This is a genomic window from Streptomyces sp. NPDC001781, from assembly GCF_053596035.1.
In genome coordinates, this window is the sequence record NZ_JBSFFI010000001.1 from 107,683 (window position 1) to 328,634 (window position 220,952).

The 220,952-nt window shown below is 72.7% G+C and carries 210 protein-coding genes, 2 tRNA genes, 3 pseudogenes and 1 riboswitch (2 of these 216 only partly in view); of the genes and pseudogenes, 112 read left to right on the forward strand and 103 right to left on the reverse strand.

Going from position 1 to position 220,952, the window contains the following annotated elements; genetic code table 11:
• The 6 genes in view from ACWCV3_RS00595 to ACWCV3_RS00620 are tightly spaced (at most 38 nt apart) and all read left to right on the forward strand, a layout consistent with a single transcriptional unit that may run on beyond the window.
• On the forward strand, positions 1 to 140 hold the final stretch of the coding sequence (locus tag ACWCV3_RS00595; protein WP_451216177.1) for a cupin domain-containing protein. The gene continues 322 nt to the left of window position 1, outside the view; the window shows 140 of its 462 coding nt (coding positions 323-462); its start codon lies beyond the left edge, outside the window; the stop codon is at positions 138 to 140.
• Positions 137 to 1,396, forward strand: a complete 1,260-nt coding sequence (locus ACWCV3_RS00600; RefSeq protein WP_451216180.1) for a beta-ketoacyl-[acyl-carrier-protein] synthase family protein — start codon at positions 137 to 139, stop codon at positions 1,394 to 1,396. Before ACWCV3_RS00595 ends, ACWCV3_RS00600 begins: the two co-directional genes overlap by 4 nt.
• A gap of 7 nt (positions 1,397 to 1,403) precedes the next feature.
• Positions 1,404 to 2,642 carry a ketosynthase chain-length factor gene (locus ACWCV3_RS00605; RefSeq protein ID WP_451216183.1) on the forward strand — a complete coding sequence of 413 codons (1,239 nt, stop codon included), beginning with the start codon at positions 1,404 to 1,406 and terminating at the stop codon, positions 2,640 to 2,642.
• A gap of 24 nt (positions 2,643 to 2,666) precedes the next feature.
• Positions 2,667 to 2,924, forward strand: a complete 258-nt coding sequence (locus ACWCV3_RS00610) for a phosphopantetheine-binding protein (protein ID WP_451216185.1) — start codon at positions 2,667 to 2,669, stop codon at positions 2,922 to 2,924.
• A 1-nt stretch (position 2,925) separates the two neighbouring features.
• Positions 2,926 to 3,402, forward strand: coding sequence for an SRPBCC family protein (locus tag ACWCV3_RS00615; RefSeq protein ID WP_451216188.1), 477 nt, complete (start codon positions 2,926 to 2,928; stop codon positions 3,400 to 3,402).
• Between the two features lie 38 nt (positions 3,403 to 3,440).
• Positions 3,441 to 3,764 carry a TcmI family type II polyketide cyclase gene (locus ACWCV3_RS00620; protein WP_030804500.1) on the forward strand — a complete coding sequence of 108 codons (324 nt, stop codon included), beginning with the start codon at positions 3,441 to 3,443 and terminating at the stop codon, positions 3,762 to 3,764.
• A gap of 87 nt (positions 3,765 to 3,851) precedes the next feature.
• Here ACWCV3_RS00620 and ACWCV3_RS00625 read toward each other — a convergent pair whose 3' ends face one another.
• Positions 3,852 to 4,877, reverse strand: a complete 1,026-nt coding sequence (locus ACWCV3_RS00625; RefSeq protein ID WP_451216191.1) for a methyltransferase — start codon at positions 4,875 to 4,877, stop codon at positions 3,852 to 3,854.
• A 59-nt stretch (positions 4,878 to 4,936) separates the two neighbouring features.
• Positions 4,937 to 6,001, reverse strand: a complete 1,065-nt coding sequence (locus tag ACWCV3_RS00630) for a right-handed parallel beta-helix repeat-containing protein (RefSeq protein ID WP_451216194.1) — start codon at positions 5,999 to 6,001, stop codon at positions 4,937 to 4,939.
• Between the two features lie 319 nt (positions 6,002 to 6,320).
• On the opposite strand from ACWCV3_RS00630, the gene ACWCV3_RS00635 reads away from it, so the two are divergent.
• Together ACWCV3_RS00635 and ACWCV3_RS00640 are read left to right on the forward strand one after the other, a co-directional pair.
• On the forward strand, positions 6,321 to 6,947 hold the full coding sequence (locus ACWCV3_RS00635) for a rhomboid-like protein (protein ID WP_451216197.1): 627 nt from the start codon (positions 6,321 to 6,323) through the stop codon (positions 6,945 to 6,947).
• A 14-nt stretch (positions 6,948 to 6,961) separates the two neighbouring features.
• Positions 6,962 to 7,444, forward strand: a complete 483-nt coding sequence (locus tag ACWCV3_RS00640) for an N-acetyltransferase family protein (protein ID WP_451216200.1) — start codon at positions 6,962 to 6,964, stop codon at positions 7,442 to 7,444.
• Here the strand turns inward: ACWCV3_RS00640 and ACWCV3_RS00645 are convergent.
• A complete protein-coding gene (locus ACWCV3_RS00645; protein ID WP_451216203.1) occupies positions 7,433 to 8,950 on the reverse strand; it encodes an MFS transporter in 1,518 nt (505 codons plus the stop codon). The two genes, ACWCV3_RS00640 and ACWCV3_RS00645, sit on opposite strands and share 12 nt — an antisense overlap.
• A 134-nt stretch (positions 8,951 to 9,084) precedes the next feature.
• On the opposite strand from ACWCV3_RS00645, the gene ACWCV3_RS00650 reads away from it, so the two are divergent.
• Positions 9,085 to 9,771: a pentapeptide repeat-containing protein gene (locus ACWCV3_RS00650; protein ID WP_451216206.1), complete on the forward strand. Its 687-nt coding sequence runs from the start codon at positions 9,085 to 9,087 to the stop codon at positions 9,769 to 9,771.
• 4 nt (positions 9,772 to 9,775) lie between these two features.
• On the opposite strand, the gene ACWCV3_RS00655 is transcribed toward ACWCV3_RS00650, so the two are convergent.
• Both ACWCV3_RS00655 and ACWCV3_RS00660 read right to left on the reverse strand, forming a co-directional pair.
• Positions 9,776 to 10,276: a hypothetical protein gene (locus tag ACWCV3_RS00655; RefSeq protein ID WP_451216764.1), complete on the reverse strand. Its 501-nt coding sequence runs from the start codon at positions 10,274 to 10,276 to the stop codon at positions 9,776 to 9,778.
• Between the two features lie 138 nt (positions 10,277 to 10,414).
• Positions 10,415 to 10,990, reverse strand: coding sequence for a TerD family protein (locus ACWCV3_RS00660; protein ID WP_161204284.1), 576 nt, complete (start codon positions 10,988 to 10,990; stop codon positions 10,415 to 10,417).
• A gap of 184 nt (positions 10,991 to 11,174) precedes the next feature.
• On the opposite strand from ACWCV3_RS00660, the gene arfB reads away from it, so the two are divergent.
• Positions 11,175 to 11,603 (forward strand): alternative ribosome rescue aminoacyl-tRNA hydrolase ArfB, encoded by a 429-nt coding sequence (gene arfB, locus ACWCV3_RS00665; protein WP_451216211.1) that lies wholly within the window; start codon positions 11,175 to 11,177, stop codon positions 11,601 to 11,603.
• Here the strand turns inward: arfB and ACWCV3_RS00670 are convergent.
• On the reverse strand, positions 11,600 to 12,064 hold the full coding sequence (locus ACWCV3_RS00670; protein WP_451216214.1) for a GNAT family N-acetyltransferase: 465 nt from the start codon (positions 12,062 to 12,064) through the stop codon (positions 11,600 to 11,602). The genes arfB and ACWCV3_RS00670 overlap by 4 nt on opposite strands.
• Before the next feature lie 50 nt (positions 12,065 to 12,114).
• The gene (locus tag ACWCV3_RS00675; RefSeq protein ID WP_451216217.1) at positions 12,115 to 12,687 is read right to left on the reverse strand and encodes a flavin reductase family protein; all 573 of its coding nucleotides are present in this window, start codon (positions 12,685 to 12,687) and stop codon (positions 12,115 to 12,117) included.
• A gap of 304 nt (positions 12,688 to 12,991) precedes the next feature.
• On the opposite strand from ACWCV3_RS00675, the gene cdgB reads away from it, so the two are divergent.
• Together cdgB and ACWCV3_RS00685 are read left to right on the forward strand one after the other, a co-directional pair.
• A complete protein-coding gene (gene cdgB / locus ACWCV3_RS00680; RefSeq protein ID WP_451216220.1) occupies positions 12,992 to 14,644 on the forward strand; it encodes a diguanylate cyclase CdgB in 1,653 nt (550 codons plus the stop codon).
• Positions 14,645 to 14,797: 153 nt separating this feature from the next.
• Positions 14,798 to 15,712 (forward strand): CBM35 domain-containing protein, encoded by a 915-nt coding sequence (locus ACWCV3_RS00685; protein WP_451216223.1) that lies wholly within the window; start codon positions 14,798 to 14,800, stop codon positions 15,710 to 15,712.
• A gap of 13 nt (positions 15,713 to 15,725) precedes the next feature.
• On the opposite strand, the gene ACWCV3_RS00690 is transcribed toward ACWCV3_RS00685, so the two are convergent.
• The 3 genes from ACWCV3_RS00690 to ACWCV3_RS00700 form a co-directional block, all read right to left on the reverse strand.
• Positions 15,726 to 16,655 (reverse strand): 1-phosphofructokinase family hexose kinase, encoded by a 930-nt coding sequence (locus tag ACWCV3_RS00690; protein WP_451216226.1) that lies wholly within the window; start codon positions 16,653 to 16,655, stop codon positions 15,726 to 15,728.
• A gap of 118 nt (positions 16,656 to 16,773) precedes the next feature.
• On the reverse strand, positions 16,774 to 17,928 hold the full coding sequence (gene nagA, locus ACWCV3_RS00695) for an N-acetylglucosamine-6-phosphate deacetylase (RefSeq protein WP_451216229.1): 1,155 nt from the start codon (positions 17,926 to 17,928) through the stop codon (positions 16,774 to 16,776).
• Positions 17,928 to 18,872, reverse strand: coding sequence for an ROK family protein (locus tag ACWCV3_RS00700; RefSeq protein ID WP_451216232.1), 945 nt, complete (start codon positions 18,870 to 18,872; stop codon positions 17,928 to 17,930). The genes nagA and ACWCV3_RS00700 overlap by 1 nt, the downstream gene beginning before the upstream one ends.
• A 108-nt stretch (positions 18,873 to 18,980) precedes the next feature.
• Between ACWCV3_RS00700 and ACWCV3_RS00705 the strand changes: the two genes are divergently transcribed.
• From ACWCV3_RS00705 to ACWCV3_RS00720, 4 genes are read left to right on the forward strand one after another with little or no spacing between them, the layout of a single operon-like run.
• Positions 18,981 to 20,261 (forward strand): ABC transporter substrate-binding protein, encoded by a 1,281-nt coding sequence (locus ACWCV3_RS00705; RefSeq protein ID WP_451216235.1) that lies wholly within the window; start codon positions 18,981 to 18,983, stop codon positions 20,259 to 20,261.
• Between the two features lie 35 nt (positions 20,262 to 20,296).
• The gene (locus ACWCV3_RS00710) at positions 20,297 to 20,554 is read left to right on the forward strand and encodes a DUF3263 domain-containing protein (RefSeq protein ID WP_451216238.1); all 258 of its coding nucleotides are present in this window, start codon (positions 20,297 to 20,299) and stop codon (positions 20,552 to 20,554) included.
• 29 nt (positions 20,555 to 20,583) lie between these two features.
• Complete coding sequence (otsB, locus tag ACWCV3_RS00715) at positions 20,584 to 21,441, forward strand: trehalose-phosphatase (protein ID WP_451216241.1); 858 nt, start codon at positions 20,584 to 20,586, stop codon at positions 21,439 to 21,441.
• Positions 21,442 to 21,479: 38 nt separating this feature from the next.
• A complete protein-coding gene (locus tag ACWCV3_RS00720) occupies positions 21,480 to 21,689 on the forward strand; it encodes a hypothetical protein (protein ID WP_451216243.1) in 210 nt (69 codons plus the stop codon).
• 19 nt (positions 21,690 to 21,708) lie between these two features.
• Here the strand turns inward: ACWCV3_RS00720 and ACWCV3_RS00725 are convergent, their stop codons facing one another.
• Together ACWCV3_RS00725 and ACWCV3_RS00730 are read right to left on the reverse strand one after the other, a co-directional pair.
• A complete protein-coding gene (locus tag ACWCV3_RS00725) occupies positions 21,709 to 23,124 on the reverse strand; it encodes an alpha,alpha-trehalose-phosphate synthase (UDP-forming) (RefSeq protein ID WP_451216245.1) in 1,416 nt (471 codons plus the stop codon).
• A 73-nt stretch (positions 23,125 to 23,197) separates the two neighbouring features.
• Positions 23,198 to 24,142, reverse strand: a complete 945-nt coding sequence (locus ACWCV3_RS00730) for a glucosyl-3-phosphoglycerate synthase (RefSeq protein WP_451216248.1) — start codon at positions 24,140 to 24,142, stop codon at positions 23,198 to 23,200.
• A gap of 136 nt (positions 24,143 to 24,278) precedes the next feature.
• A riboswitch (SAM riboswitch) is annotated at positions 24,279 to 24,436 on the forward strand.
• 17 nt (positions 24,437 to 24,453) lie between these two features.
• Here ACWCV3_RS00730 and thrC point away from each other — a divergent pair.
• From thrC to groL, 4 genes are all read left to right on the forward strand, one after another.
• Positions 24,454 to 25,728, forward strand: coding sequence for a threonine synthase (gene thrC, locus ACWCV3_RS00735; RefSeq protein WP_451216251.1), 1,275 nt, complete (start codon positions 24,454 to 24,456; stop codon positions 25,726 to 25,728).
• A complete protein-coding gene (locus ACWCV3_RS00740; RefSeq protein WP_135791998.1) occupies positions 25,725 to 26,000 on the forward strand; it encodes a MoaD/ThiS family protein in 276 nt (91 codons plus the stop codon). The genes thrC and ACWCV3_RS00740 overlap by 4 nt, the downstream gene beginning before the upstream one ends.
• A 406-nt stretch (positions 26,001 to 26,406) precedes the next feature.
• Positions 26,407 to 26,610, forward strand: coding sequence for a cold-shock protein (locus tag ACWCV3_RS00745; RefSeq protein WP_009189266.1), 204 nt, complete (start codon positions 26,407 to 26,409; stop codon positions 26,608 to 26,610).
• A gap of 275 nt (positions 26,611 to 26,885) precedes the next feature.
• On the forward strand, positions 26,886 to 28,508 hold the full coding sequence (gene groL, locus ACWCV3_RS00750; protein WP_451216255.1) for a chaperonin GroEL: 1,623 nt from the start codon (positions 26,886 to 26,888) through the stop codon (positions 28,506 to 28,508).
• 10 nt (positions 28,509 to 28,518) lie between these two features.
• Here groL and ACWCV3_RS00755 read toward each other — a convergent pair whose 3' ends face one another.
• Complete coding sequence (locus tag ACWCV3_RS00755) at positions 28,519 to 28,791, reverse strand: hypothetical protein (RefSeq protein WP_451216258.1); 273 nt, start codon at positions 28,789 to 28,791, stop codon at positions 28,519 to 28,521.
• 242 nt (positions 28,792 to 29,033) lie between these two features.
• Between ACWCV3_RS00755 and ACWCV3_RS00760 the strand changes: the two genes are divergently transcribed.
• From ACWCV3_RS00760 to ACWCV3_RS00770, 3 genes are all read left to right on the forward strand, one after another.
• Entirely contained in the window at positions 29,034 to 29,780 is a 747-nt protein-coding gene (locus ACWCV3_RS00760) for an IPT/TIG domain-containing protein (protein ID WP_451216261.1), read from the forward strand.
• Positions 29,781 to 29,862: 82 nt separating this feature from the next.
• Positions 29,863 to 30,882: an IPT/TIG domain-containing protein gene (locus tag ACWCV3_RS00765; RefSeq protein ID WP_451216264.1), complete on the forward strand. Its 1,020-nt coding sequence runs from the start codon at positions 29,863 to 29,865 to the stop codon at positions 30,880 to 30,882.
• A gap of 123 nt (positions 30,883 to 31,005) precedes the next feature.
• On the forward strand, positions 31,006 to 31,485 hold the full coding sequence (locus ACWCV3_RS00770) for an Ig-like domain-containing protein (RefSeq protein WP_451216267.1): 480 nt from the start codon (positions 31,006 to 31,008) through the stop codon (positions 31,483 to 31,485).
• A gap of 44 nt (positions 31,486 to 31,529) precedes the next feature.
• On the opposite strand, the gene ACWCV3_RS00775 is transcribed toward ACWCV3_RS00770, so the two are convergent.
• From ACWCV3_RS00775 to ACWCV3_RS00790, 4 genes are all read right to left on the reverse strand, one after another.
• The gene (locus tag ACWCV3_RS00775) at positions 31,530 to 32,198 is read right to left on the reverse strand and encodes a hypothetical protein (protein ID WP_451216270.1); all 669 of its coding nucleotides are present in this window, start codon (positions 32,196 to 32,198) and stop codon (positions 31,530 to 31,532) included.
• 206 nt (positions 32,199 to 32,404) lie between these two features.
• On the reverse strand, positions 32,405 to 33,211 hold the full coding sequence (locus ACWCV3_RS00780; RefSeq protein WP_451216767.1) for a hypothetical protein: 807 nt from the start codon (positions 33,209 to 33,211) through the stop codon (positions 32,405 to 32,407).
• 281 nt (positions 33,212 to 33,492) lie between these two features.
• Complete coding sequence (locus ACWCV3_RS00785) at positions 33,493 to 33,702, reverse strand: DUF397 domain-containing protein (RefSeq protein WP_451216273.1); 210 nt, start codon at positions 33,700 to 33,702, stop codon at positions 33,493 to 33,495.
• Positions 33,686 to 34,525, reverse strand: coding sequence for a helix-turn-helix domain-containing protein (locus tag ACWCV3_RS00790; RefSeq protein WP_451216276.1), 840 nt, complete (start codon positions 34,523 to 34,525; stop codon positions 33,686 to 33,688). Before ACWCV3_RS00790 ends, ACWCV3_RS00785 begins: the two co-directional genes overlap by 17 nt.
• Positions 34,526 to 34,637: 112 nt before the next feature.
• Between ACWCV3_RS00790 and ACWCV3_RS00795 the strand changes: the two genes are divergently transcribed.
• The 3 genes from ACWCV3_RS00795 to ACWCV3_RS00805 all read left to right on the forward strand — a co-directional run bounded on the left by ACWCV3_RS00795 (position 34,638) and on the right by ACWCV3_RS00805 (position 36,335).
• On the forward strand, positions 34,638 to 34,835 hold the full coding sequence (locus ACWCV3_RS00795) for a hypothetical protein (protein ID WP_451216279.1): 198 nt from the start codon (positions 34,638 to 34,640) through the stop codon (positions 34,833 to 34,835).
• Entirely contained in the window at positions 34,828 to 35,061 is a 234-nt protein-coding gene (locus tag ACWCV3_RS00800) for a hypothetical protein (RefSeq protein WP_451216282.1), read from the forward strand. Before ACWCV3_RS00795 ends, ACWCV3_RS00800 begins: the two co-directional genes overlap by 8 nt.
• Before the next feature lie 146 nt (positions 35,062 to 35,207).
• On the forward strand, positions 35,208 to 36,335 hold the full coding sequence (locus tag ACWCV3_RS00805) for an NADH:flavin oxidoreductase (protein ID WP_451216285.1): 1,128 nt from the start codon (positions 35,208 to 35,210) through the stop codon (positions 36,333 to 36,335).
• A gap of 65 nt (positions 36,336 to 36,400) precedes the next feature.
• Here the strand turns inward: ACWCV3_RS00805 and ACWCV3_RS00810 are convergent, their stop codons facing one another.
• On the reverse strand, positions 36,401 to 36,838 hold the full coding sequence (locus ACWCV3_RS00810) for a VOC family protein (protein ID WP_451216288.1): 438 nt from the start codon (positions 36,836 to 36,838) through the stop codon (positions 36,401 to 36,403).
• A 14-nt stretch (positions 36,839 to 36,852) separates the two neighbouring features.
• Positions 36,853 to 37,422 (reverse strand): hypothetical protein, encoded by a 570-nt coding sequence (locus tag ACWCV3_RS00815; protein WP_451216291.1) that lies wholly within the window; start codon positions 37,420 to 37,422, stop codon positions 36,853 to 36,855.
• Between the two features lie 82 nt (positions 37,423 to 37,504).
• Between ACWCV3_RS00815 and ACWCV3_RS00820 the strand changes: the two genes are divergently transcribed.
• Complete coding sequence (locus tag ACWCV3_RS00820) at positions 37,505 to 37,891, forward strand: VOC family protein (protein ID WP_451216294.1); 387 nt, start codon at positions 37,505 to 37,507, stop codon at positions 37,889 to 37,891.
• 73 nt (positions 37,892 to 37,964) lie between these two features.
• On the opposite strand, the gene ACWCV3_RS00825 is transcribed toward ACWCV3_RS00820, so the two are convergent.
• From ACWCV3_RS00825 to ACWCV3_RS00850, 6 genes are all read right to left on the reverse strand, one after another.
• Positions 37,965 to 38,615, reverse strand: a complete 651-nt coding sequence (locus tag ACWCV3_RS00825; protein ID WP_451216297.1) for a pyridoxamine 5'-phosphate oxidase family protein — start codon at positions 38,613 to 38,615, stop codon at positions 37,965 to 37,967.
• On the reverse strand, positions 38,612 to 39,907 hold the full coding sequence (locus ACWCV3_RS00830; protein ID WP_451216300.1) for a globin domain-containing protein: 1,296 nt from the start codon (positions 39,905 to 39,907) through the stop codon (positions 38,612 to 38,614). Before ACWCV3_RS00830 ends, ACWCV3_RS00825 begins: the two co-directional genes overlap by 4 nt.
• 717 nt (positions 39,908 to 40,624) lie before the next feature.
• Complete coding sequence (locus tag ACWCV3_RS00835) at positions 40,625 to 40,846, reverse strand: hypothetical protein (protein ID WP_451216303.1); 222 nt, start codon at positions 40,844 to 40,846, stop codon at positions 40,625 to 40,627.
• Positions 40,847 to 40,877: 31 nt separating this feature from the next.
• The gene (locus tag ACWCV3_RS00840; protein WP_451216306.1) at positions 40,878 to 42,293 is read right to left on the reverse strand and encodes a PTS transporter subunit EIIC; all 1,416 of its coding nucleotides are present in this window, start codon (positions 42,291 to 42,293) and stop codon (positions 40,878 to 40,880) included.
• Between the two features lie 149 nt (positions 42,294 to 42,442).
• Positions 42,443 to 43,369 carry an N-acetylmuramic acid 6-phosphate etherase gene (gene murQ / locus ACWCV3_RS00845; RefSeq protein WP_451216309.1) on the reverse strand — a complete coding sequence of 309 codons (927 nt, stop codon included), beginning with the start codon at positions 43,367 to 43,369 and terminating at the stop codon, positions 42,443 to 42,445.
• 39 nt (positions 43,370 to 43,408) lie between these two features.
• Positions 43,409 to 44,314, reverse strand: a complete 906-nt coding sequence (locus ACWCV3_RS00850) for a MurR/RpiR family transcriptional regulator (RefSeq protein ID WP_451216312.1) — start codon at positions 44,312 to 44,314, stop codon at positions 43,409 to 43,411.
• 55 nt (positions 44,315 to 44,369) lie between these two features.
• On the opposite strand from ACWCV3_RS00850, the gene ACWCV3_RS00855 reads away from it, so the two are divergent.
• Complete coding sequence (locus ACWCV3_RS00855; RefSeq protein WP_451216315.1) at positions 44,370 to 44,765, forward strand: hypothetical protein; 396 nt, start codon at positions 44,370 to 44,372, stop codon at positions 44,763 to 44,765.
• A 13-nt stretch (positions 44,766 to 44,778) separates the two neighbouring features.
• Positions 44,779 to 45,072 (forward strand): DUF4031 domain-containing protein, encoded by a 294-nt coding sequence (locus ACWCV3_RS00860; protein ID WP_451216318.1) that lies wholly within the window; start codon positions 44,779 to 44,781, stop codon positions 45,070 to 45,072.
• Positions 45,073 to 45,082: 10 nt separating this feature from the next.
• Here the strand turns inward: ACWCV3_RS00860 and ACWCV3_RS00865 are convergent, their stop codons facing one another.
• On the reverse strand, positions 45,083 to 46,186 hold the full coding sequence (locus ACWCV3_RS00865) for a GNAT family N-acetyltransferase (protein ID WP_451216321.1): 1,104 nt from the start codon (positions 46,184 to 46,186) through the stop codon (positions 45,083 to 45,085).
• Positions 46,187 to 46,214: 28 nt separating this feature from the next.
• Positions 46,215 to 46,868, reverse strand: coding sequence for an HD domain-containing protein (locus tag ACWCV3_RS00870; RefSeq protein WP_451216324.1), 654 nt, complete (start codon positions 46,866 to 46,868; stop codon positions 46,215 to 46,217).
• A gap of 81 nt (positions 46,869 to 46,949) precedes the next feature.
• On the opposite strand from ACWCV3_RS00870, the gene ACWCV3_RS00875 reads away from it, so the two are divergent.
• Together ACWCV3_RS00875 and ACWCV3_RS00880 are read left to right on the forward strand one after the other, a co-directional pair.
• Positions 46,950 to 47,642 (forward strand): copper homeostasis protein CutC, encoded by a 693-nt coding sequence (locus tag ACWCV3_RS00875; RefSeq protein WP_451216327.1) that lies wholly within the window; start codon positions 46,950 to 46,952, stop codon positions 47,640 to 47,642.
• Between the two features lie 77 nt (positions 47,643 to 47,719).
• Complete coding sequence (locus tag ACWCV3_RS00880; protein ID WP_451216330.1) at positions 47,720 to 48,373, forward strand: DUF5701 family protein; 654 nt, start codon at positions 47,720 to 47,722, stop codon at positions 48,371 to 48,373.
• A gap of 147 nt (positions 48,374 to 48,520) precedes the next feature.
• Here the strand turns inward: ACWCV3_RS00880 and ACWCV3_RS00885 are convergent, their stop codons facing one another.
• Positions 48,521 to 50,596 carry a HelD family protein gene (locus tag ACWCV3_RS00885; protein ID WP_451216332.1) on the reverse strand — a complete coding sequence of 692 codons (2,076 nt, stop codon included), beginning with the start codon at positions 50,594 to 50,596 and terminating at the stop codon, positions 48,521 to 48,523.
• A 321-nt stretch (positions 50,597 to 50,917) separates the two neighbouring features.
• Between ACWCV3_RS00885 and ACWCV3_RS00890 the strand changes: the two genes are divergently transcribed.
• Positions 50,918 to 51,124 (forward strand): hypothetical protein, encoded by a 207-nt coding sequence (locus tag ACWCV3_RS00890; protein WP_451216335.1) that lies wholly within the window; start codon positions 50,918 to 50,920, stop codon positions 51,122 to 51,124.
• 6 nt (positions 51,125 to 51,130) lie between these two features.
• Here ACWCV3_RS00890 and ACWCV3_RS00895 read toward each other — a convergent pair whose 3' ends face one another.
• Together ACWCV3_RS00895 and ACWCV3_RS00900 are read right to left on the reverse strand one after the other, a co-directional pair.
• Positions 51,131 to 52,792, reverse strand: coding sequence for a DNA repair helicase XPB (locus ACWCV3_RS00895; protein WP_451216338.1), 1,662 nt, complete (start codon positions 52,790 to 52,792; stop codon positions 51,131 to 51,133).
• 82 nt (positions 52,793 to 52,874) lie between these two features.
• A complete protein-coding gene (locus ACWCV3_RS00900) occupies positions 52,875 to 55,334 on the reverse strand; it encodes a helicase-associated domain-containing protein (protein WP_451216341.1) in 2,460 nt (819 codons plus the stop codon).
• Positions 55,335 to 55,472: 138 nt separating this feature from the next.
• Here ACWCV3_RS00900 and ACWCV3_RS00905 point away from each other — a divergent pair, with 138 nt between their 5' ends.
• Positions 55,473 to 56,474: a hypothetical protein gene (locus tag ACWCV3_RS00905; RefSeq protein WP_451216344.1), complete on the forward strand. Its 1,002-nt coding sequence runs from the start codon at positions 55,473 to 55,475 to the stop codon at positions 56,472 to 56,474.
• A gap of 50 nt (positions 56,475 to 56,524) precedes the next feature.
• Positions 56,525 to 57,166, forward strand: coding sequence for an HAD family hydrolase (locus tag ACWCV3_RS00910; protein ID WP_451216347.1), 642 nt, complete (start codon positions 56,525 to 56,527; stop codon positions 57,164 to 57,166).
• A gap of 100 nt (positions 57,167 to 57,266) precedes the next feature.
• Here ACWCV3_RS00910 and ACWCV3_RS00915 read toward each other — a convergent pair whose 3' ends face one another.
• Positions 57,267 to 57,518, reverse strand: a complete 252-nt coding sequence (locus ACWCV3_RS00915) for a hypothetical protein (RefSeq protein ID WP_451216350.1) — start codon at positions 57,516 to 57,518, stop codon at positions 57,267 to 57,269.
• Between the two features lie 162 nt (positions 57,519 to 57,680).
• On the opposite strand from ACWCV3_RS00915, the gene ACWCV3_RS00920 reads away from it, so the two are divergent.
• Positions 57,681 to 58,064 (forward strand): cold-shock protein, encoded by a 384-nt coding sequence (locus ACWCV3_RS00920; RefSeq protein WP_030804678.1) that lies wholly within the window; start codon positions 57,681 to 57,683, stop codon positions 58,062 to 58,064.
• 8 nt (positions 58,065 to 58,072) lie between these two features.
• Here the strand turns inward: ACWCV3_RS00920 and ACWCV3_RS00925 are convergent, their stop codons facing one another.
• The 4 genes from ACWCV3_RS00925 to ACWCV3_RS00940 all read right to left on the reverse strand — a co-directional run bounded on the left by ACWCV3_RS00925 (position 58,073) and on the right by ACWCV3_RS00940 (position 61,611).
• A complete protein-coding gene (locus ACWCV3_RS00925) occupies positions 58,073 to 58,936 on the reverse strand; it encodes a 1,4-dihydroxy-6-naphthoate synthase (protein WP_451216353.1) in 864 nt (287 codons plus the stop codon).
• The gene (locus tag ACWCV3_RS00930) at positions 58,926 to 59,645 is read right to left on the reverse strand and encodes a futalosine hydrolase (RefSeq protein ID WP_451216356.1); all 720 of its coding nucleotides are present in this window, start codon (positions 59,643 to 59,645) and stop codon (positions 58,926 to 58,928) included. Before ACWCV3_RS00930 ends, ACWCV3_RS00925 begins: the two co-directional genes overlap by 11 nt.
• Positions 59,646 to 59,662: 17 nt before the next feature.
• A complete protein-coding gene (locus ACWCV3_RS00935; protein ID WP_451216358.1) occupies positions 59,663 to 60,148 on the reverse strand; it encodes a DUF2771 domain-containing protein in 486 nt (161 codons plus the stop codon).
• A 62-nt stretch (positions 60,149 to 60,210) separates the two neighbouring features.
• On the reverse strand, positions 60,211 to 61,611 hold the full coding sequence (locus ACWCV3_RS00940; protein WP_451216361.1) for an MFS transporter: 1,401 nt from the start codon (positions 61,609 to 61,611) through the stop codon (positions 60,211 to 60,213).
• 281 nt (positions 61,612 to 61,892) lie between these two features.
• Between ACWCV3_RS00940 and ACWCV3_RS00945 the strand changes: the two genes are divergently transcribed.
• From ACWCV3_RS00945 to ACWCV3_RS00960, 4 genes are all read left to right on the forward strand, one after another.
• A complete protein-coding gene (locus tag ACWCV3_RS00945; protein ID WP_451216364.1) occupies positions 61,893 to 62,819 on the forward strand; it encodes a DUF3027 domain-containing protein in 927 nt (308 codons plus the stop codon).
• Between the two features lie 282 nt (positions 62,820 to 63,101).
• On the forward strand, positions 63,102 to 66,233 hold the full coding sequence (locus ACWCV3_RS00950; RefSeq protein WP_451216367.1) for a sacsin N-terminal ATP-binding-like domain-containing protein: 3,132 nt from the start codon (positions 63,102 to 63,104) through the stop codon (positions 66,231 to 66,233).
• 188 nt (positions 66,234 to 66,421) lie between these two features.
• Complete coding sequence (locus ACWCV3_RS00955) at positions 66,422 to 67,336, forward strand: hypothetical protein (protein ID WP_451216370.1); 915 nt, start codon at positions 66,422 to 66,424, stop codon at positions 67,334 to 67,336.
• Positions 67,337 to 67,505: 169 nt separating this feature from the next.
• On the forward strand, positions 67,506 to 68,330 hold the full coding sequence (locus tag ACWCV3_RS00960; protein WP_451216373.1) for a hypothetical protein: 825 nt from the start codon (positions 67,506 to 67,508) through the stop codon (positions 68,328 to 68,330).
• A gap of 3 nt (positions 68,331 to 68,333) precedes the next feature.
• Here ACWCV3_RS00960 and ACWCV3_RS00965 read toward each other — a convergent pair whose 3' ends face one another.
• The 3 genes and pseudogenes from ACWCV3_RS00965 to ACWCV3_RS00975 all read right to left on the reverse strand — a co-directional run bounded on the left by ACWCV3_RS00965 (position 68,334) and on the right by ACWCV3_RS00975 (position 71,768).
• Positions 68,334 to 70,736: an HAD-IC family P-type ATPase gene (locus ACWCV3_RS00965; RefSeq protein WP_451216376.1), complete on the reverse strand. Its 2,403-nt coding sequence runs from the start codon at positions 70,734 to 70,736 to the stop codon at positions 68,334 to 68,336.
• Between the two features lie 125 nt (positions 70,737 to 70,861).
• Positions 70,862 to 71,424: pseudogene (locus tag ACWCV3_RS00970) on the reverse strand (glycoside hydrolase domain-containing protein); the annotation flags it as partial.
• A 74-nt stretch (positions 71,425 to 71,498) separates the two neighbouring features.
• Complete coding sequence (locus tag ACWCV3_RS00975) at positions 71,499 to 71,768, reverse strand: DUF2530 domain-containing protein (RefSeq protein ID WP_451216379.1); 270 nt, start codon at positions 71,766 to 71,768, stop codon at positions 71,499 to 71,501.
• Positions 71,769 to 71,959: 191 nt separating this feature from the next.
• On the opposite strand from ACWCV3_RS00975, the gene ACWCV3_RS00980 reads away from it, so the two are divergent.
• Positions 71,960 to 73,411, forward strand: coding sequence for an NCS2 family permease (locus ACWCV3_RS00980; RefSeq protein ID WP_451216381.1), 1,452 nt, complete (start codon positions 71,960 to 71,962; stop codon positions 73,409 to 73,411).
• Between the two features lie 39 nt (positions 73,412 to 73,450).
• Here the strand turns inward: ACWCV3_RS00980 and ACWCV3_RS00985 are convergent, their stop codons facing one another.
• On the reverse strand, positions 73,451 to 73,633 hold the full coding sequence (locus tag ACWCV3_RS00985; protein WP_086694930.1) for a ribbon-helix-helix protein, CopG family: 183 nt from the start codon (positions 73,631 to 73,633) through the stop codon (positions 73,451 to 73,453).
• Positions 73,634 to 73,786: 153 nt separating this feature from the next.
• On the opposite strand from ACWCV3_RS00985, the gene ACWCV3_RS00990 reads away from it, so the two are divergent.
• Together ACWCV3_RS00990 and ACWCV3_RS00995 are read left to right on the forward strand one after the other, a co-directional pair.
• A complete protein-coding gene (locus ACWCV3_RS00990; RefSeq protein WP_030804715.1) occupies positions 73,787 to 74,224 on the forward strand; it encodes a MarR family winged helix-turn-helix transcriptional regulator in 438 nt (145 codons plus the stop codon).
• A 100-nt stretch (positions 74,225 to 74,324) separates the two neighbouring features.
• Positions 74,325 to 75,593: an MFS transporter gene (locus ACWCV3_RS00995; protein ID WP_451216384.1), complete on the forward strand. Its 1,269-nt coding sequence runs from the start codon at positions 74,325 to 74,327 to the stop codon at positions 75,591 to 75,593.
• Here ACWCV3_RS00995 and ACWCV3_RS01000 read toward each other — a convergent pair.
• A complete protein-coding gene (locus ACWCV3_RS01000; protein ID WP_451216387.1) occupies positions 75,478 to 76,383 on the reverse strand; it encodes an inositol monophosphatase family protein in 906 nt (301 codons plus the stop codon). The two genes, ACWCV3_RS00995 and ACWCV3_RS01000, sit on opposite strands and share 116 nt — an antisense overlap.
• Before the next feature lie 35 nt (positions 76,384 to 76,418).
• Here ACWCV3_RS01000 and thpR point away from each other — a divergent pair, with 35 nt between their 5' ends.
• On the forward strand, positions 76,419 to 76,991 hold the full coding sequence (gene thpR, locus ACWCV3_RS01005) for an RNA 2',3'-cyclic phosphodiesterase (protein ID WP_451216390.1): 573 nt from the start codon (positions 76,419 to 76,421) through the stop codon (positions 76,989 to 76,991).
• 158 nt (positions 76,992 to 77,149) lie between these two features.
• Here thpR and ACWCV3_RS01010 read toward each other — a convergent pair whose 3' ends face one another.
• Together ACWCV3_RS01010 and ACWCV3_RS01015 are read right to left on the reverse strand one after the other, a co-directional pair.
• Positions 77,150 to 78,142, reverse strand: coding sequence for an aldo/keto reductase (locus tag ACWCV3_RS01010; RefSeq protein ID WP_451216393.1), 993 nt, complete (start codon positions 78,140 to 78,142; stop codon positions 77,150 to 77,152).
• A 90-nt stretch (positions 78,143 to 78,232) separates the two neighbouring features.
• Positions 78,233 to 78,907 (reverse strand): GDSL-type esterase/lipase family protein, encoded by a 675-nt coding sequence (locus ACWCV3_RS01015; protein WP_451216396.1) that lies wholly within the window; start codon positions 78,905 to 78,907, stop codon positions 78,233 to 78,235.
• A 99-nt stretch (positions 78,908 to 79,006) separates the two neighbouring features.
• Here ACWCV3_RS01015 and ACWCV3_RS01020 point away from each other — a divergent pair, with 99 nt between their 5' ends.
• A complete protein-coding gene (locus tag ACWCV3_RS01020) occupies positions 79,007 to 79,975 on the forward strand; it encodes a WD40 repeat domain-containing protein (protein ID WP_451216398.1) in 969 nt (322 codons plus the stop codon).
• Between the two features lie 58 nt (positions 79,976 to 80,033).
• On the opposite strand, the gene serC is transcribed toward ACWCV3_RS01020, so the two are convergent.
• Complete coding sequence (serC, locus tag ACWCV3_RS01025) at positions 80,034 to 81,152, reverse strand: phosphoserine transaminase (protein ID WP_451216401.1); 1,119 nt, start codon at positions 81,150 to 81,152, stop codon at positions 80,034 to 80,036.
• A 203-nt stretch (positions 81,153 to 81,355) separates the two neighbouring features.
• Between serC and ACWCV3_RS01030 the strand changes: the two genes are divergently transcribed.
• From ACWCV3_RS01030 to ACWCV3_RS01040, 3 genes are all read left to right on the forward strand, one after another.
• On the forward strand, positions 81,356 to 84,247 hold the full coding sequence (locus ACWCV3_RS01030; RefSeq protein WP_451216404.1) for an FAD-binding and (Fe-S)-binding domain-containing protein: 2,892 nt from the start codon (positions 81,356 to 81,358) through the stop codon (positions 84,245 to 84,247).
• A 141-nt stretch (positions 84,248 to 84,388) separates the two neighbouring features.
• Positions 84,389 to 85,510: a lipid II:glycine glycyltransferase FemX gene (locus ACWCV3_RS01035; RefSeq protein WP_451216407.1), complete on the forward strand. Its 1,122-nt coding sequence runs from the start codon at positions 84,389 to 84,391 to the stop codon at positions 85,508 to 85,510.
• A gap of 158 nt (positions 85,511 to 85,668) precedes the next feature.
• Positions 85,669 to 86,592 carry an EamA family transporter gene (locus ACWCV3_RS01040; RefSeq protein WP_451216410.1) on the forward strand — a complete coding sequence of 308 codons (924 nt, stop codon included), beginning with the start codon at positions 85,669 to 85,671 and terminating at the stop codon, positions 86,590 to 86,592.
• Between the two features lie 310 nt (positions 86,593 to 86,902).
• Here ACWCV3_RS01040 and ACWCV3_RS01045 read toward each other — a convergent pair whose 3' ends face one another.
• Positions 86,903 to 87,823, reverse strand: coding sequence for a phosphotransferase family protein (locus tag ACWCV3_RS01045; RefSeq protein WP_451216413.1), 921 nt, complete (start codon positions 87,821 to 87,823; stop codon positions 86,903 to 86,905).
• Positions 87,824 to 87,939: 116 nt separating this feature from the next.
• Here ACWCV3_RS01045 and ACWCV3_RS01050 point away from each other — a divergent pair, with 116 nt between their 5' ends.
• The 9 genes from ACWCV3_RS01050 to ACWCV3_RS01090 all read left to right on the forward strand — a co-directional run bounded on the left by ACWCV3_RS01050 (position 87,940) and on the right by ACWCV3_RS01090 (position 99,450).
• Positions 87,940 to 88,782 (forward strand): TIGR03084 family metal-binding protein, encoded by an 843-nt coding sequence (locus ACWCV3_RS01050; RefSeq protein ID WP_451216416.1) that lies wholly within the window; start codon positions 87,940 to 87,942, stop codon positions 88,780 to 88,782.
• A complete protein-coding gene (locus ACWCV3_RS01055; RefSeq protein WP_451216419.1) occupies positions 88,779 to 90,461 on the forward strand; it encodes an acyclic terpene utilization AtuA family protein in 1,683 nt (560 codons plus the stop codon). Before ACWCV3_RS01050 ends, ACWCV3_RS01055 begins: the two co-directional genes overlap by 4 nt.
• A gap of 55 nt (positions 90,462 to 90,516) precedes the next feature.
• Positions 90,517 to 92,115 carry an acyl-CoA carboxylase subunit beta gene (locus ACWCV3_RS01060; RefSeq protein WP_451216422.1) on the forward strand — a complete coding sequence of 533 codons (1,599 nt, stop codon included), beginning with the start codon at positions 90,517 to 90,519 and terminating at the stop codon, positions 92,113 to 92,115.
• Between the two features lie 5 nt (positions 92,116 to 92,120).
• Complete coding sequence (locus ACWCV3_RS01065; protein WP_451216425.1) at positions 92,121 to 94,052, forward strand: acetyl/propionyl/methylcrotonyl-CoA carboxylase subunit alpha; 1,932 nt, start codon at positions 92,121 to 92,123, stop codon at positions 94,050 to 94,052.
• The gene (locus tag ACWCV3_RS01070) at positions 94,030 to 95,220 is read left to right on the forward strand and encodes an acyl-CoA dehydrogenase family protein (RefSeq protein WP_451216428.1); all 1,191 of its coding nucleotides are present in this window, start codon (positions 94,030 to 94,032) and stop codon (positions 95,218 to 95,220) included. Before ACWCV3_RS01065 ends, ACWCV3_RS01070 begins: the two co-directional genes overlap by 23 nt.
• Positions 95,221 to 95,305: 85 nt before the next feature.
• Positions 95,306 to 96,868: a 4-coumarate--CoA ligase family protein gene (locus tag ACWCV3_RS01075; protein ID WP_451216431.1), complete on the forward strand. Its 1,563-nt coding sequence runs from the start codon at positions 95,306 to 95,308 to the stop codon at positions 96,866 to 96,868.
• On the forward strand, positions 96,865 to 97,599 hold the full coding sequence (locus ACWCV3_RS01080) for an enoyl-CoA hydratase family protein (protein ID WP_451216434.1): 735 nt from the start codon (positions 96,865 to 96,867) through the stop codon (positions 97,597 to 97,599). Before ACWCV3_RS01075 ends, ACWCV3_RS01080 begins: the two co-directional genes overlap by 4 nt.
• Positions 97,587 to 98,201 (forward strand): TetR/AcrR family transcriptional regulator, encoded by a 615-nt coding sequence (locus ACWCV3_RS01085; RefSeq protein WP_451216437.1) that lies wholly within the window; start codon positions 97,587 to 97,589, stop codon positions 98,199 to 98,201. The genes ACWCV3_RS01080 and ACWCV3_RS01085 overlap by 13 nt, the downstream gene beginning before the upstream one ends.
• A gap of 220 nt (positions 98,202 to 98,421) precedes the next feature.
• The gene (locus ACWCV3_RS01090) at positions 98,422 to 99,450 is read left to right on the forward strand and encodes an isopenicillin N synthase family dioxygenase (RefSeq protein WP_451216439.1); all 1,029 of its coding nucleotides are present in this window, start codon (positions 98,422 to 98,424) and stop codon (positions 99,448 to 99,450) included.
• Between the two features lie 87 nt (positions 99,451 to 99,537).
• Here the strand turns inward: ACWCV3_RS01090 and ACWCV3_RS01095 are convergent, their stop codons facing one another.
• Positions 99,538 to 100,638: a citrate synthase 2 gene (locus ACWCV3_RS01095; RefSeq protein ID WP_135787766.1), complete on the reverse strand. Its 1,101-nt coding sequence runs from the start codon at positions 100,636 to 100,638 to the stop codon at positions 99,538 to 99,540.
• Positions 100,639 to 100,788: 150 nt separating this feature from the next.
• On the opposite strand from ACWCV3_RS01095, the gene pdxH reads away from it, so the two are divergent.
• Together pdxH and ACWCV3_RS01105 are read left to right on the forward strand one after the other, a co-directional pair.
• The gene (pdxH, locus tag ACWCV3_RS01100) at positions 100,789 to 101,499 is read left to right on the forward strand and encodes a pyridoxamine 5'-phosphate oxidase (RefSeq protein ID WP_451216442.1); all 711 of its coding nucleotides are present in this window, start codon (positions 100,789 to 100,791) and stop codon (positions 101,497 to 101,499) included.
• A gap of 385 nt (positions 101,500 to 101,884) precedes the next feature.
• Positions 101,885 to 103,249 carry a PAS domain-containing protein gene (locus ACWCV3_RS01105; RefSeq protein WP_451216445.1) on the forward strand — a complete coding sequence of 455 codons (1,365 nt, stop codon included), beginning with the start codon at positions 101,885 to 101,887 and terminating at the stop codon, positions 103,247 to 103,249.
• A gap of 43 nt (positions 103,250 to 103,292) precedes the next feature.
• Here the strand turns inward: ACWCV3_RS01105 and ACWCV3_RS01110 are convergent, their stop codons facing one another.
• Positions 103,293 to 104,048: an SIS domain-containing protein gene (locus tag ACWCV3_RS01110; protein ID WP_451216448.1), complete on the reverse strand. Its 756-nt coding sequence runs from the start codon at positions 104,046 to 104,048 to the stop codon at positions 103,293 to 103,295.
• Between the two features lie 211 nt (positions 104,049 to 104,259).
• On the opposite strand from ACWCV3_RS01110, the gene ACWCV3_RS01115 reads away from it, so the two are divergent.
• Positions 104,260 to 104,952 carry a metal-dependent transcriptional regulator gene (locus ACWCV3_RS01115; RefSeq protein ID WP_451216451.1) on the forward strand — a complete coding sequence of 231 codons (693 nt, stop codon included), beginning with the start codon at positions 104,260 to 104,262 and terminating at the stop codon, positions 104,950 to 104,952.
• A 315-nt stretch (positions 104,953 to 105,267) separates the two neighbouring features.
• On the forward strand, positions 105,268 to 106,128 hold the full coding sequence (locus ACWCV3_RS01120) for an alpha/beta fold hydrolase (RefSeq protein WP_451216454.1): 861 nt from the start codon (positions 105,268 to 105,270) through the stop codon (positions 106,126 to 106,128).
• A 21-nt stretch (positions 106,129 to 106,149) separates the two neighbouring features.
• On the opposite strand, the gene ACWCV3_RS01125 is transcribed toward ACWCV3_RS01120, so the two are convergent.
• From ACWCV3_RS01125 to ACWCV3_RS01135, 3 genes are all read right to left on the reverse strand, one after another.
• Entirely contained in the window at positions 106,150 to 107,748 is a 1,599-nt protein-coding gene (locus ACWCV3_RS01125) for a transporter (RefSeq protein ID WP_451216457.1), read from the reverse strand.
• Entirely contained in the window at positions 107,745 to 108,521 is a 777-nt protein-coding gene (locus ACWCV3_RS01130; RefSeq protein WP_451216460.1) for an ABC transporter ATP-binding protein, read from the reverse strand. The genes ACWCV3_RS01125 and ACWCV3_RS01130 overlap by 4 nt, the downstream gene beginning before the upstream one ends.
• Positions 108,522 to 108,588: 67 nt before the next feature.
• Positions 108,589 to 109,242: a bifunctional DNA primase/polymerase gene (locus ACWCV3_RS01135; RefSeq protein ID WP_451216463.1), complete on the reverse strand. Its 654-nt coding sequence runs from the start codon at positions 109,240 to 109,242 to the stop codon at positions 108,589 to 108,591.
• Positions 109,243 to 109,523: 281 nt separating this feature from the next.
• On the opposite strand from ACWCV3_RS01135, the gene ACWCV3_RS01140 reads away from it, so the two are divergent.
• Together ACWCV3_RS01140 and ACWCV3_RS01145 are read left to right on the forward strand one after the other, a co-directional pair.
• Positions 109,524 to 110,909, forward strand: coding sequence for a transcriptional regulator (locus ACWCV3_RS01140; protein ID WP_451216466.1), 1,386 nt, complete (start codon positions 109,524 to 109,526; stop codon positions 110,907 to 110,909).
• 127 nt (positions 110,910 to 111,036) lie between these two features.
• A complete protein-coding gene (locus ACWCV3_RS01145) occupies positions 111,037 to 112,509 on the forward strand; it encodes a hypothetical protein (RefSeq protein ID WP_451216469.1) in 1,473 nt (490 codons plus the stop codon).
• Positions 112,510 to 112,531: 22 nt separating this feature from the next.
• Here the strand turns inward: ACWCV3_RS01145 and ACWCV3_RS01150 are convergent, their stop codons facing one another.
• Positions 112,532 to 113,845, reverse strand: coding sequence for an ABC transporter substrate-binding protein (locus tag ACWCV3_RS01150; RefSeq protein WP_451216472.1), 1,314 nt, complete (start codon positions 113,843 to 113,845; stop codon positions 112,532 to 112,534).
• Positions 113,846 to 113,962: 117 nt separating this feature from the next.
• Between ACWCV3_RS01150 and ACWCV3_RS01155 the strand changes: the two genes are divergently transcribed.
• Together ACWCV3_RS01155 and purU are read left to right on the forward strand one after the other, a co-directional pair.
• On the forward strand, positions 113,963 to 114,463 hold the full coding sequence (locus ACWCV3_RS01155; RefSeq protein WP_451216475.1) for an SCO4402 family protein: 501 nt from the start codon (positions 113,963 to 113,965) through the stop codon (positions 114,461 to 114,463).
• A 70-nt stretch (positions 114,464 to 114,533) separates the two neighbouring features.
• Positions 114,534 to 115,427 carry a formyltetrahydrofolate deformylase gene (purU, locus tag ACWCV3_RS01160; RefSeq protein WP_451216478.1) on the forward strand — a complete coding sequence of 298 codons (894 nt, stop codon included), beginning with the start codon at positions 114,534 to 114,536 and terminating at the stop codon, positions 115,425 to 115,427.
• A 146-nt stretch (positions 115,428 to 115,573) separates the two neighbouring features.
• On the opposite strand, the gene ACWCV3_RS01165 is transcribed toward purU, so the two are convergent.
• Positions 115,574 to 116,764, reverse strand: a complete 1,191-nt coding sequence (locus ACWCV3_RS01165; RefSeq protein WP_451216481.1) for a maleylpyruvate isomerase N-terminal domain-containing protein — start codon at positions 116,762 to 116,764, stop codon at positions 115,574 to 115,576.
• Positions 116,761 to 117,333, reverse strand: coding sequence for an RNA polymerase sigma factor (locus ACWCV3_RS01170; protein ID WP_451216484.1), 573 nt, complete (start codon positions 117,331 to 117,333; stop codon positions 116,761 to 116,763). Before ACWCV3_RS01170 ends, ACWCV3_RS01165 begins: the two co-directional genes overlap by 4 nt.
• A 339-nt stretch (positions 117,334 to 117,672) precedes the next feature.
• Between ACWCV3_RS01170 and ACWCV3_RS01175 the strand changes: the two genes are divergently transcribed.
• Positions 117,673 to 118,053, forward strand: coding sequence for an STAS domain-containing protein (locus ACWCV3_RS01175; RefSeq protein ID WP_451216487.1), 381 nt, complete (start codon positions 117,673 to 117,675; stop codon positions 118,051 to 118,053).
• A gap of 500 nt (positions 118,054 to 118,553) precedes the next feature.
• The gene (locus ACWCV3_RS01180) at positions 118,554 to 119,048 is read left to right on the forward strand and encodes an ATP-binding protein (protein ID WP_451216770.1); all 495 of its coding nucleotides are present in this window, start codon (positions 118,554 to 118,556) and stop codon (positions 119,046 to 119,048) included.
• A gap of 256 nt (positions 119,049 to 119,304) precedes the next feature.
• Here ACWCV3_RS01180 and ACWCV3_RS01185 read toward each other — a convergent pair whose 3' ends face one another.
• Positions 119,305 to 120,312, reverse strand: coding sequence for a GlxA family transcriptional regulator (locus ACWCV3_RS01185; RefSeq protein WP_451216773.1), 1,008 nt, complete (start codon positions 120,310 to 120,312; stop codon positions 119,305 to 119,307).
• Positions 120,313 to 120,359: 47 nt separating this feature from the next.
• On the opposite strand from ACWCV3_RS01185, the gene ACWCV3_RS01190 reads away from it, so the two are divergent.
• Positions 120,360 to 121,688 carry an MFS transporter gene (locus ACWCV3_RS01190; RefSeq protein ID WP_451216490.1) on the forward strand — a complete coding sequence of 443 codons (1,329 nt, stop codon included), beginning with the start codon at positions 120,360 to 120,362 and terminating at the stop codon, positions 121,686 to 121,688.
• On the opposite strand, the gene ACWCV3_RS01195 is transcribed toward ACWCV3_RS01190, so the two are convergent.
• The gene (locus ACWCV3_RS01195) at positions 121,685 to 122,863 is read right to left on the reverse strand and encodes a flavin-containing monooxygenase (RefSeq protein WP_451216492.1); all 1,179 of its coding nucleotides are present in this window, start codon (positions 122,861 to 122,863) and stop codon (positions 121,685 to 121,687) included. The two genes, ACWCV3_RS01190 and ACWCV3_RS01195, sit on opposite strands and share 4 nt — an antisense overlap.
• Positions 122,864 to 123,029: 166 nt before the next feature.
• Here ACWCV3_RS01195 and ACWCV3_RS01200 point away from each other — a divergent pair, with 166 nt between their 5' ends.
• Positions 123,030 to 123,899 carry a GNAT family N-acetyltransferase gene (locus ACWCV3_RS01200; RefSeq protein WP_451216495.1) on the forward strand — a complete coding sequence of 290 codons (870 nt, stop codon included), beginning with the start codon at positions 123,030 to 123,032 and terminating at the stop codon, positions 123,897 to 123,899.
• Between the two features lie 6 nt (positions 123,900 to 123,905).
• Here the strand turns inward: ACWCV3_RS01200 and ACWCV3_RS01205 are convergent, their stop codons facing one another.
• Together ACWCV3_RS01205 and ACWCV3_RS01210 are read right to left on the reverse strand one after the other, a co-directional pair.
• Positions 123,906 to 124,583, reverse strand: coding sequence for a pyridoxine/pyridoxamine 5'-phosphate oxidase (locus ACWCV3_RS01205; RefSeq protein ID WP_451216498.1), 678 nt, complete (start codon positions 124,581 to 124,583; stop codon positions 123,906 to 123,908).
• A 114-nt stretch (positions 124,584 to 124,697) separates the two neighbouring features.
• Entirely contained in the window at positions 124,698 to 125,345 is a 648-nt protein-coding gene (locus tag ACWCV3_RS01210) for a TetR family transcriptional regulator (protein WP_451216501.1), read from the reverse strand.
• Between the two features lie 123 nt (positions 125,346 to 125,468).
• Here ACWCV3_RS01210 and ACWCV3_RS01215 point away from each other — a divergent pair, with 123 nt between their 5' ends.
• Together ACWCV3_RS01215 and ACWCV3_RS01220 are read left to right on the forward strand one after the other, a co-directional pair.
• Positions 125,469 to 126,197, forward strand: coding sequence for a VOC family protein (locus ACWCV3_RS01215; RefSeq protein WP_451216504.1), 729 nt, complete (start codon positions 125,469 to 125,471; stop codon positions 126,195 to 126,197).
• Positions 126,198 to 126,389: 192 nt separating this feature from the next.
• The gene (locus ACWCV3_RS01220; protein WP_451216508.1) at positions 126,390 to 128,744 is read left to right on the forward strand and encodes an outer membrane protein assembly factor BamB family protein; all 2,355 of its coding nucleotides are present in this window, start codon (positions 126,390 to 126,392) and stop codon (positions 128,742 to 128,744) included.
• A 172-nt stretch (positions 128,745 to 128,916) separates the two neighbouring features.
• Here the strand turns inward: ACWCV3_RS01220 and ACWCV3_RS01225 are convergent, their stop codons facing one another.
• Positions 128,917 to 129,108 carry a hypothetical protein gene (locus ACWCV3_RS01225; RefSeq protein WP_451216511.1) on the reverse strand — a complete coding sequence of 64 codons (192 nt, stop codon included), beginning with the start codon at positions 129,106 to 129,108 and terminating at the stop codon, positions 128,917 to 128,919.
• Positions 129,109 to 129,331: 223 nt separating this feature from the next.
• Positions 129,332 to 132,271, reverse strand: coding sequence for a BTAD domain-containing putative transcriptional regulator (locus ACWCV3_RS01230; protein WP_451216514.1), 2,940 nt, complete (start codon positions 132,269 to 132,271; stop codon positions 129,332 to 129,334).
• 369 nt (positions 132,272 to 132,640) lie between these two features.
• Between ACWCV3_RS01230 and ACWCV3_RS01235 the strand changes: the two genes are divergently transcribed.
• Positions 132,641 to 135,226 carry a bifunctional FO biosynthesis protein CofGH gene (locus tag ACWCV3_RS01235; protein WP_451216517.1) on the forward strand — a complete coding sequence of 862 codons (2,586 nt, stop codon included), beginning with the start codon at positions 132,641 to 132,643 and terminating at the stop codon, positions 135,224 to 135,226.
• 60 nt (positions 135,227 to 135,286) lie between these two features.
• Positions 135,287 to 135,850 (forward strand): hypothetical protein, encoded by a 564-nt coding sequence (locus tag ACWCV3_RS01240; RefSeq protein WP_451216520.1) that lies wholly within the window; start codon positions 135,287 to 135,289, stop codon positions 135,848 to 135,850.
• 8 nt (positions 135,851 to 135,858) lie between these two features.
• On the opposite strand, the gene ACWCV3_RS01245 is transcribed toward ACWCV3_RS01240, so the two are convergent.
• The 3 genes from ACWCV3_RS01245 to ACWCV3_RS01255 are packed head-to-tail and all read right to left on the reverse strand — an operon-like array spanning position 135,859 to position 137,423.
• On the reverse strand, positions 135,859 to 136,386 hold the full coding sequence (locus ACWCV3_RS01245) for a DUF2165 domain-containing protein (RefSeq protein WP_451216523.1): 528 nt from the start codon (positions 136,384 to 136,386) through the stop codon (positions 135,859 to 135,861).
• A 42-nt stretch (positions 136,387 to 136,428) separates the two neighbouring features.
• A complete protein-coding gene (locus tag ACWCV3_RS01250) occupies positions 136,429 to 136,614 on the reverse strand; it encodes a DUF397 domain-containing protein (protein WP_451216526.1) in 186 nt (61 codons plus the stop codon).
• On the reverse strand, positions 136,611 to 137,423 hold the full coding sequence (locus ACWCV3_RS01255) for a helix-turn-helix domain-containing protein (protein ID WP_451216776.1): 813 nt from the start codon (positions 137,421 to 137,423) through the stop codon (positions 136,611 to 136,613). The genes ACWCV3_RS01250 and ACWCV3_RS01255 overlap by 4 nt, the downstream gene beginning before the upstream one ends.
• Positions 137,424 to 137,537: 114 nt before the next feature.
• Here ACWCV3_RS01255 and ACWCV3_RS01260 point away from each other — a divergent pair, with 114 nt between their 5' ends.
• Both ACWCV3_RS01260 and ACWCV3_RS01265 read left to right on the forward strand, forming a co-directional pair.
• Positions 137,538 to 138,005, forward strand: coding sequence for an ATP-binding protein (locus tag ACWCV3_RS01260; protein WP_451216529.1), 468 nt, complete (start codon positions 137,538 to 137,540; stop codon positions 138,003 to 138,005).
• A 37-nt stretch (positions 138,006 to 138,042) separates the two neighbouring features.
• On the forward strand, positions 138,043 to 139,158 hold the full coding sequence (locus ACWCV3_RS01265; protein WP_451216532.1) for an ADP-ribosylglycohydrolase family protein: 1,116 nt from the start codon (positions 138,043 to 138,045) through the stop codon (positions 139,156 to 139,158).
• 27 nt (positions 139,159 to 139,185) lie between these two features.
• Here ACWCV3_RS01265 and ACWCV3_RS01270 read toward each other — a convergent pair whose 3' ends face one another.
• Complete coding sequence (locus tag ACWCV3_RS01270; protein WP_451216535.1) at positions 139,186 to 141,186, reverse strand: MFS transporter; 2,001 nt, start codon at positions 141,184 to 141,186, stop codon at positions 139,186 to 139,188.
• Between the two features lie 179 nt (positions 141,187 to 141,365).
• Positions 141,366 to 144,068, reverse strand: coding sequence for a D-alanyl-D-alanine carboxypeptidase (locus tag ACWCV3_RS01275; RefSeq protein WP_451216538.1), 2,703 nt, complete (start codon positions 144,066 to 144,068; stop codon positions 141,366 to 141,368).
• A 172-nt stretch (positions 144,069 to 144,240) separates the two neighbouring features.
• On the opposite strand from ACWCV3_RS01275, the gene ACWCV3_RS01280 reads away from it, so the two are divergent.
• The 3 genes from ACWCV3_RS01280 to ACWCV3_RS01290 all read left to right on the forward strand — a co-directional run bounded on the left by ACWCV3_RS01280 (position 144,241) and on the right by ACWCV3_RS01290 (position 146,498).
• On the forward strand, positions 144,241 to 144,996 hold the full coding sequence (locus ACWCV3_RS01280) for a GOLPH3/VPS74 family protein (protein WP_451216541.1): 756 nt from the start codon (positions 144,241 to 144,243) through the stop codon (positions 144,994 to 144,996).
• Between the two features lie 254 nt (positions 144,997 to 145,250).
• Positions 145,251 to 146,108: a helix-turn-helix domain-containing protein gene (locus tag ACWCV3_RS01285; RefSeq protein WP_451216544.1), complete on the forward strand. Its 858-nt coding sequence runs from the start codon at positions 145,251 to 145,253 to the stop codon at positions 146,106 to 146,108.
• Between the two features lie 198 nt (positions 146,109 to 146,306).
• The gene (locus tag ACWCV3_RS01290; protein WP_451216547.1) at positions 146,307 to 146,498 is read left to right on the forward strand and encodes a DUF397 domain-containing protein; all 192 of its coding nucleotides are present in this window, start codon (positions 146,307 to 146,309) and stop codon (positions 146,496 to 146,498) included.
• A 119-nt stretch (positions 146,499 to 146,617) separates the two neighbouring features.
• On the opposite strand, the gene ACWCV3_RS01295 is transcribed toward ACWCV3_RS01290, so the two are convergent.
• From ACWCV3_RS01295 to ACWCV3_RS01305, 3 genes and pseudogenes are all read right to left on the reverse strand, one after another.
• Positions 146,618 to 147,487 carry a MerR family transcriptional regulator gene (locus ACWCV3_RS01295; protein WP_451216550.1) on the reverse strand — a complete coding sequence of 290 codons (870 nt, stop codon included), beginning with the start codon at positions 147,485 to 147,487 and terminating at the stop codon, positions 146,618 to 146,620.
• A gap of 55 nt (positions 147,488 to 147,542) precedes the next feature.
• On the reverse strand, positions 147,543 to 148,049 hold the full coding sequence (locus ACWCV3_RS01300) for a glutathione peroxidase (RefSeq protein ID WP_451216553.1): 507 nt from the start codon (positions 148,047 to 148,049) through the stop codon (positions 147,543 to 147,545).
• Between the two features lie 10 nt (positions 148,050 to 148,059).
• Positions 148,060 to 148,194, reverse strand: a pseudogene (locus ACWCV3_RS01305) (transcriptional regulator); the annotation flags it as partial.
• On the opposite strand from ACWCV3_RS01305, the pseudogene ACWCV3_RS01310 reads away from it, so the two are divergent.
• Positions 148,192 to 148,503: pseudogene (locus ACWCV3_RS01310) on the forward strand (MFS transporter); the annotation flags it as partial. The pseudogenes ACWCV3_RS01305 and ACWCV3_RS01310 sit on opposite strands and share 3 nt — an antisense overlap.
• 255 nt (positions 148,504 to 148,758) lie before the next feature.
• The gene (locus tag ACWCV3_RS01315) at positions 148,759 to 149,742 is read left to right on the forward strand and encodes a bile acid:sodium symporter family protein (RefSeq protein ID WP_451216779.1); all 984 of its coding nucleotides are present in this window, start codon (positions 148,759 to 148,761) and stop codon (positions 149,740 to 149,742) included.
• Between the two features lie 156 nt (positions 149,743 to 149,898).
• Here ACWCV3_RS01315 and ACWCV3_RS01320 read toward each other — a convergent pair whose 3' ends face one another.
• On the reverse strand, positions 149,899 to 150,225 hold the full coding sequence (locus tag ACWCV3_RS01320; RefSeq protein ID WP_451216556.1) for a carboxymuconolactone decarboxylase family protein: 327 nt from the start codon (positions 150,223 to 150,225) through the stop codon (positions 149,899 to 149,901).
• Between the two features lie 218 nt (positions 150,226 to 150,443).
• Between ACWCV3_RS01320 and ACWCV3_RS01325 the strand changes: the two genes are divergently transcribed.
• Positions 150,444 to 150,809: an amphi-Trp domain-containing protein gene (locus ACWCV3_RS01325; protein WP_451216559.1), complete on the forward strand. Its 366-nt coding sequence runs from the start codon at positions 150,444 to 150,446 to the stop codon at positions 150,807 to 150,809.
• A 153-nt stretch (positions 150,810 to 150,962) separates the two neighbouring features.
• Here ACWCV3_RS01325 and ACWCV3_RS01330 read toward each other — a convergent pair whose 3' ends face one another.
• A complete protein-coding gene (locus ACWCV3_RS01330; RefSeq protein WP_451216562.1) occupies positions 150,963 to 151,433 on the reverse strand; it encodes an ArsI/CadI family heavy metal resistance metalloenzyme in 471 nt (156 codons plus the stop codon).
• A gap of 78 nt (positions 151,434 to 151,511) precedes the next feature.
• Here ACWCV3_RS01330 and ACWCV3_RS01335 point away from each other — a divergent pair, with 78 nt between their 5' ends.
• From ACWCV3_RS01335 to ACWCV3_RS01350, 4 genes are all read left to right on the forward strand, one after another.
• Positions 151,512 to 151,919 (forward strand): ArsR/SmtB family transcription factor, encoded by a 408-nt coding sequence (locus tag ACWCV3_RS01335; RefSeq protein WP_451216565.1) that lies wholly within the window; start codon positions 151,512 to 151,514, stop codon positions 151,917 to 151,919.
• Positions 151,916 to 153,016 (forward strand): ACR3 family arsenite efflux transporter, encoded by a 1,101-nt coding sequence (gene arsB / locus ACWCV3_RS01340; protein ID WP_451216568.1) that lies wholly within the window; start codon positions 151,916 to 151,918, stop codon positions 153,014 to 153,016. Before ACWCV3_RS01335 ends, arsB begins: the two co-directional genes overlap by 4 nt.
• A complete protein-coding gene (locus tag ACWCV3_RS01345) occupies positions 153,009 to 153,422 on the forward strand; it encodes an arsenate reductase ArsC (RefSeq protein ID WP_451216571.1) in 414 nt (137 codons plus the stop codon). Before arsB ends, ACWCV3_RS01345 begins: the two co-directional genes overlap by 8 nt.
• Before the next feature lie 205 nt (positions 153,423 to 153,627).
• Positions 153,628 to 154,110: a DUF5994 family protein gene (locus ACWCV3_RS01350; protein WP_451216574.1), complete on the forward strand. Its 483-nt coding sequence runs from the start codon at positions 153,628 to 153,630 to the stop codon at positions 154,108 to 154,110.
• A 141-nt stretch (positions 154,111 to 154,251) separates the two neighbouring features.
• Here ACWCV3_RS01350 and ACWCV3_RS01355 read toward each other — a convergent pair whose 3' ends face one another.
• The 4 genes from ACWCV3_RS01355 to ACWCV3_RS01370 form a co-directional block, all read right to left on the reverse strand.
• A complete protein-coding gene (locus tag ACWCV3_RS01355) occupies positions 154,252 to 154,608 on the reverse strand; it encodes an STAS domain-containing protein (RefSeq protein ID WP_451216577.1) in 357 nt (118 codons plus the stop codon).
• A gap of 36 nt (positions 154,609 to 154,644) precedes the next feature.
• Positions 154,645 to 154,806, reverse strand: a complete 162-nt coding sequence (locus ACWCV3_RS01360; protein WP_451216580.1) for a hypothetical protein — start codon at positions 154,804 to 154,806, stop codon at positions 154,645 to 154,647.
• A gap of 10 nt (positions 154,807 to 154,816) precedes the next feature.
• Complete coding sequence (locus tag ACWCV3_RS01365; RefSeq protein ID WP_451216583.1) at positions 154,817 to 155,521, reverse strand: DUF5994 family protein; 705 nt, start codon at positions 155,519 to 155,521, stop codon at positions 154,817 to 154,819.
• Between the two features lie 80 nt (positions 155,522 to 155,601).
• A complete protein-coding gene (locus ACWCV3_RS01370; RefSeq protein WP_451216586.1) occupies positions 155,602 to 156,795 on the reverse strand; it encodes a PP2C family protein-serine/threonine phosphatase in 1,194 nt (397 codons plus the stop codon).
• 684 nt (positions 156,796 to 157,479) lie between these two features.
• On the opposite strand from ACWCV3_RS01370, the gene ACWCV3_RS01375 reads away from it, so the two are divergent.
• Positions 157,480 to 158,352 (forward strand): slipin family protein, encoded by an 873-nt coding sequence (locus ACWCV3_RS01375; RefSeq protein WP_451216589.1) that lies wholly within the window; start codon positions 157,480 to 157,482, stop codon positions 158,350 to 158,352.
• A gap of 114 nt (positions 158,353 to 158,466) precedes the next feature.
• On the opposite strand, the gene mgtA is transcribed toward ACWCV3_RS01375, so the two are convergent.
• Positions 158,467 to 161,127, reverse strand: a complete 2,661-nt coding sequence (gene mgtA, locus ACWCV3_RS01380) for a magnesium-translocating P-type ATPase (protein ID WP_451216591.1) — start codon at positions 161,125 to 161,127, stop codon at positions 158,467 to 158,469.
• Positions 161,128 to 161,497: 370 nt separating this feature from the next.
• On the opposite strand from mgtA, the gene ACWCV3_RS01385 reads away from it, so the two are divergent.
• Entirely contained in the window at positions 161,498 to 161,626 is a 129-nt protein-coding gene (locus ACWCV3_RS01385; RefSeq protein WP_451216593.1) for a hypothetical protein, read from the forward strand.
• A 665-nt stretch (positions 161,627 to 162,291) separates the two neighbouring features.
• Here ACWCV3_RS01385 and ACWCV3_RS01390 read toward each other — a convergent pair.
• Together ACWCV3_RS01390 and ACWCV3_RS01395 are read right to left on the reverse strand one after the other, a co-directional pair.
• Positions 162,292 to 162,364: transfer RNA gene (locus ACWCV3_RS01390), tRNA-Arg, on the reverse strand.
• A 98-nt stretch (positions 162,365 to 162,462) separates the two neighbouring features.
• Positions 162,463 to 163,809, reverse strand: a complete 1,347-nt coding sequence (locus tag ACWCV3_RS01395) for a M6 family metalloprotease domain-containing protein (RefSeq protein ID WP_451216596.1) — start codon at positions 163,807 to 163,809, stop codon at positions 162,463 to 162,465.
• Positions 163,810 to 164,151: 342 nt separating this feature from the next.
• Between ACWCV3_RS01395 and ACWCV3_RS01400 the strand changes: the two genes are divergently transcribed.
• Positions 164,152 to 164,796 carry a TetR/AcrR family transcriptional regulator gene (locus tag ACWCV3_RS01400; RefSeq protein WP_451216782.1) on the forward strand — a complete coding sequence of 215 codons (645 nt, stop codon included), beginning with the start codon at positions 164,152 to 164,154 and terminating at the stop codon, positions 164,794 to 164,796.
• 250 nt (positions 164,797 to 165,046) lie between these two features.
• On the forward strand, positions 165,047 to 166,585 hold the full coding sequence (locus ACWCV3_RS01405) for an MFS transporter (RefSeq protein WP_451216599.1): 1,539 nt from the start codon (positions 165,047 to 165,049) through the stop codon (positions 166,583 to 166,585).
• Positions 166,586 to 166,598: 13 nt separating this feature from the next.
• Here ACWCV3_RS01405 and ACWCV3_RS01410 read toward each other — a convergent pair whose 3' ends face one another.
• The gene (locus tag ACWCV3_RS01410; RefSeq protein ID WP_451216602.1) at positions 166,599 to 167,108 is read right to left on the reverse strand and encodes a MarR family winged helix-turn-helix transcriptional regulator; all 510 of its coding nucleotides are present in this window, start codon (positions 167,106 to 167,108) and stop codon (positions 166,599 to 166,601) included.
• Positions 167,109 to 167,220: 112 nt separating this feature from the next.
• Here ACWCV3_RS01410 and ACWCV3_RS01415 point away from each other — a divergent pair, with 112 nt between their 5' ends.
• A complete protein-coding gene (locus ACWCV3_RS01415) occupies positions 167,221 to 168,009 on the forward strand; it encodes a dioxygenase family protein (RefSeq protein WP_451216605.1) in 789 nt (262 codons plus the stop codon).
• Positions 168,010 to 168,024: 15 nt separating this feature from the next.
• Here the strand turns inward: ACWCV3_RS01415 and ACWCV3_RS01420 are convergent, their stop codons facing one another.
• A complete protein-coding gene (locus ACWCV3_RS01420; RefSeq protein ID WP_451216608.1) occupies positions 168,025 to 168,552 on the reverse strand; it encodes an N-acetyltransferase family protein in 528 nt (175 codons plus the stop codon).
• A gap of 191 nt (positions 168,553 to 168,743) precedes the next feature.
• Between ACWCV3_RS01420 and ACWCV3_RS01425 the strand changes: the two genes are divergently transcribed.
• Complete coding sequence (locus ACWCV3_RS01425; RefSeq protein WP_451216611.1) at positions 168,744 to 169,772, forward strand: sigma-70 family RNA polymerase sigma factor; 1,029 nt, start codon at positions 168,744 to 168,746, stop codon at positions 169,770 to 169,772.
• Positions 169,773 to 170,273: 501 nt separating this feature from the next.
• Positions 170,274 to 170,882, forward strand: a complete 609-nt coding sequence (locus ACWCV3_RS01430; protein WP_451216785.1) for a TetR/AcrR family transcriptional regulator — start codon at positions 170,274 to 170,276, stop codon at positions 170,880 to 170,882.
• On the opposite strand, the gene ACWCV3_RS01435 is transcribed toward ACWCV3_RS01430, so the two are convergent.
• Complete coding sequence (locus ACWCV3_RS01435) at positions 170,873 to 171,841, reverse strand: helix-turn-helix transcriptional regulator (protein ID WP_451216614.1); 969 nt, start codon at positions 171,839 to 171,841, stop codon at positions 170,873 to 170,875. The two genes, ACWCV3_RS01430 and ACWCV3_RS01435, sit on opposite strands and share 10 nt — an antisense overlap.
• Before the next feature lie 63 nt (positions 171,842 to 171,904).
• On the opposite strand from ACWCV3_RS01435, the gene ACWCV3_RS01440 reads away from it, so the two are divergent.
• Positions 171,905 to 173,395, forward strand: a complete 1,491-nt coding sequence (locus tag ACWCV3_RS01440; protein WP_451216617.1) for an MFS transporter — start codon at positions 171,905 to 171,907, stop codon at positions 173,393 to 173,395.
• Between the two features lie 318 nt (positions 173,396 to 173,713).
• On the opposite strand, the gene ACWCV3_RS01445 is transcribed toward ACWCV3_RS01440, so the two are convergent.
• A complete protein-coding gene (locus ACWCV3_RS01445) occupies positions 173,714 to 174,460 on the reverse strand; it encodes a DUF6227 family protein (RefSeq protein WP_451216619.1) in 747 nt (248 codons plus the stop codon).
• A gap of 202 nt (positions 174,461 to 174,662) precedes the next feature.
• On the reverse strand, positions 174,663 to 175,283 hold the full coding sequence (locus tag ACWCV3_RS01450) for a flavin reductase family protein (protein WP_451216622.1): 621 nt from the start codon (positions 175,281 to 175,283) through the stop codon (positions 174,663 to 174,665).
• A 73-nt stretch (positions 175,284 to 175,356) separates the two neighbouring features.
• Between ACWCV3_RS01450 and ACWCV3_RS01455 the strand changes: the two genes are divergently transcribed.
• Positions 175,357 to 175,533 (forward strand): hypothetical protein, encoded by a 177-nt coding sequence (locus tag ACWCV3_RS01455; protein ID WP_086695572.1) that lies wholly within the window; start codon positions 175,357 to 175,359, stop codon positions 175,531 to 175,533.
• A 19-nt stretch (positions 175,534 to 175,552) separates the two neighbouring features.
• Here the strand turns inward: ACWCV3_RS01455 and mscL are convergent, their stop codons facing one another.
• The 6 genes from mscL to ACWCV3_RS01485 form a co-directional block, all read right to left on the reverse strand.
• A complete protein-coding gene (gene mscL, locus ACWCV3_RS01460) occupies positions 175,553 to 176,059 on the reverse strand; it encodes a large conductance mechanosensitive channel protein MscL (protein WP_451216625.1) in 507 nt (168 codons plus the stop codon).
• 141 nt (positions 176,060 to 176,200) lie between these two features.
• On the reverse strand, positions 176,201 to 176,812 hold the full coding sequence (locus ACWCV3_RS01465; RefSeq protein WP_451216628.1) for an RcpC/CpaB family pilus assembly protein: 612 nt from the start codon (positions 176,810 to 176,812) through the stop codon (positions 176,201 to 176,203).
• Between the two features lie 174 nt (positions 176,813 to 176,986).
• On the reverse strand, positions 176,987 to 177,820 hold the full coding sequence (locus tag ACWCV3_RS01470; RefSeq protein ID WP_451216631.1) for an S-methyl-5'-thioadenosine phosphorylase: 834 nt from the start codon (positions 177,818 to 177,820) through the stop codon (positions 176,987 to 176,989).
• Positions 177,821 to 177,928: 108 nt separating this feature from the next.
• Positions 177,929 to 178,252, reverse strand: coding sequence for an FmdB family zinc ribbon protein (locus ACWCV3_RS01475; RefSeq protein WP_451216634.1), 324 nt, complete (start codon positions 178,250 to 178,252; stop codon positions 177,929 to 177,931).
• A gap of 67 nt (positions 178,253 to 178,319) precedes the next feature.
• Entirely contained in the window at positions 178,320 to 179,606 is a 1,287-nt protein-coding gene (locus tag ACWCV3_RS01480) for an MFS transporter (protein ID WP_451216637.1), read from the reverse strand.
• Between the two features lie 222 nt (positions 179,607 to 179,828).
• Positions 179,829 to 181,334 carry a potassium/proton antiporter gene (locus ACWCV3_RS01485; protein ID WP_451216788.1) on the reverse strand — a complete coding sequence of 502 codons (1,506 nt, stop codon included), beginning with the start codon at positions 181,332 to 181,334 and terminating at the stop codon, positions 179,829 to 179,831.
• A gap of 269 nt (positions 181,335 to 181,603) precedes the next feature.
• Between ACWCV3_RS01485 and ACWCV3_RS01490 the strand changes: the two genes are divergently transcribed.
• Complete coding sequence (locus ACWCV3_RS01490; RefSeq protein ID WP_451216640.1) at positions 181,604 to 184,426, forward strand: penicillin acylase family protein; 2,823 nt, start codon at positions 181,604 to 181,606, stop codon at positions 184,424 to 184,426.
• Positions 184,427 to 184,498: 72 nt separating this feature from the next.
• On the opposite strand, the gene ACWCV3_RS01495 is transcribed toward ACWCV3_RS01490, so the two are convergent.
• Positions 184,499 to 185,119: a 5-formyltetrahydrofolate cyclo-ligase gene (locus ACWCV3_RS01495; protein WP_451216643.1), complete on the reverse strand. Its 621-nt coding sequence runs from the start codon at positions 185,117 to 185,119 to the stop codon at positions 184,499 to 184,501.
• 92 nt (positions 185,120 to 185,211) lie between these two features.
• On the opposite strand from ACWCV3_RS01495, the gene galU reads away from it, so the two are divergent.
• The 7 genes from galU (at position 185,212) to ACWCV3_RS01530 (ending at position 190,755) form a co-directional block, all read left to right on the forward strand.
• Positions 185,212 to 186,123 carry a UTP--glucose-1-phosphate uridylyltransferase GalU gene (galU, locus tag ACWCV3_RS01500; protein WP_451216646.1) on the forward strand — a complete coding sequence of 304 codons (912 nt, stop codon included), beginning with the start codon at positions 185,212 to 185,214 and terminating at the stop codon, positions 186,121 to 186,123.
• Entirely contained in the window at positions 186,120 to 187,436 is a 1,317-nt protein-coding gene (glp, locus tag ACWCV3_RS01505; protein ID WP_451216649.1) for a molybdotransferase-like divisome protein Glp, read from the forward strand. Before galU ends, glp begins: the two co-directional genes overlap by 4 nt.
• Before the next feature lie 134 nt (positions 187,437 to 187,570).
• On the forward strand, positions 187,571 to 188,050 hold the full coding sequence (gene moaC, locus ACWCV3_RS01510; protein ID WP_451216652.1) for a cyclic pyranopterin monophosphate synthase MoaC: 480 nt from the start codon (positions 187,571 to 187,573) through the stop codon (positions 188,048 to 188,050).
• Entirely contained in the window at positions 188,047 to 188,574 is a 528-nt protein-coding gene (locus ACWCV3_RS01515; RefSeq protein ID WP_451216655.1) for a MogA/MoaB family molybdenum cofactor biosynthesis protein, read from the forward strand. The genes moaC and ACWCV3_RS01515 overlap by 4 nt, the downstream gene beginning before the upstream one ends.
• A gap of 20 nt (positions 188,575 to 188,594) precedes the next feature.
• The gene (locus ACWCV3_RS01520) at positions 188,595 to 189,224 is read left to right on the forward strand and encodes a GNAT family N-acetyltransferase (protein ID WP_451216658.1); all 630 of its coding nucleotides are present in this window, start codon (positions 188,595 to 188,597) and stop codon (positions 189,222 to 189,224) included.
• A gap of 182 nt (positions 189,225 to 189,406) precedes the next feature.
• A complete protein-coding gene (sepX, locus tag ACWCV3_RS01525) occupies positions 189,407 to 190,612 on the forward strand; it encodes a divisome protein SepX/GlpR (protein WP_451216661.1) in 1,206 nt (401 codons plus the stop codon).
• Between the two features lie 69 nt (positions 190,613 to 190,681).
• Positions 190,682 to 190,755 (forward strand) — tRNA-Ala (locus tag ACWCV3_RS01530).
• Between the two features lie 99 nt (positions 190,756 to 190,854).
• Here the strand turns inward: ACWCV3_RS01530 and ACWCV3_RS01535 are convergent.
• The 3 genes from ACWCV3_RS01535 to ACWCV3_RS01545 all read right to left on the reverse strand — a co-directional run bounded on the left by ACWCV3_RS01535 (position 190,855) and on the right by ACWCV3_RS01545 (position 192,467).
• The gene (locus tag ACWCV3_RS01535; protein WP_451216664.1) at positions 190,855 to 191,355 is read right to left on the reverse strand and encodes a tetratricopeptide repeat protein; all 501 of its coding nucleotides are present in this window, start codon (positions 191,353 to 191,355) and stop codon (positions 190,855 to 190,857) included.
• A 19-nt stretch (positions 191,356 to 191,374) separates the two neighbouring features.
• Entirely contained in the window at positions 191,375 to 191,836 is a 462-nt protein-coding gene (locus tag ACWCV3_RS01540) for a class F sortase (RefSeq protein WP_451216667.1), read from the reverse strand.
• A gap of 133 nt (positions 191,837 to 191,969) precedes the next feature.
• On the reverse strand, positions 191,970 to 192,467 hold the full coding sequence (locus ACWCV3_RS01545; RefSeq protein WP_451216670.1) for a GNAT family N-acetyltransferase: 498 nt from the start codon (positions 192,465 to 192,467) through the stop codon (positions 191,970 to 191,972).
• 68 nt (positions 192,468 to 192,535) lie between these two features.
• Between ACWCV3_RS01545 and ACWCV3_RS01550 the strand changes: the two genes are divergently transcribed.
• The gene (locus tag ACWCV3_RS01550; protein ID WP_451216672.1) at positions 192,536 to 193,339 is read left to right on the forward strand and encodes an exodeoxyribonuclease III; all 804 of its coding nucleotides are present in this window, start codon (positions 192,536 to 192,538) and stop codon (positions 193,337 to 193,339) included.
• Here the strand turns inward: ACWCV3_RS01550 and ACWCV3_RS01555 are convergent.
• Positions 193,336 to 193,956: a MerR family transcriptional regulator gene (locus tag ACWCV3_RS01555; protein ID WP_451216791.1), complete on the reverse strand. Its 621-nt coding sequence runs from the start codon at positions 193,954 to 193,956 to the stop codon at positions 193,336 to 193,338. The two genes, ACWCV3_RS01550 and ACWCV3_RS01555, sit on opposite strands and share 4 nt — an antisense overlap.
• Before the next feature lie 184 nt (positions 193,957 to 194,140).
• On the opposite strand from ACWCV3_RS01555, the gene ACWCV3_RS01560 reads away from it, so the two are divergent.
• From ACWCV3_RS01560 to ACWCV3_RS01575, 4 genes are all read left to right on the forward strand, one after another.
• A complete protein-coding gene (locus tag ACWCV3_RS01560) occupies positions 194,141 to 195,655 on the forward strand; it encodes a flavin-containing monooxygenase (protein WP_451216794.1) in 1,515 nt (504 codons plus the stop codon).
• Positions 195,652 to 196,539, forward strand: coding sequence for an alpha/beta fold hydrolase (locus tag ACWCV3_RS01565; protein ID WP_451216675.1), 888 nt, complete (start codon positions 195,652 to 195,654; stop codon positions 196,537 to 196,539). Before ACWCV3_RS01560 ends, ACWCV3_RS01565 begins: the two co-directional genes overlap by 4 nt.
• Positions 196,536 to 197,420, forward strand: a complete 885-nt coding sequence (locus ACWCV3_RS01570; protein WP_451216678.1) for an SDR family oxidoreductase — start codon at positions 196,536 to 196,538, stop codon at positions 197,418 to 197,420. The genes ACWCV3_RS01565 and ACWCV3_RS01570 overlap by 4 nt, the downstream gene beginning before the upstream one ends.
• A gap of 86 nt (positions 197,421 to 197,506) precedes the next feature.
• On the forward strand, positions 197,507 to 197,713 hold the full coding sequence (locus tag ACWCV3_RS01575; RefSeq protein WP_451216681.1) for a hypothetical protein: 207 nt from the start codon (positions 197,507 to 197,509) through the stop codon (positions 197,711 to 197,713).
• 65 nt (positions 197,714 to 197,778) lie between these two features.
• On the opposite strand, the gene helR is transcribed toward ACWCV3_RS01575, so the two are convergent.
• On the reverse strand, positions 197,779 to 199,971 hold the full coding sequence (gene helR, locus ACWCV3_RS01580; protein WP_451216797.1) for an RNA polymerase recycling motor ATPase HelR: 2,193 nt from the start codon (positions 199,969 to 199,971) through the stop codon (positions 197,779 to 197,781).
• 134 nt (positions 199,972 to 200,105) lie between these two features.
• A complete protein-coding gene (locus ACWCV3_RS01585; RefSeq protein ID WP_451216684.1) occupies positions 200,106 to 203,378 on the reverse strand; it encodes a S41 family peptidase in 3,273 nt (1,090 codons plus the stop codon).
• Positions 203,379 to 203,561: 183 nt separating this feature from the next.
• On the opposite strand from ACWCV3_RS01585, the gene ACWCV3_RS01590 reads away from it, so the two are divergent.
• From ACWCV3_RS01590 to ACWCV3_RS01610, 5 genes are all read left to right on the forward strand, one after another.
• Positions 203,562 to 204,161: a TetR/AcrR family transcriptional regulator gene (locus ACWCV3_RS01590; protein ID WP_451216687.1), complete on the forward strand. Its 600-nt coding sequence runs from the start codon at positions 203,562 to 203,564 to the stop codon at positions 204,159 to 204,161.
• 105 nt (positions 204,162 to 204,266) lie between these two features.
• Complete coding sequence (locus ACWCV3_RS01595; protein ID WP_451216690.1) at positions 204,267 to 206,471, forward strand: MMPL family transporter; 2,205 nt, start codon at positions 204,267 to 204,269, stop codon at positions 206,469 to 206,471.
• Between the two features lie 152 nt (positions 206,472 to 206,623).
• Positions 206,624 to 207,469, forward strand: a complete 846-nt coding sequence (locus tag ACWCV3_RS01600) for an EamA family transporter (RefSeq protein ID WP_451216693.1) — start codon at positions 206,624 to 206,626, stop codon at positions 207,467 to 207,469.
• A 228-nt stretch (positions 207,470 to 207,697) separates the two neighbouring features.
• On the forward strand, positions 207,698 to 208,591 hold the full coding sequence (locus ACWCV3_RS01605; protein WP_451216696.1) for an NAD(P)-dependent oxidoreductase: 894 nt from the start codon (positions 207,698 to 207,700) through the stop codon (positions 208,589 to 208,591).
• Between the two features lie 82 nt (positions 208,592 to 208,673).
• Complete coding sequence (locus ACWCV3_RS01610) at positions 208,674 to 208,949, forward strand: DUF1876 domain-containing protein (RefSeq protein WP_451216698.1); 276 nt, start codon at positions 208,674 to 208,676, stop codon at positions 208,947 to 208,949.
• A gap of 13 nt (positions 208,950 to 208,962) precedes the next feature.
• Here ACWCV3_RS01610 and ACWCV3_RS01615 read toward each other — a convergent pair whose 3' ends face one another.
• The 7 genes from ACWCV3_RS01615 to ACWCV3_RS01645 all read right to left on the reverse strand — a co-directional run bounded on the left by ACWCV3_RS01615 (position 208,963) and on the right by ACWCV3_RS01645 (position 214,858).
• Complete coding sequence (locus ACWCV3_RS01615) at positions 208,963 to 209,655, reverse strand: ATP-binding cassette domain-containing protein (protein WP_451216800.1); 693 nt, start codon at positions 209,653 to 209,655, stop codon at positions 208,963 to 208,965.
• A 253-nt stretch (positions 209,656 to 209,908) separates the two neighbouring features.
• The gene (locus tag ACWCV3_RS01620) at positions 209,909 to 210,184 is read right to left on the reverse strand and encodes a hypothetical protein (RefSeq protein WP_451216701.1); all 276 of its coding nucleotides are present in this window, start codon (positions 210,182 to 210,184) and stop codon (positions 209,909 to 209,911) included.
• A gap of 175 nt (positions 210,185 to 210,359) precedes the next feature.
• A complete protein-coding gene (locus tag ACWCV3_RS01625; protein ID WP_451216703.1) occupies positions 210,360 to 210,599 on the reverse strand; it encodes a hypothetical protein in 240 nt (79 codons plus the stop codon).
• A 358-nt stretch (positions 210,600 to 210,957) separates the two neighbouring features.
• A complete protein-coding gene (locus tag ACWCV3_RS01630; RefSeq protein ID WP_451216803.1) occupies positions 210,958 to 212,124 on the reverse strand; it encodes a serine hydrolase domain-containing protein in 1,167 nt (388 codons plus the stop codon).
• A gap of 175 nt (positions 212,125 to 212,299) precedes the next feature.
• Entirely contained in the window at positions 212,300 to 213,061 is a 762-nt protein-coding gene (locus ACWCV3_RS01635; RefSeq protein ID WP_451216706.1) for an energy-coupling factor ABC transporter ATP-binding protein, read from the reverse strand.
• Entirely contained in the window at positions 213,049 to 213,810 is a 762-nt protein-coding gene (cbiQ, locus tag ACWCV3_RS01640) for a cobalt ECF transporter T component CbiQ (RefSeq protein ID WP_451216709.1), read from the reverse strand. Before cbiQ ends, ACWCV3_RS01635 begins: the two co-directional genes overlap by 13 nt.
• Position 213,811: 1 nt before the next feature.
• The gene (locus ACWCV3_RS01645; RefSeq protein WP_451216712.1) at positions 213,812 to 214,858 is read right to left on the reverse strand and encodes an energy-coupling factor ABC transporter permease; all 1,047 of its coding nucleotides are present in this window, start codon (positions 214,856 to 214,858) and stop codon (positions 213,812 to 213,814) included.
• Between the two features lie 160 nt (positions 214,859 to 215,018).
• Between ACWCV3_RS01645 and ACWCV3_RS01650 the strand changes: the two genes are divergently transcribed.
• Positions 215,019 to 215,360 (forward strand): SsgA family sporulation/cell division regulator, encoded by a 342-nt coding sequence (locus ACWCV3_RS01650; protein ID WP_451216714.1) that lies wholly within the window; start codon positions 215,019 to 215,021, stop codon positions 215,358 to 215,360.
• Here ACWCV3_RS01650 and ACWCV3_RS01655 read toward each other — a convergent pair whose 3' ends face one another.
• From ACWCV3_RS01655 to ACWCV3_RS01665, 3 genes are all read right to left on the reverse strand, one after another.
• Entirely contained in the window at positions 215,361 to 217,022 is a 1,662-nt protein-coding gene (locus tag ACWCV3_RS01655) for a penicillin-binding transpeptidase domain-containing protein (RefSeq protein ID WP_451216717.1), read from the reverse strand.
• 96 nt (positions 217,023 to 217,118) lie between these two features.
• A complete protein-coding gene (locus ACWCV3_RS01660) occupies positions 217,119 to 218,750 on the reverse strand; it encodes a penicillin-binding transpeptidase domain-containing protein (RefSeq protein WP_451216720.1) in 1,632 nt (543 codons plus the stop codon).
• A 471-nt stretch (positions 218,751 to 219,221) separates the two neighbouring features.
• Positions 219,222 to 220,952, reverse strand: partial view of a dolichyl-phosphate-mannose--protein mannosyltransferase gene (locus ACWCV3_RS01665; RefSeq protein ID WP_451216723.1) — the 3' portion only. Its footprint extends 21 nt past the window's final position; the window shows 1,731 of its 1,752 coding nt (coding positions 22-1,752); its start codon lies beyond the right edge, outside the window — the gene reads right to left on this strand; it ends in the stop codon at positions 219,222 to 219,224.

Below are 220,952 nucleotides of genomic sequence, written 5' to 3' on the forward strand. Positions count from 1 at the left end.
TCTTCCACCTGGGTCCGCTGGCCCCGCGTCCGCAGCTCGGTCACGTCGACACCGAGGAGACGGACGTCATCGGGGCCGCCGCGGTGGTGACCGAGGCCGGTGGTGCCGTGGCCGCCGGCCGGGACCAGGTGCGCTCATGACCCGGCGGGTGGCGGTCACGGGCATAGGCATCGTGGCTCCGGGCGGGATCGGTACGCCCGCGTTCTGGGACCTGCTGTCCAACGGCCGGACCGCGACGCGCGGCATCACCTTCTTCGACCCCTCGGGGCTGCGGTCCCGGATCGCCGCCGAGTGCGACTTCGACCCGGCGGCCTACGGGCTCGACGCCGAGCAGGTGCAGCGGGCGGACCGGTACATCCAGTTCGCGCTGGTGGCCGGCGACGAGGCGGTGCACGACTCGGGTCTCGACCTCGCGGCCGAGGACCCGTACCGGATCGCGGTGTCGGTGGGCACAGCGGTCGGCGGCACCACCCGGCTGGAGAACGACTACGTGCTGGTCAGCCACGGTGGCCAGCGCTGGGATGTGGACCACACCCAGGCCCGCCCCGAACTGCACCGGGCGTTCTCGCCCAGCACGGTCGCCTCGTCGGTGGCCGAGCGGTTCGGCGCGCGGGGCCCGGTGCAGACGGTGTCCACGGGCTGCACCTCGGGCCTGGACGCCGTCGGGTACGCCTTCCACACGGTGCAGGAGGGCCGGGCGGACATATGCCTGGCCGGTGCCTCGGACTCGCCGATATCCCCGATCACGATGGCGTGCTTCGACGCGATCAAGGCGACGTCCCCGAACAACGACGACCCGGCGCACGCCTCCCGCCCCTTCGACAACGACCGTGACGGGTTCGTCATGGGCGAGGGCGGCGCGGTGCTGGTGCTCGAGGAGCTGGAGCACGCCCGGGCCCGCGGCGCGCACGTGTACTGCGAGCTCAGCGGGTACGCCACGTTCGGCAACGCATACCACATGACCGGTCTGACCCCCGAGGGCCTGGAGATGGCCCGCGCGATCGAGACCGCCATGGACCAGGCCCGGATCGACCCGACCGCGATCGACTACGTCAACGCGCACGGTTCCGGCACCCGGCAGAACGACCGCCACGAGACGGCCGCGGTGAAGCGGGCGCTCGGGCAGCACGCCTACGACACCCCGATGAGCTCCATCAAGTCGATGGTGGGGCACTCTCTCGGGGCGATCGGGGCCATCGAGGTGGTGGCGTGCGTGCTGGCGCTCGCCAAGCAGGCCGTCCCCCCCACCGCGAACTACACGACCCCCGACCCCGAGTGCGACCTGGACTACGTCCCGCGCGAGGCACGGGAGCGGAAGCTGAACGGCGTGCTCTCCGTGGGCAGCGGGTTCGGCGGTTTCCAGTCCGCGGTGATCCTGACCCGGCCGAGGGAGTGAGGACACGATGAGCGCAGCCGAGGAACGGCGCGCGGCCGTCACCGGTATCGGGGTGGTCGCACCGAACGGCATCAGCACCGAGACCTTCTGGAAGTCCACCCAGGAGGGCGTCAGCGTCCTGGACCGGGTGACCCGCGAGGGCTGCCAGGACCTGCCGCTGAAGGTGGCGGGCGAGGTCCGCGCCTTCGACCCCGCCGTGGTCGAGGAACGCTTCCTGGTGCAGACCGACCGCTTCACGCACTTCGCCATGGCGGCGGCGGACCTGGCCCTGGAGGACGCCCGGCTGGGCCAGGCGGACACCGAGGCGGACCCCTTCTCCATCGGGGTGGTCACCGCCTCCGGCTCCGGCGGCGGCGAGTTCGGCCAGCGCGAGCTCCAGCAGTTGTGGGGCAAGGGCAGCCGGTTCGTGGGCCCGTACCAGTCCATCGCCTGGTTCTACGCGGCCAGCACCGGCCAGATCTCCATCCGGCGCGGCCTCAAGGGGCCCTGCTCGGTGGTCGCCTCCGACGAGGCGGGCGGTCTGGACGCCCTCGCGCACGCCGCCCGCGCGGTACGCCGGGGCACCGATGTGATGGTGGCCGGCTCCACCGAGGCGCCGCTCGCGCCGTACTCGGTGGTCTGCCAGCTCGGGTACGGGGAGCTGAGCGGCGAGAGCGACCCGGCGCGCGCGTACCGCCCCTTCACCGACGCGGCGTGCGGGTTCGTGCCCGCCGAGGGCGGCGCGATGCTCGTCGTCGAGGCCGAGCGGTCCGCGCGGGAGCGCGGGGCCGAGGTCCGGGCGTACGTCGCGGGCCACGCGGCGACGTTCACCGGGGCCTCCCGCTGGGCCGAGTCCCGCGAGGGGCTGGCGCAGGCCATCCGGACCGCGCTGGCGGAAGCCGGTTGCGCGCCGGAGGAGGTCGACATGGTCTTCGCCGACGCCCTCGGTGTGCCGGAGGCGGACCGTGCCGAGGCGCTGGCGCTGGTGGACGCGCTCGGCGAGCACGGGCGACGGGTGCCGGTGACGGCACCGAAGACCGGTATCGGCCGCGGCTACTGCGCGGCACCGGTGCTGGACGTGTCGGCGGCGGTGCTGGCGATGGAGCACGGCCTGATCCCGCCGACGCCGAACGTGGTGGACGTCTGCCACGACCTGGACCTCGTGACCGGGAGCGCCCGCGTGGCCGAGCCGCGCACGGCGCTGGTCCTCAGCCGGGGCCTCATGGGGTCGAACTCGGCGCTGGTGTTGCGGCACGGCGCCAAGTAGGCGAACAGCAAAGGAGAGAACGGCATGAACGCGCAGATCACCGAAGAAGAACTGGCCGCCCTCATGAAGAAGGCGGCGGGCATCACCGTCGCTCCGGAACTGCTGCGGGCGCAGCCCGCGACCCCCTTCGAGACGCTGGGGCTCGACTCGCTCGGCCTGCTGGGCATCGTCGGCGAGCTGGAGAACCGGCACGGCACCCCGATGCCCCCGGACGCCGAGCGCTGCAAGACGCCGCAGGCGTTCCTCGACCTCGTCAACAGCGCACTGATGGCAGGAGCCTGACATGGCCGGACACACCCGGAACGAGATCACCATCGCCGCCCCGCTCGACCTGGTCTGGGACATGACCAACGACCTGGAGAACTGGCCGCAGCTCTTCAGCGAGTACGCGTCCGTCGAGGTCCTCAAGCGGGAGGGCCGGAAGACGACGTTCCGGCTCACCATGCACCCGGACGACAACGGCACCGTGTGGAGCTGGGTCTCCGAGCGCGAGCCGGACCGCCAGAACCGCACGGTTCGCGCCCGCCGCGTGGAGACCGGCCCCTTCGCCCACATGGACATCCACTGGGCCTACGAGGAGGTGCCCGCCGGCACCCGGATGGTGTGGACGCAGGACTTCGCCATGAAGCCCGAGGCGCCGGTCGACGACGAGTGGATGACCGACAACATCAACCGCAACTCCAAGGTCCAGATGGCGCTCATCCGGGACAAGATCCAGCAGGCCGCCGGGGACCGCCCCGCCCCGGCCCTGGCCGACTGACCGGCGAGCGGCCGAAGAGGCAGGAGAGGACACCTCCCATGCACCAGGGACTGATCGTGGCCCGGATGGCACCGGGCTCGGCCCAGGACATCGCCAAGATCTTCGCGGAGTCGGACCGGGGCGAACTGCCGCACCTCGTCGGGGTGCGCCGCCGCAGCCTGTTCCAGTTCGGCGACGTGTACATGCACCTCGTCGAGTCGGACAGCGACCCGGCCCCGGCCATCGCCAAGGTGGCCGGCCACCCGGAGTTCCGCGGGATCAGCGAGCGCCTGTCGGCGTACGTCAGCGCCTACGACCCGGAGACCTGGCGCTCCCCGAAGGACGCGATGGCGGAGCGCTTCTACGTGTGGGAGCGCGACTGACCGTCCGACTCCCCTGAGGAAGACCACCGGCCGCCGGGCCCGCAGCGTCGCGGACCCGGCGGCCGGTCTCGCCGTACGGAGGCCGCGTCAGCCGGCGACGTGGCACTCGAAGGCGTGCAGGTACGGGTTGACCGGACGGATGTCGTCCACGACCAGGCCCGCCGAGGTGAGCCGGCCGACCATGGACTCGGTCGTGTGCTTGGCGCCGCCCACGTTCAGCAGGAGCAGCAGGTCCATCGCGGTGCTGAAGCGCATCGAGGGGGTGTCGTCCACCAGGTTCTCGATGACGATCACGCGGGTGCCGGGGCCGCCCGCCGCGGTGACGTTGCCGAGCAGCCGGGCGGTGCTCTCGTCGTCCCACTCCAGGATGTTCTTGATGACGTAGACGTCGGCCTTCACCGGGACCGAGGCGCGCACGTCACCGGGCACGATCTCGGCGCGGTCGGCGAGGTCGCCGGTACGCAGGCGGGGCAGGGCGTTCTCGACCACGCGGGGCAGGTCCAGCAGGCTGCCGCGCATCGTCGGGTACTTGTCGAGCAGGCAGGCCACCACATGGCCCTGGCCGCCGCCGCAGTCCGCCACCGATCCGGCGCCGGACAGGTCGAGCAGGGCGGCGACCTCGCGGGCCGACTGCTCGCTGGAGCGGGTCATGGCCTGGTTGAAGACGTCCGCGGACTCGGGGGCGTCCTCGTTGAGGTAGGTGAAGAACTCCTTTCCGTAGAGGGACTCCACGACGTTGTCCCCGGTGCGCACGGCCTCGTCCAGCCTGGGCCAGGCGTCCCAGGTCCACGGCTCGGTGCACCACAGGGCGATGGCGCGGAGGCTGTTGGGGTCGTCCTCGCGCAGCAGGCGGGACATGTCGGTGTGCGCGAAGGTGCCGTCCGGGTGCTCGGCGAAGACGCCGTAGCAGGACAGGGCGCGCAGCAGCCGGCGCAGCGGCTTGGGCTCGGTCTTCACCGAGGCCGCCAGGTCCTCCACGGGCCGGGGTTCGTCACCGAGGGCGTCGGCGACGCCGAGCCGGGCGGCGGCCCGGACGGCGGCGGCGCACGCCGCCCCGAACACCAGCTCGCGCAGGCGCATGGGGGGCGGTGGGGCTGTCTCAGCGGTCGTCATCTGCCGCCCTTTCTCGTTCTTCGGCCTTCTTCGGTCATCGATGGGCAGGGGGCGGGCGGTCAGCACAGGCCCGCGGGCTTCGAGGCCCGGCAGGAGTTGCGCGTGAACCTGTTGCCCTTGCCCGTGTCGGTGTTCACCAGGTCCGCGGGGGCGTTGGCCGACAGCATGTTGCCAACGACACGGTTGTTGTCGCCGGTGGCGCCGACCATGCTCTTGAAGAGCACGATGCCGCCGGAGAGCGGGGATCTGCCGGCGTTGCCGCGCACGAGGTTGCCGGTCACACGGGTCCGCTCGACGCCGGTCAGCACGATGCCGGAGCCCTGGAGGGCGGGCAGGCGCGCTGTCTTCGGGCAGTACTTGTTGTTCTCCCGGACGTAGTTGCGGGCGACGGTCAGGTGACCGGCCTTCGGGATGTTCTCGTCACCGACGACGAAGACGCCGGCGCAGTTGCCGCTGATGCCGTTGTCCTGGACGTTCACGTCACGCAGGCGGCGGACGGTGACGCCGATGCGGTTGTCCTGAAGGCGGTTGTGCTCGACCAGGGTTCCGGCGTCGTACGCGCCCGCCTCCTCCTTGATCGTGTTGGCGAGGAAGATTCCGGCGTCGCCGTTGCGCTCGGCGACGTTCTCGCGGAACAAGCCGCGCGTCGAGCGCTCCTGGGCGATGCCCCAGGTGCGGTTGTCGACGGCGTGCACATGGCGGACCGTCATGCGGTCGGTCGCCATGCCGAAGACGCCGGCGCGGGCGAACCCGGTGACGGTGAGGTCGGCGACGGTGACGCCCCGGACGTCCCTCTTCTTGGTGCCGAGGACGCAGATGCCGTTGCCGTTCTGGGCGCAGGCGCCGGCGCTCTTGCCGGTCTTGACGGCGGCGGGCTTGAGGATCGTCCGGGCGCCCGCGCCGCGCAGCGTGACGCGGTCCGTGCCGATCTTCACGCTCTCGTGGTAGGTGCCGGCGAGGACCAGCACGGTGTCCCCGGCCCGTGCGGCGTCGACGGCCTTCTGGATCGACTCGCCCGGACGGACCACGAGGGTCTGGTGAGCGGCGGCCGCGGGGACCGCCCCCACTCCCGCGCTCACGAGCGCCGCGGTGCAGGCGAGGTATGCGAGGTGACATTTCTTCATACCGTGTACGGTATGACTGGTTTGTCTGGTATCCCATGCGATGGTCCGTCCGGGGGCGTGTCTGTCAAAGAGCCCGCAACGCCCGTCCCGCGGCGAGCCGTACGCCGTGTCGCGGCGTCCGGCGTGCGTCACCCGGCCGGCGTAGTCCCCGGCGGGGCAGGGCGGACCGGGGCGGGCCGTCGGCGCGCGGGTGCCGGCGGCCCCGAAGTGGTGCGCTCGGTGCGTCAGGGCGGGGCGGCCGGAGGGCGGGGTGGGCGCGCCCGCGCCCATACTGGCGGGTGTGAGACGGGGTGCCGGTTTGGGGCGAGCTGGTCGGGCGGTGGCGGCCTACGTGCGGTCCGCGCCCGGCACCTATGTGTGGCTTGCCGTGCTGTTCGTCACCACTGTGGCCTTGCATCACATGTCGCCGGAGTTCGAGAAGGAGTTCCTGCGGCAGCGGTCCACCAACATCCACGAGTTGTCGCAGAACCCGGTCCGCGTGCTGATCACGAGCGGGATGTGGATCGACGGAGGGCGCTGGCTGCCGTACGTGGCGGCGTACAGCGTGTTCCACGCACAGGTGGAGCGGTGGGTGGGGACGGCTCGCTGGATCGTGGTCTGTGCGGCCGCGCATGTGCTGGCCACACTGATCAGCGAGCTGGCGTTGCTGCGGGCGGTGAACGACGGGCACGCGCCCGCCTCGGCCGTCAACACCCTCGACATCGGGGTCAGTTACGCCCTCGCGGGGGTCATGGGCGTACTGACGTACCGGATCGCCCCGCCCTGGCGGTACCCGTATCTCGCCGTGCTGCTCGCCGTCTACTCCCTGCCTCTCGTCGACGGCCGGACCTTCACCGACGTCGGGCACGCCCTGGCCGCGCTGATCGGGCTGGCCTGCTATCCGCTGGTGCGGGGCCGGGGGAGTACCTGGCACCCGTTCCGCACGCCGGCCGCGCCGTCGGGCTGACTACGCTGCCGGGCATGATCCGTACCGCGCGCCCCGACGACGTGCCCGTCGTCCACACGATGATCCGCGAGCTCGCCGAGTACGAGAAGGAGCCCGACGAGGCACGGGCCACCGAGGCGCAGCTGCGGGACGCGCTGTTCGGCGAGCGCCCGGCGGCCTACGCCCACCTGGCGGTGGACGACACCACCGGCGAGCCCGCCGGCTTCGCGCTGTGGTTCCTGAACTTCTCCACCTGGCGCGGTGTGCACGGCATCCACCTGGAGGACCTGTACGTCCGCCCCGCCGCACGCGGCGGCGGCCACGGCCGCGCCCTCCTCACCGAGCTGGCCCGGATCTGCGCCGAGCGGGGCTACGAGCGCCTGGAGTGGTCGGTGCTGAACTGGAACCGGCCCGCCATCGGCTTCTACGAGAGGCTCGGCGCCCGCCCGCAGGACGAGTGGACCGTGTACCGCCTCACCGACGGCGCCCTGACGGACCTGGCCCGTTCAGCCGACTGACTCCCGTACCTGCGCCTTCGCGGGCATCCCGTGCCGGGGCGGCTTCGCCGTGACCATCACACCCGCCACCAGGGCGGCCAGCAGCATCACCGCGGCCGCCCACCAGATGGCCACCGTGTAGCCGTGCACCACGCCCGCCGGGACCACACCGGCCCGCTCGGCCGGGCCGCGCAGGTGGGCGGTGACGTAGGCGGCGGCGCTGGTGGTCGCGATGGTGTTGAGCAGGGCCGTGCCGATGGAGCCGCCGACCTGCTGGGCGGTGTTGACGGTCGCCGAGGTGACCCCTGAGTCGCGCGGGGCGACCCCGGCCGTGGCGGTGGCGAACACCGGCATGAAGGTGAGGCCCATGCCGAGCCCGAGCAGCAGCAGCGCGGGCAGGATCTCCGAGGCGTACGACGAGTGCACCGTCATCCGCGTGAGCAGCAGCAGCCCCCCGCAGGCCAGCAGCATGCCCGGCACCATCAGCAGGCGCGGCGCCACCCGGTTCAGCAGCCGGGCGGATATCTGGGTCGAGCCGATGATGATCGCGGCGGTCAGCGGCAGGAAGCCGAGGCCCGCCCGGACGGGGGAGTAGCCGAGGATGACCTGGAGGTAGTAGGTCATGAACAGGAACAGCCCGAACATGCCGATCACCGCGAGCAGCATGGTGAGGAAGCACCCCGCGCGGTTCCGGTCCCGCACGATGTGAAGCGGTAGCAGCGGGTCCGGTGCCCGGTTCTGCCACCACACGAACACCACCAGCAGCACGATCCCCACCGCGAACAGCGCCAGCACCAGCGGATCGGTCCAGCCGCGCGGCTCGGCCTCGCTGAACCCGTAGACGACGGCCACCAGCCCGCCGCAGCCGAGCACCGCGCCCAGGACGTCGAGCCGGGCGGTGCCGCCGTGACCGGGCCGGTCGCGCAGCAGGGCGAAGGCGCCGAGCACGGCGACGATCGCGATGGGCACGTTGACGTACAGGCACCAGCGCCAGTTCAGGTACTCCGTGAGCAGGCCGCCGAGGATGAACCCGATCGCCGACCCGCTGCCCGCGAGCGCGCCGTAGATCCCGAACGCCTTGCCGCGTTCGCGCGGGTCGGTGAACGTCGTGGTCAGCAGGGACAGCGCGGACGGCGCGAGGACGGCCGCGAACACGCCCTGCAGCGCGCGGGCGCCGAAGAGCATCCCGGAGCTGCCCGCCGCGCCGCCCAGCGCGGAGGCCAGCGCGAAGCCGACCAGCCCGATGACGAAGGTGCGTTTGCGGCCCACCAGGTCCGCGATCCGCCCGCCCAGCAGCAGGAGTCCGCCGAAGGCGAGGGTGTAGGCCGTGATGACCCACTGCCGGTTGCCGTCGGACATGTGCAGGGCGTGCTGCGCCGAGGGCAGGGCGATGTTCACGATCGTCGCGTCCAGCACCACCATCAGCTGGGCCAGCGCGATCACGACGAGGCCCCACCAGCGGCGGGGATCGGCTGCCCCGGTTCCGGCGGGGACCGGACCACGCTCACCCGTTCGGCCGATGCTCATCTGGCCAGAAGACCATGGATCGGGGCGGTGCGCATCCCGCGTCGGAGGGCCGCCGCCCGGCGCCGTCAGGGGCCCTGGGCGGTTCGGGCACCACGGTCCGGGGCGGTGTCGGTGCGGGGGTGCAGCATGGGGCGATGGCGACGAGACGAGCGACGGGTACGGGCGGCGGCACGACGGTACGGGGCGCGCGGCGCCCGGAGCTGCGGCTGCCGCAGCCGGCTCCCTGGACGGACGGGGAGCTGGAGCGGGACGGGGACTACGACGGGCTGGAGTTCCGGGGGGCCGACCTGTCGGGGCAGCAGGGCGGCGGCGCCCGGTTCATGGACTGCCGTCTCACCGGCTGCGTGCTGGACGGGACCGGGCTCGGGCGGGCGCGGGTGCTGGACTCGGTGCTCGACGGGGTGCGCGGGGTGGGTACGCAGCTCGCCGAGGCGACCTTCCGGGACGTGGAGTTCCGCTCACCCCGGCTCGGGGGCGCCCAACTGCACGGGGCGGTGCTGGAGCGGGTGGTGGTGCGCGGCGGCAAGCTCGACTTCCTCAACCTGCGCGAGGCGCGGCTCAAGGACGTGGTCTTCGAGTCCTGTGTGCTGGTGGAGCCCGACTTCGGCGGCGCCCGGCTGGAGCGGGTGGAGTTCGTCGACTGCGCCCTGAAGTCCGCCGACCTCTCCCGCGCCACGCTCAAGGACGTCGATCTGCGGGGGGCCGCTCCGCTGGAGATCACGCGCGGGCTGGACCGGCTCTCCGGCGCGCTGATCGGGACGGGTCAGTTGCTGGACCTGGCCCCGCTGCTCGCGGCGGAACTCGGGATCAGGGTGGAGTGAGGGCTCAGGAGAGGCGGGGGTAGCGGGCCTGGAGGGTCCAGATCGCGGGGTTCTCGGCGAGGTCCTCGTGCATGTCGGTCAGGTCCGCGAGGACGTCGTGCAGGAAGTCGCGGGCCTCGCGGCGGAACTCGGCGTGCGAGAAGCTCAGCGGGGGTTCCTCGGCGGGCATCCAGTCCGACTCGATGTCCACCCAGCCGAAGCGGCGCTCGAACAGCATGCGGTCCGTGGACTCGGTGAAGTCCAGCTCCGCGCGCTGCGGGCGGGCGGCACGCGAGCCCATCGGGTCCTTGTCCAACTGCTCCGCGATGTCGCACAACGCCCACGCGAAGTCCAGCACCGGCACCCATCCCCAGGCTGTGGACAACTCCCGGTCCGACGTGGTGTCGGCCAGGTACACGTCCCCGCAGAACAGGTCGTGCCGCAGCGCCCGGACGTCCGCCCGGCGGTAGTCCGTCTGCGGGGGGTCCGGAAAGCGGTTGGAGAGCGCGTAGCCGATGTCGAGCACGTCAGATGGTCCCACGGGCCGGAGGCCGGTGTGCCCGCCTGGCCGGCGGCGGCCCAGGTCCGGCGGCCGCACGGGCTCGCCGGACGGCTGGGCGCACCCCGGCTCCGGGCAGGTCCCCGGAGCCGGCTGCGGCCGTTCTCAGACGTTGACGCCGAAGTCCTGGGCGATGCCGACCAGGCCGGAGGCGTAGCCCTGGCCGACCGCGCGGAACTTCCACTCCGCGCCGTTGCGGTACAGCTCGCCGAAGACCATGGCGGTCTCGGTGGCCGCGTCCTCGGAGAGGTCGTAGCGGGCGATCTCGGTGCCGCCGGCCTGGTTGACGATGCGGATGTAGGCGTTGCGGACCTGGCCGAAGTTCTGGCCGCGGTTCTCGGCGTCGTAGATGGAGACCGGGAAGACGATCTTCTCGACGTCGGCCGGGAGGGCGGCCAGGTTGACGTTGATCGCCTCGTCGTCGCCCGCGCCCTCGCCCGTACGGTTGTCACCGGTGTGGACGATGGAGCTGTCCGGCGTCTGCTTGTTGTTGAAGAAGACGAAGTGCTGGTCCGAGTAGACCTTGCCCTGGCCGTTGACCGCGATGGCGGAGGCGTCCAGGTCGAAGTCCGTGCCGGTGGTGGTGCGGACGTCCCAGCCGAGGCCCACGGTGACGGCGGTCAGGCCCGGAGCCTCCTTGGTGAGCGAGACGTTGCCACCCTTGGACAGGCTTACAGCCATGATTGGGAGTCCCTTCCCTTACGAGTATCTTGCCGACGAAGCTACGTCACCGGTTAGAACGGCGGGAGGGGTGCCTCGGGTTCCGCCCCGCTTTACCTTTTTTACCGAGCTGCTCCGGCACTCCCGGCAGGCGTGCCGGAAATCGGGGTGACTCGGGGCGGCCGGAGCCGGGAACATGGGACACATGTCCGGGCCCTATCTCATCCGTGGCTCCGTCTCGCTTCCCGAGGCCGAGCTGACCTGGCGTTTCTCGCGCTCTTCCGGGCCCGGGGGCCAGCACGTCAACACCAGCGACTCCCAGGTGGAACTGCGCTTCGACCTCGCCCGTACCGAGGCGCTGCCCCCGGTGTGGAAGGAACGCGCGCTCGAACGCCTGGCCGCACGCCTGGTGGACGGAATGATCGTCGTACGGTCATCCGAGCACCGCTCCCAGTGGCGCAACCGCGAGACCGCCGCCGTGCGCCTCGCCGCCCTCCTCGCCGAGGCCACCGCGCCCCCGCCCAAACCCCGCCGCCCGACCCGCATCCCACGGGGCATCAACGAACGCCGGCTGCGCGAGAAGAAGCAACGGGCCGACACCAAGCGCGGCCGCTCGGGCCGGGACTGGGGTTAGGACAGGTCGAGTACCCCGACCGTCTCGCCCCCGCTCGTCTCGTCCGTCGTACGGAAGCCGAGCCGCCGGTAGAACCCGCCCGGCCCGTGTGCGCCGGGATGCCAGGTGACGTACAGCTCGCCGCACCCCCGCCGCCGCAGTTCCGCCGCCACCGACTCCACGGCGAACCGCCCGTAGCCCTTGCCCTGCCGGCCCGCGTCGATGTTCAGCCGCCACAGCCCGGAGCGCCGCACGCTCCCGCCGTCCGCGCGCCAGTCGATGTCCACGAAGGCCATCAGGAACCCGACCGCCGTGTCCCCGTCGAGGATCAGCCTCGGCCAGGCCACCTTGGCGGGGTGCACGTACGCCTCGGCGAGCGAGTGCGCGACCGGTCGGACGGCGTGCTCCTGATCGGGTCGCACGCGGATGGCCAGGGCGGCTTCGAGGTTCGCGGATGTGACCTCGCCGAGACTGAGTGACATGCGGGCACCTTAGGGCGGCGCCCTTGCCGGGCGCTCCCCGTTTACGGGCTTCAGCCCAGGTGCCGGTACCGGCCCCGGTAGTACAGCAGTGGCCCGCCCTCCGCGCTCGGGAGTCGGGCCGTCAGGACGCGGCCGATGACCAGGGTGTGGTCGCCGGCCTCGACGCGCTGCTCGGTGCGGCACTCCAGGGTGGCGAGGGCGTCGGGGACGAGGGGGGCGCCGGTGGCCTCGCCCCGGTCGCAGGCGAGGTCGGCGAAGAGGAGACGGTCGCTGACCCGGCCCTTCATGGCGAAGCGGCCGGCGATCTGCCGCTGGTGCCCGGCGAGGACGGAGACCGCCCAGAGCGGCTGCTCGTCCAGCAGGTCGTCCATGCGGGACCCGGTGCGCAGACTGACCAGGACCAGCGGCGGGTCCAGCGAGACCGACATGAAGGCCGTGGCCGTCATGCCCGCGTCCTCACCGCCCGGCGCGTACGGGTCGTCGGGGTCCAGCGGCGGTTCCTGCGCGGTCACCAGGACCACGCCCGCGGCCAGCCGGGACATCGCGGCCCGGAACTCGTCGTCGCTCACCCCCTCAGCATGCACAGAAGTGGCCGCGGCGGTGGGGGAGAGGGAGTTCAGCACACCGGAAACGCTAGTCGGCCGCCCGCGCCCGCCGCATCGGGCCTCCGGTGTAGGCCGGACCTAGGACCAGAGGACCGGACCGTGACGCGAGGGCGGCCCCCGAGTGGCCGGCGGCATATGCGCAACTTCGCTGCCTTTGCGATCGGGGAACGCAACGGGAAAGTGCGGAAACTGCACTCAATTGTTCAAGTTCTTCTGTGACTTGAGTCACAAGGAGTGCGGAATTGTTGACCCTGTGTACCGAGTGAGCAGCGCGCTGTGATTCAGTGGCGGAAAGCCTGTGGACAGCAGGGGGAGGGCGAGCATGGAGACCGATCGGGAGCCGTACGTCCCTCTGACGTCACTGCGTCAGCTTCACCAGGTCATGGCCGAGATGAACACCGCGCGCAGCCAGGCCGACACCCTCCAGATCGTCGCGGACGGCGCGGTCGGCGCCCTCGGCTACGAGATGGCCTGCGTGAACCTCGTCCGCCCCGACGGCGACCTGGTCGTCGCCGCCGTCTCCGGCAACTCCGCCGCCGAGGCCCTCATCACCGGCCGCACCGGCTCCCGCGAATCCTGGGACCGCCGCCTGGGCATGGGCGAGCTCTGGGGCGACCTGGTGTTCATACCCCACACCGAGGGCTGGGTCCTGGACGACGACGACGTCCCCCAGTGGTACGCCGACGGCCCCACCCCCCTCGCTCCCGGCGAGTGGCACCCCGGCGACCGCCTCTTCGCCCCGATGTACGCACCCGGAGCCCAGGGCGGCGCCCGCGGCGGACTGCTCGGCGTCATTTCCGTCGACCGCCCCCTCTCCGGCCGCCGCCCGGGCGCCTGGGGCCGCGAGGCCCTGCAGATGTACGCCTTCCAGGCCGCCATCGCCATCAGCAACGCGTACCTCCGCGCGAACATGCAGCGCGCCCTGGTCCGCCTGGAGCGCGACCAGCAGGCCCTGCGCGCCAGTGAGGAATCCTTCCGTCAGGCGTTCGAATACGCCCCCTCCGGCATGGCCATCGCCGAGATGGGCGGCGACCAGCACGGCCGCGTCCTGCGCGCCAACGACGCCCTGTGCCGGCTGCTCGGCCGGCCCGCCTCCGCGATGCGCCGCTACTCCTTCTCCGACCTCGTCCACCCCGAGGACATCGGCACCCTGATGCGCACCTCCGCCGAGGGCGGCCGGGCCGAGCTGCGGCTCGCCCGGCGCGACGGCAGCTACGTCTGGGTGTCCCTGCGCAACTCCGTGGTCGCTGACGCCGCCGACGGCCCGCGCTTCCTGCTCACCCACGTCGAGGACATAGAGGAGCGCAAGCGCCGCGAGCTCCAGCTCGCCCACCGCGCCTCCCACGACTCCCTGACCGGGCTGCCGAACTCCGCCGAACTGCGCTCCCGGCTCGCCGCCCGGCTGTGCCGCCGCCCGGCCCACCTCGGCGCCCTGGACTCCCTGGACGCCGCCTACGGCCACCCGGCCGGCTCCGGTGACGCGCACGGCTTCGACTTCGCGACGGGCGCCGAGGCGTACGACGCCTTCGACCACCATGTGCACACCGTCGCCCCCGAGCAGGGCGCCGACGACGGCACGAAGGGGCTCGCGGTCCTCTTCTGCGACCTGGACGGCTTCAAGTCGATCAACGACCGCTTCGGGCACAACGCGGGCGACGCGGTCCTCATCGAGGTGGCCCGCCGGCTCAGCGCGGGCCTGCGGGACGGCGACACCGTGGCCCGGCTCGGCGGCGACGAGTTCGTGATCCTCGCCGACGGCCTCGGCCAGGCCGACGCCGCCGACCTCGCGGTGCGGCTGCGCAACGAGATCGTCCAGCCGATCCGGGCCGAGGGCCGGGCGGTCCGGGTGGGCGCCAGTTTCGGCATCGGCTGGGCGCACTGCGGCATGACGGCCGACGAAGTGCTGAAGTCCGCCGACGAGCGGATGTACGTTGAGAAACGATCTCGTCCCAAACAGCATCGGCGTGCCGGGTGAAACCCAGGTCGTAGCGCCGACGGTGCAGGGCTCCGCGCTTCGGGCGTCCGTTCGGGGGTCCCCCGTCCGAGCGAATCGAGGTGTGCGGGAGGGTAGGCTCGCCATTCCAACCCCGTACCCCGCCCGCCCGCACTTGTTGAGGAGTACCCAGGGATGACGCCCGGCGACAACGGCGCGAGCAAGCCCGAGGAAGACGACCCGTTCGGCTACCTGTACGCCGACGGCCAGGCCCGAGGGGCCCAGCCGCCGTCCGGTGGTTACGGCTATCCCAACGCGGTCAACAGGGTGCGCCCCGTCGGTGAGCGCCGGTACGGCCAGCCGCAGCAGCCCGCCCCGCAGCAGAGCGGCTACGGACAGACGACCGCGGCCCACTACCAGGCACCGGAGACGATGCCCGGCGGTGCTCCCGCCTCCCGGCAGTCGTCGCACGGCGGTGGCGGCGGGCGGCGCGGGCCGAACACCAAGGGTCTGCTGATCGGCGCCATCGCGGTGGTCGCGGCGGTCGTCATCGGCATCAGCATCGCGATGCTGGGCGGCGACTCCGACGACGACAAGGGCGGCGACCAGGCGGGCTCCTCCCCGACCCAGGCGCAGGAGGAACCGCCGAGCCCGAAGGCCACCAGCACCGGCGAGGCCGGCGAGCTGCCGAAGGCCGACGCGGTCGACGACGCCGTCCAGCTCGCGGGCGGCGCGTCCCCGGCCTCCGACGTCAAGGGCGCGAAGTCGGCGGGCGGCTCCTACGTGGGCGGCCTGAACCAGGTCGGCGCGTCGGTGACCTGGACGGTGGACGTGCCGAAGCCGGGCAAGTACACGCTGAACGTCAACTACGGCGTGCCGGGCAAGGACGCCAACACCACGCTGACGGTCAACGGCACCTCGCAGAATCGCCCGCTGAACATGTCGAACTTCGCCCACGCCCCCGAGGGCGACTGGGAGCGCGGCTGGACCCACACCTGGGCCAACCTCCAGCTCCAGAAGGGCTCGAACACGATCAGCATCTCCTGCGGCAGCGGCAACCAGTGCGACGTCAACCTGGACCAGTTCTGGCTGGAGAAGGGCTGGCGGTAGCCGGCGCGCGTCCTCAGGCGGCCGACTCCTCGGCCGTCACCGTGGCGCGTTCCAGTTGCCGCTCGTACTCGGCAGGGTCGAACTCCCCGGCCGCGGGCGCCAGTACGGCCGCCGCCGACAGTGCGGTGGCGCGGCTGAGGCGTGCGGGCCAGGGGAGGCCGTCGACCAGCCCGGACAGCAGTCCCGCGACCGCGGCGTCGCCCGCGCCGGTCGGGTTGCCGCGCAGGCGGGCGGGCGGGGCGGCGCGCCAGTCGCCCTCGGGGGTCGCGGCCAGCAGGCCGTCCGCGCCCAGGGAGGCGACCACCGCCCGGGCGCCCCGGCGGCGGGCGTCGCGGGTGGCACGGGCCGGCTCGTGGGAGCCGGTGAGTTCGGCCAGCTCCGCCGCGTTGGGCTTGAGGATGTCGGGCCGGGCCGCGATCCCCCGCCGCAGCGGTTCCCCGCCCGTGTCCAGCAGTACCGGCACCCCGGCCGACCGGGCCACACGTATCAGCCCCGCGTACGCGCCCACCGGCACGCCCGGCGGCAGGCTGCCGCAGAGGGCGACCGCCCGGGCGTCGGCGAGGAGGGCGTCGTAGGCGCGCAGGAAGGCGGCCCACTCGGCGGCGCCTATGTGCGGGCCGGGCTCGTTCAGCTGGGTCGTGTCGCCGGTGAGCCGGTCCACCACGGCGACCGTGCGGCGGGTCGCTCCGGCGACCGGCACCAGCGCGTCGGTGATCCCCGGTGCGTCCGCCAGCCGCTCGCGCAGTACCTGGCCGGCCGACCCGCCCGCGAAGCCGGTGACCGTCACCCCGTGCCCGAGCGCGGCGAGCACGCGCGCCACGTTGACGCCCTTGCCGCCGGGCCGTTCCGCGACATCCGACACCCGGTGCTCGGCGTGCGGCCGCAGCGACGCCACGCGGTACGTGATGTCGAGAGCGGTGTTCAGCGTGACCGTGAGGATCACCCGGTCCGACCTCCCTCGATTCTCCGTACGCCTCGGTTTCCGGGGCCCTGATCATGCCAAAGAGACGGCGTCCGGCCCAGTTGAGGGACGGACGCCGTCCGGAGAAGCCGGGTACGGATCAGGGCAGTTGGGGCGCGACCACCCATTCGCCCCGGCGCATGACGGCCTTGAGCGCGAAGTCGGCGTCCAGCAGCACGAGGTCGGCGTCCTTGCCGGGCTCCAGCGAGCCGATCCGGTCCGCCAGGCCGAGCAGCCGGGCCGGGTTGGCCGACAGCGCCCTGACCACGTCCGTGACCGGCAGGCCGTCCACGGTGACCGCCCGCCGGAAGGCGCGGTCCAGGGTCAGCGTCGAGCCCGCGATGGAGCCGCCCTCCACCAGCCGCGCCACGCCGTCGCGGACCTCGACCTCCAGCGGGCCGAGCAGATAGCGGCCGTCGGCGGAGCCCGCCGCGTCCATCGCGTCGGTGATGAGGGCGACCCGCTCGGCACCGGCGTGGTGGAAGGCCAACTGCAGGGCGGCGGGGTGCAGATGGGTGCCGTCGTTGATCAGCTCGACGGTGATCCGGTCGTCCTCCAGCAGGGCGGTGATCGGGCCGGGGTCGCGGTGGCCGATGGGAGGCATCGCGTTGAAGAGGTGGGTGGCGACGGTGGCGCCCGCGTCGATGGCGGCGACCGTCTGCTCGTAGGTCGCGTCGGTGTGCCCGACGGCCGCGATCACGCCCTGCTCGGCGAGGAGGCGTACGGAGTCCAGGCCGCCCGGCAGTTCGGTGGCGAGGGTGACCATCCTCGCGTGGCCGCGCGCGGCGTCGACCAGCTTGCGGACCTCGGCCGGGTCGGGGTCGCGCAGCAGCGCCTCGGAGTGCGCGCCCTTGCGGCACGGGGAGATGAAAGGTCCCTCGAAGTGGACGCCCGCGATGTCGCCCTGCTCGGCGAGTTCGGCGAGCAGGGCGGCCTGGCGGGCCAGCGCGTCCAGGTCGTCGGTGACGGTGGAGGCGACCAGCGTGGTGGTGCCGTGCCGGCGGTGCGTACGGACGGCGGTGAGCGCGTCCTCGGCGCTGCCGGAGAAGGCCGCTCCGCCGCCGCCGTGGTTGTGCAGGTCCACGAAGCCGGGGACCACCCAGTGGCCGGTCACGTCGAGCACGTCGGCGCCCTCGGGCGCGCGCTCGGCGATCCGGCGGCCGTCGACGGCGATCCGCCCGCCCGGCACCTCGCCGGTGGGCAGCACCACGGTGCCGCCGGTGAGCACCAGCGGGCGTGCGCTGTTGTCGGCCATCAGGTGCGTACCTCCGTGGTCTGGGGGATGTGCTGGAGCAGGTCCTGGGCGAGCAGCGCCGCGCCCAGGCAGCCGGCGCCGTCGCCGAGCGCGGCGGGGACGAGGACGGGTGTGCGCTGGAAGGTGAGCCGGCTTCCGACGGCCGTGCCGAGCGGCCCGAACAGCACCTCACCGGCCTCGGCGAGCCCGCCGCCGACGATCAGGGTGCCGGGGTCGAGCAGGGTGAGCGCGGTGACGAGGCCGTCCGCGAGCGCGTCGACCGCCTCGGTCCAGACGCGGGCCGCGTCCGGGTCCCCGGCGGCGACGGCCCGTGCGCAGTCGGCGGCGTCCGCGTCCGCGCGGCCGCTCGCCGTGGCCCAGGCGGTGCCGACGGCGGCGGCGGATGCGTACCGCTCCAGGCAGCCGGTCTGGCCGCACGGGCAGGGGCGGCCGCCGGGGCGCACGACGATGTGGCCGATCTCCCCGGCGAAGCCGTTCGCGCCCGCCTCGACCCCGCCGGCCAGGCCGATCGCCCCGGCGATGCCGGTGCCCAGCGCGACGAACAGGAAGCGGTCCGCGCCCCGGCCGGCCCCGGCGCGGCCCTCGGCGAGGCCGCCGGTGCGCACGTCGTGGCCGAGGGCGACGGGCATGCCGAGCCGCTCGGTGAGCAGCGCGCGCAGCGGTACGTCGCGCCAGCCGAGGTTGGCCGAGTACAGGGCGGTGCCGTCCGCCTCGTCGACGGTGCCGGGCACGGCGACGCCGGCCGCGAGCGCGGGGGCGCCGAGGTGCTCGGTGCCGTGCGCGCGCAGGTCGGCGGCGAAGGCGAGGAGGTTCTCGACGACCGCGTCCGGTCCGCCCTCGCGGCCCGTCTCGCGGCGGGCACGGTGCAGCACCGCGCCGTCCTCGCCGACGAGCGCGGCCTTCATCGAGGTACCGCCCACGTCCAGGGCGATGACATGTCTCACCGGCCCAGTGTGACCCGACGACCCACGAGAGGTCTAGTCCACTCGCGTGGTGTAGACCTTATGCGTTCGAGACCGAATGGTCTGACCAAGGGGACAGGGGCTTCGAGGGTGCGTCGGCGTACGGCAGGAACGATCGCGGCGGTGTCCGCACTGGGCATGACGGCGATGCTCGGCGGCTGCGGGAGCACGGGCTCCGCGGACACGACCCTCAAGCTGGTCGCCGCCGACTACGGCGACTCCGCCGCCAACAGCTCCAAGAAGTACTGGGCCGCGCTGGCCGACGCCTACGAGGCGAAGCACCCCGATGTGAAGGTGCAGGTCAGCGTCTACTCCTGGAACGACGTCGACGCCAGGGTCAAGGCGATGGTCGACTCCGGGAACGCCCCCGACATGGCCCAGATCGGCGCGTACGCCGACTACGCGGCCGCCGGGAAGCTGTACCCGATGTCCGACACCCTCTCCATCGGCACCCAGGCCGACTTCGTGTCGCAGCTCGCCGGCGCGGGGGACTGGAACCACACGCCCTACGCGATGCCGTTCGCGGCCTCCACGCGCGTGCTCTTCTACAACAAGACGCTGTTCCAGCAGGCCGGCATCACCCCGCCCGCCACCTGGGACGAGCTGGCCTCCGACGCCGAGGCGCTCAAGGCCAAGGGGGTGAAGTACCCCTTCGCACTGCCCCTCGGCCCCGAGGAGGCGCAGGCCGAGACCATGCAGTGGCTGCTGAGCGGCGGCAGCGGCTACACCGACGACATCGGCACCTACACGATCGACTCCGCGGTGAACGGCGAGACGCTCACCTGGCTCAGGGACGACCTGGTGGGCAAGGGGCTCACCGGGCCCGTCGCCCCGGGCCGGCTCAACCGGGCCGCCGCGTTCGCCGCGTTCGCGAACGGACAGGTCGGCATGCTCAACGGCCACCCCACACTGATCCGGCAGGCCGAGGCGAAGGGCGTGAAGTTCGGCATGGTCCCGATGCCGGGCCGCACCGGGCGGGCGCGGGCCGCGATGGGCGTCACCGACTGGATGCTGGCCTTCAGGCAGAACGGCCACGCCCGCCAGATCGGCGCCTTCCTCGACTTCGTGTACGAGCAGAAGAACGTGCTCGACTTCTCCCGCAAGTACGGTCTGCTGCCCGTCACCACCTCGGCCTCCGAGGCGATGAGCCAGTCGGACGCGAGGACCGACGTCCCGCTGCACGCCTTCCTGGACCAGTTGCCGACCGCCGAGCAGTACCCGGTGAACAAGACCTCCTGGGCGGCGGTCAGCGCGTCCGTGAAGAAGGAGATCGGGCAGGCCGTCTCCCCCGGCGGCAGCCCCGCGGGCGTGCTCACCCGGCTCCAGGCCGCCGCCACGGTCGCCGACAGCACGGCCCAGTCCCAGGGCTGAGACCGCTGTCGGTGGCCGGGGTTACGGTTGCCGGCATGGAACTCGGCAGCCGTGAGAAGGCGATCCTCGCGCTGGAGCGCCGGGGCTCTCCCGGCCCCGGCGCGAAGGAGCGCGCCATCCGCGAGCAGCTCGGGCTCGCGCCGGTCCGCTACTACCAGCTCCTCAACGCCCTGCTGGACGACGAGCGCGCCCTCGCCCACGACCCGGTGACGGTCAACCGGCTGCGCCGGGTGCGCGAGGCGAGAAGGTCGCAACGCCAGGGGCCTGACCGGAGTGCCTCCTCGGAGGCGTGAGGGTGGCCCGGCGCGGATAGTGTCGCCCTATGGGCATCCCTGACATCCCCGAGGACAGCGCGCTGCCGGTGCCGGTGACCCAGGCGGGCCGCGACGGTCTGCGAGCGCTGCTCCGGCGGCCCAGCACCGCCGTGATCGGCCTGGACTTCGACGGCACGCTGGCCCCCATCGTCGCCGACCCCGACCAGGCCCGCGCCCACCCCGGCACGGTGCCCGCGCTGGCGGCGCTCGCGCCGAAGGTCGCCTCCGTCGCCGTGGTCACCGGCCGCCCGGCCGGGGTCGCGGTCCGCAACGGCGGCTTCGCCGGGGTGCCCGGCCTGGAGCACCTCGTCGTCCTCGGCCACTACGGCGCCGAGCGCTGGGAGGCCGCGACCGGAAACGTCACCGCGCCCGCCCCGCACCCCGGCGTCGCCGCGGTCCGCGCGGAACTCCCCGGTGTCCTCGACCGGGCAGGCGCCTGGCCCGGTACCTGGATCGAGGAGAAGGGCCGCGCGGTCGCCGTCCACACCCGGCGCGCCGAGGATCCCGAAGCCGCCTTCGAGACCCTGCGCGCCCCCCTCACCGACCTCGCCACCCGCCACGGCCTCATCGTCGAACCGGGCCGCCTGGTCCTCGAACTCCGCCCGCCCGGCATGGACAAGGGAGTGGCCCTCCTGGACCACTTCCGCGCCACCGCCGCCGAGTCCGTCCTCTACGCGGGCGACGACCTCGGCGACCTCCCCGCCTTCGCGGCCCTGGAGAAACTCCGCTCCGAGGGCGTCCCCTCCCTCCTGGTGTGCAGCGGCAGCAGCGAGGTGACGGAACTGGCGGACCGCGCCGACCTGGTGGTGGACGGCCCCGAGGGTGTGGTGGAGTTGCTCGGAAACCTGGCGGCGCACCTCGGCTGAGGCCGACGGGCGCCACGCACATACGAATCGGAGGGCGTATGAAGAGCGCCTGGTTCCTGTACTTCGGCAGGCACCTGGACGAGTTCGGCTACCACGACGGTCTGTTGCGCGCCGTGATCGGTACGACGGTCGTGCTGCTGGCCGCCGCGCTGGTCGGCATCCTGGCCGACCGCCGCAGCCGCCCCGCCGCCTGGGCCGGGGCCGGACTCGTCACCGCCGTGGGCGTCGGCTGGCTGGCCTGGAACTGAACAGGCCGGCCTTCGCGCGTCACCCCCGCAGCGCGTTCAACTGGTCCAGGAACCACTTGGTGGGGGGCAGGGCCGTGGCCGCGTCGGACAGGTGCTTGGAGCGTTCGGCGCGGGCCGGGTCCGGGAGGGTCAGGGCCTCGTGGAGGGCCTCGGCCGTGCCGACCACGTCGTACGGGTTGACCGTGATGGCGTGCTCGGCCAGCTCCTCGTACGCGCCCGCCTCGCGGGACAGGACCAGGGCCACGCCCTCGTCGGAGACGACCGGGACCTCCTTGGCGACCAGGTTCATGCCGTCGCGGATGGGGTTGACCAGGGCCACGTCGGCGAGGCGGTAAGCGGCCAGGGAGCGGGCGAAGTCGTCGTCGAGGTGGAGCAGGACCGGGGTCCAGCCGGCCGTGCCGTACTCGGAGTTGATCTCCTCCGCGACCCGGCGTACCTCCTCCATGTAGGAGCGGTACAGGGCGAGGTCCTGGCGGGAGGGGTAGGCGAAGGCGACGTGGACCACGCGCTCGCGCCACTCGGGGTGGTTCTCGAGGAGGCGACGGTACGCCAGCAGGCCGCGCACGATGTTCTTGGACAGCTCGGTGCGGTCCACCCGGACGATCGACCGGCGCCCCTCCCCGATCTGCTCCCGCAGCACCGCCATCCGCTCGTCCACGTCGGCCCGGTGCGCCCGCTCCCGCAGGAACTCCGCGTCCGCGCCCAGGCCGTGCACCCCGATCTCCGTACCCGACGGGATGCCCGGGCCCAGTACCGCGTGGCAGCAGTCGGTGAACGCGTCCGCCCAGCGCCGGGTCAGGAAGGCCGCCCGGTCCGCGCCCAGGATGCCGATGAGCAGCTCGGCCGCGATGTCGTCCGGGAGCAGGCGGAAGTAGTCCGGCGGCGCCCAGGGCGTGTGCGAGAAGTGGCCGATGCGCAGGTCGGGCCGGAGCTTGCGCAGCATCCGGGGGGCCAGGGCCAGGTGGTAGTCCTGGATCAGCACCGCCGCCCCCGGCGCCGCCTCCTCGGCCAGCGCCTGCGCGAACGCCTGGTTGTAGGCGCGGTACGCGTCCCACTGCCGGCGGAACTCCGCGTCGAACACCGGCTCCAGCGGCGTCTGGTACATCATGTGGTGCACGAACCACAGCGCCGAGTTGGCGATCCCGTTGTACGCGTCGGCGTAGACGCCGGCGTCGATGTCCAGCATCCGCACCCGCTGCCCGCCGGTGTCCTCCGCGGGCAGCAGCCCGCCGTCCGCGCGCCGCACCGCCTCCCGGTCGCCGTCCCCGAGCGCGGCGCACACCCACACCGCGTCCGTGTCCGGACCGATCGCCGACAGCCCCGAGACGAGACCGCCGCCGCCCCGGCGGGAACCCAACGACCCGTCCGGACCCACCGTGTACGAAACCGGGCCGCGATTGGACGCGACCAGCACCTCAGCACCCTGCGTAGCCATGGCCTCAACCTAGCCCGGCCCGCAAACGCTCAAACGTACGCGCGACCGGCGAGCCCGGCTGTATACGGCCCGCTCACGCCGCCCGCCGCTCCGCGTACTCCGCGATCTCCGTCATCGGCGGCCGCTCCTCGGTGTCCACCGAATGGGTACGCGGCTCGAAACCGCTCACCCCCCGCTCGAACTGGGTCAGCGCGGGCCGCACCAGGTGCCCGCGCGCGAGCCGGAGCTGCGCGGTGCGGTAGATCGCGGCGGCCATCCGGCCGAGCGCCTGCCCGTCCTGGTGCCGGTGCCTGCGTTCGCCCACGTCCACCTGGGCCAGCGCGTCCAGCCCGACCAGGTGCAGCGAGTCCACCAGCATGCCCAGCTCGACCCCGTACCCCACCGGGAACGGCAGTCGCTCCAGCAGCGAGCGCCGGGCCGCGTACTCCCCGCCGAGTGGCTGCACGAACCCGGCGAGCTGCGGCCAGTGCATGTTCAGCAGCGGCCGCGCCATCAGCTCCGTCACCCGGCCGCCCTGCCCGGCGGCGCCGCCCAGCGGACGGTCGTACATCGCCTTGACCAGGTCGATCCCCGGATCGGTGAGCAGCGGGCCGACGATGCCGAGGACGAAGTCGGAGGAGAACTCGCGCAGGTCGGCGTCGACGAAGGCGATGACGTCCCCCTCGGTCGCCAGCAGGCTGCGCCACAGCACCTCGCCCTTGCCGGGCACGGCGGGCAGCCGGGGCAGGATCTCGTCCCGGTGCACCACCCGCGCGCCCGCGGCGGCGGCCACCTCGGCGGTTCGGTCGGTGGACCCGGAGTCCACCACGACTATCTCGTCCACCAGCGGAGCCTGGAAGACCAGGTCGTGGCGGATCACGGAGACGATCTCGCCGACCGTCGCCTCCTCGTTCAGCGCGGGCAGCACCACGGAGATCCGCTGCCCGGACCGCTGCTTGGCGGCCAGCACGCGGTGCAGCGGGCGGTCGGCCACCGACCAGGAGCGGGTGGCCAGCCAGCGCTCGGTTTCCTCCAGCATGGTCTGCGGCTCCTCACTGCCTGATCCATCTCGCGGTTCGGACGACACCTTCAACTCTCCTGGCCTTCGGTTACAGTCTTGAACAACGCCGATGACCATCGCATGTCGAGGTCGGACGGCGTCCACAACCGAATACCGCTCATCCAGAGGGGCAGAGGGAAACGGCCCGATGAAGCCCCGGCAACCCTCCAGCCGGTCTCCCGTGCGCGACACGTCGCGGCACGCGCGAGGCTCCCGGCTAGGGAAGGTGCCAAATCCGTCTCACGGCGAGATGCGTCGTGAGGAAGATGAGGAGAAAGGGCCTCGCCTCCATGGCTGTGCAGACTGTCGCCACCCCCACCGTCGATCTCGGCCCCGCCGCCGCCCTGAGCTGTCGGGAGTGCGGACACCGCGTCCCGCTCGGTCCCGTCTTCGCCTGCGAGGAGTGCTTCGGGCCGCTGGAGATCGCCTACGACTTCTCCGCCTACGACACCGAGAAGCTCCGGGCGCGCATCGAGTCCGGCCCGGCGAACATCTGGCGCTACGCCCCGCTGCTGCCCGTCCCCGCCGACGTGGCCGACAAGCCGAACCTCAACCCGGGCTGGACACCGCTGGTCAAGGCCGACCGCCTGGCGCGCGAACTCGGCGTCACCGGCGGGCTGTTCGTCAAGGACGACTCCGGCAACCCGACGCACTCCTTCAAGGACCGCGTGGTCGCCCAGGCGCTGGAGGCGGCCCGTGCCTTCGGCTTCACCACCCTCTCCTGCTCCTCCACCGGCAACCTGGCCGGCGCGGTCGGCGCCGCCGCCGCACGCGCGGGCCTGCGCTCCTGCGTGTTCATCCCGCACGACCTGGAGCAGGGCAAGGTCGTCATGGCCGCCGTCTACGGCGGTGAGCTGGTGGGCATCGAGGGCAACTACGACGACGTGAACCGCTTCTGCTCCGAGCTGATCGGCGACCCGGCGGGTGAGGGCTGGGGCTTCGTCAACGTCAACCTGCGGCCGTACTACGCCGAGGGCTCCAAGACGCTGGCGTACGAGATCTGCGAGCAGCTCGGCTGGAGGCTGCCCGACCAGCTCGTGGTGCCGATCGCCTCCGGCTCCCAGCTCACCAAGATCGACAAGGGGCTCAGGGAACTGATCGCGCTCGGCCTGGTCGAGGACAGGCCGTACAAGATCTTCGGTGCCCAGGCGGAGGGCTGCTCGCCGGTGTCCGCCGCGTACAAGGCGGGCCACGACGTGGTGCGGCCGCAGAAGCCGGACACCATCGCCAAGTCCCTCGCCATCGGCAACCCGGCCGACGGACCGTACGTGCTGGACATCGCGCGCCGCACCGGCGGGACGGTGGAGGACGTGACGGACCCGCAGATCGTGGACGCCATCAGGCTGCTGGCCCGCACCGAGGGCATCTTCGCCGAGACGGCGGGCGGGGTGACCGTCGGCGTCACCCGCAAGCTGATCGAGACAGGCGCGCTGGACCCCTCGCTCACCACCGTCGTCCTCAACACCGGCGACGGCCTCAAGACCCTGGACGCGGTCGCCGGCACCGGTCTGACCGCGACCATCCGCCCGAACCTGGACTCCTTCCGAGAGGCTGGCCTCGCATGAGCGTGACCGTTCGCATCCCGACCATCCTGCGCACCTACACCGGCGGGCAGGCCGAGGTCGCCGCCGAGGGCGGCACGCTCGCGGAGGTCATCGAGGACCTGGAGAAGCACCACCAGGGCATCGCCGCCCGCGTCCTGGACGACCAGGGCAGGCTGCGCCGGTTCGTGAATGTCTACGTCAATGACGACGACGTGCGTTTCGAGGGCGGACTTCAGACCGCCACGCCCGACGGTGCGGGTGTCTCCATCATTCCGGCGGTCGCCGGCGGCTGAAATTCACCCTCGGTAATGGCCCTCTCCGCGAGGTAAACGGAGGGGGCCATTCTGTGTGATTGAGCGCGGTAGAGTTGGGGAACGCGCTCCCGTCCCCGAGGGCCGGGCGTCGTTGGCTCATGCCGCCTGCCCGACAAGAAGTAGCCAAAATGCGCGGGTAATGTGCGGCATTTGCTGCATTTGTGGGGCCCGACTTGCCCCGAATTCAGCCGAAGTTGCGGCAGATTCCGGACTGTGCCCGTCCAGAATTCTCGTCCGATTGACCTGTTGCAGACGGCAGTTGGACAGATACATTCAGCCGCGGTCGACGCGTTCCGGCGCACGCCCCCGGAAGATCGGGGACGAGGTCTGACCCAGGTTCACGAGGTGTGGATCTGCGCAAGGGCCAGCAATAGGGGAGTTAGCCATGGCTCAGGGCACCGTCAAGTGGTTCAACGCGGAGAAGGGGTACGGCTTCATCGCGGTCGACGGTGGTGCGGACGTCTTCGTCCACTACAGCGCGATTCAGATGGACGGCTACCGCAGCCTGGAAGAGGGTCAGCGGGTCGAGTTCGAGATCTCGCAGGGTCAGAAGGGCCCGCAGGCCGACATGGTTCGCGTCACCGCCTGAACGTCTTTGGACAAGCGCAGGGCCCGCACCCGTACAGGGTGCGGGCCCTTCGTCCTGTTACGCCCCGTCCTGATCCCTCGAAGGCGCTTGCACTCGCCCTGGGCGAGTGCTAATCATTGCGTTAGCACTCTGAAGGTGAGAGTGACAACGAAGGACCGGGTCGGCGAGGCCCGCAGGCCGGGTGGGGCAAGGAACCACAAGGCCGGCGAGCCGTCCGTCGCGGGCGCGGGCGCGGTCCGAAGGAATCACCCCCAGTCCTGGAGGGACCACTTCACATGGCCAAGATCATCGCGTTCGACGAGGAGGCGCGGCGCGGCCTCGAGCGCGGCATGAACCAGCTCGCGGACGCCGTCAAGGTGACGCTCGGCCCCAAGGGCCGCAACGTCGTCCTCGAGAAGAAGTGGGGCGCCCCCACGATCACCAACGATGGTGTCTCCATCGCCAAGGAGATCGAGCTCGAGGACCCGTACGAGAAGATCGGCGCCGAGCTGGTCAAGGAAGTCGCCAAGAAGACGGACGACGTCGCCGGCGACGGTACGACCACCGCGACCGTGCTGGCCCAGGCCCTGGTCAAGGAGGGCCTGCGCAACGTGGCCGCCGGCGCCAACCCGATGGCCCTCAAGCGCGGCATCGAGAAGGCCGTCGAGGCCGTCTCCACCGCCCTGCTCGAGCAGGCCAAGGACGTGGAGACCAAGGAGCAGATCGCCTCCACCGCCTCCATCTCCGCCGCCGACACGCAGATCGGCGAGCTCATCGCCGAGGCGATGGACAAGGTCGGCAAGGAAGGCGTCATCACCGTCGAGGAGAGCAACACCTTCGGTCTCGAGCTGGAGCTCACCGAGGGCATGCGCTTCGACAAGGGCTACATCTCCGCCTACTTCGCGACCGACATGGAGCGCATGGAGTCGGTGCTCGAGGACCCCTACATCCTCATCGCCAACTCCAAGATCTCCTCGGTCAAGGACCTGCTCCCGCTGCTGGAGAAGGTCATGCAGTCGGGCAAGCCGCTGCTGATCATCGCCGAGGACGTCGAGGGCGAGGCCCTTTCCACCCTCGTGGTCAACAAGATCCGCGGCACCTTCAAGTCCGTCGCGGTCAAGGCCCCGGGCTTCGGTGACCGCCGCAAGGCCATGCTCGGCGACATCGCCATCCTCACCGGTGGCGAGGTCATCTCCGAGGAGGTCGGTCTCAAGCTGGAGAGCGCCTCCCTGGACCTGCTGGGCCGCGCCCGCAAGGTCGTCGTCACCAAGGACGAGACCACCATCGTGGACGGCGCCGGCTCCTCGGAGCAGGTGCAGGGCCGCGTGAACCAGATCCGCGCCGAGATCGAGAACTCCGACTCGGACTACGACCGCGAGAAGCTCCAGGAGCGCCTGGCGAAGCTCGCGGGCGGCGTGGCGGTCATCAAGGCCGGTGCCGCCACCGAGGTGGAGCTCAAGGAGCGCAAGCACCGCATCGAGGACGCCGTGCGCAACGCCAAGGCGGCCGTCGAGGAGGGCATCGTCGCCGGTGGTGGCGTGGCTCTGCTGCAGGCCGGCCAGGTCTTCGACAAGCTGGAGCTGTCGGGCGACGAGGCGACCGGTGCCAACGCGGTCAAGCTCGCGCTGGAGGCCCCGCTGAAGCAGATCGCCGTCAACGGTGGTCTCGAGGGCGGCGTCGTCGTGGAGAAGGTCCGCAACCTCCCCGTCGGCAACGGCCTGAACGCCGCGACCGGCGAGTACGTCGACATGATCGCCGAGGGCATCATCGACCCGGCGAAGGTCACGCGCTCCGCGCTGCAGAACGCGGCCTCCATCGCCGCGCTGTTCCTCACCACCGAGGCCGTCATCGCCGACAAGCCGGAGAAGGCCGCCGCGGCCGCTCCGGGCGGCATGCCGGGCGGTGACATGGACTTCTGATCCTCCTGGATCAACTGTCCTTCGCCAGGGCGGCACTTCCCTCACGGGAGGTGCCGCCCTTCGGCGTCTTCGCGGCGGCGCCGTCGCCCCGATCGGCCTTCGCGTCGTCCCCGTCCACGCCGGCGACCCGCTGCCCGCCCTTCTCGCCCGGGCCGGCCCGTCCCGTCGCCGCCGGACTGCCGCGCTCCGTCAGACGAGTGATCAGCCAGGGGCCGGCGTGCGCGCGGCAGTGGCGTGCGCCGGTGTGCGTGGGCTCAGTGTCTCTGGCCGCACGCTCGGCCATCCGGGTGTAAACCCCCCTCGGCACATTGGCAGCCTGTCCCTCGTATGGGTCACTTGTGGCAGCAAACCGGTGGGCCGCCCATCCCATACCGGGGGTTCGTGGTAGAGGCGGCTTCTGCCGGTCTTTTTCTTTGGCGCGCCCAGCGGCACCACGGTGACGCGCGGCGTGCTCGGACCCCTCGCCCCTGCGCTCGTCGGTCGGCTGCGTCCTGTGTCTTCCTTCTGTCAGCGAGGAGTCTCCTCATGCCCATCTCTCCGAACCAGGGGTCCACCGGCGGCGGCACGTTGGTGACCATCACCGGAACGAACCTCTCCGGCACCACGGCGGTCAAGTTCGGCAGCAAGTCGGCCACCAGCGTCACCAACGTCTCGCCGACCCAGGTCACGGCGGTGTCCCCCTCCGGCACGGGCACGGTCGGGGTGACGGTGACGACGCCGGGCGGCACCAGCAGCCCCGTGCCGTTCTTCTACGTCGGCGCCCCCTTCAAGTCCTCCCTCAGCGCCTCCTCCGGGCCGCTCGCCGGCGGCAACACCATCACCCTCAACGGCACCGGCCTCTCCACCGCGACCAATGTCTCCTTCGGCGGCGTGAACGCCACCCCGACGGTCGTCTCCGACACCCAGCTCACGGTCACCGTCCCGGCGGGCGCGGCGGCGGGCCCCGTCGGGGTCACCGTGACCACCGCGGGAGGCTCCAACAACGGCCTGTCCTACGTCTACGTCGCCGTACCCACCGTCACCACCGTCGCCCCGTCGTCCGGGCCCACGTCCGGCGGCACCGGGGTGACGATCACCGGCACCAACCTCGACAGCACCGACTCGGTCACCTTCGACGGCACCCCGGCGCCGTTCTCCGTGGTGAACACCACCACCCTGTCGGTGGTCACCCCGCCCGGAGCCGCGGGATCGGTCGACGTGGTGGTCACCAACCCGGCCGGGTCCGCCACGGCCGCCGACGCCTTCACCTACGTCACACCGCCCTCGATCTGATCTCCACGGCGCCGCCGCCCGGTCCCCACGCCGGGCGGCGGCACCGCCACGATCCGGGCACGACACCCGTCAGGAGCACCTCATGCCGCCCACCCTCAGTACCGCCAACCCCACGCAGGGCCCCACCACGGGCGGCACCGCCGTCACCCTCACGGGGACCGGGCTGACAGGGGCCACCGCCGTGCGGTTCGGCAGCACCGCCGCCTCGTACACCGTCAACTCCGCCACCCAGATCACCGCCGTCAGCCCGGCCGGCAGCGCCGGGCCGGTGGCGGTGACCGTCGTCAGCCCGACCGGCACCAGCAACTCGGTGACCTTCACCTACGTCGCGGCCGCGGTACCGGTCGTCACGGCGGTGACCCCCGACAGCGGGCCGGCATCGGGCGGTACCACGGTCGTCATCACCGGTACGGGCTTCACCGGCGCCAGTGCCGTGCGCTTCGGCGGCGTGGCGGCGACGTCGTTCACCGTCAACTCCGCCAGCCAGATCACCGCCGTCACCCCGGCCGGAGGTCCCGGCGCGGCGGCGGTCACCGTCACGACGCCCGGAGGCACCAGTGCCGCCTCCCCGGACGCCTACTTCTTCTACGCCGTGCCTCCCGTACTGAACACCGCCGACCCCGGTCAGGGACCGGTGTCCGGCGGGACGGTGGTGACGCTGACCGGTACCGGCCTGCTCAACGCGAGCGCGGTCCGCTTCGGGGCCACGAACGCGACCTCCTTCACCGTGGTGTCCTCGACGCAGATCACGGCCACCGCACCGCCCGGCACGGGCAGCACGCAGATCACGGTGACCACGCCGGGCGGCCCGAGCAACCCGGTCCCCTACGTCTACATCGCCGCTCCCGTGCTGACCGCTCTGGTGCCGGGCAGCGGACCCACCTCGGCGGGGGCGGTCGTCACCCTCGTCGGCGCCAACCTGACCACCGCCACGAAGGTCACCTTCGGCGGCCAGGGCGTCCCGTTCACCGTCGTCTCCGACACGCAGGTCACGGCCGTGGCGCCGGCGGGGGCGGCGGGGCCGGTGACGGTGAGCGTCACCACCGCGGGCGGCACCTCCGCCGGCCTGACCTACACCCGTGTCGCCCCACCCGGCATCTGAAGGCTGATCCGATCGGGTTGCCTGTCCGCGCGGGCTCCCCGGAACGAAAAAAAGATGACCGTAGCTTGGCATCACCACGACGCACGGCCCGTGGATCCGTCGATCGACGTAGGGAGCCGAACGGTGAGAAGTATCCGATGCAGGGGCAAGCTGGTGGCCGCCGCGGCGTTCGCGGCAGTGCTGGGGCTGGCCTCCCCCGCGGCCGCGGTGGGCTCGACGACCACGGTGACCGCGACACCTCAGTCGACCACCGCGGGTTCGCCGGTGCACCTGCAGGCCACGGTCGCCTGCTCCTCCGACCCCAGCGGCGGTCTGGGCGTGACCCTCTTCGACGGCGCCACCGAGCTGACCACGGTGCCCGTGGGCGCGAACGGCCAGGCCGACTACACCACCACCTTCACCGCGGGCACCCACAACATCACCGCCGCCTACAACGGCAACGGCGACTGCGACGCCTCCAACGGGACCACGACCGTCCTGGTCACCAGCGGCCCCACCCCGCCGCCCACCACCCCCTCCGGCTGCCTGCTGCTGTGCGGGCTGTTCGGCTTCTCCACGGGTGACATCAACATCCACAACAGCATCAACAACATCAACAGGTAGGAGGTCCGTCAGGACGGGGACGGTAGTGGTCCGCCCAGGCCGCCTCAGGAAGGCGGGACCGGCCAACGGGGGTCCTCCCAGCGGGCCGGGGTCGGCAGGGCTGCCAGGAGTATGCGGTCGGTGTGGTGAGCCGGCAGGCGGCCTGGGGCGTGGTCGGCGAGCCAGGTGGCGAGCTCGGTACGCAGGGCGTCCTCGTCGTGGCAGGTGCGCCACGGGAGGTCGTCGTACAGGAGGTCGCGCACCCAGTGGGTCGCCGTATCCGCCAGGTGCCGGTCGGCCACGGGGTGGTCGCGTGCCGCCCAGACCCTGAGCCACGGGGTGAGTGTGGCGGATGCCTCCGTGCACAGGGCCAGAAGGCCGTGGACCGGGATCGCCGGGGCCGGATCGGTGAGGCTGTGGGACCACCAGGCGTGCAGGAACTCCCGCACCGACTCGCGCTGGGGCACGGGCCACTGCTGCCAGGTGCCCCTGGCGAACGACTGCCCGACCTCGTCCGGAGCGTACGAGCCTGCCGCGGTTCCGTCGGCGAGCGCCCGCGCGAACTGCGGCAGGACGCGGCGCAGTACCGCGCCGTGGTCGCTCCAGTCGGGCGCGCTCCAAGTACGGCGCAGCAGGTCCGGGTCGAGTTCCAGGTCCGGGACCTTCAGCAGCGCCAGCTCGTCCGCGCTGCCCCAGTGGCAGGTGCACTGGGTCGCGTCGCCGACGGCGGTCATGCCGCGGAAAGTGACGGCCAGGCCGTCCAGAGCGCGGTCGAGCCGGGCTCGGTCCGGGGGGCCCGAACTCCGCACATCCACCCCTTCCCCTTCGTCAGACGTACGTCGCAGCAGCTCCGGACGGTCTGCAGCGGCCGCGAGGGCGTCCTGGATCCTTATACACCCCCGCGTGAGCGCGGTCGTGACGCGTGAGGTTCCCGCTGGGGTCACACGGGTGCCGATGTGTGCCTGCGGGCGGACATCGCGGTTCTGATCTCCTCCGCGCGGGCGCGCACGTCCGGGGCCGGCAGGGGTGCTGGGCCTTGCCAGGGGGACTGCTCGCCCCGGCACGCCCGGCACATGCCTCCTGGGAGGGCCTCGGGGCGGCCCAGGACCTCGCACTTCGCGCATTGCAGGATGCGGCGCGGTGGGATGCGCACCGGTTCCGGTGGAATTTTGTCCGTGAGGCGGCGGCGGAGCAGGGCCGCCGGGTGGTGGATCGGAGCGGGAAGGCCGTCCGTCAGGGCGCGGAGGATGTGGTCGTCCGACGCGCCTCGGGCGAACCACTCCGTCAGCAGCGGGGCGAGGCCGGCGCAGTCGGCTGCCGAGAGGGACAGGGCCGGGGTCTTGCGGCCCAGGGCGGCCAGCAGGATGTGGGCCCTGGTCCGGGTGGGCCTCGGCGGGGTCTCCGTGACGTCGCCCCGGGCGAAGGAGGCCCACCATCCGTCGTCGCGGGCCGTACGGGAGAACCACGATCGGGTGATCCAGCGGGGGCCGGTCCCCGCCGACTCCAGGCGCTCCCTGCCGCGCCTCAAGTGCCCGGCGTTCTGAAGGCGGTTGAGGGCGGTACGCAGGGCGCACTGGCCGTACGGGAGTGTCTTGGCCAGCGTCTTCACCGAGATGTCGGCGCCGTCCGGCAAACGGTCGATGTACGCGGCGATGGCGGCTTCGCGAGGCGGAAGATGCGCGAAGTCATCTTTGGTGCGCGGGAGTTGGTCCGGCGCCGAGCGCTTGCCGTAGCCGGGGTTGGCCATGGCGGGCGGGAGTGCGTGCGCCTGCCGAGGGGCAGGGCTAAGCTTGGCTTCAGCCACGGGATCGAGCCTCATCGATCTTGTAGGTCAAGCCCCCGCAGGTGTTGGTAGCGCCTGACGGGGGCTGTTCGTTATGCGGGCACGCTAGAGCCTCGTCACTGTTCGTGGCAAGTCGGTGGCTCCCGGTCAAATCGCAGGGTGGGAGGGTGGGTTGGGGACCCGCCTACCAATCCTTGTAAAGAGGGCTCGGAGCTCGCCACTTGAGCCTCGGAGGCATGCCAGGCTCAGCCGGCCTTGAGGTTCTCCACGAACGCGGTCCACGCCTGCGCCCGGAACGCGAGCGCCGGGCCGTGCGGCGCCTTGGAGTCCCGTACGGGGACGTGGGTGGTGGGGTGGGTGTCGTTCACCTCCAAGCAGTTGCCGCCACTGCCACCGCTGTACGTCGACTTGCGCCAGGTGGCGGGGTGCGGACTGGGCTCAGGGGTGTTTGGCATGCGCGTAATCCTGTGCCACCGCATCAAGGAGAACAAGGGACTTGGCTGGTGAGAGGGCGCAGGCCGCGAGCAACTCGAAGGTGTGCTGGCGTCGCCTGACGGTGGTGGGGTCGTCCTCCAGTCTTCCCGTGCCCACACCTTCGAAGTACACCAACGGTGGCGCGTCCGCGAAGTCCATGAGCCTGATGGGGCCCTCCATCGCCGTGTGGGCGCCGGCCTCGAACGGCAGGACTTGCACGATCGCGCGGTGCTGCCGGGATGTGTCGGCCAGGTGCCGCACGGCCTCCGCCATCACGACCCGTCCGCCCGTCACGCGACGCAGCGCCGCTTCGTCCACCACCACCCACAACATCAGGTCTGTTGGATCGTCGAGGAGAGCCGCCCGGCTCGTGCGAACCGACACCAGCTCGTCGAGTCGACGATCGGGTTCCGTCGGACGGTAGGCGCGGAACACGGCTCGTGCGTACTCGGGGGTCTGGAGCAATCCGGGGATCAGCAGAGGTGAGTACTCCCTGATCCCTGTGGCCTGCGCCTCCGCTTCCGCCGCCTCGGCGAAGTGCTCCGGGTACTTGGACTTCGCCGCCGCGACGCAGTTCCGCGCGAAGAAGTCCCCCGTGTCCAGCGCTTCGTCCAGCAGCCGGGCGTACTCCGACTGCATCCGGCGCGTACCCGCCTCCAGCTGGCCGATGAACGAGCCGCTCACGAAGAGGAGCTGGCCCAACTGCTCCTGGCTCAACCCCTTCCGCTCCCGCGCATGGCGCAGCTCCGCTCCGATCATCGCTCGCGGTGACGACGACGGGTCGAGGTCCTTCGGGCCTGGCATCGCTGCCCCCTGTCCCACAGGTGAGGTTGTTGGCGCGGGCTGTCTGGCCAGGCTAGAAGCAGCTCCGCCACTCTGTGTGCAGAACGGGAACACTCAGCGTGGAGGTAGCGAAATGACGGACACCGCTGATCAGGCGGTCGAGCGGCTGCGCACCGCCCTGCGGGGCGCGGGGATCGTACTGCCCTCGCTCCGCGTCGACCCCGTGACCGCGGTCCGCGGCGGGCGCGACACCCTGGTGGATCTCGGGAGCTGCAACCTCGATGTCGCCGCCCGTCTCGTCACCGTCCTCGCGGAGCGGGCGGGTGGGTGACGAGGAGGGGCCGGCCCTCGGGGCGTACGCCCTCGACGTACGGGACGGGCGGCTCGGTGAGGTCATGGGGCGGGTCGGCGGCCGGGTTCAGCTGCGGCCCCTCGGTGGCGGCAGGGAGTGGGACGTACCGCCGGAACACCTCGGCGAAGCCGCCCCCGCCGACGTGCTCCGTGAGCGGGTCCGGCTGCTGAACCGGGAGGCCCGGAGGCGGGTGGGCCTGAGCTGAGGGGGCGGGCGTGGCTGGGGTCACACGGACCCGGTCCGGCGGGGCGGAATGCGGAGCCGGGTGAAGCAGTTGTTTCACTAGGTGCACCATTGCGTGCTCACATACCAGCCGGTCCACCCACATCGTTCTTCCGAGGAGCCCCTCACGTGACCGTCTCGACGTCCGCCGCCAGCCGCGCGGCCCAGCTCCTGTCCCGCCCGATCACGCTGAACGGCCTCACCGTGCCGAACCGGATCGCGATGGCGCCGATGACCCGGATGTTCTCCCCGGGCGGCGTCCCCGGCGAGGACGTGGTGTCGTACTACTCCCGCCGCGCCGCGAACGGCGTCGGCCTGATCGTCACCGAGGGTACGTACGTCGGGCACGACTCGGCCGGCCAGAGCGACAGCGTGCCGCGCTTCCACGGCGAGGAGCAGCTCGCGGGCTGGGAGAAGGTGGCGCGTGAGGTGCACGCTGCGGGCGGCACGATCGTCCCGCAGCTCTGGCACATCGGCATGGTCCGCCGCCAGGGCGAGCCGCCGTTCGCGGACGCCCCCGCCATGGGCCCCTCCGGCGTGCACAAGGCCGGTGCCGAGCCCAAGGGCCAGGCCATGACGCAGTCCGACATCGACGACGTGATCGGCGCCTTCGCGCAGGCCGCGGCCGACGCCGAGCGCATCGGCTTCGACGGTGTCGAGATCCACGGCGCCCACGGCTACCTGCTGGACCAGTTCCTGTGGGAGGGCACCAACCGCCGCGCCGACGGCTACGGCGGCGACCCGGTCGCCCGCGCCCGGTTCGCCGCGGAGATCGTCGCGGCCGTGCGCGAGCGCGTGTCCGCCGAGTTCCCGGTCATCTTCCGCTACTCGCAGTGGAAGCAGCAGGACTACACCGCGCGTCTGGCCGAGACCCCGGAGGAGCTGGAGGCGATCCTCGCCCCGATCTCCGCCGCCGGCGCCGACGTCTTCCACGCCTCCACCCGCCGCTACTGGCTCCCCGAGTTCGAGGGCTCCGACCTCAACCTCGCCGGCTGGACCAAGAAGATCACCGGCAAGCCGGTCATCACCGTCGGCTCGGTCGGCCTGGACGGCGACTTCGTGGGCGCCTTCCAGGGCGAGGGCTCCCCGGTCAAGGGCATCGACGACCTCCTCGACGGCTTCGAGCGCGAGGAGTACGACATGGTCGCCATCGGCCGCGCGCTGCTCCAGGACCCGGAGTGGGCCGCGAAGGTGCTGTCCGGCCGGTTCGACGAGCTGAAGCCGTACGACGCGGCCGCGCTGGGCTCGCTGAGCTGAGGCTCTGTTCCTGAGGCGCCGGGTGGGGGGACTCCCGCCCGGCGCCTTCGCGTCGCCCTCACGCCTCAGCTCTCCTGCTCCACCGCCGTCAGCCGTACCGTGCCGTCCTCGGCCACGGACCAGCCGGGGTTGTGGCAGATCTCCCAGCGGTGGCCGTCGGGGTCGGTGAAGTAGGCGTGGTAGCCGCCGAAGGCCGCCCGCCGGGGCTCCTTGAGGACGTCCGCCCCGGCCTCGCGGGCGCGGGCCACGGCCGCGTCGACCTCGGCGGGGGAGCCGACGTTCCGGGCGAGGGTGAAGGGGGTGCCCGCGGTGGCCGGGGCGCCGGTGTCGGCGGCCAGGTCGGACAGCGGGAACAGGGCCAGCGCGACCCCCTTGCCGACCTGGTAGAAGACCGCCTCGTCCAGGTCGAGCAGCGGGGTCCAGCCGAGGCCCCCGCTGTAGAAACGGCGGCTCGTCACCAGGTCCGCCACTCCCAGGGTCACCACGCTGAGCTGCTGGTCCATGCTGCTGCCTCCGGCTACAGATTGCCCATCGGTTCGATGTCCACCTGGGTGGGGGTGCCCCACACGCGGAGCACCTCGTAGTCGGTGAACTCGTGGACCAGACGGTAGGCCATCGCCGGGCGCGAACCCCGGCGGGCGGCGGCGAGATACGCCTCCGCCTCGCGGCGGTCCCTGCGAGGGGTGCCGCAGAGCTGCCACTCGCGGCCGTTCCACGCCTCGGGGAGCCACCGCTGCTGGGGCTGGGGGCGGTCGGCGCGGACGCCGTAGCGGGAGGGGGCGGTCGCGGGCGCCTCCGGGCCCCGGCCCTGACCGCCGTACTCCGCGCGGCGGGCGGCCCTGCGCCGGGTCTCGCACAGCAGGCACAGGTCCGGCGCGCTCTCGTCCACCGGGCCCTGCGGGTGCTCCGCGCAGCGGGTGGTGGGGGCGCCGGCCGAGACGCTCTCGTCCAGCAGGTCCAGCGCCCGGCGCAGATCGGCCCTGACCTCGTGCAGCCGGGAGTCCGGGGTGTCCGCGGACAGCGCCTCACCGTGCTCCCCGACGAGCCGGAGGGCGCGGCCTAGCGCGGTGAGCTGGGCGTGATTCATGTACCCAGCTTCTCACCCGCGCGTCGGGTCGCCGGATGCGCGAGGATACGTCGCGACGACCCCGGCACCTGGAGGACAGCCCATGAGGATCAACCTGGCCAGCGTCTTCGTCGACGACCAGGAGAAGGCGCTGCGCTTCTACACCGAGGTGCTGGGCTTCGTGCGCAAGGCCGACGTGCCGCTCGGCGAGCACCGCTGGCTGACCGTGGTCTCGCCCGAGCAGCCCGACGGCACCGAGCTGCTGCTGGAGCCGGACGCCCACCCCGCGGCCAGGCCGTACACGGCCGCCCTGCGCGGCGACGGCATCCCGGCCACCTCCTTCGCCGTGGACGACGTACGCGCCGAGTACGAGCGGCTGCGCGGGCTCGGGGTGCGTTTCACCCGGGAGCCGGTCCCGGCGGGCCCGGTGACCATCGCGGTGCTGGACGACACCTGCGGCAATCTGATCCAGCTCGCCCAGTACGCCTAGGCGTGCCGGGCGGACAGCACGCCTGTGCTGTCCGCCCGGCACACCTGGCGCCCACCGTCCGGAGCAGCGGCGTTCACCCGAGTGGCTGGTCGTAACTCCGAAGAGCCCCGGGTTCTGTCGTCTGCCGGACAGGAGCGGACTCCGGGAAGTAGTCGCTGTCCTTGGGGCGGTTGCGCTCTGTCGTGGAGCGGGGGCGGGTGGCCGGCTCGAGGTGGGGGATGTGCTTGGAGCAGTGGACGTAGGCTTCCTCGACCGTGACGTGGACCCACAGGTGGGGCTGGCGGCCGGGTGCGAGGTCGGTCGGCAGTTGCGGATACCACGTGCGTATCTCGTGGTCCGCGTACATCCGGGCCGTGCCGTTCACGTGCAGCCCTATGTGGTCATGGGTGAAGTCCATGAACAGCATGCCGATCTGGGGGTTCTCGGTCATGTTGCCCGCACTGGCCAGAACGCCGTTGCCGCGGTACTCGGGGTACGTCAGCGTGCGGTCGTCGAGGCTGACGCAGAAGCCCGGCGGTCCGGCGCGGAAGCTGGCGTCGCAGGCTCCCCGCGAGTCCGCTGTCGACAGGAAGACCATGCTCTGACGGGCTATGAACTCCCGCATGGCGGTGGTCAGGTAAGGGTGCACCTGGCGTTCGTAGAAGACGGCCGCCCGGTCGGCGGTGCCGAGTTGCCGCTGGAGCAGTCGTTCTCCGGAGGAGCCTGGTATGTGGGCGCCGTTCACAGCTGGTCGATCTCCTCGTCGGACGGAGGCGGTCCCAGGGGAGCGGTCAGCACCGGGGTGTCCCATGGGTCGTAGTGGATGTGGCGGGGCGGGACACCGTGGCGCCGCAAGGCCCGCAGGGCCCCGTCCAGCATCTGCGGCGGGCCGCACAGATACGCCTCGTGCCGGAACCAGGGGCCGAATTCCATCAGCACCTCGGGCAGGGTGCCCTCCAGCCCCACGATGCGCTCGTTGGAGACCGCCGCCCGGACGCGGAGCCAGTGGTAGCGCTGGGACATGCGCAGCATGTCGTCGAGTCCGTACAGTTCGTCCGCCGTTCTGGCGCCGATGAAGAGACTGACCTCGCGTGCGTCTCCGACGCCCTCCCGGGCGACTTCCTCGATCAGGGCGCGTATCGGGGCGAGGCCGGTGCCTCCGGCCACGAAGAGCAGGTCCCGCTGGCGGCTCGGGCGCAGGACCATGTCGCCTTCCGGCGGGCCGAGCCGGACGGGGTCTCCGGGACGTGCGTGATGGACGAGCGCGTTGCTGACTCTTCCTTCGGGCACGGCACGTATGTGGAAGGTCAGCTCGGAACCGGGGCGCTGGGCGTTCGCCGGCGAGTACTGACGCCACAGCCTCGGTGCCCACGGCGTCTCGACGCTCACGTACTGGCCCGCGAGGAACGGGTACGGCTGGTGGGGCTGGACGGTGATCTCGGCTATCCCGTTGCCGCGGGGCACGTGCTCGATGATGTGGGCGTCCCACACGGCAGGACGGTCGCGGCTGTCCTCCTCCGCGGCCCGGATCATCACGTCCGCCGCCGCGGTGTAGGACCGCTCCCACGCCCCCGCCAGTGCCGGGCTCCATGCCGGGCCCGCGAAATGGGAGAGGGCCAGCAGCAGGCATTCGCCGACGGCAGGGTAGTGGGCGCTCTGCGTGCCGAACTTGCGATGGCCGCGTCCCAGGCGGGAACAGAACGCCACGAGGTTGTCGGGGTCGTCGACCAGTTCCACGATGCGCAGCAGTGCGCGCACCAGACGGTCCCGCTGGACGTCGAGCTCAGCCGGGAACAGGTTCCTGACCTGTGGATAACGCGCGAACAGGATGTCGTAGAAGTACGCGGCCAGTTCGGCGACATGAGGAGCGACAACGGTCAGGCTGGACCGTACCAGCGCGACGTCCTCGGCGCTGACCGGAGCCGGGAGGGCCGAGAAGTGACCGGGTGGCGCCGGGAAGGCCGGGTGGGGCGTGGGGACTCCTCGCCAGCCGTCCGCCGGCGAGGTCTGTCTGTCGGGGTGCGAGGTCAGGGGCATGGATTCGAACCTGCCCGTCACCGTTCACCCCAGGCCTGATCGGCCGGCGCGAAGACATGGTCCTGGAGTCCGGGCCCTTCGGCCGCGGCTCGGACTCCTCCCACGCCCGCTGTCCGTCCCCGCCTCGCGGACGGCGAGCCCGGCACGCCCGACGAACCGCGGCGCCCCCTCCGGGCGTCCCCTGGTGCCGGGCGATGTCTGCCCGAGGCCACAAGTGCGGGGGATATGAGGGCGGGAGCGGGGGCGAAGCGCGCGATCACCGGACGCTCGGCCGCGGAAAGGGCCTGACGGCTCTCGATACCGACCTCGCCGCCGTGCGGCACGGGATCGACGTGGGGGAGACCGGTGGGCCGGGGAGCGCTTATTGAACTCACGTACCTTCTTCTCTCGACGTGGGCACCCTCGGCACAGCGGTGGGGGGTCATCGGCCACAGGACCGAAACCGCTGACAGTCACGCGTAGCTGTGCAAGTGCCTACGCCGACAGCCTGGATGCCTGGAACGGGCAACCACTGGGCGCCCGTCACCCTAGCGGTAGAAGATGGCGTCGGATGACCTTGGCAGTTCGGTGGATCGGCGGGGCGTCGGTCCAGTTGTTCCGCCGCCTGACGCGGTCGGTGCGAATCGTGCCGTCACTCCCGCACCGGACGCCGAAGCGGGGTGCGGGCGCATGGGGCCGGGGCCTGCGAGAAGGGGTCCCGGGACGGGGAGAACGTCCTCAGCCGTGGTGCAGGAGGCTGCCCTCGCCGCATGAGGGGGCCTGCCCGCCGAGCGGCAGCGGGGAGACCGCCTCGACCACGGGGGTCACGGTGAGGTCGGCCGCGCAGGCGGTGGTGTCCTCGGCCGTCCAGCGGTCGTCGGCCGGGGCGGCGTGGGCGGGGGCGGCCAGGGCGGCGGAGGACGCGGCGAGGGCGACGGTGGCGAGCAGCAGCTTCTTCATGTCAGGGGCAACGACGGCGGGATGCGCGGCGTCACGCGGGAGTCCTGGCGGCCCGGCCCCTCGGGAAGCCGAAGGCGAGGGTCGCCGCGAAGCCCACGGCGTACGCCGTCAGGAGGCCGCCCGCGTAGACGGCGATGGCCGGGGCCGGCCCCTGGTTGCCGGTGAGGAGGGGGAATAGGGCCCAGCCGGAGGGCCCGATGGCGGTGGCGCCGACCCTCTCGCCGAGCATGGCGAAGAACCCGACGAACGCGCCGCCCGCGGCCCCGCCCACGCACGCGGTGACGAACGGGCGCCCCAGGGGGAGCGAGACGCCGTAGATCAGGGGTTCGCCCACACCCAGCAGGCCCGCCGGGAGCGCGGAGCGGATCGTGGTGCGCAGGGCGGTGTCGTGGCGCAGACGCACGTACACCGCGAGCGCCCCGCCGACCTGGCCCGCCCCGGCCATGGCCAGCAGGGGCAGCAGCACGGTGTAGCCCTGCTGCTCGATCAGGGTGGTGTGGATGGGGATCAGGGCCTGGTGCAGGCCGAGCATCACCAGCGGGAGGAACAGCCCGCCCAGGATCAGGCCCGCGAACGCACCGGTGGTCGTGAGCAGCCAGTTCGCGCCGGTGCCGATCGCGGTGGCCACGGCTGCGGCCGCGTACATCAGGCCGTACAGGGTGGCGAGGCCCGCGACCAGGACGGTGACGGTCGGGGTCAGCAGGACGTCCAGCGCGCCGGGTACGCGTCCCCGGCACCACTTCTCGATCCGGGTCGCGAGCAGGGCGGCGGCCAGTGCGCCGAGGACTCCGCCTTGGCCGGGGGAGAGGTGCACGCCGAACGCGGTCACCTTCGCCACGCCCGGATGGACGATCACGGCGGCCACGGCACCGCCCAGGATCGGGGTGCCGCCGAACTCCTTCGCGGTCATGTAGCCGACGAACACCGCGATCAGGGCCATGAACCCGGAGGCGAGGGCGGCCAGGGCCGGGGTGAGGCCGGGAAGCCAGCCGGCGTTCGTGAGCAGGCCGTTGACACCGGCGAGGACACCGCAGCCGACGAGGGCGGGGATGAGGGGGACGAACACGTTGGCGACGCGGCGGAGGGAGGCGGAGAGGCGGCCCCTTCGCGGGGGCCCGCCGGGTGACGGGCGGGGGCCCGTGTCCGCGGCGTACGCCCCCGCCCCTACGTCCCCGGCGCGCACCCCCTCCGCGAGCTGCCGCTCCACCGCCGCCGTGACCGTGTCCACCACCCCCGGCCCCAGTACCACCTGGAGCGACGGCGTCCCGGCCCCGATCACCCCGAGCACGCCCGGCAGCGAGCGCAGCGAGTGCTCGTCCACGGCGGCGGGATCGGCGACGGTGAGGCGGAGCCGGGTGAGGCAGTGGGTGACGTGACGGACGTTCGCGGCGCCGCCCGTCAGGGCGAGGACGGCGGAGGCGGTTTCGGTGGCGGTGTCGTGGCGCACGCTCCGAGCCTGCGCCACCCCGGCCGGTCCGGCGCGCGGGACTCCTCCGGAAGGCGGTCGGCCGTACGGGACAGCCCTTGGGGCCTCTCGTTCGGATCATGCCGGGCTCGCGGGGGCCGGTCCCTGATGCCTGGTCCGAACGAAAGGCCCTACGCCCCCGCCTTTCCCAGCGCCGTCCGCAGTCTGCCGTCGGACTCCCGGAGCAGCCGTGTCGCCGTCTCGCCGTCCACTCCCGCCAGAAGGACCAGGATCGCCGTCTTCACCTCGCCGTCCGCCTCCGTCAGGGCCCGCTCGATCTCCGCGTCCGGGGCGCCCGTGGCCTGGGAGACGATCCGCCGCGAGCGGGCGCGGAGCTTGGCGTTGGAGGCGCGGACGTCGACCATCAGGTTTCCGTACGTCTTGCCGAGGCGGATCATCGTGATCGTCGACAGCATGTTGAGGACCAGCTTCTGGGCCGTGCCCGCCTTCAGGCGGGTGGAGCCGGTGAGCAGCTCGGGGCCGACGACCACCTCGATGCCGTGCTCGGCGGCGGCCGCCAGGGCGCTGTTCGCGTTGCAGGAGAGGCCCACCGTCAGGGCGCCCGCCGCGCGGGCGTGCTCCACCGCGCCGACGGCGTACGGGGTACGGCCGGACGCGGAGACGCCGACCACCGAGTCGTCCGGGGTCAGCTTCAGCGCGTCCAGGTCGGCGCGGGCGAGGTCGGGGGAGTCCTCCGCGCCCTCCACGGAGTCGACCAGCGCACCCGGTCCGCCGGCGATGAGCCCGACGACCTGACCGGGCGCGGTGTTGAAGGTGGGCGGGCACTCGGAGGCGTCCAGCACGCCCAGCCGTCCGGCCGTGCCGGCGCCGGCGTAGACGAGCCGGCCGCCGCGCTCCATGCGGTCGGCGACGGCGTCGACGGCGGCGGCGATCTCGGGCAGCCGGGCGGCGACGGCCGCGGGCACGCCGGTGTCCTCGCCGTTCATCAGCCGCGCGATGTCCAGTGTCGGCAGTCGGTCGATCCCGGCCAGCTCCGGCCGGAACGCCTCGGTGGTCAGGGTGGCCAGCTCGCTCTGGAGACGAAGAGGATCGGTCATCTGGTGCGGCTCTTTCCGGTCGGGTCCGAACGAGGAAAGCTAACGCGTCGCGCTCCGGTGCCGGTGGGCCAGTGCCTCGTAGGACGCGGCCAGGGCGGGGGCCGCGCTCTCGTACGTCCGTTGCGCCACGCCGACGAACAGGCAGTCCACGACGAGCAGTTGGCCTGTACGGGAGGACATCGCGGCGGGCCGCAGTTCGCTCTCGCGGGACGTGGCGGTGGTCAGCACGTGATCGGCGTACTGGGTGACGGGCGAGTCGGGGCGGCCGGTGACGGCGACGGTGGTCGCGCCGCGCTCGAAGGCGGTGCGCAGCGGCTCTATGACGTCGCCGGTCGAGCCCGAGTGGGTGATGGCGACCGCCACGTCCCCCGCGCGGAGCTGCACCGCGTTGGTCACCGCGAGGTGCGGATCGCCCGGTGCGTGCGCGACCAGCCCGATGCGCAGCAGCTTCTGCGTGAGGTCCTGCGCTACCAGCCCGGACGCCCCCAGGCCGTACACGTCCGTACGGCGGGCGGCGGCCAGCGCGGCGACGGCGGCGCCGAGCTGGGCGGTGTCCAGTCCGGCGGCGGTGTCGGCGAGGGTCTGCTGCTCCTCGAAGGCCAGCTTGGCGACCACGTCGCTCAGCGGGTCGTCGACCGCGATGTCCGTGGTGATCGCGGGCGCGCTCCCGGACTCCTGACGGGCCGCGAGCCCGGCGAGGGCGAGCCGCAGGTCGCGGTAGCCGGGGTAGCCGAGGATGCGGGCGGTGCGGACGACGGTCGCCTCGCTGGTGCCGGTCAGCTCCGCGAGCCCGGTGACCGTGAGGGCGGCGCAGCCGGCCGGGTCTCCCGCGACCGCCTCGGCCACGCGCTGCATGGACCGCGTCATGGACGGCGTGAGGGTGCGTACCTTGGCGGCGAGCGAACCGCCGGGGCTTCCGAAAGTTTCCTTCACGTCCTGGGTCACCCGTGAAAGATATTTCCGGTTCGGCAGGCGGGGCAAGAGTGCGCACAATGGGGGGATGAACGACGCCGCAGATCCCGTCAGCTCGCTCGAACAGGCCCTGCACGCGGCCCGGGCGCGGGTGCTCGCCGACCTCATGGCCGGTGACGTGGCCGAGGCGGACGTGGTCTCGCTGGTCGAGGAGTCGCTGGCGCAGCGCCGGTGGTGGGTCGAGCAGTGGCCGGAGGGCGCCGCGTTCGTCTCCGGGCTGGTGGCGCAGGACGTGCAGGACGCGCTGCTGGAACGCAAGGGCCGCTGGCCGCTGTGCCCGGTGTGCGTCACGGGCGACCCGCACGCGCTGGACGTCGAGCCGGAACTGGGCCCCGACCCGCACTGGGTCTGCCACGAGTCCGGGGTGGACGTCGCCCCCGTCGGTTCCCTCGGCAAGGCGCTGGACGGGAACACCCCCAGGTGACGGCCGGCCCCGCGTGACCCTCTACATCGACCCGCCCACCTGGCCCGGCCACGGCCGCCTGTGGTCCCACCTGATCAGCGACGCCTCGTACGCCGAGCTTCACCTCTTCGCGGCCTCCCTGGGCGTCCCACCACGCGCCTTCGAGCGCGACCACTACGACATCCCGTCCCACCGCTACGCCGACGCGGTCGCCGCGGGCGCGGTGGAGGTCCGCAGCCGCGACGTGGTACGCCTGCTGCACGCGGCGGGGTTGCGACGACGCAAGGGGGCCCAGGGTCCTTCGTTCGGATCAGGCCGGAGGGCGTGAGTCCGGGCGGTCAGTCGCGGAGGATGTACAGCCGCATGCCGCTCGCCATGCCGTGCTCCCTGCGGGCCGTCTCCTCCTGGTCCGTGTCGGCCCGGCGGAAGTCCGCGCGGGCGAGGACGCGTTCGGAGGCGGGGTTGTCCGGGGCGACGGTGGCCACGACCTGGTGGACGCCGTCGCGGGAGCGGGCCCACCTCGTCAGGGCGCGGACCGCCTCCGTCGCGTAGCCCCGGCCGCGGGCCTCCGGGACGAGGTCGTAGCCGATCTCGACGCGGCCCTCCGGGTCGGGGACGGCGTGGAAGCCGATGCCGCCGACGGCGAGGCCGTCCTCGGCGCGGACGAGGGTGAAGACGCCGAACTCGGGACTGTGGACGCCCGCTTCGTACGCCTTGACCAGGAAACCGGCGGCCTCACGGGTGCCCTCGCAGGGGGCGCCGCCGAGCCAGGTGAAGCCGCCGTCCCCGCCGAGGCGGAGGTCGCGCGCGGCGTCCGGGCGCAGGCCGGTGAGGGTGAGGCGTTCGGAGGGGAGGACGAGGTTGTTGCGCCAGCGCCAGCCGTCCACCGCCGGGCGGCCCGCCAGCTCGCCCCGGCCGGTGGCCCACAGCAGGGTCGGCCAGGCTTCCGGGCCCGGCTGGACGTGCGGGAAGATCGAGGTCAGCACGGCTTCGGCGAGGCTCTCGGGCGGCGTGTACGCAAGCCCGAGGCCCTGGGCCATGTCATGGGTGTGCAGCAGCACCTCGGCCACGCCCATCGCCGCGAACCCCTCACGGTCGGCGCTGCGGAACGGGTACAGGTGGAAGGCGCGGTCGCCGGGCGCGGCCGTGTTCACGGCGGCGGCGAGCAGCGCGCCGGTGGTCTGAAGGACGTGCAGCAGGCCGTCGTTGCCGGTGCCGTCCTCCAGGCGCATCTCGAAGGGCACGTACGCGTCCCGCGCGTGGCCGGCGAGGTTGCCGGCGTACGCGAGGAGGCACTCGGCGACGTGCAGGGCCGTGACGTGGCAGTCCCACTCCACACCTCCGGCGCGGACGGCCGTCCAGTCGCGGTCGGCGGCCGGGCGCAGCGTCGTCACGCAGCCGCGCACGGCCTCGGTCACCTGGTCCCCGCTCATCGCTCGCATGGACGGAACCCTAGGGGTGGGCCCCGGCTCAGGGCGACAGCATTTCCAGCTCTCCCGCGAGGTTCCAGCGGGCCGTCGCCTCCCAGTGCTCCGACCCGTAGGGGGTGTGGAACAGCCTGGGCAGGTCCAGGAGTTGGCGAAGAACCGCCGAACGTCCCTCGTGGAAGACGTCGCCCGGCACGAAGTGGTACTCCTCGCGGATCCCGGCCGTGTAGGCGGCGTACGCGGACGGCGCCGAGGCCAGGATCGCCAGGTCGGCGTCGCACAGCACCTGCCCGTTCCGGTCGTCCCCGGCCGGGTCGTGGCCGACGGTGAGCCTGACCAGCCGGGCCACCTCCGCGACCCTCGCCGCCGGCACCCCGGCCTCGGCCAGCGCCCGCTCGGCCAGCCGAGCCGAGCGCTCCTCGTTCTCCGACCGCTCCGGCAGGTACACCGCGTCGTGGAACCAGGCCGCCAGCCGGACGAGGTCGGGGTCGTCGGCGTACTCCGCCAGCGCGTCGACCCGGTCGAGGACCGCCGTGAGGTGGGCGAGCGTGTGATAGCGCCGCTGCGGCTCCTCCCAGCGGGCGATCAGGTTCTGGGCGTACGGCGCCGGGTCCGGCCCCCCGCCCGGCGCGCGGGCCGCTTCGAGGGCGCGGGCGAAGCGGAGCCCGAGGTCTGCTGCGGTGTCTGCGTCGGCCATGCGTCCATTGTTCCGGTGATCGGGGTCGGGGCGTACCCTGGAATTGGACTAGACCTGTAGTCGTGTCGGAATTGGGGTGCCATGAGCAAGCGTGCGGTCCTGGAGGTGATCGCCCTCGGGGTCGAGGACGCGGTCGCCGCCCAGGCGGGAGGCGCGGACCGGCTGGAACTGGTCACCGACATGGCGGCGGACGGGCTCAGCCCCGACCCCGCCGTGGTGGCCGCGATCCGCGCCGCCGTCACGATCGACCTGCGCGTGATGCTGCGGCTGTCGGACGGGTTCGCGGCGGGCGACCTCGGCCGGCTGACGACCGCGGCCGCCGAGCTGCGGGCGGCGGGCGCCGACCAGTTCGTCCTCGGCTTCCTCGACCCGGACGGCGACGTGGACCTCGCGGCGGTCGAACGGATCGTCGACGGGCTGGACGGCTGCCCCTGGACCTTCCACCGGGCGATCGACCGTGCCGCCGACCGCGACGCGCTGCGCAAGCGGCTCAGCGGGCTGCCGGGTCTGGACACCTTCCTCACGGCGGGCTCGGCGACGGGTGTCGACGACGGACTGGTCACGCTGACGGCAGAGGCCGCGTACACGGGTACACCGGGGTACGAGCCGCGCATCATGGCCGGCGGCGGCCTGCGGCTGGAGCACGTCCCGGAACTGCGCTCCGCCGGCATCGACGCCTTCCACATCGGGGGCGCGGCCCGGCCGCGTGGCTGGGCGGGACCGGTGTGCGCCGAGGCGGTCGGGGTGTGGCGGGGGACGCTCGACGGGGATTAGGCGGTCCCGCCGGGAATGTTCCGGGAGTCCGGTTCGTTGGGCCTGCGCCCGTGCACACCGCTGTCGTTGGGAGCATCGTGTCCGAGACCACGCAGACCTTGACCCCGCTCGGTACCCAGGCCGAGCGGTTGATCGAACTGGGCGTGCACGAGATCGCGGGGCTGACGGCCGCCGAGATCCGGGCGGCCGCCGAGCGGTTCGGGGACGCCGGTGAGGACGACCTCCTCGCCGTCCGTCCCGACCTCGCCCCCGCCTCCGCGCTCGTGCCGCTGCTCCGGCGCGGGGACAGGGCCGGGTTCGTCGTCACCGACATGACCGACATCGACCTCTTCGCGCCGCTCGACACCATCGAGCTGCCGGACACCCCGCTGTACCTGGTCAGCGGGGTCGACCGGGGCGACGACATGGCCGACTGGAGCCCGGACGAGGCACTTCCGGCGCTCACCGCCGCGTCCCGTACCCCGCTGCTGCTGACCGAGGGCGTCCACTGGGTGCTCCAGCGCCCCGAGGTACTGGAGCGCAATCACTGCTTCATGACCGTCGGCTCCCGGCTGCGCAAGCCCAAGGGCACGCTGGACGCCCGTACCCCGGCACTCTGGATCAGCAACGGCACCGGCCGCGACGGCCGCGAGCGCCGCGACGCCCCCAAGGCCGGCTGGTGCTGGGCGGGCAACCGGCACACCTGGCTGGGGTTCGCGTCGGCGTCGGGGCGGAGGGGGCTGGAGCCGTAGCGGTGGCCCGGGGCGCGTGATCCGCCGGGGACCGCCCGTCCCTTTGCACGTGAGGTCCGGCGGGAGGCCGGCGAGGACGGCGGAGGGCCCGGGACCGGGAGCAGGAGCCCTTCCGGGGGGACATGGCGGGGGACGGACGGAAGAACCCTATCCAGCCGCCCAGCCGGCGAGCTGCTCGGGCAGCGGCCCGGTGTGTGCCACGATCAGCCCCGACACCGCCCGGGTCAGCGCCACGTACAGCCGTCGCAGGCCGGTGCGTTCGTCGGGCTCGCCGTCGACCACGGCGCGCGGCTCGTCCAGCGCCACGTAGTCGTACTCCAGGCCCTTGGCGAGCGAGGCCGGGACCAGGGTCAGCCGGGTCTCCTCGGTGGTCTCCTCACCGGGCGCGAGGTAGCCGATCCCGGCCGCCGTCAGGGCCTCGGCGAGCGCGGGCACGCGGGCGTCGGCGGCGATGAGACCGGTCGAACCCTCGTTGCGCAGCAACTCCTCGCACGCGGCGACCACTTCGGCCACCCCGCCCACCGCGCGCACCTGGAAGAAACCGGGGTTCTCACGGACGGAGGCGACCGGGGTGAGACCGGGCGCGATGTGGGGCAGCAGCCGGGAGGCGTACGTGATCACGTCCGTGGGGACGCGGAACCCGGCCGTCAGCTCCTCGATCACCCCCTCGCTCTTGCCCAGATGGGCCAGTGCCTCGTCCCAGCTCCGGGTCGCCCAGGGGGTCGTACCCTGCGCGAGGTCACCGAGGACGGTGGCGCTGCCGGTGGTGCAGCGGCGGCCGACCGCGCGGTACTGCATGGGCGAGAGGTCCTGTGCCTCGTCCAGGACGACGTGGCCCAGCGAGTGCGTGCGCTGGATCAGGTCGGCCGCCTCGTCGATCAGCACCGCGTCGGCCGAGGACCACCGGGCCGACTTCACACCGCGCGCCGGCCTGGCCCAGAGCACGGCCTTCTGCTCGTCCTCGTCCAGGATTCCGGCCGCGTGCTCGGCGAGGAACTCCCCGTCGGACAGCAGCCGCAGCACCAGCCTGGCCGGATCGGCGGGTGGCCAGACGGCCTTCACGGCGGCCTTGACCGCGCTGTTGCGCGCGACCGCGTCCTGCACCCGGTCGTCCGGCGCCTCCCCGGCTTGCTCCATCCGCACCAGCACCGCGTGCGCGATCCGCTGCGGCAGCGCCTCGCGCGCCGCGCCGTACCGGATCTCGCGCCCCAGCAGCTCCCGGACGATCTCCTCCAGTTCGTACGCCGGAACCCGCCAGCGACGTGACCCGCGCACCACCATGACCGGCTCGGTGGGCATCGTCACCTGCGCGTACAGCGCGCGGCGCAGCACCTCGGCCATCCGGGCGTCGCCCTTGATCACGGCGGCTCGCGCCTCGTCCGTGCCGCGCACCTCGACATGGGCCACGAGATCGTCCACGGTCGCCTGCTGCACGCTCAACTCGCCCAGAGCGGGGAGCACCTGCTCGATGTAGTGCAGGAAGGACCGGTTCGGCCCGATGACCAGGGTGCCGGTGCGGGCGAGTCGTTCCCGGTGCGCGTAGAGCAGATAGGCGACCCGGTGCAGACCCACCGCCGTCTTGCCCGTACCGGGGCCTCCCTGCACACACACCGTGCCGCCGAGCCCGCTGCGGACGATCTCGTCCTGCTCGGGCTGGATGGTGGCGACGATGTCCCGCATCGGGCCGACGCGCGGCCGCTCGATCTCCTGCTGGAGCAGCCTGCTGGTGGCAGCCGTCTCCGAGGGGTCGGACAGGTGCTCGTCCTCGTACGCGGTCAGCTCGCCGCCGGTGTAGCCGAAGCGGCGGCGCAGTCCGACGTCCATCGGGTCCTTCCTGGACGCCCGGTAGAACGGCTGGGACACGGGGGCACGCCAGTCGACGACCATGGGGTCGCCGTCCGCGTCGTGGACGTGCCGGCGTCCGATGTAGAAGCGCTCCCCCTCCGCGCCCTCCGCCTGCCCGGCACCCGGCGCGTGCAGATAGTCGAGCCGGCCGAAGAACAGCGGGGTGTCGCTGAGGTCGGCCAGCGCCTTGATCCGTTCGTCGATCTGCCGGGTCAGCACCTGGGCGTTGACCCAGTTCGCGGCGACGTCCTGGATGTCCAGGGCCTCCACGTCCTCGCGCATGGCGCGCAGGGCGGCCCGTGAGGCGGTCAGGTGGGTGCGTTCGCGGGTCAGGGGGGCGCGGGGGTCGTCGAGCGGGTCGGGTGCGGTCGCGGACAAGGGAGTGCCTCCGGGGGAACCTGCTGCGTGGTCACGGGGCCGGACACGGCCTGGGGGGTGCCGTCCGGTTACCGGCCGGGCGGCGGCACTCCGAGGGGAGGCGGGCAAGAGCGGAGATTGTAGGCGGGACGGGCGGGGGGAGGCCAACGAATATCCGGGCGCGTGCGAATCCCGTCCCGCTCCGCAGCCTCTCGTTCGGATCAGGCCGGATCAGGGAGCGGGGCGCGGGGGCGCAGTCCACCCACGGGTGCAGAGGGATCGCTTTGAGAACCAGCCCGTGGGTGTATTCCGGACTTGTGCCGGAAGTCTCACCATGGAGACATGAGCGCAGCAGCCCTTCATCCCCTCCCACCCCGTCCGTCCGGCGCCACCGCGGTGGCCGGAGGCGGGCACCACCACGTCCTGGGCGAGGTCCTGCACGCGATCAAGGTCTACGCGCAGGCCGCCTTCGGCGTGGTCATACTCGGCGAGTACGGCGAGGAGACGGGCGTCCACCGCGGATACGGGGACGCCCCCCGGGATCCGTAGCCCGGTCTAGCTCTCCTTCGGCCCCTCCGCCTCCGCGAGGATCTCGTCGGCGTCCACGATCCGGTAGGCGTAGCCCTGCTCCGCGAGGAAGCGCTGGCGATGCGCCGCGAAGTCCTGGTCGATCGTGTCGCGGGCGACGACCGAGTAGAAGTGCGCCCGGTGCCCGTCCGCCTTGGGCCGCAGCACCCGGCCGAGCCGCTGGGCCTCCTCCTGGCGGGAGCCGAAGGTGCCGGACACCTGGATGGCGACGGTCGCCTCGGGCAGGTCGATGGAGAAGTTGGCGACCTTGGAGACGACCAGCACGCTGATCTCGCCCTCGCGGAAGGCGTCGAAGAGCTTCTCCCGCTGGGCGTTGGAGGTCTCTCCCTTGATCACGGGCGCGTCCAGATGCTCGCCCAGCTCGTCCAGCTGGTCGATGTACTGGCCGATCACCAGGACCTGCTGCCCGGCGAACCGGCGCACGATCGCCTCCGTGACCTTCCGCTTGGTCGCGGTGGTGGCACAGAAGCGGTACTTGTCCTCGGTCTCGGCGGTGGCGTAGGCGAGGCGCTCGGAGTCGGTGAGGTTCACCCGGACCTCGACGCAGTCGGCGGGCGCGATGTAGCCCTGCGCCTCGATCTCCTTCCACGGCGCGTCGAACCGCTTGGGACCGATCAGCGAGAACACGTCGGACTCGCGGCCGTCCTCGCGCACCAGGGTCGCGGTCAGACCGAGGCGGCGGCGGGCCTGGAGATCGGCGGTGAACTTGAAGACGGGAGCGGGCAGCAGATGGACCTCGTCGTAGACGATCAGACCCCAGTCACGCGAGTCGAAGAGTTCCAGGTGCGGGTAGACACCCTTCCGGCGGGTGGTCAGCACCTGATAGGTGGCGATGGTGACCGGCCGGATCTCCTTCCTGGTGCCGCTGTACTCGCCGATCTCGTCCTCGGTCAGCGAGGTCCGCTTCACCAGCTCGTGCTTCCACTGCCGGGCGGAGACGGTGTTGGTGACCAGGATCAGCGTGGTCGACCCGGCCTGCGCCATCGCCCCGGCGCCGACCAGCGTCTTGCCCGCACCGCAGGGCAGCACCACGACGCCGCTGCCGCCGTGCCAGAAGTTCTCCACCGCCTGCCTCTGGTACGGACGCAGCGCCCAGCCGTCCTCGCGCAGGTCGATCGGGTGCGCCTCGCCGTCCACGTACCCGGCGAGGTCCTCGGCGGGCCAGCCCAGCTTGAGCAGGGTCTGCTTGATCTGACCCCGCTCGGAGGGGTGCACGGCCACGGTGTCCGGATCGATCCGGGCGCCGACCAGCGGAGTGACCCGCTTGGAGCGCAGGATCTCCTCCAGCACCGGCCGGTCGGTGCTGGTGAGCACCAGCCCGTGCGCCGGGTGCTTGCTCAGGGTGAGCCGGCCGTACCGGTCCATGGTCTCGGCGATGTCGACCAGCAGGGCGTGCGGCACGGGGTACCGGCTGTACTGCACCAGCGCGTCGACGACCTGCTCGGCGTCGTGCCCGGCGGCCCGCGCGTTCCACAGGCCGAGCGGGGTGAGCCGGTAGGTGTGGATGTGCTCCGGGGCCCGTTCCAGCTCCGCGAAGGGCGCGATCGCCCGACGGCACTCGTCGGCCCGCTCGTGGTCGACTTCCAGGAGCAGAGTTTTGTCGGACTGGACGATAAGCGGACCGTTCACGTGTGCCATCCTTCCGCGCGGCCAAACCTCCAGTGTGCCCGATGCGCGGCGCGTGCGGGGGGTCGGAAGGCCGGCTCCGGGCTCAGTCCTCCGCCAGCTCGGCCACCCCGGTGATCCGGTGCAGGGGATAGGTGCGGACCTCGTCGGCGGTGTGGTCGTAGGCGGTGACGAAGCCGCCCTCGACGCGGATGGGGGCGACGACGCGCTGGCTGGCGGCGCCGTCGGCGTTCACGTAGCCGATCCACACGGCCTCGCCGGTCATGACGGCCGCCTGCATGGTGGCCAGGGTGTCGGCAGGGCTGGTGCGCGGCAGTACACCGCCGGCGGGCTGCTGGCCGGGGGCCTTCAGCGGGGTGGTGGCGGCCAGGTCACCGGCCCGGATGGCGCGGACGGCGGCCGTCAGCAGCACGGCGTCCGGGGCGGGCGGTCCCTCCGGCACCGGCTCGGGCGCGGTGCGCGGCGGGGTGCGGTGGGCGTCGGCGCGGGTGATCAGCACATCGCCCTGGGCGGACTCGGCGGCGGGCGCGTAGCCCAGCGAGCGCAGGCCCTCCAGCAGGGTCGCCGGGTCGCAGGGGGCGGCCAGCACGGTCGGGGCGAGACGGCGCAGCCGCAGGGCGGCGGCCCGTTTGTCGGCGATGATCTCGTTCAGCACCGAGTCGTCGTCGCAGCGCACGTACGCCGAGGCGACGCCCACCCTGAGGTGCCCATGCCTGCGGGCCACGTCGTCGATGAGGTAGGTGAGGGGCTGCGGTACCGGGGTGCGGGAGTGCTGGGCGAGGAAGGCGTGCAGGTCGGCGGCGGTCTGCCCGGCGTCCAGCGCCCGGCGGACCGACGCCGGGGTGAACCGGTACACGGTCGCGCCCCCCTTGGACTCCACGTCCGCCAGCACCCCGAGCGTCTCGGCGAGAGGGCGCAGCAGCGGGCCGGGGGCCACCGCGGTGAGATCGGCCTGGAGCAGCACGTGGTCGAGGGGTTCGGGGAGGAGCGGGGCGAGGAGCCCGACGGCGATGGCCGTGTGCTCTCCGGAGGAGGAGAGGGGGTCGCCGTCCGGCCCGGGGGCCGCGCCCAGCAGGGCCCGGCCGTGGCCGGAGAGGGCGCCCCGGCCGGTGACGCCGAGGAGTTCCGCCTCGCTCAGCGTCCAGCGGGCCAGCCGGACCCTGAGGTCCTCGGTTCCGTCCCGCTGGGGGGTGCGCAGCGGGCGCTCCCAGGTCAGCCGGGTCAGTACCGCCTCCGGTGCCGGTGCCACGCCGGCCGGGAGGTCCGCCAGCAGGGTCAGCACCCGGTGCCGTACCTCGGGGGCGGCCGAGCGGTCCAGCCCCGGACCGAGCGCGGACAGGGCGCGGTCCTTGATGTCCCGGCCGCCGATCAGCCCGGCGGTGCGGGTCGCGGCGAGCCAGGCGGCGGCGAGGCGGCCCCAGCGTTCGGCGACCGGGCGTTCCAGCCAGGTGTCGTAGGCGGGGGTGGGTGCGTAGCGCTCGTCGGCCGCGCCGTCCGAGGCGAGCAGGCCGGCGGCGTAGGCCAGCTCGATCCAGAACGCGGCGAGCGGCTCGGGAGCGTCGAGGGCGACCGCGGTCCGCTTCAGGTCGCGCACGCTGAGCCCGCCCGCCCGGAGCACGGCGGGGCCGCCCTGGTCCCACTGCTTCAGCAAGTCCTCGACGGTGGCGAGCGCGGTGTACGCCTCCCCGGCGGCCGTCGCGTCCACGATCCGCGGGTCGTGGGCCACGGACGGTTCCACGGCGGGCGGCACCGGCTCGGGCACCCGGTGCGCCCGGCCGCCGCGCAGATGCAGCGCGACCTCGCGGGGCAGCACGACCGTGCCGGGCGCGGTCGGCAGCAGCAGACCCCGGTCGAGCAGCCAGCGCAGATGGGCGGCGGGCTCGGCGGTGACCTGTCCGTACGGCGGGCCCCACATCAGCCGGGTCAGCACCTCGCGGGCGGCTTCCGGGGCTCCGGCGAGCAGGGCGTCCATCCGCTTGCGGTCGGCGAACAGGCCGGTGAGCGCGGTGACGGCGGACACCGGGTCGTGCGTGGAGGGCAGCCCCGCCGTGTTGACGATCTGCTGCACCCGCCCCGGCGACATGCCCGACGTCGCCTCCCGCACGGTCGGGCCCAGTCCGGTGGGGGAGGGGTGCTGGGGGGAGGGGGCGAGGAGCTCGCGGGCGGTGCGGACCAGGTGCAGCCGGTCGTCGTCGCCCCAGATCAGCGCCTGCCTGCGCAGGGCGGCCACGGTACCCGGCAGGGCCTTGGTGACGGCCGGGTCGCCGTCGTCACCGGCCAGCAGGCCGTGCAGCGTGTCGTAGGTCGCCGGGTCCGGGGCGACGGCCAGTGCCTGCGCGGTCTGGAGGGCGAACCGGTCCAGGTGCTCCAGCGCCCGCAGCACCGAGGCACGGGTGCCGGCGCGGGTGGCGAGCTGGGTGAGATCGGTGGGGACGGGCGCGACGAGGTCGGGTCGGTCGCGCAGCAGCGCGGCCAGCGAGGCGTCGTCCCGCGTGCGGAGTGCCTCCGCGAGGGACCGGGGGGCTGAGAATGCCTCGGGGCTCATCTGACCCACGTTAGCGGCTGGGGCAAGCGGCGGCCGAGGGTCCCGGGGGGCCGCTCCGCCCGCGTGGGCCGATTGGTGGCGGTCTGCGCTACCTTCCTCCACGAGGTTCCACCACCGTCGCCCCGGAGGGGTTTTCCGTTGGGGATCGAGAGCGACCAGGTCGTCTACGAGTATCTGAGCCGTGTCGGGGACGTGGCGCAGCAGCGGCAGCTGCCGTCGGCCGCGCGCATGCGGCTGGTGTCCGAGCTGCGCAACGAGATCGACCGGCACCGGGCCAGGGCCACCGTGGACAGCCCGGCCGCCGTGCGCCGCATCCTGGATCAGCTCGGCAGTCCGGACGACGTGGTGCGGTCGGCGGGCGGCGGGGGCCCGGCGCCGCAGCCGCCGCCCACCGCGGTGCCCGCGCAGCCGGAGCCGGAGAAGCCGGAGCGCAGGCCGAGAGGCCTCAAGGGGCTGCGCGCGGCCGTGCCCCGGCCGCGACCGGCCGACCCGGGGCCCTCCGTGCCGGCCCCGGGGGCTTCCCCTCCGCATCTCGCCTCCGCCGGCGAACTCGGCGAGTCGCTGACCCGGCCCGACTGGTGGCGGGTGGCGGACGGGCCCTTCGGCGCGGCGGCCGCGGACTCGGTGCCGGGGTTCGTCGGCGGGGTGGAGATCCCGGAGATGCTGCGGCGGCCCCCCGGTAAGCCCGCACGGGAGGCGGAGGCGGAGGCGGAGGCGGAGGCGAAGCCGAAGGAGGTCGTGGCGGAGCCCGTGGAGGTGGTCCCGCGCTCCCGGTTCCGGCGGTTCGTCCCGCTGCCCTCGGCCGGCTGGACCAACCCGCTCCTGCTGCTGGGCGCCGCCGCGCTGCTGGCCGGGGCGGTGCTGGGCAACTGGTACGCGCTGCTGCTCGGCTGGCTCATCGCCTACGGCTCCCGCCGGCTGACCCCGGCGGAGACCAAGTGGGCGGTGCTGGTCCTGCCCGCGCTCGCCCTCGCGGCCGGCGTGGCGTACGTCTGGGGGCGCGACACCGGGCACTGGGGGGCACCGGTCGCGCAGGGGCACATGGGCGACGCGCTGGCCGGGACCTGGCCGTGGGTGGTGCGGGGGGCCGCGGTGAGTTCGGCGCTGTTCCTGCTCTGGCGGTCGCAGCGCAGGCGGTAGCGGGACCCCGGCCCCTGTCTCCGTCACCCCGGCCGGGCACAATGGCGGCCATGCTCGCCGTGCCCCCCGCGTATGCGCCCACCGTCGGCTTCGACCTCGACATGACGCTCATCGACTCCAGGCCCGGCATCCGGGCCTGCTATCTCGCGCTGTCGGAGCGGACCGGGGTGTACGTGGACGCCGACCTCGCGGTGACGCGGCTGGGCCCGCCGCTCGCGGAGGAGCTGGTGAACTGGTTCCCGGCCGCCGACGTCCCCGCCGTGGCCGACCTGTACCGCGCGATGTACCCCGAGTACGCCATCGCCCCCACCCGCGCCCTGACCGGCGCCCGTGAGGCCGTCGCCGCCGTACGCGCCGCCGGCGGCCGCACCCTGGTCGTCACCGCCAAGTACGAGCCCAACGCCGGACTGCACCTGGACCACCTCGGGATCGAGCCGGACGTCGTGGTCGGCGACCTCTGGGCGGAGGACAAGGCCCGCGCCCTGCGCGAACACGGCGCGCACGTCTACGTGGGCGACCACACCGGCGACGTGCGGGGAGCCCGCGCCGCCGGGGCACTCTCGGTGGCGGTGGCCACGGGCCCGTGCACCGGGGACGAACTCCGGGCGGCGGGCGCCGACGTGGTCCTGCCCGACCTGACGGCCTTCCCGGCCTGGCTCGACACGCATGTGACGGCGGCCCGGCGCCGCTGACCCCGACACGTCGGCCGTGCCCGCCCCGGAGGGGTGCGGGCGACCACGCGGCCGGCCGGGACGCGCCGCCGGCCGCCGACGCACCGGCGCCCGGCCGGGCTCAGCGCCCGGTGCCCCGGGCCTGGCGCCGACCCGCCGCCACCGAGCGGAGCACTCCCGCCCCCGCGATCAGGAACCCGACCGCCATCAGCATGCTCAGGCCGAACATGAAGGTCGGGAACGGATGGCTGCCGAGGAGGAGCGGGGCCACCGTGACAAGCGTGGCCACGGCGCCGAGGAAGAAGACGATGACGCCGGCGCGGATCAGTCCGTCACCCGGCCCGGCGGAATTCGTTTGGGTTTTGTCACGCACCGGACCAGGGTAGTTCCCAGCGCGAGAGAACAACCGGGGAGCACCTTGTCACCCGCCCGAAGACCATTAGCCTTGGTGTCGGCGGGTCATGGTCGACCCGCCACAGTGCTACGCAGAGCCGTTTCCGAGCTTTTCCCGACGAGTACGAGGACGAGGACAGACGTGCCCACCGGCAAGGTCAAGTGGTTCAACAGCGAGAAGGGCTTCGGCTTCCTCTCCCGCGACGACGGCGGCGACGTCTTCGTCCATTCCTCGGTCCTGCCCGCCGGAGTCGAGGCACTCAAGCCGGGACAGCGCGTGGAGTTCGGCGTCGTGGCCGGTCAGCGCGGTGACCAGGCGCTCTCCGTGACCGTGCTCGACCCGGCACCCTCGGTGGCCGCCGCCCAGCGCAAGAAGCCCGACGAGCTGGCCTCGATCGTGCAGGACCTCACCACCCTGCTGGAGAACATCACGCCGATGCTGGAGAAGGGCCGCTACCCCGAGCGCACCTCGGGGAAGAAGATCGCCGGTCTCCTCCGCGCCGTCGCGGACCAGCTCGACGTCTGAGCCGCCCCTCAGGGGAACGCCAGCGCTTCGGGGCCGAGGGCCGGGACCAGGCCCTCGGCCGCCGCACGTGTGAGCAGCCCCCGGATCGCCGCGTAGCCGTCCTCGCCCAGGTCGGCGGTGAACTCGTTGACGTACAGCCCGATGTGCTGGTCGGCGACGGCCGGGTCCATCTCCTGGGCGTGCTCCATGACGTACGCGCGCGACGCTTCCGGGTCCTCCCACGCGGCCCGGACCGAGGCGCGGAAGGCGTCCGCGAGCCGCTGGAGGGTTACGGCGCCCAGCGAGCGCTTGGCGATGATCGCGCCGAGCGGGATCGGCAGTCCCGTGGTCCGCTCCCAGTGCTCGCCCATGTCCGCGACCTTGTGCAGCCCGTACTCCTGGTAGGTGAAGCGGGCCTCGTGGATGACGAGCCCGGCGTCCACCTTGCCGTCCCGCACGGCCGGCATGATCTCGTGGAACGGCATCACCACGATCTCCCCGACCCCGCCGGGCAGGGTGTCCGCGGCCCAGAGGCGGAACAGCAGGTAGGCCGTCGAGCGTTCGCTCGGCACCGCCACCGTGCGTCCCGCCAGCCCTTCACTGCGACAAGCGTCGTCCGCCTCCCGGGTCAGCACCAGCGGCCCGCAGCCCCGGCCCAGCGCACCGCCGCAGGGCAGCAGGGCGTACTCGTCGAGGACGTAGGGCAGCACGGCGTACGACACCTTCAGCACGTCGAACTCGCCGCGCTCGGCCATGCCGTTGGTGATGTCGATGTCCGCGAAGGTCACGTCCAGCGCGGGGGCGCCCGGGACGCGGCCGTGGGCGACGGCGTCGAAGACGAAGGTGTCGTTGGGGCAGGGCGAGTACGCGATCTGCAGGGGCTCAGTCGTCATGCGTGTTCCAACTCTCCAGTGCGGGCGCGAGCTTCCCGAAGGCCCCGGTGAGGGCGGTGAGCGCGTCGCCGATGCGCCAGGCGGCGCGGTCGCGGGGGCCGACCGGGTTGGACACCGCGCGGATCTCCAGCACCGGCACGCCGTGCGCTACGGCCGCCTCGGCGACGCCGAAGCCCTCCATGCCCTCGGCCAGCGCACCGGGGTGACGCTCGCGCAGGGCGGCGGCGCGGGCGGCGGTGCCGGTCACGGTGGAGACGGTCAGCACGGCGCCGGGACGGGCACCGGTGGCCTCGACGACTCCTCGTACGAGTGAATTCGGCGGCAGGTGGGTGACGGTGCCGAAGCCGAGGTCGGTGACCGGCAGGAAACCGTCCGGGGTCTCGGCGCCCAGGTCCGCCGCGGTGATCGCGTCGGCCACGACCAGCGAGCCGACGGGGGCCTCCGGCTGGAAACCGCCCCCGATCCCGGCCGAGACGACCAGGCCGTAGGGGGTGCCCGCGAGGGCGGCGGCGGTCAGCGCGGTGGCGGTGGAGGCGGCGGCGAGGGCGGGGCCCACGCCGGCGGCCAGCAGGTCGACCGCCGCGTCCGTGCGCAGCAGCGTCGCGCCGGGCAGGCGTACCTCTTCGGCCGTGCCCGCGAACGCCCGTGCCACCGCGTCCCGTTCGGCCGGGACGGCGGTGGCGACGAGGGTGCGCGTACGGGCGTTCACGGGACCGGAGGCCTCCGTCAGGAGGTCGCCTTCTTGAGCTTGTAGCTCCACAGGCCCTTGGCCGACGAACCGGCGCCCATCTGGACGGACAGCGTGTTGGTGTTGCCCTGGGTGCCGTACTGCGCGTTGAAGAACGCGCTGCCGGGGATGGTGGAGTAGGTCTTCTTGCTGACTTCGGTGAATTGGCGGCCGTTGACCAGCAGCACCCAGCCCGTGTCCGCGATCTTCGGGTCGACGCCGACGCGGACGGTGTCGCCGCTCGGGTCCACCGTGATCGTCTTCTCGTCGCCGGCCTTCTTCGCGCACTGGGCCAGGGACTTGGCGGTCAGCGTCTTGCCGTCGTTGTAGCAGAGCGCCTCGGAACTGACCGAGCTGTCCCCGACGGTGACCGTGGAGACGGGTGTCGGCTTGTCACAGGCCGAGAGGGCGAGCAGTCCGGCGGAAACGGCACCGGCGGCGGCGAGCGCCCGGCGGCGTCGCGGGGCGGATTGCAGCGAGGTCATACCCGAAGGCTATCGGGCGCACCTCGCGGTGGGTCCACGTGGGGTACGACACGTCCGCGCCGTCAGGCGACACGCGGCCGCGTCCGCCCCCCGTGCCGGGCCGCCGCGAGCAGGCCCCGGAGGGTCGTCAGCCAGCCCAGCGCGACCAGCGCGGCGGCCACCGCCAGGCCGACGCTGCCGTTGAGGGGCATGACGATGCCCACCGCGCCGCCGAAGACCCAGGCCATCTGGAGGATGGTCTCGGAGCGGGCGAAGGCGGAGCTACGGACCGCTTCGGGGACGTCGCGCTGGATGAGGGCGTCCAGGGAGAGCTTGCCCAGGGCCTGGGCGAAGCCGGCGACGGCGGCGAGGCAGGCCACCAGGACGGTGCCGAAGAACACCGCGGCCACCACGGCGACGCCCAGGGCGACGGCGACGACGGTCACGATGATGATCTCGGGCGCCTTGGAGCGCAGCCACGCCCCCACCGCCGTGCCCAGCGCGTTGCCCGCGCCCGCCGCCACGCCGACGATGCCCAGCGAGACGGCCGCGCTCTCCCCGGCCAGCGGGTGCTCGCGCAGCAGGAACGCCAGGAAGAAGATCAGGAACCCGGAGAGGCAGCGCAGCGCCGCGTTGGCGCCCAGCGCGTGGGTCACGGCGGGCCCGACCGTCCGCAGCCCCGGCCGCCTGCCCGGTTGCCGCCGCTTGGACCCGTGCAGATGCCGTTCGTCCGCCGCGAGCAGCGCCACTGCCTCACCCTTGGCCGAGTCCACCGTGCGGGGCAGCGAGAAGGACAGGAACGTACCCGCCACGAAGATCACGAAGGCCCCGTACAGCGGCCAGGGGTCCCCGAGGGTCTGGAGCCCCGCCCCGATCGGCGCCGCCACCCCGGTGGCCAGCAGTCCGGCCAGCGTGACCCGTGAGTTGGCCTTGACCAGCGAGAACGCGGGAGGCAGCAACCGGGGCACGACCGCGCTGCGCACCACCCCGTACGCCTTGGACGCCACCAGCACCCCGAGCGCGGCCGGATACAGCTCCAGGCCGCCGCTCGCCACCGCCCCCGACAGCACCAGGGCGAGCAGCGCGCGGGCCAGCATCGCGCCGGCCATCGCGGCCCGCCGCCCGTGCGGGAGCCGGTCCAGCAGCGGGCCGATGACGGGGGCGAGGACGGTGAAGGGCGCCATGGTGATGGCGAGGTAGAGCGCGACCCTGCCCCGGGCCTCGTCGGTCGGCACCGAGAAGAACACCGTGGAGGCCAGCGCCACGGTGATCATCACGTCCCCGGCGCCGTTCACCGCGTGCAGCTCGATCAGCTTGCCGAGCCCCGACTCGCCCGCCCCGTGCGCGTGCGTGACCTTCCGGATGCCGCGCGCCGTGCCGGTCACCGGCAGGTGCAGGGCACGGCTGACGGAGCGGACGGCACCGCCGACCCGGCCCGAACCGCCGCCACCGCGCCCCCTGTCCGTGGCTGCCACGTGCTTCATAGTGCCCCCAGTGGCCGCCCGATAGGCGGTTTGCGGCCGAGCGAGTCGACCCGGACCCGTGAAGATCCACCTGTCCGGAACCCGCCGGGTGGCCGCGGACTGTCCCCCACCGCGGGCGACGGGGTAGCGTGCGTATCTCAGCCATAACGCAGAATGGATGGCAGAGGTGCGCCCGCGCGTGATCGGACGCGGACGTCGATGCGGCCCACAGGTCCGCTCCGTCCGCTTCACCGCCGGAGTGCATCCGCACTCGTAGACGGCGTAGGAGAGAAGCGATACCTGTGAGCGCAGCGACCACGCGAAGCCGCACCCCTGACCGCCTGTGCGCCGAGGCGATCGACCTCGCGCGCACCGCAGCGGAGGAAGCGGCCGCTCCCGGCGTCGTCGGTGAGCACATCGGCGTGGTCTCGGAGGGTGACCGGGTGGTCACCCACTTCTTCGAGTGCAAGGAGCCGGGCTACCGGGGCTGGCGCTGGGCCGCCACCGTCGCCCGCGCCTCCCGTGCCAAGATCGTCACCCTGGACGAGGTCGTGCTGCTGCCCGGCCGCGACGCCCTCCTCGCCCCCCAGTGGGTGCCCTGGAGCGAGCGGCTGCGCCCCGGCGACCTCGGCCCCGGCGACCTCCTGCCCACCGACGAGGAGGACCTGCGCCTGGAGCCCGGTTTCTCCGGCGAGGAGGAGCCGCCGCCGAACTCCGCGCTGGCCGGGGGCCTGAGCGAGGTGGCCGAGCGCGAGGACGCCGACGTCACCGCCGGCAGCCCCGCCGTCCAGGCCGGCCCGCCCGCGCGCGGCTCGATCACCTCGGTCGCCGAGGAACTGGGCATGCGCCGCGCCCGTGTGCTGTCCCGGTACGGCCTGCATGTCGCCGCCGACCGCTGGGAGGAGGCGTTCGGCCCGAAGACCGCGATGGCCCAGGCCGCCCCCGCCACCTGTGCGAGCTGCGGTTTCCTCGCCCCGATCGGCGGATCGCTGGGCCAGGCGTTCGGCGTCTGCGGCAACGAGTTCTCCCCGGCCGACGGCCGCGTGGTCTCGCTCGCCTACGGCTGCGGAGCCCATTCCGAGGCCGCCGTCATGCCGACCCCGCCCCGCCCGCCGCTGCCCGTGGTGGACGAGACCCGGCTCGACCCGTTCCCGCTCCGCCCGGCCGCCGACTCCGGCTCGGTCCCGGCGGAGGGCGACGACGAGGCGGCCGAACTGGGGCACTCCTAGGGCCTGGCCGGCGGATCACGGCGCGGACGCGGGGCCCGGCACGCGCGTCCGCGGCGTTGCCGTCACTCGCCGGCGCTCCGCGCCGACTCCCTCCTCCGCCTCGCACCCGGACGCACCAGAGCCCGCTCACCGGGACCGACCGGCACCGCTGCCTTTCCGCACCACGATCCGGCGGACAGGCCCCAGCCCAGCCCGCCGCAGACCCCCTCGCGCGTACGGCGCGAGGGACGGACCGTCAGGTCGCTGTACCTTCGAAACTCACGTCGATGATGGAGAGTGAACGTGAGCAAGTACGTGCGGCCGGCGGCCGAGGGCGCCGACCCCTTCGGCACCGCCCGTCTCCGCCGCGGTGTCCTCGACGCCTGGGCCACCAGCCCCGCCCGCTTCCGTGAGGACGCCAACGCCGAGGAGGACCTCGTCCTCGGCGGGTACCGCGACCGCCTCGTGGTGGAACTGGCCCAGAACGCCGCCGACGCCGCCGCCCGCTCGGACACGGCCGGACGGCTCCGGCTCACCCTCCAGGGCGGCGTGCTGGTCGCCGCCAACACCGGCGCGCCCCTGGACGCCGCCGGCGTCGAGTCGCTGTCCACCCTGCGCGCGTCCGCCAAGCGGGAGCGGTACGACGGGCACGCCACCGTCGGCCGGTTCGGCGTCGGCTTCGCCGCCGTGCTCTCCGTGACCGACGAGCCCGCGCTGGTCGGCCGGCACGGCGGGGTCCGCTGGTCGCTCGCCGAGGCCCGCGAGCTGACCGCCGAGACCTCCCGGCACAGCCCCGGCCTCGGTGACGAGGTGCGCCGCCGCGACGGCCACGTCCCGCTTCTCAGGCTGCCGTTCGCCGCGGAGGGCACCGCGCCGGACCCGTACGACACCGCCGTCATCCTGCCGCTGCGCGACGCGGCCGCCGCCTCCCTGGCCGAGCGGCTGCTCGACGCCGTGGACGACGCCCTGCTGCTCGCCCTGCCCGGCCTTGAAGAGGTCGTCGTCGAGGTGGAGGGCCGCGAGCCGCGCACCCTGCGCCGCCGTACCGAGGGCGCCGTCACCGTCGTGGAGGACTCCCGCGACGGCACCACCCGCTGGCGCACCGTCGCCGCCCACGGCCCGCTCGACGCCGGTCTCCTCGCGGACCGCCCGGTCGAGGAACGGCTGCGCCCGCACTGGTCGGTCACCTGGGCCGTGCCCGAGGACGGCGAGGGCCGCCCGGTGCGCCCCCGCACCGCGCCCGTGCTGCACGCGCCCACCCCCAGCGACGAGCCTCTCGGCTTCCCCGGCGTGCTCATCGCGTCCTTCCCGCTGGACACCACCCGCCGGCACGCCGCGCCCGGACCGCTCACCGACTTCCTGGTGGAGCGCGCGGCCGACGCCTACACCGAACTCCTCGCCGGCTGGCGCCCGGTGACCGAGGGCGCCATCGACCTCGTCCCCGGGCCGCTCGGCAAGGGCGAACTGGACGGCGCGCTCCGCCACGCCGTGCTGGACCGGCTGCCGCGCACCGCGTTCCTGCCCCCGGCGCTGCCCCCGCGGGACGACGACGAACTGCCCGAGGCGCTGCGCCCCAGGGACGCCGAGATCGTGGAGGGCGCGGGCGCGGACACCGTGCGGGTGCTCGCCGAGGTGCTGCCGACCCTGCTGCCGGCCGGTCTGGAGCGCCGCCCGGAGCTGCGCGCGCTCGGGGTGGCCAGGCTGCCGCTGGCCGACGCCGTGGACCGGCTGGCCGGGCTGGAGAAGGAGCCCGGGTGGTGGTGGCGGCTCTACGACAGCCTCGCCGGGGTCGACCCCGAGCGGCTGTCCGGGCTGCCCGTGCCGCTCGCCGGGACCGGCCGGACCGCGATCGGCCCCCGCCAGGTGCTGCTGCCCGCCCCGGACGCCGGCGCGCCGGACGCCGAGGTGCTGGGCCGGCTCGGCCTGAAGATGGCCCACGCGGACGCCGCCCACCCGCTGCTGGAGAAGCTGGGCGCGCTGCCCGCCACCCCGCGCGCGGTGCTCACCACCCCGCAGGTCCGTGCCGCCGTCGCCGCCTCGCTGGACGACGACGGCGGGGCGATGTGGGAGGAGGACGCCCCGGACGCCGAGGAACTCGCCGACACCGTCCTGGCGTTGGTCCGCGACGCGGGTCTGGAACCAGGTGACGAGCCCTGGCTCGGCGCGCTCGCCCTGACCGACGAGGACGGCGAACTCGCCCCGGCCGGTGAACTGGTGCTGCCCGGCAGCCCGTTCGCCCGTGTGATCCGCGAGGGCGAACTCGCCGCGGTCGACGCCGAGCTGGCCGAGAAGTGGGGCGCGCAGCCGCTCGCCGCCTGCGGGGTACTGGCCGGCTTCGCGCTGGTCCGTGCCACCGACGTGGTCCTCGATCCGGACGAACTGGAGCCCCGCGACAGCGACTTCGCCGAACCCGACGACGCCGGTCTGCTGGACGCCGTCGACGTGTGGTCCGAGGACGTCCTCGACCGCTTCCCCGACAGCCCGGTGCCGCCCGTCGCCACCGAACTCGTCGCCGTGCGCGACCTGGACCTGGTGGACGACGACCGCTGGCCCGAGGCTCTGGCCCTGCTGGCCCAGCCCCCGCTGCGCGACGCCCTCGTCCACCCGGTCCGCGTCCTCCTCCCGGACGGTACCCACGAGGTCGTACGGCCGTACACGGCCTGGTGGCTGCGCGGGCACCCGGTGCTCGACGGCCGCCGCCCGGCGGGCCTGCTGGCGGCGGGCGGCGACCCGCTGCTGCGCGGCCTGTACGACGAGGCGGACGCCACCGGCTTCCACGACGAGCAGGTCCTGCGCGCCCTCGGCGTACGCACCTCGGTGGCCGCGCTGCTGGACGAGCCGGGTGGCGCCGCCGAACTCCTCGACCGGCTGGCCGATCCCGGCCGGCCGGTTTCACCGGTCCAGCTGCACGGTCTCTACAGCGCTCTGGCAGACCTGGACCCCGAGCAGGTGACCCTCCCCGACGAGCTGCGCGCCGTGCGCGACGGTCGGGCGGTCGTGGTGGACGCGCGGGACGCGGTGGTCGTCGACTCGCCCGACCTGCTGCCCTTCACCTCCGGGGTGCCGCTGCTGCCGGTGCGGCCGTCCCTGGCCGGCTCGCTGGCCGAGCTGTTCCAGGTGCGGCGGCTGAGCGAGTCCGTCACCGGCGCGGTGGACTCCGAGGGTGCCGAGCACGAAGTCCCCGAGGCGGTGAGGGCGTTGCTCGGCCCGGGGGCCCCGGCCGGCTATGTCGAGCACGACGAGCTCCTCGTGGACGGCGTCGAGATCGACTGGCGTCTCACCGGCGACGGTGTCCTCCACGCGGCCACCCTGGAAGGCGTCGCCGCCGGTCTCGCCTGGGCCTCGGGCCAGTGGCCCCGCCGCTTCGAGGTCGCCGCCCTGCTGGAGGACCCGTCCCGCACGGAGGAGCTGGCACGGGACCGCTGGTTCGACTGAATTTCCCTGCTTGAACTGGGGTTTCACGAATCGGTCGCAGAATCTTCGATTCTCGTACAACCGTGCCCGCGGATCGCACGTCTGATCGTGTGAGCCAACAGGCTCACACGATCAGAGGGGTCTCACCGGGCCCACGCGTTCCTCGGGACGCGGTGACCACCGGGGCCCCACAACACAGGGGAACGCACATGCGTATTCGCGCCTCAGTGGCCGCCGTGACCGGCGCCCTGGCCCTCTCCGCCCTCGCCGTCCCGGCGGCACACGCCGACGGCGCCGCCTCCGCCTACCGCACGGAGGCCGTGAAGATCGTCAAGGGTGCGCACGCCGCCTCCGGCAAGCAGGGCGTCAAGGGTGTCCGCGGCGGCACTCCGTACGCCCTGAACGTCACCTTCTCGCAGTTCAAGGTGGCCAAGGCCATCAAGGTCGGCACCACCAACCACGTCGCGACCACGGTCACGTACACGCTGACCCACGGCGCGAACGTCGACATCACGGCTCACGACTTCCTCAACGGCCCGTACCTCTACAAGGGTTCGTTCGACAACCCGGACAACATGCTGTTCGGTGACCTGCCCGCCACCTGCAAGGTGGTCACGGACACCACGGCGAAGTGCACCGGCAAGATCGACATCTACCCGACCGACGGCCTGCTGTGGAACTCCGACGCCGGCGCCTGGAAGGGCGGCGCGCTCGCGATCGCCTACAACGGCCAGGACCAGGAGAACCCGGACCTCTCCAAGGTCGGCGTCGCCGACAAGGGCGGTCTCGGCTCCACCTCGCTCCAGCGGTACTCCCGCCAGACGGTCAACGCCTCCCCGGAGCCGGTCAGGAAGGGCAGGACCATCACGGTCACCGGTGCCCTGACCCGCGCCAACTGGGAGGACAACAAGTACCACGGCTACACCCAGCAGTCCGTGAAGCTCCAGTTCAAGAAGAAGGGCGCCGGCGCCTACACCACGCTGAAGACCGTCAAGACGGACTCCAGGGGCAACCTGAAGACCACCGTCAAGGCGTCCGCCGACGGCTACTTCCGCTACAGCTTCGCGGGCACCTCGACCACGCCGGCGGTCGACTCGACCGCCGACTTCGTCGACGTGAAGTAATCCGGCGGTGATCCGCCAGAGGTGAGCGGGCGGGGCTCTTGACCAGGCAATGAACAGGCAAATTCCGGTCAAGGAACGCCCCGCCCGTACAACTGTGCAGACCCTTCACGGATCTGATCACCCGAGTCGACCGACTCCCCGATCACTTCTCCCCCAGAGGGAACCGCACATGCGCATACGTGCCACCGTGGCCGCCGTCACCGGCGCCCTGGCTCTCGCCGCCTTCGCCGCTCCGGCCGCGCACGCCGCACCGGCCACGCCGTACACGATGAACGTCAGCTTCTCGAACCTGAAGATCGCCTCGTCGATCAAGGTCGGTACCACCAGCAAGGTCAGCGCGACCTACTCGTACACGCTGACCCACGGCACGGACGTCAACGCGACCGCCGCCGACTTCTACACCGACGCCTACCTCTACCGGGGCTCCCTGGACGACCCGTCCGCCACGGTCGAGGGCGACGACTTCGCCACCTGCAAGGTCGCCACCAGCACCACGCTGACCTGCACCGGCACCGTCGACGTCTACCCGGCCGACGGCGAACTGACCGCCTCCGACGCCGGCAAGTGGTCGGTGGCCGCCGAGGCGACCGCCTTCAACGGGCAGAACCCCTCCAGCCCCGACTACAGCAAGGTCGGCTTCAAGGACCAGGGCGGCATGGCCACCACCAGCCTGCTGCGCTACTCCAAGCTCACCGTCAACGCCTCCCCGGAGCCGGTCAAGAAGGGCAGGACCATCACGGTCACCGGCGCCCTGACCCGCGCGAGCTGGGACTACAACAAGTACTACGGCTACGGGGCGCAGTCCGTGCAGCTCCAGTTCGTCAAGAAGGGCTCCACCACCTGGAGCACCCTCAAGACCGTCAAGACCGATGCCGGCGGCAATCTGAAGACCACCGTCACCGCCTCGGTCGACGGCGCCTTCCGCTACGTCTACGCGGGCGTCTCCACCACGGCCGCCGTCACCTCCGGTGGCGACGCGGTGGACGTGCAGTAACCCTCACACCGGGAAGCGGCGGCCGACCCATCTCCACGCGAGCTCCAGGGCGGCCGCCGCCACCACCGCCACTCCGACCGCCGTCCACGGCATGACGTTGCCGACCAGGCGCAGGGCGAAGAAGTCCTGGAGCCAGGGGACGGTCAGGACGATGAGGAAGGCGACTCCCATCGCGGCCACCAGGGCCAGCCGCCACCAGGTGTAGGGGCGGGCGATGATGGCGAGGACCCACATCGATATCAGGAACAGGGTCAGGGTGGCCGCGCTGGTCTCGGCGGACAGCGCGCCCGCGCCCGTGTAGTGGTGCCGGGCCAGCAGATACGTCACGAAGGTCGCCAGGCCGGCCAGCAGCCCGCCCGGTATCGAGTACCGCATCACCCGGCGCACGAAGTGCGGCCGCGCCCGCTCCTTGTTCGGCGCCAGCGCCAGGAAGAAGGCCGGGACGCCGATCGTGAGCGTGGACAGCAGCGTCAGATGCCGGGGCAGGAACGGGTACTCCACCTGCCAGCACACCACCAGCAGCGCCAGCAGCACCGAGTACACCGTCTTCACCAGGAACAGCGTCGCCACCCGCGTGATGTTGCCGATCACCCGGCGGCCCTCCGCGACCACCGAGGGCAGCGTGGCGAAACTGTTGTTCAGCAGCACGATCTGCGCGACCGCGCGCGTGGCCTCCGAGCCCGAGCCCATCGAGACACCGATGTCGGCGTCCTTCAGGGCCAGTACGTCGTTCACCCCGTCGCCGGTCATCGCCACGGTGCGGCCCTCCGACTGGAGTGCGCCCACCATCTCCCGCTTCTGCTGCGGGGTGACCCGCCCGAACACCGTGGCCCGCTCCACCGCCTCGGCCAGGCCGGCCGGGTCGGCCGGCAGCCGCCGCGCGTCGACCGCGTCGCCGGACAAACCCAGCTTGTGCGCGACGGCACCCACCGACACCGCGTTGTCCCCGGAGATCACCTTGGCGCGGACGTCCTGGTCGGCGAAGTAGCGCAGGGTCTTCGCCGCGTCCGGGCGCAGCCGCTGCTCCAGCACCACCAGGGCCACGGGCCGGGCCCCGCGTGCCGGGTCGGGACCGTCCAGGTCGCGGGTGGCGTGGGCCAGCAGCAGCACCCGCAGCCCCTGTTCGTTCAGCCGGCCGGTCTCCGCCAGCGCGGGATCGTCGGAGGCGAGCAGCACGTCGGGGGCGCCCAGCAGCCACCCGGTGACCTTGCCGTCGCCCTCCTCGAACGCGGCCCCGCTGTACTTGCGGGCCGAGGAGAAAGGCAGGGCGCTCACCGGGCGCCGGTCCGCGCCGTGACCGTCCGGAAAGGCGTCGATGATGGCCTTGAGCGAGGCGTTGGGACGCGGATCGGACGCCCCGAGCGCGGCCAGCACCTCCCGCACCCGGTCCTCGTCCGCCCCGTCGAGCGGTTTCAGGGCGCTCACGTCCATGCCGCCCTCGGTGAGCGTGCCGGTCTTGTCCAGGCAGACGGTGTCCACTCTGGCCAGGCCCTCGATCGCGGGCAGCTCCTGCACCAGGCACTGCTTGCGCCCCAGCCGGATCACGCCGATGGCGAAGGCCACCGAGGTCAGCAGCACCAGCCCCTCCGGGACCATCGGGATGATCCCGCCGATGGTCCGGGCCACCGAGCCCTTGAAGTCGTTGCTCTTCACCACGAGCTGGGTGACGACCAGGCCGAGCGCGGCCGGGACCATCATCCAGGTCACGTACTTCAGGATGGTGGAGATCCCGGACCGCAGCTCGGAGTGGACCAGGGTGAACCGGGAAGCCTCCTCGGCCAGTTGGGCGGCGTACGCCTCCCGGCCCACCTTGGTCGCCTGGAAGGCCCCGCCGCCCGCGACCACGAAGCTGCCCGACATCATCCGCTCGCCGGGGTGCTTGACCACCGGGTCGGCCTCGCCGGTCAGCAGGGACTCGTCCACCTCGAGGCCGTCGGCCTCGGCGCACACCCCGTCCACCACGATCTTGTCGCCGGGCCCGATCTCCACCAGGTCGCCCAGCACGATCCCGCTGGTCGGCACCCGCACCGCCGCGCCGTCCCGGCGCACGGTCGGCCGGGCCTCCCCGATCACCGCGAGCGAGTCCAGCGTCTTCTTCGCCCGCCACTCCTGCACGATCCCGATCCCGGTGTTGGCGAGGATCACGAACCCGAACAGGCTGTCCTGGATGGGCGCGACGAACAGCGTCACCACCCACAGCACACCGATGATCGCGTTGAACCGGGTGAACACGTTCGCCCGCACGATCTCGCCCAGCGAGCGGCTGCTGCGCACCGGGACGTCGTTGACCTCGCCCCGTGCCACCCGCTCCGCGACCTGTGCGCGGGTCAGGCCCGCCGGCCCGGTGGTGGGCGGCGCGACCGGGTGCACGGGGTCCAGTCCGGCACCCGCGTCGATATGCGTCATGCAAACGACGTTACGTGCCCAATGCCCGCTTCACCTGCCGGGCGGACCGATCTCCGGGCAACGCCGGGGGCGCCCCCGAGGAGGTCTCGGGGGCGCCCCCGATCAAGCGGTGGAGCAGGCCCGGATCAGCCCGGGGCGGGCGGTCCCGCGGCGGGACCGGTACCCCACGAAGAGGGCGCCGGTCCGAGTGCGGAGGACCGCGAACGGTGCGTCCGCAGCGCCTCGGTGGTGAGGTACGTCCGCCCGTACGCGGCGCCGTCCAGCCGCGCCGACCGCACGTAGCGGGTGTCCGCCGAGGTGCCCGGCGCGGTGACGGTGAGCGCGCCGTGCGGGTAGAGGTCGACGCGGTCGAAGACGGGGGTCGACAGACCCCAGGTGCCGTAGCCGGGCCGGACCGGGAAGACGCCGATGGAGGACAGCACGTTCCAGGCGGACATGGTGCGCCGGGCAGGTCCTGCGGCTCCGGCCACTGGCACTGCCAGGACGTGCCCTCGTGGAATCCCTCGCTCTTCGCCGGGTCCGCCGGTCCCGTGAAGGCGCCGGGGGCGTCACGGGCCCGGAAGAACCCGGTCGAGGGGTCGAAGACCCTCCGGTAGTTCCGCGCCCGCGCCGCGTAACGGTCCCCGTCGGCGCGATGCCCGAGGTCGCGGGCCATCCGGGACAGCATCGCGTCCGGCAGCGCGTACTCGTGTCATCGGACAGCGGTGCACATGACAACACGGATTCCGCATCCCGTTCCAGAGGTCCCGCGCGACCCGGAGGTCACTCGGCGGGGACGGCCCCCCGCTCGGCCGCCGCCCGCTTGATCGCGGCGTCCCGCCCGCGCACGTACCAGATGCCGATCAGGCCGAGACCGGCCCCGGCCAGACAGGTCCACAGCCACCACAGATGGCCGTGGTCCTCGAACCAGCCGTAGAAGGGGAGCTGGACCAGGAAGAGGACGAACCACACGATCGTGCCGCCGGTGATGGTGGCGACCACGGGCCCCTCCAGGGGCTCCGGCGCTTCGTGCTTGGGGGTCCACTTCGTCATGGGCACAGCTTACGAGGCGCCCCGCCGCCCCCGGCAGCCCGCCGCCCCAGGGGCATCCGGCGTCTATCTACGCGCGGAGATAGCGATCTAGGGTTCATACGTTCATACTGAAGCGGTTTGTCTATGACTGTTTCTGTTCGTACGAAACTCCAAAAGGGCTCGGGGGGACCCTGATGGTGAAGAGGACTCGCATGCCCACCTCGGCCACGGCCCAGGCTCCTTCCCCCGAACAGCCAGGCGGAAAGCCCTCCCAGAGCGCCGTCGACCGCTACTTCAAGATCTCCGAGCGCGGCAGCTCCGTCGCCCGGGAGATCCGGGGCGGTTTCGCCACGTTCTTCGCGATGGCGTACATCATCGTCCTGAACCCGATCATCCTCGGCAGCGCCAAGGACATGTACGGGCACCACCTGGACAACGGTCAGCTCGTCACGGCCACGGCGCTCACCGCCGCCTTCACCACCCTCCTCATGGGTGTCATCGGCAACGTCCCGATCGCCCTCGCGGCGGGTCTCGGCGTCAACACGGTCGTCGCGCTCCAGCTCGCACCGCGCATGTCGTGGCCGGACGCGATGGGCATGGTGGTGCTCGCCGGCTTCGTGGTGATGCTGCTGGTCGCCACCGGTCTGCGCGAGCGCGTGATGAACGCGGTGCCCTACGGGCTGCGCAAGGCCATCGCCATCGGTATCGGCCTGTTCATCATGCTGATCGGCCTGGTCGACTCCGGCTTCGTCACCCGCATCCCGGACATCGCCCAGACCACCGTCCCGCTCCAGCTCGGCACCGGCGGTCACCTCACCGGCTGGCCGGTCCTGGTCTTCGTCCTCGGTGTCCTGCTCACCCTCGCCCTGATCGTCCGCAAGGTGCCGGGCGCGATCCTGATCTCCATCGTGACGATGACCGTCCTCGCGGTGGTCATCGACCTGGTCGCCAAGGTGCCGTCCTGGGGCCTGACCACGCCGAAGTGGCCGGGCAACCCGGTCGCCACGCCGGACTTCGGCCTGATCGGCCAGGTCAGCCTGTTCGGCGGTTTCGCCAAGGTCGGCGTGCTGACCGGCGTCCTCTTCGTCTTCACCGTCCTGCTGTCCTGCTTCTTCGACGCCATGGGCACGATCATGGGCGTCAGCGACGAGGCCAAGCTGACCGACGCCCAGGGCCAGATGCCCGGCATCAACAAGGTCCTGCTGATCGACGGCCTCGCCGTCGCGGCGGGCGGCGCCAGCTCCTCCTCGGCCACCACCTGCTTCGTGGAGTCCACCGCGGGTGTCGGCGAGGGTGCCCGAACGGGCCTCGCCAACGTCGTCACCGGCGCCCTCTTCGGCGTCTCGCTGTTCCTCACCCCGGTCGCCACCATGGTGCCGTCCCAGGCCGCCACCCCCGCGCTCCTCGCGGTCGGCTTCCTGATCCTGGCGGGCTCGATCCGGGAGATCGACTGGGCCGACTTCACCATCGCCATCCCGGCCTTCGTGACCATGGTGATGATGCCGTTCACCTACTCGATCACCAACGGCATCGGCATGGGCTTCATCACCTTCGTGGTGCTCCGCCTGGCCGCCGGGCGCGGCCGGGACATCCCCGTGGCGATGTACGCGGTCGCGGCCGTCTTCGGCTTCTACTACCTGATGCCGGCCCTCGGTCTGACCTGACCGGGGCGCGGCTGAGGTTCCTACGGGGTCACATGGGTCTCATGTGACCCCGTAGAACTTCTCGGTCTCGTCGACGGCGGTCTGGAACCGCTCGTCGAAGTCGTCCCTCACGAGCGTGCGGATCACATAGTCCTGCACGCTCATTCCTCGTTTCGCCGCGCGTTCCCGGAGCCTCTCTAGCAGCTCCCCGTCCATCCGCAGGCTGAGCACACTGGTCCCCATGCGTAAGAGGGTCGCCACATCCCGCCACCCGATGGGTCACTTTTCGGAACTGACTCACTCGTAAGGGTGATGATTGGACACAGTGGCGGACGTCACCCCGTGTGGCGTGCGAGACGGCGTTACTTAGTGAGGGTAATGAGTTAGGCTAAAGACATGTCGGACCTCACCCACGGCGACGACGTGGCCGCCGTGAACTCCCTCCGCTCCGCCGTGATGCGGCTGTCCCGTCGGCTCAAGCACCAGCGGGTCGACGAGTCGCTGAGCCCCACCGAGATGTCGGTCCTGGGCACGCTGTCCAACTGCGGACAGGCCACCCCGGGCGAACTGGCGCGCAAGGAGCACGTCCAGCCGCCCTCGATGACCCGCATCGTCGCGCTCCTGGAGGCGAAGGGCCTGGTCCGGCTCGAGCCGCATCCCGAGGACCGGCGCCAGAAGGTCGTCACCCGGACCGAGCAGGCCGAGGCGATGCTCGTCGAGAGCCGCCGCAAGCGCAACGCGTTCCTGGCCGGCCTGGTCGAGGGCCTCGACGAGGACGAGTGGGCCACCCTGCGCGCCGCCGCCCCCGTCCTGGAGAAGCTCGCGCAACTGTAGCCACGGCATCGCTTCAGGAGGCGACCTTTTGAGTACGGGACCCGGAGCACCTTCCGCCCCCGCACCTGCCACCACTACCCCGGCCGCCGGCCGAACCTCGATGTTCAGCTCGCTGAAGGTCCGCAACTACCGGCTGTTCTTCGCCGGCCAGGTCGTCTCCAACACCGGCACCTGGATGCAGCGCATCGCCCAGGACTGGCTCGTGCTGAGTCTCACCGGCTCCTCGGCGGCCGTCGGCATCACCACCGCCCTGCAGTTCCTGCCGATGCTGCTCTTCGGCCTGTACGGCGGTGTCCTCGTCGACCGGCTCCCCAAGCGGCCGGCGCTGCTGTTCACCCAGTCCGCGATGGCCCTCACCGGCCTCGCGCTGGCCGCCCTCACCCTCTCCGGCCACGTCCAGGTCTGGCACGTGTACGTCGCCGCCTTCGCGGTCGGTCTCGCCACGGTCGTGGACAACCCGGCCCGGCAGTCCTTCGTCTCGGAGATGGTCGGTCCCGGCCAGCTCCAGAACGCGGTCAGCCTGAATTCGGCCAACTTCCAGTCCGCCCGGCTGGTCGGTCCGGCCGTCGCCGGTCTGATGATCACCGGGGTGGGCACCGGGTGGGCGTTCCTCGCCAACGGGCTGTCCTTCGTCGCGCCCATCACCGGGCTGCTGCTGATGCGCACTCGCGAACTGCACGCCGCCGACCGCGCCCCGCGCGGCAAGGGCCAGCTCAGGGAGGGGCTGCGGCATGTCGCCGGGCGGCCGGAGCTGATCTGGCCCATCGTGCTCGTCGGGTTCATCGGCACCTTCGGCTTCAACTTCCCCGTCTGGCTCACCGCCTTCGCCGACGACGTCTTCCACGCCGGCGCGGGGGCGTACAGCCTGTTCAACACCCTGATGGCCGTCGGCTCCCTGATCGGCGCCCTGCTCGCCGCCCGGCGCGGCACGGCCCGGTTCCGGGTGCTGGTCGCCGCCGCGCTGGCCTTCGGCACGATGGAGACCGTCGCGGCGCTGGCGCCGTCCTACTGGCTGTTCGCGCTGCTGATGGTGCCCATCGGAGCCTTCGGTCTGACGGTCAACGTCACCGCCAACACCGCCGTCCAGATGTCCACCGACCCGGCCATGCGGGGCCGCGTGATGTCCCTCTTCATGATGGTCTTCATGGGCGGCACCCCGCTGGGCGCCCCCCTCGTCGGCTGGGTCACCGACACCTACGGCGCCCGCTTCGGCTTCGTCGCGGGCGGCGTGGTCTCGGCGGCGGCAGCGGCGGTCATCGGCCTGTTCCTCGCCCGCGCGGGAGACCTCCGGCTCCGCCTGACCTGGCACCGGGGACCGCACGTGCGGTTCGTGCCGCGGGGGCGCGAGGAGCTGACGCCGGCGGCGTGAGGGGCGCCGCTCGGGACTCGCCGCGGATCATCTCCGCCAGCAGGCTGTGCGTGTCCGCGTCCGCCGCCGCCACCAGGCCCGCGGTGCCCGACCCGGGCGGCCGGCCGTGGAGGTCCGTGACCACGCAGCCGGCCGCGCGGCACAGGGCGATTCCGGCGGCGAAGTGGACGCTGTCCGTCAGACCGGTGCCGTCGGTGACGTAGGCGGCCCGGCGGCCCGCCGCGACCCAGGCCAGGGCCAGGGTGGTGGACACGACCCTCGGACGGAAGCGGGCGACGAACCCCGGGTGCGCGAGGAGGTCCGTGGCGCGGAACCCGGGGGCACTCGGGAAGGGCGGGTCGAGGTTGACGTCCACGAGGGAGGTCGCCGCCGACGGCCGCAGCGGGGTGTCCAGGCCGTCGCGGTGGAGCCGGGCGGTCTGGCCGTCGGTGCGGAACACCTCGCCGCTGAAGGGATCGGCCACGGCCGCCGGACCGCCGAGGAGAGCCACGTTGACGGCGACGAGCATGTTGCCGACGGCGTAGTTGAGGGTGCCGCACAGGGGGTCGACCAGCCAGAGACGCCCGCTGCCGTCCGGGCCTCGCCGTCCGCCCTCCTCGCCGAGAACGGCGTCCTCCGGGCGGGCGGCGCGGATGACGTCCAGGACGGCTCGTTCGGACGCCACGTCGGCCGCCGTGGCGAAGTCCCCCGCTCCCTTGTCGATCCGGGCCTGCTCCTCGCCGTAGCCCTCGCGCACCGCCGCGGCGCCGGCCAGGGCGGCCGCCGTCGCCACCTCGAGATCGTCGGTCATGGTGCGGCAGCCTACCGATCTGGGATCGTGAGCGGATGAGACTCTTCGCCGCAGTCCTGCCGCCGCCGGGCGCCGCGGAGGAACTGGGCCGGCAGGTACGGGCGCTGCGGCGGCTCGCCGGGTCCGACACGCTGCGGTGGACCCGGCCGGACGGCTGGCACCTCACGCTCGCCTTCTACGGCGAGGTCCCCACCGAGACCGTGCCCGAGCTGGAGCGCCGGCTGGAGCGGGCGGCCGTGCGGAGCGCGCCGTTCCCGCTGGCCCTCGCCGGCGGCGGCAGCTTCGGCCGGGGCGGGACGCTGTGGGCCGGAGCCTCGGGGGACCTCGCCGCGCTGGGCAGGCTGGCCGAGCGGGCCCGGGCGGCCGGACGGCGGGCCGGAGCGGGCGGAGAGGAACACCGGCACTACCGGGCGCATCTCACACTGGCCCGGGGCAGGGACGACACCGATCTGCGGCCCTACGCCGACGCCCTCACCGAATTCGCCGGTACCGCCTGGACGGTGGGCGAACTCGTCCTCGTCCGCAGCCACCTGCCGGCCTCCGGCGTTCCCGGCGAGCGGCCCCGGTACGCCCCGGTCGCCCGCTGGGCACTGGGCGGGGCCCGTTAGGCTCGTCGTCGTGGACCCGAAAACCCGGAACCGGATCATGGCCGGTGCGCTCGTGCTGATGCTGGTGGTCGTCGCCGTGGCGGCGGCCGTCCACTGACGGCTGCCGCCCAGGGCCGCTCCGCGGGTAACCCCGTACGGAGCGGCCTTCTCGCTCGCCGCTACCAGGCGAACGCCTCCGGGGCGGGGCCCGGGCCGGGGAAGATCTCGTCCAGCCCGGTCAGCAGCTCCTCGCTGAGCTCCAGCTCCACCGCTCGCAGCGCCGAGTCGAGCTGCTCCCTGGTGCGCGGGCCGACGATGGGGCCGGTGACACCGGGCCGGGTGAGCAGCCAGGCGAGCGCGACCTCGCCGGGCTCCAGCCCGTGCTTGGCGAGCAGCTCCTCGTACGCCTCGATCCGGTTGCGTGTGGCCGTGTCCGCGAGGGCGTCGGCCGCGCGGCCGGAGGCGCGCCGTCCGCGCTCGGCCTCCTTGCGGATGACCCCGCCCAGCAGACCGCCGTGCAGCGGCGACCAGGGGATGACGCCGAGCCCGTAGTCCTGGGCAGCCGGGATCACCTCCATCTCGGCCCGCCGCTCGGCCAGGTTGTACAGGCACTGCTCGCTGACCAGGCCGAGGGTGTTGCCCCGGCGCAGCGCCGTCTCGTTGGCCTGGGCGATCTTGTAGCCGGGGAAGTTGGAGGAGCCGGCGTAGAGGATCTTGCCCTGGGTGACCAGGACGTCGACCGCCTGCCAGATCTCCTCGAACGGGGTGTTCCGGTCGATGTGGTGGAACTGGTAGATGTCGATGTAGTCGGTCCGCAGCCGCTTCAGGCTGGCGTCCACCGCGCGGCGGATGTTCAGCGCGGAGAGCTTGTCGAAGTTGGGCCAGACATCACCCTCCGCGCCCATGTTCCCGTAGACCTTGGTGGCCAGGACGGTCTTCTCGCGCCGTGCGCCGCCCTTCGCGAACCAGGTTCCGATGATCTCCTCGGTACGGCCCTTGTTCTCGCCCCAGCCGTACACGTTTGCGGTGTCGAAGTAGTTGATCTCCGCGTCCAGCGCCGCGTCCATGATCGCGTGGCTGTCCGCCTCGTCGGTCTGCGGCCCGAAGTTCATGGTCCCCAGCACCAGCCGGCTGACCTTCAGACCCGTACGTCCAAGCTGCGTGTACCTCATGCCCACCTAGCCAACGTCTTGGAGCGCGCTCTAGGCAAGCGGTGGGGCCGGTCGCGGGGGACGGGAGACGCCGGAACCCGGTCGGTCCGTTCACGCCGCGTACGGCTCCCCCAGCCCCCACGCCTCGTACATCGCCCCCGCGAAGGCCCCCGCGATCCGGTGCTCCCCGCTCGCGCTTGGATGCGTGCCGTCGTAGGTGTCGGTGTGGATGTCCCAGCCCTCCGGAGCCGAGGCCAGCAGCAGCGGTGAACGGGGTTCGTCCAGGTCGGCAACCGTCTTGGCGAGGAGGGTGTTGAAGAGGCCGACCTGTTCGGCGAAGGGGCCGTCGTCCTGGGCGCGTACGTTGGGGATGACCGGCAGCAGCACCATGCGCACGCGCGGACGCGCCTCGCGGGCCGCGGCCACGAACGCCCGCACGTTGGCGACCGTCTGCTCCGCGTTGGTGTAGAAGCCCAGGTCGATCAGCCCGAGGGAGACGAGCAGCACGTCGGCCCGGTGTGCCCGCACCGCCTCCCCGATCAGCGGAGCCATGTGCTGCCAGCCCTCGCCCCAGCCGGCGAGGTGGGCGCGCGGGAAGTCGGGGTCGGCGTACTCGTAGGAGCCGGGCTCCCCGGTGGCCTGGTCGTACAGCGTCTCGCGGGGACCGACGATCTGGAACGGGCCGCCGTACGTGCCGCGCAGGTGCCGCCACAGCCGGTAGCGCCACGTGTGTTCGCCCGCGCTCCCGATCGTCATGGAGTCACCTACGGGCATGAACCTGAGCATCCGCTCATGATGGCGGATCGCCGTACGGGCCCGCATCCGGGGCCCGTGTGAGGCCCAGCACCCGCGCTGAACGCCCGCGCCGGGTGGCAGTCTTGGACCATGCGCCGACCGTTCGCCCTGCTTGCCGGGGCCCTGCTCACGGGTGCCTGCGCCCTGCCCGCCCACGCCGCGGACGGGGACCGGGGGTTCACCATCGAGGACCCCAGGATCACCGAGTCCAGCGGCCTGGCCGCCTCCCACCTGCATCCGGGCGTCTACTGGACGCACAACGACAGCGACGACGGCCCGTACCTCTACGCCGTCGACAGCCGCACCGGCAGGACCGTCGCCACGCTCACCCTGCGCGGCATCGGCTCCCCGCGCGACGTGGAGGCGATCTCCGTCGGGCCGGACGGCCAGATCTACGTCGGCGACATCGGGGACAACTTCCACGGCCGCTGGCCCTACGTCTGGATCTACCGCCTGCCCGAGCCGAAGACCCTGAAGGACCAGACGGTCACGGCCACGCAGTACGTCGTGAAGTACTCCGACGGCCCCCGGGACGCCGAGTCGCTGGCCGTCCATCCCAGGACCGGCCGCGTCTACATCATCGACAAGAACGAGGACGGCGGGCACCTGTACGAGGGCCCCGCCCGGCTGTCGTCCTCCGGCACGAACATCTTCCGCCCGGTCGCCCCCCTCGACCTGTGGGCCACCGACGCGGCCTTCTCGCCGAACGGCGAACAGCTCGCCGTGCGCGGTTACTTCGGCGGTATCTCCTACGACTGGAACGGCGGCCGGATCAAGAAGCTGGACCGGCTGAACGTACCCCTCCAGGGGCAGGGCGAGTCCGTCAGCTACTCCGCCGACGGCACCAAGCTGATGTACGGCAGCGAGGGCGCGCGGAGCCAGGTGACGGCGCTGGACGCACCCGAGGGCGATGCTGTGGCCTCCAAGACGCCTACCGAAGGCGGGAGTTCGGCCTCGGGGGAGAAGGCCGGCGGGGTCGGCCTCAAGACCGGCGGCGTGCTCCTGGCCCTCGGCGCCGCCGCCGTCCTCGGCATGCGGATGATGCGGCGCAGGAGCTGAAGGCGAGGAAGGGGCGCCCGGTCGGCCGGGCGCCCCTTCCCACGTGCGCCGACAGGTTTCAGATCCGCTCGATCACGTAGTCGACGCACTTGGTGAGCGCCTCGACGTCGGCCGGGTCGATCGCCGGGAACATGGCGACGCGGAGCTGGTTGCGGCCGAGCTTGCGGTACGGCTCGGTGTCCACGATGCCGTTGGCGCGCAGCGCCTTGGCGACCGCGGCCGCGTCGATCTCGTCGGCGAAGTCGATCGTTCCGATGACCTGCGAACGCTGGGCCGGGTCGGTGACGAACGGCGTGGCGTGCTTCGACTCCTCCGCCCAGGTGTACAGCCGGGTCGAGGAGTCCTTGGTCCGGCCGGTGGCGAAGTCCAGCCCGCCCTGGCCGTTCAGCCATTCGAGCTGCTCGTTGAGCAGGAAGAGCGTGGCGAGCGCGGGGGTGTTGTACGTCTGGTTCTTGCGGGAGTTGTCGATCGCCGTGGGCAGGCTGAAGAACTCCGGGACGTGCCGGCCCGAGGCGTGGACCCGCTCGGCGCGCTCGATGGCGGCCGGGGAGAACACGCCGATCCACAGGCCGCCGTCGGAGGCGAAGGACTTCTGCGGCGCGAAGTAGTAGACGTCCGTCTCGGAGACGTCGACCGGGAGGCCGCCCGCGCCGGAGGTGGCGTCCACCAGGACGAGCGCGCCCTCGTCGGCACCGGCCACGCGCTTGATCGGCATGGCGACACCGGTGGAGGTCTCGTTGTGCGTGAACGCGTACACGTCCACGCCCGCCTCGGCGCTCGGCGCGGGGTGGGTGCCCGGATCGGAGGCGATGACGGTCGGGTCCGCCAGCCAGGGCGCGAGCCTCGCCGCCTTGGCGAACTTGGAGGAGAACTCGCCGAAGTTGAGGTGCTGGGACTTGTTCTCGATCAGCCCGTGGGTGGCGATGTCCCAGAAGGCGGTGGAGCCGCCGTTGCCGAGGACGACCTCGTAGCCGTCCGGGAGGGAGAACAGGGAGCTGATGCCTTCGCGGACCTGGCCCACCAGGTTCTTGACCGGCGCCTGCCGGTGGGAGGTGCCCAGCAGGGAACTGCCGGTCGCCGCGAGCGCGGCGAGCGCCTCCGTCCGCACCTTGGAGGGGCCCGCGCCGAAGCGTCCGTCGGCGGGCTTGATGTCAGCGGGGATCTCGATGTCGGCCACGAGTCGGAGCGTATCGGGTGCGCGAAACCGGACGAAGTCGTGTCCGTCGGATGAGACGACACCGCCGGCTCATGGACTTGTGTGGTCGTACGACGATCCGAGGAATGAGGGGCGCCTGTGGACAACTTTCGATGACGTTGCGTGATCGGATGCATGCTGGAGTCATGACCGATGGACGGGGTCGGACGGACGGGGGAACGGGCATGGGGATCGAGGACGTCGGCGGGCTGGCCGCCGAGCTGCGCCGGGCCGTGCGGGGCGAGGTCCGCTTCGACGCGACCGCGCGGGCGCTGACGACGATGGACGCGTCCAACTACCGGCGGGTCCCGCTGGGTGTGGTGGCTCCTCGGGACGCCGAGGACGTGGCGGCCGTGCTGGAGGTGTGCCGGGCGCGCGGAACACCGGTGGTCGCGCGCGGCGGGGGCACCTCCATCGCCGGGCAGGCGACGGGCACGGGGGTGGTGCTGGACTTCACCCGGCACATGAACGGCCTGCTGGAGCTGGACCCGGCCGGGCGTACCGCGAGGGTCCAGCCGGGGCTGGTGCTCGACCGGCTCCAGTCTGCGGCCGCCCCGCACGGGCTCCGCTTCGGCCCCGACCCCTCCACCCATGGGCGCTGCACGCTCGGCGGGATGATCGGCAACAACTCCTGCGGCGCCCACTCGGTGGCCTGGGGCACGACCGCCGACAGCGTGCGCGCGCTGTCCGTTCTCACCGCGCGCGGTGAGAGCCTGCGCCTCGGCCGGAACTGGTCGGGCGCGCCGCACGGACTGCGGACGCTGGTGGAGGGGGAGCTGGCCCGGCTGCGCACCGGCTTCCCCGAACTGCCCCGCCGTATCTCCGGGTACGCCCTGGACGCCCTGCTCCCCGAGCGCGGCGCCGACGTGGCCCGCTCCTTCTGCGGTTCCGAAGGCACGCTGGGCGTGCTCACGGAGGCCGTGGTGGACCTGGTGGAGAGACCGGCCGTCCAGGCGCTGGCCGTGCTGGGGTACGGCGGCGAGAGCGACGCCGCCGACGCGGCCGCCGGCCTGCTGCCGCACGGCCCGCTGACCGTGGAGGGCATGGCGGCCGACCTGATCCGGGCGCCGGCCGGCCTCCCTCGGGGCGGTGCGTGGCTGTTCGTGGAGACGGGCGGCGCCTCGGAGGGGGAGGCGAGGGCCCGCGCGGAGGCGGTCGTGCGCGCGGCCGACGTGGTGGACGCGCTCGTGGTGACCGACCCCGCCGCCCAGCGTGTCCTGTGGCGGCTGAGGGAGGACGCGAGCGGCACGGCGACCCGGATGCCGGACGGCACGGAGGCGTGGCCCGGCTGGGAGGACTGCGCGGTACCGCCGGCCAGGCTCGGCGCCTACCTGCGCGACTTCCGCGCCCTCCTCACCGCCCACGGCCTGCGCGGCGCTCCCTACGGCCACTTCGGCGAGGGCTGCGTCCACGTCCGCATCGACTTCGACCTGCTCACCGGGGAGGGTGTGAGCCGGTTCCGCCGCTTCTCCGAGGAACAGGCCGACCTGGTGGTCTCCCACGGCGGTTCCCTGTCCGGGGAGCACGGCGACGGGCAGGCCCGCGCGGAACTGCTGCCGCGGATGTACGGCGGCGGGACGGTGGCGCTGTTCGAGCGGGCCAAGGCGGTGTGGGACCCCGACGACCTGCTGAACCCGGGCATGCTGGTCCGCCCGGCCCGCCTGGACGACAACCTCCGCTTCGCGGTACTGCCCCGCCGCCCGGTGGACGTCGTCTTCGGTTACCCGCACGACGACGGAGACTTCCGCGCGGCCGTCCGCCGGTGCGTCGGCGTCGCGAAGTGCCGTACGGAATCGGCGGGCGGGTCCGCGGTGATGTGTCCTTCGTTCCGGGCGACCGGCGAGGAGGAGCACTCCACGCGGGGCCGGGCGCGGCTGCTGCACGAGATGCTCGCGGGCGAGGTGATCACCGGCGGCTGGCGCTCGACCGAGGTCCGGGACGCCCTCGACCTCTGTCTGTCCTGCAAGGGCTGCCGCTCGGACTGCCCGGTCGGCGTCGACATGGCCACCTACAAGGCGGAGTTCCTGCACCACCACTACGCGGGCCGGCTGCGCCCCGCCGCCCACTACAGCCTGGGCTCGCTGCCGGTGTGGCTGCGGTGGGTGGCGCGTGCGCGGGCGGCGCCGCTGGTCAACCGGCTCGCCGCGGTGGGGCCGCTGGCCCGGCTGGGGAAACGGGTGGGCGGGATCGCCCGGGAGCGGGAGGTTCCCCCGCTGGCGCCGGGGACGTTCAGCCGGTGGTGGCGGGCGCGGCCGCCGGCGCCGGAGAACGGCGGCCCGGGACGACTGGTCGTGCTGTGGCCGGACACCTTCACCGAGCACCTGTCGCCGTCCGTGGGGCAGGCGGCGGTTCGGGTGCTGGAGGCGGCCGGGCTGCGGGTGGCGCTGCCGCCTACCCTGCTGCCGGGCAGGCGCCCGGTGGGGGACGGCACCTCACGCGCGCCGACCGCGCTGCTCCGGGCCCGCCGCGCCCAGGTCTGCTGCGGGCTCACCTACCTCTCCACCGGCCGCCTGGACCGGGCCCGCGCGGTACTGCGCCGAACGCTGGACCTCATGGAACCGGTACTGGATGCCGGAGTCCCGGTCGTCGTCCTGGAACCGAGCTGCGCGGCGGCCCTGCGTGCGGACCTCCCCGAACTCCTGCCCGACGATCCGCGCGCCCCCCGCCTTGCCGCCGCCGTCCACACCTTCGCGGAAACCCTGGGCCGGTACGCCCCCCACTGGACCCCGCCCGCGCTGGGCCGCCCGGTCGCCGGCCAGACCCACTGCCATCAGCACGCCGTACTCGGCGACACCGCCGACCGCGACCTCCGCGCCGCCGCCGCCCTCACCGGCCCCCTGAGCGGCGGCTGCTGCGGACTGGCCGGCAACTTCGGCTTCGAGCGCGGCCATTTCGAGATCTCCCGGACCTGCGCGGAGGACCAACTCCTGCCCGCCCTGCGCTCCGCGTCCGAGGACACGGAGATCCTGGCGGACGGCTACTCCTGCCGGACGCAGGTGGAGCAACTGACCGGGATACGGGCCCGGCATCTGGCGGAGGTGCTGGCGGCGGGGCTGGAGAGGGAGGAGCGGGACTGAGCGGGGAGGGCGGGCGCCGGGCGCGGTGCCGCCCTGCGGACAGGTGTGGCGGATGCGGGACGTCGGCGGTGATTCGGGGCCGGGGACGGGAGGCCAGAACCATAGGGTGACCGGATCCGCCTGCGCGAAGGAGTCCTCCGTATGACCCTCACCCTGCGCCCTGTCAGCCGGGCCGAGCACCTGGCCTTCGTGGGATCGCGGCCCTCGGTCAGCCATATGCAGGTGCCGTCCTGGGGGGAGGTGAAGCCTAACTGGCGGGCGGAGAGCCTGGGGTGGTTCGACGGGGACGGGCGGCTCGTGGGCGCCGGGCTGGTGCTGCTGCGGCCGTTGCCCAAGGTGAGGCGGTATCTGGCGTATCTGCCGGAGGGGCCGGTGATCGACTGGCACGCGGACGGCCTGGAGCGCCGGCTCGAACCGATGCTGGCGTACCTCAAGTCACGCGGGGCGTTCTCGGTGAAGATCGGCCCGCCGGTGGTGGCCAGGCGCTGGAGCCCGGAGGCGGTCAAGGCCGCCATCGCCGACCCCGCCGCGCACCGGCTCCGGGACGCCGTGCCGACCTGGCAGGACCCCCGCGCCCAGGCCCTCGCCGAGCGGTTGCGCGCCATGGGCTGGCGGCAGAGCGAACCGGACGCGGAGGAGGGCTTCGCGGCGGGGCAGCCCCGGTACGTGTGCCAGGTGCCGTTCGCCGGGCGGTCGCTGGAGGAGATCCACGGCGGGCTCAACCAGCAGTGGCGGCGCAACATCAAGAAGGCCGAGAAGGCGGGCGTGAAGGTGGTGCGCGGCGGCGTGGACGACCTGCCGGTGTTCTACGAGCTGTACCGCGAGACGGCCGAGCGCGACCGTTTCATCCCGCGCCCCCTCGCGTACTTCCAGCGGATGTGGACCGCGCTCGCCGACGAGGACCCCGACCGCATGCGGCTGTACCTCGCCCACCACGACGGGGAGGTGCTGGCGGCGGCGACGATGCTGATCGTGGGCAGCCACATCTGGTACTCGTACGGCGCCTCCACCGCCCGCAGGCGGGAGGTCCAGCCCAACAACGCCATGCAGTGGCGGATGATGACCGACGCCCACGCGCTGGGCGCGCACGTCTACGACTTCCGGGGCATCACCGACACCCTGGAGGAGTCCAACCACCTGCTCGGCCTGCTCCGCTTCAAGGTCGGCGCGGGCGGCGAGGCGGTGGAGTACGTGGGGGAGTGGGACTTCCCGCTGAACAGGGTGCTGCACAAGGCGTTCGACCTGTACATGGCGCGCCGCTGAGGGGCCGGTCCGCCGGGGCTCGGCCTCAGCGTCCAGGACACCGGCTGCGTACAGTGGCATGAGGGTTCACACACCTGACGGAGGTCCACTACCGTGGACCGGGAAGTGCATCGAGGTGTACGCATGACGCCCGCTCCCGCCGCTCCCCAGGACAGCCCGTGACCTCCGTCCGTACCTCCACCCCGGCCAAGACCCCCACCACCCCGGGCTCCCCCGGCCGGTTCGGCTCGCTGGGGCCGGTCGGGCTGGTGCTGGCGGGCGGCATATCGGTCCAGTTCGGCGGGGCGCTCGCGGTGACGCTGATGCCCCGCGCCGGCGCGCTCGGCGTGGTCACGCTGCGGCTGGTCGCGGCGGCCGTCGTGCTGCTGGTGGTGTGCCGTCCCGGGCTGCGGGGGCACTCCCGCACCGACTGGGGGACGGTGATCGTCTTCGGTCTCACCATGGCCGGGATGAACGGCCTCTTCTACCAGGCGGTCGCCCGTGTCCCGCTCGGCGTCGCGGTCACTCTGGAGGTCCTCGGGCCGCTCGCCCTGTCCGTCCTCGCCTCCCGCCGTGCGATCAACGCCGTATGGGCGGCCCTCGCCCTGGCGGGCGTCTTCCTGCTGGGCGGCGGCGGATTCAGCGGACTCGACCCGCTGGGCGTCGGCTTCGCCCTGTCGGCGGGCGTGATGTGGGCGGCGTACATCGTCTTCAGCGCCCGTACGGGCCGCCGTTTCCCCCAGGCCGACGGGCTGGCTCTTGCGATGGGCGTGGCCGCGCTGGTGTTCCTCCCGCTGGGTGTCGTCGACGCGGGCACCCGTCTGCTGAACCCCACCACCATCGCCCTTGGTTCGGCGGTCGCCCTGCTCTCCTCGGTCCTCCCGTACACCCTCGAACTCCTCGCGCTGCGCCGCCTCCCCGCTCCCACCTTCGCCATCCTGATGAGCCTCGAGCCGGCCGTGGCGGCCACGGCCGGATTCCTCGTCCTGCACCAGACCCTCTCCCTGACCCAGGCCGCCGCTATCGCGCTGGTCATCGCGGCGAGCATCGGCGCGGTCCGCACGCAGACGCGACTGGTGGCGCCGCCGGCGCCGGAGGCGTAGGCACGCCGTTCGGTCGGCGGGGGTTCCGGGTGCTGCCCGGTGAGCGGGGGCGCCGGTCACTCGTGCCTCCCCCCAAGGTCGTGCTCGGCGCCGTCGCGCGGGTGCTCCGAGTACCGCCCCCGCCGCCGGTGTCGCGGGCCCGAGCCGGGTCCGGCGGACACCGGAAGCCGGCCTGGAGCGCGCCTCTGCCGCCCGGTGTGCCTGCCTCCGCGAGCCCGATGAAGCCGAGGGCGGTCGGCACCGGGCAGAGACTCGCGTACGCGCGGCGGGCCTTGTCGGAGGCGGGTTCACCGGACGGCTGATCGCCGGCTCAGCTCGCCGCCCCGACCAGCCGTAGCGCCTCCCGGGTGTTGTGTTCCGCGATGCCCCGCATGGCGTCCCGGTGGGGGAAGTCGCCGGCCAGGAGCCGGAGGGGGCCTGCCACCAGGGAGAGGTGGAGGGCGACGGTGTGGAGGGCGAGGCGGGTGGGATCCAGGGTGGGCCGGGCGAGTGGGGCGTAGCGGGGGCCGAAGCGGAGGCGCAGGTAGGCGTGTTCCTGTTCCGGGTCGGCATGGGTGAGGGACTCGATGTCGATCAGGACGGGGTGGGCGTCGGGGGTGAGGAGGATGTGGTCGGGGCCCAGTTCGCCGTGGACCAGGGAGTGGGTGGCTCGGGGGGTCAGCGCTGCGTGCAGTTCGTGTAGGCGGTCGGCCAGGGCGGTGGCCGCCGCCTCGATACGGGGCTCGCGGGCTGCCGCCTCGGTGAGATCCTCGAGGGCGCGGGTCAGGGTCACGTCCTCGCCGACGTGGTCCGCCGGTGAGGTGTGCGCGGCCATGTGGTCCAGAGCCACGGCCAGCCTCGCCAGGGCCTTCGCCGCTCGGGGCGGGTCGGTCGTGAAGGCCGTCTCCAGGGAGTCGCCCGGGATGTCCTCCACCAGGGCCAGATCGTCGGGCTCGGACGCGTACAGGACGTGTGGGGTACGCACACCGGTCGCCTGGAGAGTGTGGTGTGCGGACAGGAACGGAGCCAGGCCCGAGGGGTGGGGTGTCAGCACACTCGGCCAGTAGTTCTCCTGGGGGGCCCAGCTGTAGGCGATCACGGTCGGCGGGGCGCAGGCCCCGGCCAGGGCCAACCGGTACACGCCCTTCTTCGAGCCACCGCGCAGCCGTTCCACACCGGTGACCCGGCAGCCCGGACCCAGCCCCTTTCCCACCAGTCGTCGCAGCTCCGAGGGATCCGTGAGTGTGCGCATCCGGCGAACCTAGCCGGAAGAGCCGCCACGGGCGCACCTGTTTTCCGGCACCTCGCTCTGCCAAATTAATGCAAGCACGCTTGATTGTTTCTGCCCCCGCTGCCATGCTCCTGCGCATGTCCGATCCGACGCCCGTCTTCGACGACCTGCGTGAGGAAAGCCGGGAACTCGACCTGCTCGTGGCCGAGTTGACCGAGAGCGAGTGGGTATGCGCGACGCCCGCTCCCCGCTGGAGCATCGCCCACCAGATCGCCCATCTGCACTGGACCGACCGCGCCGCCCTGCTCGCCATGAGCGATGCGGCGGCCTTCCGGACGTTCGCCGAACAGGCGCTCACCACACCCGACTCCTTCGTGGACGAGGGTGCGGAGGAAGGCGTCCGCCTCGGCCGGGTCGAACTGCTCGCCCGCTGGCGCAACGGCCGGCAGGAGCTGGACCGCGCCCTGCGGGAGGCGGCCGCACGGCACACCCGGTTCCCCTGGTTCGGGCCGCCCATGTCGGCCGCCTCCATGGCAACCGGCCGGCTCATGGAGACCTGGGCCCACGGCCAGGACGTGGCCGACGCCCTGGGTGTGGTGCGCGCACCCACCGACCGGCTCCGGCATGTGGTCCGCATCGGTGTGCGGGCCCGGAACTTCGCCTTCGCGGTTCGGGGACTGCCCGCGCCGGAGGACGAGTTCCGCGTCGAGGTCCACGCCCCCTCGGGCGAACTGTGGACCTACGGCCCCGAAGGCGCCGCGCAACGGGTCACCGGTCCCGCGGTCGATCTCTGCCTGCTCGTGACCCAGCGCGCCCACCGCGCCGACCTCGCCCTGACCGCCGTCGGCCCGGACGCCGACCGCTGGCTGGACATCGCCCAGGCCTTCGCGGGCCCGCCCGGCACCGGACGCGACCCCAGGGAAGCCGCGCCCGAGGCGACCGCGCCCGAGGCGGCCGCGCCCGAGGAGCCCGCCCGGTGACGGCGACCCCCCTGCGCATCGGCAACTTCTCCGGCTTCTACGGCGACCGGTCCAGCGCCCTGCGCGAGATGCTCACCGGCGGCGAGGTCGACGTCCTCACCGGGGACTACCTCGCCGAGCTGACCATGCTCATCCTCGGCCGCGACCGGCTGAAGGACCCCGGCGCCGGGTACGCCCGTACCTTCGCGCGCCAGGTCGAGGACTGCCTTGGCCTCGCCCAGGAGCGCGGGGTGCGGATCGTCACCAACGCGGGCGGGCTCAACCCGGCCGGACTGGCCGACAGGGTAAGGGAGTTGGCGGAAAGGCTCGGGATACCCTTACGGGTCGCGCACGTCGAGGGGGACGACCTCACCGCCGCGTACCCCGGCACCCTCGCCGCCCACGCCTACCTCGGCGGCTTCGGGATCGCGGAGTGCCTGCGGGCGGGGGCCGACGTGGTGATCACCGGGCGGGTGACCGACGCCGCGCTCGTCACCGGGCCCGCCGCCGCGCACTTCGGATGGGGCCCCGGGGACCACGACCAGCTCGCCGGTGCCGTCGTCGCCGGGCATCTGCTGGAGTGCGGGACCCAGGTCACGGGCGGCAACTACGCCTTCTTCCAGGACGGCGACGTACGCCGTCCCGGCTTTCCGCTGGCCGAGATCCACGCCGACGGCAGCAGTGTCGTGACCAAGCATCCCGGCACCGGTGGCTTCGTCGACACCGGTACGGTCACGGCCCAGCTGCTGTACGAGACGGGGGGCGCCCGGTACGCCGGGCCCGATGTCACCGCCCGGCTGGACACGGTACGGCTCCGCCCGGACGGGCCGGACCGGGTGCGGATCGAGCCGGTGCGCGGTGAGGCGCCCCCGCCCACGCTCAAGGTCGGCCTCAACCGGCTCGGCGGCTTCCGCAACGAGGTCGCCTTCGTCCTCACCGGTCTCGACATCGAGGCCAAGGCGGAGCTGGTCCGGGACCAGATGGACGCCACGCTGGCCAAGGCGGAACCGCAAGAGGTGCGCTGGGAGCTGGCCCGCACCGACCGGGCCGACGCAGGCACGGAGGAGACGGCCAGCGCGCTGCTCCGGCTGGTCGTACGGGACCCCGATCCCGAGGTGGTCGGGCGGCGCCTGAGCGGGGCCGCGATCGAGCTGGCGCTCGCCAGTTACCCCGGCTTCCATGTGCTGGCGCCCCCGGGGAAAGGATCGCCCTATGGGGTGTTCGACCACGTGGCTGTACCCCATGGTGCCGTCGACCATGTGGCCGTCCTCCACGACGGGCGCCGTATCGAGGTGGGCGGTCCGAGTGAGACGCTCCCGCTCGACGAAGTGCCAGAACCCGGACTGCCCCAGCCCCTGCGTGTGGGCGGCACCCGCCGCGCTCCCCTCGGGCATGTGGCCGGGGCCCGTAGCGGGGACAAGGGAGGGGACGCCAACGTCGGCGTCTGGGCCCGCTCCGCCGACGCCTGGCGCTGGCTCGCCCACGAGCTGACCGTCGAGCGCTTCCGGGACCTGATCCCCGAGGCCCGCGACCTCCCGGTCACCCGGCACGTCCTGCCCGGACTCCGCGCCCTGAACTTCGTCGTCACCGGCGTCCTCGGCGCCGGCGTGGCCGCCCAGCACCGCTTCGACCCCCAGGCCAAGGCCCTCGGCGAGTGGCTCCGCTCCCGGCACCTCGACATCCCGGAGGAACTGCTGTGACGCCCCGGACTGCGCGACCCTCCGGCACCCCGACCCCCCGTCCCGGAGGCACGCCGTGACCCTCCTTCCCAGCACCCTCGATCCGGCCGCCCCGGAGTACCGGGCCAACCGCGACACCATGCTCGCCAAGCTCGCCGAGCTGGAGTCGGAGCACGCCAAGGCGCTCGCGGGCGGCGGCGACAAATATGTGGCCCGGCACCGCAAGCGGGGCAAGCTGCTCGCCCGCGAGCGCGTCGAGCTGCTGCTCGACCCCGACACGCCGTTCCTGGAACTGTCCCCGCTGGCCGCCTGGGGCAGCGACTACACCGTCGGCGCCTCCCTGGTCACCGGCATCGGCGTGGTCGAGGGAACCGAGTGCCTGATCACCGCCAACGACGCGACCGTGCGCGGCGGCGCGAGCAACCCGTGGAGCCTGAAGAAGGCCCTGCGGGCCAACGAGATCGCGCGGGCCAACCGGCTCCCGGTCATCAGTCTGGTCGAGTCCGGCGGAGCCGACCTTCCCTCGCAGAAGGAGATCTTCATCCCCGGCGGGGCGATCTTCCGGGACCTGACCCGGCTGTCGGCCGAGGGCATCCCGACCGTGGCGGTGGTGTTCGGCAACTCCACGGCGGGCGGGGCCTACGTCCCCGGCATGTCCGACCACGTGATCATGGTCAAGGAGCGCGCGAAGGTGTTCCTCGGCGGCCCGCCACTGGTGAGGATGGCGACCGGCGAGGAGAGCGACGACGAGTCGCTGGGGGGAGCCGAGATGCACGCCCGCACCTCCGGCCTGGCCGACTACTTCGCGGTGGACGAGCGCGACGCGGTCCGGCAGGCGCGCAGGGTGGTCGCACGGCTCAACCACCGCAAGGCGTACGCCGATCCGGGCTTCGCCGAGCCGCCCGAGTACGACCCCGAGGAACTGCTCGGCATCGTCCCCGGCGACCTGCGCACCCCCTTCGACCCGCGTGAGGTGATCGCCCGCCTGGTCGACGCCTCCGACTTCGACGAGTTCAAGCCGCTGTACGGCACGAGCCTGGTCACCGGCTGGGCCGAGCTGCACGGCTACCCCGTCGGCGTCCTCGCCAACGCGCGCGGGGTGCTGTTCAGCGAGGAGTCGCAGAAGGCGGCGCAGTTCATCCAGCTCGCCAACCGGCGCGACGTCCCGCTGCTGTTCCTGCACAACACCACCGGCTACATGGTCGGCAAGGAGTACGAGCAGGGCGGCATCGTCAAGCACGGCTCGATGATGATCAACGCGGTCAGCAACTCGAGGGTGCCCCACCTGTCCGTCCTCATGGGCGCGTCCTACGGCGCCGGCCACTACGGCATGTGCGGCCGTGCCTACGACCCCCGCTTCCTCTTCGCCTGGCCCAGCGCCAAGTCGGCCGTCATGGGCCCGCAGCAGCTCGCCGGCGTGCTGTCGATCGTGGCCCGCCAGTCGGCCCTGGCCAAGGGACAGCCGTACGACGAGGAGGGGGACGCCGCCCTGCGGGCGATGGTCGAGGGGCAGATCGAGTCGGAGTCGCTCCCCATGTTCCTGTCCGGGCGGCTCTACGACGACGGCGTCATCGACCCCCGCGACACCCGAACCGTCCTCGGCCTGTGCCTGTCCGCCATACACACCGCTCCCTACGAGGGCGCCCGTGGCGGCTTCGGCGTCTTCCGGATGTGAGGCCCATGATTTCCACCCTGCTCGTCGCCAACCGCGGCGAGATCGCCTGCCGTATCTTCCGCACCTGCGCCGAACTGGGCATACGCACGGTCGCCATACATTCCGACGCGGATGAGGGTGCGCTGCACACGCGTGTGGCCGACACAGCAGTACGGCTGCCGGGCGCGGCGCCCGCCGAGACGTATCTGCGCGGCGACCTCGTCGTGAAGGCCGCCCTCGCGGCCGGCGCGGACGCCGTGCACCCCGGTTACGGCTTCCTCTCCGAGAACGCCGACTTCGCCCGCGCGGTGCGGGACGCCGGGCTCTGCTGGATCGGGCCCCCGCCCGAGGCGATCGAGGCGATGGCGTCCAAGACGCGCGCCAAGCAACTGATGGGTCTCGCACCGCTGGACGCGGAGGACGTCACCGCAGCCGACCTGCCCGTACTGGTGAAGGCGGCGGCGGGCGGCGGCGGTCGCGGCATGCGCGTCGTCCGCGATCTCGCCGCACTGCCCGGTGCGCTGCAGGACGCCCGCGCGGAGGCGGCGAGCGCGTTCGGGGACGGCGAGGTGTTCGTGGAGCCGTACCTGGAGAACGGCCGCCACGTCGAGGTGCAGGTCCTCGCCGACACCCACGGCACCGTGTGGACCCTCGGCACCCGCGACTGCTCGCTCCAGCGCCGGCACCAGAAGGTCGTGGAGGAAGCCCCCGCGCCCGGCCTGCCGCCCGTGCTCACCGAGCAGTTGTACGCGCTCGCCGAGCGGGCGACGCGTGCCGTGTCCTACGAGGGCGCGGGCACCGTGGAGTTCCTGGTGGCCGACGGCCGCGCCCACTTCCTGGAGATGAACACCCGCCTCCAGGTGGAGCACCCCGTCACCGAGGCGGTGTTCGGCCTCGACCTGGTCGCCGAGCAGATCCGCGTAGCGGAAGGCCACGTCCTCCCCGCCGGGCCGCCGGCCCCGCGCGGCCACGCCGTCGAGGTCCGCCTCTACGCCGAGGACCCGGCGCGCGGCTGGGCCCCGCAGACGGGCACCCTGCACCGCTTCACCGTGCCGGACGGGGTACGGCTGGACACCGGCTGCGCGGACGGCGACACCATCGGCGTGCACTACGACCCGATGCTCGCCAAGGTCATCGCGCACGCCCCCACCCGCACCGAGGCGGTCCGCGGACTGGCCGGCGCCCTGGAGCGGACCGCGCTGCACGGCCCGGTCACCAACCGCGACCTGCTGGTCCGCTCGCTGAGGCACCCCGAGTTCACCGAAGCCCGTATGGACACCGGCTTCTACGACCGGCACCTCGCCGCCCTCACCGAGTCCGCCCCCGACCCGTACGCCCCCCTCGCGGCGGCCCTGGCGGACGCCCACGGCCGGTCCCGCTTCGGCGGCTGGCGCAACGTCCCCTCGGGCCCGCAGGTGAAGCGGTACGCGATGGCGGGACAGGAGCACGAGGCCGCCTACCGCCACACCCGCACCGGCCCGCTGGCGGACGGCGTCCGCGTGGTGCACACGGCACCGCACCTGGTCGTCCTCGAAGTCGACGGCGTGCAGCGGAAGTTCGAGATCGCCCGCTACGGCGACCAGGTGCATGTGAACGCCACCGCGCTCACCGCCCTGCCCCGTTTCCCCGACCCCGTCACCGAACACGCCCCCGGCTCCCTCCTGGCCCCCATGCCCGGCACGGTCGTCCGCCTGGCGGAGGGACTCGGCGAGGGCGCCGAGGTGAGGACGGGCCAGCCCCTGATCTGGCTGGAGGCGATGAAGATGGAACACCGGATCACCGCCCCCACGGACGGCACGTTGACGGCGCTCCCGGCGGCGGTGGGCCGCCAGGTGGAGATGGGCGCCCTCCTGGCCGTCGTCGAGCCGGCGCAACCCTCAGGCGCGGGGAACCGCGCGAGCCACCACCGAGCACTCGCACCAGAAGGGGACAGAAGTGACCAATCTCATCGAAAGTGAAGAACACCAGGCCCTCCGCGAAGCGGTCTCCGCCCTCGGCAGGCGCTACGGCCGCGACTACCTCACCCGAGTCATAGCGGAGGGCCGCTATCCCACCGAACTCTGGCAGGACGCCGCCAAGCTGGGCTACCTCGGCGTCAACCTCCCGGAGGAGTACGGCGGCGGAGGCGGCGGCATAGCCGAACTCTCCATCGTCCTGGAGGAGCTGGGCGCCTCGGGAGCCCCCCTCCTCATGCTCGTCGTCTCCCCGGCCATCTGCGGCACGGTGATCTCCCGCTTCGGCACCGAGGACCAGAAGCGCACCTGGCTCCCCGGCCTCGCCGACGGCACCAGGCTGATGGCCTTCGGCATCACCGAGCCCGACGCCGGCTCCAACTCGCACCGCATCACCACCACCGCCCGCAGGGACGGCGACGACTGGCTGCTCACCGGCCGGAAGGTCTTCATCTCCGGGGTGGACCACGCCGACGCCGTCCTCGTCGTCGGCCGCACCGAGGACGCCCGCACCGGCAGGCTCAAGCCCTGCCTGTTCATCGTTCCGCGTGACGCCGAGGGCTTCACCCGCAGCCCGATCGACATGGAGCTGAGCGCCGCCGAGAAGCAGTGGGAACTGGTCCTGGACGACGTACGGCTGCCCGCCGACGCGCTGGTCGGTGGGGGCGCCTCCCACGCTTTCGGCAGTGGGGGAGAGGACGCCGGGCTGCTCCAGCTCTTCGCCGGGCTGAACCCGGAGCGGGTCATGACGGCCGCGTTCGCCATCGGGATGGGCCGGTACGCCGTCGGCAGGGCGCTGGAGTACGCCCGTGAGCGCACCGTCTGGAAGACCCCGATCGGCGCCCACCAGGCCATCGCGCACCCCCTCGCGCAGGCCCACATCGACCTGGAGCTGGCCAGGCTGATGATGCAGAAGGCCGCGCTCCTGTACGACGCCGGGGACGACATCGGCGCGGGCGAGGCGGCCAACATGGCGAAGTACGCGGCGGGGGAGGCGTGCGTACGGGCCGTCGACCAGGCCGTGCACACCCTCGGCGGCAACGGCCTGACCCGCGAGTTCGGGCTCGCCTCGCTGATCGTCGCCGCACGGGTGGCGCGGATCGCCCCGGTGAGCCGGGAGATGATCCTCAACTACGTCTCCCACCAGAGCCTCGGCCTGCCCAAGTCGTACTAGGGGGTGTCTTGTCGATCACGCCGGGCTCGCGGCGTCCGGCGAACCCTTCCGGTCACAGCACTAGCGCACGACGTTCGGAGGAACCGTGTTCCACAGCCCGTACGCCGAGGTACCGCCGGTCGAAGAGCCCATCCACGACGCCGTCCTGGGCCGGGCCGCCGCCCACGGCGACCGGCCCGCGCTGATCGACGGTGTGGACGGCACCACCCTCACCTACGCCCAACTCGACCAACTGCACCGGAGACTGGCCGCGGCACTCGCGGAGGCCGGGGTGCGCAAGGGTGACGTACTCGCCCTGCACAGCCCCAACACCGTCGCCTACCCGCTCGCCTTCTACGCGGCCACCCGCGCGGGTGCCACCGTCACCACCGCGCATCCGCTGCACACCCCCGAGGAGCTGGCCAAGCAGCTCGCGGACAGCTCGGCCCGCTGGCTGATCACCGTCTCCCCGCTGCTGCCGGCCGCCCGCAGGGCCGCAGAACTCGCCGGAGGCATAAGGGAGATATTCGTCTGCGACCAGGCACCCGGACACCGCTGCCTGACCGAGCTGCTCGCCACCGGCGCCCCCGAGCCGGACGTGGCGGTGGACCCCGCCGAGGACGTCGCGGTACTGCCGTACTCCTCGGGCACCACCGGCATGCCCAAGGGCGTGATGCTGACCCACCGGCAGATCGCCACCAACCTGGCCCAACTGGAGCCCGCCGTCACGGTGGAGCCCGGTGAACGCATCCTCGCGGTGCTGCCGTTCTTCCACATCTACGGCCTGACCGCCCTGATGAACGCGCCCCTGCGCAACGGCGCCACCGTGGTCGTGCTGCCCCGCTTCGAGCTGGACACCTTCCTCGCGGCGATCGAGACCCACCGCATCACCGGCCTCTACGTCGCCCCGCCGATCGTGCTCGCCCTCGCCAAACACCCCTCGGTGACCCGGTACGACCTCTCCTCGCTGCGGTATGTGATCAGCGCCGCCGCCCCGCTGGACGGGGCACTCGCCGCGGCCTGCGCCGAACGGCTCGGGCTGCCGCCGCTGGGCCAGGCGTACGGCATGACGGAGCTGTCGCCCGGCACCCATGTCGTCCCGCTCGCCCACCTGCGCGACGCGCCGCCCGGCACGGTCGGCCGGCTCGTCGCCGGCACCGCGATGCGGATCGTCTCCCTGGACGACCCCGGCAGGGACCTCGGCCCCGGCGAGCGCGGCGAGATCCTGATCCGGGGCCCGCAGATCATGAAGGGCTACCTCGGGCGGCCCGACGCCACCAGCGCGACGATCGACGCCGACGGCTGGCTGCACACCGGGGACGTCGGCCAGGTGGACGACGAGGGCTGGCTGTTCGTGGTGGACCGGGTGAAGGAACTCATCAAGTACAAGGGGTTCCAGGTGGCCCCCGCCGAACTGGAGGCCCTCCTGCTCACCCACCCCGGCATCGCGGACGCCGCCGTGATCGGCGTCGTCGACGAGGACGGCAACGAGACCCCGCACGCCTTCGTCGTCCCCCGGCCCGCCGCGCCTGAGCTGACCGCCGAGGACGTGATGCGGTACGCGGGAGAGCGCGTCGCGCCGTACAAGCGGGTGCGCGGCGTCACCTTCACCGACCGGATCCCCCGTGCCGCCTCCGGCAAGATCCTGCGCCGGGAGCTGCGCCCGTGAGCCGCGTCGGACGCACCCGCGACCGTGCCGTGGAGACGCTCAGCCTGGACTCCCCGGACACCCGCAACGCCCTCTCCGCACCGCTCGTCGCGGAACTGGCCGACGCCCTGGCCGAGTGCGGGAGGGACCCCGGTGTGCGGGCGGTCGTGCTCACCCACACCGGCAACACCTTCTGCGCCGGTGCCGACCTGCGCGACCCGCCCCGCCCGGACGCCCTGGTGGGCCTGCTGCGCCGGCTCGTGGAACTGCCCAAGCCGGTGGTCGCCCGGATCACCGGGCACGTCCGCGCGGGCGGGCTCGGGCTGGCCGGCGCCTGCGACATCGCGGCCGCCTCGGCAGGGGCCACGTTCGCCTTCACCGAGGTCCGCATCGGGGTGGCCCCGGCCGTGATCTCCCTGCCGCTGCTGCCGCGCGCCGACCCGCGCGCGCTGGCCCGCCACTACCTCACCGGCGAGCGCTTCGGTCCCGCCGAGGCGGTGCGGCTCGGGCTGCTCACGCTCAGCGGCGAGGACGTGGACGAGGCCCTCGCCCCCGTTCTGGACGGCCTGCGCCGTTCCTCGCCCGAGGCCCTGGCCGCGACGAAGGAGCTGCTCACGGCTAGGGTGCTGGAGACGTTCGACCGGGACGCGGACCGGTTCACCGCGCTCTCGGCCCGGCTGTTCTCCGCCCCCGAGGCGCGGGAGGGGATGACGGCCTTCCTGGAAAGACGGGATGCGGCATGGGTGGTGTGAGTACGGCGGAACGCGACCGCGTACCCAAGCAGGACCGCAGCCGGGCCACCCGGCTGCGGCTGCTGGAGGCCGCCGTGGCCTGCCTCGCCGAGCGCGGCTGGGCGGGCTCCACGGTCGCGGTCGTCGCCGAGCGCGCGGGTGTCTCGCGGGGCGCGGCCCAGCACCACTTCCCCACCCGGGAGGACCTCTTCACGGCCGCCGTCGAGTACGTCGCGGAACGGCGCTCCACCGCCTTGCGCGACCTGTTCCCGGACGGCCCGGGCGACCGCGGGGCCGTGGTGTCCGCCCTGGTCGGCCTGTACACCGGGCCGCTCTTCCGGGCCGCGCTCCAGCTCTGGGTGGCCGCCGCGAACGAGGAGCAGTTGCGCGGCCCGGTGACCGAGCTGGAGGCCCGCGTAGGCCGGGAGAGCCACCGGATAGCCGTGGAGCTCCTCGGCGCCGACGAGTCCCGGCCCGGTGTGCGCGAGAGCGTGCAGGGCCTGCTCGACATGGCGCGCGGCCTGGGCCTCGCCACCCTGCTCACCGACGACACCGCCCGCCGTGAGCGCGTCGTGGCCCAGTGGGCGGCGCTGCTGGACGACGCCCTCGGCCAGGGTCAGTGATCTGCTTCACACTCGAAATCGAAGGCCCGCAGTACTCTGGGTCCATGCTTCCGATGCTCGTTCGACGCCGCCACGTGGACTTCGTGCGCGTCACGAGCATGGGCTGTCGGCGCTCCGCCTGACCCAGCCCCCTCTTCTCGTCTTCTTTCTTCCGTCCGGCACCAGGGGGCCGCCACACCCCTCGCGGCTGCCCGTGCCCCGTACACCCCGCGGACGCACTATGACGACTCATGCGACGGACCCGTCGTACGCCCAGCTTCCGATCATCGACCTCTCGGCCGCCGACCGCGGCCCGAAGGAGCGGGCTCTCTTCCACGCCCGACTGCACAGCGCCGCCCATGACGTGGGCTTCTTCCAGCTCACCGGGCACGGCGTGACGCGGGCCGAGACCGACGCCCTGACCTCGGCCATGCGGGCCTTCTTCGCACTGCCCGAGGCCGACCGGCTGGCCCTGGACAACGTCAACTCCCCGCACTTCAGGGGCTACACCCGTACCGGTGACGAGCGCACCGGCGGCGCCCGCGACTGGCGCGACCAGCTCGACATCGGCGCCGAGCGCCCGGCCCGCGTACCCGGCCCCGGCGAGCCGCCGTACTGGTGGTTGCAGGGCCCGAACCAGTGGCCCGCGGCCCTGCCCGGGCTGCGCACCGCCGCGCTCGCCTGGATCGAGAAGCTCGGCGCGGTCGCCCAGCGTCTGCTGCGCGAGCTCCTCACCGCCATCGGCGCCCCGGCCGGCTTCTACGACCCGGTGTTCGGCGCCCACGCCCACCCGCACCTCAAGCTGGTCCGCTACCCCGGAAGCGCGGGCGACGGCACCGACCAGGGCGTCGGCGCCCACAAGGACTACGGCTTCCTCACCCTGCTCCTGCAGGACACGGTCGGCGGCCTCCAGGTCCAGCGCGCCGACGGCCGTTTCCACGAGGTCCCGCCCCTGGACGGCGCCTTCGTCGTCAACCTCGGCGAACTCCTGGAGGTCGCCACCAACGGCTACCTGGTGGCCACGAACCACCGCGTGGTGAGCCCGCCCGCGGCCACCGAGCGCTTCTCGGTCCCCTTCTTCTACAACCCGGCCCTGGACGCGGAAATAGCCCCGGTGCCCTTCCCGCACGCGGAAAAGGCCCGAGGCGTGTCGATGGACCCGTCGAATCCGCTTTTCGCGGAATACGGCTACAACGAGCTGAAGGGAAAGCTCCGCGCCCACCCCCTGGTGGCGGAAAGGCACCACGCGGATCTACTGACGCCCGCGTAAAGGGGTCTTCTTTCAAAGGGGCGCGGGGAATCGCGCGACCGGACCCGACGTCGAGTCGGCCGTCCCCGCGCCCCGCCCCCCCCCCGCTCAGTGGGCGATGTTCTCGAACCCGGAGATGTCGGAGGGCTTCCGGGTCCCGGGCCCCACGTACTCCGCGGAAGGCCGTACCAGCCGCCCGGTCCGCTTCTGCTCGAGAATGTGCGCCGACCACCCGGCCGTACGCGCACACGTGAACATGGAGGTGAACATGTGCGACGGCACCTCGGCGAAGTCGAGCATGATGGCCGCCCAGAACTCCACGTTGGTGGCCAGCACGCGATCCGGCCGCCGATTGTGCAGTTCCTCCAGCGCCGCCTTCTCCAGCGCCTCGGCGATCTCGAACCGCGGAGCCCCCAGCTCACGTGCCGTCCGCCGCAGCACCCGCGCCCGGGGGTCCTCGGCCCGGTAGACCCGGTGGCCGAAGCCCATGAGCCGCTCGCCCCGGTCCAGCGCCTTCTTCACGTACCCGACCGCGTCACCGGTCCGCTCGATCTCCTCGATCATCCCCAGCACGCGCGAAGGGGCGCCGCCGTGCAGCGGCCCCGACATCGCCCCGACCGCTCCGGACAGCGCGGCGGCGACATCCGCCCCGGTGGAGGCGATCACCCGGGCCGTGAAGGTGGACGCGTTCATGCCGTGCTCGGCGGCGGAGGTCCAGTACGCGTCGACCGCCGCGACGTGCTTGGGGTCGGGCTCCCCGCGCCAGCGGATCATGAACCGCTCGACGACCGTGCGGGCCTTGTCGATCTCCCGCTGCGGCACCATCGGCAGACCCTGGCCGCGCGCGGACTGGGCGACGTAGGACAGCGCCATGACGGCGGCGCGGGCGAGGTCGTCGCGTGCCTGCTCGGCGTCGATGTCCAGCAGCGGCCTGAGGCCCCACACCGGGGCCAGCATGGCGAGCGCGGACTGCACGTCCACCCGGATGTCGCCGGAGTGGACGGGGATCGGGAACGGCTCGGCCGCCGGCAGGCCCGGTGCGAAGGCACCGTCCACCAGCAGCCCCCACACGTTCCCGAAGGAGACGTGTCCGACGAGGTCCTCGATGTCGACGCCCCGGTAGCGGAGCGACCCGCCCTCCTTGTCCGGCTCGGCGATCTCGGTCTCGAAAGCGACGACTCCCTCTAGCCCGGGTACGAACGCGGACATAAGGCGGCTCCTCGGTGTGGGTCGGTGGCGGTCATCACCGGTACTGCCCCATACGCACGGGGGTCACCCGGAACGGGGGCGGGAACAGCACGATAGCCCTGAGTGCCACTCTTGGGGAGCCCTTGCGGCACTCAGTGCCACATTCGTGCGATGCGGCAGGATGACCGCGTGACCGACCGCGATCTCACCCCGAAGCCCGACCCGGCCGTGGACCCCGCCTTCATGCGCGAGCAGTACCGGGAGCACGGTCTCGACATGGCGGAACTCGCCGCGCACCCGATGGACCAGTTCGCCCACTGGTTCAAGGACGCCGCGCGCGCCGCCGTCCTGGGCACGCTCTACGAGCCCAACGCGATGGTCGTCTCCACCGTCGACCCCACCGGCCGCCCCAGCTCCCGCACGGTGCTGATGAAGGGCTACGGCGGCGACGGCTTCGTCTTCTACACCAACTACGGCTCCCGCAAGGCCCGCGACCTCGCCGGAGACCCGTACGTCTCGCTGCTCTTCCCCTGGCACCCCATCGCCCGCCAGGTGATCGTCTGCGGGGTGGCCCGGCGCACCGGCCGCGAGGAGACCGCCGCCTACTTCCGCAGCCGCCCGCACGGCTCCCGGCTCGGCGCCTGGGCCAGCGCCCAGTCCACGGTGATCGGCTCCCGCGACGTGCTGGACGACGCCTATGCCGAGCTGGCCGCCCGGTACCCGGAGGGCGAGGAGGTGCCGGTGCCGGAGCACTGGGGCGGGTTCCGGGTCACGCCGGAGACCGTGGAGTTCTGGCAGGGCCGGGAGAACCGGCTGCACGACCGGCTCCGGTACACCGCCGCGCCGGACGGCTCCTGGACGACCGAACGGCTGAGCCCCTGAGAGCGCGGGGCGCGTGAACACGGAACGACCCGCGAGTTCTGGTTCCTCCGCCGTGCGGCGGGGGAGCCGGCCGGACGTGCCGGCGAACTCGCGGGTCGGGTGACTGCCTGGGATTGGGCCGGCCGCACGCTCGATCACGTACTGGCCCGGCACCGCACTCGATGTGGTGACGGGCCGCTAGCCCGCAGCCACCTCACGCGTCCGGTTTCCGTACATCTGCCGAACCACCTCCCTTCCGTGTGCCGCCAGCCTAGGAAACGGGGCACCAGGGGTTCAAGTGATTTTCACCGCCGTAATCTGGCGGAACGGCGTGTGGGCCGGGTCACGGTCGAGTTGAATGACCACCGACGCCGTCAGCCGGACGGATCGTGCAAGGGGGACCAGGGTGAGTGCTTCCCGGCGCAGTGGGACCACCGACGAGCTGGGACCGGAGGAACCGGCCGGCGCCGACCTGCTCAACGCCCTGCTGGACGGCATGGACGCCGCCCTGTGCGCCTTCGACGCGGACGGCACCGTCACCCACTGGAACCGCGAGGCGACCCGCATCCTGGGCTGGAGCGCCGCCGAGGCCGTCGGCCGTCCCGGATTCGCCGGCTGGGCGGTGCGCAGCGCCGACGACGCGGAGGTGCGCGAGCGGCTGCGGTCCGCGATGCGCGCCCCCGGCCGCCAGGTCCACGAGTTCGCCCTCGTCACCAAGGACGGCCGCCGGGTCCTGGTACGCACCCAGTCGGCCGCCGTACGCGGCGCGGACGGCCGTCCGGCGGGCCTGTACTGCGCGTTCAGCGAGGTGCACACCCAGATCGACCTGGAGCGGTCCATCGCGCTGAGCGAGGCCCTGTTCGAGGACGCCTCCTGGGGCGTCGTCCTCATCGACGCCGACCTGCGCCCGGCCCTCGTCAACGCGCACGCGGCCCGCGCCCTGGGCGTCGGCCGCTCCGCCGCCCTCGGGCGCCCGCTCGGCGAACTCCTCGCCCAGGGGGTGGAGGAGCTGGAGAACGCGCTCACGCACGTGCTGGCCGAGGGCGCGCCGCCCGGCCCGATCGATTTGTGGGTCACCGTGCGCACGGCCGAGGGGGAGCGGCGGCGCTGCTGGCGCAGCGGGTTCGTCCGGCTGGCCTCGCCGCTCGGGCAGGAACCGGTGCCGCTCGGGGTCGGCTGGCTCTTCCACGACGTCACCGAGGCCCGGCTGGGCGAGCGCGATTCGTCCCTGCTGCGCTTCCGCGCCAACCAGCTGCACCGCGCGGCCCGGGCCGCCGCCGAGTGCGAGGACCCCGCCGAGGCTGCGCTCGTCCACCTCGAGTTCGCCCTCGCCGGCTTCGCCGACCACGCCCTGCTGGACCGGCTGACCGACACGCGCGGGGAGACGGTACGGCTGGAGCGGCTCGCCGCCACGCCCGCCGGCACACCGGGCGCCGACGTGCACACCGGGCTGCCCGTGCGCTACGCCCCGGACCACCCGGCACCCCGGTGCACCGAGCGGGGCGGCACCGTGCGCGCCGATGTGAACGGGGTGCCGGCCGAGCGGTCGCGGGAGTGGGCCCGCACCCGGCACTGGCCCGCCGACACCGCCCACGCACTGTGCACCCCGCTGCGCAGCCGGGGGCGGACCCTCGGCGTGCTGACCTTCCTGCGCGGCGCGTCCCGCGACGGCTTCGACCGCACCGCCACGACGTACGCGGAAGAGGTGGCCGCGCGCATCGCGGCGGCGCTGGACCTGGCGGACGCGGTGCGGGGTCCCGGGCGGGTCTGAACCGGCGACGGCAGAAGCGCGACGGCGCTCGCGGCCGGAGTCCTCAGTGGTGGTAGTAGATCCGGTCGCCGTACTTCTCCATGATCCGGGCGTTCCAGTCGTGCCCGCCGTCCACGTTCCCCGAGCGCAGCAGCGGGGGCTCCACGCCCCGGTCGGCCAGGGTGGCCGCCGCCGTGGCGACCACGGACTGCATCAGGGCCGACGTGACCACCGTGGAGGCGGGTGCGAAGGGCGCCGGGACGGTGTCGAGAGCCAGTTCGGCGTCCCCGACCGCGATCTTGGAGTCGAGGACGATGTCGCAGTGGTCCTTGAGGAAGGTGCCCGAGGAGTGCCGGGAGGCGGTCCCGGTGGCGTAGGCGACCGAGGTGACACCGATGACCTTGATGCCCAGGGCGCGCGCGTGCCGGGCCATCTCCACCGGCAGGGCGTTGCGGCCCGACAGGGAGATGATCACCAGGGCGTCGCCCTCGCGCAGCGGTGAGCTGTCCAGTACGGCGGAGGCGAGGCCGTCGACCCGCTCGAGGGCGGAGCCGAGGACGGCGGGAATCACGTCGACGCCGACCACGCCGGGGACGGCCAGCAGGTTCATCAGGGCGAGGCCGCCCGCGCGGTAGACGACGTCCTGCGCGGCCAGCGAGGAGTGTCCGGCACCGAAGGCGAAGAGCCGCCCGCCCGACTCGACCGTGTCCGCCAGAAGGGTCCCGGCGGCGGCGACGGCCCCGCCCTCCTCCTCGCGCACCCGCCGCAGCAGGCCGATCGCCGCGTCCAGGAACCGGTCGGCCGGCGTACCGTCGCTCATGCGGTGCCCCTTCACGCGTCGATGTCGCGGATCACGGTGCGGTCCGGACCGGCGCGGTGTCAATACGGCCGCGCCTCCCGGCCTGGAGCGGCCGGATCTTGCTGTTTCCCGGGCACGGCACGATTGTCGGTGGTATCCGGCAGAATTGATTCTGGGCCAGCGCACGCGCCGGGAGCGGTGAGCTTCTCGGCAAAGTAATCGAGGGGCACGTATGTCCGGACTGATCGACACCACGGAGATGTATCTCCGCACCATCCTCGAACTGGAAGAGGAAGGTGTGGTCCCCATGCGCGCCCGCATCGCGGAACGGCTCGACCAGAGCGGGCCGACCGTCAGCCAGACGGTGGCGCGCATGGAGCGGGACGGACTGGTGTCCGTGGCCAGCGACCGGCACCTGGAGCTGACCGACGAGGGCCGCAGGCTGGCCACCCGCGTGATGCGCAAGCACCGGCTCGCCGAGTGCCTGCTCGTGGACGTGATCGGGCTGGAGTGGGAGCAGGTGCACGCGGAGGCGTGCCGCTGGGAGCACGTGATGAGCGAGGCGGTCGAGCGCCGCGTGCTGGAGCTGCTGCGCCACCCCACCGAGTCGCCCTACGGCAACCCGATCCCGGGTCTGGAGGAGCTGGGCGACAAGGACGGCGCCGATCCGTTCCTGGACGCGGGCATGGTGTCGCTCGCCGACCTGGACCCGGGCTCGGACGGCAAGACGGTGGTGGTGCGCCGGATCGGGGAGCCGATCCAGACCGACGCCCAGCTGATGTACACGCTGCGGCGGGCGGGTGTGCAGCCCGGCTCGGTGGTGAGCGTGACCGAGTCGCCGGGCGGTGTGCTGGTGGGCAGTGGCGGTGAGGCGGCCGAACTGGCCTCCGACGTCGCCTCCCACGTCTTCGTCGCCAAGCGCTGACGCGAGGAGGCCCCGGCGCCGCCGCGGCGCCGGGGCCTCACCTCCCCGGTACCGACCCGGAGCCCCGAGCTCCCAGGGTCAGTCCCTCCGGACCGTTTTTCCCCGAGCGGTCCGTCCCCCCACGCCAGAGAAGATCCCCGCGGCGGTGGCGATCATTCCTCTTCCGGTGTCACTCGAACGAGGGGTGTTGGTGGAGCGAACGCCCGTGTCGAATGAGCTTTCGATAATCTGCGACGGCAGCACAGGGCGACAGCACGACAGCGACAGCGGCGGTACAACGGTACGAGGCAGGCGGAGCTGGGGGGTGCCAGGTCTATGGCACGGCGTATCGAGATCACAGGGGCGGGCGGGGTGCGGCTGGCCGCGTGGGAGTTCGCGGAGCCGCCCAAGGAGGGGGCCGGGCCCGGCGCGCGAAGCGTCCTGCTCCTCCACGGCCTGATGGGGCGCGCCGCGCACTGGGCGTCCACCGCGCGGGGCCTCGCCGGCCGGTACCGCGCGGTCGCGCTCGACCAGCGCGGGCACGGGCAGAGCGACCAGCCTCCGCTGGCGGCCTGCACCCGCGAGGCGTACGTCGAGGACGCCGAGGCCGCGCTGGAACAGCTCGCCCTCGCCCCCGCCGTTCTCGTCGGCCACGCGATGGGGGCGCTCACCGCCTGGCAGCTGGCCGCCCGCCGTCCGGACCTGGTGCGGGGCCTCGTCATCTGCGACATGCGCGCCTCCGCGCTGGGCGCCGTCTCGCAGGCCGAGTGGGCCGACTGGTTCCGCTCCTGGCCGCTGCCGTTCGCCACGCTCGCCGACGTCCGGCGCTGGTTCGCCGAGGACGATCCCCGCCTGGAGCGACCCGACCCCGCGCGCGGTGCCTTCTACGCCGAGGTCATGCACGAGTCCGCCGACGGCTGGCGCCCCCTGTTCGACTCCGACCGCATGCTCCGCACCCGCGAGTCCTGGGTCCACGACGCCCACTGGGACGAACTCACCCAGGTCCGCTGCCCCACCCTCGTCGTCCGCGGCCTCGACGGCGAACTCGGCCGGGCCGAGGCCCAGGAAATGGTCCGCGTCCTCCCCGACGGCCACTACGCCGAGATCCCCGACGCGGGCCACGTCCCCCACTACGACCAGCCGGCGGCTTGGCAGGGAGTCCTGGACCAGTTCCTGCAACAGCTGGGGACACCCTGAGGAACGGGCATCCGCCTGCCCTCAGCCCTTGCTCACCGCCACCAGGATCTCCGGCAGGCGGGCCGCGGTGCGGGGTGCTGCCAGGCGGAGGCCCGTCAGGGCCAGGGCCGCGCCGTACGCGGCGCCCGCCGGCAGGAGCAGCCAGGACCAGGCGGCGCCGGCGCCGGTGATGTTCAGCCAGATGGTCGCCGCGATGACCGGGGAGCAGAGCAGGGCCGCCGCGACCATGCCGCCGAAGATGGAGATCCAGGCGAGGCCCGCCTGGCCGGGGGCGACGTTCTTGTGGCCCTCCTGCGGTATCGAGTAGGGGAAGCGGGCCGAGGTCCAGGCGCCGGTGGCGAGCATGGCGCCCAGGAGGGCAAGGGAGAGGCCCAGTACCTCGGGCAGGCGCGACCAGTCGCCCAGCAGCGCGGTGGTGACCCCGGTGACGAGGGCGGCGTACGGCAGCGTGATCAGGAGCAGGGCCAGCGCCCGCCCGCGCAGCTCGGCGTAGGCGTCGCGCGCGGAGGACACGGTCATCGCCACCATCCAGAACGCGGAGGTGTCCTGCCCGAACTGGTTGTACATCTGGATGCCGAGCATCCCGGAGGCGAAGCACGCGAAGTACAGCGACCCGGTGCCCTGGACGGCGTTGAAGACCGGCACGATCAGCCCGATCGCCAGTGAGGTCACCCACGCCGCCTTGGTCTTCGGGTCGCGCCAGATGTAGCGCAGGGTCCGCTCCATCACCGCCCCCGTGCGCCCGGCCGGCAGCAGCCGGGCGAGCCCCGCCGAGGCGCGGTCCCGGCCCGCGTCGTCCGCGACCTGGAGCGTGGAACCGTCCGGCGAGGTCATCAGCCTGGTCAGGCTCCGCGCCCAGGCCCCGATCAGCAGCACCAGCAGCAAGGCGCACAGCGCCAGTTGGCCGAGCGCGACCCCGTACGCGCCCTCGCCCGCCGAGTGGACCGCGCCCAGTGCCGAGGCGGGCGGTACCCAGGCCAGCACGTCGGCGACCGGCTGGAGTTGGCCGAGGCCGCCGGAACCGAGCCGCTGCGCACCGAAGTTGACGAGCTGGGCGCCGATGGCGATGACCAGCCCGCTCAGTACGGCAAGGTCGCGGCCCTTGCGGCTGGTCAGCAGGCGGACGTTGGCCGCGGCGACCGCCCGCGCCAGCGCCACGCAGGTCAGCAGGGCCAGGACCACCCCCACGACCGCGAAGGCCCAGCCCGCGCCGTGCGCCAGCGCCAGGGCGCAGCCCGCCAGTACCAGCAGGGTGAACACGGGGCCGATGCCGACCAGCGAGGCCGCGAGCAGCCCCCGCACCAGCGTCCGGGGACGCAGGGGGAGCATCACCAGGCGGGTCGGGTCGAGGGTCTCGTCGCCGCCGGGGAAGAACAGCGGCATCACCGCCCAGCCCAGCGCCAGCACCGCGACACCGGGCACGGCGACGGACTCCGGGTGGGACTGGAAGCGCAGGGCGACGAAGCCCAGCAGTTGCAGCAGCGCGAAGACCAGGGTGAGCACGGCCGAGGCGACGAACGCGGCGCGCCGGCCCGTGGACTGGCGCAGCCCGTTGCGCAGCAGGGACAGTTTCAGCCGGACCAGTACCGAGGTCGCGGAGGCGGACGTCGCGGTGGTCATCGCACCGCCCCGCCGCCGAGCCAGTCCAGATCGGACCCGGCGTCCCGCCCGCTCGCGCCGACCAGCTCCAGGAACGCGGCCTGCAGGGCCGGGTGCTCCCCGCGCACCTCGGCCAGCGTCCCGGTCGCCCGGATGCGCCCGGCGGCCAGCACCGCGACCCAGTCGCACAGCGACTCCACCAGCTCCATCACGTGCGAGGAGAACACCACGGTCGCCCCGGACGCGGTGTACCGCTCCAGTACGCCCCGGATGGTCTGCGCGGAGACCGGGTCGACCCCCTCGAACGGCTCGTCCAGGAACAGCACTTCGGGGTTGTGCAGCAGGGCCGCGGCGAGCCCGATCTTCTTGCGCATGCCGGTCGAGTAGTCGACGACGAGCTTGTGCTGAGACCCCGCCAGGTCCAGCACGTCCAGCAACTGGCCGGCCCGCTTGTCCACCTCGGCGCCCGGCAGCCCCCGCAACCGCCCGCTGTAGGACAGGAGTTCACGCCCCGAAAGCCGCTCGAACAGCCGCAGCCCCTCCGGCAGCACCCCGATCCGGGATTTCACCGCCACCGGGTCCTGCCACACGTCGTGCCCGGCGATCTCGACGGACCCCTGATCGGGCCGGAGCAGACCCGTGACCATCGACAGGGTGGTCGTCTTGCCCGCCCCGTTCGGGCCGACCAGCCCGATGAACTTCCCGGCCGGCAGATCGAGATCGATGCCACCCACCGCCACGTGCTGACCGAACTGCTTCCAGAGTCCCCGTACCCGTACCGCTGCCTCCGTCATGACGGAAACCCTACGGTGACGGGCCTCCCCGGGGCACCCGTGCGGTGCAACCGCGGCCTCAGGACGATCAGCAGTCCTGGTTGCAGGCGTACGCCAGTGGCGGGACCAGCTCCTCCGCGTCCGGCAGCCACCGGTTGGCCGGCGTCGGGCGGCACGCCCACTGCACGGCGCCCCGTGAACCGATCCGGGTCGGCGGCGCCGCCAGGTACCGCCCGTCGCCCAGGGCGATCAGGTCGCGCGTCGCCGCCGCCCAGCCGACCTGCCGCACCAGCTGTGGCGCCTTCGCCGCCCCGCCCGGCAGCACGAGGAACTGCATGCGCCGGTCCGGGGTGAGGGTCACCGGGCCGAGGTTCAGGTCCATGCGGCGCATCCGGGCCAGCGCCAGGAACCCCGCGCTCTCCGGCACGGACAGCGCGTCGAAGGTGCGGCCGGTCGGCAGCAGGATCGACGCCGTGGGCTGCTCCTGCCACATCCGCCGGATGACCGTCCGGCTGCCGGTCGCGCGCGTCGCCCAGTCGGGGCGCGTGGGGTGCGCGCCGGGCGCGGGGCAGACGGTGTCCCCGCAGGAGCAGTACCGCACGCCGCCCGCGTCCACCAGCCAACTGCCCGCCAGCACCTCCCAGTGCCGCTCCTCGGCGTACGCAACTGCGGTCTCCAGCAGCGATCCCCCGCGCGGGCGCGGAATCCGGGCCGCCTCGGGGCCCGCGGTCGTCTCGTCCACGTCCCACTCAACTGCCCCGTCCACGCGTGGTTACGGCCGGGCCGTGCGCCGGGGCGGCACACCGGCCCGGCGGCCGGGGCGCACGGGAGCACGGCCGGGGGCGCGTGGGAGAGGCGAACCGGCGGCGCGGGTAGCCAGGAAGGGCGCGGGGCGCGCGGGGAGACGGCTTTACCCCGGCAAACCGCACATGTCGTGCATTGACGCCATGTCGACTGGGAAGTGATGTGCAGACCGGAACGACAAGTGATCTTCACGCTCCAGGGGTTCGCAGGGGGTAGCGCATGGCCGCGAGGCCGCTAGTGGCGAGGCAGCCGAACGAACGGCTGCAGGCACTCATCCAGGAAGCGGGGTGCTCGAACGCGGGGCTGGCCCGGCGCGTCAACATGTGCGGCGCAGAGCACGGACTCGACCTGCGCTACGACAAGACGTCCGTGGCCCGCTGGCTGCGCGGCCAGCAGCCGCGCGGCCGCGCCCCGGCGATCATCGCCGAGGCGCTCGGCCGCAAGCTCGGCCGTACGGTCACGATCGACGAGATCGGCATGGCCAACGGCAAGAACCTCGCCTCGGGCGTGGGCCTGCAGTTCTCCCCGACGGTGCTCGGGGCCATCGAGCAGGTCTGCGAGCTGTGGCGCAGCGACGTGGGACGGCGGGACTTCCTGTCCGGCTCCTCGGTCGCCGCCTCCGCGCTGGTCGAGCCCAGCCGGGACTGGCTGATCTCGGCGCCGGACGCCCAGGTCGCCCGGCAGGCGGGCCCGCGGGTGGGCCAGGCCGACGTGGCGGCGGTGCGGTCGATGACCCAGGCGCTGGTCGACCTCGACCACCAGTACGGCAGCGGGCATGTGCGCCCGGTCGTCGTGCACTACCTCAACAGCGTGGTCTCCGGCCTGCTCGCGGGCTCCTACCGGGAGGCGGTCGGCCGCGAACTCTTTGCCGCTGTCGCCCGGTTGACCGAGCTGGCGGGGTACATGGCGGTCGACACCGGCCAGCCGGGCCTCGCCCAGCGGTACTACATCCAGTCGCTGCGCCTGGCGCAGGCGGCCGGTGACCGGGCCTACGGCGGCTATGTGCTGGCCGCCTCCATGAGCCACCTCGCCGCCGAACTCGGGAACCCGCGGGAGATCGCCCAACTGGCACGCGCCGCGCAGGAGGGCGCCCGCGGCCGGGTCACCCCGCGCGCGGAGTCGATGTTCCACGCGGCCGAGGCGCGCGGGCACGCGGTGCTGGGCGATGTGCGCGCCGCGCAGGCGTCCGCCGGGCGGGCCATCTCGGCGCTCGAGCGGGCGGACGCCTCCGACGGGGACGACCCGGTGTGGATCGCCCACTTCGACGAGGCGTATCTCGCCGACGAGCTGGCGCACTGCCACCGTGACCTCGGGCAGGCCGAGGCCGCCGCGAGATACGCCCGGCAGGCGCTGGAGCGGCACCCCGTCTCGCGGGCCCGGCGCCGGGCCATCGGCTATGTGCTCCTCGCCACGGCCCAGGCGCAGCAGCGCGAGATCGAGCAGGCGTGCGGCACCGGTATGAAGGCGGTGGAGCTGCTGGAGACGCTCCGCTCCGAGCGCGGCACCGAGTATCTGGAGGACCTCCAGCAGCGGTTGCAGCCCTTCCGGGACGAGGCGGTGGTGCGGGAGTTCGGGGCGAGGCTCGACGTCCGGCAGGCGGCCTGAGCAGTCGGTGCGCCCGACTGCCCTTGTGGGAAAGGGCACTCGGGCGCTGAGCTGCGTGGCACCGGGCTCCGCGGACCCGGTAGCGTGAGCCGACGATTCCGAACGTCCTTCAATCGTAGGAGTCCCGGTGACGCAGAGTGGACAGGGCGATGAGCCCTCGGCGCGACCCGCGCACGAAGGCATCGTGCTGCCCTCCGACGGAGGGGAGCCCCTGCTGCCGGGCATGACGGGGACACCCGCGGTGCCCCCCGGCGGCCAGCCCTGGGGCGGCTCCTGGGGCCCCGGCCAGGACCAGCGGCAGCCCCACCAACAGCAGGAACAGCACCACCAGGGCTGGCCCCCGGCCGCCGCGCAGGAGTGGCAGACCCCGCAGCAGCCGTCCGGCCCCGGCCCGATGCCGCCCGAGGGCCCCACCTACGACGCGCAGGGCTACGGCGGGGCGCAGCCCTACCACCAGCAGCACCAGGGGTACGGCGACGACGGCTATCCGCAGCACGCCGCGCCGCTGCCGCCGATGGACGAGGCGGCGACCCAGTTCATGCCGCCCGTGGGTCCCGGGGCCGGCCAGGGTCACGAGGGTGCGACCCAGTACCTCCCGCCGGTCCCGTCCGGCGGCGCCGACCAGGCAGCGACCCAGTACATACCCCCGGTGGCGTCGGGCGCGCTGCCGCCCGAGGCCACCGGCGACGATGGCCGCCAGGGCTACCCGCGGCCGCCGGCGGACGAGGCGGCCACCCAGTACATCCCGCCCTACCAGGCCGGTACGGACGACCGGCAGCCGCCCGCCGAGTTCGACAACCTCTTCCGGAGCAGCCAGTACGGCGCCGACGGCGCCCAGGGCTCGACCCAGCAGATGCCGCGCGTTCCGGCCCCGGACCCGCGTGCCGCGGCGCCCATGGTCTCGGCCCAGCCCGCCTACCGGCCGCCGACGGACCACGACGGCGACGGCGGACGGCGCGGCGGACGCAGCGGTTCGCGTGTCCCGCTGATCGCGGCCGTCGGCGTCGGCATCGTCGTCCTCGGCATCGGCGCGGGGGCCCTGCTCAGCGGTGGCGGTGACGACGGCGGCGACGACCGTCCGATCGCCTCCTCCTCCACCCCGGCCGGCGAGCAGCCCTCGCCGTCCGCGTCGGCCGCCGACCCGGCCCAGCCGCAGGCGGCCGAGCTGGACAAGCTGCTCGCCGACAGCGGCAGCAGCCGCTCCACCGTGATCCAGTCGGTCGAGCGCATCAGGCAGTGCCAGAACCTCGACCAGGCCGACTCCGACCTGCGCGGCGCCGCCAAGCAGCGCGCCGACCTGGTCACCCGGCTCGGCAAGCTGTCCGTGGACAAGCTGCCGAACAACGCCGAGCTGAACGCGGCGCTGACCGCCGCCTGGCACGCGTCGGCCGCGGCCGACAACCACTACGCGGCCTGGGCGCGGCAGGCCAGGAGCAAGAAGGTCTGCGGCAAGGGCCACCACGCCCGCTCGACCAACCACACCCAGGCCGGCAATGTCCAGAGCGGCACCGCCAGCGCCCAGAAGGCGAAGGCGGCCCAGCTCTGGAACGCCATCGCCACCAAGTACGGGCTCACCACCCGCCAGCCGACCCAGCTCTGAGGTCCGGGCGCGGGCCGGGGGGTCAGTCCACGTCCGCGCTCTCCAGGGTCCGTGTCATGTCGCCGCCCGCGGCGGCTCCCGAGCCGCCCCGCCGGACGGCGGTCAGCCGGCCCTCCCGGACCACCTGCAGGGTCACGTCGGCGTTGACCAGGCGCGGGAAGCCGACCGCCGAGAGCCGGGTCTCGTCCGGCCAGCGCAGGGTCGGGGTCAGTCCGCCGGTGGAGACCCTCAGCCCGCCGTCCAGGGTGTGGCGGACCGCGTCCGGGGTCACCTCGCCGTCGCCGATCCGCTCCAGCACGGCCCGCAGCACGGTGTAGGCGATCCAGGTGGTCTGCACCCCGGCGTCGGCCGGGTCGACGCTGTTGTCGCCGAACGCCTCCTCGCTGATCACCCGCTTCATCCGGTTCCAGCGCGGATCGGACGCCACCGGGTACCAGCCCGTGATGTACGCCCCCTCGTACGGGCCCGAGGCGCCGCCGGTGGCGTTGATCTCCGTCTGGTCGACGCTGCCCAGCACGGTCGCCGTGCGCACCGGCGCGTGGCCGGCACGGGCCCGGCGGAAGGAGTCCATGAACGTGTCGGTGCGGTCCCCGAGCGCGGGCACCACGCACCCCTTGCGCGCCGGGTCGGCGGTGGCACCGCGCAGCGCGCGCTCGGCCTGGTCGCCGTACTCGGTGGCGTCCTCGGCGGCGAGCTGGTCGGTGGCCGGGCGGTGGCCGCCCGCCCTCAGGCCCGAGTCGAGCAGCGCGGGCAGCTCGTCCCCGGCGATGCTGTCCGGCCGCACCAGCGCCACCGGGCCGCACCCGGCCGCGAGCGCCCGCCCGAGCCCCGCCAGCAGCGCGGGCTGGCCGCCGTTGACCGGGTAGGAGTACGGGCCGGTGAACTCGTCGCTGGTGACGCCGTAGCCGCCGATGTAGGGGATGCCCGCGCTCTCCAGCGGGGCGAGGAAGGAGTCCCCGAACTGGCTGTAGGAGCCGACGACGGCGACCACGTTCTCCGCCACCGCGCGCCGGGCGCACTTGGCGGCGCCCACGCTGTCGTTGTGCTCGTTGCAGGTCAGCACGGTGAGCGTACGGCCGCCGACACCGCCGTGCCCGTTGAGCCACTTCGCGTAGGCGCGGGCCATCGCGGGCATGCCGGGCTTGTTGGTGGCGCCGGTGTCCTGCGGCGCCCAGGTCATCACCCTGACCGTGCCGTCCCCGGCGCCCGTACCGGGCAAGGTCCCGCAGCCGGCGGTCAGCACGGCACAGGCGGCCAGCGCGCCCGCGTACCGGACACCCCTCCGAGGCCGGGGGGAGGAGGGGGAGCTGTCGGGGGTGTGTCGCCTGCCGGTCATGGACCGCCACGATTCCCGCACATCGCCAACCGGGGAGTGACACCCGGTCGACCACGGGTGACACGGGGGTGAACACCGGGGGCGGATGTGGCTCGTCCGGTGCGGAACGTACGATCGATGACCGTGCAAGGTTCGGAGAACTCTTCCCGTCGCGGCCGTCGCTCCTCCACCATGGGCGGTATGCCGCTCAACGACATGCCGTGGTGGCGCTGGCGCAGCAACGTGCGCTCCGCGCTGCACATGCTCTCCGACCCGGCCTTCCAGCGCGACGTCTGGCTCGCGGGAGTGGAGGGGTACGGGGACGTCACCGACGCGGTCTACCGGCTGGTGGAGGACACCTGGCTGGACAACTGGTCGGCGGAGAAATACGTCGGCACGATCTTTAGGGACTCCCAGGAGGCGGCGCTGGTGGACACCGCCGTACTGCGGGTGCTGCGGATCATGCACCAGGTCGGCCCGGACGCCCCGGTCGCCGCCTACCTGGAGCACCCCGGGTGGCCGGAGGCGGTACGGGCGGCCCAGGACGCCCATCTGCGTCTCGCCGCGAGCGACGGCGACGATCCGGCGGCGGCCCCGCGCAGCCTGGAGGTGCTGCGCATCCTGACGACGGCCGTCTGAGGGCCCTCCGGGCGTCCGGCTGACGGACACGGACCCCGGCCGGGCTGCCCGGCGTGAGATCGTGGAGTGCATGAACGAGCAGCCCAGCCGAGCCGCCGCCCCGGCCGACACCCCGGCGGACCAGTACGTCCTCACCCTCTCCTGCCCGGACAAGAAGGGCATCGTGCACGCCGTGTCGAGCTACCTCTTCATGACCGGCTGCAACATCGAGGACAGCCAGCAGTTCGGCGACCACGACACGGGCCTGTTCTTCATGCGCGTCCACTTCTCGGCGGACGCCCACGTCACGCTGGAGAAGCTGCGGGCGAGCTTCGCGGCGATCGGTGACTCCTTCCACATGGACTGGCAGATCGGCCGGGGCGACCAGAAGATGCGGATCGTGCTGATGGTCAGCAAGTTCGGGCACTGCCTGAACGACCTGCTGTTCCGGGCCGGCACCGGGGCGCTGCCCGTGGAGATCGCGGCCGTGGTGTCCAACCACACGGACTTCGAAGAGTTGGTGGGAACCTACGACATCCCCTTCCACCACATCCCGGTGACGCGGGACACCAAGGCGCAGGCCGAGGCGCGGCTGCTGGAGCTGGTGCGGGCGGAGGGGGTCGAGCTGGTGGTGCTCGCGCGGTACATGCAGGTGCTGTCGGACGATCTCTGCAAGGCGCTCAGCGGGCGGATCATCAACATCCACCACTCCTTCCTGCCGAGCTTCAAGGGCGCCAAGCCGTATCACCAGGCCCACGAGCGGGGTGTCAAGCTGATCGGGGCCACCGCGCACTACGTCACCGCCGATCTCGACGAGGGGCCGATCATCGAGCAGGAGGTCGAGCGGGTGGGGCACGAGCTGCGGCCCGACCAGCTCGTGGCCATCGGGCGTGACGTGGAGTGCCAGGCGCTGGCCCGGGCCGTGAAGTGGCATGCGGAGCGGAGGATCCTGCTCAACGGACGCCGGACTGTCGTGTTCGCCTAGTGCTGTGACCGGGAAGGTTCACCGGCTCGCGGCGTCCCTCTCCGGTCACAGCACTTGGGTCTTTCGTCCGGGACGAAAGACCCCAGCGGCTCGGCGGGCGCGGAGTCGTCGTGGCCCTTCGCGCGATCCCCGCGCCCTCGCGTGCCCTACATCCGGCTCAGTGACGCCGTTGCCGTCAGGACGTCCCTGATCGCTTCCCTGTCGCCCCGCTGGCCCGCCGTCGTCTCCTCCGGAGTCAGGTGGCCTGCGGCCAGGCGGCAGAACTCGACGCCGTCCAGGGCCACATGGGCCACCTCGTGTTCGGAGGTGGGGTCGGAGGGGGAGTCCAGGGGGATCAGCCACTGGCCGCCGGCCGCGCCCTCGATCTCCAGGCGGAGGCTGCGGCCGGGGCCGGCCGGCTCAGCGCTGCCGCGGCGGGCGGCCACCGCCGACGGGAGCATGCGGGCCGCCAGTTCGATCATGCGGCTCAAGTGCCGCGGGGCGGGCGGCTCGTAGGGGTAGTCCACCGCCCTGGCGATGTCCTCCGCGTGCACCCAGCACTCGAAGGCGCGGTCCACCATCGCGTCCCGCAGCGGCAGGGCGAAGTCGCCGTACCCCACCGGGAATCCGCCCGCGCCGCCGGTGAAGGACACCGTGCGCAGCAGTTGGTGGCTCAGGTCCCGCCAGCGGGCGCGCACCGAGCGGGTCTGCGGGAAGTGCGAGGCGCGCCAGAACGCCTCGGTCCGCCCGGCGGGCCCGGCCGCGCCCCGCACGTCCGGTCCGGCCTTGGCGACGGCTTCGGTGAGCGGGTCCTCCAGACCGACCGCGGTCGCCACCATGCCGTCGACCGACAGCAGGTGCGCGATCACTCCGGCGACCGTCGTGCGGCGGGTCGCGGGCACGCCGGACTCGAACCAGCGCAGCCGGACCGGCGTGTGCCACTCGGCGTCGCCGAAGTCCCGCAGCAGCGCGTCCAGCCGGGCGCTCTCCGCGTCGTACGGGGCCGCCCACTCGGGGACCGGGATGCGTGGCGGGCGGCGGCGCAGGCAGTTCTCCAGCACCCGGCCCCGCAGGGCGGGGTCGACCTCCAGGCTCTCCGGGCGGTGCAGCAGGCCGACCGCCTCGCGCAGCCGCCGTCCCTCGTCGGCGCAGGCCCCGCACGCGCCCAGGTGTTCCTCCACCGCGTCCGTCTCCGCCGCCGAGCAGGCGGCCAGAGCCCAGGCGCCGAGCAGGGAGCGCAGCACCTCGTGGGGGAGGCCGGGCCGCTCGGGCCCGGCGGGGGAGCGGAGCGCGGGCAGGCGCTCGGCCGCGCCGTCCGGGAGTCCGTCCAGAGCCCCGTAGTGGTGCGGGTCGGTCATCGGGCACCCCCGGGTCCTGGCGGCGCGCCGGTGTCGTGGGCGGTGGCGAGCAGTTGCAGGCCGAGGCGGAGGCGTCGGCGGGCCTCGTCCTCGGTGACGCCCAGGTCGGCGGCGGCCTGGCGGTAGTCGCGCCGCTGGAAGTAGGCCAGCTCCAGCGCGGCCCGCAGCGGCTGCGGCATCGAGTGGACGATGTAGTCGGCGCGGGCGGCGACCGAGGCGTGCCGCACCCGGCTCTCCAGGGCGGCCAGTTCCTCGGGGGAGTCGCCGCCGAGCGCGGCCGTCTCGGTCTCGCGCAGCCGCTGCACGGCCAGCCGCTGGGTCGTCGCGGCGATCCAGGTGCGCAGCGGGCCCTGCCGGGGGTCGTAGGTGTCGGGGTGCTCCCAGACATGCGCGAAGACGTCACGGGTGACGGCCGCGGCGGCCGTGTCGTCGCTCAGCACCCGGTGCGCGAGACCCTGCACCAGGGAGGCGAAGCGGTCGTACAGTTCGCCCAGGGCGGCAGCCTCACCGCGCGCGAGCCGCTGCTGCATCGTGCGGTCCCAGCGGGGCGGTACGTCCTTGGCCGGCATGCGGTTCCTCCCCTCGCCGTGTCCAGGGTGTGCCCGGCGTCCCCCTCGAATGTAGTCGGCCGGTCCGACGGCGCACGCTCCTTTGTGTCGATGCGGCCGCCCGGCGGCGCCGCAGGTGATACGGGTCTCTTCACACCGTCTTCACTTATCTCGAACCCATCCGTGGTCGAAGTACGATCGAACCTGATCGGCAGTGACCGAAACAAGCCCTATGTCGATCCCTCCGCGGTTTGCGGTTACGTGTTTCAGGGAAACGGCCGCTGGGCAGCCGCGCGGAAAGAACCGAAGGAACTGCTTCCATTTCCGGGTGGTTCCACAAGATCCGCCGAGCGGAGAGGTGTGGCCGTGGCTTTCGAAGTGACCGGCACCGAACGGGGCGAGTGGGCCGTGCTCCAGGTGGCCGGCGAACTGGACCTGGTGACCTCGCCCGTGCTGCGGCAGCGGGTGCACGACGTGGTCGCCGAGGGGAACCACAGCCTGGTCCTCGATCTCTCCGAGGTCTTCTTCTGCGACTCCAGCGGTGTCGGCGTGCTCATCGCGGTTCGCCGGCTGATCCGCTCCTGTCAGGGCCGGCTGCGCCTGATCCTCCCCGACCGCGGCGCGGAGGACGGCTCGCACGTGAACCGGGTCCTGGGCGCGCTCGGGGTGCGCCGCCTCTTCGACGTGCGCCCGGACGTCGAGTCCGCCACCGCCGACGAGGCGGGACCACTGTCGGCCTGAGCGCCGTCACTGCCGAGGTGAGCGCCCTCGCTGCCACGATTCATGGCCACCGATGTCGCGGATCGTGGCGAAAACAGATCACGCAGCGTGGAGATGATTCCCGTGCTCCGACTGTGACTCGTCACGGCCCGGAGTCGGACGACCGCTCGGGTACCTTGGGTCGAATGCGAGTGACCGCGACCGCGAGTGCCACCGGCGAGGCCCCGCGCGCCGCCTGTTCGACTCCCTGGCGCGTGCGTCGCACAGTATGCCGCACGAGTACTCCTTCGCGCGGGAATATGCCCGAAGCGCTTGTTGGCGTGACTGTACGTCAACCATGCTGTCTCGTAAGGGAATCACGTTCCGTAACGCTTGCTCTGGCCGTTGTTCTGGCCATGCAGAAAATGGCTACGATCGTGGCCCTCGTCGTGCGTTTCGCCGCGGTTCGCGCCGCGGCGGCGGGTCGTCGTGCGGTCATGTGTCCGCCGGTTCGGATGGTGTGAGCGGTGCAGGTGCTTCAACTGACGCTGGAGATCCGGCCCGACCCCGAAGAGGTGGGGCGGGCGAGGAAATGGGTCCGGTCGCGGCTCGCCGGGCTGGGCATAGCGGCCGACGAGCCACTGGCCGAGACGCTGATCCTGCTCGTCTCGGAGCTGGTGACCAACGCGGTGGTGCACACCGGCCGTCCGGCCCTGCTGCGGCTGTCGCTGCCCGGCGGCCCGCTGCCCGGAACGCCCGCCGAGGCGGAGCCCGAGGCGTCGGTGACGGTGCGGCTGGAGGTGGCCGACGCCAGCTCGCGCGCGCCCGTGCCGCGCTGCGCCGGGCGCGAGGCCACCGGCGGACGGGGTCTCGCCCTCGTCGACTGCCTCGCCGACCGCTGGGGCTGGAGCCCCGAGGGTGCCGGCAAGAACATCTGGTGCGAACTGGACCGGTGCTCCAAGCCCCGTGAGGAAGCGGCCGCGGCGTACGGCGTCCAGCCGGCCGCCTGCGAGGATCTGCTCTTCGAAGCCTTCTAGCCGGTTTCGCCCGTTTCAAGCGGGGGGCGTGCGCCGGGTGTGCTTCCGTGCGCGCCCGGCGTGAAGCGGGTACCGGGCATGAATCGCCGTACCGGTGTTGACGGGTGGTGCGCGCGTTGCGGAGGCTTGGGGACGGCGATTCGCCGCGAGGGGACGGCGAGGGCACGCGGGGGTGAGTCCTCGCCGAGTGTGGGTCGCACCGGCCGGTGGTGACGGGGGCAAGGGGGAACCCGCCGCCGGCCGGTCCCGCCCGCGCTCATCCCCCGGTCGCGGCGCCCGCCCGGAAGGTCCGCCGGTAGGCGGTCGGCGTCACGCCCAGTGCCTGCTGGAGATGCTGGCGCATCGACTGCGCCGTGCCGAACCCCGCGTCCCGCGCGACCTGGTCGACCGAGAGGTCCGTCGACTCCAGCAACTGCCTTGCCAGCTCGATCCGTTGCGCGGTGAGCCACTGGCCCGGACTCACTCCGACCTCCTCGCGGAAGCGCCGGGTGAAGGTGCGTACCGACATCGCCTCCCGCTCGGCCAGGTCGCGCAGCTGGAGCGGTTCGTGCAGCCGGCCGAGCGCCCAGGTGCGGGCGGCCGCGGTGGTGGCCACCTGCGGTTCGGGCAGCGGGCGGTGGATGTACTGCGCCTGGCCGCCGTCGCGGTGCGGGGGTACGACCATGCGGCGGGCCACGTCGTTGGCGACCGCCGTGCCGTGGTCGCGGCGCACCATGTGCAGGCACAGGTCGATCCCGGCGGCGACCCCTGCCGAGGTGAGCACGTCGCCGTCGTCGATGAACAGCACGTCGGCGTCCACTCTGACCTCGGGGAACAGCTTCTGGAAGCGGTCGGCGTCGGCCCAGTGGGTGGTTGCCGGGCGGCCGTCGAGCAGACCGGCGGCGGCGAGGACGTACCCGCCGACGCAGATCGAGGCGAGGCGGGTGCCGGGGCGGACGCGGGCCAGGGCGGCGGCGAGTTCGGGGGTGAGCCGTCCCTCCTCGAAGACGGGGCCGAGTTCGTAGGACGCCGGGACGACGACCGTGTCCGCCGCCGCCAGCGCCTCCGGGCCGTGCGGTACGTCCACCGCGAAGTCGGCGGCGGTCGCGACCGGGCCGGGTGGCCGGACCGAGCAGGTCACCACCTCGTACAGCGGCCTGCCCCGGGCGTCCGCCGGGCGGCCGAAGACGCGGTGGGGGATGCCGAGCTCGAAGGGGATCAGCCCGTCCAGGGCGAGGACGGCGACGCGGTGCGGGCGGAACTCGCCGTCCAAGGCCGGGGTCACAGCGGTCACGGCCTGATCCTAGCGAACACTGTCCTTCGGGCCACTCGATGCGCCCGGGCGATGCCGGGACCCTGGTGCACGTGACCCAGACCCGTCCCGCTCCCGTCCCCGTCCAGGACGCACCGCACCGCCGGCGTGTGCACCGCGCCTGGTTCGTCGCCGCCGTCGCCTTCGTCACGATCATCGGCGCGGCCGCCTTCCGGTCGCTGCCCGGCCTGCTGATCGACCCGCTGCACGCGGAGTTCGGCTGGTCGCGCGGCACCATCGGCGCGGCCGTCTCCGTCAACCTCGCGCTCTACGGGCTCACCGCGCCGTTCGCCGCCGCGCTGATGGACCGCTTCGGCATCCGCCGGGTCGTCGTCGTCGCGCTGACCGTGATCTCGCTCGGCGCCGGGCTGACCGTGTGGATGACGACGCCCTGGCAACTCATGCTCTGCTGGGGCCTGTTGGTCGGGCTCGGCTCGGGCTCGATGGCCCTGGCGTTCGCCGCGACCGTCACCGGGCGCTGGTTCACCTCGCGGCGCGGGCTGGTCAGCGGCATCCTGACCGCCGCGTCCGCCTCCGGGCAGCTCATCTTCCTGCCGCTGCTGTCCTGGATCGTGGAGCACCACCACTGGCGCCCGGCCGCCGTGACGGTCGCGCTGTCCGCGCTCGCCGTCGTCCCGTTCGTCTGGCTGCTGCTGCGCGACCACCCGGCCGACGTGGGCCTGATGCCGTACGGCGGCACGGAGTTCGTGCCCAAGCCGCCGCCGGTGACCGGGGCCGCGCGGCGGGCGCTCACCGTGCTGGCCTCCGCCGTGCGTACGGGGCAGTTCTGGCTGCTCGCGGGCAGCTTCGCCATCTGCGGGGCGTCCACCAACGGGCTGATCCAGACGCACTTCGTGCCCGCCGCCCACGACCACGGCATGCCGGTGCCGGCGGCGGCCTCGCTGCTCGCGGTGATCGGGGTGTTCGACGTGCTCGGCACCGTGGCCTCCGGCTGGTTCACCGACCGCTTCGACTCCCGGCGGCTGCTGGCCGTCTACTACGCGCTGCGCGGGATCTCACTGCTCTTCCTGCCGATGCTGCTGGGACCGTCCGTGCGGGTGCCGATGGTGTTCTTCATCGTCTTCTACGGTCTGGACTGGGTCGCCACCGTGCCGCCCACCCTGGCGCTGTGCCGGGAGCGGTTCGGCGAGGACAGCCCGATCGTGTTCGGCTGGGTGCTGGCCTCGCACCAGATCGGCGCGGCGGTCATCGCCTGGCTCGGCGGCTTCGCCCGCGACGTCTTCGGCAGCTACGACATGGTCTGGTACGCGTCCGGGTCGCTGTGCGCGGCGGCGGCGCTGATGTCCCTGGTGATCCGGCGCCGCCCCACGGCGGTGGCCGTCGCCTAACGCAGGCGCCGGGCCACCGCCTTGGCGATCTTCTCCGCGTCGATCGCCAGCTCGCGGAACATGCCGCTGATGGGGTTGGTGAACCCGGTGAAGTACAGGCCGGGGGCGTCCTTGGGAGTGCGGGCGCCGTGGACCGTGGGCCGCCCGCGCTCGTCCAGCACGCCCAGGTGGCCGACCAGGGAATCCAGGCCCCGGCTGTACCCGGTGGCCGCGATCACCGCGTCCGGCGCGATCCGGCTGCCGTCGGCGAGGACCACCTGGCCGTCCTCGAACCCCTCGACGGCGGCCACGATCTCCACCTTGCCGGTGCGCACGGCGTCGATCAGGCCGACGTCCTGCACGGGGATCGCACCCTGCCGGACCCTGCTGTACAGCCCGGCCTCCGGACGGGGCAGACCGTGCCCGGAGAGGTCCGGCGTGCTGAGGCGGGCCAGCGGGCGGGCGAGCCGGTCCACCAGCCGCACCGGCAGCCGCCGCACGGCGATCCCGGTGTACTGGGCCGCCCAGCCGGCCGTGGAGCGGCGCACGATGTGCGGCGCCGTCCGCACCGCCAGCCGCACCCGCGAGGCACCGCCCGCCACCAGGTCCACGGCGATCTCCGCCCCGGTGTTGCCGATCCCGACCACCAGCACGTCCCGGTCGGCGTACGGCTCGGGGTTCCGGTACGACGAGGCGTGCAGCAGCTCGCCCTCGTAGCCGTCCGCGCCGGACCACTCCGGCAGGCGCGGGGTGTGGTTGTGGCCGGTGGCCACCACCACCGCGGCGCCGGTCAGCTCGCGCCCGCCGGAGGCGTGCAGCAGCCAGCCCGCGCCGTCCGCGGCCTTCTCCACCCGGAACACCTCGACACCGGTGACGATCTCCAGCTCGTGGTGCTCCGCGTACTTCTCCAGGTAACGGACCACGTCGTCCCGCGCCACCCACCGCCCGAACCGGCGCGGCATCGCGAGGCCCGGCAGTGCGGAGAGCCGCCGGGTGGTGTGCAGCCGCAGCCGGTCGTAGTGCCGCCGCCAGGACGCCCCCACCCGGTCGCTCTTCTCCAGCACCACCGCCCGGACCCCGCGCGCCCGCAGCGCGCAGGCGACCGCCAGTCCGCCCGGCCCCGCCCCGACGACGTAGACGGGTCGGTCGGCGGGGGTCGCGGAGAGGTCCGTGAACGAAGGACGCGAGTCGGCCATGGCGCGAGCGTATTCACCCACCCGATTGATGGGTCTCGGTCAAGACCGGAATCGGTTGCGGATTGATCACGGCTGTGCACGGCATGGGGACAGACCGTGCCGGAACACCCACGTCGCACACGAAATCAGCATGCGTGGGGGGGAGTCGGAGCATCAGGATGAGCGCATGGAGCCCCGTGAATGGCAGTTGTCCGACGACCTCGCCGAATTCCTGCGCACCGCAGGTGACTTCCTTCGCTCCAGACCGGCTCTGCACACCGTGACGCTCACCGTCTCCGAGGCGCTGCGCACGCGCGGTCCGTACGCCCACGGCGCCGAGCCGCCCCGCTTCGGTGTACTGCGCGAGGCGGGCGGCACGGTACGGGCGACCCTGCTGCACACCCCGCCGTACCCGGTCCAGCTCACCCCGCTCGGCGCGATGGACGCGGCGGCGCTGGCCGGCCGGCTCGCCGAGGCGGGCCACCGGGTTCCGGGCGTCTGGGCGGAACGGGAGACCGCCGCCGCCTTCGCCGCCGCCTGGCGGCGTCGGACCGGGACGGCCGCCGAGCCGTCCGAGCGGCAGCGGCTCTACCGGCTGGCCGAGTGGACCCCGCCCGGCCGCGTCCCGCCGGGCCGCGCCAGGGTGGCGGACGCGGGGGACCGGGAACTGCTGGCGCGGTGGTACGTGGAGTTCGCGGCGGACACCGGCGGCCGGGTCCGCCAGGACCCCGCCCAGTGGGCCGACTCCCGTCTCGCGCACGGCGGTGCCACCCTCTGGGAGACCCCGGAGGGCACCCCCGTCTCCCTGGCCGGGAACCTGCCGGAGAGCGCGGGGCAGATCCGGGTGGCCCCCGTCTACACCCCGGCCGCCCTGCGCGGACACGGATACGCGGGCGCGGTCACCGCGGAGGTGAGCAGGCGGGCCGCGGCCACCGGGGCCGAGGTGCTGCTCTTCACCGACCTGGCCAACCCGGTCTCCAACCGGCTCTACCAGCGGCTCGGCTACCGTCCCGTCGCGGACTTCGCCACCTGGACGTTCACGGAGCCGACCGGCTGACGGCTCTCACGGCCACAGCAGCCGCCGCTCCCAGCCGAACTCCGTGCGCCGGTACTCCAGGCGGACGTGGCGCCGGTCGGGGTCGCCCTGGAAGAACTCGACCGAGCGGGCGTGCAGGCGGTACAGGGTCCAGGTGGCGACCGGGGTGGCCGGGTGCTCGCGGGCATGGGACCAGGCGGCCTCGGAGGCTCGGCGCAGGACGTCCAGGGAGTCCAGCTCCTCGCTCTGGTGGCCGGTGAGGGCGGCGGCGAGGGCGCCGGTGGAGCGGGCCTGGAGGTCGGCCCGGGCGGCCTCGGCGGGGGCGGCCGTGACCGGGCCGCGGACGCGGACCTGGCGGCCCAGCGCCGGCCAGTAGAAGGCGAGGGCGGCGTACGGGTGGGCGATCAGGTCGCGGCCCTTGCGGCTGGTGGAGTGGCTGCCGAAGGTCCAGCCGTCGGCGTCGGCGCCGTGCAGCAGCAGGACGCGCACGTCGGGGCGGCCCTCCTCGTCCACCGTCGCCAGGGACATGGCGTGCGGCTCCGGCTGGCCCGCCCGCGACGCGTCGGCCAGCCAGGCGGTGAACAGGGGCAGCGGGGTCGGGGGAGCGGTGTCCGGGTCGAAGGGCCGCAGCTCGGTGGTGCCGGGGGACCAGACCTTCAGGGAGCGCAGCAGTCCGTCGAGTTCGTCGTGTGCCTCGTGTGCCATGGGCCGAGTATCCGCCGCCGCGCCCGTCCCCGGACACGGCGGCAGGCGGTGGTCCACGCCGAGGTGGACCACCGCCTGCCAGACAGGACGTGGGGCCGGTGCGGGTGCCGGTCGCTACTTCGTGGGCTTCTTGCCGGTCACTCCCAGGTGGATCAGCAGCGCCAGGTTCGGCCTGATCTCGGCCTGCTTCACGCCCCAGGCGGTGAAGCCCTTCTGGTGGGCGGCGACCGAGGCCAGCATGGTGACGAGGGAACCGGCGATCGCCGCCGGGTTCACGTCCTTGTCCACCCGGCCCTTGGACTTCAGCTCGGTGACCGCCTCGGTCAGGGAACCGTTCACCGCGTTCAGGATCCTCATCCGCAGCTTGTTGAACCGCTTGTCGCCCTCGGCCGACGCCAGGTCGACCACGCGCAGGATCGCGTCGTGGCGCCGGTAGAAGTCCATGAAGCCGTCCACCAGGTCCTGCGCGGTCTGCCACCCCGCCTTGCCGGTCCAGGTCCGGCCCGCGAGCAGTTCGGTCAGCCCGGCGCTCTCGGCGGCCATCGAGTCGGCGATCTCCAGGACGGCGCCCTCGACGTCCGGGAAGTACTGGTAGAAGGTCGCGGGCGAGGTGCCCGCCTTCCGCGCGACATCGATGACCTTGACATCTCGGTACGGGGAGGAGCTGAGCATCTCGCTGAGGCAGTCGAGCAGCTTCTGCCGGGTCGCCTGCCCACGCCGGCCGGCCACCCGGCCGTCGACGGTACGCACTTGTCCTGTCATGCCGTCAGCTTACCGACGGGGGGCAGGAGCGCGATTCGGCCGACTGCAAATGGGGTGCGACCTCGGCGGAGACAAGCTTTCCCTGGTCCTGCGGGGTGCGCGGGTCCCGGTTACTTTGACGACATGGCCGAAAACAGCGCATCGATGTACGGAGAGGGCACCCCCTGCTGGGCGGACGCCCAGCTCCCCGACGTCGAGGCGGGCAAGCGGTTCTACGGCGAGCTGTTCGGGTGGACCTTCGACGGCGAGGACGCCCCCGGCGCCTCCGTCCGGGCCCGGCTGGACGGTGAACCGGTCGCCTCGCTCGCGCCCAAGACCGACGGCCGGATGCCCACCGTCTGGACGGTGTACTTCGCCACCCCGGACGCCCGCGCCCTGACCGCCAGGATCACCGACGCCGGGGGCCGCCTGATCCACGGCCCCACCGCGGTGGCCCACCTGGGCGCCGCCGCCCTGGTCACCGACCCCGAGGGCGCGGTCTTCGGGCTGTGGCAGTCCGACGGCCACCGCGGATTCGGGCGGCGCCGCGAGCCGGGCACCTTCGTGTGGACCGAGCTGTACACCCCCGACCCGGCCGCCGCGAACGCCTTCTACGGCGACCTCTTCCACGAGGCCCTCTTCGGCGCGGGCGCGGACCCCGACTTCGGCCGCGCCCTGATCACCGACGTGTTCCCGGCCGAGATGCCCGCGCACTTCCTCGTCCACTTCCGCGTCGGCGGCCTCGACGACGCCCTCGCCGCCGTGCGGCGGCTCGGCGGCCGGATCCAGGTGCCGCCCTTCGACGCGTCGTACGGACGAGTGGCGGTCGTCACGGACAATCAAGGGGCGTCCTTCGCGCTGCTGACCCGGTGACGGGGCGCCGCGGGGGCGGTGAAATGACGGGATTGGGCACGAGACACCCCGATTCGCCACCGGGTTCGCAACCGGCCGCCCGGCCAGGAAGAATCGGGGTGCGTGCCGCCAGGGCGGTGCGGTGGTGAGACGCTGCACTTCGGTCGCGTCCAAAGGCGGAAGACGCGGCTCGTACGGGGAGGTGGCAGGCAAGTGGTGGATCAGCTTACGCAGCACGATCCGCGGCGGATCGGGCCGTTCGAGGTGCTGGGCCGGCTGGGCGCCGGCGGCATGGGGCTGGTCTATCTGGCGCGCTCGGCGTCGGGGCGGCGGGTGGCCATCAAGACGGTCCGCACGGAGCTGGCCGAGGACCAGCTCTTCCGGGTCCGCTTCACCCGCGAGGTGGAGGCGGCCCGCGCGGTCTCCGGCTTCTACACGGCCGCCGTCGTCGACGCCGACCCGCGCGCGGCGGTGCCCTGGCTGGCCACCGCGTACGTTCCCGCGCCCTCGCTCGAGGAGATAGTGAACGAGTGCGGGCCGCTCCCGGCCCAGGCGGTGCGCTGGCTCGCGGCGGGCGTGGCCGAGGCGCTCCAGTCCATCCACGGCGCGGGCCTGGTCCACCGGGACCTGAAGCCGTCCAACGTGCTGGTCGTCGAGGACGGCCCCCGGGTCATCGACTTCGGCATCGCCTCCGGGGTGTCCAACACCCGGCTGACGATGACGAACGTCGCGGTCGGCACCCCCGCCTACATGTCGCCCGAGCAGGCCAAGGACTCCCGCAGCGTCACCGGCGCCAGCGACGTGTTCTCGCTCGGCTCCACCCTGGTCTTCGCCGCCACCGGACACCCGCCCTTCCACGGCGCCAACCCGGTCGAGACGGTGTTCATGCTGCTCCGGGAGGGCCCGGACACCACCGGACTGCCGGAGGAGCTGCGCCCGCTGATCGAGGCGTGCATGCAGATGGAGGCGCCCGGCAGGCCCTCCCCGGCCGACCTCCAGGCCCAGCTCGCCCCGCATCTGTTCGGCTCCGGCTCGGACGACTCCGGCACCGCCTCCGCCTGGCTGCCGGAGAAGGCCGTCGCCCTCATCGAGTCCCGCCGGGGCGGCCGTCCGCCCGCCAAGCCCGCCCCGCTGCCGCCCGGCCCGCGCGGCCCCGGCCGTCCGGCCGTGCCCCCGCCGCCGTCCTACGACCCGGTGGTCCCGACGCCCTCCCCGGCCCCCCTGCCGTCCGGCGGCCCCGGCACCGGCCCGGTGCGGCTGGCCGGCCTCGAGGTGCCCATCGGCCCCGGCCCGCGCGTCGCCGACGCCCGCGCGGCGGCCGTGAAGGCGCCGCCGCCGGAGGCGGGCCTGGTGGCGAGCTGGTCCCGGCCGCGCCCCGGCGTCAACGGCGCCGACCCCGCCGTACCCCCGGTGCCGCCCCAGCTGCCGGAGACCTCGGCGGGGTGGCGGCCCTGGCGGTTCCGGATGTCCAACGACGTGTGGGGCACCCCCTTGGTCGACGGCGACCTCGTCTACGTCACCTCCTTCGAGGTGCACGCCCTGGACGTGGCCACCGGGCGGCGCCGTTTCAAGACGCGGGACGTGGCCTGGTCCATGGCGGTCGCGGACGGCCGTATCCACGCCTCCGACGGCCCCACCCTGTTCGCCCTGGACGCCCGCGAGGGCAGCGACCTGTGGCGGGTGTCCACGGACGCCTGGGTGTACTCGCTGCACGCCGACCGCGGCACGGTCGTCACCGGCACGCGCGGCGGCGGGGTGCAGGCGTGGGAGGCGGCGGCCGGGCGCAAGCTCTGGGAGATCTCCGGCTGCCAGACCGACTTCGAGTCGCCCGAGGCCGGCCCCGCCGTGCACGACGGCACGGTGTACGTCTGGCAGGACGCCCGGCTGCGCGCCCTGGACGCCCGCACGGGCGACGAGCGCTGGTCCTACCCGATCGGCGACGCGGCCTCCTGCGGCGGGGTGCCCGTGCGGTTGACCCCGGCACCGGACGGCCACGTGTACGTCAGCGCGGGCAGCCGGGTCCTCGCCGTCGAGGTGGCGACCGGCCGGGTGCGCTGGCACTTCGAGGCCCCGGCGGTGTTCCTGTCCCCGCCCGCCTTCGTGCCGGGCCCTGCCGTCACCGGCGGCGGGGTCTACCTCGCCGACTACCTCGGCACCGTCTACGCGCTGGACGCCACCGACGGCCGCGACCGCTGGCGGATCGCCACCGAGGCCCGCTCCTCGGTGGAACCGGTGCTGGTCGCGGCGGGGCACGTGCACGTCGGCAGCGGCAAGGGCCTGTACACGCTGGACGCGGTCACCGGCACGCCCAAGTGGCGCTTCCAGGCGGGCGGCGACGTGGTGGGCGCCCCCTCGGTCGCCGAGGGCCGCATCCACTTCGGGTCCACCGACCACCTGCTGTACACGCTGAAGGCCGACGACGGACGGCTGCGCTGGAAGCTCGCCACCGGCGGCGAGATCACCGGCTCACCGGTCGTCAAGGACGGCGTGGTGTACGCGTGCAGCAAGGACCGGTGCGTGTACGCGCTGGACGCGGAGAAGGGCACGGGAACGGCCCGCACGACCTGAGGGGCGCCCGCGGACACGGAAGACGGCCGGGTCCCCCGACCCGGCCGTCTCCTTGTTCCGCGTGAGCCGCGGCGGCTCCCCTCCGTCCGCCGCGGCTCACGCCCCCCGTGGGTGTGGTTCCACCCAGTGCTGACCGGAAGGGTTCACCGGCTCGCCCTTCCCGGTCACAGCACTAGCGCGGGTCGCCCACGGTGATGTGGCTCTCCAGCGTGGTGACGTCGCCCAGGTCGCCCTTGGCCTGCTTCTCGCCGGTGATGTGGCTCTCCTGCGGAGCCACCTGCGGGGCGGCCGCCGCCTTGGCGCCCTCACCCGTGATGTGGCTCTCCTGCGTGGTGACTTCGTCGGACTTCCTGGCGTCGCTCATCGACGTACTCCGTTGCTCTGAGGTGTGCTGTTGTGGCCGGGGCCGCCCGGCTGCTCCCCCGAGGGCTTCCGGACGGACCCGGCCACGGCCGGCGCCAGCGTGGGCGGCCGACGGCACCACCGGTTCGCCCGCCCCCGTGACGACGAATCGGCTGCGAGAAGACTGCACGGGCACGATAAACGAACGATGAACGCCGGGTCCCGCGTATTTCGGCGGGGCCGCCTCACCCGGCCGTCGCGGGAGACAGCAGCTCGCGCAGGGAGGCCGCCTCCGCCGAGCCCAGCCGGTCGTAGACGCTCAGCGCGTCCGTCCAGCAGGCCCGGGCACGGTCCGTCTCGCCCAGCGCGGCCAGTGCCTTGCCGAGCACGGTGAGGACGCCCGCCCGGCGCCAGTCGCCGCCCACGTGCAGCAGGACCGACAGCGACTGCTCGGCCAGCGCCGCGGCCACCGCGGGCCGTTCGCCGAGCCGCAGTCCGGCGAGCCGGAACAGGGTCATGCCCTCCCACAGCCGCTGCCTGCTGTCCCGGAAGATGGTCAGCGCCTCCGTGAGACGCGCCTCCGCCTCCTCCGCGCGCCCCGACTCGGCCAGCGCCAGCCCGAGTGCGTAACTCCCGTTCGCCAGACGCACGGTGAGACCCAGGTGCCGGTAGACGGCGACGCCGGACCCGGCCAGCTCCACCGCGCTGGCCACCTGCCCCATCGACAGGTGCACCCGCGACAGGTTGCACAGCGCGCTCGCCTCGCCCGGCAGGTTGCCGTCGGCGCGGTAGGCGGTGAGGGTGCGCTGGAGGTAGGCCTCGGCCTCGGCGTGCCGGCTGCGGTACGCGGCCACGATCCCGCGTTCGCTGGGCGCGTTGCAGTCGATCCACGGGTCCGCCGCCGCACCGGCCAGTTCCACCGCGCGCTCGGCCTCCGCCTCCGCCTCGTCGAACCGGCCCGCGTTGATGTGCACCTGGGCCAGCGTGGTGCGCGCCCGGCCCTCCACCAGCGCGTCCCCCGCCTGGGCCGCCGCGTCCCGGACGACGGTGGCCGCCGCCCCGAACTGGTGGGCGTTCGCGCCGGACTCGGCCAGGTCCTTGGCCACGAGCAGCAGGTCCACCGCCCGCCGCAGGCTGCCCTGCGCCACCGACTGCCGTACGCAGGCCAGCAGGCAGTCGGCCTCCGCGTACAGCCAGTCCAGCGCGTCCCGGTGACCGGCGAAGGTCAGTCCCTCGTGGTCGTAGGGGTGGAGGTGCTCCACGGTCCGGTCGCCGGGGCGCTCGATGGCGTACACGCGCGCCGCGGTGGCCAGGTAGAAGTCCAGCAGCCGGGAGAGCGCGGCGGCCCGCTCGCCGGGCTCGCGCTCGTCGCGTTCGGCGCATGCGCGCGCGTAGAGCCGTACGAGGTCGTGGAAGCGGTAGCGGCCGGGTGCGGCCGACTCCAGCAAAGAGGTGTCGACCAGCGACTCCAGCAGGTCCTCGGTGTCCTCCGGGCCGAGGTCCAGCAGCGCGGCGGCGGCCGCCAGCGACAGGTCGGGGCCGTAGGCGAGGCCCAGCAGCCGGAACGCCCGCGCCTGGGCGGGTTCGAGCTGGCCGTAACCCAGCTCGAAGGTGGCCTTCACCGCGAGGTCGCCGGCCTGCAGCTCGTCCAGCCGGCGCCGTTCGTCCGCCAGCTTGGCCGCGAGTACCGAGGTGGTCCAGGTGCGGCGGGAGGCGAGCCGTGAGGCGGCGATCCTGATGGCCAGCGGCAGGAAGCCGCACGCGGCCACCACGTCCAGCGCGGCCTTCCGCTCGGCCGCGACCCGCTCCTCGCCCACGATCTTCGTGAACAGCGACAGCGCCTCCTCGGGCGACATCACGTCCAGGTCCACCAGATGCGCCCCGGCCAGCCCGACCAGCCGCACCCGTGAGGTCACCAGCGCCGCGCACCCTTCGGTGCCGGGCAGCAGCGGTCTGACCTGCGCCGCGTCCTTGGCGTTGTCCAGCAGCACCAGCACCCGGCGCCCGTCCAGCACCGACCGGTACAGCGCGGCCCGCTCCTCCAGCGACTCCGGTACCGCGGAGTCCGCCGTGCCGAGCGCCCGCAGGAACGAGCCGAGCACCGTCTGGGGTTCCGCCGGTCGCGGGCCCGCCCCCTGGAGGTCGACGTAGAGCTGGCCGTCGGGGAAGGCCGCCCTCGCCCGATGGGCCACGTGCACCGCGAGGGTGGTCTTGCCGACACCGCCGATCCCGGCCAGCGCGGAGACCGCCATCACCCGGCCCTCCCCTTCCCGCGCCGACGCCAGCACGTCGCTCAGCTCCGTCACGAACGCGGAACGGCCGGTGAAGTCCGGCACCGAGGCGGGAAGCTGGGCGGGGCGTACGAGGACCGCGGGAGGTTGCCCGGCGGCGGAGGGGGGCTCGGCGAGCGCCGGGTCCGCCCGCAGGATGCGCTGCTGCAGGTCGCTGAGCTCCGGGCGCGGGTCCACGCCCAGCTCCTCGGCGAGCAGCCGCCGGGTGTCCGCGTACACCGCCAGCGCCTCCGCCTGCCGGCCGCTGCGGTACAGCGCCAGCATCAGCAGCTCGCGGAAGCGTTCGCGCAGCGGGTGCTCGGCGGTCAGCGCGGTCAGCTCCGAGACGGCCTCGGCGTGACTGCCCTGCTCCAGGTCCATGTCCAGGCGGGATTCGAGCAGTTGCAGGCGCCACTCCTCCAGCCGGACCCGCTGCGCCTCCGCGTACGGGCCGGGCACGCCCGCCAGGGCCTCGCCGTCCCACAGGGCCAGCGCCCGGTCGAGCGTCCGGCGTGCCTCGCCCAGTTCCCCCGCACCGCGCGCCTTCTCGGCCTGCGCGGCGAGCTCCTGGGCGACGGCGAGGTCCAGCGGCGCGAGCGTCCGGATGGCGTACCCGCTGGACTCGCTGACCAGGACGCCGGGTTCGAGCACCTTGCGCAGCCGGGACGCGTAGGTCCGGACAGCGGCGAGCGCCCTGGGAGGTGGTTCGGTGCCCCAGAGCGCGTCGATCAGTTCGGCCGCCGTGGCGGTACGGCCCTCCCGCAGCAACAGGGCCGCGAGCAGGGCGCGTTGCTGCGGAGAGCCGGTGGGGACCGGTGCTTCCCCGCGCCAGGCCCGCACCGGCCCGAGTACCCCGAACCGCAGCACGGCGGAACCGGAGACCCGCTGCTCCGGCATCCGAGCCCCACCGTCCATGCGTTCGCCCCCTAGGCAGTCCCAACGACTAGGCCAGTTTGCCTTCTTCACGCCACTTGCGTCAGCCGCGGGAGACGCCGATCACAAGGCGGCACGGGGGACTTCACAGAGTTCTCACCCCTGCGGGCCCAGCGCTCGGCGGTGCTGCCGGCAGCGCGCGGGACCGGAGGAAGCCGACCAGGGCGATCGCCGCACACCGGGCCGGTGAGGTCCAGCCGTCGTTCCCGATCGCCGAACCAGCGCGGACCCGGCGACATCGGCCGGGCGGCACGATCGCGGAGCCCAGGAAGGTCAGGCACCGCACCGGTGCCCCGTGCCTGCCCGAAAAGCGCCCGAAGCTGTGGATCACACCGAACGTATGCTCAGGGAATGACGACTTCCGCGACCCCGGGAACCGGCCCCACCGAGAACTCCATGCGTCGCGCCCTCAAACGTGCCCGTGACGGTGTCGCCCTCGACGTCTCCGAGGCGGCGGTACTGCTCCAGGCCCGCGGCGAGGCCCTCACGGACCTCACCGCCTCCGCAGCGCGGGTACGGGACGCGGGACTCGACGCGGCGGGGCGGACCGGAGTCATCACGTACTCGAAAAGCGTCTTCGTCCCGCTGACCCGGCTGTGCCGCGACAAGTGCCACTACTGCACCTTCGTCACCGTCCCCGGCAAGCTGCGCCGCGACGGCCACGGGATGTTCATGTCACCGGACGAGGTGCTGGACATCGCCCGCAAGGGGGCCGCGCTCGGCTGCAAGGAAGCCCTCATCACCCTCGGCGACAAGCCCGAGGACCGCTGGCCCGAGGCGCGCGAGTGGCTCGACGCGCACGGCTACGACGACACGATCGCGTACGTGCGCGCCATCTCCATCCGCATCCTGGAGGAGACCGGCCTGCTGCCCCACCTCAACCCCGGCGTCATGAGCTGGACCGACTTCCAGCGGCTCAAGCCGGTCGCGCCGAGCATGGGCATGATGCTGGAGACCACCGCCGAGCGCCTGTGGTCGGAGCCCGGCGGCCCGCACCACGGCTCCCCGGACAAGGAACCCGCCGTGCGGCTGCGGGTGCTGGAGGACGCCGGCCGCTCCTCCGTGCCCTTCACCTCCGGGCTGCTCATCGGCATCGGGGAGACGTACCAGGAGCGCGCGGAGTCGCTGTTCGCGCTGCGCAAGGTCTCCCGCGCCTACCACGGCGTCCAGGAGCTGATCATCCAGAACTTCCGCGCCAAGCCGGACACCGCGATGCGCGGCATGCCGGACGCCGAGCTGGACGAGCTGATCGCCACCGTCGCCGTCGCACGGCACATCATGGGCCCCGCCGCCTGCCTCCAGGCCCCGCCGAACCTCGTGGACAGCGAGTACGAGCGGCTGATCGGCGCCGGGATCGACGACTGGGGCGGGGTCTCGCCGCTCACCATCGACCACGTCAACCCCGAGCGCCCCTGGCCGCAGATCGAGGAGCTGGCCGAACGGTCTCGCGCGGCCGGCTTCGAGCTGCGGGAACGGCTGTGCGTGTATCCGGAGTTCGTCCGCAGGGGCGAACCCTGGCTGGACCCCCGGCTCCGCCCGCACGTCGCCGCCCTGGCCGACCCGGAGACCGGTCTCGCCCGGCCCGGTGTGCTCCCCGAGGGGCTGCCCTGGCAGGAGCCGGAGGAGGTGTTCACCGCCACCGGCCGCACCGACCTGCATGCCTCCATCGACACCGAGGGCCGTACCTCCGACCGGCGCGACGACTTCGACGAGGTGTACGGCGACTGGGCCGAGCTGCGCGAGGCCGCCGCCCCCGGCATGGTGCCCGAGCGCATCGACACCGACGTCCGCGCTGCCCTGCGCACGGCCGCCGACGACCCGGCGGGGCTGACCGACGCCGAGGCACTGGCGCTGCTGCACGCGGACGGCCCGGCGCTGGACGCGGTGTGCCGGATCGCGGACGACGTGCGCAGGTCGGTGGTCGGGGACGACGTGACGTACATCGTCACCAGGAACATCAACTTCACGAACGTCTGCTACACCGGCTGCCGCTTCTGCGCCTTCGCCCAGCGGCGCACCGACGCCGACGCCTACACCCTCTCGCTCGACCAGGTCGCCGACCGGGCCCAGCAGGCGTGGGACGTGGGCGCGGTGGAGGTCTGCATGCAGGGCGGCATCCACCCGGACCTGCCCGGCACGGCGTACTTCGACATCGCGAAGGCGGTCAAGGAACGCGTCCCCGGTATGCATGTGCACGCCTTCTCACCGATGGAGGTCGTCAACGGGGCCACCCGTACGGGGATGTCCGTACGGGAGTGGCTGACGGCGGCCAAGGAGGCCGGGCTCGACTCCGTCCCCGGTACGGCGGCGGAGATCCTGGACGACGAGGTGCGCTGGGTGCTGACCAAGGGCAAGCTGCCCACGGCCACCTGGACCGAGGTCATCACCACCGCCCACGAACTGGGCATCCGCTCCTCGTCCACGATGATGTACGGCCACGTCGACCAGCCCCGGCACTGGCTGGGCCACCTGCGCACGCTGGCCGGAATCCAGCGGCGGACGGGCGGCTTCACGGAGTTCGTGACGCTGCCGTTCATCCACACCAACGCGCCGGTCTACCTCGCGGGCATCGCGCGCCCCGGCCCGACCATGCGGGACAACCGCGCGGTCACGGCGATGGCGAGGCTCCTCCTGCACGGCCTGATCCCCAACATCCAGACCAGCTGGGTCAAGCTCGGCACGGAGGGCGCGGCCGAGATGCTGCGCTCCGGGGCGAACGACCTGGGCGGCACGCTGATGGAGGAGACGATCTCCCGGATGGCGGGGTCGTCGTACGGCTCGTACAAGTCCGTGCGGGACCTGGAGGCGGTCGCGGAGGCGGCCGGGCGGCCGGCGAAGCCGCGCACCACGCTGTACGGCGAGGTGCCGGAGGAGCGGCAGGCCGCGGCCCGCGCCTCGGACGGGCACCTGCCGGATCTGCTGCCCCTCGTGGACTGAGTACGATGATCCGACCCCGGATCTGAGAAGGGGGTCCCACAGCGGAGGAGATGCGTACCCGTGGCTGCCCGACTGCCCTCGTGGGCCTGGGTCTCCGGACTGACGGTCGCGGCGACCGCCGCCGTCGTCGCCCTCGCCGTCCAGGCCGACCACGGCCCGCGCCCCGCGGCCCCGGCGGCCCACGCCCGCCCCACGGCCTCGGCATCCCCGGCCCCGTCCGCCGCCGCGACCCCCTCCGGCCCGCCGGCGCTGCCGGAGGCGTCGGGGACCGGGCGCAGGATCGTCTACTCGGTCCAGGCGCACCGGGTGTGGCTGGTCGACGCCACAGGGCAGGCGGCGCGGACGTTCACGGTGTGGGCGGGGACGGTGGACCCTCAGCCTGGCCGCTACTCGATCATCAAGCGGACCGAGGCCACGACCGGTTCGGACGGGGTGAAGGTGGAGCACATCATGTACTTCACGGCCGTCTCCGGCGTGAACATAGGCTTCTCCAACGCACTCGACGGCTCCTCGCCACCTCCCGCCAACGGCGCCCAGACCGGCGGCATCCGCCTCCACAAGGAGGACGGAGCCGCACTGTGGTCCTTCGGTGACCTGGGGACGAGGGTGTCGGTCGTCGAATAGCCCCGCCGCTACCGCTCGTCGCGGGCGGGCAGGTGGTTGACGATCAGGGCGACTCCGCTGAGCAGGAAGACGCGGGTCGCCGCGTCCACGCCGTTCCAGTTCTTCGACTGCCACATGGCGAACCACTCGCCGCCGACGGCGATGAAGCCGGCCCCGAACAGCAGGATCAGCATCAGCAGGCCGTAGGTGGAGAAGCGCCGCGCGCGGGCGTTGTCGCGCCGTGCCCACAGCCAGGTGCCCCACACGAGCACGGCCGCCGCCACCGTCTCCCAGGCGATGATCGCCACGTAGGCGGTGTCCTGGAGGGCGGTACTGGTGATCGCCCGCCACATCAGGTGGTCGTCCTTGAACGTGGTGTCCATCGCCAGTACGTGCCGGACGTACTGCTGGTTCGTCCCGAAGTCGGTGATGTTGCCTACGGCGACGAGGGCGATGTACAGCGCGAGCACGCCGGTGAGCACGGTGGCGGCCAGGCCCAGCCCCGAGCGGGCGGCACGGGCGGAGTCGGCGGGGGCCGCAGAGTCGGTCATGGTCATGATCGGAATTCTTCCCGACCCCCGGCCGAGGGGGGACGCCTTTCAGACGAGCTGCACCGCGTGCCCGAGGAAGGAGGTCCAGGTGTCGGCGGAGACGGTCAGTCGGTCGCCGTCGGTGGTCTTGGAGTCCCGGATGTGGATGTGGCCGGGGGTGAGGGCGACTTCGACGCAGTCGGGTCCGTCGTTGCTGCTGTAGCTGCTCTTGAACCACGTCAGCGCGGGGGTCATGTTTGGTCTCCCAGTAGTTTTTCGATGCGGGCTCGCGATTCCATGGGCGGGAGGGCCTGCGCCCGGATCATGCCATAGCGCATCTCCAGGATCTGGACTTCTCTCGGGTCGGTGATCAGGCGGCTGTGGAACTGGACCTCAAGGTGGCCGAGCGTCTTGCCGTCCCGGAGCTTCAAAAGGCGGAAGTGCCCAGCCATGCCCGCGTGTTCCTGCCTGTCGGTCGGCATCATCTGGATGGTTACATGCCGCATCTCGCTGATTTCCAGGAGGTGTTCCAACTGCCGTCGAAGCACCGCCCTTCCGCCGATCGGCCGTTCCAGCGCTGCTTGCTCCTGCACGAACGTGATCTCTGGACGGGGCACCCGCTCGAACACCGATTTCCTCGCCATGCGGGCCGCGACCAGCCGTTCGATCTCCTCCTCCGTGTACGTGGGACGCCGCATCGCGTACAGCGCGTGGGCGTACTCGGGCGTCTGCAGAAGCCCGTGGATGTGCAGGGCGGTGTAGGCACCCAACTCCACGGACTCTTCCTCCAGCTTCTGTAGGTCCCGGACCTTCTTCGGGTACCGGGCCCGCTCCACGTCCGCCTGCATCGCGGACACCTTGCCGCCCGCGCCCACGACCTCGTCGGTGCGGTCCAGGAAGTCCGGCTTGGGGACGCGGCGGCCCCTCTCCACGGAGGACACCATCTCCTCGCCGTATCCGATGGCGGAGCCCAGCTCCACCTGGGTCAGACCCGCCGCCTCCCGCCACGCCTTGATCTGCCGGCCCACCGCCCGGAGTACGGCCTCGGCCTCCTCGTCCTCCACCGGCGCCCCTCTCGCTCGTACCAGCCGTACCGCTCCGTCGCCCACCCGTACAGTCACCCTGCGTACCGTGGTCGTTACTGTTCAGCGTAGGGACAGGCGGCCACTGTGGGTGACATGAACGAGAAATCACGGCTGCGCATCCAGTTGTCCGCGACGCGCAGAGGCGCACGGCTCGCCCGGCTGCTCACCGAGCGGCAGCTGGACGAGTGGGGCATGCCGTTCGAGGACGCCGCGCAGGTCGTCGCCGAGCTGGCGGCCAACGCGGTGCTGCACGGCCGCGTCGCCGGGCGGGACTTCCGGCTGGAGCTGCTGCGCAGGGACGACGGCACACTCCGGGTCGAGGTGACCGACGCGCGGGGTGAGCGGAGCCCCCTGCTGCCGGAGGAGCCGGCCGAACCGACCGAAGGGGGCCGGGGACTGCGCATCGTGGCCGCGTACGCGCACGAGTGGGGGGTGGTTGCGGCGCCCGCCGGAGCGAAGACCGTTTGGGCGGAGCTGAGGCGTCCGTTCCTGGGCAGTATGGGTTCGGCGGAGACCGATCGGCTCACTGATCGGACCGTTCCGGGTCCATTACAGTGCTGACCGGCGTGCGGGCGGACGGTGGCGCGAGGAGGTCTGGGTGGGTGCGACGAGCGGCGCCGTCTGGGGCCGTGCGGAACAGCAGGACTTCCGGGGCCGGGTACGGGGCACGCTGCTGGGCGCCGCGATCGGCGACGCCCTCGGCGCACCGGTCGACTCGCTGGACCTGGACGCGATCCGTACCGCGCACGGCCCCGAGGGGCTGACCGATCTCGCGCCCGGCCAGGGCAGACGCGGCACCGTCTCCCACCACACCCAGCTCACCCTGTTCACCGTGGACGGCCTGATCCGCGCCCAGGTCCGCCGCGACACCGGCGCCTGGCACCCGCCGACCGACCTGCACCGGGCGTACCTGCGCTGGGCGGCCACCCAGCGGGACTGGGGCCCGGACGAGCGCCGCGCCGAGGACGGCTGGCTGGCCCGCGAGGAGTGGCTGTACGCCCGCCGCAACCCCACCCGCGCCCTGATGCTGGGGCTCGGCAACGACGTGATGGGCACGCTGGAACGCCCCAAGAACCCCGGCGAGGCGGGCCCGGAGGCCGTGGCCCGCTCGGCGCCCTTCGGCCTGCTGGTCGGCTGGGAGCCCCAGCTCGTCGTCCAGCTCGCGCTGGAATGCGCGGCCCAGACCCACGGCCACCCGGTGGCGGTCCTCTCGGCGGGCGCGTACGCGGTCATCGTGCACGCCCTGGCGCGCGGCGAGAGCCTGGACGGTGCCGTCCAGACCACTCTCGCCCTGCTGGCCGCCCGCCCCGGCCACGAACCGGTCACGACCGCCCTCCAACGGTCCCTCGGCGCGGTGCGCCAGGGCCTCCCCAGCCCGGCGCGCGTGACGGAACTGGCGGGCGAGGGCACGGCAGACGGCCTCCTCTCCGCCGCCGTCTACTGCGCCCTGGTGGGCGAGGACGTCCGCCACGGTCTCTGCCTGGCGGTCAACCAGCCGGGTCCCTCGGCCGCCGCGGGCACCCTGACCGGCGGCCTGCTGGGCGCCCTGCACGGCGAGACAGCCCTCCCCCCGGCCTGGCTGCCCGAGCTGGAAGGCCGCCCCACCATCCTGGAACTGGCCGACGACTTCGCCCTCGAAATGACCCAGGGCCCAGCCCTCCACACCCCGGCCGGCTCGGCCCCCGGCTGGCTGGCCCGCTACCCGCGAGCCTGAGACGGCTCGCTCCCGTCCGCCCCGGGGCTAGCCCAGCTCGTCCGGGCAGGGCGTCCCGCGCGGAAGCTGGTAAGGCGCCGCCAGGTGATACGTTCCGGCCCGCGGCGCCAGCAGCACCGTCCAGCTGTCGCCGGACGCGTCCACCGGGGTCTCCCGAAGACACCCGTTGACGTTGACGAACGACTTCGCGGACCCCTCCGGCCGCCGCTTCGACTCCTCGGTCTCCCGCGGAGGCGCCAGACTCCTGCCGCGCTCGTCCACCACGCTCAGCCAGGGCGAGTACGGCACCCGGACCAGGATCCGCCCAGGCTCCCGCACGTCCAGCGTCATCTCGCCCTGCTCCGCCCGCCGCACCACGGCGTTCGGCCCGGCCATCGGCGCCGGGTCCGTCACCCGGTAGAGCTGCCAGTTGGAGTCGCTCCAGATCCGGTCCAGGTACGGCATCCCGCGCAGCACCAGCTCCCGCTCGCGCAGCCCGCCGTCCCCGTCCGGGTCGTCCACCCTCGGCAGCACCACGTACCGCACGGCCCACCGCTGGAGCCACTCGTGGTAGTTGGCCGAGTTGAGCGTGTCGTCGTAGAAGAGCGGGTTGCGCTCCATGTCGGCCTGGCGGTTCCAGCCGCGTGCCAGGTTCACGTACGGAGCCAGCGCGGACGCCTCCCGGTGCGAGCGCGCCGGGATCACCTCCACCCGGCCCTTCTCCGCGTCCACCCGCTGCAGCTGGTGCACCAGCGGCGCCAGCTCACGCGCCCAGGACGCGGCCGGGGTCGTGTGGATCACGTCGTCCACCGACTTGAAGCCGATCCAGCCGACGAACCCGGCGAACGCCAGCACCGTCACGTACCAGCGGCGCGAACGCGGTGCCGTGAAAGGCAGCGCGGCCACCAGGGCCACCCCGGCGAACAGCATCGGCAGCCGCGAGATGTTCGAGCCGATCTGTGAACTGATCAGCCACACCAGGACCACGCTCAGGCTGTACACCCCCGCCGTCAGCCTGACGGTGACCCACTCCCTGGGCACCAGGAAGAGGCAGAGCAGGCCGTAGAGCAGCGGCATGACCACCGAGCCGAACGTCATCGGCTGCGTCCCGGAGAACGGGAACAGCCACGCCGACGCGGCCACCACCACCGCCGGCGCCAGCCCCAGCGCGAACGCGCCCGGCCGCCGCTTCTGCAGGAACAGCGCGACCGCCACCAGCCCCACGAACAGCCCCGCCACCGGCGACGCCATGGTGGCCAGCGCGGCCAGCGGCGCCGCCGCCAGCGCCTTCGCCCAGCGCTTGTACCGCCCCCGGTACGGCCAGCAGCACACCACCGCCACCGCGCCCGCCGCGAACAGCCCGGCGAGCGCGTACAGCACCCAGCCGGACACCGCCCCGCCGAGCAGCGCCAGGATGCCCGCCAGGGCCGCCAGTGGTGCCGCGGCCATCGGCTTGGCCCAGCGCTCGTACCGGCCGTCGTAGGGCCAGCAGAACACCGCCGCCACCGCGCCCAGCGCGAACAGCGTGCCGAGTCCGAACGTCACCCGGCCCGAGACGGCGTTTCCGAGCAGCGCGAACACCCCGGCCAGCGCGGCCGACAGCGGATTGCGCACCGCCCGGCTGCGCACCAGGATCATGGTCAGCAGGGCCGCCGAGCCGGTGCCGGCGATCATCATCGTGGTCCGCACCCCGAGCACGGACATCAGATACGGCGAGACCACGCTGTACGACACCGGATGCATGCCGCCGTACCAGGCGAGGTTGTACGCCGAGTCCGGGTGCCTGCCGACGAACTCCGCCCACGCGTCCTGCGCCGCGAGGTCTCCGCCGCTGTTGGCGAACGTGAAGAACCAGATGATGTGCAGGACGCCCGCGAGCAGGGTCACCGACAGCACGGGGTGCCGGCGCGCCGTTGCGCGCAGAGCGTTCAGGGCGCCTGCCGTGCTCCGCGCGCTCCGCACGCTCTTCGCGGGCGAGCCGGGTATCCGGGGGCCGGACGCCGGGCCCGGCTCGGCGTTCTCGGCGCGCTTCGGCTCGGTTGTCGCCACGTCAGGCACTCCCCGTGTCCCGTCTTTTCCGTTCTCGGCCCTCTGCGCGGCCCGGCGCGGTCCTCGGTGACCTGCCCCGTTTCGTGACGCTAGCACGCACCCCGCCGCCCGGCTCCCGAGGCGGGAGCGCGGACGGCGGGGTGCGGATACGGCGGGTGCCGCGAAGGCCGGCCCGGGGGTCAGCCGACGCGGGTCAGCTTGGCTCCCAGGCCCGGTTCGGCCAGGTCGGCGCGGAGTGCCACCGGCACCTTCACGGCACCGGCCGAGGAGCCGTCGCCCACGGTCAGCGAGCCGACCTCGGTACCGGCCTTCGCGGTGTGCGCGATCGTGCCGGAGGTGAAGGACAGCCGCACCTTCAGGCCCGCCCAGCCGGCCGCCTTCACGTCCTCGGTGACCTCGACCGGGGTCCGGCCGCCGAGACCGTCGTCCACGTAGCCGACGACCGTGCCCTTCTTCAGCACCGTCTCCGACCTCAGCGCCCCCTGGGCGGCCCGGATCAGCGCGTCGCTGTGGTCCAGCGCGGCGCTGAGGATGGTGTTCTCCCGGCCGCCCGGCGGCTGCCGCAGCACCGCGCCGATGACCATCCGGGTCTCGCCGCCGACGTCCTGCTTCGCGGCGAAGACCAGGTTGCCGAGGGCGGAGGTCGTGGTGCCGGTCTTGATGCCGACGACGTTGTTGTGCCCGACGAGCTGGTTCCAGTTGGAGTGGTACGTGCCCTTGTAGTCGGTGTACGACATCATCGCCGCGACCTCGCGGAACGCGGGCTGCTGCATCGCGGCCTTGGCCAGCTTCACCTGGTCCGCGGCCGTGCTGACGGTGGAGTTCGTCAGACCCGAGGGGTCGGTGTACGTCGTCCCGCTCATGCCGAGGCCCTTGGCGGCGGCGTTCATCTTCGCCACGAACGCCTTCTCCGAGCCGGCGTCCCAGCGTGCGAGAAGGCGCGCCACGTTGTTCGCGGACGCGATCAGCACGCCCTCCAGAGCCTCCCGCTGGGTGATCCTGTCACCCTGCGTGACGTCCACGGTGGACTCCTGGCCCGCCTTCGACTGGTCCTGCGCCGCCTTGTCGATCGCGATTTTCGGACCCGCGGCGCCGTTCTTGAGCGGGTGGTCGCGCAGGATCAGGTACGCGGTCATCACCTTCGCCACACTGGCGATCGGCACGGGCTTGCCCGAGCCGGACGAACCGAAGGAGCCGATGCCCTGCACGTCCAGCGCGGCCTGGCCGTCCGTCGGCCACGGGATGTCCGGCTTGCCGCCCTCGAAGGTGTAGCTGTCCTTCGCGGTCAGCGCGAGCGTGGGCTGCGGCAGGGTGCGCATCGCCTGGACGACGCCCAGGATCACCACCAGCAGGATCACCAGCGGCGTCCAGATCTTCACCCGCCGCACCAGGGTGCGCACCGGGGTCTCCGGCGGGGGCGGCGTGTTCGTCAGCTCCGCCAGCAGGTCCAGCGGCGGCTTCGGCGGCAACGGCTGCTGCGTCGTGCGCTCCGGCCCCACCTGCGGCACGGCCCGAGTCTCCTCGACCCTGGCCGACGGCCCCTTGAGGTCGGGCTTCAGCGCCACGAACTTGCTGGTCCGCTCGGTCTCGCGCTCCGCGGGAGCGGGCTCGGCCTTCCCCCCGACCTTGAGCATCGTCGTCGGCTGGTCCACCCGCGGCTTCTTGGCGGCGGGGGACTTGAGCGCGGTGGTGGGGGTGTCCACGGGCTTGCCGGGAGCCTTCTTCGGCGCACCCTCGGTGTCGCCCCGGGGGGCGGGGAGGGGGGTGCCCTCGGCCTCGGCGCCGGGCGTGGCGTCACCCTTGCCCGGGCCGGGGGTGGCCTCGGACTCGCCCTTGGTGTCCTTGGCGTCCTTGGCGGAGCCGGGGGCGGCCTTGCCGGTGTCCTCGGCGTCGTCCTCGTCGGCCGACTCGGCGTCGCCCCTGGCGGCGGCGACGGCGCCCGCAGCGGCGGCCTTGCCCGCGTCCGTCGAGGCGGGGCGGGAGCCGTCCTTGGCGGCGCCGCCGGTCCCGGCGGAGCCGGAGGCGCTCTCGTCGTCCTCGGCGGAACCGTCGGTGTCCTCGGCGTCCAGGACGGCGGCGGCCTTGCCCGTGCCCTCGGGGGCGGCCTCGGAGGCGCTCTCGGGGGAGCGGCCGGTCCCGGCGGCCGGGGCGTCCTCGGTGTCGTCGGTGTCGTCGGTGTCGTCCTCGGCGGCCGCGGAAGCCGGGGCGGAGGCGTCCTCGGCGGCGGCCCCGTCCGCGCCCTCGGCGGCGGAGTCCGACCCGACCTCGGCGGCGGGTGCGGAGGCACGCGTCCCCGAGCCCACGGCAGCCGAAGTGCCGGTGCCCTTACCGGAGTCGCCGGCTGAGCCGGAGGCGGCCTCCTGGGCCTCCTCGGCCTCCTCGGCGTCGTCGGCATCATCGGAGGAGGCGTCCTCGGCCGAGCCTGAGGATGCCTTCCCGGCGTCCTCCGTGCCGTCCGCGGCCGCCGGGACGGAGGTGCCCTCGCCGGAGCCCTCGGCGCCACCCTTCGCGGCCGGGGACGTGGTGCCCTCCTCCACGTCGTCCTTCTCCGCCTCCTCGGCGGAGCCGGCCTCGGGGGAGTCCTTGAACGTGTCGTCAGGCACGGCGGCGGCAACGCTGCCGGCGCTCCCGGAGGTGCCGGAGGCTTCCTCGGCGGCATCCTTCCCCGGCCGGCCGGCGGCCTTCCCGTCGCCGGTCGAACCCGCACCGGAAGCAGCCGACTTGCCCTTCGCCGAACCCCCGGAGGGAGGCCGTACCCACGCCGAGACCGCCTCGCGGAGTTCCTCGTCCTCCACGGAACTCGCTGAACCGACGGAGTCTTCGTGCTGCTTCGACCTGTCGGGGGACTCGCCCGCCACCGATGCCTCCTTGATGCGCCGCACGCGCTCCCGCGCGCCCTGTCCGAACCATGTACCAGTGTCCTGCGTGGGGGGTGGCCCCCAGTGGCAGACGAGAACGACATACCTGCCGGTTCCCCCGCGAACCAGGCACGTGCTCTCGACAGATGAATGTGAGAGGCGTCACCCTGTCATTCATCCACGCGGGGAGGCATGGATGGGCATGAGCCGCAGAACACTTCCGGAAGAGCTTCTGATGCTCGCACTGGACCCGGCCACGGGTACCACTGCACAGCCTCAGTCGCTCGACCTCGGTCTGGCCGGTGCGCAGCTAGTGGAGCTGGCGCTGGCCGGACGGATAGCCCCAGACGGGGATCGTATCGCCGTGGTGGTGCCACGGCCGACAGGAGATCCGACTCTGGACTGCGCGCTGGAGCTGCTGCGAAGGCGCGGCGCTCCGGTACGGGCCGTCCATTGGATAGGCGGGCCCCGGCTGGGCCTGCGCCAGACCTACCTGTCGCACCTGGAGAGGTGCGGCATGGTGGCCGCCGTACCGGGCCAGATGTGCGGCGTGCTGCCGACCACGCGGTACCAGGCGACGGACACCACCATCAGCCGGGAGATCCGCGGGAGGCTCGACTCCGCGATCCGCACCGGCGTACCACCGGACCCACGGACCGCCGCGCTCGCCGCGCTGGCCCACGCGGTCGGCCTGGGCAAGCACCTGTACCCGGGGAACGAGGGGCGCTCGTCCCGCTCCCGGCTCAGGGACCTGATCCGGCACGACCCGATGGGCGGTCTGGTCGCGCACGCCGTGATGGACGTGCAGAACGGCGTGGGCGCCCAGCCGAGGCGCGGCCAGGCCCCGGGCGGCCGGCCGGCCGGACCGGGGGCCAGGGCGACCGGGGAACCGGCGCGCGGGGTCCCGATGCAGCCGCACCACGGCACGATGGCCCGCGCGGCGGCCCACTGAACGGCCCGGCCGGGGGCAACCCCGCCCGGCCACAGGCGACTTGACGAGCGGGGCGGGGAGACCGACGAGGTCCCCCCGCCCCGCTCCGCCACTTCACCCCATACCAGACCGACGGGCGGCTTGTACCCCGAACTGTCGGTCGGGCGCCGCATATCCGACGTTTCCCAGCGGTAGAAACCCCCTTGGTGGCAGTCTGCTCAACAGCAGATACACAAAGTGTCAGATACAGGCAGCCAGCCGGAGGTGCGCATCCCGTGGCGTCCAATGTGAATCCCACCGTCAGGCGGCGCCGGCTGGGCCAGGAGCTGCGCAAGCTCCGTGAGCTCAAGGGCATGACGGCCGAAGAGGTCGCCGACCGCCTGCTGGTGTCGCAGTCGAAGATCAGCAGGCTGGAGAACGGCCGCCGCAGCATCAGCCAGCGCGACGTCCGCGATCTGTGCGGGGTCTACGAGGTCGAGGATCAGAGGATGGTCGACTCGCTGATGGAGATGGCCCGCGACTCCCGCCAGCAGGGCTGGTGGCACACCTTCGGCGACATCCCGTACAGCGTGTACATCGGCCTGGAGACCGACGCGCAGTCGCTGCGCGTGTACGAACCCCAGCTCGTCACCGGCCTGTTGCAGACCCGCGCCTACGCCGAGGCGCTGGTGCGCGGCGCGCTGCCGGAGACCTCGGCGGCCGAGATCGAGAAGCGCGTCAAGGTCCGGATGCGCAGGCAGGAGCGGGTCACCGACGACGTCAACCCGCTGCGTCTGTGGGTGGTGCTCGACGAGGCCGCGCTGCACCGGGTGGTCGGCAGCAAGCTCATCATGCGCGAGCAGCTGGAGCACCTGATCGAGCTGTCCGGCCTCCCGCACGTCACCGTGCAGGTGCTCCCCTTCGAGGTCGGCGCGCATCCCGGTCTCAACGGCCAGTACGCCATCCTGGAGTTCGCCGACGCGGCCGACTCCAGCGTGGTCTACCTGGAGGGCGTCACCAGCGACCTGTACCTGGAGAAGGCGCCGGACGTGCAGAAGTACGCCGTGATGTACGAGCACCTGCGGGCCCAGGCCCTCCCGGTGGAGCAGTCCCAGCAGTTCATCCAGGACGCGGCCAAGAGGTTCGCCCAGTAGGGCCATGACGGGGCTGTGGCAGGTGGGGCGAGGGATCTTACACCGTCGCCCCGTTCCCATGACGGGTCGCTTGGAATATGCCACCCGCTTGAGTGAACGGTCCCTGCGGGCGCAGGGGTTGACCGGTAGCGTCGATCACGCCAATCGCTCGCATGGGTTGGCCGAACCGCACCACCGCAACTCGCAACAGGAGTGGACATGGCACTGATTCAGGGCGCGACGGAGACGTGGATGAAGTCCTCCTATTCCGCGGGCAACGGCGCCTGCGTCGAGGTCAAGTCGCCGACCGCCGCCGAACTCGCCGTACGCGACTCCAAGGACATCGCGGGCCCCGTCCTGGCCTTCCCCGCCTCCGCGTGGAACGCCTTCGTCGCCTCGGTCAAGGCGTAGCGGACCGTTCCCGGTCCCAGCGCGTAGAAGCACCTGACCGATGCTTCACCCACAGCACACGCACCACCCCGAAGCCCCCTCGACCGGCCCGCCGTCCCTGCCGAGGGGGCTTCGCCATGTCAGCGCACGGGCAGCGACACATCGCACACCGGGTCACCGGGACCGGCAGCGTCCCAGTCTGCGAAGTACACCTCGCGGCAGGGACCGGCCACCGTCAGCCCCTCGGCGGCCGTCCACCGCTCCACCGCCTCGAAGGCGGCCAGGATGTGCGGATGCGCCACCTGTGCCTTGGTGATCCGGGTCCGCGCCAGCCGTCCCGCCGGCTCCACCCGTACTCGGACGGCCCGCGGCCCGCCGTGCTGCTCGGCCCATGCCCGCGCCGCCGCCTCGTCGGCCACCGGTACGCAGGACTCGGCCGGGCCGTCGCTCTCCATCGACACCTCGGCGTGGTAGACGACGTACGGCGCCCCGGCCACGCCCCCGCACTCCCGCGCGGCCTCCTCCAGCCGGCCCAGGGAGGCGCCGATCCAGGTGGGCAGCTCGTCGGCCAGCGTGTGCCGGGACTCGGCGAGCACCACCTGTGCGGGCACCTCCACCACGTCCACCGCGAACATCTCGTCCATCTCGGAAGTCCTTCCCGACAGTCGTCCACGGAGGTAGGCGGCGAGAGCGCGCTGCCCGGCGATCCGGGCCTCCACGTCCGCCCAGTAGGCGTCCAGCAACCCGGCCCCCGCCGCGCCCCCGGCCCCGACCACCTCGGCGATCCGGGCCAGCGGCATGTCCAACTGCCGCAGCAGGGCCACCAGTCGGGCCCGCTCCACCTGATCGGCCCGGTAGTACCGATAGCCGCTGACCGCGTCCACCTCGGCCGGGGTGAGCAGGCCGAGGCGGTCGTACAGGCGCAGCGCCTTCGGTGAGAGCCGGAAACGGGCGGCGAACGCGCCGATGGTCAGCAGGGGTCGGGGGTCCACAGGGCCTTCCTCCGTCACCGGGCGGCAGCTCCGCCCGGTGACAGGGACGCTCCGGCCTGCCCCAGGGGCAAGGTCAAGCGAGCTGCGCCTCGATCGCGGAGACGACCTCCGCCGACTCCGGCTCGGTCTGCGGGGCGAAGCGGGCGACGACCCGGCCGTCGCGGCCGATCAGGAACTTCTCGAAGTTCCAGCGGATGTCGCCGGTGTGGCCCTCCGCGTCGGCGAAGGGGGTGAGGCGGTCGTAGAGGGGGTGGCGGCCCTCGCCGTTCACCTCGACCTTCTCGGTGAGGGGGAAGGTCACGCCGTAGGTCGCCGAACAGAACTCCGCGATCTCGTCGGCGGAGCCGGGCTCCTGTCCCATGAACTGGTTGCACGGCACGCCGAGCACCGTGAAGCCCTGCCCGCCGAACCGCTCCTGGAGCCGCTCCAGGCCGGTGTACTGCGGGGTCAGCCCGCACTTGGAGGCCACGTTCACGACGAGCACGGTCTGCCCGGCGTACCGGTCCAGCCCGGCGGAACCGCCCTGGAGGGCACCGATCTCGACGTCGAGGGGGGAAGGGGTGTGATCACTGGTCGTCATGGTGGGCAGCCTAAGGGCCGGTGCGCCCGGCTTCCACCAGTACCTCCCCGGCCGCCGTGCGCGAGTACAGCACCGAGCGGCCCGCCCGGCGGCGGATGATCAGGCCGGACTCGCGCAGCACCTTCAGATGGCGGCCGAGCCGGCCGTGCCGTACACGGTCTTCGCGGCCCGTCCTCCGCTGCCCGCGGCCGTCGTGTGCGTGACGCCGGCGTCCGTGGGATTCGGGGCGGGCCTGGTCCAGCAGGAGCGGCTGATGTCGCTGACCCCGGACGCGCTCTCCGGCCACGCCCTGGGGCTGCACTCCGCAGGGATGCTGACCATGCGGGGGGTGAGCGCCGGGGTGGCGGGCTCGCTGGCCCAGGTCACGTCTCCGGCCACGGGTATGACGGTGATGGCAGGGGCGTCGGTCGCGGTGACCCCGGGACTGGCGCTGGCGGGCCGCGCCCCGGCCCGGAAGACGGCCGTCCGGGCGGACGCCGAGGCATGGACGACGTACGTGCCGGGCAGCGCCGCCGGGGCGTGCCACGCGGCGGAACGTGCTGCGATCCTGACCCGGTTCGAGGCCGGCCGGCGAACACGCGGTGCGTGGGGTGTGCGGGGGCGGAACCGCGATAGGTGTGCCCTACACGAACAGGGGGGCCGTCTGGCACGATCACCTGGCGGGCGGGTCGTCGCCCGTGAGAACGGGTGGCGGACGCGGGAGCGGTGGGTGCGGAACTCAGAGGGTCAGGTCGTAGCGGCCGAGAGGACGACTGGCAGTGCGGCGACGGCGGACGCCGACCGTACGGCGAAACGGGCCGTGACCGTCTTCCCCCTGCTCGTGCTGGCCGCGGGCGCCCTCGGCATGCTGATGCCGTCGGCGTTCGCCGGGAGCAAGGAGGCGGTGCCCTACCTGCTCGGCGTCGTGATGTTCTGCATGGGCCTGACGATGACGTCGGAGGACTTCCAGGGTGTGGTCAGGCGCCCCTGGGCGGTCGCACTCGGCCTGGTGGCCCACTACGTGATCATGCCGGGCCTCGGCTGGGCGATCGCCGAGCTGCTGGACCTGCCCCCGGCGCTGGCCGTGGGCGTGATCCTGGTCGGCTGCACGCCGAGCGGTACGGCCTCCAACGTGGTGACGTTCCTGGCCAGGGGCGACGTGGCCCTCTCGATGTCGGTGGCGACGGTCTCCACGCTGCTCGCCCCGCTGGTCACGCCGTACCTGGTGCTGCTGCTCGCGGGACACATGCTGGACGTCGAGGCGGGCCCGATGGTCGTCGACATCCTGAAGACGGTCCTGGTGCCGGTGGTGGCCGGCCTGCTGGTCCGCCGTCTGGCCGCGCCCGTGATCCGCCGCTGCCTGCCCGCGCTGCCCTGGCTGTCTGCGGGAACTGTCGCGGTGATCGTCCTCATCGTCGTGGCGGCGAGCGCCTCCGCGCTGAAGGCGGCCGCCGCGATCGTGCTCCTCGCGGTGGTCTTCCACAACGCCTTCGGCCTCGCCCTCGGTTACGGCGCCGCCCGTCTCGCCCGTCTCGACCCCGCCGCCCGCCGGGCCATGGCCTTCGAGGTCGGTATGCAGAACTCCGGCCTCGCGGCCTCATTGGCGGCGACCTACTTCAGCCCGCTGACAGCCCTGCCGGCGGCGGTCTTCTCGGTCTGGCACAACCTGTCGGGCGCGGTGGTGGCGGCGTGGATGAACCGGCGTACCGGGTGAGGCCGTCCGGCCTCGCCCCGGGTGCCGGCAGGCGTGTGGAACGGTGGAAGCGTTCCAGGCGTCACGGCTTTCGAAGCGAACGGACCGGTCCCGGCCGCCCGCGCTTGGCGGGACGGGACGCGGAACCCGGTCCGTTCGACGATGAAGGGGCTGATCTCAGCCCCGGGCGGCGATCTCTGCGTCGGCGACGGCGATGGCTATGCCGAGCGCCTTGGCGATGTTGGCCGCTGCCGTCATGACGCGGGCCGTGCCCACTATGGGCGCGATGGCGACCAGGACGTCCTGCAGTTGTTCGGCGGTCACGCCGCTGTCCATGGCGGGGTCGATGTGGGCCGCGTACGAGATCGGCGGGGCGTCGGATGCGGCGAGTGCCGCGATCCGCGTGAGGACGAGCGCGTTCGAGGGCAGCCCGCAGCGCTCGACCGAGTCGACGGTCATCGCGGCGAGGGTGTCCAGGACAGGGGTTTGAGATGCGGTGGCCATGTCGCATGTCCTTCTCGTGAGTTCCGTGCCTGGGGGGTGAGGCGGAAAGCGCAGAAACGCGGGCCTCTTCTCAACCGTAGAACGCATCCGGGCCTCGTGCATGGCGTCCCGACGTGCGCGGTGAACCCGGTGAGACGAGATTGGAAGTAGCCCGACCGGCCGAGTCAGGCCGGTATCGGCAGCGGCCGGCCGGTCTTCGCCCGGGATGGGAGACATCCATGAAGGACCTCAAGTTCGAGCAGAAGCGCTCGCTGTCACGTCTTCAGGCGGCCGACCAGCTCACGGCGCTCGCCGACGCGCTGCGGGGAGGCGGGGAGGCGGAGCTTCACTTCGGCTCCGGAACTCTGAGCCTGCGGATTCCCGACGACCTGCACACTGAGATGGAGGTCGAGATCGGCAACGGCGAGATCGAGCTGGAGATCGAGCTCAGGTGGCCGGCCACGCGGAAGCGGGCGGCGCCGCCGCCGGCGGCCGCGGCCGCGCAGGAGGCCGTCGCACGCAAGAGCGTGCCCGCGAAGCCGGGACGCGGCGGCACGGGTGCCGCCCGGACCAAGGCCGTGAAGCGGACCGCCGCGAAGAAGTGACCCGACCGAGCGCGAGGGCCCTTCCACCACCCGCCTCCACGGCGCTGTCCGCCGCTGAACGACACGGAACGGGACGGACGGGCGTGGGCCGGGCGCGGCCTTCGGATCGCCGGGGCCTCGCGCGGTGATCCACCGGGGATTGCGGGACAGCCCTCAGCCGCAGGCGCATCCGGCCGCTGCCGGGGTCACGTCGGTGGCTCGGCCGGTGCAGCACCCGTCCCCGGAGGCTTGGGGGTCGGCGCTCCTGCAGAGGGCGCCGGAGTCGGACTTCACGACGTAGACCTCCCAGGGCTCCCTGCCGGGGCCGTGGACCCAGACCTTGTCCTGGAGGGCGTAGCAGCAGGAGGTGTCGTTCTCCTCGAAGGTGGCCAGGCCGGCGTCCTTGAGGCGGGTGGTGGCGGCCTTGACCTGGTCGGTGGACTCGACCTCGATGCCCAGGTGGTCCAGGCGGGTCTCCCCGCCGGGCCCACCCTCGATCAGCACGAGCTTGAGCGGGGGCTCGGTGATGGCGAAGTTGGCGTAGCCCTCGCGCCGCTTGGCCGGTTCGGTGCCGAACAGCTTCGAGTAGAAGGTGATCGACGCTTCCAGGTCACTGACACGCAGGGCGAGCTGAGCGCGGGACACGGCGGGCTCCCATCCGGTTGCATTGATGTCTGTCGATGCAACATTGCGCGCTGGATCGAAGGCTGTCAACATAGAGGCATGTCGAATCAAGAGCTGGTGGTGCTCGGCCAAGCGGGCGACACCGAAGCGTGCTGCCCCGGGCTGCTGACCGCTCCCCTGGACGAGGGTCAGGCCGAGGAGCTGGCGAAGGTGTTCAAGGCGCTGGGCGATCCGGTGCGGCTGCGCCTGCTGTCGATGATCGCCTCCCGGGCGGGCGGCGAGGTGTGTGTCTGCGATCTGACCCCGGCCTTCGAGCTGTCCCAGCCGACGATCTCGCACCACCTGAAGCTGCTGCGGCAGGCGGGGCTGATCGACTGCGAGCGGCGCGGCACCTGGGTCTACTACCGGCTCGTACCTCAGATGACCGACCGTCTCGCCGGCATCCTCACCCGTCCTGCGGCCGGGTCGCTGCCCGGGCGCACCGCACCGGCGGGAGCTGCCTCGTGAGCACTGCCGTACCCGAGGGCAAGGTGGCCGGACGCCTGTCCTTCGTAGACCGCTACCTGGCCGTCTGGATTCTCGCGGCCATGGCCGCAGGACTCGGACTGGGCCGCATGGTCCCCGGTCTGGGGGACGCGCTGGCCGAGGTGACCGTGACAGGGGTGTCCCTGCCGATCGCCCTGGGCCTGCTGGTGATGATGTACCCGGTGCTGGCCAAGGTCCGTTACGACCGCCTCGACACCGTCACCCGCGACCGCCGCCTGCTGCTGCCCTCCCTGCTGCTGAACTGGGTGGTCGGCCCGGCGCTCATGTTCGCCCTGGCCTGGCTGTTCCTGCCGGACCTGCCCGCCTACCGCACCGGCCTGATCATCGTGGGCCTGGCCCGCTGCATCGCCATGGTCGTCATCTGGAACGACCTCGCGTGCGGCCACCGGGAAGCCGCCGCCGTCCTGGTCGCCCTGAACTCCGTGTTCCAGGTGATCGCGTTCTCGGCGCTGGGCTGGTTCTACCTCTCCGTCCTGCCCGGCCGGCTCGGCCTGGAGCAGACCGCACTGGACGTGTCCGTCTGGGAGATCGCCCGCAGCGTGCTCATCTTCCTCGGCATCCCTCTCGCGGCCGGCTACCTCACCCGCCGCATCGGCGAGAAGGCCAAGGGCCGCGCCTGGTACGAGACCAGGCTCATCCCGCGCATCGGCCCCTTCGCCCTGTACGGGCTGCTGTTCACGATCGTCGTCCTCTTCGCCCTGCAAGGCGACGCGATCACCTCCCGGCCGCTGGACGTCGCCCGCATCGCCCTGCCGCTGCTGGTCTACTTCGTCGTCATGTGGGCCGGTTCCATGGCCCTAGGCCGGGCGGTCGGCCTCGACCACCCGCGGACCACGACGCTGGCGTTCACCGCCGCGGGCAACAACTTCGAGCTGGCCATCGCCGTCGCCATCGCCACCTTCGGCGCCACCTCCGGCCAGGCCCTCGCCGGCGTCGTCGGCCCCCTCATCGAGGTGCCCGCCCTGATCGGCCTCGTGTACGTCGCCCTGTACGCGCGCCGCTACTTCACCGCACCGGCCACTGTCCCCGCACCGCAGGAAGATCCAGCCCATGTCTGACACCGCCGTCCCGTCCGTCCTGTTCGTCTGCGTTCACAACGCCGGACGCTCGCAGATGGCCGCCGCCTTCCTCACCCACCTCGCGGGCGGCCGCGTCCAGGTCCGCTCCGCCGGCTCCGCTCCCGCCGACACCGTCAACCCGGCCGTCGTCGAGGCCATGGCAGAGACGGGCATCGACATCACCGCCGAAGTGCCGAAGGTGCTCACGGTGGAGGCGGTCCAGGCGTCCGACGTCGTGATCACGATGGGCTGCGGTGACACCTGCCCCGTCTTCCCCGGCAAGCGCTACCTGGACTGGCAGCTCCCCGACCCGGCCGGTCAGGGCGTCGACGCCGTTCGCCCGATCCGCGACGAGATCGAGAAGCGGGTCCGCGGCCTGATCGACGAGATCGCTCCGGCGACCTGACCCCGTACACGGCTCGCGGGTCCCGCATCGCCGGGCGCCAGGGGCCCGGACCGAGATCGGTCCGGGGCCCCTGAACCGGTTCCCCCGGCAGGATTCGAACGGACAGAGGGCGATCTCGCAGCCGCCGGCTCGCGCGGCACCTGGAGTAGCGTGGCACTGCGAGGCGGTCCCGTTGTCGCACCTGCCCTACAGACGGGTGGTCATCATGACCAGCTCGGATGCATCTCCTGCTCCCCGGCGCCTTCCCAGCGGAGCCCATGGGACTGTGCGGCCGGGTTGCGCGCTTCTCCGGCTGGAGACGATCGCATCACGTGAAGGTGTCCTCGACGGTGCGTGGTGGCCGCGTTCGCGGGACATGGGGGCCGAGCTGCCGGCGCTGCTGAGTGCTCTCGTCGCCCACCTGGGCCCCGTGACCCGCGTGGGGCTGGACGCCGCAGCCTGGGAAGATCTCCCGACGCGCATCGTCGTGGACGGCCGCGTGGTGCACATCGACTCCTTCCCGGTCGGCGACGACACGGTGCTGATCACCCGGGGCGACCGGGACATCTTCTCGCTGCTGGTGGTCCCGCCCGACGCGGCACCGGACGCCGCCCGCGCCGCGATGGCCCAGGCGGTCCGGGCGGACAACATCAGCCAGGCGGAACAGATCCTCATCGACACCGGGAGCCGGCGCGGAACGTCGGGCTGACAGGAGGGGCCTGCCCTCGCGGCTGGGCGCGAAGACGGAACCGAGGCAGACACCGAAACACGCACTGGTGGAAGGCACTCGACGGCCAGAGGGCCCGATGCCCGCCCGTGCTGCCCGGCGACCCGCTGGCTGGGGACGCTCCTATGGGCGCCACTCCCGCTGACGCCGGGCCCCTCCCGGCCTCGCCGCATGGAGCAGACGGCCGCAGCCCGTCTCCGCGAGCAGTCGTTCGGTCTGCGGGGAGGGGTGGTGCAGCAGCAGGAACGCGTGACTCTCTGCGGCGTGCCGTGACACGTCGAGGAAGACGCTCAGGCCGCTGTCGTCGCAGCGGTCGACGGTGGTCAGATCGACGTCGATGAGGGTCATGCCATCCCGCAGGCACCGCTCCAGGGCGTCACGCACGTGGGGCGCGGTGGCGGAATCGATGACACCGGTCAGGGTGACCAGGGCCCGCGTGCCCCGGTCGTGCCGGTAGAGGTTCAGTCGCGGAAGAGTCATGACGCCTCGGTTCAGGTGATCAGATGCTCGAGGTCCTCAGACGCCTCGGTCCACCGGCCCCGGACCGAGCCGACGGTGGGGGCGTGGCCGGGCGGCCGGGCCGATCCTGCCGGCGTGCTGGAGCCCGAGCAGGTGGAGCACGTACGCCGCCACCACGACGAGGACCGGGAAGGCGATGGCCGTCAGGAAGGCGCTCATGGCGGCCACGTCACCTACCGATGACCAGCCGACGGGCCGCCCTCGGCGTACCGGCCTGTCCCGGAACGGCCGCGGACTCCGCCGAGGCGCCGCCCTCGTACTCCCACGCCTCTTCCGGTCCCGGTGGCCGGTCGGTGGCGGAGGCACCGTGCCGGGCCTCCTCCGCGGCGATCAGCGCGCTCGCGGTCAAGGGCGGCCCGTCGCGGTCGGACGCGGCAGCCATCAGCCGTGCCGCGGCCTCCGCCCCGGTCCCGGGCGGGACGACCAGCAGATCCCAGCGGCCGGTGCCGTAGGAGAGCAGCAGCAGCTTGTGCGGGTCGATCTCCGGGGTGAACCAGCCGACCCTGACGATGTGCCCGGCCACGGGAACCTTGCGGGGGATGACCGGCCAGTGCTCCGGGTTGACGGCGATGCGGGTGATGCGGCCCCACAGGGGGTCCAGCACATCGGTGAGCGCCGGCAGTTCGCTCAGCAGATCCCGGGAGCGGGGCCACCAGGCTCCGTCCAGGAGTCCACGGGGAGTGCCGTCGGGTTTCAACGCCAGACGTGCGGCCGGGGCTGCGACGGGCTCGGGGCGCGGCAGCGGGGGGTACAAGGTCGCCGACATGATGCGGACCCGTCTCCGGGCGACCTCTGCGGCGGCCCGGGTCTCATTCCTCGCCGGGGACGACCCGGCGTGGAAGCCGGTGTGCGAGATGCCCTCGGTACTGTCCACACTACTCCGCGTTTCCCCGGCGGCGGGTCTTCCCGGCGGCCAGAGGCCGTGACCGCACCGTGGGACGGCGGGGCGAGAGGTCAGCCGCGCCACTCCACCATGAGCAGGGTCGCGTCATCGCTGGTCCGCCCGCCCCGCGCACGCTTGAGCGTGTGGGACAGGGATCGCGTCACCGCCCGGATGCCGCGGCCGGTCCGCTCCAGCTGGTTCACGCAGTCGATCAGCTGGTCCTCCCCGAACTCCTCCCCCCCGCTCTTGTGCTCCTCGACCACTCCGTCGGTGAAGCAGAGGACCCGGTCCCCCGGTACCAGCTCCAGTTCGCTGATCCGGGGCACCGAACCACCCAGGCCGACGGGAAGCGTGGTCGGGCCGGCCAGGCGCCGTGCCACGCGGTGGTCGCGGACGAGGACCGGCGGCGGATGTCCGGCGTTGACCCACTGCACCCGTCCCGTCGTCGTGTCCAGCTGCATCATCTGCGCGGTGACGAAGTGCTCGGGACCGAACTGCTCGGCCACGGCGCGGTCCATGAACTCGTAGATCTCCGCCAGTCCGACGCCGGCGCGGCGGGCGTGGCGGTAGGCGCCGATGGCCACGGTGGCCATCGTGGCCGCGTCCAGGCCGTGCCCCATCGCGTCGATCATCGCCACGTGGAGGACGTCGCCGTTCAGCGCGTAGTCGAAGCTGTCGCCGGCCACGTCGTAGGCGGGTTCCAGGATCCCGGCCACCGCGACCCGGGGCATGATCATGGCCAGCGGTGGCAGCAGGGACCACTGGATCTCCGCGGCGAGGCTCATCACCTCACCCCGTCGGACACCGAAGAACAGGTCGGAGTAGCCGTGCTTGGTCACCAGAAGGTCGGCCACCAGGCCGGAGACCCTGTGCAGCAGGCGGCGGTCGTGGTCGTCGACCCTGTCCAGCGTCACCGCCATGACCCCCACCTGGTCCCCCCCGTCCAGCAGCGGCAGATGGAGCCGTACGCCGTCGGCCTCGACCAGTTCGACGGGCTGGGCGTCGAGAAAGCAGCGGCCCGCCTCCGAGTCGTCGATCACGTGCGGTTCCCCGCCCGTGAGGCCGTCACCCGGCAGAGGAACGAGCAGCAGCTGGCCGTAGTCCTGCAGCAGCACCTGCGGACGGCGGCCACCGAGCCGCTCCACCACATCGGCGACCAGGGGCCCGATGAGATGGGGCGGGAGTTCGTGCGCGCTGTCGAGGATCTTTCCGAGGAGGGCTTCCCCGAAGCTCTCGGACCGGTCCGCGCGCCGACCTGCCGTCATCCCCTCACCCGCCGTGGTCCGCTTCGCGTCGGGGGGCGGGCCGGGATGGCAAAGGATCTCTGGGCCATGGCTCCATCACGGGGTCGGGGACCGATCCGCCTGTCAGGCGGAGCCGGCCGGGTCGGGCTGCTCAGCTGGTTCGGGCTCGGGCTCCTCCTTCTGACTCCCATGTGTCCTGCCCGTCGGGGCCGTCCTCCGCGAGTGCCGGCAGGCGCGGGGCCGACAGCGGGCTCGCGGGGGTGGGAGGCGGCGGTCAGCGGCCGGGCCGCCGTGTCGGCCGGTTCGCCGGGAACGGCGCCGCCATGGTCGTGCGCCCGGAAGTCCCCGGTAGCTGTCAGGCTACTCCCGGCCGTGACGGGCCGCGCATCTGCTGCTTTCCGTTCGCCGGCGCCGCCCGCACGCCCCCGGACCGACCCCTGCGCCCTGTGCGGGGGCTGGCACGGTGGCACGGTGGGGGACCGTTCGGCCCATGCGGTGCGGTCCCCGGCGAGCGATGCTGGACACACGGCCGGTCCTCGCCAGGTTCTCGAGCCTCAGCTGCCGGTCCCGGTGAATCGCACCCCTCGCGACGGGCCACGAGCACATCACGGCATGCTGCTCGCCCTCCCCTGGCGTCACGTGCTCCGCCGGCCCATTGCCAGGACCCCGCGCGAACGCCCTGGCCCTCGTCCCGAGGAGCCCAGCATGCAACTCCTGATCGTTCTCATCGTCGTGGTCGGCCTCGTGGCCCTCGCGGCGCTCGCCATGGCCGTGAGGGTCGTCAAGCAGTACGAGAAGGGCGTGCTGTTCCGCTTCGGCCGACTCGTCGGAACACGCTCCCCCGGGCTCAGGTTCATCATCCCGTTCGTCGACACCCTGCACCGGGTGTCGCTGCGGGTCGTGACCATGCCGATCCAGTCCCAGGGCATCATCACCAAGGACAACGTCAGCGTCGACGTCTCCGCCGTGGCCTACTTCCGCGTGGTCGACGCGGTCAAGTCGGTCATCGCGATCGAGAACGTGAACTCCGCGATCGACCAGATCGCCCAGACCACCCTGCGCAAGGTCGTCGGTCAGCACACTCTGGACGAGACCCTGTCCGAGACCGACCGCATCAACCTGGACATCCGTCAGATCCTCGACATCACCACCGCGGAATGGGGCGTGGAGGTCACTCTGGTCGAGCTCAAGGACATCCAGCTGCCCGAGTCCATGAAGCGCGCGATGGCCAGGCAGGCCGAGGCCGAGCGGGAGAAGCGATCCAAGATCATAAACGCCGAGGGAGAGTCCCTGGCCGCAGCCGCCCTGGGCGACGCCTCCGACACGATGATGGCCCATCCTCTCGCCCTGCAACTGCGCAACCTGCAGAGTCTGGTCGAGATCGGTGTGGACAAGAACACCACCGTCGTCTTCCCGGCACCGCTGATGAGCACCATCGGCGAACTCGGCTCCTTCATCGCCCGCGAAGCGAACGCGGCCGGCGCGACGGCACCGCCGCCCTCCGCGCTCGTGCCGCCCCTGGACCTGGCCAGTTCTGCTCGCGTGCCGGCACCGAACAGGGGGACCGAAACCACGTGAGCCCTCCCGCGGGTGGCGAGCCCGCGACGGACCGGCAGTCGGGCGTGCCGTGAAGATCCACCGCGGGGTGATCCGGCGTCCCCGTGCGCCGCCCGCCACACGGCACGGTCCGCATCACGGCGGTCGGTCGGCCGTCGTGGGGCGGGGAGCGGCCGAGCTGAAGCGGCCGGCACGGCGGCGCAGGTGACGGTGGCCGGCGTAGCGCCGGGCAGCCGCAGGTGCCGCGACGGCGGCTCCGTAGAAGATCCGTTTGCCGATTTCGATGAGGGCCAGGTAGGCGAGGACCATGCCGATCAGCGTGGCGAAGAACGCTCCGGGAAGCGGCTGGAAGCCCAGGGCGTGGGCGAGCGGGGTGGCCGGCAGCACCGTGCCGATCGTGACGACGCCGAGCGCGGCGAGAGTCAGCGGCAGGCTGGGATGGCTGCGGAAGAACGGGATGCGCCGGGTGCGGATGGCGAAGATCACCAGAGTCTGGGTGGCCAGCGACTCGACGAACCAGCCGGAACGGAACTGGGCCGGCCCGGAGTGGAAGACCCACAGCATGACGCCGAAGGTGACGAAGTCGAACACCGAGCTGAGCGGCCCGAAGGAGACCATGAAGCGACGGATGAAGGCGATGTCCCAGTGGGAGGGCTTGCGAAGCTGGTCCTCGTCCACGTTGTCCGTCGGGATGGCCAGCTGACTGCTGTCGTAGAGAAGGTTGTTCAGCAGGATCTGCGACGGGAGCATCGGCAGGAAGGACAGGAACAGTGAGGCGCCCGCGGCGGAGGCCATGTTGCCGAAGTTGCTGGAAGTGCCCATCAGCACGTACTTGATGGTGTTGGCGAAGATCCGGCGGCCCTCGGCCACACCGTCCGCGAGGACGTCGAGATCCTTCTCCAGCAGGATGACGTCAGCCGCGTCCTTGGCGACGTCGGTGGCCGAGTCGACGGAGATGCCCACGTCGGCCGCGTGCAGAGCCAGTGCGTCGTTGACTCCGTCGCCCAGGAACGCCACGCCGCCGCGGCTGCGCCGCTGCGCTTGCACGATACGGGCCTTGGCCTCGGGACTCACGCGTGCGAAGACGGTGGTCCCGGTGATCGCTTCGGCCAGATGTGCGTCGTCCAGGGCATCGACCTCGCTGCCGGTCATCGCGCCCGCGTCGGTGAGGCCGAGGTCATGGCAGACCTTGGCGGCGACCGCGGCGTTGTCGCCGGTGACGACCTTCACCGCGATGCCCAGGTCGGCGAGTCTGCGCAGCGCCGTGGCGGCGCCCGGTTTCGGCGGGTCGAGGAACACCAGCAGCCCGATGAGGCTCAGCTCCCTCTCGTCCCCGGGCCGAACGGCCCGCGTTCCGGGGGCGACGGGCCGGGTGGCGACGGCGATCACGCGGTTTCCCGCCGCGAACTCGGCCGCCAGCGCGTCGCGGGCTCCGGGCGGGACGTCGACGCAGCGGTCGAGGACGGTTTCCGGAGCGCCTTTGGTGACCAGGTCCGACCGGCCGTCCCTGTCCCGCACGAGGACCGAGACCATGCGCCGTTCGTGATCGAAGGGCAGCACCGCGACCTGTGTGTACACGTCCACCGCGGCCCGCTCGCCCGCGGCGGCCGGAGAGCGCCACAGGGCCTGGTCCAACGGGTTCCCGCCGACGTCCCGCGCATCCCGCGCCGCGTTCTCGGTACCGAGCAGTCCCCACTTCACCACCGCCTCGGAACCGTGGCCACTCGCGGGAACGGCGCGCATGTACTCGATACGGCCCAGGGTGAGCGTGCCCGTCTTGTCGGTGAACAGGACATCGACATCGCCCAGGTCCTCGATGCAGACCAGCCGCTTGACCAGTACCTTGCGCCGGCTCATCCGGCGGGAACCGGCTGCCAGACTGGTCGAGACGACGGCAGGCAGCAGTTGCGGGGTGATACCGACCGCGATGGCCAGCGAGAACAGCAAGGCGTCGATAATCGGCTTGTGAAGCACCACGTTGATCACGAAGATCGAGCCGGTCAACGCGCCCGCCACGTAGACCAGCAGCAGGGAGAAGCGCCGCAGGCCGACCTGGAACTCCGTGTCGAGAGGGTGGGTGTCGAGCCCGGCGGCGATCTTGCCGAACTCGGCGTGTGCTCCGATGGCCACCACCACGCCGCGGGCAGCGCCTGTCCGAACGACCGTGCCCATGAGGGCGCACCCGGACAGTTCGGCCAGCGGGGTCCCGGCCGGGACCGCGGCAGTGGTCTTGTCCACCGGCAGTGACTCGCCGGTCAGGACCGACTCGTCGCACTCCAGACCGGCGGCCTCCAGCAGCCGCAGGTCGGCCGGGACGATGTCACCCAGGCGCAGTTCCACCACGTCACCGGGGACCAGTGCCGTGACATCCACCAGGGCAGCCCGGCCGTCGCGCAGCACCACGGTCTGATGGTGGATCTGGGAGTGCAGTGCCTCGGCGGCCTTCTCGGCGCGATACTCGTTGACGAAGCCCAGTCCCACGGACGCGCTCACGATCAGCCCGATGATCACCGCATCGCCTCGCTCGCCCACCAGGAAGGACGCCACAGCGGCCGCCACAAGCAGCCCGAGCAACGGCGAGCGGAGCTGATGCCACAGCACGGGGAGCACCCGGGCGCGGTGCGTGGCGACCGCATTGGGTCCGAACCGCGCATGCCGTCGCGCGGCCTCCTCGCTGCCGAGGCCCTCGCCGGCGACGACACCGAGCGCACGAAGCACTTCGTCCCCCGACGCGGCCGCCGCCGACACCACCCCGGCCGCGAGCACGGGCGGCTGCGCCGGAGCGGAGACGTTCACCCTGCCCAGCCTCGGCCGGCGGGTGGCCCGCTCCTCGGTGCGGGGTGCCGGCTGATCTCACGATCCCGGCACTGCTGGTCGGTCATGCGCATCGCCGTCCTGGGGCTGTCATGCCATCCCGGCCGGTGAGAACGCGGGCTCCACAGATCCGGCGGGCTCCAGGGTTCCAGGGTTCCAGCATCGCACGCTCATCGCGCTTCGACGCCCGCCACCTGCTGATTTCAGGAAGCTCCTTCCGCAGGAGCGAGAGCGGTTCGAAGCCACCGTCCGGAACAAGTTCGTACCGGATGTTGCGACCGGGCAGTTTCGGCCCGGCCTCCGGGTCAAGCCGGTCCAGGGAGTCAGGCTCCCCGACGGCGAGCGTCCCGTCATGGAAATGACCTGGGCGCCCGACGGGCGCGCCACCTGGCAATACGGAGATGAACTCCGCAAAGGTGAGCCGCACGTGATCTGGCGCCGGGTCGGTGGGCACGAGATCTTCGATCCCGGTCCCGCCTGAGGAACCGGGAGCGACCCACCTGATACACGTGGTGGGTCGCTCCCGCGCCGCCTCGCTGGAGTGTTCGTGTTGCCGAACCTCATGGCGGAGTCTTCGGCCGCGGTTGGCAGGCGGTTCGACGAGCGAGGAGACGTCTCCCGCCGGACCGGCGCTCTCGGCCGGCATCCGACCAGTGAGCCCGCGACAAGTGAGGAACCAGCGCCGGTCAGCGAACCCCCCGGTCGGCAGCCGTGCCTTCGTCGAGGGACCGTACGGGGACGTCCACCTCACTGCGCCGGAGCCGTCCCGGCAACCTGCTGATCGCCGGGGATGCGGGGGTCACGCCCGGACGGGCCACGCTGGAGGAGGAGGCGCGCGGCGACCTCGTCGTGCTGTACCGGGTACGCGGCGAGGCCGGTCCCGTGCCTCGTCGCGCTACGTGGCGGACGGCTGCACCTGGCCGGGCGATCTGTCCGCCCACACACCGCTCACGAACCTGGCCCCTGAAGAGGAGTCCGAGACCGGATGAAGCGTCTGCCGTCTGCCCCTCACGGCCGGTGTTCATCGGAAGAGATATCGGGCTCTGGCGCCCCGTCCGCTCACGCAAACGGCCCCGGACGCGGAGTCCGAGGCCGAACAGGGCGCCTCCCCGGGGAGAAACCCCAGGCCAGAGCCGTAATGCGCTGTGCCCCCGGCAGGATTCGAACCTGCGACACCCGCTTTAGGAGAGCGGTGCTCTATCCCCTGAGCTACGAAGGCGGGGTACGGCGGCCACCTGGGTGGCTGCCCATGACAGGGTAGCGGATCAGGATCGGGCTGGTGGGCGAGCGGGGCTGTGGCCTGCCAACGGATCCGGTTCAGGGATGACTTGGCCGTACCGGCCCCGCCGCGGCCGTCGTGCCGTTCGCCGCGTGCGTCCGTGTCACCCGTACCCGGTACTTCCCGTCCAGGTCCGCGCCGGCCACGTGGATGGTGATGCCCGACGAGGGGTCCTTGAAGGTCTCTCCGGGGGAGAAGGGGGCGTCGGAGAGTTCGGCGTGGACGTTGGGGCTCTGGGTGCAGCCGCCGCTGTCGCGGTGGGCGTCGTAGACGGTGATGGGGCCGCGGCCGGTGTCGACGGAGGCGTCGACCTTGTAGACGAGGATGCCGGGCTTGCAGACGGCCTCGTCGTTGCCGCTGCGCGTGCGGAGTTCCAGCACGTACGCGGTGCGGTCGTCCAGCGGGACCATGACCAGCTTCGCCCCGGACTTCTGCGAGAGGGGGGAAAGGGTGTAGTCCGTGCTCCCCGCGGCCGTCGCGCAGCTGACCTGGGACGCCGGGAGCCAGCCCAGCTTCCACTTGTGCCAGCCCAGCAGGTCGTTGTTGGCCCCCCAGTCCTCGCTCATGATGTCCCAGTGCCCGACCGCGCTGCCCCCCTCCTGGGTGTACAGGTCCGGCAGCCCGAAGGTGTGCCCGTTCTCGTGCGGCAGCACCCGGTACCCGGTGTCAGCGTACGCGCCCGAGCCGTCGTCCTGGCGGGAGTAGACGAACGAGGCGTTGGCGACCGGCGTGCCGTCGGCCACCGGGGCCTCGCCGTTGCCGGCGAAGGTGACGGAGAGGACCGTGTCCAGGGCGGAGGGGCCGGCGTTCGGGGTGACCAGCACGTTCAGCAGGTCGTACGAGCGGAAGTCCACGCCCGGGTCGGCGGCGGAGACGATGTCCCGCACCAGTTGCCGGTAGCCGGGGTCGAAGGGGGCGCCGCGCTCTATGCCGTAGTCCTTGAACGGCTTCGGCATCCGCAGCCAGGAGGTGATCGGGGTCTCGGCGCGGTAGTCGAGCCGGCCGTACGACGCCTTGGCGAACCATTCCTGCGTCTTCGGGAAGAACTCGTGGAAGCGGTCCATCGCCTTGCCCTCACCGGGGGTGTCCGGGAAGTCGACCATCAGGGTCAGGGCATGGACGGTGCCGGTGGAGCGGGAGTAGCTGGTGGAGGTGGGGAAGCCCTCGGTCATCTGGACCTCGGACGCTGCCTGGATCATGCAGGGGGCCAGGGCGGCGGTGCGTATCAGCCCGTTCGGCCCGGCGGCGGTACGCGCCGTGAGCTGCCCGGACCCGGCCGAGGTGCTGACCGCGAAGGTCAGCAGGGTCACCGAGGCGAGGGCGGCAGCGCGGCGCGGGCGTATCCGGCCCCGGCGTATGGAGCGGCGAGGCGACTGCGGCTGCATGCACGGACCTCCCGCTCCACGGCAGCCCCCGTGATCCGGCTGCGCCCTTGGGCTCACCCTGGGTCGCCGCGGCCGGAGTCGCGCGTTGGGAGAGACCGATCGTGGTATTTCGGCAGGAGTGCGGGTGAATCACCGGCGGCAGAGGGTGGATCGGCCGGCCGAGCGGGGATCGATGGCGCCTCTGGCCGGGGTGTGGTCCAGGTCACATCAGGTGCGGGAAATAACCGGGGAGGGTCTCCCCGTTTAGGCCTGTGTCCGCGCGAAGCGGGGAGCTTCTCCCCGGATCACCGGACGACGACAGTCCACTCGTCCCGTACAGATGGGGAGCCCGCCGTGTCCGCCGTGCGCACCGCACCCTCCGCCCGCAGGGCGTCGCCCCGGCCCCGTGCCGATGCGCTCCGCAACCGGGAGCGGGTCGTCACCGCCGCACGGGAGATGTTCGTCGAGCACGGCCCCCAGGTGCCGCTGGACGAGATCGCCCGCCGCGCGGGCGTCGGCAACGCCACCCTGTACCGCAACTTTCCCGACCGGGACGCCCTGGTCCGGGAGGTCCTGTGCTCCGTCATGGACCGCACGGCCGAGGCCGCCAAGTGCGCCCTGGCCGAGACCGGCGACGCCTTCGCCGCGCTGGAGCGCTTCGCGCACGCCGCCGCCGAGGAGCGGATCAGCGCGCTGTGCCCGATGTTCTCCAGCACCTTCGACCGCAACCACCCCGACCTGGAGGCGGCGCGGGAGCGGGTGGAGGCGCTGATCGCCGAGGTCATGGACCGCGCCAAGGCGGCCGGACAGCTCCGTACCGACGTCGGCGTGGGTGATCTGATGGTCGCCGCCGCCCAGCTCAGCCGGCCCCCGGCCGGTACCGCCTGCTTCGACGCCGACCGGTTCGTCCACCGCCACCTGCAACTCTTCCTCGACGGACTGCGGGCCCCGGCCCGCTCCGTCCTGCCCGGTAAGGCCGTGACCATGGAGGATCTCCGCCAGTCCTGACCCGACCGATCAGACCGCTCTGACCGATCAGACCGCTCTGACCGATCAGACCGACCTGACCGATCAGACCGACCTGACCGACAGACCCACGCTTCCGCCGGGCCCGCGCCCCGGAGTCACCTCTCGCCACCCGGCCGCCGACGACGGCGAGCCGGTGGGGCCCCGCACGCCCTGTGCGCGTACGAGACGCCGTACGACCGTGCCCCGCATGTCCGATCCGTCCGACCGACGTCCCGAACGGGGTACCCCCATGTCCGAAGCAGTCATCAAGCCGCCGCCGGCCACCGCGCCCGCCGGCGACGCCAACCGCTGGAAGGCGCTCGTCTTCATCGCGCTGGCCCAGCTCATGGTCGTCCTCGACGCCACCATCGTGAACATCGCGCTGCCCTCCGCCCAGCAGGACCTCGGCATATCCGACGGCAACCGGCAGTGGGTCGTCACAGCCTACGCCCTCGCCTTCGGCGGACTGCTGCTGTTCGGCGGCCGCATCGCGGACCTGTGGGGCCGCAAGCGCGCCTTCCTTCTCGGCCTCGCCGGTTTCGCCGCCGCCTCCGCGCTCGGCGGCGCAGCCACCACCGGCGTGATGATGTTCGGCGCCCGCGCCCTCCAGGGCGTCTTCGGCGCCCTGCTCGCCCCGGCCGCGCTGTCCCTGCTGGCCGTGATGTTCACCGACGCCAAGGAGCGCGCCAAGGCGTTCGGCATCTACGGCGCCATCGCGGGCGGCGGCGGTGCCGTCGGCCTGATCCTCGGCGGCTTCCTCACCGAGTACCTCGACTGGCGCTGGACCTTCTTCGTCAACGTGCCGTTCGCCGTCGTCGCCGCGGCCGGTGCCTGGTTCGTGATCCGGGAGCCCGAGGGCGGCCGCAACCGCTCCCCGCTCGACATCCCCGGCGTGGTCCTCTCCACGCTCGGCCTGGTCTCCCTGGTGTACGGCTTCACCCGTGCCGAGTCCGACGGCTGGAGCGACGCGGTCACCATCTCGATGTTCGTCGCCTCCGTGGTGCTGCTGCTGGCGTTCGTCCTGGTCGAGCAGCGGGTCAAGGCGCCGCTGCTGCCGCTGCGCGTCGTCGCCGACCGCAGCCGGGGCGGCATCTACCTCTCCCTGGGCCTCGCCATCATCGGCATGTTCGGCCTGTTCCTCTTCCTGACCTACTACCTCCAGGTCGTGAAGGGCTACTCCCCGGTCAAGACCGGCTTCGCGTTCCTGCCGATGGTGGCGGGCATGATCACCGGCTCCACCCAGATCGGCGCCCGCCTGATGATCCGGGTCCCGGCCCGGCTGCTGATGGGCCCCGGCTTCCTGCTGGCCGCGCTCGGCATGCTGCTGCTGACCCAGCTGGAGATCGGGTCCTCCTACGCGGCCCTGCTGCTGCCCGCCATGGTGCTGCTCGGCCTCGGCATGGGTACGGCGTTCATGCCGGCGATGTCGCTGGCGACCCAGGGCGTCGAGCCCCGGGACGCGGGCGTCGCCTCCGCCATGGTCAACACCTCGCAGCAGGTCGGCGGCGCGATCGGCACCGCGCTGCTGAACACCATCGCCGCGTCCGCGACCACCTCGTACGTCAAGGACCACATCGCGTCCGCGACGGCGGTGCCGCAGCAGCAGCTGGTCAAGCTGCAGGCCATGGTGCACGGGTACAGCACGGCCATCTGGTTCGCCGTCGGCATCCTGGCGGTCGCCTCGCTGATCGCGTTCACCATGATCGACGCCGGCAGGCCGGGCGCCGTCAGGGCGGCCTCCGGTGACGGCGCCGATGACGAGATCCCGGTGCCGGTGGTCGCCCACTGACCCCCGAGCGGTTTCAGCGGAGCCAGGGCAGGTCCGCACCCGCCTCGCTCGGCTGAAGGCCCTCGGCGACGATCTCCATGATCTCGCCGAGGGCCTTCTGCTGTGCGGGGCTCAGCCGCTCGAAGAGCGCCTGCCGGACGGCGGTGACGTGGCCCGGCGCGGTACGGCGCAGCACCTCGGCGCCCTCCTCGGTGAGCACCGCGAACTGGCCGCGCTTGTCCGAGGGGCAGTCCTCGCGGCGCACCCAGCCGCTCTTCTCCAGCCGGGCGATCGCGTGCGAGAGCCGGGAGCGGGTGATCTTGGACTTCCGGGCCAGCTCGGTCATCCGCAGCCTGCGGCGCGGGGCCTCGGCGAGGCCGACGAGCAGGCCGTAGTAGACGTGCGGCATGCCCGCGTCGCGCTGGAGCTGCCGGTCGAGGTGATCCTCCAGCAGCGTGGTCGCGTGGAGGTACGCCCGCCAGACGCGCTGCTCCTCGTCGGTGAGCCAGCGGTGTCCGGGTGCCGGGGTGGATGCCGAGTTCATGTCCCCCACTGTACGAACCGCCTTCTTGAAACTTGAACTAGTCGGGCGTAATCTGACCCGGTAATGCTTGAGAGTTAAAGCAAAGCCGCGCCCCGTCGCGGGAGGAGCCGTCATGCACCACACCGCCGAGCCGTCCGCTCCCGACCGCATGCCCGCCCTCTACCTCAGTCATGGCGCCCCGCCGCTCGCCGACGACCCCGTCTGGCCCGGACAGCTCGCCGCCTGGGCCGCCGGCCTGCCCTGCCCCAGGGCGATCCTGATGGTCTCCGCCCACTGGGAGGAGGCCCCCCTCGCCCTCGGCGCCACCCGTGCCGCCCCGCTGGTCTACGACTTCTGGGGCTTCCCCGAGCACTACTACCGCGTGCGGTACGACGCCCCCGGCGCCCCCGGACTGGCCGAATCCGTACGCAAGCTGCTGCGCGCCCCCGGCACTCCCGTGCAGGACATCCCCGACCGGGGCCTGGATCACGGCGCCTACGTGCCGCTCGTCGAGATGTTCCCCGAGGCGGACATCCCGGTCCTCCAGGTCTCCCTGCCCACCCTCGACCCCGCCCGGCTGATGGACCTCGGCCGCAGGCTCGCGCCGCTGCGTGACGAGGGTGTCCTGATCGTCGGCTCCGGCTTCTTCACCCACAACCTGGCCGCGCTCCGGCACGCCGGCGGTGTGCCGGGCTGGTCCGCCGAGTTCGACGACTGGGGCCGGGCCGCGCTGGACGCCGGGGACTGGGACGCGCTGCTGGACTTCGAGGCCAAGGCCCCGGCCGGGAAGCTCGCCCACCCGCGGACCGAACATTTCGCGCCACTCTTCGTCACGCTCGGCGCGGCCGGTGCGGACGCCCACCGGTCGGTGATCGACGGGTTCTGGATGGGGCTGGCCAAGCGGTCCGTGCAGTTCGGCTGAAACCGCGCCGTTGCCTCAGCCGGACCGCAGGTCCTTCTGGTACCAGGCCACGTCCCAGTAGCGGCCGAACTTGCGGCCCACCTCGCCGAAGGTGCCCAGGTGCCGGAAGCCGAACCGCTCGTGCAGCCGGGCCGACGCCTCGTTCGGCTGGGTGACGCCGGCGAAGGCCCGGTGCACGTCCTCCCCGTCCAGCGCGGCGAAGAGGGCGTCGTAGAGCAGGGTGCCCACGCCCCGGCCGGTCGCGTCCGGCGCCACGTAGACCGACGTCTCCACCGAGGGGGCGTAAGCGGCCTTGGGGCGGTGGGGGCCGGAGGTGGCGTAGCCGAGGACGCGAAGGGAATCGGCGTCCGTGGCAACCAGCAGGCGGTGCGGGCCGTCTTCCGGGTGGGAGAGCAGCCACGGGCGGCGCCCCGCAGGGGTGAACGGGGTCAGATCGAATGTGATGGCCGTCTCAGTCACATAGTGGTTGTACAGGGAGGTCAGAGCGTCGAGATCGGTCTCCCTTCCGGGTCTGACCTGCACTTCCGTACCGCTCGGCACCATGCGAACCCCCTTTGTGGCGCGACAGGGTACTGCATGATCAGAAAAATCGGGGGATCGGTGGGGAATTCTGTCCTGATTCCAGTCGTTGTTTCCCACGGATGCAGGGCACCCGAGGAGAGTCCCGAGGGAGGGTCCGGAGTGCCGAGCGTTCGCCAGGACCACCTGCCAGCCACCACCGCAAGGGAGCACGCATGGCAACCCGCGCCGTCGCCCGTCGTAAGTCCGCCAATGGGGGCACCTCCCAGGCTCCGGGCTCTGGGGGACAGACGGCAGACTCGGCAAGCAGCGTCCGCGTGCGCGGCGGCGAGATCGCCGACCGCGACCTGGTCGGCATGTACCTCGACGAGATCGCGCGTACGCCCCTGCTCGACGCCGCCAAGGAGGTCGAGCTGTCCCAGACGATCGAGGCGGGCGTGTTCGCGCGCCAGGTCCTCGACGGCCAGGAGGAGACCGCCGCCGAGGCGTCCCGCGAGGAGCTGGAGGCGCTGTTCGAGGCCGGCGAGCGGGCCAAGGACGTCTTCATCCGCTCCAACCTCCGCCTGGTCGTGGCCGTCGCACGGCGCTACCCGCGCAGCGGCCTGCCCCTGCTCGACCTGATCCAGGAGGGGAACGCGGGCCTGGTGCGCGCGGTCGAGAAGTTCGACTACCGCAAGGGCTTCAAGTTCTCCACCTACGCGACCTGGTGGATCCGCCAGGCCATCACCCGCTCCATCGCCGACCAGTCCCGCACCATCCGGCTCCCCGTCCACCTGGTGGAGGAGCTGGGCCGCATCCGCCGGGTGCAGCGCGAGTTCAACCGGGAGCACGGCCGGGACCCGGAGCCCGCGGAGATCGCCGCCGAGCTGGGCTCCACGCCGGAGCGCGTCACCGACGTGCTCGACTGGTCCCGTGACCCGGTCTCGCTGAACATGTCGGTGGACGACGAGGGCGAGACCCAGTTCGGCGACCTGCTGGAGGACACCTCCGCCGTCTCGCCCGAGCAGTCGGTGCTCAGCCTGCTGCGCCGTGAGGAACTGGACGACCTGATCGGCCGCCTGGACGAGCGCACCGCCTCGATCATCAAGATGCGGTACGGCATCGAGGACGGCCGCGAGCGGACCCTCACCGAGGTCGGCAAGGAGCACGGGCTGACCCGCGAGCGCATCCGGCAGATAGAGAAGCACGCTCTGCTGGAGCTGAAGAAGCTCGCCCACGACACGGGGTTCGACGCGGCGGCGTAGGACCCCGAGGGGGTGGGGGCACGCGCGGTGGCGGAATGCGGTGCCAACATGGCGCGGTCCCGTCGCTTCAACGCCTCCGGGCGCGGGAACAACCCTTGCGGGCACCGGAGTCCAGGCTCCGGGGGCCGCACTCCCACCGAATACCGCGCGGCGTCCCCACCGCCACGCGGGCCCGCCCTCCGGGGCGGGCCCACGGACCAGTTCCGACGTCATTCCCCCCCGGCGTCGGGACTTCCGGCCGGGCTCCGGCGCCATCCCCCCGGCGCCGGGGCCCGGCCATTTCCGCCTGGACGGGTGCGCGCCGCGGGCATGGAGAAGCGGGCCACCCCGCACCTGAACCACGGGGTGACCCGCCGAATGGCAGATTCTGCCACAGGGGCATAGCCTGCCGAGGTGAGCACCCCCCGTACCACCGGCAACACCGGCACCACCGCCCGAAGGCGCTCGTACCCTGCCTCTCCCGCGGCCTCCCTGACCGAGCGCCGCAAGGCCGAGACCCGGATGGAGATCGCCCGCGCCGCCGCGACCCTCTTCGTCCGGCAGGGCCTGCGGGCCACCCGCGCCGAGGACATCGCCCACGCGGCGGGCATCGCACCGCGTACCTTCTACCGCTACTTCGCCTCCAAGGAGGAGGCCGTGGCCCCGCTGTACGCGGCCGGCGCCCAGCTCTGGACGGAGGCCGTCCGTGCGGCCCCGGCCCACCTCACCCTTCCCGGGGCGCTCCGGCACGCCGTCGACCGCACCCTCGCACCCGGCGTCGGCGTCTCCACGTCCGCCTGGGAGTGGGCCCGCACCCTGATCCGTATGGCGCACACCAGCCCGGCCCTGGGCAAGGTCTGGGCCGAGGTCTGCCAGGCGTCGGAGACGGAACTCGCGGAGGCCCTGGCCGCACGGCTGGCGCCCGCCGGGGACCATGCCGACAACGTTGCCGAGGCGGCCACTCCGCACCTCCGCTTCGCGGCCGCCGTCGCGGGCGCCGCCGTACGGGTCGCCGTGGAGACCTGGGCCCTCACCGAGGCCGCGCCCACCGGCCCGGCGGGCCCCGCGGCCCTGGCCGCCGGCAACCTGGTGGCCCTGGGCGACTTCGCCTGGGAAGCGCCTCAGGGCTGACGGGCCGCGCGGAGCAGCCGCGACCCCAACTCCCGCACCGCACCGGCCAGTACGTCCGGACCGCGCACCGTGAACTCGTGCCCGGTCATCGCCAGCCGGACCGCCAGCCACTCCACCGGGTCGCCGGCGCTGCCGTGCAGGACGCAGTGGTCCGGGCCGTCCGGCTCGGGGGCGCCGAACCAGTGGGGGAGACAGGCGGCGACCCGGTCGGCGGGGGCCGCGAAGCGGACGGTGAACTCCCAGGTCTCGTTGCGCCGCTGGATCGAGCGGCGCAGGTACTCCGCCGCGTCGCCGGAGGGCGGTTCGCGCGGGGTGAAGCGGGCGCCGGTGGCGAACGGGTCAGCCACCCGGTCCACCCGGAAGGTGCGCCAGTCCTCGCGGTCGAGGTCGTAGGCGACGAGGTACCAGCGCCGCCCGGTGGACACCAGCCGGTGCGGCTCGGTCAGCCGGCGCGACTCGCTGCCGTCCCCGGCGCGGTAGGCGAAGCGGAGCCGCTCGTGGCCGGCGATCGTGGACGCCATCACGGTCAGCGTCTCCGGCGCGATGGTCGGGCCGTCACCGCTGGTCAGCGGGGTGGTCGCGGCCTGGAGGGTGGCCACCTGGCGGCGCAGCCGAGCCGGGAGCACCTGCTCCAGCTTGGCCAGCGCCCGCACCGACGCCTCGTCCACCCCCTCCACCGCGTGCCCGGCCCCCGCGCGCAGCCCGACCGCGATGGCGACGGCCTCCTCGTCGTCCAGCACCAGAGGCGGCATCGCCTTGCCCGCGACCAGCCGGTACCCGCCCTCCGCGCCCTTCGTGGCCTGCACCGGATAACCCAGCTCACGCAGCCGGTCGATGTCGCGCCGGACCGTACGGCGGGACACCCCCAGCCGGCCGGCCAGCTCGCCTCCCGGCCATTCACGCGGGGTCTGGAGGAGGGACAGGAGCGTCAGCAGCCGAGCCGGGGTGTCCGTCGTCATGCGTCCGAGCATGCCCCACATCTAGGACACTCTCTGTCCTACTGGGTCACTAGCGTGGAGCACATGACCTCAACGGAACAGACCCCCGGCGCGGACCGGCGCCGCTGGATCGCGCTCGCCATCGTGATGACCGCGGCCTTCATGGACCTCGTCGACGTGACGATCGTGAACATCGCCATCCCTTCCATCCAGCGGGACGAGGGCGCCTCGTTCAGCCAGATCCAGTGGATCACCGCGGGATACGCGCTGGCGTTCGCCGCCGGTCTGATCACCGGCGGGCGGCTCGGCGACATCCACGGCCGCAGGCGGCTGTTCCTGCTCGGCGTCGGCGGCTTCACCCTCGCCTCGGCGCTGTGCGGCTTCGCGGTCGACCCGGCGATGCTGGTCGCGGCCCGCGTCCTCCAGGGCGGCATGGCCGCGATGATGGTCCCCCAGGTGCTCTCCATCGTGCACGCCACGTTCCCCGCCCACGAGCGCGGCAAGGTGTTCGGCCTGTTCGGCGGGGTCGTCGGCCTCGGCGCGGTCTCCGGACCGCTGCTCGGCGCCCTGCTGACGGAGTGGAACCTGTTCGGCCTGGAGTGGCGGCCCATCTTCCTGATCAACCTGCCCGTCGGCGTCGCCGCCGTGCTGCTCGGCCGCCGCTACATCACGGAGTCCCGCGCACCCCGCGCCCTGAGGCTCGACCTCGTCGGTGTCGCCCTGGTCATCCTGGGCCTGCTGATGCTGCTCTACCCGCTCACCCGGGGCCGCGAGCTGGGCTGGCCGCTCTGGGGCCACCTGCTGATGGCGGGCTCGGTGCCCGTCTTCGGCGCACTGGTCTGGTACGAGCGGCGCAAGGCGGCCCGCGACGGATCCCCGCTGGTCGAGCTGTCCCTGTTCCGGGTGCGCAGCTTCGCCGCCGGGATCGCGGTGCAGACCGTGTTCGGGGTCGCGCTCGGCGTGTTCTTCCTGGTCTGGACGCTGTACATGCAGATCGGCCTCGGCTGGAGCGTGCTGCGCGCCGGGCTGACCGGGGTGCCGTTCTCGCTCGCGGTCTCGACGGCCGCCGCGCTGTCCGTGCAGTTCCTCGTGCCGCGCTTCGGCCGCAAGGTGCTCCAGGCCGGCGCCCTGACGATGGGGCTCGGCGTGCTCCTCTACATCTGGGAGTCCGACCGGTACGGCCTCGCCATCGCCTCCTGGCAGATGGCGCTCCCGCTGGTCGTGATGGGCGCCGGCATGGGCCTGATCGTGGCCCCGCTGACCGACGCGGTGCTCTCCGAGGTGCCGCGCGAGCACGCCGGGTCGGCCTCCGGGCTGATCAACACCGTGCAGCAGATGGGCAACGCGCTCGGGCTCGGCCTGGTGTCCGTCGTCTTCTTCGGCCAGGTGGCCGACCGGCTCACCCCGGCGCAGGTCGGTCCGGCCTTCGTGCACGCCTTCCAGCACGCGCTGTGGTGGGTGGCCGGGGTCCTGGGAGTGATCTTCCTGCTGATGGCCGCGCTGCCCAAGCGGCCCGCCCAGCATGTGGAGGGCGGGGGCGAGCCGGTGGAGCAGCGGGACCTGGTGACGGTCTGAACGTGTCCCGGTCCCTGGGGGGAAGTCCCGTTCACGTCCCGCACCGCGGGGTCTTCGTGGTCCCGCTGATCGGCGACCCGTTCCTCTGCCTCCTCGCCATCGCCGCCGGCCTCTGCGTCGGCACCGCCCCGGTGGTCGTCCTCAAGGGCGTGCGCAAGCCCGCCGAGGGCGGCGCGGGCGCCGCTTCTGCCACGAGCGCGGCGGCGGGGGGAGACGGGGAGCGAGCAGCCGGTGGCCGCCTGAGCATCCTCCGGTCCCGTCGCCACGGTCGCCTCCCCCCGGCCAGACCGCCATGGGGGAACCGTGCGTGAGGGGCCGTCAGCCGTGCCGGGCCGCGCGGTGCTCCATGGCCTCGCGGGCCGCCTCGGAGGTGGCGTACACCTCGCACATGTGCCGGCCGTCGGGGGTCGCGGTGTGCTCGACCTCCCACAGGGAGATCTCCCGGCCGTCCCGCAGCAGGAACGCGTGCTCGTACAGCGCGAAGCTCACCCCGGCCCGCGCCGTCCGGCCGGGGCGCCCGAACGCCTGCGTGATCTCGTGCGCCTCCGCCGTGGCGAGCAGCGCCGCCAGCTCCTTGCCGGGGCGGTCCGGGTTCTCCGCCCGGCGCAGCAACCTGCGGGCGTGGTCCGGGGAGTTGTCCGCCACGTACGCGTGCCGGGGCTCGGGCACGGCACCCAGCTCGGTCAGCACCGGCAGCTCGAAGTCCGAGGTGTCGTACGGCAGCGCCAGCCGGACCGTGGCCGTGTGCAGCTCCTCCTCGTCCAGGTACACCTCGTGCTCGGCCTCCGCGCCCGGCGCGGTGTTGTGCGCCAGTTCCCAGAGGGTCACCGCCGAGCCGTCCGCGAGCAGCCAGGTGTGCCGGTACGTCTCGCGGTGCAGGCCCGCGCTGTGGTGCGCGGAGTGCAGCGAACTGTCGTGCGCCAGAGCGCAGTCCAGATCTCTTATCACCTCGTCGGGCAGTTCGAACGAGTTCAGGGCGCGGCCGAGGAGTCGCGCGAGGTGCTCCTCCGGAGACTCGGGCGACTGGGCGGACTCGTACTCCGCCGTCTCGTACGGAACGCTCAAGGTGTCTCCCGGCGTCGCTGCATGTCACCTGGTGGGTGCATACCGTAGCCCCTCGGTCGGACATCGTGTCCGGGAAACGAGAAACGTACTGGGGTAAACGCCGGGCGAGGCTGAAGAGTTCCCGATCGGCGGCCGAAATGCCGTGCGCCCAAGGGCTTTTCCGTCCCCTGGGGGCGGTTTGCCCCCGTCGCCGTCCCCTCCCTCAGCCGACGCCGGCCTCGCGCGGTGTCTCGGTGCGGTAGGAGCTGCCCAGCTCCGGGCCCAGGCCGAAGTAGTGGCGGAAGTTGTAGATCAGGGGGCTCCAGGCGGCGGGGTCTATGTGGTGGGTGCCGGGGACCAGCAGTTCGGGGGCGGCGTGGACTTTCAGGACCCTTGTCTCGACGATGACGCAGTCGCCTGACAGGTCGGGGCGGATGCGTTCGGCGCGGGCCTCCAGGTGGAGGGGGCAGTCGGCCGCACGAGGGGGGCGGACGGTGTGGGAGGGCTCCTCGCGCAGGCCCGCCGCGGCGAACTTCGCCGGTTCGAAGCGGTAGCCGGCCGCCTTCGCCGCGGGGACCGGGTCGCGGCCGGTCAGAGGGGCGAGGCGCTCCACCGCGGGCCACTGGTGCGGGGCGGGGAGATTGATGACCAGGTCGGGGCGGGCGAGGAGGTTGCGGGCGGTCTGGCCCTCGCGGCCAAGGCCGAGGACGACCGTCCGGCCCAGCGCCCACGCCGAGGACATGGGGGCGAGGTTGAAGGTGCCGTCCTCGTTCTCCGTGGACAGCAGCACCACCGGGGTGCCGAAGTAGAGGATGCTCGGCTCGATCGCCGTGTGGCTGCTCATGGAGGAGAGCCTAGGGACGGGTCCGTTCGGCCGGCGCCGAAGTGTGCCGGGCGGCGGACCGTATTCTGGAGGCATGAGTGACGCCCCCGCACCCGAGCCGCGCGACCCCAAGGCCGCGCTCGTCTTCGACGACCCGCTGAACCAGCAGTCCTCGGACGACACCGACCGGGGGTGGGGCGAGCGCCCGGCCGGCGACAGCGCCGCGGACCTCAGGCGCTTCCTCGACGAGAAGCCGCCCCACCACCTCTGAACGGCCCGAAGGGCTCCCGCTAGCGCACGTCCGGCCCGGCCGGGCGCTGCTGCTTGACCACGCCGTCCACGGTGCCCGTGCGCTGGGCGATCAGCAGGTCGCGGATGTCCTGGAGGACCTCCAGCTCGGTCACCGGGATCGGCTCCGGCTCCGTCCGGCCCGTGCGGGCCTGCTTGCGGGCCTCCTGCCGGGCCAGGTACTTCGACATCGGCATCACCATCAGGAAGTACACGACCGCGGCGGTGATCACGAAGTTCAGTGCGGCACCGGCCACCGAGCCCCAGAGGATCTGTACGCCGTCCCCGCCCGGCTTGCAGGGGTCCTTCAGGCACGAGCTGTAGTGATCCAGGTTCTTCGTGCCGATCGCCCCGACCAGCGGGTTGATGATGCCCTTCACCACCGAGTTCACGATGTTGGTGAAGGCGGCACCGATGACCACCGCGACCGCCAGATCGATGACGTTGCCGCGCATCAGGAAGGCTTTGAAGCCGTCCAGGATGCTTGCCGCTTCCTTCTTCGCGTTCACCTCGGTGAGTCTCCTCGTCGTGTACACGGGCTGGGGAACAGAGCGTTCCGCAACCTACGGCAAGGTACGGCCACCCTGTCCAATCCCGTCGCCCGATCGAACGTCCCGACGGCGGGCTCGCGGAAAGGTCCCCGACACGGCTCACCACAGCGTCACCGCCAGCCTGGCCATGGGATTCGCCCCCACCAGCCGGGCCGCGGCGGCACGCGGTACCGCCAGGACGACCAGCGCCCCCTCCGTGACGCTTCCCTCACCCGCGCCCACCGCCGGCCCGCCGCCCGGAGCCCGCTCCAGCGGCTCCGGCAGCCGGACCACCCGGGCCCCGCGCGCCAGCACCCGCGCCGGCCCGCCCCCCGACGCCGGCCGTTCCTCCGCCGCGACCACGTCCACCCGGTCACCGGGACGCAGCAGCCGCACCGTGGCCGCGTCGGCGATACGTACCGGCGCCCGGACCAGCTCGTCCGGCCCGCGCCCCCGTACCGGACCGGCCGCCGGATGCCCCCGGGGCCGATCGGTGGACGGAGCGCCGCCACCAGGGGAACGGGGCCCGGCCGCGACCAGCGCAGCCGCCGTCACGGCCAGCCCCGCGGCGACCGCCCGGCCCCGGTACCGCGCCAGCCGTCCCCCGGGCCCGCCGCCCCGCACCCGCAGGGGTGGGAAGAGGGGGACCCCCTGGGTCTCCGGCGCGTCCGTCCCCAGTGGGCGCGGCACCCGGAAAGCGGGAGCGGGGACGGTGTTCGGGTGCACGGACATCGGGATCACCACCTGGGACGAGGGAACGCTCTGCGGTCCCCACGATGACCCGCCCCGCGGAACTCCGCCGGAGCCCGTGGACCGCCCACCGGTTGTGGAGAACTCCGTCACCCGAACGGGAGATCCGCCCGCGCCGCGTCCGCAGCGTCCGCCGCACCGTCCGCACCCGTCACCTCACGGCAGCGGGATCCCCGGGTCCATCCCCCCGAGCGCCCCCGCACACAGGCAGTCGCGCTCCGCGGTGGCGGGCAATCCCGCCACCGCGTCGAACAGCACCCCCCGCAACCGGTCGACATTCGCGGCGAACACCCGCAGCACCTCGTCGTGGGACACGCCCTCGCCGGTCTCCGCGCCGGCGTCCAGGTCGGTGACCAGGGTCAGCGAGGTGTAGCAGAGCTCCAGCTCACGGGCGAGGGCCGCCTCCGGGTGCCCGGTCATCCCCACTACCGACCACCCCTGCGCCTGGTGCCACAGCGACTCGGCGCGGGTGGAGAAGCGCGGCCCCTCCACCACGACCAGCGTGCCGCCGTCCACCGGCGTCCAGTCCCGTCCCCGGGCAGCCTTCAGCGCGACGCTCCGCCCGGTCGGGCAGTACGGGTCGGCCAGCGACACGTGGACCACGTCGGGCACCGTGCCGTCCGGCAGCGGGAGCCCGTCGAAGAAGGTCTGTGCGCGCGCCTTGGTGCGGTCGACCATCTGGTCCGGCACCAGCAGCGTGCCCGGTCCGTACTCCGGCCGCAGCCCGCCCACCGCGCACGGCCCGAGGACCTGCCGGACGCCCAGCGAACGCAGCGCCCACAGGTTGGCCCGGTAGTTGATGCGGTGCGGGGGAAGGTGGTGCCCGCGGCCGTGCCGGGGCAGGAAGGCCACCCGGCGGCCCGCCACCTCGCCGATGAAGACGGAGTCGGAGGGCGCCCCGTAGGGGGTGTCCACCTGGACCTCGGTCACGTCGTCCAGGAACGAGTAGAAGCCCGAGCCGCCGATTACGCCGATCTCTGCGTTCGCCATGCCCAGAACCCTAACGGGCCCCCGAAAGGAGCCACCAGGATCAGCCGTGCGCACGCACGCCGAGGACCCCGCCGCCGGACGACGGCAGGGTCCCGGAAGGCACGGGTCTCAGGCGGCGGAGCCGGCCGAGGACGACGTCGAGGAGGACGACGACGAAGACGACGTGGAAGAAGTCGACGACGACGAGGAAGACGAGGTCTTCGAGTCCGAGGACGATGAAGACGGCTTCGCGGCCGGGCTGCTGCTCGACGACGCACCGCGCGAGTCGTTGCGGTAGAAGCCGGAGCCCTTGAAGACAATGCCGACGGCGGAGAACACCTTCTTCAAGGGGCCACCGCAGTTCGGGCACTCGGTCAGGGCGTCGTCGGTGAACTTCTGCACCGCCTCGAGACCCTCGCCGCAGTCCTTGCACTGGTACTGGTAGGTCGGCACTGTCTTCCTCCTGGCACTCTCACTCAATGAGTGCTAACGATGCTCCATAGTGACGCATTCCCGTGGATCAGTCCACCGTGACCGGCTCGCGGTGACCGACGCCACGCGCCACAGTACGGTTACGGGCCCGCGCCACCAGCAGGGAACGCAGGGCGAGAACCGTCGCCAGCGCCGGTACGGTCCCGGCCATCGGGACCAGGAACCCGGCGCCGTCCCACAGCCGGTCCTCCCATTGTCCCGCCACCGTGACGGCGGCCGCCTGGCCCAGCGCGACCGCGCCCGTCAGCCAGGTGAACGCCTCCGTCCGGGCGCCCGCCGGCACCAGGTCCTCGACCAGGGTGTACCCGGTGATCAGAGCGGGCGCGATGCACATGCCGACCAGCAGGCCGAGACCGGCCAGCAGCGGCACCGAGTGCACCGTCCACAGCGCGGACGTGGCCAGCGCGAGCGCCGCGTACCCGACCGTCAGCCGGCGCCGGGGCGACGACTTCCAGGCGACCGCGCCGCAGACCACCCCGGAGAGCATGTTCCCGGCGGCGAAGACGCCGTAGAGGACGCCGTTCAGACCGGGCTCCCCGATGGACTCGGTGAACGCGGCGAGCGAGACCTGCATCCCGCCGAAGACGGCGCCGATACCGAGGAACGTCACGACGAGCACCCGTACGCCGGGCACCCGGAGGGCGGACACGCGTGCGTGCGCGGCGTCCTCCGTCTCCTCCCCGCGCGGCGGCACCGGCGGCTGCGTCCCGCGCTGGGCGGCGAACAGCAGGCCGCCGATCAGGGTCAGCGCGGCCTCCGTGACCAGTCCGGCCGACGGCGTGACGGCGGTGCACAGGGCGGTCGCCAGCAGCGGACCGACGACGAAGGTGAGCTCGTCGGTGACCGACTCGAAGGCCGCCGCCGTGCTCATCAGCGGCGATCCCTTCAGCCGCGCGCCCCAGCGGGCCCGCACCATCGGGCCGACCTGCGGGACCGAGGCGCCGGTCGGCACCGCCGCCGCGAACAGCGCCCACAGGGGGGCGTGACCCAGCGCGAGCGCCGTCAGTGTGAGCCCGGCCGCCGCGTGCAGGACGACACCGGGCATCAGTACCGCCCGCTGGCCGTACCGGTCCGCGAGCCGTCCGCTGTACGGCGCGAACAGCGCCATGGAGACGCCGGTGACGGCGGCCGCGGCACCGGCGGCGCCGTACGAGCCGGTGGTGTGCCGCACCAGCAGCACGATGGAGATGGTGAGCATGGCGAACGGCTGGCGTGCCGCGAAGCCGGGGACCAGGAAGGTCCACGCGCCCTTCGTGCGCAGCAGTTGCCCGTATCCCGGACGTGCCGACCGCTCGGTGGTGACCGTGGATGCCACGGCCCGTGCCTCTCTTCCGCCTGGTAGCGCGCCCGTGCGGGGGGCACCGAGAGCCGTCCTCTTGCGCGCGGAACTGCGGTAGATACCGGTGGAACTGCTCGGGTCCGGCCGCCATACGGTCGCGCCAGCTCTGCGTCAGACGAATCGGACAGAGTTGGTTCGATCAGATGCCCTGATCGTACAGGCGGCCCGTGGTCGCCGGACCTGTGAGAACCAGCACCCTCAGTGCCGGTGCTCCCTGCCGCCCGTCCCCAGCCAGTCGGCCAGCTTGCCGCCCTGCGTCACCGCGCGCAGCCGGCGTTCGGCCTGGTCGCGGACCGGGTCGGTGGCCACCACCAGCAGCTCGTCGCCGTGCCGCAGCACGGTCATGGGGGAGGGGACGAACGAGGTGCCGTCCCGGACGACCAGGGTGACTGCGGCCCCCGGCGGCAGCCTCAGCTCGCCCACCTCCACACCGTTCATCCGGGAGTCGCCCGGGACGATGAGCGAGAGCAGGTGCCCGCGCAGCCGCTCCAGCGGCGCGGACTCGATGCCGAGGTCGGACGCCTCGCCCTCCTCGCCGAGCCGCAGCTTGCGGGCCAGCCAGGGCAGGGTCGGGCCCTGGACCAGGGTGTAGACGACGACCAGCACGAAGACGATGTTGAACAGCCGGCGGCTGCCCTCGACCCCGCTCACCATGGGGATGGTCGCCAGGATGATGGGGACCGCGCCGCGCAGCCCCGCCCAGGACATCAGCGCCTGCTCCTGCCAGGGCACCCGGAACGGCGTCAGGCTCAGCACCACGCTCAGCGGGCGGGCCGCCATGGTCAGCACCAGTCCGATGATCAGCGCGGGCAGCACGTCGTCGCCCAGCTCGTGCGGGGTCACCAGCAGGCCGAGCAGGACGAACATGCCGATCTGCGCGATCCAGCCCAGCCCCTCCGCGAACCCGCGGGTGGCCGGCCAGTGCGGAAGCTTGGCGTTGCCCAGCATCATCGAGGCCAGGTAGACGGCGAGGAATCCACTGCCGTGGGCCAGCGCACCGGCCGCGTAGGCGGTGACGGCGATGGCCATCACGGCGATCGGGTAGAGACCGGAGGCCGGCAGGGCGACGTGCCTGAGTCCCCAGGACCCGAGGAAGCCCACCGCGAGCCCCAGTGCGGCGCCGATGGCCAGCTCCAGCAAGATCTCGGCCAGCAGGACGTACCAGTGCTCCACCGGACCGGCCTGGCAGAAGGCGACGACCAGGATGACCACCGGGGCGTCGTTGAAGCCGGACTCCGCCTCCAGCGTGCCCGTCACCCGCGAGGGGAGCGGGATCTTGCGCAGCACGGAGAACACGGCCGCCGCGTCCGTCGAGGACACCACCGCGCCGACGATGAACGCCTGCCGCCACTCCAGCCCGACCAGATAGTGCGCGCCCGCGGCCGTCGCGCCGACGCTCACCGCGACACCCACCGTCGCCAGCACGGAGGCGGACGGCAGGGCCGGCCGCACTTCCTTCCACTTCGTGCCGAGACCACCCTCGGCGAGGATCACGACCAGGGCCGCGTACCCGATGACCTGGGTCATCTCCGCGTTGTCGAAGCGGATGTGCCCCACGCCGTCGGAGCCCATGACAACGCCGATCCCGAGGTAGACGAGCAGCGTGGGGAGCCCGCTGCGCGAGGAGATCCGTACGGCCGCGACCGCGACCAGGAGGACCAGCGAGCAGGCGAGCAGGAGCTGGTTGAGGTGGTGGACGGTCAGCGGCGCATCCCTTCATCGGCCCGCGCGGGGGCGCACGTGGGCTCGCGTACACAAGACACCGAGGGGCGGCGGACCGCACCCGACTACTTCGTTACCTTACCTAACTCTTGACGTTTCCTTGACGCTCGGATGGGCTGGATCGAACGGCCGTGCGCGCCGGTTCCCGACTCCGCGTCAAGTGGTTCCTGGGCCTGCGCCTATGGTTGCTCCAGCGCTCATTCAAAGTCACAGCCCCGTCTGCCGCTCGCGTGAGGACAGCAAGGACAGCGATGCCCCCCAATACCACCGCCACATCGGGTGACAAGCCCGGCACGTCCGGCAGGAAGAAGGGGCGCAAAGCCCGACTTGTCGTGATTCTGCTGGTCCTGGCCCTCATCGGAGGCATAGCCTTCGGGGCGTTCTGGTCCATCAGCACCGTGCGTGCCTCCTTCCCCCAGACCAAGGGATCGGTCACGCTGGAGGGCCTCTCCGGCCCCGTCGACGTCAAGCGCGACGGCTACGGCATCCCGCAGATCTACGCCTCCTCCGACGCCGACCTGTTCATGGCCCAGGGCTACGTCCAGGCGCAGGACCGGTTCTACGAGATGGACGTGCGCCGCCATCTCACCTCCGGCCGTCTTTCGGAGATGTTCGGCAGGAGCCAGGTCAAGAACGACGCGTTCCTGCGCACCCTGGGCTGGGACCGGGTGGCGAAGCAGGAGTACGACACCAGGCTGTCGGCCTCCGCGAAGAAGTACCTCCAGGCGTACGCCAAGGGTGTCAACGCCTACCTCGAGGGCAAGGACGGCCAGGACATCTCCCTGGAGTACGCGGCCCTCGGCCTCGCCAACGACTACAAGCCCACCGAGTGGACCCCGGTCGACTCGGTCGCGTGGCTGAAGGCGATGGCCTGGGACCTGCGCGGCAACATGCGCGACGAGACCGACCGCGCCCTGATGACCAGCCGCCTGACCCCGCAGCAGATCCGCGAGCTGTACCCGGACTACCCCTACGACCGGAACAAGCCGATCGTCCGCGAGGGCCAGTACAGCGCGCTGAGCAAGTCTTTCCAGCAGGACGGCGCCCCCTCGGGCACCGGCACCCAGGGTGCCCAGGGCACCCAGGGCTCGACCGGCTCGGCGGGCAGCACCGCCACGGGCAGCGGCGCCGGCACCCAGGGCACCCGGGGCGCGGCCGGCGGCACCGCCGGCGCCGGTCTCACCGGCCAGCTCACCGGGCTGACCAGGGTCCTGGACGACCTCCCCACCGCCGTCGGCGTCAACGGCCAGGGCATCGGCTCCAACTCATGGGTCGTCTCCGGCGCGCACACCATCACCGGCAAGCCGCTCCTCGCCAACGACCCGCACCTCTCCGCCTCGCTGCCCTCGGTCTGGTACCAGATGGGCCTGCACTGCCGGAACGTCTCCAGCAAGTGCCAGTACGACGTGGCGGGCTACACCTTCGCGGGCATGCCCGGTGTGGTCATCGGCCACAACGGCGACATCGCCTGGGGCATGACCAACTCGGGCGTCGACGTCAGCGACCTCTACCTGGAGAAGATCTCAGGCGACGGCTACCTCTCCGACGGCAAGGTCCGCCCCTTCCGTACCCGTGAGGAGACCATCAAGGTCGCCGGGGGCGCGTCCAAGAAGATCGTCGTGCGTCAGACCGCCGACGGCATGCCGCTGCTCTCCGACCGCGACGACGAGCTGGTGGAGGTCGGCCGCAAGGCCGGCGTCGACACCGCCGCCCCCGACCGCGGCGACGGCTACGGCATCGCGCTGCGCTGGACCGCGCTCGACCCCGGCACCTCCATGGACGCCGTGTTCGCCATGGACAGGGCCTCCGACTGGAACGGCTTCCGCAAGGCCGCCGCGCTGTTCGACGTCCCGTCCCAGAACCTGATCTACGCCGACTCCGAGAACATCGGCTACACCCTGCCGGGCAGGATCCCCACGCGCGCCGCGGGCGACGACGGCTCGGTGCCCGCGCCGGGCTGGGACTCCAAGTACCGCTGGACCGGCTTCCTGGACCAGGACGAGCTGCCGCACGAGTACAACCCCGAGCGCGGCTACATCGTCACCGCCAACCAGGCCGTGGTCGACAAGGACGCGTACCCGTACACCCTGACCACCGACTGGGGCTACGGCACCCGCAGCCAGCGCATCGCCGACCTGATCGAGTCCAAGATCAGGGACGGCGGCAAGGTCTCCACCGACGACATGCGCCAGATGCAGCTCGACAACAGCAGCGAGATCGCCAAGCTGCTGGTGCCCAAGCTGCTGAAGCTCGACCTGGACGACCCCGAGGTCCGCCACGCGCAGAAGCTGCTGGAGGGCTGGGACTACACCCAGGACGCCGACTCGGCCGCGGCCGCCTACTTCAACGCCGTGTGGCGCAACGTCCTCAAGCTCGGCTTCGGCGACAAGCTCCCCAAGGAGCTGCGCGCCAAGAACCAGTGCCTGTGGGTGGAGCGGACGGGCAGCACCGGTCCGCTGGACGACCGGAGCAAGGTCCGCGAGTGCGGTCGGCGGGACGCCGACCAGGCGCAGCCGGACGGCGGCGACCGCTGGTTCGAGGTCGTGCGCACGCTCATGGACAAGCCGGACAGCCAGTGGTGGCAGGCGCCCAAGTCGGGCAACCGCCCGGCCGCGCACAACCGCGACGAGCTGTTCACCCGCGCCATGATCGACGCCCGCTGGGAGCTGACCGCCAAGCTCGGCAAGGACATCGACACCTGGAGCTGGGGCCGCCTGCACCGGCTGTTCCTGAAGAACCAGACCCTCGGCCTCCAGGGCCCGCAGCTGCTCCAGTACGCGCTCAACCGCGGCCCTTGGAAGCTCGGCGGCGGCGAGGCGACCGTCAACGCCACCGGCTGGAACGCCGCCGGCGGCTACGGGGTGGTGTGGGTGCCGTCCATGCGGATGGTGGTCAATCTGGCCGACCTCGACAAGTCCCGCTGGATCAACCTCAGCGGTGCCTCGGGCCACGCCTTCAACGCCCACTACACCGACCAGACCGACAAGTGGGCCGACGGCGATCTCCTGCCCTGGTCCTTCTCGGCCAAGTCGGTCGACGGCAGCACGAAGGACACGCTGAACCTGCGGCCGTGAGCCGCTGACGGCGTCAACCGCATGAAGGCCCTCCGCGCGCGCGTGGAGGGCCTTCATGCGTGTCGGGGGCGCTCAGGGGCCTGCGAAACGGCGTACCCCGGCCGGGGTGACCACGGCGTGCACCGGGCGGTCGTGGTCCTCGGCGGGCACCCGCGCCACCACCTCCGTGTCGTACAGCAGCACCACGAGCGCCGGACGCGCGCCCGCGCGCTCCAGGCGCGCCAGCACCCGGTCGTACGACCCGCCGCCCCGGCCCAGCCGCATCCCGCGGCCGTCCACCGCGAGGCCCGGCAGCAGCACCACGTCCGCCTCCGTCACCGCGTCGGGTCCGAGGCGCGGCCCGGTGGGCTCGGCCAGCTCCATGCGCCCGCCGTGGCTGGCCACCTCCAGCGAGCCGGGTCCGGTGTAGGGGCCCCAGTCGAGGTCGTCGTCGGGGAGGAGCACGGGCAGCAGAACCCGCGTGCCGCGCTCGCGCAGCGCCTCCAGGAGGGCCGCCGTACCGGGCTCGGTGCCGACCGAGACGTAGGCGGCGACCGTGCGGGCGGCGGCGAGTTCGGGCAGGGCGAGGGCGTGCGCGGCGAGGGCGCGCTCGTGCGCGAGAAGTCCCTTCTTGGTCAAACCCCTTCTGTTCGCCAGGAGTTCACGTCGTAGACCCCTCTTCCCGGGGTCGTTCGCATGTTCGTCGGATTCCACTTCAGGCCGCCTCCATTTCGGTCCGCGATTATCACGCTCACCTAAGCGGAGCAGGGGATTTCCCCCTAAGGACACCGGTTAGAGTGGCGCGCATGACTGAGTTGCACCCGAGGATCAGCAAGGCTGTCATTCCGGCAGCCGGGCTGGGGACCCGCTTTCTGCCCGCGACCAAGGCGACGCCCAAGGAGATGTTGCCGGTCGTGGACAAGCCGGCCATCCAGTACGTGGTCGAGGAGGCGGTGACCGCGGGTCTCGAGGACGTACTCATGGTCACCGGGCGCAACAAGCGTCCGCTGGAGGACCACTTCGACCGCAACTACGAGCTGGAGTCCGCTCTCGGGAAGAAGGGCGACGCCGACCGCCTCGCCAAGGTCCAGGAGTCCAGCGACCTGGCCACCATGCACTACGTCCGCCAGGGCGACCCCCGCGGCCTCGGCCACGCCGTGCTGTGCGCCGCCCCGCACGTCGGCAACGAGCCCTTCGCGGTCCTCCTCGGCGACGACCTGATCGACCCCCGCGACCCCCTGCTCCAGCGCATGATCGAGGTGCAGGAGCAGCACGGCGGCAGCGTGGTCGCCCTCATGGAGGTCGCCCCCGAGCAGATCCACCTCTACGGCTGCGCGGCCGTGCAGAGCACCGAGGACGGCGACGTCGTCAAGGTGACCGGTCTGGTCGAGAAGCCGGACCCGGCGGACGCCCCGTCCAACTACGCCATCATCGGCCGCTACGTCCTCGACCCGCACGTCTTCGACATACTGCGCAAGACCGAGCCCGGCCGGGGCGGCGAGATCCAGCTCACCGACGCCCTCCAGCAGCTCGCCGAGGACGAGAAGGTCGGCGGCCCGGTGCACGGCGTCGTCTTCGAGGGCCGCCGCTATGACACCGGCGACCGCGCCGACTACCTGCGTGCCATTGTCCGCCTCGCGTGCGAACGTGAGGACCTGGGCCCGGACTTCAGGACCTGGCTGCGCAGTTTCGTCGCCGAGGAGATGCAGGAACGTTGAGCACCGCCGCGAACCGTCCCGTCGGACCGGACCACGTGTGGTCGGTGGACGAGCATCTGGAGGACGTCCTCCGCACCGTCCGCCCGCTCGACCCCATCGAGCTCCAGCTCCCCGACGCGCAGGGCTGTGCGCTGGTCGACGACGTCATGGTGCCGGTGTCCCTGCCGCCCTTCGACAACAGCTCCATGGACGGCTACGCGGTACGGGTCACGGACGTGACCGGCGCGAGCGAGGAGTACCCGGCGGTCCTGGACGTGGTCGGTGACGTCGCCGCCGGCGACGCCGCCCCGGTCCATGTCGGCCCCGGTCAGGCGGCCCGCATCATGACCGGCGCCCCGCTGCCACCCGGCGCCGAGGCCGTCGTCCCCGTCGAGTGGACGGACGCCGGGCTCGGCGGCGGCCCGGCGAGCGGGATGCGCGCCCGCGCCCAGGCGCCCGAGGGCGCCGAGGGCCAGGTCCGGATCTTCCGGCCCGCCGGGACCGGGGCCCATGTCCGGCCCAGCGGCAGCGACGTACGCGCCGGTGACCGGGCGCTCGCCGCGGGCACGGTCCTCGGCCCGCCCCAGATCGCGCTGCTCGCCGCGATCGGCCGGGGCACCGTCCGGGTGCGGCCGCGCCCGCGCGTCGTCGTGATGTCCACCGGCAGCGAACTCGTCCAGCCCGGCGAGCCGTTGGAGCACGGCCAGATCTTCGACTCCAACAGCTTCGCCCTAGCCGCCGCCGCCCGGGACGCGGGTGCCATCGCCTACCGGGTCGGCGCGGTCGCGGACGACGCGGACGTGCTGCGCTCCACCATCGAGGACCAGTTGGTCCGCGCCGACCTGCTGGTCACCACCGGCGGGGTCAGCGTGGGCGCCTACGACGTGGTCAAGGAGGCGCTCACCGAGGTCGGCGAGGAGGGGGGCGGCGGGGTGGACTTCCGCAAGCTCGCCATGCAGCCCGGCAAGCCGCAGGGCTTCGGCGTGGTGGGCCCCGACCACACCCCGCTGCTGGCCCTGCCCGGCAACCCGGTCTCGTCGTACGTCTCCTTCGAGCTGTTCGTCCGCCCCGCCATCCGCGCCCTGATGGGCCTCCCGGAGGTCCACCGGCCGCGTACGCGGGCCACCCTCGCGGGGGACGGGCCGGTGCGCTCGCCCGAAGGCCGCCGCCAGTTCCTGCGTGGCAACCACGAGGACGGCGAGGTCACTCCCGTGGGTGGCAGCGGCTCCCATCTGATCGCCGCGCTGGCCCACGCCAACGCGCTGATCGTGCTCCCCGAGGACACGACCGAGGCCCGGCCGGGCACCGAGGTCGAGGTCGTCCTGCTCGGCTGAGCGCGCCGTCCCCGCGCGGGCCGGGCAGCGGGTCCCGGCCCGGTGCCCCGGCCGACTTGGCGGTACCGTGGCGCGCACAGGAGGCCCGCGCATCGCCCGCGCCGGCGGGCCGCGAACGGGAAGCGCCGCACACCATGAGTACGCACGACCGACTGACGCACATCGACGAGGCGGGCGCGGCCCGCATGGTCGACGTATCCGGGAAGGAAGTGACCGCGCGCACCGCCCGTGCCAGTGGCCGGGTGCTCGTGTCCCCGCGCGTGGTCGAGCTGCTGCGCGGGGAGGGTGTGCCCAAGGGCGACGCCCTGGCCACCGCCCGGATCGCGGGCATCATGGGTGCCAAGCGCACCCCTGACCTGATCCCGCTGTGCCACCCGCTGTCGGTGTCCGGTGTGACGCTGGACCTGGCCGTCACGGACGAGGGCGTGGAGATCACGGCCACCGTGAAGACCACCGACCGCACCGGCGTGGAGATGGAGGCGCTCACCGCGGTCTGTGTCGCCGCGCTCACCGTGGTCGACATGGTGAAGGCGGTCGACAAGGGCGCCGTCGTCACCGACGTACGGGTGGAGGAGAAGACGGGCGGCAGGTCCGGCCACTGGAGCCGGGCGTGACCGGCACTCCGTACCGCGCGCTGGTCGTCACCGCCTCCAACCGCGCCTTCGCGGGGGTCTACACCGACAAGGGCGGCCCCGCCGTGGCCGAGGGCCTCACCCGGCTCGGCTTCGCCGTGGACGGCCCGCGGGTCGTCCCGGACGGAGACCCGGTCGAGACCGCCCTGCGCGCCGCCGTCGCGGCCGGGTACGACGCGGTCGTCACCACCGGCGGCACCGGCGTCTCGCCCACCGACCGCACCCCCGAGGCCACCCGCGCCGTCCTGGACTACGAGGTACCGGGCATCGCCGAGGCGATCCGGGCGTACGGACGCGAGAAGGTCCCCACCGCCGCGCTCTCGCGGGGCCTGGCCGGGGTCGCGGGCGGCACCCTGATCGTGAACCTGCCCGGTTCCAGCGGCGGGGTGCGCGACGGCCTCGCCGTGCTGGAGCCGCTGCTGACGCACGCCGTCGACCAGATCCGCGGCGGCGACCACCCCCGGCCCGACGCACCGGGCCACACGGGCGCCGGGGGTGCGAGCTGACCGGCAGATCCTGGCCCGCGGTGCTGGTCGACGGCGATGTCGTCCTGCGGCCGATAAAGGTGCGCGACCAGCGTGCCTGGCGCGAGGTCAACCGCCGCAACCGGGAATGGCTGCGCCCCTGGGAGGCGACCATCCCGCCGCCCACCGCGAGCGGGCCCGTCACGCACCGGCCCACCTACCGCCAGATGATCCGGCACCTGCGCTCCGAGGCGACGGCCGGCCGGATGCTGCCGTTCGTCATCGAGTACCAGGGGCGCCTGGTCGGCCAGCTCACGGTCGCCGGGATCACCTGGGGCTCCATGTGCTCCGGGCACATCGGCTACTGGGTGGACCAGTCCGTCGCCGGGCGCGGGGTGATGCCGACCGCCGTCGCGCTCGTGTCCGACCACTGCTTCCGCGCGGTGGGACTGCACCGGATCGAGGTCTGCATCCGCCCGGAGAACCGGCCCAGCCGGCGCGTGGTGGAGAAGCTCGGCTTCCGCGAGGAGGGGCTGCGGCCGCGCTACCTCCACATCGACGGTGCCTGGCGGGACCACATGGTCTACGCGCTCACCGCCGAGGAGGTTCCCGACGGCCTGGTCGAGCGCTGGCGGCGCACGCGCGCGGGGCGGCCAGGACAGCCGGGGAATGCGAACAGCACCGGAAATTGAATATCTGTTCGAATTCATGCCCGGGGCGACCATCTCAGGCCCGTCTCCGGGCATTCAATTCCCCCCTTCGACGGTCCGCTGATCGCATCGGTCGCAAAAATGCTGGAAATATCAGCCAGATCGTGCGACACACCGGCTCAATTGGCGGATGGCCCCGAGGAAACCCCTCTACCGTGTGAGTCGTGAGCAGCAGCGGCCTCATCTACGCAGTCATCGTCGGGGCCTGGGCCGCCTACTTGGTGCCGATGTGGCTCCGTAGGCAGGACGAGCTGAACGAGGCCCGTCCGACGGAACGCTTCAGTACCGCCATCCGGCTGCTGTCCGGAAGGGCGGGAATGGAGCGCCGGTACGCCAAGGACCTGCGGGCGCGCTCCACCCGGGAGGGGGAGCCGGACGCCGGTGACCCGGACGTCGCCACCGACCCGGTGGACGTCCGGGACTTCGCCGTGCCTCCGACGCGCCGTCAGGTCCGGGCGGACGCCGAGCCCGAGCGGCAGGTGCGGGCGGAAGCCCCGCGCGACCAGGCGGCCCCCGCGGCCCCCAAGTCGCCCGCCGCGCAGGCGCATCCGTCCCGGGACGCCCAGACGCCCGAACCCGAACACGCCCCCGCCCGGCGCGCGCCCTCGGCGCAGGCCGCCGCGGCGCGCGCCCAGCGCACGAAGGTGCTCGCCCGCAGACGGCGCACCACCGTGCTGCTGTTCCTCGCCTTCACCGTCGGCGCCGTCGCCGCCGCGGTCGGCGGTCTGGCCCTCCTCTGGGTCCCCGCGGTCCCGGCCGTGCTGCTCAGCGTCTACATCGGCTATCTCCGCCGGCAGGAACGGCGGCGGTTCGCCTTCCAGATGGACCGCAGGAGTGCCGAGGACGCGGCCGCCCGGCTGCGTGAGCGTGCCCGTCAGCCGCGCCGCCGCCCGGCCGCCGAGGCGGCCGTCGTCGCCGACGAGCCGGAGGAGGGAACGGGGCCGCACACCGACCCCGCTCTGTCCGCCGCCCTCGCCGCCGACCGGCGCGCCCTGGTCGAGCAGACCGACCACGCCGAATGGGTCGACCAGCAGCGTGAGCGCCAGCGCCGCCCCGGCCACGGCGAGAGCTGGGACCCGGTGCCGGTGCCGCTGCCCACGTACGTGACCGCGCCGGTCGCCCCGCGCGCCACCGCCGACGTTGACCTGGGCGCCCCCGGCACCTGGAGCTCGGCCCGCTCCAGCGCCGTCACCCCGGAGCAGCGCCCCGAGGTCCCGGCGGCCGGTCCGGCGCCGGACGAGGAGCGTCCGGAGGACGCGCGGGGCGACGCCCGGCGCAGCGCCTCCGCCCGCCGCTCCCGCGAGCGGGGCCGCACCCCGCTCTTCGACCAGTACGAGGACGGCGACCGGCCGCGCGCCGCCAACGAGTGAGCCCCTGACCAGTCCCGGAGCGGATTTCCGAGCACGCCGATCGGGATGCTAGAGTTTCACTCGTTGCAAGGGCCTGTGGCGCAGTCCGGTAGCGCACCTCGTTCGCATCGAGGGGGCCAGGGGTTCAAATCCCCTCAGGTCCACGTAACGCTCCTCCCGAGTCCGCTCGGGAAGGGTTCACGAGACCCCGTCCGATCTTCTGATCGGACGGGGTCTCGTCGTTTTCCGGTTTCTCCCGCCCGTCAGGCCGGGTCGGTCACCGCTTCCGCGTATCGGGCCACGGAGATCCGGTAGGCCGGGAGGTGGGGTGCGAGGGCGCCCAGGGCGAGGGCGGCGGCCTCGCGTTCGCGGCCGAGGTCGATGAGGGTCAGGGCGAGGAACGCGGTGACGGCGTCGTCCAGGTGGTCCGAGGTGTGGGCGCGCTCCGTGAGCAACAGGTCGGCGGCCGCCTCCGGTTGGCCGAGGGTGCGCAGGGTGCTGGCCAGCTGGACGACGGCCTGGCGCCGGCGGTCGTCGGGCAGGCCGGTGTCCAGGGCCCGGCGGTAGAGGGGGACGGCGTCCTCGCCCAGGTCGGTCGCGTCGTGGGCGGAGGCGAGTTCGTAGGCGGCCACGGGGTGGTCCGGGGGCAGTTCGCCGGTCAGCGCGGCCATCCGGGAACGGAACCGGGCCGCGTCCAGGTCGTCGAAGGCGTCCCACAGGGCGGCGCACCGCTGTTCCCACTCCGGTGTGGTGTTCGGGGTCATCGGGTCAGCCTCGCACCTGTCAGCCCCTGGCGGGTACCAGGTCGCCGTAGACGATGATGTTGTCCGGGCGGTGGCCGTTATCGATGGCTCCGCCGCAGGTGATCAGGCGGAGTTCGGGGCGGGTCGTGTCGCCGTAGACCCTGTCGGTGGGGAAGGCGTGCTTGTCGACCTGCTCGACGGTGCGGACGGAGAAGACGGCGGAGGAGCCGTCGGCGCGGGCGACGGTGATCCGGGCGCCCTGTCTGATCCGCCCGACGTTCCGCAGCACGGCCGGGCCCTTGACGGTGTCGTAGTGGCCGATCAGGACGGCGGGGCCGGTCTCGCCGGGGGTGACTCCCTTCGAGTACCAGCCGATCCGGTCGGCCTGCGCGACGGAGGGGACCTCCACCGTGCCGTCGGCCGCCAGGCCCAGCTTCAGGACCGGGCCGGTGTCGACGCCCGCCGAGGGGATCGTGACCCGGACCGGGAGCGAACGGGCCATCGGAGCAGCCGACTTGGCGGGTGCGGCGACCGGGGTGGAGACGGGACTTTCGGCGGAGTGATCGCCGGCACGTCACAGGCGCGTCACAGGGGAAGTGGTGGCCTGTGCTGCGGCAACAGGCCACCGGGCCGCGTTACTCGGTGGCCTCCGGCGCCCCGAGCGGCTTCGCGTAGCAAAGGCTGTTCTCGTGGTGGCGGTAGTAGCCGAACTTGGTGCACGGGGTGTAGCCGCTGGAGGTGTAGAGGGCGATGGCCTCGGGCTGTTCGGTGCCGGTCTCCAGGACCATGCGGGTGCGGCCGGCCGCGCGGGCGTCCTCCTCCAGTTCGGCGAGGATGCGGCGGGCCAGACCGTGGCCGCGCATCTGCTCGATGACGAACATCCGCTTGAGCTCCGCGTCGCCGTCCTGGTTGCCCTCCTCGTTCAGGTCCTGGCTGCGCCAGCCGCCGGTGGCGACCGGGCGCCCTTGCGCGTCGTAGGCGATCAGGTACGCACCTCTGGGCGGGTCGAAGTCGGCAGGGTCGAGCGAGGTGGCGTCGCCGCCGTCGCCGTAGCGCACGTGGTACTCGGCCTGGACCTCGTCGTTGAGCTTCACGGCGTCGGGGTGGTCGAAGCGAACGCGGCGTATAATCATGCTGGTCATCGTACTTCTATGCAGTGGAGGGCGGTCGGTCTCCACCAGTGTGCCGGTATCGTGCCCTGGTGCTGACTGTGACCTCGGTGAACGTGAACGGACTGCGGGCCGCCGCCAGGAAGGGCTTCGTGGAGTGGCTGGAGCGGACCTCCGCCGACGTGGTCTGCCTCCAGGAGGTGCGCGCCGAGCCGCAGCAGCTCCCGGAGCCCGTACGGCGGCCCGACGGCTGGCACGTGGTGCACGCGCCCGCCGCCGCCAAGGGCCGGGCCGGTGTCTCCCTCTACACGCGCCGTGAGCCCGACCGTGTCCGCGTCGGCTTCGGCTCGGCGGAGTTCGACGGCTCGGGCCGCTACGTCGAGGCGGACCTCCCCGGAGTGACCGTCGCCTCGCTGTACCTGCCCTCGGGCGAGGTGGGCACCGAGCGGCAGGACGAGAAGGTCCGCTTCATGGGCGAGTTCGCCACCCACCTGGAAAAGCTGCGCGAGCGGGCCGCCGCCGACGGGCGCGAGGTCCTGGTCTGCGGCGACTGGAACATCGCCCACCAGCAGGCCGACCTCAGGAACTGGCGCGGCAACGTGAAGAACTCCGGGTTCCTGCCCGAGGAGCGGGAGTGGCTGAGCCGGGTGCTCGGCCCCGAGGACGGCGGGTACGTGGACGTCGTCCGCGCCCTGCACCCCGGGACCGAGGGGCCGTACAGCTGGTGGTCCTACCGGGGCCGCGCCTTCGACAACGACTCCGGCTGGCGCATCGACTACCACATGGCGACCCCCGGCCTGGCCGCGAAGGCGGTCAAGGGCTGGGTCGAGCGCGCCGCCACCCACGCCGAGCGCTGGTCCGACCACGCCCCCGTCACGGTCGTGTACGAGCGTTAGTCCAGCGTGCTCAGCCGCCGGTCCATCGCCAGCGACAGCTCCGCCTCCACCACGCTGCGGGCCAGCGGGCGCAGGCGCCGCAGGGAGTCCTCGGGGGCGTGGCGGCGGATCACGTCGGCGAAGAGCGCCGCGAGGGCGTCCGCGTGTTCGCGGACCCGGGCCGCGGCCGTCAGGACCTCGGCCAGCGGGATGCCCTCGCGGACCAGCGCCGAGGAGACGTCCAGCAGGCGCCGGCTGATGTGCACGATCTCGTCGCCGTCGGTGCCGACGTAGCCGAGGTTCATCGCGGCCGCCAGGTTCTCCGGCGTGACGTCGCCCTCGAAGCGGGCCGCCAGCTCCTCCGGGGTGAGCCGGACCGGCTCCTCCTCGGTGGGCGGGGCGACACCGAGCAGGTCGGCGACGTCCCGGCCGTTGTCCAGCGCCTCGGCCAGCTCGGCTATGCCGTTCAGCGTGTGCCCGCGCTCCAGCAGTGCCGCGATGGTGCGCAGCCGGGCCAGGTGATGGTCGTCGTACCAGGCGATACGGCCCTCGCGGCGGGGCGGCTGGATGAGTCTGCGCTCGCGGTAGAACCGCAGGGTGCGCACGGTGATGCCGGCGATGCGCGCCAGTTCCTCCATGCGGTACTCGCGCCCGCCGGCCTGCCCGTCGCTGTGTCCGCCGTCGTCTGCCACGTCCGCAGCCTATGGCGTACCGCCGGTAACTTTCCTTTCCGCGCCCCCTACCGCTCGGTACGGAGCTGCTCTACAGTCCCATTGCGCCAGTGTTCACTGGCAGAGTCCGAGGATGCGTGGAGGCGTCGGGATGGCCGAGCACGAGCACGTACGGGTGGCGGTGATCGGGTCGGGGTTCGGCGGGCTGGGGGCCGCCGTGCGGCTGCGCCGGGAGGGGATCACCGACTTCGTCGTCCTGGAGCGGGCCGGCAGTGTCGGCGGGACCTGGCGGGACAACAGCTATCCCGGCTGCGCCTGCGACGTGCCCTCGCACCTGTACTCCTTCTCCTTCGCCCCCAACCCCGACTGGCCGCGCACCTTTTCCGGGCAGGAGCACATCCGCGCCTACCTGGAGCGCGTCGCCGACGACTTCGGGCTCCGCCCGCACCTGCGCTTCGACTCCGAGGTCCGGCTGATGACCTGGGACGAGGACGAACTGCGCTGGCGCATCGAGACCGCCGCCGGCTCGCTCACCGCCGACGTGGTGGTCTCCGCCACCGGCCCGCTGTCCGACCCGAAGATCCCCGAGATCCCGGGGCTGGACTCGTTCCCCGGCCGGGTGTTCCACTCGGCCCGCTGGGACCACGACTTCGACCTGCGCGGCAAGCGCGTCGCCATGGTCGGCACCGGCGCCTCCGCGATCCAGATCGTCCCCTCGATCCAGCCCGAGGTCGCGAAGCTCACCGTCTTCCAGCGCACCCCGCCCTGGGTGATGCCCCGCGCGGACCGGGCCATCGGCACCGCCGAGCGCAGGCTGCACCAGGCGCTGCCCTTCACCGCGCGGCTGCGGCGCGGGCTGCTCTGGGGCATCCGGGAACTCCAGGTGCAGGCGTTCACCAAGCACCCGGACGAACTCGGCCTGGTCGAACGGCTCGCCAAGCGCAACATGGCCCGCGCCGTCAAGGACCCGGCCCTGCGCGCCAAGCTCACCCCCGACTACCGCATCGGCTGCAAGCGCATCCTGCTGTCCAGCGCGTACTACCCGGCGCTCGCCCAGCCCAACGTGGACGTGGTGGCCGGCGGCGTCACCGAGGTCCGGGGTTCCACCGTGGTCGCCGCCGACGGCACCGGGGCCGAGGTCGACGCCATCGTCTTCGGCACCGGCTTCCACGTCACCGACATGCCCATCGCCGAGCGCGTGGTCGGCGTCGGGGGCGTCACGCTCGCCGAGGCGTGGAAGGGCGGGATGGAGGCGCTGCGCGGCGGCTCGGCGGCCGGGTTCCCGAACTGGCTGAGCGTGATCGGGCCCAACACCGGGCTGGGCAACTCCTCGATGATCCTGATGATCGAGTCCCAGCTCAACTACCTGGCCGACTACATGCGCCAGCTCGACACCCTCGGCGGACGCACCGCGCTGGACGCCCGCCCCGCCGCCGTCGCCCGCTGGAACCGCCGGGTGCAGGAGCGGATGAAGCGCACCGTCTGGAACACCGGCGGCTGCACGAGCTGGTACCTGGACGCGAGCGGCCGCAACACCACCGTCTGGCCCGGCACCACCACCGAGTTCCGCCAGGCCACCCGCCGGGTGGATCTCACCGAGTACGAGGTGCTGCGCAAGCCCGCGCAGACCCCGGGGACCGCCGTCCCGAGCGAGGCCACCGCATGAGCCGCACCCTGGAAGTCGCCTCCACCGACGGCGCCCGCCTGCACGTGGAGGTGCACGGCCCCGAGGACGCGCCCTCGGTCGTCCTCTCCCACGGCTGGACCTGCTCCACCGCCTTCTGGGCCGCGCAGATCGAGGACCTGGCCCGCGACCACCGGGTCGTCGCTTACGACCAGCGCGGCCACGGCCGGAGCCCGTACAGCCCGGTGTGCTCCACCGACGCGCTCGCGGACGACCTCGAAGCGGTGCTCGCGGCGACCCTCGCACCCGGTGAACGCGCCCTGATCGCCGGGCACTCCATGGGCGGCATGACGGTCATGTCCGCCTCGGGCCGCCCCCTCTTCCAGGAGCACGTGGCCGCCGTGCTGCTGTGCAGCACCGGCAGCGGGCGGCTGACCGCCGAGGCGCGCGTGGTGCCGCTGCCCGCGGGACGCGTCCGCACCTGGCTCACCGGGCGCATCCTCGGCTCGTCCCTGCCGCTCGGCCCGGTCACGCCGCTCGCCAGGAAGATCCTCAAGTACGCGACCATGGGCCCCGGTTCGGCCCCGCACCTGGTCGACGCCTGCGCCCGGATCGTGCACGCCTGCCCGCGCGCCGCCCGGCACGCCTGGGGCGGGGTGCTGGACCGGCTCGATCTCGACCACGGGGTACGGCAGTTGACCGTGCCGACCGTCGTGCTTCACGGCACAGCGGACCGGCTCACCCCCTCGTCGCACGCCCGCGCGCTGGTGGCCGAGCTGCCCCGGTGCGTCGGCTTCACCGAGCTGTTCGGCATCGGGCACATGTCCCCGGTGGAGGCGCCGGAAGCGGTGAACGGCCGGATACGGGAACTCGTCACCACGTACGTCACGGGGGGCACCCCCGTCACCTTGGAGGAGGGCGCATGAGCAAGGTCGGTCTCGAAGGACAGGTGGCCGTCGTCACCGGTGCGGCACGCGGCGTCGGTGAGCTGCTCGCCCGCAAACTCTCCGCGCGGGGCGCCAGGGTGGCCCTCGTCGGCCTGGAGGAGGAGGAGCTGAAAGCCGTCTCCGGGCGGCTGTACGGCGAGAGCGCGTACTGGTACGCCGATGTCACCGACCACGAGGCGATGGGCCGGGTCGCGGCGGAGGTGAAGGAGCGGTTCGGCAAGGTCGACATCGTGGTGGCCAACGCCGGTGTGGCCAGCGGTGGTCCGTTCGCCGACTCCGATCCGGCTGCCTGGCGGCGGGTCATCGAGGTCAACCTCATCGGCTCGGCCGTCACCGCCCGCGCCTTCCTGCCGGTGCTCACCGAGAGCCGCGGCTACCTGCTCCAGATCGCCTCCCTCGCCGCGATCACCCCGGCGCCGATGATGACGGCGTACTGCGCCTCCAAGTCCGGCGTGGAGGCGTACGCGCACAGCCTGCGCGCCGAAGTCGGTCACCAGGGCGTGCGGGTGGGCGTCGCCTACCTGTCCTGGACCGACACCGACATGGTGCGAGGTGCCGACCAGGACGACGTCATGCGGGAGTTGAGGCAGCGGCTGCCCTGGCCGTCGAACAAGACCTACCCGCTCGGCCCGGCCGTCGACCGGCTGGTGGACGGTATCGAACACCGGTCGGCGCACGTGTACGGCCAGTGGTGGCTGCGCGGCATGCAGGGCATCCGCGGCTACCTGCCGGCGCTCATCGGCACGGTCGGCCAGCGGGAGATGCGCAGGTACGCGGACCGGCTGACCGGGATGCGCTCCGGGCTGGTCGGCGCGGGCGGCGCGGCCGACGAGGCGGCCCGCGCTACGCAGCGTAACTGATCGACATGCGCAGGGTGTTCGTCCGTGTGAATCTGGTCGAGGCTCCACCGGGGCCGCAACCGTTCTCACCAGGGATGTGAACCCACATGGGTATGAAGGACCAGTTCCAGGAGAAGTCCCGCAAGATGCAGGAGCAGGCCAAGGAGAAGTCCGGCCAGGCCCGCGAGAAGGCGGGGCAGCACGGCCCGCAGGGGCGCGACCACCAGGAGGGCGCCCACCAGCCCCAGCGTGACCGCGCCGAGGGCGGCATGCGGGACATGGAGGACCGCTTCGACCCGGACCACACCGCCTGACGCGGCGGATCCGGCGAAAGCCACGCGGCGGGGCGCCCGGTACATCCGGGCGCCCCATCCCGGCGCTACGTCGCGGGCAGGAGGCCCCGGCCCGCGCCGAGGACGACGAGCCGCCGGGTCGCGCGGGTCATCGCCACGTAGCGGTCCACGGCGCCCTCGACTCCCTTGCCGAAGGCGTCGGGTTCCACCAGCACGACCAGATCGAACTCCAGCCCCTTCGCCAGCTCAGGGGTGAGCGACCGGACGCGGGGGCGCTCTACGAACGCGGGATCGCCGATGACGCAGGCGGTGCCCTCGGCGTTCTCGGCCAGCCAGTCGTCCAGCACGGCGCCCAGGTCGGACAGCGGGCCGTAGGTGACCGGGATGCCGCCCGCGCGTACCGACGTCGGCACGTTGGCGTCCGGGAGGGCGGCCCGGATCACCGGCTCCGCCTGCGCCATCACCTCTTCCGGGGTGCGGTAGTTGATGCTCAGCGAGGCCACCTCCACCCGGCCGAGGCCGGCCCGCGCGAGCCTTTCCCGCCACGACTCGGTGAAGCCGTGCCGGGCCTGGGCGCGGTCGCCCACGACGGTGAAGCTGCGCGAGGGGCAGCGCAGGAGCAGCATCTGCCACTCGGCGTCGGTCAGCTCCTGGGCCTCGTCCACCACGATGTGCGCGAACGGCCCGGCAAGCGCGTCCGCCTCGATGGCGGGCAGCGCGCCCTCGTCGACCAGTCTGTCCTTGAGGTCCTGCCCGTGCAGCATGGTCACCGCGCCCTCGCCGTCCGGGTCGGCCGCGATCACGCTGTCGATGACGGCCGACATGCGCTCCCGCTCCACGGCGACCGTGGCGGCCTGGCGGCGCTTCTTCCGCGAGATCTCCGGGTCCCCGAGCCGCTGCCGGGCCGCGTCCAGCAGCGGCAGGTCGGACACCGTCCACGCCTGCGGGTCGGCGCGGCGCAGCAGGCGCACCTCGTCGGGGGAGAGCCAGGGGGCGCACATCCGCAGGTAGGCCGGGACGGTCCACAGGTCGCCGACCAGATCGGCCGCCTCCAGCAGGGGCCAGGCGCGCCGGAGGGTGCCGGTCAGCTCGCCGTCGGAGGCCAGCGCCCGGCGGAAGAGGGTGGGCGGGACCTCCTTGTCGAGCTGGTCGCGCAGGATCGTGACGAGCGCCTCCCAGATCAGGTCGCGGGCCTCGTTGTGCGGGACGCCCGCCTCCGCCGCCTCGAACGCCTCGGCCCAGTCGGCGGGGGTCAGGTGCAGCTCGGCCCAGGGGGTGGAGACCGTCAGGGGCTCGGGGGGCGGCGTCTCGTAGAAGCGCACCGCCTTCTCGACGCCCTTCACCAGGTCCCCGGAGGACTTCAGCCGGGCCACCGCCGGGTCCGTCTCGACGCCCGCCTTGGCGCCCTCGGCCACCAGGTCCCGCACGGTGCAGGTCCGCACCCCCTCCTCGCCCAGGCTGGGCAGTACGTCGGCCACGTAGTTGAGGTAGGGCTGGTGCGGGCCGACGAACAGGACCCCGCCCCGGCGGTGTCGAAGGCGCGGGTCGGAGTGGAGGAGGTAGGCGGAGCGGTGCAGGGCGACGACGGTCTTTCCGGTGCCGGGGCCGCCGTCCACCACCAGGGCGCCGCGCGAGGAGGCGCGGATGATGGCGTCCTGGTCGGCCTGAATGGTGGCGAGCACGTCCCGCATCCGCTCCGAGCGGTTGGTGCCCAGGGTGGCGATGAACGCCGACTGGTCGTCCAGCGCCGCGTGGTGCTCCAGGCCGTCGGCGGTGAACACCTCGTCCCAGTAGTCGCTGATCCGGCCGCGCGTCCAGCGGTAGCGGCGGCGGCTCGCCAGCCCCATGGGGTGGGCGTGGGTGGCGGCGAAGAACGGCTCGGCCGCGGGGGAGCGCCAGTCGATCAGCAGCCGGCGGCCGGTGCTGTCGGTGAGGCCGAGCCGGCCGATGTACACCGGCTCGGGATCGCCGTCGTGCACGATGTGGCCGAGGCACAGGTCGATGCCGAAGCGGCGCAGGGCGCGCAGCCGGGCGGTCAGCCGGTGGATCTCCAGGTCCCGCTCCAGCACCTCCCGGCCGGCCCCGCCGGGTGCCCGGCGCAGGGCGTCCAGGCTCGCGGACAGCTCGGCGACGGTCTGCTCCAGGCTCTCGGCGATCTGCGCGAAGTGCCGCTCGTCGGCGGCGATCAGCGCCGGGTCGGCCTTGGCGGCGAGCCGGTCGGGGAGGTCGAACGCGCGGGACTCCGGCGCGGGCTCACGCTCGGACAGCAGCGCACACATGTAGTGGATCACCCATTTCCGCAGGTTCTGGGCTCGGCGAGCGATTCTGCGGCATGAGGGGGGCCTTGCCGCAAGGCCCCCCTCGCGCTGTACGTTGTGAGTGGCGGGAAGTCCCGCCCTCTTTTTTCGCCCCCTCACCCCTCCTCGCGCGGCGGCAGCTTCGGCCGCGAGCGGTCCGGTACGCCGCTGTAGTCGGGCGGAACCGCGACCGGGGTCGTCTCCAGTATCTCCAGGGCGAGCCGCACCGCGTCGTCGAGCTGGGCGTAGCGCCCCTCGGCCCAGTCCAGCGGGGTGCGCAGCGCCTCCAGGTCGGGGGTGACACCCCGGTTCTCCACCGACCAGCCGTACTCGTCGAACCAGGCGGCGTTCATCGGCACGGTGATGACCGTGCCGTCCCCGAGCCGGTGCCGGCCGGTGATGCCGACGACCCCGCCCCAGGTGCGCTGACCCACCACCGGGCCGAGCCCGAGCAGCTTGAAGGCGGCGGTGATCATGTCTCCGTCGGAGGAGGTCGCCTCGTCCGCGAGCGCCACCACCGGCCCGCGCGGCGCGTTGGAGGCGTACGACACCGCCTCCGCGTCGCGGGTCAGGTCCCAGCCGAGGATGGTCCGGGTCAGCTTCTCTATCACCAGCTCGCTGATGTGCCCGCCCGCGTTGCCGCGCACGTCGACGATCAGCGCGGGCCGGGACACCTCCAGCCGCAGATCGCGGTTGAACTGCGCCCAGCCGGAGCCGCCCAGGTCGGGGATGTGCAGATAGCCGCACCGGCCGCCGCTCAGCTCCCGGACCACCTGGCGGCGTTTGGCCACCCAGTCCTGGTAGCGCAGCGAGCGGTCGTCGGTCAGCGGGACCACGGCCACCCGGCGGGCGGGGCCCGGCTCGCCCGGCGGCGGGGTGAAGGTGAGGTCGACGGTGGTGCCGCCGGAGCCCGCGAGCAGCGGGTACGGCCCGGTCACCGGGTCCACCGGGCGTCCGTTGACGTGGGTCAGCACGGAGCCGTCGCGGATGCCGGTGCCGGCCAGCGGGGAGCGGGCGCGGGAGTCGGAGGAGTCGCCGTCCAGGATGCGCGCGGCCATCCAGGCCCCGTCCCGGCAGACGAAGTTGGCGCCGAGAAAGCCCTGCCGGCGCTGGTAGTGCGGCGGGCCCTCGTTGCGCCGGGCCGGGGTGACGTAGGCGTGCGACGTGCCCAGTTCACCGAGGACTTCGCGCATCAGGTCGGCGAACTCGTCGGGGGAGGCGACCCGTTCGACCAGCGGACGGTACTGATCCAGGACCGCCGGCCAGTCGATCCCGCACATGCCGGGGTCCCAGAAGTAGTCCCGGATGAGCCGGCCGCCCTCGGCGTAGGCACCGCGCCACTCGGCGGCCGGGTCGACCTCGTGCAGGATGCGGCGCAGGTCGATCCAGACCGTGCTGTCGCTGTCGCCGGGCTCGGTGGCGGGCACCGCCCGCAGGTCGCCCTCGTCCACCACGACCAGCCGGGTTCCGTCGCCGCTGACCTCGAACCAGTCCAGGTGGGCGACCAGTTCGGTCTTCTTCGCCTTGCTGAGGTTGAAGTGCTCCAGCGTGGGCCGGCCGCTGACGTCGGCCGGGTTGACGAAGGTCTCGCCCAGTGCGCCGGAGATCGGCCAGCGCAGCCAGACCAGCCCGCCGCCCGCCACCGGACGCAGCGCCGAGTACTTGGAGGACATCACCGGGAACGGCGTGACCCGGTTCTCCAGCCCCTCCGCCTCCACGGTCACCGTGCCGCCCTCGCCGGACCCCGACTCCAGCGGATCGAGCCCGCCCGCCGCCGGACGGCCCTCCGGGTTGAGCGCGAAGGGGGAGGGTGTGGCCGAGTTCAGCGGGACCAGGTAGGGGCGGCAGCCGAGCGGGAAGGACAGGTCGCCGGTGTGCACGTCGTACACCGGGTCGAAGCCGCGCCAGGAGAGGAAGGCGAGATAGCGGCCGTCGCTGGTGAAGACCGGGTTCTCGTCCTCGAAGCGCCCGTTGGTGACGTCCACGACCAGGCGGTCCTTGATCCGGGCCAGCTTGATCTTGCGCAGCGAGCGGCCGATACCGGGGTGGGACCAGGTGAGCCAGGCGCCGTCGGGGGAGAAGGCGAGGTCGCGGACGGGACCGTTGCCGGAGCGGATCAGCTCGGTGACGGTGCCCGGCTCCCGCCCCTCGGTGCTCTCGGCGTCCTCCGCCACGTCGATCAGCAGCAGCCGCCCGTCGTGCGAGGCCACCGCCAGCCGCTCGCCCTCCGGGTCGGAGACCAGCTCCAGGACCCGGCCGAGCCTGCCCTCGCCGAGCAGCCGGGGCTCGCGATCCCCGGTGGCGCGGGGGAGCTGGGCGACCGCGATCGCGTCGTCGCCCTCGGCGTCGGTGACGTAGGCGAGCTGGCCGGTCGAGCCCAGCATCTCCGGCAGGCGCACCCGGACGCCGGGAGTGTCGGCGATGGTGCGGGCCGGGCCGTCGCGGTGGGTGAGCCAGTACAGGCTGCCCCGGACGGTGACCGCGCTGGCCCGCCCGGTCTCGTCCACGGAGAGGCCGTCCACGTGGTGCGCGGCGGGAACCTGGTAGGGGCGGCGGCCGGGGGCGGCGCCGCCGAGGTCGATGCCGAGCCGGCGCGGGGTGCCGGTGGGGGAGAAGTCGTCCACGATCCAGATGTCGCCGGCGCACTGGTACACCACCCGCTCGCCGTCGGTCGCCGCGTGCCTGGCGTAGAAGGCGTCGTGGTCGGTGTGGCGGCGCAGGCCGGTGCCGTCGAGGGCGACGGAGTACAGGTTGCCGACGCCCTCGTGGTCGGAGAGGAAGGCGATGCGGCCGGCGACGAACATCGGGGAGGAGAGCTGGCCGTCGACGTCCTCCAGCAGCCGTTGCCCCTGGAGCCACAGCCGTCCCGTCGCGCCGCCCCGGTACCGCTTCCAGGACGCCGGCTCGTGCGGGGGCGTGCCGGTGAGCAGGAGGGTCCGGTGCTCGCCGCCGGTGTCCGCGACCTGGATGTCACCGACCGGGCCCCACGGCAGCCGTCCGCCGGGGCTGCCGTCGGTGCCGACCTTGTAGGCCCAGGTGAAGTAGGAGAAGGGCTGGCCGTGCGAGGCGACGGCCAGGATGCCGCTCCTGCCGTGCTGGTCGGGGGGCGTCCAGCCGCACACCTGGGTGTCGGCGCTGCCCCAGTACGTCAACTGCCGCGACGGGCCGCCGGCCACGTCCACCAGGTGGATCTCGGGCACCAGGCTGCGCCAGCTCGTGTAGGCGATCTGCCTGCCGTCGGGCGAGAAGCGGGGGTGCCCGGCCTTGGTGCGGTCCGCGGTGAGCCGCCAGGGGCGGCCCGGTTCGTCCAGCGGCGCCAGCCAGAGGTCGTCCTCGGCCACGAAGCACAGCAGATCGTCACTGATGTGGGGAAGCCGCAGATAGCTCACCCATCCATGCTTTTCCGGCACGAGAGGCACAGCAACTCGTGCGGTGGGACTCCCGTGACGCAGGACACTCGCTCCATCCGTACGAAACGGTTTCGTTTCGTAGGTGGCCGGGGTACCTTCGTCCTGTACGGAGTCCCGTACGACGAGCAGTGTCGTCCGGACGGGCGGGAGAGGGTGGGACGGATGGCCGAGGCCGCCACCGCGCGTCGCAGCAGGCTCACGCCCGAGCGCGCGGCCGAGCTGTACGAGGCGGTCCTCGATCTGCTCCGCGAGGTCGGCTACGACGCCCTCACGATGGACGCCGTCGCCGCCCGCACCCGCTCCAGCAAGGCCACGCTCTACCGCCAGTGGGGCGGCAAGGCCGAACTGGTCGCCCGCGCGATCCGGCACAGCAAGCCCGGCCGGATCTCCGACGTGGACACCGGCTCGCTGCGCGGGGACCTCCTGGCCGTCGTGCATCGCGAGGACGACTGCGCCATGGAGCAGAACACCGCCCTGATGCGGGGTCTGGCCATGGCCACCCACACCAATCCGGACCTGCTGCAGGCGTTCCGGGAGCAGGTCGTCGAGCCCGAGATCACCGAGCTGCGCGAGATGCTCTCCCGTGCCGTGGACCGGGGTGAAGTGGCCCCGGACAACCCGGCGCTGCCCTTCGTGGTGCACATGATGATCGGCGCGTTCGCCACCCGGGCGCTCGTCGACGGGCAGCCTCCCACGCAGCACTTCCTCAGCTCCTACATCGACGCCGTGATCCTCCCCGCTCTCGGCGTCCCCACCACCTGACCGAACCCCTCCCCGCAAGCCCACCTCCTGACGTCTCCGCTCACGTCGCCGGGCTGACCTCTTCTGCCCAGATGCTCTCCACGACCTGACCGGGAGTACGCCCTCGTGGCCACGTACCTGTACAAACTCGGCCGATTCGCCTTCCGGCGACGGCACTTCGTCGCCCTGCTGTGGGTCGCGCTGCTCACCCTCGCCGGGGTGGGCGCCGCCTCCGCGCCGCCCGCCGGCAACTCGTCCTTCTCCATCCCGGGCACCGAGGCGCAGCGCGCCTTCGACCTGCTGGAGCAGCGCTTCCCCGGCATGAGCGCCGACGGCGCCACCGCCCGTGTCGTCTTCAAGGCGCCCGAGGGCCAGAAGACGACCGACGCCGGCAACAAGGCGGCGGTGGAGAGGACCGTCAAGGAGCTGGGCTCCGGCTCCGAGGTCGCCTCCGTGGCCGACCCGTACACGGGCAAGGCGGTCAGCCGGGACGGCACGATCGCCTACGCCTCGGTCAAGTACAAGGTCTCCGGGATGGAGCTGGAGGACGCCTCCCGCGACGCCCTCAAGGAGAGCGCCGGGCACGCGCGGGACGCCGGGCTGACCGTCGAGATCGGCGGCGACGCGCTCACCACCGCGCCCGAGACCGGCTCCAGCGAGGTCATCGGCATCGCCATCGCGGCCGTCGTCCTCGTCATCACCTTCGGCTCGCTCATCGCGGCCGGACTGCCGCTGCTCACCGCGATCGTCGGCGTCGGCATCGGCGTCTCCGCGATCACCGTGCTGGCCACCCCGCTCGACCTGGGCTCCACCACCTCCACGCTGGCCACGATGATCGGCCTCGCGGTCGGCATCGACTACGCCCTCTTCATCGTCTCCCGCTACCGCGCCGAACTGGCCGAGGGCCGCGACCGCGAGGAGGCGGCGGGCCGCGCCGTGGGTACGGCGGGCTCGGCGGTGGTCTTCGCGGGCCTCACCGTCGTCATCGCGCTGGTCGGGCTCTCGGTCGTCAACATCCCGATGCTGACCAAGATGGGCGTGGCCGCCGCGGGCACGGTCGCCATCGCCGTGCTGATCGCGCTCACCATGATCCCGGCGCTGCTCGGGTACGCGGGCCGCACGGTCAAGCCGGCCGGCGAGAAGAGCAGGCTGCTCGGCGGGGGACGCGCGGCGAAGAAGGCCGGCCGTCCGAACATGGGCACCCGGTGGGCCAGCTTCGTGGTCCGCCGCCCGGTCACCGTGCTGCTGCTCGGCGTGGTCGGCCTCGGGGCCGCCGCCGTCCCGGCCGCCTCACTCGAACTGGGCCTGCCCGACGACGGCTCCCAGCCCGTCTCCACCACCCAGCGCCGCGCCTACGACCTGCTCTCCGACGGCTTCGGCCCCGGCTTCAACGGCCCGCTGACGGTCGTCGTCGACGCCAAGGGCAGCGCCGACAAGAAGGACGCGTTCGCCAGGGTCGGCGACGAGATCAAGGGTCTGAAGGACGTCGTCACGGTCACTCCGCCGGCGCCCAACAAGGCGGGCGACACCGCGATCATCACCGTCGTCCCGAAGTCCCAGCCGTCCTCGGCCACCACCGAGGACCTGGTGCACGCCATCCGGGGCAGGAGCGCGTCGATCGTCTCCACGACGGACGCGAAGCTGCTGGTCACGGGTGCCACGGCGATGAACATCGACGTGTCGCAGAAGCTGAACGACGCGCTGCTGCCGTACCTCGCGCTGGTCGTCGGTCTGGCCTTCCTGCTGCTGATCGTGGTGTTCCGCTCGGTCCTGGTCCCGCTGAAGGCGGCCCTCGGCTTCCTGCTCAGCGTGCTCGCCGCCCTCGGCGCGGTCGTCGCCGTCTTCCAGTGGGGCTGGCTGTCCGGCCTGATGAACGTCGAGCAGACCGGGCCGGTCATGTCGATGATGCCGATCTTCATGGTCGGCGTGGTCTTCGGACTCGCCATGGACTACGAGGTGTTCCTCGTGACCCGGATGCGTGAGGCGTACGTCCACGGGGAGAACCCGGGCCAGGCGGTCGTCACCGGCTTCCGCTACAGCGCGCGGGTCGTCACCGCCGCCGCCGTCATCATGATCGCCGTCTTCTCCGGCTTCATCGGCTCCAGCGAGGCGATGATCAAGATGATCGGCTTCGGCCTGGCCATCGCCGTCTTCTTCGACGCCTTCGTCGTCCGCATGGCCATCGTCCCGGCCGTCCTGGCGCTCCTGGGGCGCCGCGCCTGGTGGCTCCCGGCCTGGCTGGACCGCGTCCTGCCCAACGTGGACGTCGAGGGCGAGGGGCTCCGCGCGGACCCCGACCCCGACGGGGACCGGGAACTGGTCCGCGTCTGACGGACGCGCGACCGGCGGACGGCCGGTGAGGGAGCCTCACCGGCCGTCCGCCGTCCTGCCGGCCGTGACCGGTCAGGCCCGGCCGAACCCCTTGAACAGGCCACCCAGTGATCGGTTAGCGTGCCGGGTATGACGACGACTGGTCCTGTCCGGTGACGCCGCTCGTCACCGCCGCCGTACTGCTCGCCGCGTTCACCCACGCCGGGTGGAACGCCATCGCCCACCGGATCGGCGACAAGCTGACCGGCTTCACACTGATCGCCGGGGGCGGACTGGTCGTCGGGCTGGTGACGGCATTGTTCGCGCCCTGGCCGGCCGGCCCCGCCTGGCCGTACCTGCTCACCTCCGCCGGGGTGCACGTCGCGTACTACGCGCTGCTCATGACCTCCTTCCGGCTCGGGGACTTCGGGCAGGCGTACCCGATCGCGCGCGGCACCGCGCCGCTGGTCGTGACCGTGCTGGCCGCCCTGTTCGCGCACGAGGTGCCCGGCGGGTGGGCGGCGGCCGGGGTCGCCGTGTCCTGCGTCGGGCTGACCGGGGTGAGCCTGTGGGGGCTGCGCGGGCGGCGGCCGGACTGGAAGGCCATCGGCGCCGCCGTCGCCACCGGGCTCACCATCGCCGTGTACACGGTCCTCGACGGCATCGGCGTACGGCACGCGGACACCCCGCTCGGCTACATCGCCTGGCTGATGGCCGCCCAGGGGGTCTTCATCCCCGCGTACATGTACTACCGGGTCCGCGGCGACATGGTCCGCAAGCTCAAGCCGTACGCCCCGCTCGGCCTCCTCGGGGCGGTGCTCTCGGTCGCCGCCTACGCCCTCGTCCTCTGGGCGCAGACCCGCGCCGCCCTCGCGCCCGTCGCCGCCCTCCGCGAGTCCTCGATCATCGTCGGCGCGGCCATCGGCGCCCTCTTCTTCAAGGAGCGCTTCGGCGCTCCGCGCATCGCAGCGGCGGGGCTGCTGGTGGTGGGGATCGGACTGATGCTGCACGCGGGGTGAGTCCCGTACCGAACGGCGAGGGAACCGACCGCACCCCGCGGACGGCCGAGGAGCCGACCCGAGCCGACCGCGACGACCACGGGCGGGAAGTCGCCGAGTTCCTCGACCGGTGGCCGCGGGACCGGCTGTGCCAGGGTGGGCCGGGCCGGTTCTGCGGGCAGGATGGGCACGAGGGGCATGATCGACGCTCCTCGCGGTACCCCATCCCGTGAGAAGGAGAGCCACCGTATGACCACCGACCGGCCGACCGTCGCCGTGCTGGGCACCGGCATCATGGGCGCCGCCATGGCCCGCAACCTCGCCACCGCCGGGCTCCCCGTACGCGCCTGGAACCGCACCCGCGCCAAGGCCGAACCCCTCGCGGAGGACGGCGTCCGGGTCACCGGCACGGCCGCCGAGGCGATCGAGGGCGCGGACGTGGTGCTGACCATGCTGTACGACGGGGACACCGTGCTGGAGGTGATGCGCGAGGCGGCGCCCGCGCTGCGCCCCGGCACGCTGTGGGTGCAGAGCACCACCGCCGGTGCGGAACTCACCGGCCGTCTCGCCGCGTTCGCCCGCGAGCACGGGCTGGAGTTCTACGACGCGCCCGTGCTCGGTACCCGCAAGCCCGCCGAGGACGGACAGCTCACCGTGCTGGCCGCCGGGCCCGAGGCGGGACGGGCCACCCTCGCCCCGGTCTTCGACGCGGTCGGCTCCCGCACGGTGTGGACCGGCGAGGACGGGGCCGAGGGCAGCGCGAGCAGGCTCAAGCTGGTCGCCAACAACTGGGTGCTCGCGGTGACCGCGGCCACCGGGGAGGTGCTGGCGCTCGCCCAGGCGCTCGGCGTCGACCCGCGCTCGTTCTTCGACCTCATCGAGGGCGGCCCGCTGGACATGGGCTACCTCCGGGCCAAGTCCGCCCTGGTCCTGGACGGCAGGCTCACCCCGGCCTCGTTCGCCGTCGCCACCGCCGAGAAGGACGCCCGGCTGATCGTGGCCGCCGCCGAGCGGGGCGGGGTCCGCCTCGACCTGGCCGAGGCGACCGCCGACCGCTTCGCCCGCGCGGCCGCCCAGGGGCACGGGGACGAGGACATGGCGGCGGCGTACTTCGCCAGCTTCGAGGAGAAGACGGCGGACTGACGTCACCGGTCCGACGTGAACTTCGCCGGAGGCGGGCGCACCCTTGAAGCAGGGGGCACGGTGGCTTTCGGAGGTGGTCGGGATGATGCACAACACCGTGGGTTGGCACATCGAGCTGGAGTTCGAGGAGGACGACCAGCACACGCGCGCGGTAGCGCTGGTGCGGCTGGCGGACGGCAGCGAGGTGCGGGCGCACGGGCACGCGACCCGGCACCGGGTCGACTCCAACCAGCCGAGGGTCGGCGAGGAGATCGCCGGTGCCCGCGCCCTGAACGAACTCGCGATGCGCCTGCTGACCAAGGCGCACGAGGAGATAGACGCGGACTCCGGGCGCATCTCGCACGCCATCCACGTATGAAGTGCGAAGGTGATCAGCCCGTCCTGGCGTCTCTCCGGCAGTAGGCCCACAGCCCTGCTGCCGTGACGGCCGCGACATACGCGAAGAACACGGCCGTCGCGACCGGCGTGGACAGGTGTGAGCCGACCAGTGCCTGCGCGAAGGGTCGGTCGTCGCCCGAGTAGGCCGAGACATCGGTGAGCATCGCCCGGCCCGCGGCGAAGGGAAGCCAGTCGCTCACGCCGCCCAGGCCGGGCACGTTCCCGAGCAGTGCGCCCGCGAGGCGCTCACCGAGCAGTGGCCACAGGACCAGCAGCAGGACCGGCACGACTCGGCCGCGCAGCATGGCGACGAGTGCCAAGCACAGCAGCGCCCAGCACCCCATCCATCCGACGAACCGTGCGGCCGGCGCCCCGACTTCGCCCCAGGCCGGCTGCGGGGCGCCGGACACCGCCAGCGTCACCGCGCAGGAGAGTGTCCCCAGCAGCGCGCTGGCTGCGGCCACGCCGGACCCGACGTCGTACAGCGGCCTGCCGAAGAAGAGGGTTCGCCCTTCGCCCCGCAGGAGGCCCAGCATCAGCTGGATCGTCGTGGTCTTCCCCGCGCCGTTGGCCCCGACGAAGCCGGTCACCTCACCGGCCCGGAGGACGAGCGAGACATCGTCCAGGACTCGCTTGGGGCCGAAGGACCGGCCGAGGCTCCGGACCTCGACGAGCACGTCACCCATGTCCACCGCACGATTCCTTCGAGTGGTCGACCGACCTGCCGGCCGGCAGGTCGGTCGAGGTCCTGGCCGAATCGGCAACCGTACTCGGATTGGTTCGGTTGATGCAGGGTTTCTTTTGCGTTGTCGCAAGGGGGAGGAAGCCCTCGCAGACGAGCTGAACAGGCGTGGAAACCGAAAGGTCGCCGCGCGGGCCTCTTCCCCCGAATCCCGTCCCTCGGCTATGTGTCACATCGCGTGAGGTGGCCTATGCCGCCTATTGCCGCACGAGGGAAACGAGCTGCCAGGCCAATACCGCGTGCGCAAGAATGCATGTACCCCATGCCGAGGTCCCGCGCGTGCCATGTCGAAACACCGATGCCCATCCTGCTGCCACCAAAAGGGTGGCCAGGGCGAACAGGCCCCAGGAAATGGCGAGCCACGGCTGGGAATGCTCCGTGAGGAGTCCGAGCACTGCCAGCGGCGCGAGTGCCAGAAGAGGAAGGACCCATGTGCCTTCCGTGGTGAGGCGGGGGGACTTGGTATCGGTCATCCGGGACACTCCGTGTCTCTGTGTCCCGGCGTTGGCCGGGTCGGCCCGGGCGGACCCGGCCAACGCCGGTCAGTCAGGGGGTCGGAGGCGTTCCTGCCCCCTGACCGTCATCAGTGCAGGGCGTTGTATATGTCAAGGAGCGTCAGGCCGGGGGCGATGGCTACTTGCTGGCGGCCTAGAGTTCACCGCTGACGATCCTGTTCATCTCGGTCCGCTCGGCGTCCGAGATGCCGGCCGCCAGGGGGCTCGCCAGCAGCTTGCGCGCGGCCTGCTGAGCCTCCGCCTGCTGCGTGGTCGAGACGGCCGGAGGCGTGGCCACCGGAGCCTGGGATGCCTGGGCCGGTCCGGCGGTCCCGCCGAGGGCGATGGCGGCGACGGCCGAAACGGCCGCCATCCGCAGAATATTGCGGTTCATTCGAGTGATCCCTTGCGTCGTCGCAAGGGGGAGAAAGCCTGTGAGGGCGACCTGAACAGGCGTGGAAACCGAAAGGGCCCCCGGAATTCTATCCCCCGATTACTTTTCTGCTGTCGAACCCTCTTGGTCGGAGAGGGATCCGGCAAGGCTCGGCGTTCGACTTTCGGGCGCTGAGCACATGGGCACTTTACCCACTTGTCGATCACTTGGCCACCATGAAATTGGCCAGCGAGTGGGGGGCGCACGGTTACCGCAATGACCTGCGCATATGCGGCTTCGATGGGCGCCTTTACCTTCTCATTGCTTGGCTTGAATCAGCCCTTCTGTCGCGGCGACGGCCGACTTCAGCCGCACGGCTTCAGTCCCGCCCCAGGGAATTCCGTACCGCCCGCACCAGCCCCTGTGCCCTCGGGTCCGCCGTCACTCCACCGCGGAAGCCGTTGGTGACGTAGCCGAAGGCGGTGCCGGAGTCGGGGTCGGCGAAGGCCAGGGCGCCGCCGCGGCCGGGGTGGCCGAAGGAGCCGGGGGACAGCAGCGGGGACGCGGGGCCGTGGAGCATGAAGCCGAGGCCGAAGCGGGTGCCGACGACGAGCACCCGGTCCGGGCCGGCGGAGGCTTCGGTGCGGGCCAACTCCCTCGTCTCCGGGGTGAACAGCCGCGTACCGCCGTCCACTTCACCGATGAGGGACGCGTACACGCGGGCCAGGCCGTCCGCCGTGGCGATGCCGTTGGAGGCGGGGAGGGCGGCCGCGCGGTAGGCGGGGTCGTTCTCGTCCGGCAGCGGGGTGATCGCGGCGAAAGCGCGGCGGGTCAGGGAGGCGGGGTCGGCGTAGGCGTCCGCGACGGACCGCTTGGGCCGTACCTTCAGCGCACCGGTCGCCTCGGGCTCCGCCACCTGGCCCACCCGGCCCGCGCGCGCCTGCTCCGAGGAGGGCAGCCCCACCCACACGTCCGCCCCGGCCGGCGCGGCGATCTCGGACGCGATGAACTCGCCGACCGGGCGCCCGGTCACCCGCCGGACCAGCTCGCCCGTGAGCCAGCTGTACGTCTGCGCGTGGTACCCGTGGTCCGTGCCCGGTTCCCACACCGGCGCCTGCGCGGCGACGGCCGCCGCGCCGAGGTCGGGGTCGGCGGCCTCCGCGGGGGTCAGCGGCCGGTCCAGCACCGGCACGCCCGCCCGGTGGGCGAGCAGGTCGCGGACGAGGGCGCGCTCCTTGCCCGCCGCCTTGAACTGGGGCCAGTACGCGCCCACCGGGGCGTCCAGGTCCAGCAGGCCCCGCTGGTGCAGCAGCAGGAGCGCGGCGGCGGCGACGCCCTTGGTGGCGGAGCGCACGATCTGCGCGGTGCCGCGCTCCCAGGGTGCGGAACCGTCGATGTCACGGGTGCCCGCCCACAGGTCGACGACCCGGTGCCCGTCCCGGTACACGGCCACTGCCGCGCCCCGCTCCCCGAGCCGGGAGAAGTTCGCCGCGAACGCCTCCGCCACCGGCTCGAAGCCCTCGGCCACCGTGCCGTTCACACGCACATCCACGCCGCATCCCTTTCCTCGCCCGCACTCACGAGCGAAACACGGCCGTACGGCCTTGGATTCCTCGGCCCCGACAGGCCCGACAGACCCGGAGCCCGACAGACCCGGAGCCCGACCGACCCGACAGGCCCGGAGTCCGGCAGGCCCGCCGGCCTCCGGCGCCCCGGACCTCTTACGCGTCCAGCGCCACCGTGCGCGGATCGAACCCGAACGGCAGCTCCAGCCGGTGCGCCCGCATCAGTGTGTCGTCGGAGAGCAGCTTGCCCGTGGGTCCGTCGGCCGCGATCACCCCGTCACTGAGGATCAGCGCGCGCGGGCACAGTTCGAGCGCGTAGGGCAGGTCGTGCGTGACCATCAGCACCGTGACGTCCAGCGCTCGCAGGATGTCGGCCAGTTCGCGCCGCGAGGCGGGGTCGAGGTTGGAGGACGGCTCGTCCAGGACGAGGATCTCCGGCCGCATCGCCAGCACCGTCGCCACCGCGACCCGGCGCCGCTGCCCGAAGGAGAGATGGTGCGGGGGCCGGTCGGCGAACTCCGCCATCCCGACCTGTTCCAGCGCGGTCCGCACCCGCTCCTCCAGTTCGGCCCCCTTCAGTCCTGCCGCCGCCGGTCCGAACGCCACGTCCTCGCGCACGGTCGGCATGAAGAGCTGGTCGTCGGGGTCCTGGAAGACGATGCCAACCTTCTGCCTGATCTCGGCCATGTGCCGCTTGCCGACCGGGAGTCCGGCCACCGTGACCGTGCCGGTGCCGCCGGACAGGATGCCGTTGAGGTGCAGCACGAGCGTGGTCTTGCCCGCGCCGTTCGGCCCGAGCAGCGCGACCCGTTCGCCGCGCGGGACGGTGAAGTCGACGCCGAACAGGGCCTGGTGGCCGTCGGGGTAGGCGAAGGCGAGGCCGGAGACCTCGAGCGATGGGGTACTCACAGGAACCATCCCAGCAGACAGACGACGAGGGCGGAGCAGGGCAGGGCCAGCGCGCGCAGCCACTGGTCACGGGTGGCGGTGACCTCGTCGATGACCGGCATCGACCCGGCGTAGCCCCGGCTCACCATGGCCAGATGGACCCGCTCGCCACGCTCGTAGGAGCGGATGAACAGCGCGCCCGCCGACTTGGCGAGCACCCCCCAGTGCCGTACCCCCCGGGCCTCGAAGCCGCGCGACTCGCGGGCGATCCGCATCCGGCGCATCTCGTCGGTGATCACGTCGCCGTAGCGGATCATGAAGGAGGCGATCTGCACCAGCAGCGGCGGCAGCTTCAGCCGCTGGAGGCCGAGCAGCAGTTCGCGCAGGTCGGTGGTGGCGGCGAGCAGCACGGAGGCGGCGACACCCAGGGTGCCCTTGGCCAGCACGTTCCAGGCGCCCCACAGGCCGTCGACGCTCAGCGAGAGCCCGAGGACGTGCACCCGCTCGCCCTCCGCGACGAACGGCATGAGCACCGCGAACGCGACGAACGGCACCTCGATCAGCAGCCGCTTCAGCAGGAACCCGGCGGGCACCCGCGCCCGGCAGGCGACACAGGCCAGCAGCAGCGCGTACACCCCGAACGCCCACATCGCCTCGCGCGGGGTGGAGACCACCACCACGACGAAGGCGAAGACGGCCGCCAGCTTGGTGTGCGGAGGCAGCCGGTGAACGGCGGAGTGCCCGTGCCGGTAGAGCTTGTGGGCGTGGCCCGCACCCATCTCAGACGCCCGTCTTCGCGGGAGAGACGTCGTGGTCGCGGCGGCGGCGCACCGCCCAGAAGACCGCGCTGCCCGCGACGACGGTGACGCCGACGCCGATCACGCCCGCCAGCCCGCCGGAGAGCCGGGCGTTCGCCACGTCCTTGACGCCGTAGTCGGCCAGCGGGGAGTCCGCGGAGTGGTGCGGCTCGGTCTTCCTGTCGATGCCCTTGTCGTGGGCGACCTTCTCCAGTCCGTCCGGGTTGGCGGAGGCGTAGAAGCTGACGAATCCGGCGAGGACCAGCGAGGTGACCAGGCCGGTGATCCACAGGGTGCGCCGGGAGGTGCGCGCGGCGGCCGGGGCCGGGGCGGCGTCGGGGGCGTCGACCAGTTCGCCGTTCACCCTCAGCCGCAGCCTCTGCCGCAGCCCGCGCGCCCCGTGCACCAGGTCGGGGCGGACCGCGACGACGGCGGCGACGGTGAGTGCGGTGATCACGGCCTCGCCGATGCCGATCAGCACGTGGACACCGATCATCGCGGTGGCCACCTTGACGATGGACACGTCGGTGGTGCCGCCGATCGCGTAGATCAGCGTGAAGACGACGGCCGCGGCCGGCACGGAGAGCAGGGCGGCGACGAAGGAGGCGGCGGTGATCGAGCGCCGGGAGCGCGGCAGCACGGCGATCAGCCCCTTGAAGACGGCGTACGCCACCACGGTCGTGACGATCGCCATGTCGGTGATGTTGACGCCGAGCGCGGTCAGCCCGCCGTCCGCGAACAGCACGCCCTGCATGAGCAGGACCACCGACACGCACAGCACGGCCGTACAGGGGCCGACGAGTATCGCCGCCAGTGCTCCGCCCAGCAGGTGGCCGCTTGTTCCGGCCGCCACGGGGAAGTTGAGCATCTGTACGGCGAAGATGAACGCGGCGACCAGGCCGGCCAGCGGCGCGGTCCGCTCGTCCAGTTCGCGGCGGGCGCCGCGCAGGCTCACCGCGAGGGCGCCCGCGGCGACCACCCCGGTGACAGCGGAGGTGGGGGCGTCGATGAATCCGTCAGGTACATGCACCGTTCAATTTTAAGCGCTTGTTGCGAATGCCTTGCAAGAGCGAGGTGGTCTCGACTCCAGGCACCCCCCCCCGAGGGCGCAAATCGGAAAATATGCGACATTAGAGACGAAGCGGCTGTGTGGCCTTCGTGGCGGTCACCGAACGTGAGAGGGCGATCCGATGTCCGTAGTCGAGCAGTACACACGCGCCCACATCGTCACCGACGCGGAGGACGACCCCGACGCCGTTCACGTGGTGCTCCGCTACGACCCCGACACCGACCCCCTCGCCGTCCAGGTCGGACTGCCCGGCCCCGCGGAGTGGACCTTCTCCCGGTCCCTGCTGGAGAACGGCCTGCGGGCCCCCGCCGAGAGCGGGGACGTGCGGGTCTGGCCCTGCGGGCGCGTCCAGGCGGTCCTCGAGTTCCACTCCCCGGAAGGTGTGGACGTGGTCCAGTTCGACGTGAAGTCGCTCACGAGGTTCCTGCTGCGCACCTACACGGCCGAGCCCGTACGGAACTGATCAGCCGAGCCGGAGCAGGGTGGCGACGATCGGCCCGGCCGTGTCCCCGCCGTGGCCGCCCGCCTGCACCACGCCGGCCGAGGCCAGGTCGCCCCGGTAGGCGGTGAACCAGCCGTTCGGCTTCTTCTGGTTGTCGACCTCGGCCGAGCCGGTCTTGGCGCCGTAGTCCGGACCGAGCCCGGACATCGCCTCGGCGGCCGTGCCGTACGCGGCGGTGAAGTTCATCAGCTCGCGGAGCTGGCCCACCGTCTTCGCCGACATCGTGCGGGACGCGGTCGCCAGCGTGCGGTGGTCGACGGACGGGGCGACCAGGTACGGCTGGTGGAACGTGCCCGTCTTCACGGTCGCCGCCACCGAGGCCATGTTCAGCGGGTTCATCCGCACCCCGCCCTGCCCGATCAGCGAGGCCGCCATCTGCGCCGCCGACTGCACCGGCACCGAGCCGTCCAGCGTGGGCACACCGACCGACCAGTTGTTCTTGGAGAGGCCGAAGACCTGCTGGGCCTGCCTGGTCAGGTCGTCGTTCTTCAGCTTCTTCGCCTGGCTGATGAAGGCGGTGTTGCAGGAGCGGGCGAAGCTCGCCTTGAAGGTGCCGTTCTTGATCTCGAAGTCGTCGTCGTTGTGGAACTTCCAGCCGCCGAAGGTGAAGGTCTTCGGGCACGGGTGCTTCCGGTCCGCCTCCGCCAGACCCTTCTCGATCAGCAGGGACGAGGTGATCACCTTCATGGTGGAGCCGGGAGCCAGCGAGCCCTGGAAGCCGATGTTGAAGCCGTGGCCGCTGTTGGCGACCGCGAGGATCTCACCGGTCGACGCGCGCAGCGCCACCACCGACGCCTTCTCCCGCTTGGCCACCTGCTGCTCGGCCGCCCCCTGGAACCTGGGGTCCAGCGTGGTCTTCACCGTGCCCGGCGTGCCCTCGCTCAGCTCGGCCAGCGTCTTGTCCGACAGCCCGGCCTTCTTGGACGCCTTGCCGCGCACCACGCGCAGCTCCACGCCCGCCTTGCCGCCGGCCGTCCTGCCGTACTTCTCCCGCAGCCCGTCCAGCACCGGGCCCAGCGAGGGGTAGGCGGTCACGGTCAGCTCGCCGCCGGCGCGGTCCAGCGCCCTGACCGGCGGGGTGCCCGAGGCGCCGGTGACCAGGGTGTCGCCCTCCTTCAGCTCCGGGTGCACCACGGCGGGCCGCCAGCCCACCAGAGCCGCGCCGTCGCTCGCCCGCCGCACCACGGTCAGCGAACTCGTGTACGCCAGCGGTTTGCTGACGCCCTGGTACGCGACCGTGGCCCTGACGGAGAACGGCACCTTCGCACCGGCCGCCCGGCCCGCGGTGAGACTGACGTCCTTCAGACGGGCGTCCTTGGTGAAACCGGTGAGCAGAGCGGTCGCCGCCGTGGCGTCGTCGGTGGCGGCGGCCGCATCGGTGACGTGGCCCTGCTGCCAGGCGGTCAGGAAGCGCGAGGTGGCCGTCCTGACCTCCAGCGCGCTGGGCGGCCCGGTCTTGACGCTCTTGTGGTCGGACAGCGTGGACGCCTCGTCGGCGGACGCCCCGCCCCCGTAGAGCGCGTAGAGGCCGAGGCCGGCGCCGCCCACGACGAGAGCGATCATGCCGCCGAGTACGGCGGGCTTCCTCTTCGGCCTTCTCGCGGCACGCCTTCTCTTGCCCACAGTCCCAAGTCCTCCGCGCTCTCCCCAGGGTCCCCGCAGCCCTCACCCGTCCCCGGCGACCTCAACAGCCTAGGGTGTGCGCGGACTCGGCCGATCTCAGCCCGCACTCCGTAGCACTCTTGCGACAATCGGACCGGCGGCGTCGATGCCATGCCCGCCGTCCTCCGTCATCGCGGCCGCCGCGATGTCGTCCCGGTATCCGGTGAACCAGCTGTTGGACCGAGACTGCCCGTCGACCTCCGCCGAACCGGTCTTCGCGCCCACGTTCCCGCCGAGCCCGGCCATCACGCCCGCCGCGGTGCCACTGCGCGCGGTGCGGTTCATCATCTCCCGCAACTGCTGGGAGGTCCCCGGCGCCAGCCCGCGCGCGGTCGCGGCCCGACGGCCGTCCAGACCCAGCGGGACGATCACCGGCTGCCGGAAGGTGCCGGTCTTCGCGGTCGCCGTCACCGACGCCATGTTCAGCGGGCTCATCTGGACCTGCCCCTGCCCGATCAGCCCGGCCGCCCGGTCGGGCCCGTCCGGTGAGGGGACCCGGCCGTCGAAGGAGGGCACGCCCACCTTCCAGTCGTTCCGCCCGATCCCGAACCGCTGCGCGGCCTCCGTGGCCAGCGAGTCCGCCTTCACCTCGTCCGCGAACTTCACGAACGCGGTGTTGCAGGAGCGGGCGAAGCTCTCGGAGAGGGTGGCGTTCTCGTTCGGCGCGAGGTCCTTGAGGTTGGTGAAGGTCTGGCTCTGCCACACGGCCGACGGAGGGCAGGGTGCCGGGCCGTTCGCCGTGGTGAGGCCGGAGTCGATGAGGGTGGCGGCGCTGATGATCTTCATGGTGGAGCCGGGGGCCAGCTCGCCGAGGAAGGCCGCGTTGAACCCGTCGTCGCGGTGGTTGGCGAAGGCGAGGATCTCGCCGGTGCTGGGCCGTACGGCCGCCACCGAGGAGTTGGTGTAGTCGGCCACGGCCGCCTCGGCCGCCGCCTGGACGCTCGCGCTGAGCGTGGTGCGCAGCTTGCCCGGCTTGCCCTCGACCAGGGTCATCAGCGTGGTGTCGGCCGCGCCGCTGCCCTCGTGCCGGACCACCAGCTCCACGCCGGCCCGGCCGCCCGTCCTGTCCCCGTACCGCTTGCGCAACTCGTCCAGGACCGGGCCGAGGGAGGGGTACTTCTCCCTGGTCAGCACCTGGCCGTTCCGGTCCACGGCGTCGACCTGCGGGGTGGCGGACTCCTCCACGGTCAGCGAGTCGCCCTTGGCCAGCTTCGGGTGCACCAGTGCGGGATCCCAGTCGACCAGCGGGCGGTGCGAGTTGACCCCGCGCACCACGGTCAGCCGGCTCGCGTACGCCAGCGGGCGGGACTCCTGCCCGTACGACACCGTCGCCCGCACCCGGAACGGGACCGTGTTGCCGTCCGCCTTGCCGGGGGTGATCTGCACGCCGGTGATGTGCGCGTCCGAGCCGTACGCCGTCAGCAGCGACCCGGCGTCCTCGGGGAAGTTGGTGAGGTTCGCCGCCTCGTCCGGCCGGCCCTTCTCCCAGGCGGCGAAGAACTTCGCGGTGGTCTGCTCGACCTCCTCTCGGCCGGGCGGTCCGGTCGGTGCGGCCGCGACCCCGCCGGTGGCGGTGCTGTTCAGCGCGGAGGCGATGTTGTACATGCCGTACCCGGCTCCGCCCAGCATCGTCACGCACACGCCGCTGATGACCGCGACTCTGACTCCCTTGCTCCTCGACGTGCCCATGATGCGATTCCTCCCCGTGAAGTCCCCGTTGCCGCACCAGATTCCTGAACATGTTCAAAAGTAGGTGCGGACGGAACTGTATGTGCTCCACAGGTAGTTGGGGCGGCCGTTTCCGATACTTGTCCGAACGGAGACATCGGACGGCGCACGCGCGAGGGGCGGGTCCGGACGACGTGCGCGCGTCCGGACCCGCCCCGTCCCCGCCCGTCCGCCCGGCCCCGGGGTGCGTGACCGGAACCGGAACCCACGTGGGCGGGGACCATGCCGAAGGCTCTCCCCCCGGGGCCTCCGGCAGAGAGAAAACCCCACCCGCACCCACCCGCTCAACCCGACCGCCCGCACCCCGGATGGGGGTTCGCCCCCATTTGCCGGTGGCGGGCCCGGTGGCGTTCGACTGGCGCGTTCCCCTGGCGCGTCCGAAACCCGCAGGCAGCGCCCCCGCGGGGGTGGCGAAACCTGGCGTGTTCCCGCCTACACCCAGGTGTCCAGCCACATCCGGCCCCGCCAGGACCCGATGGGGATGGCCTGGCCGGTGTAGAGGGGCCAGAAGTAGATGAAGTTCCAGGCGATCAGCAGGACCAGGACACCGGCCGCCGTCGCGCCGACCACGCGGCGGGTGTCCGTGGAGCGAGGGGGGCCGATGATCGCGCCCACCAGCATGGCGACCGCGAGACAGAGGAACGGGACGAAGACGACCGCGTAGAAGAGGAAGATCGTGCGCTCCTGGTACATGAACCAGGGGAGGTATCCGGCCGCGACGCCGCAGGCGATAGCACCGGCCCGCCAGTCGCGGCGGAAGGCCCAGCGCCACAGGACGTAGAGGACGGCCGCGCAGCCCGCCCACCACAGCATGGGCGTGCCGAGGGCGAGGACCTCGCGGGCGCACTTGTCGGTGGTGCCGATCGGGCAGCCGGCGGAGCCGGGGCCGGGGGACTCGTAGAAGAACGAGACCGGGCGGCCCAGCACGATCCAGCTCCACGGGTTGGACTGGTAGGTGTGCGGGGACGACAGGTGGACGTGGAAGTTGTAGACCTCGTGCTCGTAGTGCCACAGGCTGCGCACCCAGTCCGGCAGGAAGGTCCAGGAGCCGCCCCGGCCGTCCGTCGCGGCCCAGTTGCGGAAGTAGCCGCCGGTGCCGTCGGTGGGGGAGAGGATCCAGCCGGTCCAGGAGACCACGTACACCGCGATCGCCACCGGCACCGTCGCCAGGAACGCGAAGCCGGTGTCGTACTTCAGCACCGCCTCGTACGGGTGCCGGGCGCCCGCCACCTTGCGGGCGCCCACGTCCCACAGCACCGACATCAGGCAGAACGCGGCCAGGATGTACAGGCCGTTCCACTTGGTGCCGAAGGCCAGGCCCAGCATGACTCCCGCGCCCCAGCGCCAGGGGCGCGGACCGAAGCGGAAGGTGTCGCCCAGCCGTGCGTCCGGGCGCGCGACGCCGTCCGGGCCGACCGGGAGCGCGGCGGCGAGCCTCTCCCGCGCCCGGTCCCGGTCCACCACCAGGCAGCCGAAGGCGGCCACCACGAAGAACATCAGCACGCCGTCCAGCAGCGCCGTCCTGCTCATCACGAAGTGCAGGCCGTCCACCGCCATCAGCCCGCCCGCCAGGCAGCCGAGGAACGTGGAGCGGAACATCCGCCGCCCGATCCGGCACAGCAGCAGCACGCTCAGCGTGCCGAGCAGCGCCGTCATGAACCGCCAGCCGAACGGATCGAACCCGAAGACCAGCTCGCCCAGGCCGATCACGTACTTGCCGACCGGCGGGTGCACCACGTACGCCGCGTCCGTGGGAACGGCGAGGTGCCCGTGGGTGGCGAGGACCGCGTCGTTGGCGTTCTTGTCCCAGTTGACCTCGAAGCCGCGGTGGACGAGCGCCCAGGCGTCCTTGGCGTAGTACGTCTCGTCGAATATCACCGCGCGCGGGCTGCCCAGGTGCCAGAACCGCAGCAGACCCGCGAGCAGCGTCACCAGCAGCGGCCCGCCCCAGCCCGACCAGCGGGTGATCCGGTCCGCCAGGTGCGGCGGGCAGCCCAGCACCTGCCACACCCTCGGCGAAGGCTGCGCGTAGGGCGGCACGAGCCGGTCCCGTACGTCGGCCGCGGGGGCGTCCGCGGGAGGTGCGTAGCCGAATCGGCGCAGCCGCCGCTGCCAGGAGGGCCGCTCGTCGTCGGGCGGCGTCTGGCCCTGCCGGAGGTCCGT

What these genes read in the sequence shown, in the direction of transcription:
- ACWCV3_RS00760 (WP_451216261.1), top strand. Translation starts at nt 29,034, where the DNA reads ATGCCCATCTCTCCGAACCAGGGGTCCACCGGCGGCGGCACGTTGGTG.
- purU (WP_451216478.1), top strand. Translation starts at nt 114,534, where the DNA reads ATGAACGAGCAGCCCAGCCGAGCCGCCGCCCCGGCCGACACCCCGGCG.
- ACWCV3_RS01555 (WP_451216791.1), bottom strand. Translation starts at nt 193,956, where the DNA reads ATGGAGGAACTGGCGCGCATCGCCGGCATCACCGTGCGCACCCTGCGG.
- ACWCV3_RS00625 (WP_451216191.1), bottom strand. Translation starts at nt 4,877, where the DNA reads ATGACGACCGCTGAGACAGCCCCACCGCCCCCCATGCGCCTGCGCGAG.
- ACWCV3_RS01625 (WP_451216703.1), bottom strand. Translation starts at nt 210,599, where the DNA reads ATGAACCGCAATATTCTGCGGATGGCGGCCGTTTCGGCCGTCGCCGCC.
- ACWCV3_RS01650 (WP_451216714.1), top strand. Translation starts at nt 215,019, where the DNA reads ATGTCCGTAGTCGAGCAGTACACACGCGCCCACATCGTCACCGACGCG.
- nagA (WP_451216229.1), bottom strand. Translation starts at nt 17,928, where the DNA reads ATGGCCGACAACAGCGCACGCCCGCTGGTGCTCACCGGCGGCACCGTG.
- ACWCV3_RS00660 (WP_161204284.1), bottom strand. Translation starts at nt 10,990, where the DNA reads ATGGCTGTAAGCCTGTCCAAGGGTGGCAACGTCTCGCTCACCAAGGAG.
- ACWCV3_RS00745 (WP_009189266.1), top strand. Translation starts at nt 26,407, where the DNA reads ATGGCTCAGGGCACCGTCAAGTGGTTCAACGCGGAGAAGGGGTACGGC.
- ACWCV3_RS01395 (WP_451216596.1), bottom strand. Translation starts at nt 163,809, where the DNA reads ATGCAGCCGCAGTCGCCTCGCCGCTCCATACGCCGGGGCCGGATACGC.
- ACWCV3_RS01440 (WP_451216617.1), top strand. Translation starts at nt 171,905, where the DNA reads ATGACCTCAACGGAACAGACCCCCGGCGCGGACCGGCGCCGCTGGATC.
- ACWCV3_RS01470 (WP_451216631.1), bottom strand. Translation starts at nt 177,820, where the DNA reads ATGGCGAACGCAGAGATCGGCGTAATCGGCGGCTCGGGCTTCTACTCG.
- ACWCV3_RS01205 (WP_451216498.1), bottom strand. Translation starts at nt 124,583, where the DNA reads ATGGCACACGAGGCACACGACGAACTCGACGGACTGCTGCGCTCCCTG.
- ACWCV3_RS00790 (WP_451216276.1), bottom strand. Translation starts at nt 34,525, where the DNA reads ATGCCAGGCCCGAAGGACCTCGACCCGTCGTCGTCACCGCGAGCGATG.
- ACWCV3_RS00820 (WP_451216294.1), top strand. Translation starts at nt 37,505, where the DNA reads ATGAGGATCAACCTGGCCAGCGTCTTCGTCGACGACCAGGAGAAGGCG.
- ACWCV3_RS01450 (WP_451216622.1), bottom strand. Translation starts at nt 175,283, where the DNA reads ATGAGCAGCCACACGGCGATCGAGCCGAGCATCCTCTACTTCGGCACC.
- ACWCV3_RS00670 (WP_451216214.1), bottom strand. Translation starts at nt 12,064, where the DNA reads ATGTCACTCAGTCTCGGCGAGGTCACATCCGCGAACCTCGAAGCCGCC.
- ACWCV3_RS00795 (WP_451216279.1), top strand. Translation starts at nt 34,638, where the DNA reads ATGACGGACACCGCTGATCAGGCGGTCGAGCGGCTGCGCACCGCCCTG.
- ACWCV3_RS01370 (WP_451216586.1), bottom strand. Translation starts at nt 156,795, where the DNA reads ATGACGGCAGGTCGGCGCGCGGACCGGTCCGAGAGCTTCGGGGAAGCC.
- ACWCV3_RS01260 (WP_451216529.1), top strand. Translation starts at nt 137,538, where the DNA reads ATGAACGAGAAATCACGGCTGCGCATCCAGTTGTCCGCGACGCGCAGA.
- ACWCV3_RS01385 (WP_451216593.1), top strand. Translation starts at nt 161,498, where the DNA reads ATGGAAATGACCTGGGCGCCCGACGGGCGCGCCACCTGGCAATACGGA.
- ACWCV3_RS01610 (WP_451216698.1), top strand. Translation starts at nt 208,674, where the DNA reads ATGATGCACAACACCGTGGGTTGGCACATCGAGCTGGAGTTCGAGGAG.
- ACWCV3_RS00900 (WP_451216341.1), bottom strand. Translation starts at nt 55,334, where the DNA reads ATGAGCCCCGAGGCATTCTCAGCCCCCCGGTCCCTCGCGGAGGCACTC.
- ACWCV3_RS01300 (WP_451216553.1), bottom strand. Translation starts at nt 148,049, where the DNA reads ATGACGACCAGTGATCACACCCCTTCCCCCCTCGACGTCGAGATCGGT.
- ACWCV3_RS01430 (WP_451216785.1), top strand. Translation starts at nt 170,274, where the DNA reads ATGGAGATCGCCCGCGCCGCCGCGACCCTCTTCGTCCGGCAGGGCCTG.
- ACWCV3_RS01465 (WP_451216628.1), bottom strand. Translation starts at nt 176,812, where the DNA reads ATGTCCGTGCACCCGAACACCGTCCCCGCTCCCGCTTTCCGGGTGCCG.
- ACWCV3_RS01155 (WP_451216475.1), top strand. Translation starts at nt 113,963, where the DNA reads ATGACCGTGCAAGGTTCGGAGAACTCTTCCCGTCGCGGCCGTCGCTCC.
- ACWCV3_RS00855 (WP_451216315.1), top strand. Translation starts at nt 44,370, where the DNA reads ATGAACGACGCCGCAGATCCCGTCAGCTCGCTCGAACAGGCCCTGCAC.
- ACWCV3_RS00685 (WP_451216223.1), top strand. Translation starts at nt 14,798, where the DNA reads ATGACGCCCGGCGACAACGGCGCGAGCAAGCCCGAGGAAGACGACCCG.
- ACWCV3_RS01170 (WP_451216484.1), bottom strand. Translation starts at nt 117,333, where the DNA reads ATGCCGGCCAAGGACGTACCGCCCCGCTGGGACCGCACGATGCAGCAG.
- ACWCV3_RS01415 (WP_451216605.1), top strand. Translation starts at nt 167,221, where the DNA reads ATGCACCACACCGCCGAGCCGTCCGCTCCCGACCGCATGCCCGCCCTC.
- ACWCV3_RS00940 (WP_451216361.1), bottom strand. Translation starts at nt 61,611, where the DNA reads ATGAAGCACGTGGCAGCCACGGACAGGGGGCGCGGTGGCGGCGGTTCG.
- ACWCV3_RS00730 (WP_451216248.1), bottom strand. Translation starts at nt 24,142, where the DNA reads ATGCTGGAGGAAACCGAGCGCTGGCTGGCCACCCGCTCCTGGTCGGTG.
- ACWCV3_RS01235 (WP_451216517.1), top strand. Translation starts at nt 132,641, where the DNA reads ATGACGACTTCCGCGACCCCGGGAACCGGCCCCACCGAGAACTCCATG.
- ACWCV3_RS01230 (WP_451216514.1), bottom strand. Translation starts at nt 132,271, where the DNA reads ATGGACGGTGGGGCTCGGATGCCGGAGCAGCGGGTCTCCGGTTCCGCC.
- ACWCV3_RS00710 (WP_451216238.1), top strand. Translation starts at nt 20,297, where the DNA reads ATGGAACTCGGCAGCCGTGAGAAGGCGATCCTCGCGCTGGAGCGCCGG.
- ACWCV3_RS01320 (WP_451216556.1), bottom strand. Translation starts at nt 150,225, where the DNA reads ATGGCCACCGCATCTCAAACCCCTGTCCTGGACACCCTCGCCGCGATG.
- helR (WP_451216797.1), bottom strand. Translation starts at nt 199,971, where the DNA reads ATGTGTGCGCTGCTGTCCGAGCGTGAGCCCGCGCCGGAGTCCCGCGCG.
- ACWCV3_RS00995 (WP_451216384.1), top strand. Translation starts at nt 74,325, where the DNA reads ATGTTCAGCTCGCTGAAGGTCCGCAACTACCGGCTGTTCTTCGCCGGC.
- murQ (WP_451216309.1), bottom strand. Translation starts at nt 43,369, where the DNA reads ATGACCGATCCTCTTCGTCTCCAGAGCGAGCTGGCCACCCTGACCACC.
- ACWCV3_RS00975 (WP_451216379.1), bottom strand. Translation starts at nt 71,768, where the DNA reads ATGACGAAGTGGACCCCCAAGCACGAAGCGCCGGAGCCCCTGGAGGGG.
- ACWCV3_RS01335 (WP_451216565.1), top strand. Translation starts at nt 151,512, where the DNA reads ATGTCGAATCAAGAGCTGGTGGTGCTCGGCCAAGCGGGCGACACCGAA.
- ACWCV3_RS00910 (WP_451216347.1), top strand. Translation starts at nt 56,525, where the DNA reads ATGCTCGCCGTGCCCCCCGCGTATGCGCCCACCGTCGGCTTCGACCTC.
- ACWCV3_RS00725 (WP_451216245.1), bottom strand. Translation starts at nt 23,124, where the DNA reads ATGGCTACGCAGGGTGCTGAGGTGCTGGTCGCGTCCAATCGCGGCCCG.
- ACWCV3_RS01000 (WP_451216387.1), bottom strand. Translation starts at nt 76,383, where the DNA reads ATGACCGACGATCTCGAGGTGGCGACGGCGGCCGCCCTGGCCGGCGCC.
- ACWCV3_RS00815 (WP_451216291.1), bottom strand. Translation starts at nt 37,422, where the DNA reads ATGAATCACGCCCAGCTCACCGCGCTAGGCCGCGCCCTCCGGCTCGTC.
- ACWCV3_RS00835 (WP_451216303.1), bottom strand. Translation starts at nt 40,846, where the DNA reads ATGAAGAAGCTGCTGCTCGCCACCGTCGCCCTCGCCGCGTCCTCCGCC.
- ACWCV3_RS01570 (WP_451216678.1), top strand. Translation starts at nt 196,536, where the DNA reads ATGAGCAAGGTCGGTCTCGAAGGACAGGTGGCCGTCGTCACCGGTGCG.
- ACWCV3_RS01110 (WP_451216448.1), bottom strand. Translation starts at nt 104,048, where the DNA reads ATGAGCGACGGTACGCCGGCCGACCGGTTCCTGGACGCGGCGATCGGC.
- ACWCV3_RS01375 (WP_451216589.1), top strand. Translation starts at nt 157,480, where the DNA reads ATGCAACTCCTGATCGTTCTCATCGTCGTGGTCGGCCTCGTGGCCCTC.
- ACWCV3_RS01635 (WP_451216706.1), bottom strand. Translation starts at nt 213,061, where the DNA reads ATGGTTCCTGTGAGTACCCCATCGCTCGAGGTCTCCGGCCTCGCCTTC.
- ACWCV3_RS00630 (WP_451216194.1), bottom strand. Translation starts at nt 6,001, where the DNA reads ATGAAGAAATGTCACCTCGCATACCTCGCCTGCACCGCGGCGCTCGTG.
- ACWCV3_RS01250 (WP_451216526.1), bottom strand. Translation starts at nt 136,614, where the DNA reads ATGACCCCCGCGCTGACGTGGTTCAAGAGCAGCTACAGCAGCAACGAC.
- ACWCV3_RS00610 (WP_451216185.1), top strand. Translation starts at nt 2,667, where the DNA reads ATGAACGCGCAGATCACCGAAGAAGAACTGGCCGCCCTCATGAAGAAG.
- ACWCV3_RS01545 (WP_451216670.1), bottom strand. Translation starts at nt 192,467, where the DNA reads ATGATTATACGCCGCGTTCGCTTCGACCACCCCGACGCCGTGAAGCTC.
- ACWCV3_RS00865 (WP_451216321.1), bottom strand. Translation starts at nt 46,186, where the DNA reads ATGCGAGCGATGAGCGGGGACCAGGTGACCGAGGCCGTGCGCGGCTGC.
- ACWCV3_RS01010 (WP_451216393.1), bottom strand. Translation starts at nt 78,142, where the DNA reads ATGAGGTACACGCAGCTTGGACGTACGGGTCTGAAGGTCAGCCGGCTG.
- ACWCV3_RS01405 (WP_451216599.1), top strand. Translation starts at nt 165,047, where the DNA reads ATGTCCGAAGCAGTCATCAAGCCGCCGCCGGCCACCGCGCCCGCCGGC.
- ACWCV3_RS00965 (WP_451216376.1), bottom strand. Translation starts at nt 70,736, where the DNA reads ATGACGCATATCGACGCGGGTGCCGGACTGGACCCCGTGCACCCGGTC.
- ACWCV3_RS00600 (WP_451216180.1), top strand. Translation starts at nt 137, where the DNA reads ATGACCCGGCGGGTGGCGGTCACGGGCATAGGCATCGTGGCTCCGGGC.
- thrC (WP_451216251.1), top strand. Translation starts at nt 24,454, where the DNA reads ATGGCTGTGCAGACTGTCGCCACCCCCACCGTCGATCTCGGCCCCGCC.
- ACWCV3_RS01455 (WP_086695572.1), top strand. Translation starts at nt 175,357, where the DNA reads ATGAGTGACGCCCCCGCACCCGAGCCGCGCGACCCCAAGGCCGCGCTC.
- ACWCV3_RS01050 (WP_451216416.1), top strand. Translation starts at nt 87,940, where the DNA reads ATGTCCGATCCGACGCCCGTCTTCGACGACCTGCGTGAGGAAAGCCGG.
- ACWCV3_RS00935 (WP_451216358.1), bottom strand. Translation starts at nt 60,148, where the DNA reads ATGACCTCGCTGCAATCCGCCCCGCGACGCCGCCGGGCGCTCGCCGCC.
- ACWCV3_RS01280 (WP_451216541.1), top strand. Translation starts at nt 144,241, where the DNA reads ATGGGCATGAGCCGCAGAACACTTCCGGAAGAGCTTCTGATGCTCGCA.
- ACWCV3_RS01540 (WP_451216667.1), bottom strand. Translation starts at nt 191,836, where the DNA reads ATGGCCCGTTCGCTCCCGGTCCGGGTCACGATCCCCTCGGCGGGCGTC.
- ACWCV3_RS00605 (WP_451216183.1), top strand. Translation starts at nt 1,404, where the DNA reads ATGAGCGCAGCCGAGGAACGGCGCGCGGCCGTCACCGGTATCGGGGTG.
- ACWCV3_RS01130 (WP_451216460.1), bottom strand. Translation starts at nt 108,521, where the DNA reads ATGACGGAGGCAGCGGTACGGGTACGGGGACTCTGGAAGCAGTTCGGT.
- ACWCV3_RS00980 (WP_451216381.1), top strand. Translation starts at nt 71,960, where the DNA reads ATGCCCACCTCGGCCACGGCCCAGGCTCCTTCCCCCGAACAGCCAGGC.
- otsB (WP_451216241.1), top strand. Translation starts at nt 20,584, where the DNA reads ATGGGCATCCCTGACATCCCCGAGGACAGCGCGCTGCCGGTGCCGGTG.
- ACWCV3_RS01490 (WP_451216640.1), top strand. Translation starts at nt 181,604, where the DNA reads ATGCCCCCCAATACCACCGCCACATCGGGTGACAAGCCCGGCACGTCC.
- ACWCV3_RS00775 (WP_451216270.1), bottom strand. Translation starts at nt 32,198, where the DNA reads ATGACCGCCGTCGGCGACGCGACCCAGTGCACCTGCCACTGGGGCAGC.
- ACWCV3_RS01215 (WP_451216504.1), top strand. Translation starts at nt 125,469, where the DNA reads ATGGCCGAAAACAGCGCATCGATGTACGGAGAGGGCACCCCCTGCTGG.
- ACWCV3_RS00755 (WP_451216258.1), bottom strand. Translation starts at nt 28,791, where the DNA reads ATGGCCGAGCGTGCGGCCAGAGACACTGAGCCCACGCACACCGGCGCA.
- ACWCV3_RS00615 (WP_451216188.1), top strand. Translation starts at nt 2,926, where the DNA reads ATGGCCGGACACACCCGGAACGAGATCACCATCGCCGCCCCGCTCGAC.
- ACWCV3_RS01035 (WP_451216407.1), top strand. Translation starts at nt 84,389, where the DNA reads ATGACCCTCACCCTGCGCCCTGTCAGCCGGGCCGAGCACCTGGCCTTC.
- ACWCV3_RS01095 (WP_135787766.1), bottom strand. Translation starts at nt 100,638, where the DNA reads ATGTCCGCGTTCGTACCCGGGCTAGAGGGAGTCGTCGCTTTCGAGACC.
- ACWCV3_RS01030 (WP_451216404.1), top strand. Translation starts at nt 81,356, where the DNA reads ATGGGGATCGAGGACGTCGGCGGGCTGGCCGCCGAGCTGCGCCGGGCC.
- ACWCV3_RS01150 (WP_451216472.1), bottom strand. Translation starts at nt 113,845, where the DNA reads ATGACCGGCAGGCGACACACCCCCGACAGCTCCCCCTCCTCCCCCCGG.
- ACWCV3_RS01085 (WP_451216437.1), top strand. Translation starts at nt 97,587, where the DNA reads ATGGGTGGTGTGAGTACGGCGGAACGCGACCGCGTACCCAAGCAGGAC.
- ACWCV3_RS01190 (WP_451216490.1), top strand. Translation starts at nt 120,360, where the DNA reads ATGCGCCCGGGCGATGCCGGGACCCTGGTGCACGTGACCCAGACCCGT.
- ACWCV3_RS01660 (WP_451216720.1), bottom strand. Translation starts at nt 218,750, where the DNA reads ATGGGCACGTCGAGGAGCAAGGGAGTCAGAGTCGCGGTCATCAGCGGC.
- ACWCV3_RS01045 (WP_451216413.1), bottom strand. Translation starts at nt 87,823, where the DNA reads ATGCGCACACTCACGGATCCCTCGGAGCTGCGACGACTGGTGGGAAAG.
- ACWCV3_RS01015 (WP_451216396.1), bottom strand. Translation starts at nt 78,907, where the DNA reads ATGCTCAGGTTCATGCCCGTAGGTGACTCCATGACGATCGGGAGCGCG.
- ACWCV3_RS00785 (WP_451216273.1), bottom strand. Translation starts at nt 33,702, where the DNA reads ATGCCAAACACCCCTGAGCCCAGTCCGCACCCCGCCACCTGGCGCAAG.
- ACWCV3_RS00870 (WP_451216324.1), bottom strand. Translation starts at nt 46,868, where the DNA reads ATGGCCGACGCAGACACCGCAGCAGACCTCGGGCTCCGCTTCGCCCGC.
- ACWCV3_RS00810 (WP_451216288.1), bottom strand. Translation starts at nt 36,838, where the DNA reads ATGGACCAGCAGCTCAGCGTGGTGACCCTGGGAGTGGCGGACCTGGTG.
- ACWCV3_RS01615 (WP_451216800.1), bottom strand. Translation starts at nt 209,655, where the DNA reads ATGGGTGACGTGCTCGTCGAGGTCCGGAGCCTCGGCCGGTCCTTCGGC.
- ACWCV3_RS00830 (WP_451216300.1), bottom strand. Translation starts at nt 39,907, where the DNA reads ATGCCCCTGACCTCGCACCCCGACAGACAGACCTCGCCGGCGGACGGC.
- ACWCV3_RS01195 (WP_451216492.1), bottom strand. Translation starts at nt 122,863, where the DNA reads ATGGCCGACTCGCGTCCTTCGTTCACGGACCTCTCCGCGACCCCCGCC.
- ACWCV3_RS01435 (WP_451216614.1), bottom strand. Translation starts at nt 171,841, where the DNA reads ATGACGACGGACACCCCGGCTCGGCTGCTGACGCTCCTGTCCCTCCTC.
- ACWCV3_RS00960 (WP_451216373.1), top strand. Translation starts at nt 67,506, where the DNA reads ATGCGCATACGTGCCACCGTGGCCGCCGTCACCGGCGCCCTGGCTCTC.
- ACWCV3_RS01125 (WP_451216457.1), bottom strand. Translation starts at nt 107,748, where the DNA reads ATGACCACCGCGACGTCCGCCTCCGCGACCTCGGTACTGGTCCGGCTG.
- ACWCV3_RS00990 (WP_030804715.1), top strand. Translation starts at nt 73,787, where the DNA reads ATGTCGGACCTCACCCACGGCGACGACGTGGCCGCCGTGAACTCCCTC.
- ACWCV3_RS01590 (WP_451216687.1), top strand. Translation starts at nt 203,562, where the DNA reads ATGGCCGAGGCCGCCACCGCGCGTCGCAGCAGGCTCACGCCCGAGCGC.
- ACWCV3_RS01165 (WP_451216481.1), bottom strand. Translation starts at nt 116,764, where the DNA reads ATGACCGACCCGCACCACTACGGGGCTCTGGACGGACTCCCGGACGGC.
- ACWCV3_RS00650 (WP_451216206.1), top strand. Translation starts at nt 9,085, where the DNA reads ATGGCGACGAGACGAGCGACGGGTACGGGCGGCGGCACGACGGTACGG.
- ACWCV3_RS00875 (WP_451216327.1), top strand. Translation starts at nt 46,950, where the DNA reads ATGAGCAAGCGTGCGGTCCTGGAGGTGATCGCCCTCGGGGTCGAGGAC.
- ACWCV3_RS01325 (WP_451216559.1), top strand. Translation starts at nt 150,444, where the DNA reads ATGAAGGACCTCAAGTTCGAGCAGAAGCGCTCGCTGTCACGTCTTCAG.
- ACWCV3_RS00720 (WP_451216243.1), top strand. Translation starts at nt 21,480, where the DNA reads ATGAAGAGCGCCTGGTTCCTGTACTTCGGCAGGCACCTGGACGAGTTC.
- ACWCV3_RS01535 (WP_451216664.1), bottom strand. Translation starts at nt 191,355, where the DNA reads ATGACCCCGAACACCACACCGGAGTGGGAACAGCGGTGCGCCGCCCTG.
- ACWCV3_RS01090 (WP_451216439.1), top strand. Translation starts at nt 98,422, where the DNA reads ATGACGACTCATGCGACGGACCCGTCGTACGCCCAGCTTCCGATCATC.
- ACWCV3_RS01350 (WP_451216574.1), top strand. Translation starts at nt 153,628, where the DNA reads ATGACCAGCTCGGATGCATCTCCTGCTCCCCGGCGCCTTCCCAGCGGA.
- ACWCV3_RS01290 (WP_451216547.1), top strand. Translation starts at nt 146,307, where the DNA reads ATGGCACTGATTCAGGGCGCGACGGAGACGTGGATGAAGTCCTCCTAT.
- ACWCV3_RS00925 (WP_451216353.1), bottom strand. Translation starts at nt 58,936, where the DNA reads ATGACGACTGAGCCCCTGCAGATCGCGTACTCGCCCTGCCCCAACGAC.
- ACWCV3_RS01425 (WP_451216611.1), top strand. Translation starts at nt 168,744, where the DNA reads ATGGCAACCCGCGCCGTCGCCCGTCGTAAGTCCGCCAATGGGGGCACC.
- ACWCV3_RS01200 (WP_451216495.1), top strand. Translation starts at nt 123,030, where the DNA reads ATGGAGCCCCGTGAATGGCAGTTGTCCGACGACCTCGCCGAATTCCTG.
- ACWCV3_RS00765 (WP_451216264.1), top strand. Translation starts at nt 29,863, where the DNA reads ATGCCGCCCACCCTCAGTACCGCCAACCCCACGCAGGGCCCCACCACG.
- moaC (WP_451216652.1), top strand. Translation starts at nt 187,571, where the DNA reads ATGAGTACGCACGACCGACTGACGCACATCGACGAGGCGGGCGCGGCC.
- ACWCV3_RS01210 (WP_451216501.1), bottom strand. Translation starts at nt 125,345, where the DNA reads ATGACAGGACAAGTGCGTACCGTCGACGGCCGGGTGGCCGGCCGGCGT.
- ACWCV3_RS01575 (WP_451216681.1), top strand. Translation starts at nt 197,507, where the DNA reads ATGGGTATGAAGGACCAGTTCCAGGAGAAGTCCCGCAAGATGCAGGAG.
- ACWCV3_RS00640 (WP_451216200.1), top strand. Translation starts at nt 6,962, where the DNA reads ATGATCCGTACCGCGCGCCCCGACGACGTGCCCGTCGTCCACACGATG.
- arfB (WP_451216211.1), top strand. Translation starts at nt 11,175, where the DNA reads ATGTCCGGGCCCTATCTCATCCGTGGCTCCGTCTCGCTTCCCGAGGCC.
- groL (WP_451216255.1), top strand. Translation starts at nt 26,886, where the DNA reads ATGGCCAAGATCATCGCGTTCGACGAGGAGGCGCGGCGCGGCCTCGAG.
- ACWCV3_RS01020 (WP_451216398.1), top strand. Translation starts at nt 79,007, where the DNA reads ATGCGCCGACCGTTCGCCCTGCTTGCCGGGGCCCTGCTCACGGGTGCC.
- ACWCV3_RS01115 (WP_451216451.1), top strand. Translation starts at nt 104,260, where the DNA reads ATGTCCGGACTGATCGACACCACGGAGATGTATCTCCGCACCATCCTC.
- cbiQ (WP_451216709.1), bottom strand. Translation starts at nt 213,810, where the DNA reads ATGGGTGCGGGCCACGCCCACAAGCTCTACCGGCACGGGCACTCCGCC.
- ACWCV3_RS00985 (WP_086694930.1), bottom strand. Translation starts at nt 73,633, where the DNA reads ATGGGGACCAGTGTGCTCAGCCTGCGGATGGACGGGGAGCTGCTAGAG.
- ACWCV3_RS01065 (WP_451216425.1), top strand. Translation starts at nt 92,121, where the DNA reads ATGATTTCCACCCTGCTCGTCGCCAACCGCGGCGAGATCGCCTGCCGT.
- ACWCV3_RS01245 (WP_451216523.1), bottom strand. Translation starts at nt 136,386, where the DNA reads ATGACCATGACCGACTCTGCGGCCCCCGCCGACTCCGCCCGTGCCGCC.
- ACWCV3_RS01225 (WP_451216511.1), bottom strand. Translation starts at nt 129,108, where the DNA reads ATGAGCGACGCCAGGAAGTCCGACGAAGTCACCACGCAGGAGAGCCAC.
- ACWCV3_RS01360 (WP_451216580.1), bottom strand. Translation starts at nt 154,806, where the DNA reads ATGAGCGCCTTCCTGACGGCCATCGCCTTCCCGGTCCTCGTCGTGGTG.
- ACWCV3_RS01140 (WP_451216466.1), top strand. Translation starts at nt 109,524, where the DNA reads ATGGCCGCGAGGCCGCTAGTGGCGAGGCAGCCGAACGAACGGCTGCAG.
- ACWCV3_RS00780 (WP_451216767.1), bottom strand. Translation starts at nt 33,211, where the DNA reads ATGGCCAACCCCGGCTACGGCAAGCGCTCGGCGCCGGACCAACTCCCG.
- ACWCV3_RS00740 (WP_135791998.1), top strand. Translation starts at nt 25,725, where the DNA reads ATGAGCGTGACCGTTCGCATCCCGACCATCCTGCGCACCTACACCGGC.
- ACWCV3_RS00955 (WP_451216370.1), top strand. Translation starts at nt 66,422, where the DNA reads ATGCGTATTCGCGCCTCAGTGGCCGCCGTGACCGGCGCCCTGGCCCTC.
- galU (WP_451216646.1), top strand. Translation starts at nt 185,212, where the DNA reads ATGACTGAGTTGCACCCGAGGATCAGCAAGGCTGTCATTCCGGCAGCC.
- ACWCV3_RS01345 (WP_451216571.1), top strand. Translation starts at nt 153,009, where the DNA reads ATGTCTGACACCGCCGTCCCGTCCGTCCTGTTCGTCTGCGTTCACAAC.
- ACWCV3_RS01560 (WP_451216794.1), top strand. Translation starts at nt 194,141, where the DNA reads ATGGCCGAGCACGAGCACGTACGGGTGGCGGTGATCGGGTCGGGGTTC.
- ACWCV3_RS01605 (WP_451216696.1), top strand. Translation starts at nt 207,698, where the DNA reads ATGACCACCGACCGGCCGACCGTCGCCGTGCTGGGCACCGGCATCATG.
- ACWCV3_RS01355 (WP_451216577.1), bottom strand. Translation starts at nt 154,608, where the DNA reads ATGACTCTTCCGCGACTGAACCTCTACCGGCACGACCGGGGCACGCGG.
- ACWCV3_RS01120 (WP_451216454.1), top strand. Translation starts at nt 105,268, where the DNA reads ATGGCACGGCGTATCGAGATCACAGGGGCGGGCGGGGTGCGGCTGGCC.
- pdxH (WP_451216442.1), top strand. Translation starts at nt 100,789, where the DNA reads ATGCGGCAGGATGACCGCGTGACCGACCGCGATCTCACCCCGAAGCCC.
- ACWCV3_RS01565 (WP_451216675.1), top strand. Translation starts at nt 195,652, where the DNA reads ATGAGCCGCACCCTGGAAGTCGCCTCCACCGACGGCGCCCGCCTGCAC.
- ACWCV3_RS01410 (WP_451216602.1), bottom strand. Translation starts at nt 167,108, where the DNA reads ATGAACTCGGCATCCACCCCGGCACCCGGACACCGCTGGCTCACCGAC.
- cdgB (WP_451216220.1), top strand. Translation starts at nt 12,992, where the DNA reads ATGGAGACCGATCGGGAGCCGTACGTCCCTCTGACGTCACTGCGTCAG.
- ACWCV3_RS00645 (WP_451216203.1), bottom strand. Translation starts at nt 8,950, where the DNA reads ATGAGCATCGGCCGAACGGGTGAGCGTGGTCCGGTCCCCGCCGGAACC.
- ACWCV3_RS00890 (WP_451216335.1), top strand. Translation starts at nt 50,918, where the DNA reads ATGAGCGCAGCAGCCCTTCATCCCCTCCCACCCCGTCCGTCCGGCGCC.
- ACWCV3_RS01620 (WP_451216701.1), bottom strand. Translation starts at nt 210,184, where the DNA reads ATGACCGATACCAAGTCCCCCCGCCTCACCACGGAAGGCACATGGGTC.
- ACWCV3_RS01420 (WP_451216608.1), bottom strand. Translation starts at nt 168,552, where the DNA reads ATGGTGCCGAGCGGTACGGAAGTGCAGGTCAGACCCGGAAGGGAGACC.
- ACWCV3_RS00620 (WP_030804500.1), top strand. Translation starts at nt 3,441, where the DNA reads ATGCACCAGGGACTGATCGTGGCCCGGATGGCACCGGGCTCGGCCCAG.
- thpR (WP_451216390.1), top strand. Translation starts at nt 76,419, where the DNA reads ATGAGACTCTTCGCCGCAGTCCTGCCGCCGCCGGGCGCCGCGGAGGAA.